This is a genomic window from uncultured Sneathiella sp., from assembly GCF_963973085.1.
Classification (GTDB): Bacteria; Pseudomonadota; Alphaproteobacteria; order Sneathiellales; family Sneathiellaceae; genus Sneathiella.
Window position 1 is genome coordinate 512139 of the sequence record NZ_CAXAXA010000002.1, and the last position, 224247, is coordinate 736385.

Here is a 224247-nt window from a genome sequence, read left to right on the forward strand (position 1 = left end):
GGGTGGGTCATTCTTACCTTCCTGTTGTCGGTGATATCCTATTATCTGATCGAACGGCCCTTCCGGAATCGCGAGGTCATTCGCGCAAAGCCGTTTTTCTACTTGATTGGCACTACCGCAATCCTGATCGTGTTCTTGTCCTTTCCCGGCGATCGGTTTAGCATCGTGGGCTCCGGTTTGGCCGGCCACTAGCACTGGAAAGAGAGGCCCGGTTTCCCGCCGGATTCACCAAGCCCTCCTGCAAGAACCCGTTTTCCTTCTTCGCGCCATCCTCGCCAGCGGGGATATCAGGACACGCGCGGTTATGGCCATAAGCGCGGGAAGAAATTTAGCCTGCTGCCGGAGCTGTTCTATTTTTGATATCTAATAATACAAATAGTTGTTGTAACTAAAACTTGTATCGAAAAATGAGCCACGCTATCTTCGCGATATTATTGTATGGGGAGGATGGCTTGACTTACCGACCTGAAATTGACGGATTGCGAGCAATTGCAGTTATGCTTGTAATCCTCTATCATGGCGGATTTGAGATTTTTGGCCGCACCGGGTGGTTTGACAATGGCGATATCGGCGTTGATGTATTTTTCGTGATTAGCGGGTATCTGATCACATCAATCATATTGAAGGAGTTGCGCGAGACCGGCGCCTTTAGTTACCGGAATTTTTATGAACGTCGCACACGGCGTATTCTACCGGGACTGTTCGCCGTACTGCTGGCGATTTTTCCGGTGTATTTCTTTCTTTTGGACGGTCTTGATCTCGATTTTTTCTTCATGACCGTGATCGCGAGCATCGCTTTCTGCTCCAACATTCTTTTCTACATCGTCGGCAGTGATCTTGCGGAACAGGGGGTGGAAGTCGGCCCGCTGATCCACACATGGAGCCTTGGGATAGAGGAGCAGTTTTACATCATCTTCCCAGTTGTTTTGCTGCTGTCGCTGAGATTCTCCCCGAGAGTCATTCTTCCCGTTCTCATCTTCCTGTTTTTTATCAGCCTTCAGTTTTCCGATTTCATGGCGGATAGAAACCAGAACTTCAATTTCTTCATGCTGTCGTCGCGGTTTTGGGAGCTGCTGGCGGGGTCGCTCCTCGCCTATCTGGAACAGGAGCATGGCGCAGTCCGTCATCGGCTCCTCAATCTTGTAATGCCGGTGATCGGCCTCTGCATGATCATCTGGTATGTCCTTCTGTCCGGGATTCATCAGGCAGTGCCCAACTACGTGACGGTCATCCCGGTTCTTGGTGCCGCATTCATCATAGCTTTTGCCTCCCGGGATAATCCGGTTGGACGCCTTCTTGGCACCAAACCCTTTGTTGCCGTCGGCCTGATGTCCTACTCACTGTATTTGTGGCACTGGCCGGTCTTTTTCTTTTTCAAGCAGATTCAGCCGGCCCCGGAAAATCTGGACAGGCTCGGCTGGGTCGGGCTGTCATTCCTCCTGTCGGGCCTGACATATTATTTTGTCGAGCAGCCTTTCCGGAACAGGGCGTTTATTTCAATAAAGCCGTTTTATATTTTGCTTGCCTTGGTCGCGGCCTTTATAATTCTGCTGGCTGTCTTCGGCGCACCGTCCAAACACTATCTCTTGTCGAAGATCGATTAAACGGGATAACAATAATGAACAACATACCCGACGGTTTCACGAAAAGTCCCCGCAAGAGCCCGCTCACCGATCCGTGGGAGCCGATACACTGGAAGCTGACAGAGAGGGGCGCGGTCCTCGGCCTTGAGGTGCGGGAAGCCCATTGCAACGCCCGCGGCTTTGCCCATGGCGGGCTGATTGCGGCACTGTCCGATAACGCCATGGGCAGCTCCCTCGTCCTCAAGGCGCGGAAAAAGTTCGAGAATGACAGCTTAAGCGCCGTAACATTGAGCATGACCACCGACTACATAGACATTGCGCGGATTGGCGATTGGCTGGAGTTTCGCCCTAATGTCCTTAAAGTCGGCCGGTCGATCGGCTTTACCGAGCTCAAGGTCATCGCCACGCGGGACGGCGAAGAACGGACAATTGCCCGTTCCAATGCCTCTTTCAAGCTTGTCTGAACCCCCGCAATAGGTGCATGATACGCGAGCGCCTCCATCGCGGCGCGGATAACGGGGGAAGAGTTATGCATGTCACGGTTACACCCATCTTCGCGGCCCTGCTGGGGCTGATCTTTTTCTTCCTGAGCCTGCGCACCTCGCTGGTTCGGCGGCGGGCCAAGGTCTCGCTCGGCGACGGCGGCGATGCGGGATTGCAGATGGCCATTCGGGCCCATGGCAATTTCATCGAATATGTGCCGATCTCGCTGTTGCTGCTGGCGTTTCTGGAAATGCGCACGGTCAGTATCTACGGGGTGATCGTGCTCGGCGTCCTGCTGGTTGCGGGCCGGTGCTTTCATGCCATCGGCATCAGCCGCGCCAACGCCAGTTTCCGCTTGCGGCAGATCGGCGCGGTCCTGTCGCTGCTTGTCCTGCTGATCGGCAGCCTGTGGCTGCTCTTTACCTATCTCATCTGAGGGGAGGAGGGGAAAATGATTGCCTTGCTTTTTTTGTTGCTGACCCTGGCCATGCTTGCCGCCTGGCGGGATAAATGGGGGTTATCCTACGGTCTGTTCGCCGTCACCATGGGGCTCAGCGTCTACTGGCTGAAGTTCCACGCGACGACCGCGCTGACAGTCCAGCTTTAGGGGGGCAGCGCAATGATGATAGACAGTCAGGCCTCCCGCTATTTGAACGCCGTCGGCCTCTTTGCCATCTCCGGCGTGCTGATTGCCGCCTATGCCATGCAGTTCACCCTCGATGAGCTGCCCTGTCCGCTCTGTTTGTTGCAGCGGGTCGCCTTGGTTGCCGTGGGATACGGGCTCTGCCTCAACCTCGTCAAGGGACCGAGGCCGCATCATTATGGTATTATGCTGATCGCCGCCGTTTATGGCGGCAGCGTCTCGATCCGCCAGATCCTGCTGCATATTGTGCCCGGCACCGGCCATTACGGCTCCCCGGTCTGGGGACTGCATTACTATACTTGGGCGGGGGTCTGTTTCTTCCTGATCATCCTCGGCACCGCCATCATGCTTTTGTTTGAGGGACAGTTCAGCAAATCATCCATGACGGCGTCCGCAAGGAAATTCGGCGGCAGCCGCCTCGCCATTGCGGCCTTCGCGTTGATGGTATTGCTGGCGGCGGGGAATGCGGTCACCACGCTCATCGAATGCGGCCCCACCGTCTGCGCCGATCCGCCGACAAGCTACAAGCTGATTGATGAGTTGAAGAAAGCCGAGTAAGGATAGCTCAAGGGGGCCTTATCAGGCCGCTTTATCCTCCGGCCAGGGGTTTTTCCAGGCGGGAATGTTTTCGAGGCCCGCGAGCCAGCGGGTGATGTTCGGGAAATCACTGAAGGGCATCTCCGCCTCCCGCCAGTAGCGGGCCATGGAGGCGAGGGAAAAGTCGGCGATGGTCAGCCGGTTCGCGGCGACGAAGTCGCGTCCCTCAAGATGCGCGTCCAGCACCTTCGCGTATTTCAGGCAGTTCTTCTCGGCCTTTTTGAGCACCTCCGCATCCGGCGGGCCCATGTTGAAGGTCTTCTTCACGATATGCTCAATGTAATAAGGGCCGACGGCGCCGACCCAGTGCCCCTCGTTCCAACTCAGCCAGCGCAGCACCTCGACCTGCTCGGCCAGGTTTTTCGTTGGCCACAGGTCGGAGCCGGCCTTGATTGAGAGATAAGCCATGATCGCGGAGGATTCCCAGAGGACGAGATCGCCGTCTACCAGCGTCGGGGCCTTGCGGTTGGGGTTGAGCGCCTTGTACTCCGGCGTATGCAGCCCGCCCGCCACCGGATCGATCCTGATCAGCTCTGCCTCCACGCCCAGATGCTTGACCAACGCCAGAACCCGCATCGGCGCCTGCGCCGGTATCCAGTAAATCTTCATCGCTACTTCTCCCTCGCGGTTTTTTGCAAACCATGCCCGCGGGAGGTAGAGAATGTCAACTGAGGAAAGAGGCGTGCGGCGCCCTAGTGTTGTACGGGGGGGTCGGTGCGACGGCGAGCGTAGTTGCGGGTCTTCTCGATCTCGCTCTCGATTTCCTCGGCGATATCGGTCCAGCCATATTGCTTTGCCGCGTGATAGGCGCGCTGCAGACCACAGGTATCAATGAGGTTCTGCGCAATCGCGCGCTTGTTTTTATCCAGGGACTGACTGGCCATCTTTCTACTCCGGTCCTTCATACAGGAAGGCTGCATATCGGAGCAGAATAAGGCCAAATCATGAAATTTACGTAAAGAGTTTCCGGGGCGGATTTCTACCCGCCCCGGACCGCATATTCACACTAATTGCGGCACTGCGTCCGTGCCTGTACCGGGAGGCCGACGGCGACCTTGGAACTATAGGTCTGGTTTGAACTTGTCCAGAGCTTTGCTGCCGTATCGGCGGAGCAACTGCAATATTCCTCCGCCGTTTTCCCGCTTACCTTGCTTGAGGAGGGGGAACTCATGCAGGCGCCGTATTCCTTCTCGCGCATGCCCTCGCCGATTTTGCAGACGGGATCCTTGTATGCCCAAATGGATGCAGTGTTGACAATTCGATTGCGGGTTTTGTCATCCCATGCCGCTCTGTTTTCAAGGTCGGCTATCCGTTGTTTGTCTCGATCCATATTTTCCTGTATGCGCTTCTTTTTTTCTGCTTTCTGCTCCGCCGTCAAATTCGCCTTGTCTATATTCTCGAAGGCCCTTTTTCCATCCTCTCCATAATGATAGATGAATATCTTCTCGGATTCCTCCGTTTCGCTGGCGACGACTTTATCAACATGTGTGCCGATATTCTGTGCGATGCATTGGCAGGAATAGAAAATCTTAGCTGAGTGGCTCTGATTGCATTGCTCATAAGCCACCTTGCCTTCCGGGGAGAGGGTGGCCGCGGTGGCAGCGGATTTCTCCTGCTCCACCTTCTGCGTCGCCTGAGCGGCGGCCATGGCGGCAGCCTGTTTGTCATTCTCGGCCTGCTTCGCTGCGGCTATTTCCGGCGGCGGGGAGCGGAAGGTTGTCCAGTCCTCGCTGTAGAGGAAAGGCTCGAAATTGTCGAGGCGATACTCGAAATCGCCGCCATTCTGCACATGGGAGAGGAGTCTGGAAACCTCGGCTCCCTTGGCGCTGAAAAGAACACGATGAGCTCCGTTCGTAATGACATTTGCCGTAATAACACTGTTGTCAAACCGGAAAAGAATTGTCGCAACCGTTTGCTTTGAGGACTTATTGAAATACGTTTTCGCGGTTCTCATGATTTCAAACCCGATGACCTCGGCCTCACGTCCTGGAAGGGGTTTCATTTTTTGCAATCGTTGATTGACAATAAGCTCGTCATCCTTGATATGGGCATACAGCGGGTATTCACCCTTAGTCTTCCTCAGTACCCATGCACCCTGAAGTTCCGGTGGCTGCTTTTCTTCATAGAGATATGCGCGGTCATAGTCATGCTGATTGAGGGATATCTGTGGCGCTGCCGCTTTTTCGACTTTAGGTTCCGCTTTCGCCTCCGCCGCCTTCGGTTCCTCGGCTTTCGGGGTGGGGGCGGCCGTTGTGGTGGTCGTAGCCGGTTCCGTATTCGGCGTCGGCGCCGCTTTCAGCGCGGCGACCAGGTCCGGCGTAACATTGCCGGTTGCCGCCATATTTTGCGAGTTCTGGAAACTGATGATCTGTTTCTTGGTGTTCGGGCCGTAGGCGCCATCGACGCCGATTTTATAGCCGAGCCGTTTCAGTTCCTCTTGCGTTGCCATCACCAGCGCTTTGTCGTTGTTGCCGCTTGGCGCTGCCGGGGCCGGGGCGGTCGTCTTCGGGGTAGTGGGAGCAGCAACCGTGCTCTGCGCCGGGGCCTTGGGCGCGGCCGGCGCGGTGGCGGTCGTCGGTTTCTTGGCCTGTCCTTCCCCGTCCGAGGTGGTCGGCGATTCGGGTTCCGCTTCTTTCAGGGCTTCGGCGGCCTTGTCGGTCAGCTCCGTTGCCGTGTCTTTCAGCTTGTCGAGCCAGTCCGCATTGGCGGCGCTGCTGATAAAAAGGGGAAGGGACAAAATCATCAGGATCGTCAGGATTTTTTTCGGCACGGCATGTGTCTTTCTTTTTCGACCCCGACATTTTTTTGGGGTTTAAGCGTTTGGATTGAACAGCTTGCGATATCTTTATCGGATGCGATTTTAATATCCGCAGCCGCGATGTAAAGAATTTTATCCTAATGGGAAAAGCAGTTGCACAGGAAACGCCGATTGGCGTCTTTTCTCCATTAGAGTTATTGCATATGCCCATCGCATATGGTATAATCAACGGGCTAGAAGGAATTGGATTTAACAACCGCTTCTTCCCCGGTTTTCGGGGGACTTTTACGGAGGTAAAGGACGGATTGGGTATCAAATTCCCTTTATATAGCGATGTTGATGGTGTTGATAAAAGCGCTTGTCGCGGACACGGCACCACCGGAATTGGGGCAAACTTAGAGGACGCTTAAATATGGCGCCTTGCGGATAATCAGGAAGTCCTGTGCCGGGTTACAAATCAGCATCGTCGATATCGGAGTGGACCGGAACTTATTCTCCAAGCGAAAAGACCAACCGGTTCCCCCTCGATTGACTGGACGCCCAGGTGGGACCCCTCGGACGAAATTTGCCGCGCCATAAATCTCCATCGAAATCAATGGGGGTCGCGCATGAGCCGTCCGCCGCGTGCCACCGCTGGAAAGTTACTCTGCGGATGAAGGTTGTCCCCCGGCCAGGGGCGGCGAACAAATGCAGGCGCGGACCCGGCGTCTTTTTTCCTGAGCATATCCGGCAGAGCCCGAGCATACCCACTCGCGCCATGCCGGAAGCGCGCCTCTACCCGCCGCCGAAGGTCTTGTAGAGGAACGCGATGACCAGCGCCACCGCCAGCCAAATGGCGATGTTGCGCAACAATGCCGCTTTGCCGGCGCGGCGCGTGTAGTAGAGAAAGCCCGGCAGCACCAGAAAAAGCACCATGAGCAGGGCGACGAGCTGCAGGATTTGTCCTTCGGCCATGACTTTTCGCCTCCATCGTCATAATTTCGCCCGCCTTGACAGCGATAGGAGGGCTGTTTCAGTCAAAATATCAAAAATTTGGCGGATAGCGAGACAACATTTGCTTAAATCGCCCCGGCGGTTTATTTTGCACGCAATTTCTAAGGGCGGAACTGGAGTTTTTTGTGGCCGATATTTTTAACGAAGTCGATGAGGATGTCCGGAAGGAAAAATCACTGGCACTTTGGAAGGCCTATGGCAAATATGTCATCGGCCTCGCGGTTCTGATTGTCGTGGCAACGGGCAGCTATGTCGGATGGCAGAATTACACTCAGAGCCAGTCGCGCACGCAAGGGGCCGAGTTTGGTGCCGCCGCGGCGCTGATGGCGAATGATCAACCGGGCGAGGCTGCGGCGGCCTTTGCCGGGCTTGCCGAAAGTGGGAACTCGGGATACCGTCCGCTCGCCAGCCTGCGGGAGGCGGCGGCCTTCCTTGAAGCCGGACAGGGGGACAAGGCCCTCCAGGTGTATGACGCGTTGGCGGCAGACAGTTCCGTGGATCCCGAATTCAGCGCGCTTGCCGACCTGATGGCGGGATATTACCTTCTCGACAACGGCACTACCGATGACGTCCGCAACCGGATTGCCGACCTGAGCGAACCGGGCGGCCTGTTCAATGCGTCGGCCAACGAGCTGCTGGCGCTGACCTATATCAAGGATGGCGAGATTTCGAGGGCCCGTGAAGTGCTGACGATTATCCAGAATGACGCGGGCGTGCCGGAGGATATCAAGGGCCGGGTGAGCCAGCTTCTTGCCGCGCTGGAAGGGGCATAAGCGCATGCCCCAACGCCTGATGCCGACAGTCCTCCGCCCCCTTTTGAGGCCGGCACTGATGGGCGCGGCCCTTCTTGGCCTCGGCGCCTGTAGCTGGTTCGGCGCGCCGGAAAAACCGCCACTGCCCGGGGATCGCATCTCGATCCTGTCGCTGGAACAGACATTGGAGGCCGATGCGGGCCTTGCCGATCTGGAAGTGCGACTTCCACCGCCGTACGAAAATGCCAACTGGCCGCAAGCAGGCGGCGTTCCGTCCCATGCGCTCTATCACCTTGAACTCGGCGATGACCTTGAGGAAGCCTGGCGGGTCTCCATCGGCGACGGATCCGATGACGAGAACCGCATGTTCTCCTCCCCCGTTATTGCGAATGGCAAGGTCTATGCGATGGATTCCAGCGCTGAAGTCACTGCCTATTCGGCGGAGGACGGCAAGGAACTCTGGGCGGTCAACCTGACCCCGGAAGACGAGGATGAAGGCAATATCGGTGGCGGGCTCAGCTTTGAGTACGGCCGGGTCTTCGCCACCACCTCCTATGGCGATATCGTCGCGCTGGACGGGGAAAGCGGCGAGACTGTCTGGAAAACCGGTCTTGGCGTGCCGCTCCGGGCGGCGCCGACCATTGCCGAGGGGCAGATATTCGTCATCACCTTCGACAGCCGCATTTTCGCGCTCGACGCGACCACCGGCGAGATCAACTGGAATTTCGAGGGCGGGATCGAAACGACGGGCCTTCTTGGCGCGGCGAGCCCGGCCTATGACAACGGCACGGTCGTCGTCCCCTTCGCCAGCGGCGAGCTATACGCCTTTCGCGCCGCCAACGGGCAGCAGGCCTGGAGCGACCAGCTTGTCCGACGTCGCCTCTACAGCTCGCTCACCTCGCTCACCGATATCAACGCCTTCCCGGTCATCGACCGCGGGGTTGTCTATGCCGCCAGCTACTCCGGTCGCATGATCGCCGTTGACTTGCGCACCGGCAACCGGTTGTGGGACCAGGAAATCTCGACCCTGCAGACCCCCTGGATCGCGGGCGATTTCCTCTTTGTCGTCTCGACCGATGGCGATCTGGTCTGCATGTCGCGGCGCAACGGCCTGATCCGCTGGGTGCGCCCCCTCGGCAAGTATGAGGATCCGGAGGACAAGCGCGACCTGATCATCTGGACCGGCCCGATTTTGGCCAGCGACCGGCTGATCCTCGTGTCCAACTACGGGCTTGCGGTTTCGGTTTCCCCCTATAACGGGGAAGTCCTCGGCCGGATGGAACTGTCGGACCCGGCCTCGATCCCGCCGGTGGTGGCCGGCAACACGCTTTATATCCTGACCGATGACGCCGACCTTGTGGCCCTGCGCGCGGCAAGCAAAGAATAAAAAATGACCTTTACCGCTGCGATCCTGGGCCGTCCGAATGTCGGCAAATCGACCCTGTTCAACCGTCTGGTGGGCAAGAAGCTGGCGCTTGTCGATAACACGCCGGGGGTCACCCGCGACCGCCGCGAAGGCGAGGCGAGCATCAGCAACCTTCATTTCCGCATCATCGACACGGCGGGGCTGGAGGAGAAATTCGACGACAGCCTGGAGGGGCGGATGCGCCGCCAGACGGAAATCGCGCTCAATGAGGCCGATGTCGTCCTGATGCTGATCGATGCGAAGGCGGGCGTCACCCCGCTGGATGAGCATTTTGCAGGGTGGCTCAGGCGGTCGAAAACGCCGGTCATTCTCGTCGCCAATAAATGCGAGGGCAAGGCGGGAGAGACCGGCCTGATGGAAAGTTTCTCGCTCGGCCTTGGCGAGCCCGTCGGCATCTCCGCCGAGCATGGGGAGGGGATGGCCGAACTGTTCGACGCGCTGCTCCCCTATGAGAAAACGGAAGAGGCGGAGGAGGGCGCGGAAGACGAACCCGAAAAGCCTCTGCAGCTCGCCATTGTCGGCCGCCCGAATGCGGGCAAGTCGACGCTGGTCAATTACCTCATCGGCGAAGAGCGGATGCTGACCGGGCCCGAGGCCGGGGTCACCCGCGATTCCATCGCCGTCGAATGGGAGTATGAGGGGCGCAAGGTCAAGCTCGTCGATACGGCGGGATTGCGCAAAAAGGCGCGGGTGCAGCAGAAGCTCGAAAAACTCTCGGTCGCCGACAGCCTCCGCGTCATTCGCATGGCGGAAGTCGTTGTGCTGTTGATAGATGCCGAGGAAACTTTCGAGAAACAGGACCTGACCATCGCCGCCCATGTGATCGAGGAGGGGCGGGCGCTGGTCATCGCGGTGAACAAATGGGACACGGTGACGGACCGGCAGGGCACGCTGAAACTCATTCGCGACCGGCTCTCGATCTCGCTGCCGCAGGTGCGCGGCATTCCGGTGATCACCCTCTCGGCGCTCTCGGGGCGCGGGGTGGAGAATTTGCTCCCGGCGGTGCTGGAGGTGTATGAGCTCTGGAACACGCGCATCTCGACCGCGCGGCTGAACCGCTGGCTGGAGATCATGCTGGAGCAGCATCCGCCGCCCATGGCCAAGGGCCGCCGCCTGAAAATCCGCTATATGACCCAGGTGAAGGCGCGCCCGCCGACCTTTTCGCTGTTCATGTCGGCGCGCGGGGAGCTGCCGGAATCATACTTGCGCTACCTCGCCAACGGCATCCGCGAAGACTTCAACCTCCCCGCCGTCCCGATCCGCATTTTCCCAAGGACGGGGAAGAATCCTTATGCGGATAAGGGTTAGTCGTGAGACTCAGTTACTTCGGTAGTTGTCTCGACGTCGGTGCCGTCTTTTCTACCAGAGCGTTTTGCGATTGTTTCGGTCATTTTACGCAGTCTTTCCGACTTGTTGTGACGGTCGACATACCAACCATCAAATAGTAACTCGATCAGGTCAATCATTGCGGCAGCCTCATTGGCATCAACATCCACAAGAGTGTTAGTGTCCAGTTTCATATGGGCTCCTATGTTACCAATCTCCCTAACTGCGTGAATTGCTTCTATGGTTTGTTGAGATACTTCGTCTGGCAGTGCTTCAATTTCTTTGTAGAGATTTCCTTTATCAATACCCCAAAAATCGTGGATCATTGCTTGCAGGCAGCGGCGCGATAAGGTTGCCGAAGCTGTGGGGCTCAGTTCTTTTATTCGGCAAGCTTCCGTATATGATTTTCTTATCGGGTCAGGAATAAAGTCTGGCTGAGGTCGCGCCGATGACTCCGGTAGAATTGTCCACTGATTGATTAGCCCCTCAAATCTCCAACCGCCGTCCCTATAATCGACCTTTTCCAAAGAAATCCCTAAATTTATTTCTCCACAATCCGGATTTAAGCAAGTTGCTGCAGCAATAGATATGCCAATAGGACCATGTTTTGATCCATCTAATCTTAATACATTTTGTCGGGTACTATAATTGTTACCATCTCTAAGCGTTGAATGCTGTCCACAATATGGACAATGAAATGGCTCTGGTTGGTCGAGATCAATGGCTTCGGCAATATTGAATGTCATGGTCTCAATACCTCTCGCAATCTTGGTAGTAGTAGTTTAGTTCTATGGTGATTTTCGCCGTTTGATGTTTATCAATACGGAACCAAATATCGACGATTTGTAAGATTATACTATATGCTCGATTTGGGAGTCTACAACCAACGCACGAAATTGATATAGGATGCGACTTTAATCTCCAAGCTTTCACCCCATTCTCTCCCGCGCACGGGCAAACCCGTACGCGGAGGAGGGGTTAGAGCTTATGCCGGAACTCGCCGAGGCGGGTTTCGAACTCGGCGATTTTTTGGCCGCTCAGGGCATTGACGGGCAGGCCGCGGAGGTTGTCCCTGAGAATATTTCCCGCATCCGCCAGCAGCTCGCGCCCGGCGGGGGTGAGGACGGCGAGGCTCTGGCGCGCGTCGCGCTCGCTTCGTTCGGTCGCCACCAGCCCGACCTTTTCGAGCGGCTTCAGCGCCCGCGTGACGGCCGAGGCGGTGAGGCCGACGCCATCGGCGAGATCGATCCGCGACAAGCCGGACGGGCCAGCCTGCGACAGGGTTTTCAGCAAGCGATACTCGCTGAAACTGACCCCCTTCGTGCAGGACAGGACGCGATCAAGCTTGCGCTCAAGCATGGACGCTGTTTCCAGGAACTGAAGGACGGTTGGTTCTGTATGTGGGGCAAGGTTTAATGTTTTCATGCGTGCATAATACGTGAACATTCACGTAATATGCAAGCATTATTTTTGAAGCCGATATTTGGCGGCTATGCGCGGCGGATGAGTTGGAGGTCGTCCTCTGCGGTCTCGTAATGGATCAGGCCGAAGGAGGGAAACTCGATCACGGCGCCGGTTTTGAGGTATGCCCATTGCTCCCTTGGATGCGCGTCGCTGTATTCATCCGTATCAATCGAGCAAACGACGATACCCTCGCGATCTTCCCCCAATCCGACCCGATCGCCCATCCTTACCTCTTGCCCGTCCGGATATTTCATTTTCTGTCCTTGAGCGGTTTATGAAAAGCCCGATTTTAATCGTCTTCGAAGTATGGCTCTCCGGACGGGAAGTATAAATCGTACTTTTTCGAGAGGCGCCTCAGCATCGGCTCGACCGAGTTTACCGATAGTTCTAATGCCTGAAGTAAGTCGGCACCGTAGGTTTTATCGTTTTGTCCATCGATACCGTCGAATTCAATTGAGCAGACAGCCGTTTCGGCTCCCGGTTCAAAGAATTTCTCCCCCTCTACAAGATACCTCGGCGGCATAATCCTGACGCTGAACTCATGTCGCTCACTTTCATTTTTTAGCGAGTACAGGAGTTTCCTTTCCACAAAGAATTGTGCCATTTCAAGCCCTTACCAAACGCACGGATTTAGCAATTATCAGGGCTAAATGATTAACATATTACTTATAATTTACAATTATATCGATTTTTAAAAGGTGATATATTTCAACCATTGAAGAACTATATCTACCCCCCAAACACAGTCCCATTCTCTTTACTCAGCACCGCATCAAGGAACATCTGCGCTTTTGTCTCTGGTAGCGGGTGGTCGTTCGGGTTTTCGGCGGGGTAGGCGACGGCGCGTAGGCGCGTGCGGGTCGGGCCGGGATCGATCAGGTTCACCTTGAGGTTCGTCTTGGCGACCTCATGGGCGTAGGTTTTCGCAATCACCTCAAGCGCGGCCTTGCTGGCGGCGTAGGCGCTCCAGAACTGCTTGTTTTCATGGGCGACCGAGGAGGTCACAAAAAGCGCACGGCCCGTCTCGCTCTGGCGCAGCAGCGGATCGAGGGCGCGGATCAGCCGCTGGTTCGCATGGACATTGAGGCGGAAGACCTCCTCCCATAGCTCCGGGATATATTGCTGCGTCGGCATCAGCTTGCCGAGCATCCCCGCGTTGCCGACAAAGATATCGAGCTTCTTGAAGCGCTCATAGAGCGGCGCGGCGAGGCCGTCGATGGCGGCGGTGTCCAGCAAATCGAGCGGAACCAAAGTTGCGCTGCCGCCCGCATTCTGGATGTCGTCATCGACCTCCTCAAGCCCGCCGACGGAGCGGGCGACGAGGATGACATGCGCGCCTTCGCTGGCGAATTTCTTGGCGACTTCGGCGCCAATGCCGCTTGAGGCGCCGGTGATCAGCGCCACTTTATCTTGCAATTTACCGGACATGGGATCTTTCGTTAAACTGAAAAATTAATAACGCTCGGCGAGCAGGGTCAGCTCCTTGTCGGCGCCGGTGTCGTTATCCACCAGCTCGATCGGGTAGTCGCCGGTGAAGCAGGCGTCGCAATATTGCGGCTGTTTCGCGTTGCGGCCCTCTTCGCCCATGGCGATATAGAGGCCGTCGAGCGAGATGAAATTGAGGCTGTCGGCGCCGATGAAGGCGCACATCTCGTCAAGGTCATATTGCGCGGCGAGCAGCTTGGCGCGGCTCGGCGTGTCGACGCCGTAGAAGCAGCTATGAGTCGTCGGCGGGCTGGCGATGCGCATATGCACCTCCGTCGCGCCGGCCTCGCGGACCATCTGCACGATCTTGGTCGAGGTGGTGCCGCGAACGATGGAATCATCGACGAGGATGACGCGCTTGCCGCTGATCAGGGCGCGGTTGGCGTTATGCTTGAGCTTGACGCCGAGATGGCGGATCTGGTCCGTCGGCTCGATAAAGGTGCGGCCGACATAATGGTTACGGATGATACCGAGATCGAAGGGGATGCCCGATTTCTCGGCATAGCCGATGGCGGCGGGGGTGCCGCTGTCGGGCACAGGGATGATCAGGTCCGCTTCGACCGGATTTTCGGTCGCCAGCTGCCGCCCGATATCCTTGCGCACGTCATAGACCGAACGCCCCTCGACCACGCTGTCGGGGCGGGAGAAGTAGATATGCTCGAAAATGCAGAAGCGCTTGGGCGGGGCGGAGAAGGGGAAATGGGTGCTGATACCGGTCTCGTCAACCACCACAACTTCGCCCGGAGAAACATCGCGAACAAAATCGGCGCCGATGATGTCCAGTGCGCAGGTTTCCGAGGCGAGAATATAGGCGTTGTCGATCTTGCCGAGGACCAGCGGCCGCACGCCGAACGGATCGCGCATGCCGATCATCTTCTTGCTGGTCAGCGCGACGAGGGAATAGGCGCCGGTGATCTTCGACATGGCGTCGATCAGGCAATCGACGACCCGTGTTTTCTTGCTGTTGGCGACCAGATGGATGATAACCTCGGTGTCCATGGTCGACTGGAAGATGCTGCCCTCCAGAACCAGACGGCGGTGCAGGGTGGAGGCGTTGGTGAGGTTGCCGTTATGGGCAACAGCGAGGCCGCCATTGGCGAGATCGGCGAAGATCGGCTGGACATTGCGAAGGACCGTGCCGCCGGTGGTGGCGTAGCGGTTATGGCCGAGCGCGGCGCTGCCCTTCAGGCTGCCGATCACTTCTTCCGATGAGAAATTGTCACCGACCTTGCCCATGGCCTTGTGGGAATGGAAATGCCGGCCGTCATGGCTGACAATCCCGGCGGCCTCCTGCCCGCGATGCTGGAGCGCATGAAGGCCGAGGGCGGCGAGGGCGGCGGCCTCCGGATGGCCGTAGATCCCGAAGACCCCGCACTCCTCATGCAGCTTGTCATCATCAAACGGATTGCACGAAATGCGGTCGGCGGAGGGCTCTGTCATTTGGGTTTTTCCTGTGCGGTGCTCTTGCTGAGGTTTTCCATCTGCTGGCGGGCCTGATCATCATAGCCCTTGTCGAGGAGATTCTTCGCGCCCTCGACGGTGTTTTCGACGCCATCCTTCACATCGTCGGGCAATGCGTCATATTTCTCTTTGAGGCGATCCACGGTATCCTTGTCGCTTTCTCTCGAAATATTCAGGTTCTCCTGCATGTCGGGCGGCAACAGCCGGGCGACAAATTCGCCGCTGCCCTCAATCAGGGGCAGCATCTTTGCCTGCAATACCCAGTCGGGCCGGTCCTTTTCCGGGATGAACTGGACAAAAATCAGCCAGGCAATCCCGAGCAGGACAACGCCGCGCGCGATGCCGAAAAATATCCCAAGGGAGCGGTCCAGTGCGCCCAGGCTCGAAGCCTTGACCTTTTCCGATATCGCATGGCTGATATAGGACAAAATGACCAAAGAGAGAATAAAAATCACCGCACCGGTCAAAATATCTGCAATCAGCAGGTTGAGGATAAAGCCCTGCGCGATCGGCTGCAACAGCGGGAAGAGGTAAAGACTGAGGAAAACCGCTCCGATCCAGCCGGCCACAGACAGGGTTTCCTTTACGAAACCACGAATGAAACCAAAGATCGCCGAAATCAGCAGGATGACCAGAATAACGGCATCGGTCCCCTGTATGGGCATGTTTTCCATGGATAGTCCTACTCTTTACTCTGCTCTATACTGCCCGGGACACCGCTTTCGTCTCGGTAAACAGAGACACGATCTCCCGTAAATGCTCAACCTCAATAATCTTCACCGTCCCGCCCTTGACCTTGCTGCCCGCCGGAATGATGGCGGTGGTAAAGCCGAGCTTTGCCGCCTCCTTCAGCCGGGCATCGGTCTGGCCGACGGGGCGTACCTCGCCCGAAAGCCCGATCTCGCCAAAGAAAAGGCTGCCCGGCGGCACCGGAATATCGGACGCCGAGGAGATGAGCGCCGCCGCCACCGCAAGGTCTGCCGCCGGTTCCTGCACCCGAAGGCCGCCCGCGACATTCAAATACACCTCGCTGCCGGAAAAGGAAAGCTCGCAGCGCGTGTCCAGCACGGCCAGCAGCATGGCCAGGCGGCTTGCGTCCCAGCCGACCACGGCGCGGCGCGGCGTGGCCTGCGGTGTCGGGGCGACCAGCCCCTGAATCTCGACGAGCAGCGGACGGCTCCCCTCCATTCCGGCAAAGACCGAGGCGCCGCTGATCGTCTTGTCCGGGCTTGAGATAAACAGCGACGACGGGTTCTCCACCTGTTGCAGGCCGCGGTCCGACATCTCGAAGACGCCGATTTCGTCGGTCGCACCGAAGCGGTTCTTGACCGCGCGAAGGATACGGAACTGATGGCCGCGGTCGCCTTCGAAATAGAGCACGGTATCGACCATATGTTCCAGCACCCGGGGCCCGGCGATCTGCCCGTCCTTGGTGACATGGCCGACGAGAATGACGCTGAGACCGGTTTTGCGGGCGAGGCGGATCAGCTCCTGCGCCGAGGCCCTGACTTGCGCGACGCTGCCGGGCGCGCTCGGCAGGTTGTCGGCAAAGACGGTCTGGATCGAATCGATAACCAGCAGCTTCGGCGTTTCCGTCTTCTCGACGCTGGTGATGATGTCGCGGATGGAATTGGCGGAGGCCAGCTGCACCGGCGCATCGGCAAGGCCGAGACGTTGCGCCCGCATGGAGATTTGCTGGGTCGCTTCCTCCCCCGAGATGTAAATACAAGAGGAGCCCGCGAGCGCCATTTTTGCGACCGCCTGCAACAGCAGCGTCGATTTGCCGATGCCCGGATCGCCGCCGATGAGGATGGAGGAGCCGGGCACGAACCCGCCGCCCAGCACCCGGTCGAGCTCGCCAATCTGGCTGGTGGTTCGCTTGTATTCAGAGATATCCGCATTGAGCGCGGTGAAGGCGACGCTACGGCCTTTGCCGCTGGTCAGGCCGCTTGGCACCGCCACATCGCCGGTGCTTTCCAGCAGGCTGTTCCACTCGCCGCAGGAATCGCAGCGCCCTTGCCATTTCCGGTAGGTGTCGCCGCAGCTCTGGCAGGTGAATTGTTCGCTGGGTCGCGCCATTCAGCTTTCCGTCTAATCTGTTTCGGCTCGTGCCGTAAAAAGTCTCAAAAAGGGCAAATAGCCCAAAAATATCAAGGTTTTAAAATATCCAGTTTGATCGGGCCATCGACATCGCCATTGACGAACTGCGTCACATAAGGATCGCCGCAGGTCTCGATGCTATCGGCCGGGCCCGCCCAGACCACGCTCCCCTTATAAAGCAGCGCGATACGGTCTGCAATTTTTTGCGCGCTCTCCATGTCATGGGAGATGGTCAGCGTGGTTGCGCCGAGGTCCCGGGTGCAGTCGCGGATCAGATTGTCGATGACGTCGCCCATGATCGGATCGAGACCGGTTGTTGGCTCGTCGAAGAAGATAATCTCCGGGTCCGCCGCGATGGCGCGGGCGAGGCCAACCCGCTTCTGCATGCCGATGGAAAGCTCCGCCGGGGTCTTGTCCGCGAGCTCGGGACCGAGGCCGACGAGGGAGAGCTTCTCAATCGCGATTTCCTTCGCCTCTTTCCGTCCCATGCCATGGGCCTGCATCAGGCCGAAGCTGACATTCTCCCAGATGGTGAGGCTGTCGAACAGGGCGGCATACTGGAACAGCATCCCGGTTTTCAGCAGGATTTTTTCGCGCATCTGGGTGGACTGGTTGGTGATTTCTTCGCCGTCGATGAAAATCTGGCCGCTGTCGGGTTTCAACAGGCCGAGGATGCATTTCAGCATGACCGACTTGCCGGTGCCGGACCCGCCGATGACCACCAGCGATTCCCCGTCCGCAATGGAAAGGTTGAGGTTATCCAGAACAACCTTCTTGCCAAAGGCCTTGCAGACGTTCCTCAGCTCGATTTTCGGCGTGTCGCTCATGATCTCATTCGATGAGCAGGACGGTGAGGAAATAGTCGCTGATCAGGATCAGCACGAAGGAGGAGACGACCGCGTTCGTTGTCGCCTTGCCGACCCCTTGAGCGCCGCCGGTCGAATGGAAGCCATGGTAGCAGCCCATAAGCGAAACGATGAAGCCGAAGACGCCGGCCTTGATCAGGCCGGAGACCACGTCGCTGATCTCCAGAAACTCGAAGGTGTTGTTGAGATAGTTGCTGGCGTTGAAGCCGAGCTTCTCTGTCGCCACCAGGAAGCCGCCCGAGACACCGATGATATCGCCGATCAGTACCAGGAAGGGCAGGGTCACCAGACCGGCGATCAGCCGCGGCGCCACCAGATACTTGAACGGGTTGGTGGAGAGGGTGACAAGCGCGTCAATCTGCTCGGTCACCCGCATGGTGCCGATCTCGGCGGCGATGGCGGCGCCGACGCGCCCGGCGATCATCAGGCCGGAGAGCACCGGCGCAAGTTCACGGGTGAGGCCGATAACGACGATGGTGGCGACCGCGCTCTCGGCGTTGAAGCGCGACGAGCCGACATAGATCTGCAGCGCCAGCACCATACCGGTAAAGAGTGCCGTCATACCGACAACCGGCAGGGAGTAATAGCCGATATCCATCATCTGCTTGCCGATCAGGCGGAGATAGAAGGGCGGGGTCACGCAATGGCGCAGGCCCTTGGCGGTAAAGACCGTGATCCGGCCGACGGCGGCCATGAAGGAGAGGAAAACGCGCCCGATGGTGGCAAGAAAGTTCTTTTCCATGATGTCAGCCCGCGCCTTCCAGATACTCACGATAATAGCGGTTCCCGAGCGCGGTGAGAATCTCGTAGGGAATCGTCTCCGCATGGGCCGCCACATCATCAAGCGGCACCGCGCCGCCGATCAGGTCGACAAAACCGCCGGGCTGGCAGTCCTCCTTGGCAACCCTGCTGACATCGATGGTAATCATATCCATGGAAACGCGCCCTATAACCGGTACTTTAACGTCATTCACTGCACATTCTGCCTTGTTGCCAAGGGCGCGGAAATAGCCGTCCGCATAGCCAACAGAAACGGTGGCGATCCGGCTCGATTTCTCGGTTCGGAAAGTCGCACCATAGCCAACGCCAATTTCGCTGTCAACGTCCTGAACCTGCAGGATTCGCCCCTGCAAATGCACAACCTCGGCCATCGGGTTGGGCCTGCCGGGTTCCGGGTTGCCGCCAAAGAGCGCGATGCCCGGGCGTACCATGTCAAGATGATAGTCGCGCCCTAAAAAAACCCCGGAGGAATTGGCGAGTGATAATGGCGCCTCCTTCAGCGGGGCGGGCAGCAGGTCGCGGAAATATTTCAGTTTTTCGAGCTGTTCCCGGTTGAGCGGATGCGCGGGCATATCGGCGCAGGAAAGATGGCTCATCAGGAACTCGATATGGAGATTGCCGAGAAGGTCCGGTTCCGCCGCGAGTGCCTTTATCTCCGCCTCCAGCATCCCGAGCCGGGTGATCCCGGTATCCAGATGCAGCAGAGCCGGAAGCGTCTTACCTGTTTCCCTGGCGAAGGCAGCCCAGCGGCGAACGTCATGGAGCGAGTTGAGCACCGGGTCGAGCTGATGTTCGAGATAGATTTCTTCGGTCTCTGGCAGCAGCCCGGCGAGGATATGGATTTTCGCGTCCGGTAGAAGCCGGCGGAGCGCAATCCCTTCCGCCGGCAGTGCGACGAAGAAACGGCGGCATCCGGCGGCATAGAGGGCGGGGCCGACCCGCTCGATCCCGAGGCCATAGCCATCCGCCTTGACCGAGGCCGCGCATTCAGCGGGGGCGGCCTTGTCCCTCAGCAACCGGTAATTCTCCTGCAAGGCCCCGAGATTGATCGTCAGATGCGCCCCGGCCAGTTTCCGCTCCATACTCACCGAACCTCCTAATGATGTTCCGGCAGGTAGTCTTCGGAAATATAGTTGCCAAAGCGGGTAAACTCCGGCTTGAAATGCAGCTTGATGATGCCGATCGGTCCGTGGCGCTGTTTGCCGATGATCACCTCGGCGAGGTTATGCAGCCGCGACATGCGGTCTTGCCAGTCCGCATGTTCAGGCGTCCCCTCGGTCGGGGCTTTGCGTTCCTCGTAATAGGCTTCGCGATAGACGAACATGACGACGTCGGCGTCCTGCTCGATGGAGCCGGATTCGCGCAAATCCGAAAGCTGCGGCCGCTTGTCATCACGGTTCTCTACCTGTCTGGACAACTGCGACAGGGCGATGACGGGGATGTCGAGTTCCTTGGCGACGGCTTTAAGCCCCTGGGTCACCTCGGAGATTTCCTGGACCCGGTTATCCTGACGCCGACCGGAGCCCTTCATGAGCTGCAGATAGTCGACGACGATAAGGCCGAGGCCATGGCTGCGCTTGAGCCGTCGCGCCCGGGTCCTGAGCGCGGCGATGGAGAGCGCCGGGGTATCGTCGATATAGAGCGGCAACTCGGAGATGAGCGCGCTCTGCGGCACTAGCTTGTTGGCGAATTCATCGTCGGTCAGGTCACCGCGGCGGAGTTTTTCGGAACTGATCTCGGTCGCCTCGGCGAGGACACGGCCGACCAGTTGCTCGGCGGACATTTCTAGCGAGAAGAAACCGACCACCGCGCCTTCCTTGCCGCCGCTGGCATGATGGGCCTTGGCGGCATTATAGGCGATATTGGTGGCAAGCGAGGTCTTGCCCATGGAAGGACGTCCGGCAAGGATCAGCAGATCCGACTTGTGCAGGCCACCAAGCTTGCCGTCCATGTCCTTCAGTCCCGTGGTCACGCCGACAAGGTTGCCATCGCGCTGGAACGCCTCCTCAATCGATTTGAGGGTGTCATCGACGGCCATGCGCACCGGCATCAGCGCGCCTTCATGGGATCCGTTCTCGGCGAGGGAGAAGAGTTTCTGCTCGGCATTCTCGATCTGCGACTGCGACGTTTCCTCCAGTTCCGAATCATAGGCGATATTGACGATTTCCTCCCCGAGGAGGATCAGCTCCCGCCGCATGGCGAGGTCATAAATCAGCCGCCCGTAATTCTCCGCATTGATAATGGTGGTGGCGGAGGCGGCGAGACGGGCGAGATACTGCGATCCGCCAATGTCGGCCAGCGCACTGTCGCGATCGAAATAGGATTTGAGCGTCACCGGGTCGGCGATTTCCCCGCGCTCGACCAGGGTGATGGCGGCCTGATAGATGCGGCGATGGACATCCTCGGCAAAATGCTCGGGCTTGAGGAAGTCGGAAACCTTCGCCGCCGCGTCGTTATTGACGAGGATGGCGCCGATCAGATCCTGCTCGGCTTCCACATTATGTGGCGCGGTGCGATAGCCGTGCCCGGCCGTCTCTCCGCCGTCGTCGCGGCCATCATTCAGTGTGAGCGTTTCCATGGGCAGATGTTAGCACAATTCAATCGAGAGGGTAGGCCTACTTCGAGAAAAACAAATCCACAGCCTGTGGATTGCGGGGATAAAAAAAACGGCGCCGTCATCGGGCGCCGCTTTTCCTCTTCCGTCCGGCGCGGATTACGCGTCGTCTTTTTTCTCTTCCGGCTCTGCGTCCAGCTCTGAGGGGTCGATCTCACCAGCGGCGACCTGCTCCAGTTCCTCGACATCCACATCGGCGGTGGATTCGAAGACATTGACGACAGCCTCGTCGCGCTCGTTAAGCCGTGCTTCGGCGACTTCCTCGACGCTCTCGCCGCGGGCCTGAATGGCCGCTTCCTCGTTCGAGCGGGCGATGTTGACCGTGACCGAGACAATGACCTCCGGATGCAGGCGCACCTTGATGTCATGCAGGCCAAGGGTTTTCAGCACCTTGTCGAGGATGATCTGCTTGCGTGAGACCGTGAAGCCGCCCGCGGTGATGGCTTTCGCGATATCCTGCGTGCTGACCGAGCCGTAAAGCTGCTTGGATTCGGACGCGGCGCGGATGACAGTGACGGCCTCCCCATCGAGCTTCTCGCCGACCTTCTCGGCTTCCTTCGCCTGTTTCAGGTTTTCCGCTTCCAGCTGGGCGCGCTGGGCCTCGAATATCGAAAGGTTTTCCTTGCTCGCCCGGAGCGCCTTGTTCTGCGGCAACAGGTAATTGCGGGCATAGCCGTTTTTCACTGTTACGACATCGCCCATTTGACCGAGTTTCTCAACCCGTTCCAGTAATACTACTTCCATCAGTCTTCCTCCAGCTTCGTGGTCACGGCAAAGCGGCGCCTGAACCCGATCCAATTTTCCATCAGTCCCAATATCGCAATCAGCAGGACCAGCCATAACGTCATAATCATCAATATATAGACCGCCCCCAAAATGAAGGGACGCCCGTTCCATCTGTGTGACACCACATGGATAACCGCCATTCCCTGCAGGAAGAACAGCGTCTCCAGCGTAATCACGACCGCCCCCAGCAGCGGCAGGCTGGCGTCGAGAATGACGCTCAGGGCCGTCGCCGCGATGAAGGCCAGCGCCAGCCAGTTCGGCAGCGCCATCTTCGTCAGTTCCGGTGTCGGCCGGATGTTCTTCTTGAAGCGGACCAGCAGCCCTTGCGCCAGGCAGCCGCTCATCAGGATGAACATCCCCCAGATCGGACCGAGGAACTGCGGCATCATGCTCACGAATTCCTCTCCGGTCACGGCCGGGGTGACACCTTGTATTTCCTGCATCTGCACCAGCATCTGGTCGAACGCCTCGACCATCCCCTGACGCAGCGCCTCGTCCCAATGGAGCAGCCCGATGGCCAGCCCCGTCAGTCCGATGCAGATACCCGCCCACCAGATCAACAGATTGTCGGCCGGGTACCAGTATCTTGTTCCGTCACTTTCCCGCCAGAGCAGCGCCTGCCGTACCAGAATGATCACCGGCAGGCCGGAAATCACCGCATAGGCAAGGGCGAAGCCCGTATCGATCGCAATCGCGGCGACCACCACACTTGTGCCGACCGAGATAGCGGCGCTCCTGACGCCAAATCCCAGGCCGGACACAAACAGCGGGATCAGTGACAAGATCCAGAAAGCCAGGGTCTGAAAGGCCGTCCCGAAAGAGGAGCCACCCACATTCCCCAAAATGGAGAGGGCGACAAGCGCGGTATTCAGGATACCTAACGCAACAGCTACAACCAGTTCCTTGACCATCGTCAATTCATTCCGGGGCCGGCAAAAACCGTCGCCCCCGGCTTTCTTATTTTACAAGAAACGGCAGCAGTGCGAGGTTTCTTGCACGTTTGATAGCCTTGGCCAGTTCGCGCTGTTTCTTCGCGGAAACGGCGGTGATCCGGCTTGGCATGATTTTGCCGCGCTCCGACACATAGCGCTGAAGCAGCTTGACATCCTTGTAGTCGATCTTCGGCGCGCCGTCCCCGGTGAACGGGCAGGTCTTGCGGCGACGGAAAAACGGGCGGCGTTGTGCATCGGCCATTATGCGTCCTCCTTCTCTTTGCTATCGTCTGCGGTGTCGTCATCGCGATTGGACGAGCTGCGGTTGTCGCTGTCGCCATCGTCGTCGTCGCGGTCACGGCGGCGCTCAGGGCGCGAGCTGCGGCTCTGCAACATGACGCTGTCGCCTTCTTCCAGCTCGTCCACCTTGATGGTCATGTGGCGCAGCACGTCTTCATTGAGGCGCAGGTTGCGTTCCATTTCCTTCATGGCGTCGGCCGGGGCGTCGATATTGAGAAGGACGTAATGTCCCTTGCGGTTTTTCTTGATCTTGTAGGCGAGATTGCGAAGGCCCCATTGTTCAACCTTGGCAACATTGCCGCCGCCGTTGGTGATGAAGGCGGATGCAGCTTCGGTCAGAGTTTCCACCTGCTGGCTGGAAATATCCTGACGTGCAATAATAACTGTCTCGTATAGAGGCATATATAAAGCTCCTTATGGCTCTTGAATGTCTGGCGTTACACGCGGTAACCGCCCAGACTTAGCCGACCTCCGTCGGCAAGGAGTATTGAGGCGGCGGACTATACAGATTTTAACGCTATATGCAAGTGGGCTTGACAGGAAATTTTGCTGCAATATGACTGTTCCCCTCAAGTCAACAGAATCGGACCCGATATATGATACGTGCATTTGTATTTCCCGGCCAGGGCAGCCAGGCCGTCGGCATGGGGCAGGAGCTGGCGCAGAGCCATGCCGTCGCCCGCGAAGTCTTTGAAGAGGTGGATGAGGCGCTGGGGCAGAATCTCTCCAAACTGATGTTTGAAGGCCCGATCGAGGAACTGACCCTGACCGAGAATGCCCAGCCCGCCCTGATGGCGGTCAGCCTGGCGGTGGTCCGTGTCCTCGAAAAGGACGGCAATATGGATCTGGCGAAAGTCGCGAAATTTGTCGGCGGCCATTCGCTTGGTGAATATTCCGCGCTCACGGCGGCGGGAGCGCTGGAAATCGCCGATGCGGCGCGGCTGTTGAAGGCGCGCGGGCAGGCGATGCAGCAGGCAGTGCCGGTTGGGATCGGCGCGATGGCGGCGCTGCTCGGCCTCGATATCGGCCCGGTCGAGGAAGTTGTCGCCGAAGCCGCAGAGAAATCCACCAATGGCGAGATCGTTGTCGCCGCCAATGACAACGCGGACGGGCAGGTCGTTCTCTCCGGTCACAAGGGAGCGGTCGAGGCCGCCATCGAGATTGCCACGGCGAAGGGCGCCAAAAAGGCGATGCTGCTCCCCGTGAGTGCCCCGTTCCATTGCCCGCTGATGCAGCCGGCCGCCGACGCCATGGCCGAACGGCTCGCCGAGGTGGTGATCGTGCCGCCACGGGTGCCGCTGATCGCTAATGTCACGGCGCGCGAGGTCAGCGACCCGGACACCATCCGCAAACTGCTGGTAGAGCAGGTAACGGGCCGTGTGCGCTGGCGCGAAAGTGTGCTCTATATGGGGGAGCAGGGGGTTGAGGAACTGGTCGAGATGGGCAGTGGCAAGGTGCTCTCCACCATGGTCCGCCGGATCAACCGCGAGATGACCGGCTCCGCTGTGCAGACGCCCGCCGATATCGAAGCCTTTCTGGCGAAACTCTAGACGATTGCAGAACGAGGGAAAAGATGTTTGAACTCACAGGAAAATGCGCGCTGGTGACCGGCGCGTCCGGCGGACTTGGTGCGGCAATTGCCCGCGGTTTGCACGAACGTGGTGCGACAGTCGCGATTTCCGGCACGCGCGAGGATGCCCTGAATGTCGTCGCCAACGAGCTGAAGGTCCGCGTCCATGTGCTGCCCTGCAACCTCTCCGACATGGAGGCGGTGGACCAGTTGATAAAGCAGGCCGAAGAAGCCATGGGCCAGGTTGATATTCTCGTCAATAACGCCGGTCTAACGCGGGACGGGCTTGCCATGCGGATGAAGGATGAGGACTGGGATACGGTTCTGGACGTCAATCTCAAGGCGGCGTTCAAGCTCTCGCGCAATGCCCTGCGCGGGATGATGAAACGGCGCTTCGGGCGGATTATCGGTATTACCTCCATCGTCGGGGTGACGGGCAATCCGGGCCAGATGAATTATGCCGCGTCGAAAGCGGGGATGATCGGCATGTCGAAATCGCTGGCGCAGGAAGTGGCGACGCGGGGCATCACTGTCAACTGCATCGCCCCCGGCTTTATCGAGACCGCGATGACCGACGCCCTGCCGGATGCCCAGCGGGAGGCACTGTTGGCATCAGTGCCAATTGGCACGCTTGGCCGGCCTGAGGATATTTCCGCCGCCGTGATCTATCTCGCCTCGGACGAGGCAGCCTATGTCACTGGCCAGACACTCCATGTAAATGGCGGCATGGCCATGATTTGATCCGTCCGCCGGGCTTGGGGAATCAAAAATTGCCCGGCCCGGTCAGGTTTCCTTTGCAAGATGATCAAAGTATGTTAGGAAACCGCACCAAAATGACCTCCGTTGGCGCTTGAATTTTTCGCACCTTGGGGGTAAGGAATGAGCATAGACTTTTTGAACTGTCGGATTATCTAAGGATACAGCTATGAGTGATATCGCAGGGCGCGTGAAAAAAATCGTCGTTGAACATCTCGGTGTAGATGAAGGCAAGGTAACAGACGAAGCGAGCTTCATTGACGATCTGGGCGCGGACAGCCTGGATACAGTTGAGCTTGTGATGGCTTTTGAAGAAGAATTCGGCATCGAGATTCCGGATGACGCAGCCGAGAAAATCCTGACGGTGAAAGACGCGATCACGCATATCGAAGCTGCCTGATCGACCGGGGCCCTGTGCCCCGATCTCTTTTTCTGCAATGTATATTGGGTGACGCATGCGACGAGTGGTGGTAACCGGGCTGGGACTTGTGACCCCGCTGGCGAACGGAGTGCAACCGACCTGGAAAAAGCTGATCAACGGCGAATCCGGGGCGGGGATGCTGACCAAGATCGATACGACGGACCTGCCGGTTCGTTATGGCTGTGAAGTGCCCATCGATCCGGACCAACCCGACTCCTTCATTGCTGATAACGTTCTCGAACCCAAGGAACAGCGTAAAGTCGACAGCTTCATCATTTTCGGCATCGCCGCCGCCGATGAAGCCATCAAGGACAGCGGATGGCAGCCCGAGACGGAAGAGGAATTCTGCCGTACTGGTGTTACCATCGGTTCCGGCATTGGCGGCCTTCCCTCGATCGAGGCGAATGCTATCACCCTGCATGAACGCGGACCGCGGCGCATCGGGCCGTTCTTTATTCCGGGCGCCCTGATCAATCTTGTATCCGGCCAGGTTTCCATCCGTCACGGCTATAAGGGCCCGAACCATGCGGTGGTCACGGCCTGTTCCACCGGCGCCCATGCGATTGGCGATGCGGCGCGGATGATCTCCGACGATGACGCGGATGTCATGGTTGCGGGCGGCGCGGAAGGGGCGATCTGTCGCCTCGGTATTTCCGGTTTTGCCTCCGCCAAGGCGCTCTCTCATTCCTATCATGACGCGCCGGAAACGGCCTCGCGTCCCTATGACAAGGGCCGCGACGGGTTCGTTATGGGCGAGGGCGCGGGCGTTGTCGTTTTGGAAGAATATGAACATGCCAAGAAGCGCGGCGCGAAAATCTACGCCGAGGTTCTGGGGTACGGCCTCTCCGGCGATGCCTATCACATCACCGCACCGTCTCCCGATGGTGGCGGTGGCTATCGCGCGATGCAGATGGCGTTGAAGAAATCCGGGCTCAATGCCGACGATATCGGCTATGTGAATGCTCATGGCACCTCGACCATGGCTGATTTCCTTGAGGTTGGCGCGGTTGAGCGGCTGTTTGGTTCCAGTGTCAAGAATGTCGCCATGTCCTCCACCAAGTCGGCTATTGGCCATCTGCTCGGTGCGGCCGGCGGGGTCGAGGCGATCTTCTCGATCCTCGCGATGAATGAGGGCATCCTGCCGCCGACGATCAATCTCCATGAACCGGCGGAAGACTGCGAGATCAACCTCGTGCCGCTCAAGGCGCAGGAAAAGAAGGTTGATGCGGTTCTGTCCAACTCCTTCGGGTTCGGCGGAACCAATGCCTGCCTTGTCATGAAGCGCGTCTGACCTTCGGGCCGGAGGCGGGGCCATGAAGAAAAAAGTCCTCATCGGCCTGACCGCCTTCTTTTTGCTTGGCGTGGTTGCGGCGGGCGGTGTTGCGGCGCTTGCCTGGTCCCTGTTTACCTCTCCCGGTCCGTTCGAAGGCGAGACAGTCTATATCCTCAAGAAAGGGACGGGCTTGCGCGCGCTGTCTGCGGATCTTGAGGAAAAAGGTATTATAAACAATGCCTACGTCTTCATTTTTGGTGTAAGACTTGAAGAAAAATCGGGTCAGTTGCAGGCCGGGGAATATCTCATACCCTATGCTATTTCGGGCCGGGACCTGATGAACCTCTTTGTCTCGGGCAAGGTGATCGAGCGGCTGATCACCATCCCCGAAGGCCTGCAAAGCCGCGAGATCAGGGCGCTGGTCGCCGCCGCGCCGGGGCTGGAGGGGGAGATCACCCGGCCGATGCCCGAAGGCGCCTTTTTACCGGAAAGCTATCAGTACCGCCTCGGCGATACCCGCGATGAACTGCTGGATCGCATGGCGACGGCGATGCAGGCGGCGATTGCCTCGATTACCGCCGCCCATCCCTTGCCGCCGGAAATAAAATCGGAGGAGGAGCTGGTTATCCTCGCCTCCATCATCGAGAAGGAAACGGCCATCGCGGCTGAGCGGCCGCGGGTCGCCGGGGTTTTCCTCAACCGCCTGCGCAAGGGGATGAAGCTGCAATCGGACCCGACGGTGGTCTATGGCATCACCGAAGGGTCCCGCGATCTCGGCCGGCTGCTCAGCCGCAAGGACCTCGCGACAGCCAATGACTACAATACCTATCAGATGACCGGCCTGCCCAAGGGCCCGATCGCCAATCCGGGGGTCGAAAGCCTGCAATCGGTGGTGCAGCCGGAGGAGACGGACTATCTCTATTTTGTCGCCGATGGCACCGGCGGCCATGCCTTTTCCCTCACGCTCGATGAGCATAACGCCAATGTCCGCAAATGGCGCAAGCTGAACAAAAAGCCCTGAAATTTCACGCCGTCCCCTGATTTGGCACAAAATCCGTTTCGCAAGCGTCCTTGCCATGGATAACAGGTAAAGGAGTGGCGAGACCCCCATGGCGGTGAGTACGGATACCATTCAGATGCTGCTCCGGCAGCGGCAGGAATTGCGCGAGGCGCTGCTTAAATTGCGCCAGGAGATCGAGACGCTGGATGCCTCGTCGCTCGATCTGGTGAACAGCAATATCAAGAACCCGCCCGCGTCGCAATCTATGGCCAAGGCCCCGGTGGAAGCCGCTTCTGCACCCGCACAGGCCGCCGCTCCGACAACGGCTGCGCCGGCAACAGCTCCCGAAACGCCTTCTGCAAAGGATCCTGCCCCGGCGCCTGTTCAAGCGTCCGAGCCAACTCCCGAGCCTACCCCTGCACCCACTCCCACGCCACCATCCGCGCCCGCCTCGCCGTCCGTGCAAGAGCCATCGCCGAAAGCTGCCGCTGCGCCGGAGGCGACACCTGTCGCTCCCCCTTCCGCTGCACCGGCGACAGCAGAGTCTGAAGCACCAGAGCGGCAGGAACCGATTCTCTCCGCCCCATCAAAACCGCCCGAACACACATCGGAGAAGACGCCGGAGAATGCACCCGGGAAATCCCAGGGGAAGACATCGGAAAAAGCGCCTGAAAATCCGCCCCATAAGGAGACGGCGAACAAGGATATCGAGGAAGCCTGGGACGAGGGCACGGCAGCGGAGGACGAGGCGTTCGGCGAGCTTCTGGACAGGGCGCGGATCCTCTCCAACTATTTCCTCGACCATCCGGCAGGCTCGACCCCGGCGGAGCTTGGCGCCCTCGACAGCGCGATCAGCATCAGCGAGAGAGCCAAAACCCCGGCGGAAAAGACCGCCTGCTATCACACCCTTCAGGCGGCCTACCGCAAGATTTCCGCGGCGAATTTTAAAACTCTCGGCCTGAACGGGAAAACATTGCATGACAGCCTTGTGGGCGCACCGCTGCTGTGGTCGATCCCGCTGTCGATCTCGCTGCTGATCTTCATACTGTTTCCGCTGCTGTTGCTGGCGCGGCATCTGGCGGGAGAGATGTTCGCCGATGAGTTCGCGAATGATCTCACCTGGTCCATCGGGCTGGTCGCCGCCTATCTCTGGGGCACCGTCGGGGCGCTCAGCCTGCTGACCCTGAATATCGCGGTAGAAGTGCGCAAGCGCCGTTATGATGAGGCGGTGCGTCTGTCGCCGGGCTTGCGCGGGGCGCTTGGCGGATTAACAGGGGCGCTGTTCTTCCTGGCGCTGGAGCCGTGGCTGCCGATGAATGGCGCGGCGGCAGACTTCGCCCTCGATCTTGCGGCGTTTCTCGGTGGCCTGCTCTCGACGGTGCTGTTCGCTGGATTGCAGCGGGTCATCAGCGCCATCACCGGCCGGTTGGAACCGGCAAAGCCCAGACCTTCCGCTGCGGCCAAAAAATAGCGCCGCGCGCTTGTGGCGGTGCGCCGAAGCGGATATACAGGGGCGGTAACGCATTCCCCGACCGAACCCCTTGCGCGAGAGGCGATTTTGACGATTAACAGTATGACGGGATTTGCCCGGGCAAGCGGCTCTTTCGACGGGATCGGCTGGCTCTGGGAAATGAAAAGTGTCAACGGGCGCGGGCTGGAAGTCCGTTGCCGCATCCCCACCGGCTTCGATCATCTCGAAGATCCGTTGCGCAAGCTTGTCAAGGCACGCTTCTCCCGCGGCAATGTCAATATCCATCTCCAGTTTGAAAATCGCGGCAGCGATATGGCCTATCAGGTGAACCGCGAATTCCTCGATGAACTGCTCACCCTTGCCAATCGCTATGTCGAGAGCGGGCAGGCCGACCGGCCGCGCATGGACGGCATGCTGGCGTTGCGGGGCGTGATCGAGCCCCGCGACGAGACAGCGGGAAGTGAGACGGATGGCGAGGGGCTGGCGGCGGCGCTGCTGGCCTCGGCCGGGGAACTGGTGGACAGCATGGCGGCGACGCGCCGCGAGGAGGGAGACGCGCTCGGTCCCGTCCTCGCCGCGCAGCTTGACGACATCAAGGCGCTCGTCGCCCGCGCAACCGAGATTGCGGCAAACTGGCCCGAGAAGATGCGGGCGAAAATCAAGGCGCAGATGGCGATGCTGCTGGAAAGCGGAGAACTGGACGAAGGCCGGCTGGAACAGGAGCTGGCGCTGCTCACCACCAAGGCGGATATCGCCGAGGAGCTGGACCGGCTGACCAGCCATATCGCCGCCACCCGCGAAATGCTGGACAGTGGGAAAGAGCCGGTCGGGCGGCGGCTCGACTTCATCTGCCAGGAGTTCAACCGCGAGGCCAACACCCTCTGTTCCAAGGCCAATGACAAGGAACTGACGCAAATCGGGCTGGACCTCAAGGTGCTGGTCGATAAGATGCGCGAGCAGGTTCAGAATATTGAGTAGGGGTTGAGGGAGTTGAGGATGACGGGGGACGACGACAAAGGGGCGATGACGCGACGGGGGCTGATGCTGGTGCTGTCCTCACCCTCGGGAGCGGGCAAGACGACCATCTCCCGCGCCCTGCTCAAGGAGGAGGACGAGCTGGTCATGTCGGTTTCCGCCACCACCCGCGCGCCGCGCCCCGGCGAGATTGACGGCAAGGATTACATCTTTGTCGAGCCGGTCGACTTCAACCTGATGATCAATCGCGACGAACTCTTGGAGCATGCCAAGGTATTCGGCAATTACTACGGCACGCCGCGCGGTCCGGTCGAGGATGCGCTGGCCGACGGGCAGGACATCCTGTTCGATATCGACTGGCAGGGCACGCAGCAGCTCGCCCAGAAGGCGCCGAACGATCTGGTCAGCGTGTTTATCCTGCCGCCGTCTACCGATGCGCTGGAACAACGCCTTAAAACCCGGGCGCTGGATCCGGCGGAAGTGATCGCGCAGCGTATGTCCAAGGCAGCGGAGGAAATCAGCCATTGGCGCGAATATGACTATGTGGTCGTCAATGACAATGTTGAACACTGCCTGGCGCAGGTAAAAGCTATCCTGAGAGCGGAACGGCTCCGCACCCATCGCCGCGCCGGCCTCATCGATTTCGTCAGTCGCCTGCGCGAGGGGTATTAGACGGTTTCCGCGTAGGTCCCGGGCGAGGCGGCAAAAGGATTTGAGAACCTCACCTGAAATTCGGGCTTGGCACGGGTGTGCTTGAGTGAGTTCTTTAAAGGGAAGTTGTTCCGTACTGTTCATCCATGCGCTGAAGGTCTGCTTCTTCGACTGTACGAGTTCTAAGAGCTTGTGCAAACCGCAGGAGATAGCCGTCAGGGTCAAGCACCATAAATTGCCGCCGTGTTTCCATGCAATCTGACTTCCAGTAATCTGTATCGTCAATATCCATGAACGGCCTGAAACCGGAGGAGTTGATGCGATCGTAGATCCCCTGCACGTCGTCAACCATGAACTGAAAATTCACTCCGCGTCCAAAGGGTTGTTCAATTGGTTTGGGATTCCAGGGTTCCCAGCTTCCATCAGGTTTCCAATGCGCCAACATGATCTGCCCCCCATCTAGAGACAAGTAAGCATGGGGATCGTTATTTCGTTGCTGTGCCACCTTGAACCCAATGGTTTTAACGTAAAATTCCATTGATTTCTGAAAATCCGAGCACCAAAGCTCAGGAACAAGCGTGTTAATTCTGAATGTCATAATGCCTCTCAGTCATCGTCATAGTTTTATGATAATTCCTCAACCTAACCGCAGGTCAAGGGATAATTCGACATGGCACAAATGGCAGATTTGTCCGCATCGTTGTTCCCACATCTGAACGATGAGGGCTGCTCAGGATCATAAGCAGACATTGCCCCGCCGCTTCGTCTCTTTCTGATTTTGCCAGTCGTTTGCGCGAAGGCTACTGATCGGCGTAGACGCGCGCCAGCGCACAGAATTCTTCTACCGTGAGCTCTTCCGCCCGGCGGGTCGGGGCGATGGCGGCTTTTTCCAGCATTTCCTCGGGCGGGGGGCCGAGCGGTTTCAGGCTTGCACGGAGCATCTTGCGGCGCTGGTTGAAGGCGGCGGCGACGACTTTCTCAAAGATGTCCGGATCGGCGGGAAAGAGCGGTGTTTCGCGCGGGATCAGGGTGACGACGGTGCTGGTCACCTTCGGCGGCGGGGTGAAGGCGCGGGGCGAGATATCGAACTCGCGCCGTGTCTCGCACAGCCACTGGCAGAGGATGCTGAGACGGCCATAGGATTTCGTGCGCGGGGTGGCGGTGAGGCGGTCGGCGACTTCCTTCTGGAACATCAGGGTGAGGGAAGAGAACCGCTCCCGCTGCCGCAGCCACTTTATCAGGAGCGGGGTCGCCACATTATAGGGCAGGTTGGCGATAATCTTGGCCTTGCCCTCGAAAAGCGCGGGTTCATCGATTTCCAGCGCATCGTCATTAACGACCTCCAGCCGACCGGGGTAGGCGGCGGCGATCTCGGCAAGGGCGGGCAGGCAGCGGGTATCCTTCTCGATGGCGATCAGGCGGCCCGCGCCCGCGCCCAGTATGGCGCGCGTCAGCCCGCCGGGGCCGGGGCCGATCTCGATCACCGTCTCGCCGTCAAGCCGTCCGGCGCAGCGCGCGATGCGGCCGGTGAGGTTGAGGTCGAGGAGGAAATTCTGGCCGAGCGATTTCTCCGCCCGGAGGCCATATTTCGCAATCACCTCCCGGAGCGGCGGCAGGTCGGGCGCGTCAGCCATGGGTCGCGTCCGCCATTTCGGCGGCCAGTTTAATCGCGGCGATCAGGCTCAACGGGCTGGCCAGTCCCTTGCCCGCGATATCTTCCGCCGTGCCGTGATCGGGGGAGGTGCGGATGATGGAGAGGCCAAGGGTGACATTGACCCCGCCGTCAAAATCGATGGTCTTGATCGGGATCAGGGCCTGGTCATGATACATGCAGATGGCGGCATCATAATTCTGGCGCGCCGCCGGGTGGAACAGGCTGTCGGCGGGGAACGGCCCACTGATTTTCATGCCGTCCGCCTGCAATTTCGCGATGACCGGGCGGATGACGGTTTCCTCCTCCCGCCCGATGGTGCCGTCTTCCCCGGCGTGGGGGTTGAGTCCGGCGACCACCAGCCGGGGGCTTGCTAGCCCGAAGCGGCGCGTGAGGTCGCGGTGGGTTGTCTCGATCACATGGCTGAGGCGGGCGGCATCGAGCGCCTCCGGCACTTTGGCGATGGGGATATGGACGGTGGCGGGCACGACCTTCAGAGCTGTGCAGGCGAGCATCATCACCGATTTGCCATCTTCCCCCGTCAGTGCCGCGAGATATTCGGTGTGGCCCGGATGGGTGAAGCCAGCCTCATACAGCCGCCGTTTGTGGATGGGGTTGGTAACGAGGGCGCTGGCGTCCCCGGACTGGCAAAGCTCGACACCGAGGCGGATTGCCTCGATTGTCTGCTCTGCCGGATCAAGGCCATCCTCCAGCGCGAGAAGGGGGAGGGCGCGGGCGAATATTTCGCGGCTAGCGGCGGGCTCCGGGATCACCTCAACGGGCACCTCCGGGAACAGGCGGTTGATCTGCGCGGTCACCTCATCCTTGCCGCCGATCAGGAAGAAGGGCGCGAGATGGTCGACTTCCCGCCGTTGCCAGGCCTTGGCGCTGATCTCGATCCCGATACCACTCGGATCGCCCATGGTCACGGCGAGAAGCGGCGCGGTTGTCATAGCCGGGTTTCAATGGTCGCCGCGGTATGGATGTCCTGCATATAGCCGCGCGCGCGGTTTTCCGCCCGGCGCAGCAGGATTTCGCGCCGGATCGTCTCCGGATCGTTGCTGCGGGCTTGTGGATCATTGCGCTCGCAGACAACGAAAATGCGGTAGACGTCCTCATCGAAATAGGGCGTGCTGACATCTCCGACGTCCATATCGCGCAAGATTTCCTTGATATGGTCGGGCATGTCGCCAAGGCGGATCCGGCCGATCTTCCCGCTGAGCGGACTGTTGAGCTCTGTCAGTATCTCGGGAAGCTTCTCGCAGCCATCGATGAAATTGCTGACAGTGGTGGCGAGCTTTTCTTGCGCTTCCGGTCCGGCATTCGCCGCGCCTTCCGCCGCTTCGGGCACGACAATCTGGGTGATATCGAGGGAAATGTCGTCAGGATTATTCTCCAGGATAGTTCGCGTCGCCTTCACGGTGACGATGTAGAAACCGGCGCCGGAGCGGAGCGGATCGGAGATGCGGTTGGTGCCGAGATCTGGGAGAATCTCGGCGATTTCAGGTTCCACATCCTCTTCCAGTACCCAGCCGATAGAGCCTCCAGATGCGGCCGTGGCGCCCTGGCTGAACTGGGAGGCTGCCCGCTCGAACGAGGCGCCGGAGCGCAGCTGGGAGACGAGATTGGCGATGCTGTCGCGTACCTGTGTCTCCGGTGCACTGGGCTCGATCGGCAGGTAAATCTCGCTCAGCAGATATTCCGTCTTGCCCTTGTTCGCCTCCATTGCCTGACGGACAGCCTCGACCTCCTCGTCGGAAATGGTAATCCGCGGCATGATCCGTGCCTCGATCAGGCGGTTCCAGATCAGGTTGGCCCGCACCTGTGCCGTCATCGTTTCAATGTCGATATTGTTCTGGCGCAGCATCCGGTCCATCTGCCCCGGCTGCATGCCGTTCGTTTCCTCAAGATAGGCGATGGCGTTCAGCACTTCCTCGTCGCTGACGGTGATGTTGTAGCGCGCGGCCTCCTGCATTTTCAACCGGTCATCAATCAGCCGCGCCACCGTCGGGTCGACGAGCTGCTGACGGGTTTGCTGCGTATCGGGAAAACCCGAGAGAATGATAGTGAGCTTGATTCGCTGGTTCAGGTCATAGCCGGAAATAACTTCGTCATTGACGACGGCGACAATTTTCTGGACATCCTGTGCCGCCGCAGTCGACAGGACAAGCAAGGCCGCAAGGCCGGCAAGCAGTGTGTTTCTTATCGTTCGACAGATCAGCATTGTCATTAATCTTTACGTGTTTACTCTCTTAATCAGCCATTTAGGGCAGACGGGCGGCAGGATAACCCGCAGCGCGCCTAATTGAAAGGCAGCAGCCTGATCCGGACGCCGAAGCGGGTTTCCGGCTCTACATCGCGGTCGCGGGTGAAAGACCGTTTCGCCTCCAGCGCGATGCCGAAACATTCATCCAGATATTCCAGGCCGATCCTGCCGTCAATCGAATTACCGCCGTTCACGAGATTACGCCGGTAGCTGCCATAGGCGCTCCAGAACTCCGCAAGCTTGACCTTGCCCGCGACGTAAATTTCCTCCCGCCTTTCCTGGGAAATCCCGTTCGGGTCGTCCCGCAGATAGACATAGCCCAGATCAAACCAGTTTTCCACCGTCCCCAGTTTCATGCTGATCTCGTTGCGGGCTAGGTAGAGGCTGTCATGATCGAGCCGGACGCGATTAACAAACTGCAGATAGTCGGCGGGACGGATTTCCAGGCGGGCCACATAGTCGGAGAAGCGATCCTCAAGGCCGGTGCCGTCCTCAAAGCCAGTGTCCTTGTCAAAATGATAGCTCTGGCCGAACAGCAGGGTCGAGTAGCCGCCGGAGGCTCCGTAAACGCCGACGTTCATGCCGTAGTTCAGCCGGGCACCGGTCTCTACCTCGTCAAGGCCCGCATAGCGATTGGATCCGAACAGGTTGGTGTCGTCAAATTCGAAGCTCAGGCTGTCTTCATTAGGCGTGCCGTTGTCGCCAATGACATCGGACCAGACAGCCTCGGCAATCGGCTCGACCACCTGGCGGATGGAACCGGACTGGCGGACGAAGGGGTATTGCCACTTGACCGAGATGGATGGGACAAGTCGACCGGTAAAGCTGTCATTGGCGGTGGCGCTGGATGGATCGGCCGGATCGGCCAGTTCGTCATGGGTATAGTAAAGATCGCCGCGCAGCGATGTATCCAGCGTGATCACCTGGCCGTTGGCGGTAGTGTAGGGATTCAGATAGCCACCTTCCAGTGAGAGGCGGTTGGTGTCCTGCCCGTCGGTCCGGTAGATAGCCAGCACATCCGCATTGGCATCGAAGCGGCCGCCATAGGAATTCGCCTCCCCGACATAGGAATAGTCCCACCAGGCCGGAACGATGGGCGTTTCGCCCGACACGTCTGCTGCGGTCAGCCCCTGAAAGCTGTAGGCGCTGAGCAGCGACAAGTTCCGGCCGCGCTGACCCTGCAGATAGGCGGTCGAGGTAAGGGTGTCGGCATCGCTGATATCGTATTTTTTCAGATAGGTATCATGGGTGGTGCGGAAAATGTCATAACCCCAAACCCAGGTTTCATCGAGGCGGAATTGACCGTCACCACGGATATGGCCCTGGAATTCCTGGCCGCCGGTCTCGACATTGTTGTTATCGACCTTGTCCACATAGGTGAGGGAACCGTCAAACTGGAACGACCCACTCTCCACTGCCTGGCGGTATTCCCCCGCCATCTGCACGCCTTCCTTTGAGGTAATGGTCGGCGTGATGGTCATGTCCTTGTCTTCGTCGATGACATAGTAATAGGGCACCTTGACACCGTACCCGATGGTCGAGGAACTGAAGATGCTCGGCGCCAGAAAGCCACTCTGGCGGTCAACGGTTGGATCGGGATGCGAGAAATAGGGCGTATAGATCAGCGGGACGCCGAAAAACTCCAGAAAGGCATTGCGGTATGTAATCGTCTTTTCCTGCCGGTCGTGAATGACCTGGTCCGCCTTGGCCTGCCAGATCGGTGCGCGCTCCGGATCCTCCTTGCAGGGTTCACAGCTTGTAAAGACAGCCTTGTTCATGACAGTGCGGTTCTCGTCCTCGCGGATGGCGTCATGGGCGGCAAGGCGGGAATTATCGGTGAACAGGATCTTGAGGTCGCGGATCGCGCCGGTTTTCAGTTCGTTCTCAAGTTCCATATTGTCGGCAAAAACGACATCGCCGCTTGGCTCCAGCAAGGCGATATTCCCCTCCGCCCGGACAGTATCTGCCGCCACGTCATAGATGATGCGGTCGGCCTTCAGCACCCGGTCGCCCTGAACAATCTCGACATTGCCCCGGGCTTCCACGAGCTGCGCTTCATTGTCATAGATAACCTCATCAGCGCTCAGCAGGGCCTCTTTCGACAGGTCAAGCTCCGATGACTCCGCCTCCGCTGCCTGCACCGGCCAAAGCGGCGCATTCAGCGCCAGCAGGGCGCCTAAACCAAGGTAAATCGCCCTCTTCATCGCCTAGCCATCCTCCAGGTGAAACATCATTGCCAGGCCGAACAGTGTTATGGCCACCGCCGGAATCCAGGCGGACAGAATAATCGGTAGGTTGCCGGACAGTCCCAGCGCGTAGATAATATCCGTCATGAAATAGAAGACAAAACCGGTGGCAATGCCGCCCAGCACCAACAGCACTGTCCTCCCCTGACGGAGGGAGCGGAGCGAGAAGGTCGCGGCGACCAGCACCATGGCCAGCATTAGAACCGGTCCCGCCATCAGGCTGTACCAGTGCAGGCGATGCCGGTCCCCGGAGAAGCCCGCCTGTTCCAGCGTTGCGATAAAGCCGGGCAGGTCCCAGAAGGAGAGCGTCGCCGGAGAGGCGAAGCTCTCCTGAATCTGCAGGATGGTGAGGGTCGTCGGCAGTTCCAGCTGGTCACGCCGCTCCGCGGGCTTGTCCGGACCCGTAATGACAACATCCGTCAGGTCCCAGAAACCCGGACGCAGTCTTGCTTGTCCTGCATCGATCCGTCCGGTGAAGATGTCGTTGGCGTCATACTGGAAGATAATCACGTCGGTCAGGTCGATGCCCTGATTGACGGCGCCACGCGCATGAATGACCGCCAAGCCGTTTTCGTCCACCTGACGGAGCCATAGATCGTTGGTGGACAGGGTCAGGAGATTCGAGCGGGTCTCGAAATACTTGGCTTCCATCCGGTCGTTCTGCGCCTGCATCGCCGCCGCGATCGGGTTGATGATCGTGAGGACGACGACGCCGATGGCGAAGGCAATAAAGAGGGACGGGAAAAGGAATTGCCAGACCGACACGCCCGACGCCCGGATGACCGCCAGCTCACTGGATTTCGAGAGCCGGAAGAACGTCAGCATTCCGCCGAACAGCGCGATAAAGGGCAGCAGTTTCATCGCCAGCGTCGGCATGCGCAGCATCACCATCTCCAGCAGGATCATGATCGTAATGTCATTTCGGTCGGCCGTGCGGCGCAGGGCCTCGATAAAATCGCCGAGGAATATGATGGTCATCAGGATGCCGAAGATGACCGCAACATATTTGAGGAATTGCTTGCCCAGATAGAGTGAAAGGGTGCCCGGCACTTGTATCATCCCACCTCCCCGCTGGTCACGGCGCCATTGTCCGACCGGCTCTCAAGGAAGCGCAGCCGTCCACCACCGGCGAAATACGCCCCGACAGCTCCGGCCGCGATCGGTAGCAGGTACATGAGCGGATAGACCAGCATTGGTTGGCTTGTCACCCGGAAGAGCGCCATGCCCGCGATCAGCAAGAGAACACCTGCGGCCGCGGCAATACCCATCTGTCGGCCCCGTCCGCGGCGGGCGAACTCACCGCCCATCACCCCAGCGAGCGCGATAAAGACAAGGGCGACCGCATAGAGCGGCAGCACCAGACGCTGATGCAGCTCCGATATCAATTTATGTTTTTCCTGCCGCACCCGCTCGCTGTCTTCGGGGTTGATCAGTTCCCACAGATAGCGATGATCCGGCGACAGCCAGCGGGCACCGCTCTTTTTCTCGAACTGGCCGATATCGAGGGCATATTGATCGAAATAGAGCAGGCTGAGTTTGGCGTTCTTTTTCGAGACTTCCTGAAGGTTGCCCGCATTCATGATGAAGCGCGGCCCCTCGTCGGTTTTTATGAAGGCACCCCGTTCCGCCATGTAGGTGACAGGTTTTTCCGGCACCCGCTCGTCATGCACCAGAATGCCCAGCATCTCACCCGCCGGTGTTTTCTCGCGGATATAGACGGTGACATCGTTGGTTAGGGTATTGAAGACGCCCTCGCGCAGGACCACTGCCGCCAGGCTATCTTGCCAGGCGACGCGCATCTCCGATACCGTGCGGTTGCCGAAGGGTACAAGGATGAAGCCGAGGAAATACATGACCAGCGTGATGATCAGTGCCAGATAGATGGCCGGCCGTGCCAGCGCCGACTTGCTGAGCCCCGCCGCCCACATGACGATCAGCTCGCTGTCCGAATAGAGCTTGTTGAAGGCGAAGAGGGTGCCAAAAAACAACCCCAGCAGCAGGGTGTAGCGCAGGATATCCGGCAGCAGCAGCAGGGAAAGATAGAGAAAGGTCGTGACCGGCAAACCGTTGATGAGCTGTTCCACGAACTTGAGGGCCTGAGACAGCCAGATCACGCCCGTCAGCGAGAAGGCGATGAACAGCATTGGAACGGCCAACTGCCTCATAATATAACGGTTAATATTCCTCATGGGGGGAGTATAGCGATAGTTTTGTTTGTTGCCAGTCAGGAAAGGACACGCTATGAAAAATAATGACGATAGCCAGGGGCGATTCGTTGCTATCCTTTATCCCGCCCCGGAAAAAGACAAGAATAGGTATTTTCCATGAAGTTCGCATTTTCTGAAATCTCCATTCCCAAGCGCGGCTCCCTCGCGGTCGCGATCTATGCCGACAAGGCCTTCTCGCCGACCGCCGAGGTCGTGGACAAGAAAACTAAGGGCGCACTCAGCCGGGCGCTGGAGACCAGCCGCTTTACCGGCAAGAAAGGGGACTTCCTTGAAATCGCCGCGCCGAGCGGGCTGGAAGTCTCGCGCGTGGTCCTGTTCGGCCTTGGCGACCCTGAAAAGCTGACGACGACGGATATGGAAACCCTCGGCGGTTCGCTGGTGAAGCGGCTGAACACGGCCGGTGCCCGCTCCGTCACCGTGATCCTCGACGAGCTGAACGCGAAAGAGTTCAAGACGAACGAGGCCGCGGCCTCGATTGCCGGCGGGGCGATGCTCGGCTCCTACCGGTTCCGCAAATACAAGACCGATATCGACGAGGCGGCGGAACCGACGCTGACCCGCATGACTGTCTCCTGCAAGGGATCGGCGACGGCGCGAAAAGCGTTTGCCGATATCGAGGCGCTGAACGAGGGCGTGTTCCTGACCCGCGATCTGGTCAGCGAACCGGCCAATGAGCTCTACCCGGAAAGTTTCGCCGGGCGCTGTCTGGAGCTGTCCGACATGGGCGTGCATGTGGAAATCCTCGATGAGGCGAAGATGCAGCGCCTTGGCATGGGGGCGCTCCTCGGTGTCGGGCAGGGTTCCCGCCGCGACAGCCGCCTTGTCATCATGCAGTGGAACGGCGCGACGACCAAGAAGGCGGGTAAAAAGCCGCTCGCCTTTGTCGGCAAGGGCGTCTGCTTCGATACCGGCGGCATTTCGCTCAAGCCCGGCCCCGGCATGGAGGAAATGAAATGGGACATGGGCGGCGCGGGCACCGTCACCGGCCTGATGAAGGCGCTGGCCGGGCGGAAAGCGAAAGTCAACGCCATCGGCGTCATCGGCCTCGTGGAAAACATGCCCGACGGCAACGCCCAGCGGCCCGGCGATATCGTCAAGTCGATGTCCGGCCAGACGATCGAGATTCTCAACACCGACGCCGAAGGCCGCCTCGTGCTCGCCGATGCGCTGTGGTACACGCAGGACCGCTTCAAGCCCGAATTCATGATCGACCTCGCCACCCTGACCGGCGCGATCATCATCACCCTCGGCCATGAGAATGCCGGGCTGTTCTCCAACAATGACGAGCTGTCCGAGCAGCTGTTCGCCGCCGGCAAGGCGGTGGGCGAGGGGGTCTGGCGCCTGCCGATGTCGGAGGCCTATGCCAAGCAGACGAAATCGCCGATCGCGGATTTGCAGAATATCGGCACCGGCGGGCGCGGCGCGGGCTCCATCGTCGCGGCGGAATTCCTGCAGAAATTCGTGAACGACACCCCCTGGGCGCATCTCGATATCGCCGGGATGGCCTGGTCGAAGGCCGACAAGCCGATCACGCCGAAGGGCGGCACCGGCTATGGCGTCCGCCTGCTGGACAAGTTCATCCGCGATAATTACGAGGGCAAATAGGCCCCCGCGTGACCGAGGTCAGCTTCTATCATCTGCAATCGGACCCGATCGAGCGGGCGCTGCCCCGCCTGCTCGAAAAGGTGCGGGAGCGTGGCTTTCGCGTGCTGGTCCGCGGGGCGACGGAGGAGCGGATCGAGACCCTCGACGAGGCACTCTGGAGTTATCGCGATGCCTCCTTCCTCGCCCACGGGCGGGCGGGGGATACCCTCGATCCCGCCGAGCAGCCGATCTTCCTCACGCTGGACGCGGAGGGCAATGCGAACGGCGCGGGTGTCCTCGTCCTGACCGAGGATGCCGCCGCCGACGACGCCACAGCCTTTGAGCGCTGCCTCTATATGTTCGACGGCAACGACGACGCCGCCCTCACCGCCGCCCGAACCCGCTGGAAAGCTTTCAAGGAAAACGATATTTCCGTCAGCTACTACCAGCAGACGGAAGCGGGGTGGGAAAAGAAGGCGTGAGGGGTTCTATGTGCGGCGCGCGCGCCGCTTCGGGGACGAGCTGATGGATGTGATCCGCCACCGCGACCGGCAATTCTTCCACTCCCCCCACAAGCACGAGCTGATCCGTTCCGCCTTCTTCCTCTTCGCCTTGTATGCCTATTTCGAGCTTATCTCCTCACTGGGGATCGAGGGGCAGATTTAGGGGTTTTTCGAAGGGCAAGACGTCTCGTCAGCTACTGGCAGTAGACGGAGGCGGGGTAGAAAAAGATACATTAAGAATACTATTTTTAACTTGGTTTTTCTCGGTCGTTTCTAATTTTGGTGATATAAACTCATTTTTCAGTCTATATACTGGTCGGATTAGATTAGCTCTCCAAAATACAATTTGACTTTCTTTTGCCCATAAAATTCTTATACAATTTATCAGTGTTTTTTGTTTTCAATTTAAACAACAGGGAGTTTGGCTAATGATCGATGAAAAATCATTAATTACAAGCGCGGAGTATGTTGTAGAAGAGACGTCTGCTGGAGAAGATAAACTTACATTGAATTGGTTTTCTAGGTTGATGCTTGCCCCGGGGGAAACACGGAGGGGGGAAAGCACTCTAGATGTTAAGAAATTCCGTTGGGATCCATTTAGTCTTTACTCCACGACGAATATAAAACTTATGGATTTTAGAAATTTTGAAGTAGCTATTTCTGATAATTCGAGAGCTGTCTATGGTTGTGAACACTATAATTTTTATGAGCCGACAAGATTACCATTTACAATAGAGCTAAAGACCGCCGGAGGAACGTATTTGGAGACAATTCAAGGTCTTCCTTCCTCATATACACACATATGCGGCGGTTGGTATAACTTTAGTACGCTTGGAAAGTACGACGAAAAACTATACGAGCTGGTTGAAAAAGCCACCATACATTTTCATCCTACAAGATTTAATTATTGTAGGTAACCTTTACGTTAAAGAAAATCGATACAGCGTTTGCATAACGATGTTATTAAGGAGTAATAACATATTTAGGTTGTTGCATTGTTCTGTAAGTAGTTAATTTATTGTCACGCTAGTATGTTCGGATTCTTCCACGTCGGCAAGTTTGGTTTTGTGGCCTGAGCTTCTAGCAAAAGGATATCCACAATGATGAAAAGAATACCAAGCCGTCTGATATTCGGTATTTTTGGGGCGGTGTTGCTGCTGGGGGCGGTTGGTCCGGCGGCGGAGGCGGAGGAAAAATTCGGTTTCGGGCGCGAGATCGAGGGGACCTATATCCTCAGCCAGGAGGGGACCACCACCCATTCGAGCTATATGTTCACGGAGTTCGGCGCGGTCATCTGGTCGGCGTCGGACCAGCGGGAGTTCGCCTATGCGCCCGGCAACGGCGTCTGGAAACAGACGGGCGATCGCAGCGCAAAGGTGCGCATCGTCAGCTTCGAACTCGATGGCAGCGGTGTCGCTGTGATCGATATGGAGTTCAATTTTTCCGATGATTTCAGGGCCGTCAGCGGCAGCTTCGAGGGCGGCATCTATCCGCCGGATGTCAATGTCAACGCCATCGACAGGGAGCCGCGCCAGAACCTCGCAAACCGCTTCACCGGCGTCCGCCTGACCCTCGGCGAGTAGGTCGGCCGCGTGGGTGTCTTCCTGCTTTTGTCCTCATCAAAGTCCAGGTACATCGGAGGTCTTAAAAGAGATGAAAATGATGTGGGACTGGGTGCCTAACCAAAGATTGGGGCCAATAGAAATTGGTATTTCCGTTGAAACCTATGTTGGGCAACTGGGCGCCCAATTGCTTGCAGAAATAGATGACTCCACCGGTTGGGACTCATATTACATTCCGCATCATGACGTGTATATCAATGCTGAAGACGGTGAGGTTGTCTCCATTTCAGCCCATAAGAGCTTTTATTACGGAATAAAAAATGTTCTTGGCATGACCATAGAGCAACTTGAAGCTCTACTGGGTTGCAAGGCTGATGAAATCGGAAATTCGGTTGAATATGAAGATGGAGATATACAGACGCCTTACGATTATTCTGGGTTAGGTCTGGTCGCGTGGGTTAGTCAAGATGTTATCGTAAATGTTGTGTGTACAACATATGAAGGTTTGGACTAGACCTTAATTGGAGGAATAGTCAAAGATGACGACGCCTCACGACGCGCCGCGCCTAGTGCAGGGCGCGGAGGTGATAGCTATCAATTGAGCGGATGTCGCGGAGAAAAGCCTTGAATAGCTGCGGGTTGAAGGCGCCCGGGCTTTGCTGCATGAGGGCGATGGCCCCCGGCAGGGACAGGCCCCTGCGGTAGGGCCGGTCCTGACGGACGGCATCGAAGAAATCGCAGAGGCGCGTGATCTGGGCAATCTCGGGAATATCGTTGCCCGCAAGGCCGTCCGGATAACCGGTCCCGTCATAATTCTCGTGATGGAAGCGGAGAGCGTGCCGGAAGGGGTCCCGGTGGCAGCTGCTGAATTGCTCCGGGAAGAGGAATTCCCTTTGCACATGGGTTTCCACGACGTCGCGTTCCTCGGCGGTGAACTTGCCCGGCTTTTCCAGCATCGTGATCGGAACGCCCATTTTCCCGCTGTCATGCAGGCAGGCGTAGAGGCCGAAGCGGGCGGCATCGCGCGCCGAATAGCCAAGCGCATTGCAAAAGGCCCGCACCTGCAGCCCGACCCGGAGGGAATGCTTCATGGTCGCGCCTGAAAAGACGTTGAGCGCATCGAGCATGACCAGCATTATCAGGCGCTCGCTGCGGGACAGGCCGGCCCCGTCCGCCAGATAGGCGAGCGCCTCCGCGCAGTTGCCGTCTGCGACAAATATCCGGTCTGCTAATTCTGCTGTCTGGATCGCGATCATTATGAATATTTCCAGTATTGGAAAATATTCACAATAGTAGTACAGGGTTAATAAATAATTAAAAGCGATAACAATATAAGTTTATATAATAGATATGGGTGTGGGGATGCCGCGCCGCGCTCGACCCCCGGCGGATAACTCAAGCCGCGCCTTGCGCCTCAAGCTCTTCCGTGAGCGCGAGCCATTTTTCTTCCGTTTTGGCGAGCTCTGTCTTTATCCGGCCGATCTGGTCGGTGAGGCTGGCCTGATGCGCGGGTCCCTTGTCGTAGGTGGCGGGGTTGGCGAGGTCGGCTTCGAGCGTTTTCTGCTCGGCGCTTAGCTCCTGCATCCGCTTTTCGAGGCGGGTGACTTCCTTGCGTTTCGGGGCGAGGGCGGCACGGGCGGCGGCGCGGGCCTTTCGCGCCTCTTTCCCGGAGAGTTTCGGCTGGCCCGGCTCGGAGTCGGATTTGCGGCTATTGCTGCCGCCGCGCGCGGCATCCAGCACCTCGCGCTTGTAATCCTCGATATCGCCGTCATAGGCATGGACGCCGCCGTCCTTCACCAGCCACAGCCGGTCGGCGACATAGCTCACCAGATGCGGGTCATGGCTGATCAGCAGCACCGCGCCGTCATATTCATTGAGGCCCTGAATGAGCGCTTCGCGGCTGTCGACATCGAGATGGTTTGTCGGTTCGTCAAGGATGAGGAGATGCGGCTTCTCCTCCGCGATCAGGCAGAAGTTGAGCCGCGCTTTCTCGCCGCCCGAGAGCTGCTTGACGACGGTGTCGGTTTTCTGGCGGGAAAAGCCGAACTGACCGAGGCGGGCGCGTACTTTCGATTCTTGCGCGTTTTCCATCTTCGCGGCGAGATGCTGATAGGCGGTTTCATTCTCATGCATTTCGTCAAGCTGATGCTGCGCGAAGAAGCCGATTTTCAGCTTGTTCGATTTCTGCATTTTCCCGTTCTCGGGCTGGAGACGGTTCGCGAGCAGTTTCGCAAAAGTCGACTTGCCATTGCCGTTGGAGCCCAGGAGCGCGATGCGGTCATCCATATCGATACGGAGGTCAAGGCCGCGCAACACGGGCTTGCCCGGTTCATAGCCGACCGTGCACCCTTCCATCGTGATGATGGGGGAGGAGAGCGGCTCCGGCGCGTGAAACGTCAGGCTCGCCGTATGTTCATCGACAATGCCGACGACGGGCTTCATCTTCTCCAGCATCTTCACCCGGCTCTGGGCCTGACGGGCTTTAGAGGCCTTGGCGCGGAACCGATCGACGAAGCTCTGCAGATGCTTCCTCTGTGCTTCTTGCTTGCGGGCCATGCCGGCCAGAAGCTCCATCTGCTCGCGGCGGGTCTTCTCGAAGAAGTCGTAGTTGCCGGTATATTTGACGAGCTTCATCTGGTCGAGATGGGCAATCTCCGTCACCACATTGTTCAAGAGGTCCTTGTCATGGCTGATGATGACGAGGGTGCGCTGATACCCGCGGAGGAAATTCTCCAGCCACAACGTCGCCTCCAGGTCGAGATAGTTGCTTGGCTCGTCAAGGAGCAGGAGGTCCGGCTCGGCAAAGAGCGTGCCCGCGAGCGCGACACGGGTCCGCCAGCCGCCCGAAAAGGAGGAGCAGGAGCGTTGCTGCGCGTCATGGTCGAAACCGAGACCAGAGAGGATTTTTGCCGCCCGTGCCTCCGCCGTGTGGGCGTCGATATCGGCGAGGCGGGTGTGAATCTCGGCAATGCGCATCCCGTCGGTGGCCGTTTCCGCCTCCTTCATCAGGCTTGCGCGCTCGATATCGGCGGCGAGCACCGCCTCGATCAGGCTTTCCGGTCCGCCGGGCGCTTCCTGCGGCAGGACGCCAAGCCGCGCGCCGTTGCGCAGCTCAATCGTGCCGCCATCGGCATGAATCTCCCCGGTGATCATCTTGAGCAGCGTTGATTTGCCGGTGCCGTTGCGCCCGATCAGGCCAAATTTATGCCCGACCGGAATATGCAGGGACGCATTTTCCAGCAGTGTACGGCCCGCGATGCGGTATGTCAGGTCCTTGATTTGCAGCATGGGGCACTCTCTAACAGAAAGCGCGGCGGCCTGAAAGCCGGAAAATGGCGGTTATGGCGGATTTTGACGTAACTTCGTTGACATGCAGGTATTTACCTGCATATTATCCATACCAAGAGGTAGCGTATGAACGATGACAAGACATTCAAGGCGCTGGGCGATCCGACACGACGAAAGATACTGGATCTCCTGTGCGAAAGAAACGGCCAGACGCTCGGGCAGCTATGTGCGCATATGGACATGAAACGCCAGTCCGTGACGCAGCATATCGGCCTCTTGGAGGACGCCAATCTTGTCTCGACGGTAAAGCGGGGGCGGGAGAAATTGCATTTCCTTAACCCGGTGCCACTCCAGACGATCTACGAACGCTGGATACGAAAATTCGAGCAGCAGCGATTGAGCCTGCTGCATGAGCTGAAAACCGAACTGGAAGGAGAAGAAGATGACCAGTGAAAAGACGACATTCGTCTATGTGACCTATATCCGCGCGAGCGCCGAGAAGATATTCGAGGCGATCACCCGGCCCGAGATCGCCGCCCGCTACTGGGGGCATGAGAATGTCTCCGACTGGAAGGTGGGTTCCAGATGGGAACATATCCGCGCCAATGAGGAGCGGGATGTGAAGCTGGCCGGGGATGTGGTGGAGATCGATCCGCCAAGGCGCCTCGTCATGACCTGGGCGAACGAATCTGAATATGAAGACCGCGACAAGCACAGCCGCGTCACCTTCGATCTGGTGCCGTATGAGGATATGGTGCGCCTCACCGTCACCCACGCGGAGCTGGAGGCGGGCAGCGGCATGGCGAACGGTATCTCGCGCGGCTGGCCGCTTGTGCTCTCCAGTCTCAAGTCCTATCTGGAGACGGATGAACCTATGGACGTGTTCGCCGAACCCTGCGCCACCGACGCAGCGGCGTAAGTCTGGGCTCATACGATCCACAGAGCCCTTCCCGGAGCAAGACAGTTGTTGGTCAACCCCGAATGAAATGCTATGTCTTTAAAAAAACAAGAACGGGAATGTCCAATGATCACGGTTTCGAAAATCGATGCGCCCTGCGGCGCGCGGGTGGAAGGGGTCGATTTGTCGGCCCCCCTCGACAGGCAAGAGGTGGCCGCCATTCGCGCCGCCTGGATGGCGCATCATGTGCTCGTCTTTCCAAACCAGAAGCTGGAGAATGAGGATTTTGTCCGTGTCGCCGAGTATTTCGGCCCGATCGGCGACGATCCCTTTTTCCATCCCATCGACGGGCATGAAAGAATTGCGGCGGTCCATCGCTATGCCAATGAGACGGGGCGGATTTTCGCGGACAACTGGCATTCAGACTGGAGCTTCATGGCAGTGCCGCCGTCCGGCACAATGCTTTATGGCCTGATCATCCCGGAGGAGGGGGGCGACACACTCTTTTCCAACCAGCATCTGGCGTGGGAGGCCATGCCGCCGGAGATGAAGGAACGGTTCGATAAGCTGACCGCCGTTCATTCGGCGGGTGGCGCCTATTCCCGCGAGGGCGCCTATGCGGAAAAGAATTTTAAGGGCGCGATGCGGTTCAATATCTCTGACGAGGCGAATAAGACGGAGACACATCCAGTGATCCGCGCCCATCCGGAAACCGGGAAGAAAGGTATTTTCGGCGGCGGTTATCTTGTCGATCTCGACGGGATGGAAGAGAGCCGCGCATTGGGCCTGCTGAAGGAGCTTGCGCGCTGGCAAGGGCGGGAGGAGTTTATCTATCGCCATAAATGGGAGCCGGACATGCTGGTGCTCTGGGACAACCGCTCGGTCCTGCACAAGGCGACCGGCGGTTATGAGGGCCACGAACGTCTGCTCCACCGCCTGACCGTTGCTGACAACCCGGCCTATTACTGACGGCCCGTGGCAGTTGACCCTGCCGTGCATATTTGCCGCAGGACAGAGGGATATTGCCTCTGCTAGGGTGAGAGAAATTGTCCGTTCGACCTTCAAGATCTCGCCATGCGCCAACCGAAGATAATTACCACACTGCAATCCTATAGCTGGTCGCTGTTCCTCTCCGACCTGCTGGCGGGGGCGACTGTCGCTATGGTGGCCCTGCCACTCAGCCTGGCCATTGCCATCGCCTCCGGGGCGGACCCGGCCAAGGGGATTGTCACCGCCATCGTCGCGGGCTTCCTGATTTCCCTGCTGGGCGGGAGCCGGGTGCAGATCGGCGGGCCGACGGGCGCCTTTATCGTCGTTGTCTTCGGCGTGATTGCCGAGCATGGCTATGACGGTCTGGTGCTGGCGACCTTCATGGCGGGCCTGATGCTGCTGGTGGCCGGGTATTTTCGCGCCGGGAACCTCATCGCCTTCGTGCCCGAGGCGGTGGTCAACGGCTTCACCATCGGCATCGGCGTGATTATCGCGACCAGCCAGCTCAAGGATTTTCTCGGGCTGGCGGCAGCGAATGTCCCGGCGGACTTCCTTGAGAAAATCCCGGCGCTGTGGGACGTGCGGGACAGTCTCAGCCTGCCGACGGTTGCCATTGCGATTGTCACCCTTGTCCTGATTGTCGTCTTGAGACGGATGGCGCCGCGCTTTCCGGGCCTGATCGTCGCGGTGGGCGTGGGTTCGGCGCTCGTGGTCTATCTGAATTTGCCGGTGGACACCCTCGGCTCCCGCTTCGGGGAACTGCCGAGCCAGCTCCCCTGGCCGGAACTACCGGATTTTTCGGTTGCCCGGATTATCGAGCTGCTGCCCTCGGCTTTTGTCATCGCCTTTCTGGCGGCGGTGGAATCGCTGCTCTCGGCGATGGTCGCGGACAAGATGATAGAAGGCCATCACCGGCCGAATGCTGAATTATCCGCGCAAGGGGCCGCGAATATCGCCTCGGCGCTGTTCACGGGGCTTCCGGCGACCGGCGCAATTGCGCGCACCGCGACGAACATCAAGGCGGGCGGGAAAACCCCGGTGGCGGGCATTGTCCATGCGGTTGTCATCCTGCTGGTCATGCTCCTTGCCGCGCCACTCGCTGGTTATCTCGCCATGCCCGCCCTTGCCGCGCTTCTGATCGTGACGGCCTGGAACATGACCGAACCGCATAAATGGGGCAGTTATGTCCGCGGACGGAAAAGCGATATTTTCCTCTTGCTCCTGACCCTCGTCCTTACCGTTGTTGTCGATTTAACCGTGGCCATCGGCGTCGGCGTGTCAATTGGCATCGCCCTCAGGTTGAGCCGTCGCAAGTCCGTCGAAAGTGATTGGTCGCCGCCGGAGAGGTGAAATCGCGCAAAATCCATCAATTGGGTTGCCGTGGCCGGGCCGGGGCGCTATAAGGCGCGGGAATTATTCCTTCTGTTTCCTTAGAATGAGCGAGTTAATAAATGGCCCTAGAACGTACTTTCTCCATCATCAAGCCCGATGCCACCCGTCGCAACCTGACCGGCAAGATCAACGCCAAACTGGAAGAGGCTGGTCTCAAGATCGTCGCGCAAAAGCGCATCCGCATGAGCCGCGAAAATGCCGAGACTTTCTATGCCGTGCATAAGGAGCGTCCGTTCTTCGGTGAGCTTTGTGACTTCATGGTCTCCGGCCCGGTTGTCGTCCAGGTCCTGGAAGGGGAAAACGCCATCATGAAGAACCGCGAAGTGATGGGCGCGACCAACCCGGCCGACGCGGCGCCCGGTACCATCCGCAAGGAATTCGCCGAAAGCATCGAGGCCAATTCCGTGCATGGCTCCGACAGCCAGGCCAACGCCGCGATTGAGATTGCCTACTTCTTCTCCGGCTCCGAAATCCACGCTTAAGCCGGACGAAACCAAAAGAAAAGGCCCGCAAATGCTGCGGGCCTTTTTTTGTGTCTGAATACGCGCCGGTTATTTCTCGGCGCTGGCCGCCTCGGGCTTGTCGAGGAAAGTCACCGTCTCCGCGAGGCCGCGCGGGTTTTCGTTATGCTTGAGGTGGCCGTCGATCTTGGCGCCGGGCTCGATGCTGAGGGAGGCATGGACGATGTCGCCCTTGACGGTGGCGGAGGAGGTGACGGTGATTTCCTCGCCCTTGAGGTTACCGTTGACGCCGCCGCGGATGATCAGCGTGCCCGCATTGATATCGCCGGTGATCAGGGCGTTCTGGCCGATGGTCAGGGTTTGTGCACTGATATCGCCGGTGACATGACCATCGACCTGAATTTCGCCTTCAGAAAACAAATTCCCCTCGATATTAAGGTTTTCGGCAATGATGGAGGGCATGGCGTTGGACCGGGCGGGTTTCGCGGCGGATTTTGAATCGGGCTTGCTGTTGTTGGAGAACATGGAGTTACCTCACTTAACGGGGTTATTCGGCGGACGCTTCTTCAAGTTTCGGCGTCGCTTTGAACGCATATCTTCCCGCCTTGATAAAATTCATCGGGTTCTGGTGCTCATCCTCATAGATGACCTCGTAATGGACATGACGACCGGTGCTTCGACCGGTAGAGCCCATCACGCCGATTTCGGTCCGATATTCGATTGTCTCGCCTTTTTTCACCAGCGCCTTTTTGAGGTGGCCGTAGCGGGTCTGGAAACCGCTGCCGTGATCGATGGTGACCATGGTGCCATAGGCGCCGTTGGTGCCAACGAAGGTCACCGTGCCGGGAGCGGTGGCGAGGACTTTTGAGTTGCGCGGCCCTGCGATATCGACGCCGGAATGAAATGCCGTGCGCTTGGTCATCGGGTCGCGGCGCTTGCCGAAGCTGGAAGTGACATAGCCGACATCCACCGGCCGGGCGAGGGGGAGCTGCCTGAGCAGGGTCTGCAGGAATTCCCAATGGGCGAGGCTGGTTTCCATCTTCTGCGCCTGGGCGTAGAAATCCTGTTCCGTCTGCAGCAGCTTGCGCGCGGGCGGCACAGCGGCAACGAACGGTCCGCCCTGTCCGGTAACCTCGTCAGAGCCGAGAAGCCGGTCCGGATTGAGACCGGTGAGAACAATGATGTCCCGAAGCGCCGCAACGCTGGCATTGGTGCGATCGTGGATGCGGGCGATCAGCTCCTTGTTCTGGGTCGACATCCGGTTCATGCGGTCGCGCAACTCACTCACTTCCGAACTGAGGCGGGTTTCCGTCTGGACCCGGCCATCAAAGTCCTGTTTCAGGCTGGCGAACTGTTCGCGGGTTTCCTCCAGCTCCTCATAAATCTCGTCCTTGGTCGAGGCATAGAGATTGACGAGACCGCGAAGCGAGGCCAGCCGGCGCACGGTTTTCTCGCGATCCGCTATGGCCTCGTCCCGCTCCCGCGAGATCTGGAACAGGGCCTTGTTGGACTGCATGATCTCCATTTCAAGCTTTTCCCGCCGGGCGTTGGTGGCGTGAAGGCTCTCCCCCAGTGTCCGGATACGATCTTCCAGCGACTTTTCCCCGGCGTCGCCATCGGACGATTTGACCGCGAATTCCAGCGCCTTTTCAACGACTTCTCGGTCGGCGAAGACATCCTCAAGCCGGGCGTACTGCTGATCCAGCTCGGCCTGGGTGGCGGCGATCTTGGATTGCGCGAGGTCGTAGTCGGAGGTCACTGCGTCATATTCGAGCTGCAGCGAGAGGAGCTTCGCCTGCTGGTTGGTTATTTCATGATATTGCACGGCGCCGGCCACCATGAGCCAGGCGAACATGCCGCCAAAACCAATCAGGACGACAAAGCCCATGAGCTGCGTCCTGACGGAAATAGGAAGATATTTCAGTTCCCCGCGGGTGCGGATGATCACCTGACGGTCCGTAAAAAATTTATCGAATACGGCCTTCAGCCTCATCTGGTCATCCTGCTCCGGGTTGCACAAAACTGTTGCGGGGTTTTAAATAATAAAACCGATTTTCCGGCAAACATCAACCGGGGAGAGCGGCCTCTAAAATTTGCGGTTTTTTGTCTGTTTTTGCGGCGGGGGTGCGACGAGGGGTCGATAGTATTTTTCCGGCAGTCCTGCAACCGAGCGGGCATCGTCATTAAACGGGGGTTTTAAAAGGCCTTTGAAGTTTTTTTGGACAAGGTCACGCCAGCTCGTTTCGGGATCGAGACCGCGTTTTTCGCAAAAATAGTGAAACCAGCGGCTGCCGATGGCGACGTGACCAATTTCATCCGTTAGGATTATGTTAAGTATAGCGGCACTCTTTTCGTCGCCGATTTTGGCGAATCGGGTGATCATCGCGGGCGTGACATCCAGTCCCCGCGCCTCCAGCACCATGGGCACGACGGCGAGGCGAGCACCCAGGTCATCGCGGGTCGTCATCGCCGCCTCCCACAGGCCGTCATGGGCCGGGAAGTCGCCATAGGCGAAGCCGAGCTCGCGCACCCGTTCGGCCAGCAGTTCGAAATGCCTGGCCTCCTCGTTGCCGACCCGCACCCAGTCGTCATAGAAGGCGCGCGGTAGGTTTTCATGGGGGAAGCGGGCGACCATGTCCCAGGCGAGATCGATGGCGTTGAGCTCGATATGCTGCACGGCATGGAGGAGGGTGGCCCGCGCCTCATCGGACTGGCCGCGGCGGCGCGGCATCTCGGCGGGTGGCAGCAGCTTTGGGCGTTCCGGTCGGGCTGGACGGTCCGGCGGCAGGGTTTCGCCGATGGGCAAGTCGCCGTTTGCGGATCGCCAGAGATCGGCCGCCTCATGGCTCAGCCGCGCCTTGCAGGCCGCGTCCGGCTCGTTCAGGATACCGACGGCCAGCGCGCTTAAGTTCGTCACGTCAGAGGGTTTCCGCGGCTTCCAGCACGGCCTCGACATGGCCCTTGACCTTGACTTTACGCCATATATTGCGGATCACGCCCTTGCCGTCGATCAGGAAGGTCGCGCGCTCGATCCCCATATATTTGCGACCATACATGTTCTTCTCGACCCAGACGCCGAACGCCTCGCAGGTCTTGCCGTCTTCATCGGCGGCGAGCACGACGGAGAGGCTGTGCTTCTCGCGGAATTTCGCATGCTTGGCGAGGGTGTCCTTGGAGACACCGATGACCTTCACCCCGAGCTTGTCGAACTCCTTGATCTTCTCGGAAAAGCCGATCGCCTCCTTGGTGCAGCCGGGGGTATCGTCCTTAGGATAGAAATAGAGCACGAAGGGATGCCCCTTGAGTGCCGCAAGACTGACTTCTTCCCCGCCGTCTGCGGGCATCTCAAAATCCGGGGCCTTTTCTCCGATTTCAGGCATGGTCACTCCTCTGCAATTGTGGATGTGGCGATAGTTTGACCTAGCAGCAGAGCGGGACGGACGCAAGCCCTGACAGGGCTTGTCCGTTGGATGCCAGGTATTTACGCAGAGGTGATGCCCTATGAAGTATCGAAATAACTTATAGAAGCATAATTTATTATAAATTATTTTATCGGAAGGCGAGTGTAAGAACTATTTATTTGAATTCATGGGTTATGTGATATGCTGCACATTATGTTTGCATTGAATAATAGCAGTAAACGGAATTTCATGAACATTAAGGGTTACAAGCGTATCGGCTTCGCCGTACTTGGCATTATCCTGCTGCTCAGCGTGGCCGGCGGGCTATATTCAATCGAACTTGCCCGACAGTATGGCGAGGAGCAGAGCCGTCTCGTCAAGTTCGAGCAAACGCTGGTCGAGAAAACCCGGTTTATCACGGTGCTTGAAACTGAGTTGGGCTATGGCGGGTTCATCCATAATTTCAAGAATTTCGTGCTGCGCCATGATGAGAGCTATCATCGGGCGGCAGAGAAGAAATACGACATCATCATCGAGGCGCTGGATGCCTACGCTCAATTACCGCTGGCCGAGACGGAGCGTCAGGCCATTGATGCCATCAGGGCCACAGTCGATGAGTATCTTTCCCATCTGCCACGGGTATCCGCCTATATCGCCGGGGGAATGACGGCGACGCAGATTGACGGGCTGGTCCGGGTTGATGATACAGCGGCGGTTTTGGCGCTGGAAGATCTCAACACCGTCTGGGACCGGAGTTTTGAAAAGCGTTTCGATTTTCTTGACAATGTGTTGGCAATGGAACAGCGGGAAGTCGTCATTGTCCAGATGACGATTGTCGGTTTCATGCTGTTCGCCCTCGCCCTGTTCTGGTGGATCATGAAATATGAGGGAGCGTGGCAGCGTGTCCTGCAGGCGCAGCATGCCAGCGACATAAAATACAAGGAGATTATCGACAACAGCGGCGATGCCATCATTACCATCAATAACAAGGGCATTATCGACACCTTCAACCATACCGCCAGTAAGATTTTCGGCTATTCCGAGGACGAGGTGATGGGGCAAAATGTCTCAATGCTGCTTCCCGAAGAGGAACGCGCACAGCATGACGGCTATATCGCCAATTCCTCCGCTTACCAGAATACGGTCATTAATTCTGTTCGCGGTCTGGAAGCCCGGCGCAAGGACGGCAGCCTGTTCCCCATCGAGCTCAACATCGCCCCCTATCATATCGACGGGACGAAATGTTTTGTCGGCATGTTGCGCGATATTACGGAAAAGAAGAAATCCGAGGCACTCCTGCTCAACGCCATGCAAAGCGAAATCGACGCACATCGGTCGAAGAACCTGTTCATTGCGAATATGAACCATGAGTTGCGGACACCTCTCAATGCCATTATCGGCTTTTCCGACATGATGCTGAATGAGCCCGTCAGTCGCATGTCGCCCGAAAAATCCAGGGAATATGCCGAAGACATCAACTTTTCAGGCCACCATCTGCTGGCGATTATTTCTGATCTTCTCGACTATGGCGCGATCGAGGAGGGCAAGCTGCAGCTTGAAAAGCGGTTCTTCCACCTTGCGGAGATTGTCAACCAGTCGCTCAAGATGATCCTTCAGCAGGCGGAAGAAAACGGCGTCACCGTGAGTTACAATCCGGACGACTTTGACCTGTCGCTGTATGCCGATGCCCGGCGGGTCCGCCAGATATTGCTCAATGTTCTCAGCAACAGCATCAAGTTCACCCTGAAGGGCGGGGTGATATCCATGGCCTGCGCGCAGGAGGATGACGAGCTGGTGCTGTCCGTGGACGATACGGGGGTCGGTGTCGCAAAAGAGGACATGGGCGATATTTTCGAGCCGTTCCATCAGGCAAGGGAATCGCATCTCACTACAAAGGCGGGGACCGGCCTCGGTCTGCCGCTATCGCGCACGCTGGTTGAGCTGCATGGCGGCACCATGGAATTCTTCAGCGAAATTGGAAAAGGCAGCCGCGTCGTCATCCGCCTGCCAAACGTCCCTCAACTTTCCGCCGCCTGCTAGGTCCCGGCATCCGACGCGGCGTCCGGGCTGCCCAGATATTTCCCGAGCAGCTTGTCGACATATTCCTGGCTCTCTTTCAGCTTTTCGCCAAGGGCATCGAAATCGGCGACCTGACCGACCTCGGCAAGGGCGGTTTTGAGGGCGAGGGGGATGTCGTCATCGAGGTTGCGGCTGCCGAGGCAGAGCTGCTGCAGCCCGCTGATATTGAGGTAGAGCCCGGAGATGGCGATGAGCCGCTCCGCTTCCTCTGCCGGGATCAGCTCCGCCTTCTGCATCTCATGAAGCGCATCGCTGGAATTGGTTTCGAGGATTTCAGGATGCTCCGCGCCATGGATGAGGCGAAGATACTGGCAAAGGAATTCCAGGTCCATCAGCCCGCCCGCCGCGTGCTTGATCGCCCAGACGGAGGAGGAGCCCAGTTCCTTCTGTACCCGCTCGCGCATGGCGAAGGTATCTTTACGGATCTCGTCCGTGTCGCGGGGGATTTCGCGAAGGCCGCGCAAGGCTGCCTCGGTCCGGGCGGCGAGCTTCTTGTCACCGGCGACGACTCGGGCGCGGGTCAGGGCCAGATGTTCCCATGTCCAGGCATCCTCCTGATAATATTTGACGAAGGCATCGAGTGGCAGGACGATCGGCCCGGATTTGCCGTGCGGGCGCAGGCGCATATCGACTTCATAAAGCTGTCCTTCGCCGGTGAAGACACTGATCGCATTGATATAGCGCTGGCTCAGCCGGTTGTAGAACACGCCCGCCGAGACTGGCTTCCTGCCGTCCGTGGTCATGTCCTTCTTTGGTGTCTGGAACAGGAAGATGAGGTCGGCGTCAGAGTCCGGCGTCATTTGGTAGCTGCCGAGCTTGCCCATGGCGATGACCGCGAACTCCCCGCCCGGCACGACGCCATGATTAGTTGCCAGCTCCGCCCGCACATGCGGGAGCAGGCTGTCCAGCACCACCTCTGCCACGTCGGAGAAGGCGCGGCCCGCGGCTACCGTTGCGCCGAGGCCGGTGCCATGATCGACATTATCGAGGATTTGCGCGCCGAGGCGGAATTTCTGGTCATTGGCCCAGCGGCGCGTGAAATCCAGCACGTCCTGAAAATCCCGCGCGGTGGAGAGGATCAGTTCCAGATCCTCCGCCAGCACATCGCGATCCGGCAGCGCCGACATGAAATCCGTATCCAGCACCCCGTCGAGCAGCATCGGGTTCTGCGCCAGCTTCTCGGCGAGGTCCGGCGCCATGCCCATGATCCGCGCCACCAGTTTCAGCAGGCTCGGATGCGCCTTGAAAAGGGAGAAAAGCTGCACCCCCGCGGGGAGTTTCTGAAGGAAGATATCAAAGCGGGTGAAGGCGGCATCCGGATTGCTGGTCTCGCCCAGGCATTCCAGCAGCAGCGGCATCAGCCCGGTCAGCGTCTGCTGCGCCCGAACGGTGCGTGTCGCCCGGTAGCGGCCATGGTGCCATTCGCGGATTTTCTGCGAGATCGCCGCCGTATCTGTGAACCCCAGCTCGGCGAGGGATTTGAGGGTTTCCGGGTCATCCTCCGCCCCGGTGAAGACAAGCCGTCCAGCCTTGCGGTCCGGCGTCTCCTCGAACGCGAAGAGGGCATCGTAATGGCCCTGCACAGTCTCCAGCGTCTTGCGCAGATCACGGCGGAAATCGTCCGGCACGTTATAACCGAAGAAAACGCCGAGTTTTCGGAAGGCGTCCGGATCGTCGGGCAGGAGCTGGGTCTGCTCGTCATGGGTCATTTGCAAGCGATGCTCCAGTTCCCGCAGGAAGATATAGGCCTCCTTCAGTTCCTGCTGCACCGACGGGTCCGTCTTGCCCTCTTCCTGCAAACCCTGCAGCGTGCCGAGGGTTGTCGGATCGCGTAAATTGGGATTGCGCCCGCCCTCGATCAGCTGCTGGGTCTGGCAGAAAAACTCGATCTCGCGGATGCCGCCGCGCCCGATCTTGATGTTATGCCCCTCCAGCGAAATCTTCGAAAATCCCTTATGGGTGTGGATTTGCGACTTGATCGCCTGGATATCCTCGATCGCGGCGAAATCCATGGATTTGCGCCAGATAAAGGGGGTGAGAAAGTCGACGAATTCCTGTCCTGCGTCAAGGTCACCGGCAATCGGCCGCGCCTTGATCATCGCGGCCCGCTCCCAGTTCTGCCCCTGGCTTTCGTAATAGACATGAGCAGCGCCGACGCCAAGCGCGATGGGCGTCGCGCCGGGATCGGGCCGGAGGCGGAGGTCGGTGCGGAAGACATAGCCGTCGCGGGTGCGCTCCTGCATCATGGTGACAAGATCGCGGGCGATGCGGACGAAGCAGTCCTGCATTGAGCGGCGACCGGCATAGGTGACCTTGTCGCCATCGAACAGGACAATCACATCGATATCGCTGGAATAGTTCAGCTCTCGTGCGCCGAGCTTGCCCATGCCGATGATAATCAGGCCGCTGTCCTTTGTCGGATCATCCGGATGGGGCAGGGTGAGGTCGCCTTTCTCCGCCGCCGCCGTCAGCAGATGCCGGCAGCAAATCTCGACGGCGGCGCCGGCAAAATCGGAGAGGACAGCGGTAATCTTCATCAGCGGCCAGACCTTGCCGAGATCCGCGAGCGCCGTCAGCAGCGCAATGCGCCGCTTGGCGATCCTGAGCGCCGCCATCACCGCGTCACGCTCCGCCTCCAGCGGGGTGGCGCTTTCCATCTCCTCATAGATCCAGCCCAGCGTCAGTTCGGCCCCGTCCTCCACAAGATGCCGGAGCAATTGCGGTTCCGCCAGCAAACAACTGCTGAGATAAGGGCTGTTGCCGAAAATGGCGTTCAGGATTTCGGGGCCGTTCGTCATGCCGTCGAGCGTGTCGGCGAAGTCGGTAAGGGCAGGGTCTTCCGCCGTGATTTCGCGCCAGCTTTCAAGGCCGACGGCCAGAAGCTCCGGGTCCCCCGCGGCGGGAAGGTCCCGCACGACCTCGGCGAACGGCTTTTTTTGGGCTTGCGCGATATCCTGCATTCCTAATCCGGGTTGTTTGGTTTACGATAAGGCCCTAATTATCAGGACAGACTTTTTTTATACAAGCCCTATTAAAAGCGAATTTTTCAATTGGTCAGAAGCACTTCCAGATTATTGTACCGGACCCTGATGGGGGTTGTCGTATTGATCTTTCTTGCTGCGCTGGCGCTGGCGGCGGCGCTGGCCCGTGGTCCGGTCTCGCTCACCTTCTTCACGCCCTATATCGAGCAGGTGCTGGCGGCGCAATATCCCGACTATGAACTGGCTTTCAGCGATGTCGGCCTGGAATGGAACGGGCGCGACAAGAACCTGGTGGTGGCGGTGGACAATCTGGAGGTATCGGAGGAGAACCGGCGGGTTGCCTCGATCCCTGATGTCACGGTGGTGTTCAGCGGGGAGGCCCTCCTGCGGGGGCGGATTGCCCCGGCGGAGCTTGAGTTTACAGGCCTGCGCATTCGGCTGAACCGCGATGCAAGTGGCGCCGTCAAGCTCGGCTATGAAAATGTAGTGATGCGCGATGGCCCGAAAATGTCGGCGTCTCCCGCCACGGCGGAAGAGGCGGAGACCGTATCGCGGGACGGTTTTCTCGATATCCTGAAGGAACTCAGCCGGGAGCCGGACCCGGAACGTCTCACCGGCTATCTGAAACGCCTGGAAGTCTACGATTCGGCGGTGTTTATCGAGGATGAAATCCTGGAGAGGTTCTGGCGGGTAACCGGCGCAGATGTCTTTGTCTGGCGGGAGGAGCATGGCCTGCGCGGACAGGCAAGCGGGGCCATCAAGATCGGCAACGAGACGGTCTCTCTCGTCGCGCTTGGCGACTATGACCGGGAACTCAAGCGCACGGAGATTGACGGCCAGTTCTCTGATCTGCCGCTGCCGCTCGTCGGGGCGCAGGCGCCGGAGCTGGAAATGCTGAAAGGGGTCGACCTCACCCTGTCCGGTCATGTCAGCCTGGAGCTGGACGAGACGTTCCGCTTCGAGACCATGGGCTTTGACTTGCGGTCCGGCGCCGGGAAAATCGATATATCGGATTTATACAAGGAACCGCTTCCTATCGAGAGCGTCTATGTTGCCGGTGAAGTGACCGGCGATTTCAGCAAGGTAACACTCGATACGGTCGAAGCCAAAACGCTGGGTACGACGGTGGAAATGACCGGTGTGGTTGACATTGTGGAGGCAGGTATCGGCCTTGCGCTTGATGGCAAGCTGGCTGATTTGCAGGTCAATAATATCGGTCGCTTCTGGCCCTATTCCATGGCCTCGAACGGCTATGACTGGGTGACAGCAAATATCAGTGAGGGGATCGTGCCCGCCGGAACGTTCGTCATCAACCTTCCCGTCGGGGCGCTGGAGAGCGGTGAGATCCCGGAAAGGGCGGTTGATCTGCGCTTCGATCTTAAGGGGGTCTCCGCCGATTATTACGCGCCGCTGCCGAAGGTCACGGATATCAGCGGGAGCGCGATCCTGACGGAAACCGGCGTCACCATCAAGGATATGACGGGTCGCCTCGGTACACTGGAGGTCACGTCGGACAATGTGACGATTCACGAATTCGATAAATATGACCAACTCGCGGATATTCAGATTCATGTTACTGGCAGCAGCCGTGAAATCTTCACCTTCCTCGATCTGGAACCGCTGGGCCTTGCCTCGCCTTACGGGATCGTGCCCTCGGCCATGACCGGGGAGGGGGCGGTCGATGCCTCCTTCAAGTTTCCGCTGCGCTTTGACCTCACGCTGGAGAAGGTCGAATACTGGGCGAAGGGCGAATTCACCGACGCGACCATCCCTGACGTGGCCGAGGATATCAACCTCACCGGCGGCAAGCTGAAGGTCGCAGTCGATCCGACGGGCGTCACCGTGGACGGAACGGCGAAGCTCAATATCGTACCAGTGACGATCTCGGCGGAAAGCTGGTTCAGTGGTCCGCGGGAGGGGAACCGGCTCTATCATGTCACAGGAGAGATTGACGAGGCCGGGCGGGCCTCCCTCGATATTGGCACGCCTTATCTCGCTGGACCGATGAGCGCAGATCTCCTTATCGAGACGACCCCGGCGGGCAGCGCCTCGGGCAAGGTCAATATCGACTTCGCGAAGACTGCGATTTCGGTGGAGCCGTTGCACTGGACGAAGGAGGCGGGCGTTCCCGGTCAAGTCACCGCCGATCTTGAGGTGACGGCGGCGAATGTCGGGACCCTTTCCAATATTATGGTTGAGGTCGGGGACATGAAAGCCACGGCCACGGCGATCCTGAAAGATGACCTGCTCAGCAGCCTGACGGTGCCGAGGGTGACTTATGGCGAGAATGATTTCGCCCTTGAATTCACGCAACCCGCACCCAATGACATGAAGGTCCGCATTCATGGGGCGCAGTTTGATTTGAAGCCCTTCGTCGTCGCCACCTATGACCTCAATGAGGCAGATATCGATGGCCCGGAGGAGGACCGGATGATCGATATCGACGTGGAGATCGAACGGGCGCTGATGGACCAGGAGCTGACCCTGGAGACTGTCCGGGCAACCATGCGGGTTGAGGGGAATCTGATCGAGGGCGGAACGGCAACGGGTAAGTTTGCAGGCGAAAAAACCTTTAATTTTGACCTCGGACGTGACGGCGAGACACGTACTGTCAGCTTTATTTCCGACGATGCGGGCTCGCTCTTTCGCGGGCTCGACCTCTATGATGATTTCCGCGACGGCACACTAAAAATGAGCGCCGTGATTGACGATACGAAAGAGAGCCGTCCCGCCAAGGGAACGATCGAGATCAAGGATGTGCGGGTGGTCAATGCGCCGGTTCTGGGCAAGATACTGACCCTCGGCTCGCTCGGCGGGATTGTCGACCTGTTGCGCGGGGACGGCATGGTCTTCGCGACGGTGGAAGGACCGTTCACCTATGAAAACGGTATTTTCCAGACCAAGGACTTCCGCGCTGTCGGCTCCATCGGCATCACCTTTACCGGCACGGTGGACCAGCCCGCTAACAAAATTGATGCCTTCGGGACGGTGATCCCGTCCTATACTCTCAATTCTATGCTTGGGAATATACCGATCCTCGGTACCCTGCTGGTCGGCCGTCAGGGGGAGGGGATTTTCGGCTTTTCCTACAAGGTGACCGGCGGGATGGAGGATCCGGATGTCGATGTCAACGCCGTCTCGGCGCTGGCGCCCGGTATCCTCCGTCGCATGTTTTTCGAACCCTGGGACCAGGACGATATAGAGCCGCCATCAACGACCAAGCCGGACGCGCGGCAGAGCCCATAAAGCCGCCGAGTCTCAGACAGGCTGGATCAGGTAATGCCGCTTCTTGCCCGCCGAGAGCTTGATCCTCCCGTCCGCATCGAGATTGTCGAGGGTGAGCACAGCCTTCTCGTCGGCGATTTTTTCATCATTCACGCGGGCTCCGCCGCCCTTGATCAATTTCCGCGCCTCGGAGCTGGAGGCGCAGAGGCCCGCTTGCTGGAACAAGGCGAAGGCGGGAACGCCGTCCGCAAGTTCGGCGCGCGGAATTTCCAGCGTCGGCAGCCCTTCCGCCGTCTGCCCCATCTCGAAGGTCTGGCGCGCGGTCTCGGCGGCGGCCTCGGCGGCGGCCTTGCCATGGGCCATTTCGGTGCAGGCATCGGCGAGGATTTTCTTCGCCTCGTTCAGCTCCGCCCCGTCGAGCCTCTCCAAACGCGCCACCTCATCCAGCGGCACCTCGGTAAACAGCCGCAGGAACTTGCCGACATCCGCATCCTCGGTATTGCGCCAGAACTGCCAGTAATCATACGGGCTCAGCATGTCTTCGTTGAGCCAGATCGCGCCGCCTGCCGTCTTGCCCATCTTTGCGCCTGACGCGGTGGTGAGGAGCGGCGAGGTGAGGCCGAACAAAGAGAAACCATTCGTCCTGCGGCCGAGCTCAACCCCGTTGACGATATTGCCCCACTGATCGGAACCGCCGCATTGCAGCGTGCAGTTATATTGTTTCTTCAACTCGACGAAATCATAGGCCTGCAGGATCATGTAGTTGAACTCAAGGAAAGTCATGGACTCCTCGCGTTCCAGCCGGAGCTTCACGCTGTCGAAGGAGAGCATCCGGTTGATCGAGAAATGCGGGCCGTAGTCACGCAGGAACTGGATGTATTTGATATCGTCCAGCCAGTCGGCATTATTGACCATGATCGCGTCCGTCGGGCCGTCGCCGAAGGTGAGAAACTTCTCGAACACCGTCTTGATGCCGTCCATATTCTCCCGGATGACGGCGTCGGTGATCAGCGGGCGGCTTTCGTCGCGCCCGGTCGGATCGCCGACTTTCGTCGTCCCGCCGCCCATCAGCACGATCGGCTTGTGCCCGGCCTGTTGCAGGCGACGCAGGATCATGATCTGCATCAGGCTGCCCGCATGGAGACTCCTGGCCGTGCAGTCGAAGCCGATATAGGCGGTCACGATCCCCTCAGCAAAGGCTTTATCCAGCGCGTCTAAATCTGTACATTGATGCAGGTAGCCGCGTTCGGTGAAGACTTTCAGGAAGTCGGAGCGTAATTCGGTCATGGGACGTATTCTGTTCTAAATGAGGTTCAAGAGCGCCATCGTTTAGCACATATGGAACGGGTTTTAAAAGTACGGGATGAGAAATGACGTCAAATAAGCAAAAACAGGCCGAAAATCAGCCGCTTCGCGCCCTCGGGCTGATGAGCGGGACCTCGCTCGACGGGGTCGATGCGGCGATTATCGAAACCGACGGCGTCACGGTCCGTTCGTTCGGTCCGGTGCGCTCCGTCCCATACGAGGCGGGCTTTCGCGGACGGCTGCGCGACCTGCTGGGCAAGAAGACTGCCGGGGCGGACATCATCGCCGATTTCACTGCCGCGCAGGCCGAGGCGGCGCTTACGCTCCTCGCGGAAAACAACCTGACACCCGCCGATATCGACGTGATCGGCTTTCACGGCCAGACGATTTTTCACGACCCTGCGGGCCGCCTGACCGTGCAGATCGGTGACGGCGCGATGATGGCGGAACTGACCGGTGTCGATACGGTGGCCGAGTTCCGCCATGCCGATGTAGCCGCAGGCGGGGAGGGCGCGCCTTTCGCTTCCCTCTATCACCGGGCACTGGCGACGGACTTGGGCGGGCCGCTTGCCGTGCTCAATCTCGGCGGGGTCGGCAATGTCACCTATATCGACGGGGAGACGGTTCTGGCCTTTGATACGGGTCCGGCGAATGCGCTCATGGACGACTGGATTTTGCGCCATACCGGCGCGCCGTTCGATGACGGCGGGCGGATCGCGGCGAAAGGGGTCGTCAATGCGGCGGCACTGGCAACACTGCTCGACCATCCTTATTTCGATATGACGCCGCCCAAAAGCCTCGACCGGGACCAGTTCCCGGTGAAAGAGGCGATTGCCGGGCTTGGGTTGGAAGAGGGCGCGGCGACCCTGCTCCGCTTCACGGTGGAAAGTATCCGCCGGGCCCTCGATCACCTGCCGGACAAACCAAAGCGCTGGCTGCTGACCGGTGGGGGTCGCAAGAACCCGGAACTGGTCAGATATATTGCCGAAGTCGTGGACGCCCCGGCGGAACCGGTGGAGGCGGTCGGCTGGCGCGGCGATGATCTGGAAGCCGAGGCCTTTGCCTTCCTCGCGGTCCGGAGTTTACGCGGCCTGCCGCTCAGCCTGCCGACGACGACGGGCGTCCCGGAACCGATGACTGGCGGGGTGCTGTATCCGGCCCCATCGCAAAAGCGCGAGAGTGCCCGAGGTTAGTCTTCCTCGTCCTCGCCGTTCAGCCGCATGTCGAGATAGGCATCGACAGATCTCATCAACGTGTCCTGATGACCTTCGAAGAAATGGTCGGCATCGGGTATTTCATCATAATCAATCGTGATGCCCTTCTGCGCCTGCAATTTCTCCACCAGCTTCTTGATGTCGCGGCGCGGCACCAGCACGTCCTTGTCACCATGGATGATGATCCCGGAGGACGGGCAGGGCGCGAGGAAGGAGAAGTCATACATATTCGCCGGCGGGGCAATCGAGATAAAGCCGGCAATTTCCGGCCGCCGCATCAGCAGCTGCATGGAAATCCAGGCGCCGAAGGAAAAGCCGCCGATCCAGACGGCGGGCGCGTTCGGGTTGTGGGTTTGCATCCAGTCGAGGGCGGACGCGGCATCGGAGAGTTCCCCGACGCCGTGGTCATAGTCACCTTGGCTGCGGCCGACGCCGCGGAAATTGAAGCGAAGAACGGAAAAGCCGCGCTTCTTGAAGGTGGTGAACATATGATACACCACCTTGTTGTTCATCGCGCCGCCATATTGCGGATGCGGGTGCAGAACCAGCGCGAGCGGCGCATTGGGATCGTCGGAATGATGGTAACGCCCTTCAAGGCGTCCTTCCGGTCCATTAAAAATAACGTCTGGCATTTATTTTCTTATTCCTAATACAGCTTCGTTTTGGGGCTGGAATGATCTCAGCCGGGGCTCAATTTCCGATCCATGCCTGTGGGCGTGTGCGCCAAGAATGCGGTTGCGATCCTTGACGGTACCCCTGATAAGCATATATCTGTTAATAATGGGCGCTTTGAACCTCAGGTGAATTCCGCTACAAGAGCGGCACAATACAGAAGGTAAGGGCAAATGTTCAAGCATATTAGCGAAGAAATTACCTGCGTGATGGAACGCGACCCCGCGGCACGGAGCCGGATGGAGGTTGCGCTGCTCTATGCGGGCTTTCACGCGATCGTTCTTCACCGGGTGGCGCACTGGCTGTGGGAGCGGAACTGGCGTCTGTTGGCGCGGTTCTTTTCGCAACTCGGCCGTTTCCTCACGGGCATTGAAATTCACCCCGGCGCGACGATCGGTCGCGGCTTCTTTATCGACCACGGCATGGGTGTTGTGATCGGGGAAACTGCGGAAATCGGAGATAATGTCACGCTCTATCACGATGTGACGCTCGGCGGTGTGGCGCCGTCGATCGATTCCGATGCGCAGCGCGGCGTCAAGCGTCATCCGACGCTGCAAGACGGTGTGATCATTGCCTCCGGCGCGCAAATCATCGGCCCGATCTCTGTGGGAAAATGCGCCCGCGTCGGCGCTAACTCTGTTGTCCTCAAGGATGTGCCGGACCACACGACCGTCGTCGGCGTGCCTGCGCGCGCCGTCAGCGCATCGAAAAAGGACCGCATGGATGAGAGATTCGCCGCCTATGGTGTTGGTAATCACGATCTGCCCGACCCGGTCTTCAAGGTGATGGACGGTCTTCTGGACAAGGTTCAGTCGCTGTCCATGCGGGTTGAGGAGCTGGAGCAGGAACGTCGTGCCGCTGCCGATGCGCCGATTTCGATCAAGCGCAAGAAAAAGCCCGCTGTGACGGCGGGTTCGAAAACCAAATCCTGACTATCCTGATGTAAACCGCCTGTGGCGGGACAAGTAACCGCCATGAGCAAAGCCGTCTATCTCGACTATAACGCGACCGCGCCGATCCATCAGCAAGTAGTGGAGGCGATGGCCGCAGTGATGACGGCAGGCGGTAATCCGTCCTCCGTGCATCAGTCGGGGCGGACGGCGCGCAATCGAGTGGAAGAGGCGCGCGCCGCCCTTGCCGGGCTCATTAATTGCAAATCTCCGGAAATCATCTTCACCTCCGGCGGGACGGAGGCGAATAACTTCGCCCTGTCCACTGCCGGGGACCGTCCACTATTCATTTCGGCGACCGAACATGATTCGGTTCTCGCTGCAGCAGGTGAGGCGGCCGTGCGACTTCCTGTCGACAGCCATGGAATTCTCAATTTAGATGTATTAAGGGCGGCGCTGGCGGCGGCAGAAACCCCTGCTTTTGTCTCCGTCATGCTGGCGAATAACGAGACCGGCGTGATCCAGCCGATCCGCGCCATTGCCGATATTGTCCATAAACAAGATGGCCTGCTGCATTGCGACGCCATTCAGGCCGTCGGCAAGATCCCGGTGGATTTTAATGAATTCGGCGTCGATATGATGTCCGTCTCGGCCCATAAATTCGGCGGTCCGCAAGGGATTGGTGCTCTGGTCTTGCGGGAGGGGCTCGCCGTGCCCGCCTTTATCCGCGGCGGTGGGCAGGAGCTTGGCCGTCGCGCCGGAACCGAGAATGTTGCCGCCATCGCCGGTCTCGGCGTTGCCGCCCGTACCGCCGAAAAGATTATTGCGCAAGGGGAGGCGATTGCCGCGCTTCGCGATGAGATGGAAGCGCGGATCCGCGACCTTTCCCCTGCCAGCCGGATTTACGGCGGCACTGTTCCGCGTCTGCCGAACACCAGCAGCATCGAAATGCCCGGCGTTCCCGCCGAGCTTCAGGTCATGTCCTTCGATCTCGATGGTTTTGCGGTCAGCGCCGGTTCGGCCTGTTCCTCCGGCAAGGTCAAGGCAAGCCATGTGCTGAAAGCCATGGGCGCGAGCGAGGAGGAGGCGGGCACAGCCATCCGCATCAGTCTCGGCTGGCGCACGACGGCGGCGGATATTGACGCCTTCATCGACAGCTGGCGCAAGCTCTATAAGCGGAAATCCCCGAAATTTGCGGCCTAGACAAGAGACCAAGGCGCAGGTTAAGTAGAAAGTCAGAGAAGTTCAGGAGTTTGACCCCGCATGCCGAAAATGACCTTTATCAAGCCCGATGGCAGCCGACAGGAAGTTGATGCGCCGCTTGGCCATACCATTCTGGAGATTGCACACCAGAATAATATCGACCTGGAGGGTGCCTGCGAGGGGAGCCTCGCCTGCTCAACCTGTCATATCATCGTGAGTGACGAGGATTTTGAGCGCCTGCCGGAGCCGACGGAGGACGAAGAAGACATGCTCGATCTCGCCTATGGCCTGACGCGGACCTCCCGCCTTGGCTGCCAGATCGAGATTACCGAGGAACTGGACGATCTCGTGGTCAGCCTGCCGGGCGGATCAAACAACATGATGCTGTAATGGCGGCCCAATTATTTGAACGACTAAAGGCCGATAACGCTGCTGCCTGGTCCGCCTATACCGAGCATGATTTCGTTAAGGGGTTGCAGGCGGGAACGCTGCCCAAGGCGGCCTTTCAATATTACCTGAAGCAGGACTATCTCTTTCTCATCCAGTTTGCCCGCGCCTATGCACTGGCGATCTACAAGGCCGATAACCTTGCTGAAATGCGCTCCGCCCTTGCCGGGGTGAAGGCCATCCTCGAGACCGAGATGGCGCTGCATGTCAGCTATTGTGCCGACTGGGGCATTGAAGAGGCGGTGCTGGAAACCCTGGACGAGGCGCCGGAGACCATCGCCTATACCCGCTATGTGCTGGAACGTGGCATGGCGGGGGACTTGCTCGATTTGATGGTGGCGCTCGCCCCTTGTGCAATCGGTTATGGGGAAATCGGTGCCGCGCTTGCCAAATCCCGAGACACGAAGATCGAAGGCAATCCCTATATCACCTGGATCGAGATGTATGCGAGCGATGAGTATCAGGAGCTTGTCGCCGATATGAAAACGGAAATTGATGTCCTTGCCACCAAGCGCCTCACCGAGGCCCGCTTCCCCGACCTCTCCAAAACCTTCGCCACGGCGACCCGGCTCGAAGCCGATTTCTGGCAGATGGGCCTGAACGCGGTTTAAAAGCTATTTCACGCCGTCCTTCAGGGTCCAGGCGATGTCATAGTCCTTGACATAGTCGCTATGGGTGACGAGGCCGCTTTCTTCATTCCAGTAATGCAGGAGATATTCCGGCGGCTCGAACACGGTGCCGAGTTCGTTGTTCTCACCCAACAGCAGCCGCACCTGATGCGAAGTGGAGGGGCAGGTCTGGACCAGTGTGCCGCCCGCCAGTTTCTGGATGGCCCGGTGTATATGCCCGCAGAGCACCCGCTCAATATGATCATAACGGCTGAGCACATCAACGAAGTCTTCCATATCCAGCAGGCCCATCTCGTCCATGCTGACGAGGCCCGTCTTGAACGGCGGATGATGCAGGAGGATGACAACGGCGCGCGCGGCCTCCTTGCTGATTTCCTCCTCCAGCCAGGCAAGCTGCGCTTCGCCAAGGTGGCCCTGCGGTTTGCCATGGATGTTGGTGTCCAGCGCGATCAGCTTGATCGGCCAGCCATCGACCACATAGTTGAGCGTGCCGGACGAGGGCAGGTAGTCATGCTCGGGAAACGCCTTGCGCAGGAGCGTGCAGTCATCATGATTGCCGGGCATCAGATAAACCGGCATCTCGAATTCCGCGACAATCTCCTTGAGAATCACATATTCCTCCGCCTTGGCGCTGTTCACGAGGTCGCCGGTGAGGAAGACGATGTCGGGGCGGTTGACGCTTTCGTTTACGTGACGGACGGCGTTGCGCAGTTTCTCCGCCGGATGGTAAAGCTTGGCGAATTCATCTTCCGGGACGGCGACATGGGTATCACTGAGCTGCGCGATCAGCATGGATTATCCTTTTTCCTTCACAATGGAGAGCATATCACGGGTTCGGACGAATTTCCGCCGCGGTGATTTTTCGCCGCCGCGCGCGATCTCTGCCGCATCGATCCTTTTCCAGTCGTCGAAGGAAACCGCATGGATGCCCTTTTCCGCACACCAGGCGTCAAGATCCGCCGGGCCTTTCTTTGCGGGATCGCCGCCGCCCTCAAAATCCGCCATCATCCGCTCCACCACATTCTGGCTGTCGATGCGGTTGGTGCCGATGGTGCCGGAGGGGCCGCGCTTGGCCCAGCCGACCACATAGAGGCCGTCGGCGACGCGTCCCTCGTCATTCTTGACGATGCCTTTTTCCACGGGCAGCCCTTCCAGAATGCCCATCTCATAGCCGATGCAGGAAACCAGAAGCTGGCAGTCGATCTCATAGGTCTCGCCGGTGCCGGCGGCCTTGCCATCGACGATCTTGTTGCGCTCGAACCGGACACCGGTGATGGCGTTATCTCCGAGAATCTCAACCGGGCTCGCGAGAAAATCGAGATGGATGGAGCGCCCCTCGATGCCGGGGCGGATATGCTCGAAACTGCGGAGGAGGTCGAGGTTGGTGTTGACGACCTTTTCCTCTTTCTTGTCATCCGAGGTGAAACCGTCCGGCAGCACGGACTTGTCCGTATAGGTGGTGGCCGAGGTCAGCTCGGCAAACTCCCCGAGTTCCTTGGAAGAGAACTGCGCATTCTCCGGCGCCCGCCGCCCGACCACATGCACGCGCTTGAGCGGGCTTTTGAAAATCTCGCTGGCCGCATGTTCGGCGAGATCGGAGGTGACCATCTCGTTTTCCGTGCGCATCAGGATTCGCGCGACATCAAGGGCCACATTGCCGTTGCCGATGACGACGGCGGTGTCGATATCGAGATTGGGCACCGCGTCACGAAATTCCGGATGGGCGTTATACCAATAGACGAAGACCTGCGCGCCGAAAACACCTTCCTTCTCTTCGCCGGGGATGCCGAGGCTACGGTCCTTCGGAGTCCCGGTCGCGATCACCACGACATCGTAGAATGCCCGGAGACGATCCAGCGGGATATCGGTGCCGAGGCCGATATTGCCGACGAAGCGGACATTGGCGTTTCCCATCACCTTGTCATAGGCGCGGGTGACGGCTTTTGTGGTCTGGTGATCCGGCGCGACCCCGGCGCGGACCAGCCCGTAAGGCGTCGCCAGTTTATCGAGGATATCTATTACGCAATCGGGGTTTTTCTTGACGATGGCGCCTGCCGTGTACATCCCTGCCGGTCCCGAGCCGACAATACAAATCTTTAACCCTGCCATTTTTTATACTCGTTTTGTTATCGTTTCAGGCCGCCAAAACGCCGGTAGAACTCTTCCGGGGCAGGCGGGAGTTTTCCTGTCTCATTTTCAAGCACAGTCATCAAATGTTGTTCCGCACCCTCCCAGACGCGGCGGTAGATTTCCTGAAACAGCGCCCGGGCCCGGTTGCCGTTCCAGCCGGCGGGCAACAGTTCCGCCGGCAGCATCGGGTCCCGCAAGAGGACCCGCCTGTAATCATGCACCAAGAGGCTGCGAATGATAAAACATTTTTTTTCATCAACGGCCGACGCATCCATATCCGCCGCGGCGAATTTACTGAAATGGCCGATAAAGCGGTCGTAATCCGCCTCCAGGCTTTCCAGGTTCCAGCCTTTCGCAACGAGGATGTCTGGCGTATCAAAGGGGGTATCCGCGAGGCCCTTTCCGCTCAGGATTGTCACCTTGCCGGAAAGATCGAGATCCTGCAGCAATGTCTCGACGCTGTCCTTGGTTGCCGTCGGATGGGCATGGACACCGGCGCCGAGATCGCCGAACCCGAGCCAGCCGAGCGCGGTTTCCAGATGGCGGCGGTCCGCATCACTTATGCGTCGCCGGGCGACGAACAGCAGCAGCCAGTTTCCATTCCACGGAATATCTTCGCTTGCATAGATTCGGTGCGTCGCTTCGGCAAAGCGATGCTTGCCCGATTGCGTCAGGCTGTAGTAGCTGCGCCGCCCGACTTGCTCAGAGGAGAGAATGCCGTCTTTTTGCAATCGGAAGACGGCGGTGCGTACCACTCGCTCATTCAGCCCCAGCGCCGCGACGAGCTGGATCAGACTACCGAGCCAGACGGTGCCGCCATGCGGCGCGACACAGTCGCCCCACACAGTGACCAGCAGGGATTTCGCCTTCAGGTCCAGCTTATTGAACAATGGCGTGATCAGGGTGTCTGCCGATGCGGGCTTGCTCATGCGGCCCCCCGCTGCAAAGGACAGAATACCCTGTTCCGGTTCCCATTTGGTTGCGCCACCTTAATCCCTTAGCTTACTATTTGGATTTTTCTCTTTATCCTTTATAGTCTTATCCGATCGCGAGGGACAAGGGGGACGACCGTCCGGGTGATATGCAGAATCTCGACAAGATAGAATTGCTCAAAGAGCTGACGCCGCAGGAGCGGGCAGGTATCGCCAGCAAATGCGCCTGGCGGACTTTTGGCGCGAATGAACAGATACTGGAGCGGTCGACCGACAGCCGCGACATGTTTTTCGTTGTCGAGGGCAGCGTCAATATCGTGAATTATGGCGTTTCGGGCCGCGAAGTGACCTATGCTTCCGTCGGGGAAGGACAGTATTTCGGCGAACTGTCGGCGATTGACGGCCATGCGCGCTCGGCCAATGTGGTGGCGAATACGCGCTGCCTTCTCGCCAGCCTGAGCCCGGAATTGTTTCAGGAACTTCTCATGCAGAATCCGGCGATCATGATGTCGGTGCTGCAACGGCTGGTGCGGATCATCCGCATCAATGACGACCGTATTCTCGACCTTTCCACCCTCGGCGCGGTGCAGCGGGTGTGCCAGGAACTCCTGCGCATGGCGGAGCCGGATCCGGTGACAGCGAACAGCTGGCTGATCTACCCGATGCCGACCCAGAGCGTGATTGCCAGCCGCGTCTCGACGACGCGCGAAACCGTGGCCCGTGTGCTGGGTCAGCTTTCCCACGAGGGCATGGTGCTGAAAAAGGGCAAGACGCTTTACTTAAAGGATAAGGGCGCGATTGAGGATTATATCAAGACACTGGCCATGACCTCGGGTCAGAGCGGGCGCTGATATTCTGATTAAATCCGGTGGGTCTCAGCTCTGGCTGATGGTGACGGATTTGACCAGCGCCCAGACTGGCGTTTCCTTTTTAAGTTTCATTTCCTCGAACGAGCGGCGGGTGATCCGTGCGGTCAGTGGGAAGCCGACATCGAGCAGAATCTCCTCCATGCCCTGGCTCCCGGCGCAGTGATCGACGACCTTTCCCTTGAACCGGTTGAGGATGGAGAGGGACTTCGGCTCTGATTTGGCGAGCGCCACATCGCGGGCGCGGACGCGCAGGCGGAGCCCCGTGCCGGGCTCCCGTGCGGTGCCTGTCAGATAGAGCCGCCCGCCGCCCGTCGTCTCTAATGTGAGGAGATGATGTCCGGGTTCATAATCGATGACCGTTGCCTCCACGATCGTGCCCGCGTCATAGCCGCCGGCATAGGGGATCAGGTCAAGGCGGCTAAAAATCTCCGCCGCCGGTCCCGCCGCCTTCAATATCCCCTTGTCGAGCAGCACAATGGTATCGGCGAGGCGGGCAATTTCCTCGATCGAATGGGAGATATAAAGAGTGGTCAGGCCGAATTCCGATTTCAGCGCCTCGATCAGGGGCAGGATTTCCGCCTTGCGGCCCGCATCCAGGCTGGACAGCGGCTCGTCCATGATCAGCAGTTTCGGATTGCTGAGCAGCGCCCGCCCGATAGCGACCCGCTGGCGCTCCCCGCCGGAGAGGGCAGCGGGCTTGCGATCCAGAAGCGGACCAATCCCGAGGATGTCCACCACCTTGTCGAAGGTAATGGGAGTGCTGCCGCGCGATGGCCGACGCGTGCCATAGGTCAGATTGCCGCGCACAGAATAATGGGGGAACAGGCGATGTTCCTGAAAGACAAAACCGACATGGCGCTGATGGACGGGCAAGTTGATCCCCTTGGCCGTGTCAAACAGCGTCCGGCCGTCGATCTCGATGCGGCCTTCGTCGGGGGTGATGAGCCCGGCCAGCATCTTGGCCAGCATCGTCTTGCCCGCGCCGGAGGGGCCGAAAACGGCGGTCAGGCCGGGCTCTGCCTTGAATTCTGCGCTGGTATGAAAGCCGCCAAGCGTCTTCTTGAGCCGGATGTCGAGCATCAGTCACGCCCCTCCAGCAGTTTCGCCGACCGGCGGCTCAGCCATTCGGAAAGTGCAATCGCCCCGAACGCGATCAGGACAGAGAGGATGACCAGCCGCCAGACAGCGCTTTCTCCGCCCGGCACTTGTAGCAGCGAATAGATTGCGAGCGGCAGGGTCTGTGTCTGGCCGGGGATATTGGCGACAAAGGTGATGGTCGCGCCGAACTCGCCGAGAGCCCGCGCAAAGCCGAGGGTTGCGCCCGCGAGGATGCCCGGCAGGATCAGCGGCAGGGTGATGGTCAGGAACACCATGACAGGCGAGCGGCCGAGGGTAAGGGCGGCGACTTCAAGATTCGCATCGACCGCCTCGATCGCCTGGCGGATGGAACGGACGATAAAGGGAAAGGCCATCACGGCGGTGGCGGCAACAACGCCTTTCCAGTTGAAAATCAGCGACAGGCCAAAGGTATCCTGCAACCAGCCACCGATCAGCCCGCGATTGCCGAGCATCACTAGCAGGAAATAGCCGACGACCACCGGCGGCAGGACAATCGGCAGATGCACCAGCACATTGAGCAGGGTTTTTCCGTAAAAGTCCCGCCGCGCCAGCAGCCAGGCGACCAGGAGCGCGGGCAACAGGGACAGACCGACGCACCAGAGAGCGACTTTCAGGGAAAGCATGACGATTTCCAGCTCCGCCGATGACATGCTCATGATCCTTTGGACTTATCCCCGTACATTTCCTCCGGCGGGACCTCGACCTCGCTAATGATCTCGGTTTCGCCGTCGCGAATGGCGGTGAAGAAGCAGTTATGGCGTCCGGTGTGGCAGGCGACACCGGTCTGATCGACCAGCAGCAGTAATGTGTCGCCATCGCAATCTATGCGAAAATCGACAAGCCGCTGCACATGGCCGGAGGATTCGCCCTTGCGCCACAGCTTACCGCGTGAGCGCGACCAGTAGCAGACTTGCCCTTCCACCAGTGTCGCGAGGACCGCGTCGGCGTTCATCCAGGCCATCATCAGCACTTCACCACTATCATGCTGTTGCGCGATGGCCGGGACCAGTCCGGTCGAGTCGAAGGCGATCTTGTCAAGAATGTCGTTGTTCATCCTGAATCCTTGCTCTGAATTTGCGAATCATTGTCACCGATTCGTAAAATTTTCTCTATTTCGCCGCGTTCAACCGATCAAAACCGGCTTTCAGGTCGTCAAGCAGGTCATCAACCGATTCCAGCCCGACATGGATCCGGATCAGCGGATTAGTATTGTCCCATTGGGTCGCCGTCCGGACGCCCGTCGGGTCGGCGGGCAGGATCAGGCTTTCATACCCGCCCCAGGAAGATCCCATGCCGAAAAATTCCAGATGATCCATAAAGGCGGCGAGCGCGTCCTCGGAAACTTCATGAAGTCGGAAAGAGAATAGTCCGGAGGCGCCAAGGAAGTCGCGCTTCCAGATTGCATGACCCGGATCGTCCGGCAGGGCGGGGTGGAAAACCGCTGCCACCTCATCGCGGCCCTTCAACCATTCGGCAATGGCGATACCGTTTTCCATATGTTGTTTCAGGCGCACGGCGAGGGTGCGGATGCCGCGTTGCGCGAGATAGGCATCGTCGGGCCCGGTCGTCTGCCCGAGCAGATTTGCGCCCTTCTGCAGGACCGGCCAGCAGTCCTTCGTCGTCGTCACAAGACCGATCATCACATCGCTATGACCGACGATATATTTCGTGCCCGCCTGGACCGAGATATCGACGCCATGTTCGAACGGTTTGAAGAACAGCGGGGAGGCCCATGTATTGTCCATCACCACCAGCGCATCCCTTGAGTGCGCTACGTCCGCGATGGCCGGGATGTCCTGCATTTCGAAGGTCAGGGAGCCCGGCGCCTCGACATAGACGAGGCGGGTATTGGGGCGGATCAGTTCGGCTATACCGGCGCCGATTTGCGGATCGTAATAGGTTGTCTCGACCCCGAAACGTTTCAGGTATCCGTCACAGAAAGACCGGACAGGGCTATAGACTGTATCAAGCATCAGGATATGATCGCCCGCCTTGACAAAGGCAAGAATCGCATTCGCGCAGGCCGCCATGCCGGACGGGAAAACCTGGGCTCGATATCCGCCTTCCAGTTCCGCAACGGCGTCTTCCAGCGACCAGGTGGTCGGTGTGCCGATCCGGCCGTAGGAGACAATCCGCTCCCCGGCGGCGCGGGCAGCATGAGCTTCCTTTCTGGCTTTCAATGACGGAAAAAGAACGGTCGAGGCATGATAGACCGGCACGTTAACGATGCCGTAATTTGACTCCGGATCCCGACCGGCGACAACAATCTTTGTTTCATCTTTCATGGCAGTATAACCTGTAGTTTCTGTATTTTTCTAATTCCTGTTGAATATAGGAAGCGCCGGGAACTTAAAAGGGGTAAAATTCCGGGCTGAGACAGTCAAATTCAATATTTTTTCGCAAGCGCAGCATATTTTACATTGACGCAAGGAACAAAAATACTATCGTCAAACACTTAGGAGGTCATGATAATTTAAATCATGACTTTCAAATGTAATTCACGAGAATGCTCAGAAATAAGGTTAACACCTTAAGAGAAGCATGTGATTTACCAGACAAATATTGACTAATAATCAATGGACAGGAAGGTCATTTCATGAAAAAAGCGAGTTTTATTGCTGTCGCAACAGCAGCGACTTTTATGGCGACAGCGGCAACCGCAGCCACATTGGACGATGTGAAAGCCAAAGGCTTCATCCAGTGCGGTGTTACAACCGGTCTCGCCGGCTTTGCCGCGCCGAATAACGAAGGTCAGTGGGAAGGCTTTGACGTGGATTTCTGCCGCGCGATGTCGGCCGCTATCTTCGGGGACCCCGACAAAGTCAAATACACGCCGACAACCGCGAAGGAGCGTTTTACCGCACTTCAGTCCGGTGAAATCGATGTGCTGGCCCGGAACACAACCTGGACCTTCAGCCGCGATGTGAACCTCGGCTTTGAATTCGTTGGCGTCAACTACTATGACGGTCAGGGCTTCATGGTCAAAAAGGCGCTCGGCGTTAAATCCGCCAAGGAACTGGACGGTGCTCGTGTTTGCGTGCAGTCCGGTACGACGACGGAACTTAACCTCGCCGACTATTTCACGGCCAATGGCATGAAATACGACTCAGTCGTTTTCGACACCGCCGATGAAGTGCGTGAAGCATATCTGAAAGATACCTGCGACGTGTATACAACGGATGCGTCCGGTCTTTATGCACAGCGCTCTGTGATCGCTGATCCATCAGAGCATGTCATTCTTCCGGAAATCATCTCGAAAGAGCCGCTCGGCCCGCTTGTACGCCACGGCGACAACGAATGGGGCGACATTGCCCGCTGGACGTTGAACGCGATGATCGAAGGGGAAGAGCTGAACATCACGTCGGAGAATGTCGAATCGCTGAAGTCAGATAGCGAAAACCCAAGCATTCAACGTATCCTTGGTGTTTCCGGTGATCTGGGCCAGCAGCTGCGCCTTGATAACGACTGGGCCTACAACATCATCGCGAATGTCGGCAACTATGGTGAAGTCTTTGCCCGCAATCTTGGTGAGGGAACGCCTCTGAACATCGATCGGGGACTGAACCAGCAGTGGAGCAAGGGAGGCATTCTCTACGCACCACCGCTTCGCTAAGTAAGAAGTCATAGCGATTATGTGAAAGGAGTGTATGGCCTGTTTTAACCGGACATACACTCCTTTTGCTTTTTAACAGCCGTAGTCTTAACAATCCTTGGGGAGGAGTAGTTTATGACGGCAGAAGCAGCTGATCTTGAAGTTGCCAAACTTAGCAAATTTCGAGACCCGCGATACCGGGCAATTTTCTACCAGATTGTCGTAATCGCGCTATTTATTCTCTTCGTCGCCTATGTCAGCCACAACACGGCGGTCAATCTGGAGAAACGTGGCATCGCCTCCGGATTTGGATTTCTGAGCCAGCCTTCGGGATTTGGCATCGGCATTGTCCTCCTGATGGATTACAGCAGCCAGACATCGACCCATCTTGATGTTCTGATCATCGGCATTATCAATACCCTCGCCGTTTCAATCTCCGGCATTTTCCTCGCGACCCTCATCGGATTCATCTTCGGCGTCCTGCGCCTGTCGAAAAACTGGGTCGTCAACAAGATCGCCGCCGTCTATATCGAGGTAATCCGCAACATTCCGCTGCTGGTGCAGCTGATGTTCTGGTACTTCGCGGTGTTGTCCGTCTTGCCGCTTGTCGGGGACAGCATGTCGATCGGCAACAACTTTTTCATCAATAACCGCGGGGTGAATTTCCCGGCAATTATCCCGTCTACCGGGTTCTGGCTTATTCCGGTGGCGCTGTTGGTCGCGATCGTCGCTTCGGTGGTGATTGGTAAATGGGCCCGCAAGCGCCAGGATCTGACAGGACAGATATTCCCTGTGTTCTGGACCAGCGTCGGCCTGATTATCATCCTGCCGGTAATTGCCTCGCTCATCATGGGCGGGCCCTTTACGATCAGTTATCCGGAATTCGGCCGGTTCAGCATAACCGGCGGCTGGTCGCTTGAACCGGAATTCCTGGCGTTGCTGCTCGGACTGGCAATCTACACCGGTGCCTTCATCGCGGAAATTGTCCGCTCCGGTATCAACTCGGTCAGCCACGGCCAGACGGAGGCGGCGCATTCCCTCGGGATCCGGGGCAGCTTCACGATGCGGCTGGTGATCCTGCCACAGGCGCTTCGGGTGATCGTTCCGCCTCTGACAAGCCAGTATCTGAACCTGACGAAAAACTCCTCGCTCGCGACCGCCATCGGGTATGCGGATATTACGGCAATCTTCGCCGGAACCTCGCTGAACCAGACCGGTCAGGCGATCGAGGTGATTCTGATAACGATGTTGTTCTACCTTTCCATAAGCCTCCTGATTTCGATGTTTATGAACTGGTATAACAAGCGCATAGCATTGGTGGAGAGATAAGATGGCAATAGTCAAAACACAACGCCATGCGGATATGCCGCCCCCTGTCTCACAGACCGGTGTTATCGGCTGGATGCGGGAGAATCTGTTTTCGAGCCCGTTGAATACCCTTCTGACCGTCGTCTCGATTTATGTGGTCTGGTGGGCGCTCAGTGCGATCGTTTCCTACGCCTTTATCAATGCGAACTTCGTCGGTGAAACCCGCGATGACTGCACGGGCAGCGGCGCCTGCTGGGTCTTTATCAAGGCCCGCTGGGGTCAGATCATGTACGGCTTTTACCCGGTGGAGGAACGCTGGCGCGTCGATGTCGGCTATGTTCTGGCGGCGATCGGCCTGTTCACGGTTCTCTCGGATGTGGTCAAGAACAAGAAATGGCCGGCGATCTATACGTTCGTTGTCGTGCCGGTTGCCTGCTACTTCCTGTTCTACGGTGGCTATTTCGGATTACCGGAAGTCGAAACCTCGCAGTGGGGCGGATTGTTCCTGACCCTGGTGCTGGCCTCTGTCTCGATCTTTGTGGCTCTGCCGCTTGGGATCGTACTGGCACTTGGACGGCGATCGACCATGCCGATCGTGCGGATGCTTTGCGTCGGCTTTATCGAGCTGATCCGCGGGGTGCCGCTGATTACGGTGCTGTTCATGGCCTCGGTCATGTTGCCGCTGTTTTTGCCGGAAGGGGTGAATTTCGACAAGCTCATCCGGGCGCTCGTCGGCATGTCGCTCTTCTCCGCGGCCTATATGGCCGAGGTGGTGCGCGGCGGTCTGCAGGCCATCGGCAAGGGTCAGACGGAGGCGGCAAACTCGCTCGGCCTCGGCTACTGGCAGTCGATGGGGCTGATTGTCCTGCCGCAGGCGCTCAAGATTTCGATTCCCTCTATCGTCAACACCTTCATCGGCCTGTTCAAGGATACGACGCTGGTGCTGATCATCGGGCTGTTGGATCTGTTGAGTATTGTCAAGGCCGGCACAACGGATAAGGAATGGGTCGGAATGGCGACCGAAGGCTATGTCTTCGTGGCCGCCACTTTCTGGGTCTTCTGTTTCGGGATGTCACGTTATAGCATCTGGTTGGAGAACAAGCTCCATACCGGTCATAAAAGATAGGAGGGCGGAAATATGAGCGAAGCTGCCATGACTCAAGAACAAAGCGATGTTGCCATCCAGATTATCGGGATGCACAAATGGTATGGGGATTTCCATGTCCTGAAAGACATCAACCTGAGTGTTGAGCGGGGTGAGAAAATTGTTGTCTGCGGGCCGTCCGGTTCCGGTAAGTCAACGATGATCCGCTGTATCAACCGGCTGGAAGAGCATCAGCAGGGCCAGATCATCGTCGACGGGATCGAGCTGACGAGTGATGTGAAGAAAATCGATGAAATCCGCCGCGAGGTGGGCATGGTTTTCCAGCATTTCAACCTGTTCCCGCATCTGACGGTTCTGGAGAACTGCACGCTGGCACCGATCTGGGTGCGCAAGACGCCAAAGGCGGAAGCCGAGGCAACGGCAATGAAGTTCCTGGAGCGGGTAAAAATCCCCGAGCAGGCGATGAAATATCCGGGCCAGCTTTCCGGTGGTCAGCAGCAGCGCGTGGCGATTGCCCGCTCGCTCTGCATGAACCCGCGCATCATGCTGTTCGATGAGCCAACTTCGGCTCTGGACCCGGAAATGATCTCGGAAGTGCTTGATACGATGATCAGCCTCGCCGAGGAAGGCATGACCATGATCTGCGTGACCCATGAAATGGGCTTCGCCAAGACGGTCGCCGACCGGGTGCTATTCATGGACGCTGGCGAGATTATCGAGCAGGCCCCGCCGCAGGAATTTTTCGAGAACCCGCAAAGCGAACGGACCAAGCTATTCCTCAGCCAGATTCTCCACAACGGTTGATAAGTCGTTCAGACAAAAGAAAAAGCCCGGTGATTTTACCGGGCTTTTTTGTGTCCGCTAAGGTTGGGGCCTAGCTCCCCGCGCCGAGGGATTTCCAGTACTTCGTGTTGAGTTTGCCGATCATCCGGTCGTGCCAGCTTCCCAAACAGCCGCGGAAGCTGAGGCTGCCGGCGGCGGTGCTTTCATAACAGTCCCGGACGACGGCATTTGCGTTATCTTTTGCGCTAGCCTCGAAGCCGGAGCGGCTGCTGACGGAATGAAAGCCGGCCCGGGCGGCGTCGCGGATCTCATCGCTTGCGCGCCCCCGTTCCGGCAGGCGGTTGATGGCCTGACTGATCAGCTCGGCGGCGCCCTTCTTGTTGGTGTCGCGGTCAACGAGCTGCGTGGCGGCCTCGCGCAAGGGGCCGGTGGCGAGCAGGATATCCTCCTCCGTCTGCGGGTCCACGTCATTCTCTATGGGGAGCGGGACGAGCGAGAGGTTCTCCGGCACGGCAATACTGACCGCGAGCGGGCCGTATTTGTTCAGCTCCGTTTCACGGAAGGTGAGGCGGACGGCGCTATGGCCGCGCGCGGCTGTTATCGACACCGGCAGATGGGCGAGGGAGATTTCCTGCCCGGCGGGCGTGGTGCCGGTCAGGTCGAAAAAACGGTCGCCATGCACGTAATATTTTGCGCCGGGATTGGGGGAGGCGCGATGCTCCTGCAGGCAGATAGTGGTCAGCTCCACAGTGCATTCCCCGCGCTCACAGGTGACGGGAAGCGCCAGATCCGTCTGGGCGACCGCAAGAATCTGCGGTGCGGCGAGAGCCGGAGAGGCGGCCATTGCCCCAGTCAGGGCGGCAGCGGTAAAAAGGGACAGGCGTAGATGTTTGTTCGGCGATGTCATCGGAAGTCTCCCGCAGTATGAAGGGCGGACATATATATCAGGATAAACTGATACGGCGCGCCGGTCAATGTACTCGCCACGTCACGTCTTCGCGATCAGGCTTCCTCGATGGGCTCGATCTCGACTTCCCGGCGGCGGATCGGCTCGAACCCGGCGCGCTGATACATCGGCAGGGCCTTGGGATGATCGAGGGTGCAGGTGTTGATGGTGACCTTCTCCGGCTCCTTGAACCAGGCCTGCTCCAACGCCCAGTTCAGGAACCAGGGGCCGAGTTTGCGTCCGATGAATTCCGGCATGATCCCGAAATAGGCGATATCAACCGCCTCCGGCAGATCGGCGCTGTTGATCTCGACGAAACCCGCGGGCACGCCTTCCATATAGAGCACATAGAGTTCCGTTCCCGCATGGGCGAGGATTTCCGCGAGCTCATCATCGGAAATCCGCTTGCGGTCGACCCAGCCCCAGTCCCGCCCGACCGTATCGTAGAGAAAGCGATAAAAGGAGATGGTGGGATTTTCCGCCCGGATGATGGCATGGGGCGTGGCGGGTGGAGGCGGCGGGGCAGCGGTTCCCCGCTCCGTCATTTCAAGAAAGGTGATCGTCACAGGCCATCTGCCCTCAGGGGTCGGCTTGGGAGGACGTTTCAGAGACATGGCTACGTTCCGGTATCGACAGGCTGATCTTCGTCAAGAGCCCATTCGGTCCAGGAACCGTCATAAACGGCGACCCGGTGATGGCCCAGTAAATGCAGGCCGAAAGCAAGCACACATGCCGTCACGCCTGACCCACAAGAGGTAATTACCGGTTTCTTAAAGTCAATGCCTGATCTATCAAAAATTGTACGAAGGGCCTCGGCATCTTGCAGGGTTCCGTCGTCCCTGTTGAATAGTTCGGTGAAGGGCAGGTTGAGCGATCCGGGGATATGGCCGCCGCGCAATCCCTCACGCGGTTCCGGCTCATCTGCGGTGAAGCGTCCGGCGGAGCGGGCATCGACAACCTGCTCCCGTGCCATGCCGATATTGCGAGCGATCTGGTCCTTCTCGCGCAGCAGGAAGCTGTTGATGCGGGCGGTGAAATGGCGTTCCGCCGGTTTGACGGGGGCATCGCTGACCGGTCGCCCCTCCGTCTTCCATTTCGGCAGGCCACCGTCGAGAATGGCGACATCCTGATGACCGAACAGGCGCAACAGCCACCAGGCGCGCGCCGCACTGACAATGCCGAGTGTATCGTAGATCACGATGCGGTTGCCATCACCAAGACCCAGCTTGCGCATGCGGCTCGAAAATTTTTCCGGGCTTGGCACCATATGCGGGAGGGGATTGTCGGTATCGGCTATCTCGTCGATATCGAAGAAGACGGCGCCCGGAATATGCTCGGCCTCATATTCGGCGCGGGGATCGCGCCCGGTTGCCGGCATGTGCCAGGAGGCATCGACAACGCGCACATCGGGCGCCTCCATATGCTCTGCCAGCCAGTCGGTGGAGACGAGAGAGGTTGGGTTTACATAGGACATATTGCTTCTTCCACGCTTTCTTGCGGGACCCCTGCGAGTTATCGGTTCCTGTTTACTATTCTGCGAATTCTAGCGATACCCGTCGGTTTTGCCGACCCTTCTTTTCAATTTTTCTGACCCGGACGGCACCGATCTCGGATGTGTTGCGGACATGGGTGCCGCCGCAGGGCTGCAAATCGACGTCAGCCACCTTGATCAGCCGGATTTTCCCGGCCCCGCGCGGCGGCTGGACAGACATGGTTTTTACAAGCTCGGGCTGGGCGTCGAGCTCCTCCTCGCTGATCCAGTCGCTGGTCAGCGTAAGATTTTCGCCAATTATCCGGTTAAGTTCCGCCGTGATCTCCTCCTTGTCGAGGGTCGCCTCGGGCAGGTCGAAATCAAGCCGTCCCTTGCCGTCGGAGACTTGCCCGCCGGTCACCGGATAGGGGAGCACGGCAGAAAGGAGATGCAGGCAGCTATGCATGCGCATCAGGCGGTGGCGGGTGTCCCAGTCAATCTCGGCGGTGACGTTGGCACCGACCTCGGGAAGGGGGCTGCCTTCCGCCGGGACATGAACGATCTCATCCGGGGTGTCGCCCTTTACCGCCGTGGCAATCTCGATCACCGTGCCATCGCCGAGGGTCAGCGTTCCCTTGTCACCGGGCTGGCCGCCGCCGGTCGGATAGAAAACGGTCTGGTCGAGAAGGATGCCGCCGCGGTCAGTCACGCCGGTGACCACCGCCGCCGTTCGGGTCAGATAGGCGTCGTCGCGAAATAGCGGTGTTGTCATTGCTGGCTCCGGATCGTTGGTTAGCGCGCGCCGGACAACCAGGGGGCCACCGGCAGGTTCTTTTGCCGAAGCATATCAACGTCCATCAGTTTGCTAAAGTACTTTTGCGCGGTATCGCAGAGAACCGTGACAATGGTATGTCCGGGCCCCATGTCCCTGGCCATGCGAATCGCCCCGGCGACATTGATTCCGGTAGAGAGGCCCATTTGCAGGCCCTCATGGATATTAAGGTCATAGAGCACATCGAGGGCTTCCACATCGTCGATCTGGTACGGGAAGTCGATCTCTAGCCCTTCCAGATTGGCGGTAATGCGCCCCTGGCCGATACCTTCGGTGATCGAGCTGCCTTCCGATTTCATCTCGCCATTCTTGTAGTAATTATAGAGCGCAGCGCCCATGGGATCGGCGAGGCCGATCTTGACGCCGGGGTTCTTTGCCCGAAGTGCTGTCGCGACCCCGGCCAGCGTGCCACCGCTGCCGACCGCGCAGATAAAGCTGTCCACCTTGCCGTCTGTCTGGTTCCAGATTTCCGGGCCCGTGGTGTCGATATGGCCCTGACGGTTGGCCACATTATCGAACTGGTTGGCCCAGATGACCCCGCCCGGATGGGTTTTCGCCATTTCCTCCGCCAGGCGGCCGGAATATTTGATGTAGTTGTCCGGATCCTTGTAGGGTTTGGCCGGAACCAGGCGCAGATCAACGCCGCAATAGCGCAGCAGCGCCTTTTTCTCGTCAGTCTGGGTTTCGGGCATGACGATGACGGTCTTATAGCCCTTGGCGTTGGCGACCAGCGCCAGGCCGATGCCGGTATTGCCCGCCGTGCCCTCGACAATCATGCCTCCGGGCTTCAGGAGGCCCTTTTCCTCGGCATCCTTGATGATGGCGAGGGCCGCACGGTCTTTGACCGATCCGCCGGGATTGAGGAACTCGGCCTTGCCGAAAATGTCGCATCCTGTCGCCTCGGAGGCGGCAGTGAGGCGGATGAGGGGCGTGTTGCCGATGCTGTCGATAAAGTCTTTGCGGATTTCCATGATGCCGATCTGTGGTTTTTTGGGATTACCAGTGTATTACTGTTAATCTGGCGATATACCATCGGCTCGTCAAGATACGAAGCGCAAATAAACGACAGCCGGGGTACCGGTCGCGCCGCACTGAAAAAAGCGTTAGCAGGGGTAGAATATTGACGGAACTATATCAATCATCTATAATATAAGCTGTATTTATACAAATTTAATTTTCATAAATCACTATGCAGACCCGGTTTACCTGATTTGGAGTTGACCTTTCTCTACTTGAAACACGGCGTTGGGAGCTCCGGGATCAGGTATGCGTTATCGATTTCCGACTATCCAGAGGCTGCATGGGATTGACAGAATGCGTCCCCCCGCTGGATGGCAGTCAACAGAAATAATCAAGTCTATATTTGGGATTGAGAGGTAATATGACATTCGAAGACAGCGGACCCCGCAATTTGCGGGAACCACGGATCTTGCCCAAAGTGGCGGTTCGTCTGCCGGTGGCGATCCCCGCCCGACCCATAAAAAAGCGCTGCGCCACACAGCAGGTCGAGGCGCACGGGCGATCCGGACAGAGAGGATGCCAGCAGGGAGGCACCCGATTCTATTCGATACTGACGGAGGAGCAGATTCGCACGGTCGAGATGATTGCCCGTGGATTCCAGTATCGTACTTCCGGCATCGGGATGCGAACGCAATCCTTCTCCGCGCTCCCTCCGTCCACCGGTAGTATCGAGGAGCGGCAGTCCGATCTCGTGCGGCGGTTCATGCGCTGGGCGGTGAGCACCCAGAAGGAAGGCCTTTCCGTCGCGGCTGTTCTGGATATAATTGTGTTCGGGAAAAGTTTCCGTACCGTCGATCGGGAACGGCAGAAACGGAACGGTTTCGCACGGTCACAGCTTCTGGACAGTCTTGAACTCTACGGACGATGCCCGAAATAAAACACTAAAAGATAGAAAATATATTGACAGACGGGGAACATTAGTGTAGACTTTTTCTCATAGTCGGAAATTGGGCCCGCGGAAACTAAAAAATTTTCGCGGGCCTTTTTATTTGCGCATCACATTGTTATAAATCGTATAAAATATCTGATTTGACCAAATAACTTTACATATCGAAAAACTGATTCGGATTTCAACGTCCGTCTATACAGATATTCTCATTCAGTGAAATACACTTAATAATAGTAATTAAAATATAAAATTTTATCCATTTTAAGGCGCAATGAATGAAAACAATTGAGTTACTTAAGGAAGCCCTGAACAACAAACTATGGCGGCGGAGTACGGCGCTTCCCTTGCTGGAAGAGATCAAGAAGGCGGGACGTATCAATGATATCGTCGCGCTGCTGGGCTCCGTCTTTCAACGTAAGGAGGAGGAGACCATCCGCCGTTTTGTTGCCGATGTCTTCGCCGGGGAAATTCTCGAAATCGCCGACAGCGCCAATGACAATGCGGCGACCCCGGGCGAGGTAAAAGAGGATGTCTCGCGCTCCAAGCTCAGGATCGATACCCGCAAATGGCTGATGGCGCATCTCGCCCCGGCGCAGTATGGCGATGGCGCGGCGGCAAATGACAAGGGCAAGGGCAGCTTCTTCGCGCCGCGCCTGTATATACCGGAAAATGGACGTGATTAAGCCGCAGCCGGGCCCGCAGGAAATGTTCCTCTCCAGCCCGGCGGATATCGCCATCTATGGCGGTGCGGCGGGCGGCGGCAAGAGCTTCGCCCTGCTCATGGAACCGCTCCGCCATGTGGCAGCAGGCGGTTTTAGCGCTGTGATTTTCCGCCGCACGTCGAAACAGGTGAAGAATGAGGGGGGGCTCTGGGATGCGTCCTGTGGCCTTTACGGTACTTTAGGCGCCAAGGCGAAGGAAAGCGAGCTCAGCTGGAAATTCCCGAGCGGCGCCTCCATCAGTTTTGGCCATCTGGAGCATGAGAAGAACAAATATGACTGGCAGGGATCGGAACTGGCTTATCTCGGCTTTGACGAGCTGACCCATTTCACCGAAAGCCAGTTCTTCTATCTTTTAAGCCGCAATCGCTCGGTCAGTGGCGCGGCGCCCTATGTGCGGGCGACCTGCAATCCCGATGCCGACAGCTGGGTCGCGGATTTTATCCGCTGGTGGATCGATCCGGAGACGGGCTATCCGGTCCCGGCACGTTCAGGCAAGCTGCGCTGGTTCGTGCGCGATGAGGATACTCTCGTCTGGGGCGATGAAAAGATTGCGCTGGAGAAAGCGCATCCAGGGAAAATCGCCAAGTCGGTGACCTTTATCGCCGCACGGATTGAGGATAACAAGATTTTGATGGAACGGGACCCGGGCTATCGCGCCAATCTCGCCGCGCTCTCGACGGTGGATCGGGAACGGCTGCTCTCGGGCAACTGGAAAATCCGTCCCGCCGCGGGCGCCTATTTCCGCCGCAGCTGGTTCCCCGTTGTCATGGCCGCCCCGGCGGAGGCACGGCGTGTGCGCGGCTGGGACCTCGCGGCCAGCCATGCCGAGGCGGGCGTGCAACCTGACTGGACGGCGGGCGTGCGCCTTGCCCGGGACAAGGACGGCGTTTTCTATATCGAGCATGTGGAACGGCTGCAGGGCACCCCGAACGAGGTCGATCGCACCATCTATAATCTCGCGAGCAGTGACGGGCGGGAGACGACCATCGCCCTGCCGCAGGACCCGGGGCAGGCGGGCAAGTCGCAGGCTTTGGCGCTGGTCCGGCTGCTTGCCGGGTTCCGGGTGAAAAGCCAGCCGGTGACCGGTAGCAAGATCGTCCGGGCGATGCCGTTCTCGTCGCAATGCGAGGCGGGCAATGTAAAACTGGTGACGGGGCCGTGGAACGCGGATTTCCTGAATGAGCTGGAAAATTTCCCGACGGGCCGCCATGACGACCAGGTGGATGCGGTCTGCGAGGCGTTTAACCTGCTCACCCAACATAGTCAGAAATCACAACAGGATATGTACTCATGAACGATCCGTCCAAAACCTCCCCGCTCTATGACGGCATGGCGGCGAAATGGTCGCTGCCGCAGGCTCTGATGGGCGGGACCCTCGCCATGCAGGCGGCGGGCACGCGCTTCCTGCCGCGCCATCCGGCGGAAAACAGTGCGATCTATGCGGAACGGGCGAGCCGGTCTTTTCTGCGCAACTATTTCCGCCGCACGGTGCAGAAGCTGGTCGGGCGGGTCTTTGCCGAACCGCTGATCATCTCCGAGGATATGCCCGACGAGCTGGTCAATATTCTAAAGAATATAGATCTGGTCGGGCGCGGCGTCAATGTCTTTGCCCGCGACTGGTTCGAGGATGCGATGGTTTCCGGCCTGTCCCATGTGCTGGTCGATTTTCCAAGCGCAGCGGCCGGCGCGTCGCTGGCCGAGGAACGCGAGAACGGCGCCCGGCCCTATGCTGTGCATGTCCGTGCGGACCAGTTGATCGCGGCGCAATGGGATAGCCGGGGCGGCGATAAGATTTTGACGCAGATCCGCATCCGCGAGAAGGCGGTGCGCTATCACGGGTTCGAAGAGATGGAGCAGGAGCAGATCCGCGTGATTGAGCCGGATAACTGGCGGCTCTACCGGCAGGACAAGGCCGGGAAATGGATCGAGGCTGAGGCCGGCGACAACAGCCTTGGCCGCATCCCGCTGGTCACGCTCTATACGGCGCGCAAAGGATTTCTGCTCGCCGATCCGCCGCTTGAGGATTTGGCGTTCCTCAATCTCGAACATTACCAGATCCGCTCCGACCAGCGAAACGCACTCAATGTCGCGTCTTTTCCGATCCTCGCGGCGAGCGGCTACAATCCGGAGATTGACGGCCCGATCGAGGTCGGCCCCAACAAGGTGCTGACGACAACCGAGAGCGAGGGCAAATATTACTATGTCGAAAGTTCCGGCGCGGCGCTGGAGGCGGGGGCGCGGGAACTGGAAGCACTGGAGCAGGCGATGAACCTGTTCGGCCTGCAGTTCGAGACGGCGAAGCAGGCGGAAACAGCGACCGGCCGGGCGCTGGACGCCGCCGATGCGCTCTCCCCGCTCGGCACCATGGCGATGAACCTGGAGGACAGCCTGAACGCCATGCTGGCGCTGATCGCCGACTGGATGAACCAGCCGGTGACCGGCACCATCGGGATCAGCGCCGGGCTCAAAGCGCAGAAATCCGGCGCGGCCGATCTCGACTTCCTGATGGAAGCGCGACGGCTCGGCGATGTCGGCAAGGAGGAACTTTTGCGCGAAGCGAAGGCGCGCGGGCTGCTGACCGACAGCTTGAAGGTGAATGCAGCGCCTGTCTGACCTGATCCCGGACCCGATCCGATTTTTCGAAACACAGCCCCGTTTTCCGGGGCTTTTTTATTGAGGTTGCCATGTTTGATTTTCCTGAATCTATCCCTGATCTTGCCGACGTTCCCGAAAGCTACCGAAGCCTGTACCAGCCGGGGGAGGAGGGGTTCACCCTCGATCCCGTGCTGGCAGAAAAGCTGGATGTTTCCGGCCTTCTTTCGGCGCTTGAGAAGGAACGTGGCTCCGGTCAGTCGCTGGAGAAGGAGCTGAAGGCTTGGCGCCAGCTTGGGACCGACCCTGAAACCGCCTGGGCCGAGAAGGCAAAGGCACTCACGGCGGAATTCACGGAACAGTTCGATGCGGTGCTTGCGGCGAAAGATGAGGAAATCGCGCGGCTGAAGGAAAGCAACGCAGAATTCCTGATCACCACGCAGGCGCATGACGCGCTCCTGAAGGCAGGCGGCAGCATTGAACTGCTCATGCCGCATATCCGGAGTGCCGTTGAGCTGGTTGAAGACGGGGGAGCGGTCAGCCTTCGCATCCTCGGCACTGACGGGAGTATACGCGAAACATCGGAAGGTGTTCCGATGACACTCCCCGAGCTTGTCGCCGAAATGCGAAACTCCCCCGTCTTCGCCCGCGCCTTCGATCCCACGGGTAATCGCGGTACCGGCATGGACCCGGCCGGCGGCCCGGTCCAGCGCTCCACCATCAACGGCCATAACCAATGGGCATTGAATACGCGCATCGAGGATATCGCCGCCGGGAAGGTGTCGGTCTCTCTTTAGCGCATAAGTCCGCGGGATGCGGCATCCGCCCGGGACGGGCAGTGACAGTCTTTCAACAATCCCAATTAACGGAGATAAAAAATGGCAAATGATATCTCGGCCGCCATGCCGAAAATCCTCGCCCGCGGCCTGATGGCCCTGCGCGAGCAAACCGTGATGCCGCGCCTCGTCAATGGCGACTTCAGTGCCGATGCGGCGCAGAAGGGCGACACTATCGATGTGATCCTCCCCTCTGACTTGACGGCGGAGGATGTAACCCCGGGCACCACCCCGCCGACCCCGACCAGCTCGACCCTTGAGAAAGTGCAGATCGAGCTGAACAACTGGAAGAAGGCGGATTTCTATCTCACCGACAAGGAGATGATGGAGGTCGATGCGCGCGAAAGCTTTATGCCGGTGCAGGCGAGCGCCGCGATCCGGGCGCTGGCCAATGCGGTCAATCAGTCGATCCATGCGCAATATACTGGCATCTATGGCTTTGTCGGCGCGGCGGGCACGACGCCCTTCGCGACGGACGCAAGCGATGCGACGGCGGCGCGCAAGCTGCTGATGGAGCAGAAGGCCCCGAAGGAATTCCGCTATGGCGTGCTCGACTTCGATGCGGAATCAAACGCGCTCGATCTCGCGGCCTTTGCCGATGCCGACCGGGCGGGTAGCAATTCCGTCAAGATCGACGGCGAGATTGGCCGCAAATACGGGATCGACTGGTACAGCGACGATCATGTCGCCACCCATGTCACCGGGGCGGAAGGCACGACGCTGGTGAAAGGCGCTTCGCAAACCGGTTCCACGCTCATTGCCGACGGTTTCACGACCAAGGCGTCCGTTGGCGACATCTTCACCATCGACGGCGATACCCAGCAATATGTCGTACTCGCCGCGACGGATCTGTCGGGCACGGAATCGACGCTGACCATTTCTCCGGCGATTACCTCCGCTCCGGCCAACGATGCGGTGATAACCTTCGTCGATGACCATGTGGTCAATCTGGTGTTCAACCGCGACGCTTTCGCCTTCGCCAACCGGCCGCTCGCCTACAGCACGCAGGATATGGGGCTGGGTAGCCAGATTATGTCGATGACTGATCCGGAGACGGGCCTCTCGCTGCGCCTGGAGGTCTCGCGCCAGTACAAGCAGGTGGTCTGGGAGTTCGATATCCTCTGGGGTGTCGCGCTGGTCCGGCCGGAACTGGCCGTCCGCCTCGCGGGCTAACCGACCGGGGGAGCGGCGCATCCCGCCGCTCCCCTTTTTCTTGAAAGATCTAGCAGGAAGACATCCATGACCTTGATAACCGAAACCGGTAGCGGCGTCACCGGGGCGACGAGTTATGTCTCCCTCTCCGAGGCCGACAGCCATTTCACGGCGCTCGCTCATGACGACTGGACCGCCGCCGCCGATGGGGCGCGGGAACAGGCGCTCATCCGGGCGGCCCTGCATATCGATAGCTATCTCTATCCCGGTGTCGTCCTGGAGCCGGATCAGGGGCTGAAATGGCCCCGGAGCGGCGCCTATGACAATGACGGCCGTGCCATCACCGGCATTCCCCATGCGCTGCGCACGGCGGCGCTGGAACTGGCGGCACTCTTCCTCGCCGACGGTGACGGCCTCGATACGCGCCAGCCGGTGCGGCAGAAAGTCGGCCCGATAGAGGTAACGTATGAGGAGGGGAAGAAGCGTATGAGCTTTGTCTTCCGCCTGTTGCAGCAGATCGGCGCGCGGGTCTCCACGAACAATCTGGTACGGGGGTAGGCCCATGCGAAATGAAACGATCCGGCGCATGGTGCGCGACCTCTTCGATACCGTGGGGGAGGTGGCGGTGAGCGCAACCCTCCGCCAGAAAACCCAAGGCGATTATGAGCCCGGCAGCAGCACGGAAGAGACCACAAGCGATATCGCTATCCGCCTCGTGCGGACAGAGAAAAGCCTCTCCGATGGTGCAAATGCGGACGGTACGCCCATCGACCCTTCGCTGCATCATGCGCTGATCGAATGCGAGACTGTCAAGCCGAAGGTTGATGATGACCTGATGATCGATGCCGAGACTTTCACATTGCTTCAGGTGGTTGCCGCCGACACCGGTGCGGGCATCCTTTACGAGGTGAGGTACCAATGAGCTATCGAGAAATTCAGGCGGCGCTCGATGCGCGGCTGAAAGCCTATCAGAGCGAGGATGTGGCCTTTCCCGCACAGCCCTATTACCCGGCCCATGGCAAGGCCTATCTGGAGGTTAAATTCCTGCCCGCCCCGGCGGAGGGGATTTTCCTAGGATCCGGCGCGGTCGAGCTGCATACGGGCGTGTACCGCATCACCGTGCATGACGCCGACATGATCGCCGCCCAGAGCCGGATCGATGCCTTGCGCACGCATTTCAACAAGGGGCGCGTACTGACCTTTGAGTCTGTGGACGTTCATCTCGACGGCGCGGCGGTCGGCGCCAATGAGGGCGACCTCAAGAAAGTCGTCCTCCCGCTTCTCATTTCCTGGCGCAGCTATTTTTAAGGAGCCAACATAATGACATTTGCCACCGGAGCCCGCCACGGGCTGAGCTATATCGCGGAGGAGACGTTCGGCACGACGCCGTCCTCCCCGGACATGACGACCTTTCGCCATACGGCCTGCAGCCTTGGCCTCAGGAAGACAACGCTGGAAACGGCGGAAATCCGGAGCGACCGGCAGATTTCCCACTTGCTGCACGGCCAGAAAACCGTCGCCGGGGATATCGATTTCGAACTGTCCTATGGCGCCTTCGATGATATCCTTGCCGCCCTGATGCAGTCGGACTGGTCGTCGGATGTGCTGAAAGCAGGTGCGAGCCAGCCGAGCTTCACCTTCGAGCGCGGCTTCACGGATATCGGACAGTATCAAATCCTGACCGGCTGTGTGATGGATCGCTTGCGATTTTCGGTCCGGCCGGACCGGCTGGTGAGCGGGAAACTCTCGGTTCTCGGGAAATCCTCAACGTTGGCCTCTTCCTCCCTCGATGCGTCGCCAACCGCGGCCGCGAGCAATGACCCGATGGACAGTTTCTCAGGATCGCTCACCGAGGGAGGCGCGGCCATGGGCATCGTCGCCGGGCTCGACCTTGTCATCGATAACGGGCTGGAGCAAGCCTTCGTGATCGGCGATGCGGAAGCCGAGGCCCTGCTGGCGGGGTCGTCCCGGATCACCGGCGAGATCGTCACCTATTTCGAGGATGCGGGCCTGCTTGAAAAGTTCGTGGACCGGAGCGAAAGCAGTCTCACCATTACCTTTAGCGGGGCGGGCGGTAGTCTGGCGTTTGAGCTGCCGCGCATTGTCTATACCGGCGCAGAGAACCCGGCGCTTGGCGCAGGGCCGATCACGCTGTCGCTGCCCTTCACCGCGCTCTATGATGAGACGCAAGCGACCAATCTTAAAATCACCCGGACAGCCCCGTAAGGAGAGAGCATGCCAAAGAATGTATTTGACGTGGCGGCCTTCGATCTGCAGGCCCGCAGCGAGGAGGGCGCGCCGCTGACCCTGCGCCATCCGAAGACGGGAGAGAAACTCCCCGCCGTGATCTGGCTGCAGGGGGAGGACGCGGAGAATTACCGCAAGTGTCTTCGGGCGCAGATTGATCGTCAGATCAGCGAGCGCAAGCTGGAACTGAGCGCGGCGGAGCTGGAGGAACGGCTGATCGAACGGCTGGTCGCCATTACGCAGCGCTTCGAGAATATCGAGCTGAACGGCGTGCAGTATGATGGTTCGCCAGAGAATGCGAAGAAGCTCTATCGCGAACAGCTCTGGATCCGTGACCAGGTGGTCGCCTTTGTGGAGGACCGGGCAAATTTTTTGCCCTAGCCGCCGCCGTTCTCAAGGTCTGGGTAAAATACCAGCTCTGGCTGGCGGCGGATGTTGGTGGCGGGATGAGCCGCCGCGCGGCCTTTGCGCAGGTGGCGAAAGTGACAGGAAAGGCTCCGGCGTCGGCGGAGACCTCGGCCCGTCTGCCCGGCTGTCTCCGGCATCTGTGGGACTGGTTTGTCGCCCTCCTGCCGGTCTATGCGGTGGAGGAGGGGGCGGTGCGCCCGGCAGAGCTTGCCGCCGACATCAAAGCCCGCTTTGGAATGCGGGCGACCGGGTTCGAGATCGGCCTCCTCCTCGACCTATTGGAACTCTGGCGGACGCAAGTCCGCCCGGAACAGGAAAAGGATTAACGAAATGGCGCAAAGAACGACCCCGTCGCGGCTCGGTCTGCAGATTGAGACTGACGGCCTTGAGGCGGCGCTTAAAAGCCTCGATCTCTTAAGCGAGAAATCGCGAAAAGCCGAGACGGAAGCGCGCGCTCTCACCCGGCAGTTCGGGGGGCTAAAGAACGATCTGGCAACGCCTGGGAAGGGCGGCTTTGTCGATCAGCTCAGCCAGGGCCTGGCCTCCGCAAAGACGGAGCTGGTCAGCCTCGGGGACTTCGGCGGCAGGATTGCCGGGAAACTCGGCGATGCGTTTGGGTCTGCCTTTGAGAAGCTGTTGATCTCGGGCAAGGATTTCAAGTCGGTCCTGAAAGGGCTGGAGAAGGACCTGATCCGCCTTGGCACCCGCACGCTCACCTCGGCGGCGGGGAAGGGCCTTGGCGGCTCCGGTGGGGCGCTCACCGATCTCGCCGGGGCGTTTTTCGGCGGCAGCGGTTTGCTCACCAGCCTGATCCCGGGATTTGCGAGCGGCGGGCAGTTCACGGTTGGCGGCGCCGCGGGCGTGGATCGGAATCTCGTACCGCTCCGGCTCACCCGCGGGGAACGTGTCACCATCGAGACCCCGTCGCAGCAGCGGAGTAGCGGCGCCACAGCCGCGCCGGTCATCAATATGGCCTTCAACATCTCGACCCCCGATGCCGCGAGTTTCCGCCTCAGCCAGTCACAAATACAGGGCGAGGCGCTCCGGCAGGCGCAGCGGGCCCTCAACAGAAACGGATAACATCATGAGCTTTCACGACGTGCGATTCCCGACCCGTGTGTCCTACGGGGCGATCGGGGGCCCGCGATTCTCGACAACCGTGCAGATCCTGAATTCCGGGTTCGAGCAGCGCAATATCAACTGGGCGTAGGCCCGGCGCGAATATACCGTCGATATCAGCCCGAGCCGCGGAGCGGAATGGACGGCGGTGCTGGATTTCTTCCATGCCCGCCGTGGGCGCGCCTATGGTTTTCGCCTCAAGGATTTTTCCGACTTCACGATGGCGGAGCAGTCCATCGGCACCGGCGACGGCAGCACCACGGCGTTCCAGATTTTCAAGCGCTACATCGATGACGACGCACTGGCCCCGCCCTATGACCGGGAGCTCAAGAAGATCGTCGCGGGCAGCGTCAGTGTCGCCGTGGCGGCGAGCTCGATGGCCAGCGGCTGGTCCGTCGATGAGACGACCGGTATCCTCACATTCGACGCCGCCCCCGCCGTTGATGCGGATATCACGGTCGCCTGCGAGTTCGATGTGCCGGTCCGTTTCGACACCGACCTGATGCAGGCGGCGATCCCTGGGCCGGATGTGCATCACTGGCAAAGCGTCAAGCTGGTAGAGGTGCGCGTATGAAAAGCCTAAGCACAGCCATGAACAGCCATCTAGAGGGCGAAGTGCTGACCCTCGCGACCTGCTGGGCGTTGACCCGCCAGGACGGCACGGAACTTTTCTTCACCGATTTCGACGAGGATCTGGTGGTGGGCGGCGATACCTACCTCGCGGCCAGTGGCTATTCACGCAGCGCCATCGCGAATTCCAGCAGCTTCACCGTCGATAACCTTGATATCATTGGCAATTTGCAAAGCGACATCATCAGCGAGGCGGATTTGTTCTCCGGCCTCTATGACTATGCGGAAGTGCGCATTTTCATGGTCAACTGGCAGGATCTCTCCATGGGGACGATCCCGCTTCGCAAGGGCTGGCTCGGCGAGATATCGGCGACGGATGGCGCCTTCACGGCGGAACTGCGCGGCCTGTCGCAGGCCCTGCTGCATGAGATCGGCGGGGTCTATGCGCCGCTTTGCAGCGCCGATCTCGGCGATACCAAATGCGGCGTCGATGTCGAAGCGCTGACGGAAACCGACAGCGTCGCCAGTGTCACCTCCCGCGGGATATTCACCCTCACAAGCTATAACGGCGCGGAGGGTGTGCTGACCGGCGGGGTGCTGACCTTCACCAGCGGCGCGAATGCGGGCCGGTCCGCGGAAATACGGAATTGGGTGCAGGCGGACAAGACGGTGACGCTCTATCTGGAGATGCCTTTTGAAATAGCCGAGGGCGATGCGGTGAGCTTCTTTCCCGGCTGCGACAAGCGCTATGCGACCTGCCGCGATGTCTACAGCAACCATCTGAATTTCCGGGGGTTCCCGCATATTCCAGGCACCGACGCGCTGTTGGAGAGTGGCAATGACTGAGCGTGTGCAAATTATCGAGAACGCGCGCGGCTGGATCGGCACGCGCTGGCAGCATCAGGGACGCAGCCGGGCAGGCGGGGTCGATTGCCTCGGCCTCATTGTCATGGTCGCGCACGAGGCGGGGCTGCCGGTACAGGATGTCACCGCCTACCGGCGGCGGCAGGATGGTCGTCAGCTTCTATCTGAAATTCATAGACAACTTCAAAACATTCCAACAACCAATTGGAAAGAGGGGGATATCGGCGTGTTCAAGGAAAGCGCCTTCCCGATCCATGTCGGCTTTCTGGGTCGCCGCGATGGCGTCCCGACCGTGATTCACGCCCATGCCCGGCGGCGCCAGGTGATCGAGGAGCCGCTGGCCGTCGATGGCGCGCCCTTTCTTGTGTTTTCCCTGCCGGAGGTAAAATAATGGCGACATTGGCATTAGGAGTTGCCGGTGCCGGTATCGGCGCAATAACCGGTGTGGGAGTCGGAGCCGGTTGGATGGTTGGCACGACGCTCGGCCGCGTTCTCTTCCCCGAGGACAGCTCCACCACATCCGGACCGCGCCTTTCCGACCTCAAGATTACAGGTGCGAGTTATGGCGCGCCGATCCCGAAAATATACGGCACCATGCGCCTTGCCGGGAATATCATCTGGGCCTCAAACCTCCGTTCGGAGGCAGTCACCAGCAACAGCGGCGGCGGCAAAGGCGGCGCCTCCGGTGGCAGCCAGACAACCGGTTATGCCTATTTCACCAGTTTCGCCGTCGCCATTGCGGAAGGGGAGATTGCCCGCCTTCTCAAGATATGGGCCGATGGCAAGGTGATCTATGATGCCAGCGCCGCCGGAGAGGTGATCGCCGCCGATCTGCGCTTTCGCTTCTACAGCGGGGATGAGGCGCAGCTCCCCGACAGCATTATCGAGGCAGCGGAGGGCGCAGGCAATGTGCCCGCCTATCGCGGCCTCAGCTATCTTGTCTTCGATGACCTGCCGCTCGCGCCCTATGGCAACCGCATTCCGAATATCGAGGTGCTGGTGACGACGGACGGGCTCGGCGCCTATCCGTTGACCGACAGCGCGATTTCGGCGGTGACGGCCAGCTCCTTCGCCTATGATGCGGACCGCGGCCTTGCCTACAGCTATGAGGTGGTAGGCGGTGTCGATGTGATCCGCAAGATCGATGCGCTGACCCTTGAGGAACTGGCAAGTGCCGAGATTGGTTCGGATTTTCCGCGCCTGCCCGATGCCGCGCGCGGCCTTGCGCGGGACCGCAAGGGCGTCTTCTGGATCGGAACCGGCGCGGCATTGCTCGCCGGGCGGCAGATCCATCGCGTCGATGGGGCGGCTATGATCCTGCTGGAAAGTGCGGATTTATCGGACGGCGTCGGCGCGGTGACCTTCTCGACCGATATTGTCCATCCGCTGTCCGGCGCGCAGTTTCAGATCGCGGGCTCGCAGCAGAGCTATCAGGTAGTGGTCTTCGATGAAGGCCTTGAGGTGGTGGAGACCATCGCCACGGCCTCGCGCGTCTGCACCGGCGCAGTCACGGATGAGGATGAGGTCGCCTGGGTTGCCATGTCCGGCTGGGCCACGGGCCCGGTGGTGAGCGATTTGCAGATCGTCCGCGTCTCCGTCTTTGGCAGCCCCGATGTGGACGGCACCGGTTATTCCGTGACCAGCGATATCTACACAATTGCGGCGGCGGACCTCACCCCGCTCGGCGGGACGGGGAGCGAGACAAATACGATTACCCGCCTCGTCGGCTATCTTCCGGCGACCCGGGAGCTTGTCTTTCAGAATGACTACCGGCTGTTCAAATGGTCGACGGTTGCGGGCGCGATCACCACGGCCCGCGATGTGAGCGACTTGAGCGGTGATCTCTCGCTCGTGAATACCCATAATGGCGCCGAGCTGGTGCTGATCAGCGCCGGGCGCTATGCGGTTTACCTGAGTGCGGAAACGCTGGAGGAACGAGAGCGCGTCGATCTCTATGAGTTCGACGGGGTCGCGGCGTCGGTGAACGGGATTTATGATGCCGCGACCGACAGCCTGATCGCGTTCAATGGTGATTTCGGGGTGAAGCGCCTGTTCCTGCGGCGGGCGAGCGGCGCATCCGCTGACCTCGCGGAGATCGTTTCCGACCTTTGCGGGCGGGCGGGACTGGCGGCCGGGGATATCGATGTCGCCGCGCTGGATGCCGAGATACCGGGCTATGTGGTCAACCGGCCGATGCCGGTGAGCGAGGCGTTGACGCCGCTCAGCCATTATGGATTTTTTGACGCCGTTGAAAGCGGTTACAAGCTGAACTTCATCCCGCGTAACAGCGCGGATAGCGGCATCGTCCTCGATCATTCCGCCATGCTGGCGCCGCCCGATCTTCGCCGCCTGCAGGAGAGCGAACTGCCGGAGCGGATATCGCTTTCCTACCTTGCCTCTGATGCGGGCTATCAGGTGGGCACGCAGATGGAGAAGCGCAGCTTCCGCCCGGTCGCGACCATGTTCGGCCGCAACCAGCTCGCCCGCGATCTGCCGATGGCGCTGACGGCGGATCAGGCGCGGCAGGCGGCGGCAAAAACGCTTTTCTCTGCCTGGGCGGAGCGTCAGACGCTGGGCCTGTCCTTGCCGATGAAATATCTCGCGCTCGATCCGGCGGATGTGGTGACGGTCGGCCTTGATGGCGGGGTGACGTCGGCACGGCTGATGCAGTCCCGCCTCGGTGCGGATATCACGCTGGAGGCGGAGGCGGTCACGCTCGCGCCGCTCTCCTATAGCTCGGCCCTCAGCGGGGAGATGGGCACGGGATATGAGCAGGCGCTGATCCGGCGCGGCAGTTATGCGGAATTGTTCCTGCTCGATCTGCCGCTCCTGCGCGATCAGGATGCGACGGCGGGCAGCGGCAGTCGTTTCTACTACGCCATGGACGGGCATCCGTCCGGCTGGTCGGAAGGGACGCTTTATGCCGCCTTCGATACGGAGAGTTTCGAGATCGAGGGTACGGTGGCCGCCGGGGCGGTCTGGGGGGTGGCCCTCGGTGCCCTTGCCGATCCCGGCAAACCCTGGCAGACGGACACCACCTCGACCCTCGATATCCGCTTTGTGAACGGCGGGGACGAACTCGAAAGCATCACGGAGGCGGCGTTGCTGAACGGCGGCAATGCCTTGCTGGTGGGGGACGAGATCGTGCATTTCGCCAATGTCACCCTGAACGGCGACGGCAGTTATCGTTTAGATACCTTCATCCGCGGACGGCGCGGCACGGAAGGGGCAATGGCGGGCCATAAGGTCGGGGAGCGGGTTATCCTCTTGCGCCCCGGCGATCTGGGCCGGGGTTTCTCCGCGCTCGGCGATATCGAGGTGCCGCGGCGCTGGAAAGCGGTCGGGGAAGGCCGTCTGATCGAGGACGCGCCGGTGACCGTGCGGGCACTGTCAGGCAAGGACCTCAAGCCTTACGCGCCCGTGCAGATTTCGGGAGTGCGGAGCGGCGGCGACCTCACCCTCGGCTGGCAGCGGCGCACTCGCGTCGGTGGTGGCGCGCTCAACGGGCTGGTGCCGCTGTCGGAGGCGTTCGAGCGGTATGAGCTTCGCTTCACCCATGGCGGGGCGAGCGTGTCGAAATATGTGTCGGACGCGACGGAATATCTTTACAGCGTCGAGGATTTCAACGCCGATTTCGACGCCGCGGAAAGCGCGGTGCCGGAACTCGATCTCACCCTCTATCAATTGTCAGAAACCATCGGCCGGGGCTTTCCGGCAACGGAGACTATTTAGCATGTCAGAACTGGATTTACCGCAAATTGCCGAGAGTCAGGCGCTCGCCTATGTTACTTCCAACGATGCGGACGCAAAGCTGGAATCCGCGCTTTGTGACGAGATCGCGGATCATGACCCGAGCGCGGGCGACGTGACCCTCAGCGATGCCGAGTTCCGCACCGCCTGGCATCATGTCATTGGCGGCACACCGGCGGGGGCGTTCAACTTCATTATTCCGACGGTCAAGCGGCCCTTTATGATCACAAATGGAAGCGGCGAGACGGCGACTGTCAAGACAGCCTCCGGCGCGGCGGGGCAGGTGCTGGACGGAGAGACGCGGCTCTTCTATTGCGACGGGCTGGATGTGCTCGGCCTCAGCGACACGACGTCGGAGGGTGGCGGCGGTGGCGGCCATGCCGGGGCACTGGTCAAGCTGACGGCCAACCAGACCATCGCCAACAGTACAAATGTTGTGCTGAGTTGGGGCGGCGAGACATATGATACCGACGCCTATCACGACAATTCCACCAACAACAGCCGCCTGACGGTGCCGAGCGGGGTCAGCAAGGTGATCGTCAGTGGGCAGGCGCGCTGGGACAGCAATACCTCGGGCACGCGGGAGATTCTGGTTTGGAAGAACGGCTCCTCCGCCTATGAGGGACGGCCGTTCCAGCATATGGGCGCGCAAACATATCTGACCATGCAGAGCTTCGTCTCGCCGGTGCTGGCCGTCAGCCCCGGGGACTATTTCGAGATGGTCGCCTGGCAGGACAGCGGGGGAAGCATCAATATCGAGAGCAATGTTGCGACCTGGTTCAGCATCCAGGCCATGGAATAAGCCACAAGAGGGAAGGGAGTTATTATGAAATATGCAAATGCAGTGGCGGTCCTCGGGGCCGCCTTTTTTCTGTCCGTCACCGCTGCCGGGGCTGCCACCCTGTGCCTGCCCCGAAGCGAGCTCCGCCTTCACCTTGCGCAAAAATATGGCGAAATACTGATCGCGCAGGGTCTTGATAATCGTGGGATGCTGACCGAGATTTTCGCGACGAAATCGCGGGACAGATGGTCGCTGACGGAAACCGATGCCCGCGGGCGGAGTTGCCTCCGGGCGGCGGGTGAATACTGGAACGCGCAGGCGGCCCGCCCCGATAGAACCATTCGCCAACCGGCCGCGACGCCTTCACGCTTGCATCAGAAACCGGAGGTGCCCGATGGACAATCTTGAACGGGAAATCGGCGCTATGCGGGTGCGTATCGAGAATCTCCACCTCGATATGGTGGAGCTGCGCGATGATGTGAAAAGCCTCACGCTTCAAGTCAGCATGGGGCGCGGCGCGCTGAAAGTTATCGGCATCACAGGAAGTATCGTTGTGGCGTTAACCACATTTGCCGCCTGGATTGGCCAGAATTTCCGGCCATTCAATCTGTAAATCCACAAGGAGAAATGCCGTGGGCGCGTTTGTCACTTATTTCGACTGGCGGGAGGCTGTGTGCCTGGCGGTCGAGGGGCTGGTCTTTCTTGTCACGCTGGCGACGGTCATCACGGCCCTGACGCCGACGCGGTGGGAAGCGGACTGGCTCGACCGGCTGTTCCGCCTCCTCAATCTGATCGCGGGCAATGTCGGCCAGAACAAGAATGCCGACGACAGATGAGCCCGTTCGAAGCGGCCATCTGCGCGAAAATCGCCTATGACCCGGACGGCGCGATGCGCGCGCGGCGGCTGGGCTACAGCTATCTGCCGGTGGAGAGCCGGGAGCATTTTGCCTGGATCGGCAGCAAGGACGGGATCACGGTCGTCGCCTTTCGCGGCACCGCCCTGTTCGGGCGCGAGGTCAGGAGCTATCGCAGCAACCTCTCGACGGACCTGGTTCCCTGGATCGGGGCGGGGCTGGTGCATGAAGGCTATTACCAGGCGCTCTGGCAGATCCTCGGGACGGTTCGCCGGGAGCTGGAAAATGCCTCCGATGTCGTGCTGACCGGCCATTCCATGGGCGGAGCGCTGGCAACGCTGGCGGCAATGCCGCTGGAGGTGGCGCGGGTCCATGCGTTCGCCAGCCCGCGCATCGGCAACCGGGAATTCGCCGAGGGCTATTCACGGGCAATCCGGGTCAGCCGCTATGTCAACCGCGGTGACGTGCTGGCGCGGCTGCCATTCAGCGGGGCGGTTCAGGGAAGCCTGCCGCACCGGAAAGAGGGATATGTCCATGTCGGCCGGACGGTTCGCCTGCCGGGCTTCGGCCATTCCATCAGCGCCTATATCGCCGGCATAAAAATGCGCCGCCGTGGGCAGTATCAGGTTCAACAACCGGAAAGTTAAGGGAGTAAGATTATGAGTGTAATTCTGTCAGCAAACGGGGAAAAACAGCAGGATCTCGGCAGTGACGCCTTTATCGAGGAAAGCGCCGAGGCGGCCTATCTTTCCTATGACGGTGAGGAGATTGAGGCCAACGACAATTTTCCGGCCCATGAAATCCTTATGGGGTGCATCTGGCGGGATACGGAAACCTCCCGCGCCCGGGCTGGGCTGGAGGAGGAAAGCCGTCCGGAGGAGCGAAATGACGACCTGAATCGCCGGGGCGAGCTTGATTTCTCCGATGAGCGGCGCGGCGGGCGCGGTTTTCTTGATGAAGAAGAGACTTTGGGTTTCTTGGATTGCCCCGAGTAGGGCGGAAGTGGGCTGCTGGCTACTTGCGGTCGGCGAGGGCGAGCCCGAGACCGGCGGCAATCAGGAAACCCCCGGTGATCCGGTTGCGCAGTCTTTGAAACCGGAACATCAGGGGGCGCAGGGCGCCCGCGAACATCGCCCAGAGTGTATCGACAAAGGTCAGGACCGTCAGGAAGACAAGCGCGACAATTGCCAGCTGCGAGACGTAATCTCCCTCGGGTGCAATAAACTGCGGCAGCAGTGCGGCGTTGAAGATCAGGGTCTTCGGGTTGAGGATTGCGACCACCAGGCCGCGCCAGAACAGGCCAAACACTGGCGCCTTGACCGCCTTGATCGCCGACAGATCATCAAGCGGTGCGGTCCAGCTCTTGTAGCCAAGATAGATCAGGTAAAGGACGCCCGCCCATTTCATCCAGGTCAGGATATCGGCGGCAAGTTCCAGCAGCGTGCCGATCCCTAGCACGACCAGAAGCAGCTGCAATCCGACGCCGACCGTGGTGCCGATGACGGTGCACAGGCCGTACAACGTGCCATAGCGTATGGAATTCGCAAGCGTCAGTGCGACATTGGGGCCCGGAATGGCGGCCAGCCCGACGCTGACGATGGCAAGAGAGATGAGCTGTTCCATGGCGTAAATTACCACAATCGGAGCGCCCCACAATCGATAATTCACATTCCTGACATAAAGGAACATTAAATAATATAGGAGACTTGGGAAGGTCTGATTCGTCGCCGTTAAGGCATAAAAGTAACTTTGAGGGAATTTTTGGATTTTTGTTGAAATTCGTTAACCATAAACGAAAAACCACTGGCTTTTAGGTAATTTTGTGGTAAAATTCGTGCATAATAATCAGAAATTTCCCTTTTTTGTTGTATTTCCAACAGTTGCTTTTCCAACGGTCATTTGATCGAAAATTGATTACAAATGGGGCTTTCCATGTCTGCCAAACTCATGAAAATGCAGCTAATTGCGATTGCGGCAGGGCTTGCTGTTCTCGCTTTGAGCATTCCGGGACCGGGATCCGCCAGCACGGCGCGTGCTGCGGCACCGTCCGCGGATTGCTTGAAATCCGTGTCTATACAGGAGCAGGTAACCTGTAACAAGGAAAGCCAGGCGGCGAAATCCGGCTTTGAGACCGTTGCGGCCTGGATTTATCCTTCAGTGGACGAAAAAGTCACGACAGCAAAAAAACCGGGCGTCAAGGCGAAGAATGAGGCCGGAGCGGCTGGCGGTGGCCTGCTCTCCGATGACCTGCCTGCGACGGGCCTGATGCTGTTCGGCGCGGCGCTTGTCGGGATTGCCTATCTGGGTCGGCGGCGACGCAAGGCACAGATGCAGGGAAAATAAACCCTCAGCGAACCATGTGCGGGCCGACGATCCTTTTGGGCCCGTTTTTGATTTCGCAAAGCCCCGGATTAAAGATTAGTTAGGGGATCGGCCCTATTGTCATAGACATGGAATTATCGCGCCCAGTCAAGCCCACAGCCTGCCTTCTGGAGGCCTTTCGCTTTGTTATTCTCCATCGCTGGCCCTGTCTGGTCCGGGCGGTGCCGGTAATCATAATGACTGGGCTGATTTCCTGGCTGGAGACGAATATCCTGGCCTCTGCCGATTATTTCCGCCTTGTCCTTAATGAACTTCTCTATGCGATTTTCGCCGTCTATTGGAGCCGCTATACCCTGCTCCGGTTCGAGCGGGAAAACGAAGGCTTCGGGCTTCATTTCGGCTTGCGCGAAATCAAATACGCAGGTGCCCTGATCGGCTATGTGGTCATTACCTATGTTCTGGCAAAGATTTATGTGGCTTCTGGCGGCGGCGGCTCGGGCGCGTCGCTTGTCCTTTTCGTTGCGCTGCTTTTGCTCTGTTTCATGCCGCTGATGTTTGTGTTTCCGGCGATCGCGCTGGATCAGCCGCTGGCCCTCACCAACTTCGCCAAATCGGTGCTGGAGATGTTTTTCGCGCTGGTCGGCACGTTCCTGCTGGCGCTGGTGGCAGTGGTCGGGCTCTATGCCCTGATATATATGCCGATGTTGCTGCTGGTCCTGCTGAACAAGCCGGATCTGGCGGGTGCCGTGTTTTACCTGCTCTCCAGCTTCCTGATCATGCCCTTTGTGCTTGCGGTCTTTATCTCCTTCCTCTCGATCCTCTATCGGGAGGCGATCGGCCTTGAATCGGCATTGCCAGAAAGCTGACGTTTGGCGCTTGCCCGGTGCGGATATTTTTCCTAACGTATCCTGACGACCGGTGCGCTAACCAGAAGAAGAAGGATAGGAAATGTCACTGAAAATCGGAATCATCGGGGCGGGCGCCATTGGCGGCTATTTCGCGGCGCAGCTGGTCAAGGCCGGGATGGAGGTTGTCGTGCTGGCGCGGGGCAAAACCCGGGATGCGCTGCTAAAAGACGGACTCACACTCACGTCCGAAAAGGGCGTCGATAAAGTGACTTTCGCGGCTGTGTCCGACGACCCGGCCGAGCTTGGTGTGTGCGACGCTGTGCTGTTCACAGTGAAGGGGCAATCGACAGATCAGGCGGCGGAGGATATGCGCCCGATGATCGGCGATGACACCGAGATTATCAGCCTGCAGAACGGCCTCTACGGAATTGAGCGGCTGGCCGCCAAATATGATGAGGGTCAGCTCTCGCCGGGCATTACCTATATCCCGGCGGTGGTTGAGGCGCCGGGGCAGGTCACCCGTACCGGCAGCCTGACCCGGACCGTTTTCGGCCCCCTCCATCCGCGCGACACGGCCCTCCATGATGAATTGGCGGCGGCACTTCAAGAGCAGGGCACCGATGCGTTTGCGCTGAAAGAGCCGATGAAGGAAATCTGGACGAAATATGTCGTCCTCGCGCCCTTTCACCTGATCGGCTGCCTGACCCGACTGCCCGTGGGTGGCTGGATCGGGACAGAGGAAATGCAGGATCTTTTCTTCCGCGCGATGAAGGAAATCTGTGCGCTTGGCCGGGCCAAGGGCGCCGATGTACCCGATAGGATTGCCGAGAAGCAGGTGCATTTCGTCAAGACCACGGCCAACCCGAATACCAAGGCGTCGATGCTGGAGGATCTGGAGCGCGGCAAGCCGCTGGAACTGGAAAGCATTATTGGCTGGGTCTGCCGGGAGAGCAAGAAATCTGGCCTTGATAGCCCGATCCATGACATGGCCTATGCGCTGCTGCTCGCGCATAAGGATGGCCGCGGCTGACCCTCAGCCCGCTGGCACGGCGAAAATCGTAATAAAGAGAAGAAGGGCGGCAAGGATCGCGAAGGCGGCCTTGAGCCCTTTTTTCTTTGCGACATCGCAGGCGATGATGCATTGCAGGAAAAAGTAAAAGGCGAAGGCCCGCGAGGCGAGCGCCAGAATCTCAAATGTGTCCGCCGTCCAGGTGAGGGCGATGGCAAGGCCGCAGATGATGATATAGGTCACCCGCGTCGTGAGGCGATGGCGGGTTAGTTCCATTATATTACCCGACGCGCTGATGGCTTCGGCAATGGCGGCGCCGAACTGGCTGAAGACGGCGGCAAATACCAGCGGCACGACCAACCAGGCGGCGACTTCGGTCGCCAGCATGATCAGGCCGTTGCCCGTGGCATCGCCGCTCAACAGATGCATCAGCGGCGTTGCCACCAGAATGAACAGGATATAGATCGCGGCGGAGAAAAGCTGCGAGTTTCGGCTGGCCCGGATGCGCGTATCGGCATCCAGCTCGTCGCCGAGATAGCGGGTCGTCTCGAACCCCTGCACGACAATCAGGATACCGCACAGGATGGTGACGGTCTGCCAGAGGGAATGATCGGGCAGGTCCGGCAGGATCAGTGTGCCCGCCGTCAGGGCCGCAGCGTTATAGAACGCGAAACTGCCGATCATGAGGAAGATAATGGCGAGCGTAATGATCAGGGTCCACCGTTCCAGCCCTTCCAGGATTTTAAGGCCCTTCGTCAGCTCGATCAGGAGAATGGCAATAATAATCCCGCTGGTCAGCAGCTTCTCATAGATTTCCGCATCGGCCTCGAAATATCCGAGGACATAGGACGCCATAATCCGCAAATACAGCGTCACCGAAATGATATAGGCCGGGATGAGGGTGATGTCGGACAGCTGCTCCAGCAGGCGCACCGTGCGCGGCGGGGACAGGGCGGCAAGGGCGGGTTCGACATGGCGGATGTTATGGCGGATCACCCATCCCACCGCATAGGCAAAGGCGCAGATCCCGATAATGGCGAACAGGGAGTAGGGACCGACCGTGCTCGCCAGCAGGGAGACGACCACCAGGAAGCCGCTCCCGAAAATGGAGGCCAGCGGCGTGGTGGTGCCCTGAATAAGACGGCGGAATACTCCTTGGCGCGTGCCGGACGATCCTTTGGAAGATTCATTATCCATTCAACCAATTCCTTCAGTTTACGGCTCTCAAGATGGAGCAAAGACATGCAAATCCGGGATTTACGCCAACTCGTCATCCGTCCGACATTAAACGTCCTGCATATGGGCGGTGTGAATGCGGAGAACCTCCTTCTCGGGACGGGGCTGGTCGAGAGCGGCTTTCACCATCTTCGCCAGATACGCGGACCGGCGCTCGGTTTCTATCAATGCGAACCGGCGACCTATGACGACATTCTCCGCTATCTCGGGCGGCGACCGGTGCTTCTCCGTCGGCTCCGGCTGCTGATGGTGGGGGAGGGGGTGCCGGAGGTCTCCCAGCTTGTCTGGAACCTGCGATACGCGACGGCGATCTGCCGTATTCACTACTGGCGGATACCGGAGCCGATCCCGGCGGATTTCGAAGGGCAGGCCGCCTACTGGAAGAGGCATTACAACACCCCGCTCGGGCGCGGCACGGTGGCGAAATACTTGGAATGCGCCCATCCCCTAACAGAAGGATTTTACCCATGAAAGAGTATCTGAAAGGCAAGAAAACCTATGTCACGGCGTTCCTGGCGATCGTCGCGGCGGTGGGCAGCTATCTGCTCGACGAAATCGCGCTGCAGGACATGATCGAGGCGGTCTTCGCCGCGCTCACCGCCATGACCATCCGCGCCGCCATCACGACCGAGGCGCAGAAATGAGGGCCTCGATTTTTGCTGTTCTGCTGCTGATGCTGGCCGCCTGCGGCACGTCGTTCAGCCAGCTTTCCGCGCGCGATCAGCTGTTGCTCACCTGTGACGGGCTGGCGACCACCATGGGCATCGTGAAGAACTTCATTGTCGAGGGCACGATCCGTGAGGCAGCGACGCTTGCGCGTATCCGCGCGGCCAGCGTGGTGGTGGAGGAGAGCTGCACCGATCATCCCGATTATGCGGCGGCGCTGAACAGGCTGACCGCCCAGTCCGTGATCCTGCTGGAGGCGCGACTTAAAGCCGAAACCGAAACCGGAAAGAGGAGCTGATCCATGGAAATCACCACAGCCTCCCTCCTCGCCCTGCTGGAAGGCGGCGCCTTTCTCGTCAACGCCGCGCTCCGTGCCCAAAAAGGCGAGCTTTCCCAGAGCGACGTCGATGCCATCCTCAACCATGTGGGGGAGGAAGCCAGCGACCTCCGCCGCGTCATCGACGCCGCGCTTGAAAAGCAAAGCTGAGCCAAAAAGAAAGGGATGCCCTAACCGGCCTCCCTTTCTTCATCTGATACTGCGCGAAGCACAGGCCAACTGCGCCGTCAATTCAGCTTTTACCGCCTATATACGCCGCCGCTGATTTTCCCGCGATCTTGCCGAAGACGGCGCCGTTCATCAGGCCGGTGCCGCCGGGGTAGTTGTTGTAGAAAATCCCGCCGACCATTTCCCCCGCCGCGAACAGGCCGGGGATCGGTGTGTAGTCCGTGCTCTGGACTTTCGCGTCTGTGTCGATACGAAGCCCGCCGAAAGTAAAGGTGATGCCGCAGGTGATGGCGTAGGCTTCGAACGGGGCCTCTGTCAGCTGGTTGGCCCAGTTACTCTTGGGTAGGCTGAGGCCTTTCGTTGCGCGGCCGTCCTTGACGTTTGGATTGAACGGGATGTCGGTCTGGACAGCCTCGTTATAGGCCTTGACCGTCGCAATAAAGCCTTCCGGATCAACACCTTCCAACTTCGTCGCCAGTTCCTCGATCGTATCGGCGGAGACCTTGGTGACTTCGCGGATGCGGTATTCATCGCGGAGCAGATGCAGGGTTTTTTTGTCGAAAATCTGCCAGGCGAAATGGCCGGGTTGGGCCAGCACCTCGCGGCCGTATTTCGCGTAAGTGTAGTTGCGGAAATCCGCGCCCTCATCGACGAAACGCTCCCCGTTTGCATTGACGATGATGCCGAAGGGGTAGGAATGCTTCTGGAAGCCATCGCCGACGGCAAGATCGCCAAACTCCGGCGCGTTACGCTCCCATCCGACCGCGTGGCAGCCGGACCAGTTGCCCGCGCTGCTCGCGCCGATCTCCATGGCCATGCGGATGCCGTCGCCGGTGTTATAGGGCGTGCCGCGCACTTTCGCGAGATCCCAGTTGGGCCCCAGATAGCGCGTGCGCATTTCGGTGCTCGCCTGAAAGCCGCCCGCCGCGAGGATAACGGATTTCGCCGCAACCTCGTCGATTTTGCCTTTTCTCCGGATTTTCACGCCGGTAACCGCAGAACCATCCGTGATCAGCTCCAGCGCGCGGGCCTCATACCAGACATCGATGCCGCGTTTCGTCGCCGAGCCGATGAGCGCGTCGACCAGCCCCGGACCGCCGCCCCAGGCCTCCACCGTCAGCCCGCCCCAGAACTTGAATTTCCCGTCGACCTTGAACGCCTGCCGCCCGTAGATCGGCACGAAGCGCACGCCCTTTTCGCGCATCCAGCGGATGGTGGAAAAGCTTTGCCGGACCAGCACTTCGCAGAGGTCCGGATCGGTGCGGTGCTGGGTCACGCGGAACATGTCATCGAAAAACTGGTCTTCGGTGTAGGTGCCGAAATCCGTCGTCTCGATCTCCGTCTCGGTCAGGTCCGGCATCACCGCCTGAAGATCCTCCAGCCCGTTATAGGCAAAACGGATCGCGCCCGCGGTAAAGCGGGAGTTACCGCCGCTCACATCCTCCGGCGCGCATTCGAGGACGAGAACCTTGGCGCCGTTCTCCTCGGCGCTTAACGCGGCGCAGAGCGCCGCGTTTCCCGCGCCCACGATCACTACGTCATACTGGCTGTCCGCCATTATCTTTTCCCTTCAATCAATTTCAGCAAGACCGGGAAATATTCCGCGCCATATCCGGCCGCGCTTGTTTTTTCCAGCATTTCTTTTGCGAGTTCCCCGGCGGGGGATTTCACGCCCGCATCATTGGCGAGTTCCAGCGCATAAGCAATATCCTTGGTGGCGTAATCCGTGCCGAAGGCACCAACGGGAAAGTCGCGCGGCAGCATCGCCTTCTTCACATGATTACGCAGCGCGAAGCTGTCCGCCGATCCCTTCGAGAGGGTGTCGACCAGCAGTGCGCGATCGACCCCGGCGCGCTCGCCGATGGTCAGCGCTTCACCCAGCGCGACAACGGACTGGATCAGCAGCATGTTGTTGAGCAGCTTGACCACCTGTCCCGTGCCAATGCCGCCGCAATGGGTGATATCGGTCGCGGCAGCGGCGAGATAGGGACGCAATGTCTCGAACGTTTCGTCGTCGGAACCGACCATGATGCTCAAAGTGCCGTCGATGGCGGCCTGACGGGTGCGGGCGACCGGCGCATCGGCGAAGATCATGCCTTTTTCGGCAAGCGCCGCGGCGGCCTTTCGCGCAATGGCAACGGGGCAGGTGCTCATATCGACGATGATTTGTCCGGCCCGTCCATTTTCCAGCAGGCCACCCGGCCCCAGAATGATTTTCTCCACCTCCGGCCCACCGGGCAGCGAGAGGAAGATGATATCCGCGCTTTTCGAGACCTCCGCGATTGTCCCGGCGCGCGTTGCGCCATCGGCTTCCAGCCGTGCGAGCGGGCCGTCCGACAGATCGAAAACCACCATCGGACCAAGCCCGGCCTTTGTCATGTTCCGGCACATGGGTTCACCCATGACACCGAGGCCGATAAATCCGAGCTTTGTCTTCTCCGTCATGCTGTTTCCTTAAAATGCGTGGCGGGGTCTAGCCGCCGAGACCGCCGAGATAGATGCTCTTGGTCTGTTGATAGGCGCGCAGTCCCTGAATGCCCTTTTCCCGGCCGAGACCGCTCTCCTTGTAGCCCCCGAAGGGTGCTGCAATGCTGAGCTGCTTGTAGGTATTGATCCAGACCGTTCCGGCCTTGATCGCGCCCGCGACGTGCCAGGCTTTCGTCAAATCGTGACTCCAGATACCGCAGGCGAGGCCGAAGACCGTATCGTTGGCCTGTTCAATCAGGTCGTCTTCCGTCGTGAAGGGCAGGGCGACGAGGACGCTACCGAAGATTTCCTCCTGACAGACGGCGGAGCTGTGATCGAGCCCGTCGATAATCGTTGGCAGGTAATAGGCGCCGTCTTGGCAGTCATCGCTATTGGGCCGCGTACCGCCGAGCAGGACACGACCGCCTTCTTTCTTCGCAAGATCGACATAGCCCTCGATCCGCGCGCGCTGCGCCTCAGATGCCATAGGGCCGATATTGCTGGCGTCCTCCAGCGGCGGACCGACCTTGAGCTTCTTCGAGACATCGACAAGCCGGTCCATAAATTCATCATAGATGCTGTGCTCGACAAAGAGCCGCGATCCGGCAACGCAGGACTGCCCTCCGGAGCCGAAAATGGCGGACGACACATCGGCGGCGGCCTTGTCGAGATCGGCATCGGCAAAGACGATGGTCGGCGACTTGCCGCCAAGTTCCAGAATGGTCGGCAGGAAACGGCCCGCCACTGCGCTGGCAATGGCGCGCCCGGCGTTGGTTCCGCCGGTGAAGGAGACCATGGCCAGATCCGGATGATTGATAATCGCCTCGCCGATCGAGGAGTCGCCGGGGAGAACACTCAGCAACCCCTCTGGCAGGCCCGCATCAATAAAGGCGCGGGCCAGCTCGATCGAGACCAGCGTCGTCAATTCCGAGGGTTTCAGGATGACCGCATTTCCGGCGGCGAGGGCCGGGGCGAGTTTCTGCGCCGCCATGGTCAGCGGCGAATTCCACGGCGTGATGGCCGCAACCACGCCCAGCGGTTCATAAGTGGTGACGGAAAGATAGGGCCCGCGCGATGGCGGCGTCTCTCCCTCGACGGTTTCACAGACCGAGGCGAAATAGCGGACGATCCCGGCCGCGGCACTCACCTGGCCCAGTGATTCCTTGAGTGTCTTGCCGTTTTCCGAAGTCTGCAGATTGGCGAGCGTGTCTTTGCGCTCCAGCATCAGCTCGGCAGCCCGGAACAGCACGGCAGCCCGTTCATGGGGCGGGCGGGCGAACCAGTCATTTTTTTGGGTGGCGGCTTTTCCGCGCGCAAAGGCAAGGTTGACCTGTTCGGGTGAGGCCATGCGTAGCTCGCTGATGAGGGAGCCATTCGCCGGATTCGTGATGCTGAGTTTACCTCCCAGTCCCTCAACCTCCCTACCAGCGAGGATCATTGTTTTTTTTGTTATTGTCATGGCTCCCTCTCAGCGCTAGCGAAAAGGAGCTTATATCTGTTGTATTAATATGATAAATAATAATTTTTCAGTTATTAATATGAAAAATGAATAAATAGACGGGGTGTTATGGACAAGCATTTCAGGGCCTTTGTTGCGGTGGCGCGACATCTGCATTTCACCAAGGCGGCGGAGGAAATTCACATCACGCAGCCGTCGCTGTCGCTCCTGATCCAGCAGCTGGAGGAGAAGTTGCGGGTCAAGCTGATTACGCGCAGCACCCGGCAGGTCGCCCTCACCGAGATGGGCAAGGCCTTCCTGCCGCTGGCCGAGAATGTGGTGCTGGATATGGATTCAGCGGTGCGCCACATGCGGGACCTGGCGGAACTGGAGCAGGGGAAGGTCACCGTTGCGGCCTTTCCCTCCGTCGCGGCGAACCAGCTGCCGCCGATCCTGGTGGCGTTCCGGCGGCGCTATCCGAAGGTCCGGGTGCAGGTGGTGGATGGCATCTGGAACACGGTGGTCGAGAGTGTGCGCTCGGGCGGTGCCGATTTCGGCATCGGCTCGCGGCCGCCGGTGATGGGCAACCTTTCCTATCAGGAGATTTATAACGACGAGGTGATGCTGCTGGCCACGGAGGATCATCCGCTGGCGTCGGAGAAATCGCTGTCCTGGCATCAGATCATGGAGGAGGAAATCATCGTGCTGTCGCCGGACACCGGCGTCCGCCAGAGCATCGACGCGGCGCTGGACGGGACCGGCATCACGCTGAAACCTATTTTGGAACCGGCGCTGGTCCAGACCGCCGCCGCGCTCGTTTCCGCCGGGGCGGGCCTCGGCATCATCCTCTCGTCCTACCTCAAGGCGGTGCGGATGGAGGGGCTCGTCGCGATCCCCCTTGAAAAGCCCAACATCCGCCGCCCGGTCGGCATCATCACCCGCAAGGACTGGGTCATGTCCCCGGCCGCGAAAGTGATGCTGAAAATGGCGATCGACGGATTGCATGAAAAGCCGGTGGTGGCGGCAACCGTCATAGCTTGAAGGACAGGGATTATGTTAGAAAAATTTCCCTGAGCTTTTCGTTCACTTCGGTTTGCCATCCCTTACCGCGTTCGCGAAGCTTCTCCAGCAGGTCCGCGTCCAGCCGCATATTGACTTGTTTTTTTGGATTGTCGGACACTGGCCTGCCCCGCGGACGGGGAGGCATCTTCATACCATGTTTCCTGAAGACTTCGGCCGCAGGGCGAAGCTTTCCGACCTCTGCCTCTGTTAGCGGTGCTGTCTCTTCATCGATCCGAAACGGATCTATTTTTTTATCCCGTCTTGAAACCATATCTCCTGCCCTCCTTGGCGTGCATGCGTCGCATGCTGATAATACGGATGCTGTTACCGCGAAAAGTAAACGCAACTGCATATAGGTTATCATCGACATATCCAAAAGCGCGGAACCGTTTCTCGCCGTAATCCTGCCGGATATCTTCCTCGACAACGGCAGTATGCCAATCGAATTCATAAATAACATCAAAGCCGAAACCGCGGGATTTCCGGTTCGCTTCGCATTTTGAGTCATCCCAATCATACATTGGCTGTTTCCCGCTACGGTTTAATTTAATGTATATACGAAAATTAGGGCTGTCAATCATTTAATGTATATACGAAAAATAATTGAAGCTCAATTTTGGCATAAACACGCGTTGTCGCGACGCCATGAAAAAAGCCTCCGGAATGGCTTCCGAAGGCTTTTGAATTGGCTCCCCGAACAGGACTCGAACCTGTGACAGGCTGATTAACAGTCAGCTGCTCTACCAACTGAGCTATCGGGGATCAGGGCCCGAACTTTAGCGGGTTGGCGGCTTATAGCAATTGCGCCTTTGCCTGCCAAGCCTTGATTTTGGTTTTCGCTAAAAAAAACGCGCATTCGGGACCGGAAAAGCGGTGCCCCCTAATCCTTGCCGTGGGCCGCCGCGATTTTCTTGTCCGTATTATACTGGCTGAGGGCGTAGACCGCCCAGATCGCCGCCGGTATCCAGCCGATCAGCGTGATTTGCAGGATCAGGCAGAGAATACCCTGAAACGGCTTGCCGATGGTGAAGAAAACAACGAACGGTAAAAGGATCGCAAGGATCAGTCGCATGGAGGCCACCCCTCTAAATAATAAAACTGGGGCCAGCTTACCCAACCTTGTGCGAATTGGCAATCTGCACAATGGAAAAGCTGCCGCCACACGCGCTCTGCCGAGCGGCTATCTGCCGGGCTTGTCCGCTTTCGGTCGCGCAGGGGACGGGCGGGAGCGGTGCAGCGCCACCAACGCCCAGATGGCGGCGGGCAGCCAGCCCAGAACCGTCAATTGCAGGATCAGGCAGATGATCCCTTCCATCGTGCGGCCCAGCATGAAAAACATCAGCCAGGGCAGCAAAATTCCAATCACGATATACATTATTGTCTCCTCATTGCCGGACAGGACAGCGACGCAATCAGAAAGACGCGCCGGAGACAGGACGCGTCATACACTGCAACTGTGAGAATTTTACCGGGAAAGAGCAGGAAAATTGGAGGCCTGGACCGGAATCGAACCGGTGTGGACGGATTTGCAATCCGCTGCGTCACCACTCCGCCACCAGGCCCCTGATCATGTGGTGTTTTGCCAAAAGCCTAGGCGTTGTAAGTCTTTCAGCGGGGAGTGTCAAGCGCAACTGTGGCCTGCCATTTCGCTGGCTGTGTGTTGGTTGTGAACGGCCGTCGATGACCCAGAACAGTGCTTCATTTTGCCGTCCGGCCAGTCGGAATCTGTATGGCTTTGATAAAATTCTTCTATTCAAAGTGTGAATTGGGTACCATTGCGCGCGAAAGTCGGGGCGCAGGCTCCGGGCTCACTTCAGCTTTGATCGACGCGACCGCTGTGGGGCGTCTTATACAGGGGAAAATCCGGTCACGGTGCCACAGTTTTTTCGCAGACGTCTGTCTTCTGTCTTACTTCCGTTGCTGGCGCTTTGCCTGCCGATGCCGGGGGCAATGTTGCAGGCCGAGGAACCGCTCGGGCCGGATGAAATCCTGTTTGGACAGAGCGCCGCTCTTGAAGGACCCTCCGCCCAGCTCGGTGAGGAGATGCGCAACGGCATTCTTGCCGCATTTGAGGAAGTCAATCGCAACGGCGGGATCGAGGGGCGCAAGCTCCGTCTGATCTCCTATGATGACGGCTATCAACCGGCGAAAGCCATCGCCAATGTCAACCGGCTGATAGAGCAGGACAAGGTCTTCGCGCTGGTCGGCTGTGTCGGCACCCCGACGAGCAAGGCCATTGCCCCGATTGCCGAGGCGGAAAATATTCCCCTGATCGGCCCGTTTACGGGCGCGGGTTTCCTGCGCGATCCCGCCGCCAAGAATATCGTCAATATCCGCGCGTCCTACGCCGAAGAGACGGAAGCCTGGATCGAGCATCTGACAAAGGACCTCGGGATCACGCGGATTGCCGCCTTTTACCAGGATGACAGCTTTGGCCGCGCTGGGCTTGAAGGGGTGAAAGCCGCCCTTGAGAAGCGGGGGCTGAAGCTGGCCGGGGAGGGGCGCTATATGCGCAATACAACGGCGGTCAAGCGCGCCCTGCTGGCGATCCGGAGCCATAACCCCGAGGCGGTGGCCATGATCGGTTCCTATAAGGCGAGTGCGGCGTTTATCAAGCTGGCGCGGCAGCTCGGCCTCGATGTGATCTTCATGAATATCTCCTTCGTCGGCTCCAAGGCGCTTTCGGCGGAGCTGGAAGGAGACGGACGACGTGTCTATGTCACGCAGGTTGTGCCCTTTCCGGACGATATGGATATCCCGCTGGTGCAGAGCTATCAAAAGGCACTGACAGCCTTTAACCCGGCACTGGAAACCGGTTTTGTCTCGCTGGAGGGCTATCTCGCCGGGCGGTTCGTTGCGGCAGTGCTGGAAGAACTTGGGCCGAACGTCACGCGGGAGGCATTTCTGGAAAAGGTGGAGACGACGCGTAAATTCGATATCGACGGGCTGGAGCTGTTGTTCGGGCCGGGGGACAATCAGGGGCTCAACCGTGTATTCCTGACTGAACTTCAGGGGGATGGCTCGTTTAGGGCCATAGATCGGCTGCCGAAATGACAGACACCACACCGACAGACACGACACCGACCGAAAAGCCCGCAGGCCCGTCTCTTCGGATCAACGGCAAGCTTCTCCTCTCGCTCAGCTTTCTGGCGGCGATGAGCGTCGTCGCCGGGATCATCGCCTGGTATTCCTTCGATTATGTGTCGAAATCCACCGAACTGATCGCGCATCAGAGCCTTCCCGAGATCGAGACGGCGATGCAACTGGCGCAGAAGAGCGCGGAAATCTCTTCGTCGGCGCCGGACCTCATGGCAAACCTCTCTCTCGATGACCATAAAAATTCGGTGTCGGACCTGAACCGCCGGGCGTTTGAGCTTTCGGCACTGATGGAAAAATCCCGCGAACTATACGGGAGTACGGAGAATGTCGAGAATCTTCTCAAGATCGAGCAGCAACTCGTCAAGAGCCTCGATACCCTTAAATCCGCTGTCGAGGCAAAGCTTTCAAAGCGGGAGGCGCGGAACGCCGCGACCGACCAGCTCAGCCGATTGCATGAAGCATTCCTGCTGAAAATGGAGCCGATGATCGACGATGCGGTGTTCGATTTCGTCATGCAGGGGGAATGGCTCTCCGCCAAGAGCAATGTGTATACAACCGATCTGGTGGAAAATTCGACCCGCAAGGTCAGCGAGTTCCTGGAATTCGGCGATCGCATTGACGATCTGGAAGGGGTCCTTTCGGAGGTGATACTGGCGTCCGATCTTGACAGCTTCGGCCCCCTGCAGACCCGCTATAATACGCTGGAAACAGAGATCGAGGAGAATGTCGCGAACTGGGCGGCGCAGGCGGGACAGCCGGCCTTCGTTGAGCTGGCGCAGGATATTCTCGATTTCGGGCGCGGGCTTGATAATATCTTCATTCTGAAAGAGCAGGAACTCTGGCAGACACCGCCGGGGCAGAGCACGACCCTCTCGCCGCGGCTCGTTCAGAAGGGCAACCTGCTGCGCCTTGCCCATGAGAGCTTTCACACGGTATACTCCCAAGCGGTCGTCGATGTGGTCGAGAACCTTGAGACCAGGTTTCAGGACGAAGCCCGGCAATCGGGCGCGGAACTTGGCAAGCTTATTCTCGACGGCGCGAATAACCTGCATATCCTCCTGTCATTGCGTGCAGAGGGCAATCTGGTGGCGAGCATCCTTGGCGAAATGTCGAATGTGCCCGATGTCGCCAATATTGAACCCTTCGCCGACCGGTTCGAGGCATCGGAAGCACGGATACGGGACATGTTGGCCGGGCTGGCGACGGATGATATGCAGAATATCACCCTCAGCCTTCTCGCCCTCGGGTCGGGCGACAATAACCTCTTCGATATTCACCGCGCGGAACTTGACAGCAGCGGACGTGCCGCGGTGGCGTTGAGGGAGAGCCGGGCGCTTTCTGACAGCCTGCAGACGGAAGTCGCCAAACTCGTCGCTGGTGCGCGGGAGCGGGGCGGGATTGCCGAAAGCAATTCGGAACAGGTGATCGAGCTGGGCAAATACCTGCTGGTGCTCGTCGCCATTGCCAGTCTGTCGACCGCGCTGCTGGTCATGTTTCTCTATATCCGCCCGCGCATCATTCGCCCGCTAGAAAATATCACCGACGCCATGACCCAGCTGGCGGCGGGCGATACCGGAGTCAAGATTCCATGGCGGGAGCGCAATGACGAGGTTGGCGACATGGCCAACGCGTTGGCGGTGTTCCGCGATACGGCCATTGAAATCCAGGAATCCAATCACCGCGAAATCGAGGAGGGGCGCCGTCGCCTGATCAATGCGATCGAAAATATCTCCGAGGGCTTTTCCCTCTATGATTCCAATGACAAGCTGGTGGTCTGCAACAGCGTCTATCGCGACCTGTTCTTCCCGAAAAAGATTATCGAGACGGAAATCGGCAAGAGTTTTGAGGACATCATGCGCCGCGCCGCGACCCAAGGACTGGTGCAGGACGCGTGGGAGCGCGAGGACGAGTGGCTGCGCGAGCGGCTGAAAAATCATCGCAAGCGGCTCAGCACGGAAATGCAGCGGCGCGCCGATGACCGCTGGATCCTGATCAACGAGCGCAAGACGGAAGACGGCAGCACGGTCGCCGTCTATTCCGATATCACCCAGATCAAGCAGCAGGAGCAGGCGATATCGGAGCAGTCGCGGGCGCTGGAGCGGCTCTCCAACCAGCTGGCGAAATATCTCTCGCCGCAAGTCTACGCCTCCATTTTCGAGGGGCGCAATCGTGGCGATATCACCAGCCGCCGCAAGAAGCTGACGGTCTTCTTCTCCGATATTGTCGGCTTTACGGAGATCACCGAGCGGATGGAGGCAGAGGACCTGACCCGTATCCTCAACCAGTATCTGACCGAGATGTCGGAAATTGCGCTGGTGCATGGCGCGACGATTGACAAGTTCGTCGGTGATGCCATCGTCATCTTTTTCGGTGACCCGGAAAGCAAGGGCGTCAAGCAGGATGCCATCGCCTGCGTGCGCATGGCCCTCGCCATGAGGGAGCGGTTGGCGGAACTCAACGATGTCTGGTTCGACATCGGGCTGGAACGACCACTGCAATGCCGGATGGGCATTAATACCGGCTATTGCACCGTCGGCAATTTTGGCAGCAGCGAGCGCATGGACTATACGGCCATCGGCAATGGCGTCAATCTCGCCTCGCGCCTGGAATCGACGGCGAATACCGGTGAAATCCAGATTTCCCATGAAACCTATGTCAATGTGAAGGACGTTATATTATGTGGCAAGCGCGAGGAAATCACGGTCAAGGGATTCCGCTTTCCGGTGAATACCTATGCCGCCCTTCAGGAGCTTGATCACGTTCCGGAGACTCTGGACGTCATTCAGGAGGAAAACGAGAATCTCAAGCTTGATATCAACCTGAAAGAGATGTCACCGGCGGACCGGCGCAAGACCGAGGCGTTGCTGCAAAAAGTGCTCTCGCGGATTTCAACCGAGGCGCAGGAGGCGCCAACCGACCCGGATGCCAAGGACGACTAGCACCGCATTTTCCGCAGAAGTTCAGGCGTTGCGGAAAACTTTACTATTGCGCTGCAACACAAATCCTCTACTGTAGTAAGATGCAAGAAACACAAAATGTTTTTGATGAAATGAACGGGGAGGCAGGCGATGTCCGCTATCCCTATCACGAGTATCATAAGTGGCTGGAGACAGAAGACCAGGCGAGATTGCACCGAAAATCCGCCGCCTCCGAGGCCTTTTTTCGCCGCACCGGGATTACCTTTAACGTCTATGGCCGCGAAGAGGCGGCAGAGCGGCTCATCCCCTTCGATATCGTCCCGCGGGTGATATCGGCCCGCGAGTGGGCCCGGCTGGAACGCGGGATCGAGCAGCGGGTACGGGCGATCAACGCCTTCCTTCACGATATTTATCATCGCCAGGAAATTCTCCGCGCCGGGCGCATCCCGCGCGAACTGATCGCCAATAACGAGGCGTTCCTGCCGCAGATGATCGGCGTCTCCCCGCCGGGAAATGTGTATACGCATATCGTCGGCACCGATCTCGTGCGGACGGGAGAGGATGAGTTTTACGTCCTTGAGGATAATGCGCGCACACCGTCTGGCGTTTCCTACATGCTGGAAAACCGCGAAACCATGTTGCATATGTTCCCCGAACTGTTTGCGAAAGTGAAGGTGCGGTCTGTCAGCGATTATCCCAAGACTCTCCGCCGCTCGCTTGGCGATTGCGCGCCACCTGGCTGTGACGGCAAGCCGGTGGTGGCCGTTTTGACGCCGGGAATTCATAACTCCGCCTATTTCGAGCATTCGTTCCTTGCCGACCAGATGGGGGCGGAACTGGTGGAGGGGCATGACCTGCGGGTCGTCGACGGGCGCATCGCCATGCGGACGACGCGGGGGTATGATCCGATTGACGTGCTGTATCGCCGGGTCGATGACGATTTTCTCGATCCTTTGACGTTTAATCCGCAATCGCAGCTCGGCGTGGCCGGAATCATGGATGTCTACCGCGCGGGCGGCATTACCATTGCCAACGCGCCCGGCACCGGCATTGCTGATGACAAGGCGATCTATTCCTACATCCCGGATATTGTCGAGTTTTATACCGGCGAGAAGGCGATGCTGAAAAATGTGCCGACATGGCGCTGTGCCGAACCGGACGCACTGGCCTATGTGCTGGACAACCTCGAAGAGCTGGTGGTGAAAGAGGTGCACGGGTCCGGCGGCTATGGCATGCTGGTCGGTCCGGCTGCCAGCAAACGGGAAATCTCGAGGTTCCGGACCAAGCTGAAGGCCAAGCCCGGAAACTATATTGCGCAGCCGACGCTGGCGCTTTCGACCTGTCCGATCCTGACGAAGAAAGGCCTCGCGCCGCGCCATGTCGACCTTCGCCCCTTTGTGCTGGTATCCCCGCGGCGGATTGATATTACGCCGGGCGGCCTGACACGTGTGGCGTTGAAAGCCGGGTCCCTTGTTGTCAATTCCTCACAAGGGGGCGGCACCAAGGACACCTGGGTGTTGGAGGAATAGCCGCATGTTAGGAAAAACCGCCGGCGGCCTTTTCTGGATGTTCCGCTTCCTCGAGCGCAGCGAGAATACGGCGCGGCTGCTCGATGCCGGTTTCCGCATTGCGCTCACCCGGTCCACCGCCGCCGAGAATGAATGGGCGTCCGTCGTCGCGACGGCCGGTGTTACCCATGAATACAAGGGTAAATATGATCAATATATCGCCCGCCATGTCATAGACTTCCTGCTGCGCGATAAAGCCAATCCGTCGAGTGTCTGGTCGGTGATTGATGGGGCCCGGAACAATGCCCGGATGGTGCGAACGGCGCTCACCCGCGAGGTGTGGGAAGCGACGAACGAATGCTGGATCACCCTGAAGGACTTGCTGTCCTCGCCGATCTCGGAGCGGGACCTGCCGGAGGTTCTCGGTACGATTCGCCAGCAGAGCGCGCTGGTCCGCGGGGCGCTGCACGGGACGATGCTCAGGAATGATATTTTTGACTTTGCCCGGCTCGGCACCTTTCTGGAGCGGGCGGATAACACGGCGCGCATTTTGGATGTGAAATATTATGTGTTGCTGCCCTCGGCCTCCTTTGTCGGCTCCTCGCTCGATAATGTGCAGTGGGAATCGATCCTGCGCTCGGTGTCGGCGCAACGGGCCTTCCGCTGGCTTAATCCCGGGGAAATCAACCCGATGAGCATTGCCGAGTTTATCATTCTTGACCGGCGTCTGCCGCGATCTCTGGTCTTTTGCTATTCGAAGATAGTTGATAATCTCGGCTATCTGGAGGAAGACTACGGTCTCCGGCTCGATTGCCACGAAATGGCGTTACCTATATTGAAAAGACTGAAGGAAAGCTCGATCAATTCCATCTTTGATGAGGGGTTGCACGAATTTCTCTCAAGCTTCATCCGGGACAATATGGCGCTCGGACATCAGGTTGAACAAGACTATCGCTTTATCGGATGACTTTATGCTTCTGAAAATCTCGCATTTGACGAAATACCATTTTGAAGAGCCGGTGCATTATGCGCTGCAGCAGCTCCGCCTGATGCCCAGAAGCGGCGTCGGACAGGCTGTAAACCGCTGGGATGTCACGGTGGACGGCGGCGTGAAGGAGCTGGAGTTTGACGATCAGTTCAATAATCACACGTTGCTTGTCAGTATCGATTCGGGCCAGAGGGAGATTTCCATCACATGTGAGGGGGAGGTCGAGACGACGGACCTGCATGGCATCATTGGCCAGAACCTCGGATTTGCACCGCTCTGGTTCTTTCTTCGCTCAACGCCGCTGACCGAGGCGGGAAGCCGGGTGCAGAAATTGATCAAGCAGCTCGGGCGGGCGGAATATGAAACGGAAGTGATTATGATGCATGCGCTGTCCCGCCTGATCGGCGAAATCGTTCCCTATATGACGGGAGAAACCCATGCTGAGACGACGGCGGAAGAGGCGCTTATTGCAAGTAACGGGGTCTGTCAGGACCATGCGCATATTTTTGTCTCGGCTGTGCGGAAAATGGGTTTTCCCGCGCGGTATGTCAGTGGCTATCTGATGATGAATGATCGCATCGACCAGGAAGCAACCCACGCCTGGGCGGAAGCCTACATCCCAGATATCGGCTGGGTCGGCTTTGATGTGTCCAACGGGATTTCACCGGATGACCGGTATATTCGCGTGGCGACGGGTCTTGATTACAAGGATGCATCGCCTATTTCGGGTCTGCGCATGGGCAGCGGGACAAGCTCGATGAATGAATCCATGGATGTCTCGATACAGGTTCAACAACAGTAGCTTAATTCACGGTCAAGGACAGAAAAGTAAACAAACATGACATATTGTGTCGGCTTGCGGCTCAACAGGGGCCTCGTTTTTATGTCGGACACGCGTACAAACGCCGGCGTCGACAATATTTCCGTTTTCAAGAAAATGCATAGCTGGGTCATCCCCGGGGAGCGGGTCATCACCATGATGACGGCGGGCAACCTGGCGACAACACAGGCTATTATCAGCACACTTGATGAACGCTCCAAGGCACCGGAGGATCGCAAGCCCTCAATTCTGGAAGCGCCGTCGATGTTCCAGGTGGCGCGGCTTGTCGGGGCAACGGTGCGTGAGGAAATCCGCACCAACAGCTTTGAAGGGCAGGAGGCGGACTCCTCCTTTAACGCGACGTTGATCATTGGCGGCCAGATCAAGGGCAGTCCGCCAAGACTTTTCCTGATTTATCCGGAAGGCAACTTTATCGAAGCCTCCGACGAGACGCCCTTCTTCCAGATCGGCGAGACGAAATACGGCCGCCCGATCCTGGTGCGGGCCTATGATCCGGACATGAGCTTTGAAGATGCGATCAAGCTGATGATGGTCTCCTTTGATTCGACCATAAAGGCCAATCTTTCCGTCGGCTTGCCGCTTGATCTGCAGGTCTATGAGAATGATAGCTTCCAGATCACGCGGGAACAGCAGATTGCCGCCGAAGATCCCTATTTCAACCAGATCTCGACCGGATGGGGAGAGGCGCTGAAAGACGCGTTCCGCTCGCTTCCCGATTTCAAGTTCTAGGGCGGGGCAGGTGTCACATCTCGTTAGATTGCCGTTACCTTATGTCTTGCGTATCGGGGCGGTTTTTCAGTATAACCACGGTAGTTTTCTTTTGGGGTGAACGGGACAACCATGATTTCAGAAAAATTCGCCGAGGCGCGCCACCATATGGTGCTCAGTCAACTGCGGCCGAACCGGGTGACCGATGGCCGTGTGGCAGAGGCCATGGATACGGTGCCGCGTGAGGAGTTCGTGCCGAAGGAACTCAGGGGCGTTGCCTATCTCGATGAGGATCTGGAGGTGGCGCCGGGCCGCTTTGTCGTTGAGCCCCGGGTCTTCGGGCGGTTGCTGCAGGAGGCGAATATCGGCCCCACTGACGTTATCCTGGATATCGGCTGCGGTACGGGATATTCCTCTGCGGTCCTCGGATTCCTTGGTCAGGCAGTCGTCGCGATCGAGAGTGATCCGGAGCTGGTGGCCCGCGCAACCGAGATTCTGGTGCGTCTGGAATGCGATAATGTCGCCGTTGTCGATGGCGCGCTGGCGGACGGAAACCCCAAGCAGGGCCCCTATAACGTGATTCATATCAATGGCTCGATTTCATCGGCGCCGCAGAGCCTGCTCGATCAGCTGGCGGATGGCGGACGCCTGATCTGCGTTCTGGGCGACAATCCGGGTGTTGCGACCGTTTATCGCCGGTTGGGAGACCGTTTTTTCCCGCATGCGGCCTTTGACGCGTCGGTGCCGCCCCTGCCTGATATGCAGGATGAGGCCCGTTTCGAGTTTTGAACGGACGTGCGGAGTGTTACATTTTTGCCATGTTTCTCGCCCATAGTGTGGGGGATGGCAAGGAATATGAGGAGTTTCGGGATCGGGAATAGATCAGACGATTTGTTTAAAATTGTTGATTGAAACTGGTATCGGGACTAAATTCGACTATGGTTAATTTCTGAACGGCCTGATTTTAGGTTCGAGAGGCGAGTTTAATGAAAAAAGTAGCTTTGACCGTTGCATCTGTAATCGCCATTACGATGCCAATGTCGTGGGCGAATGCCGAGACATTGCAGGATGCATTGGCGTCGACATATCAAAACAATCCGTCCCTGCTGGCGCAGCGGGCCAATGTACGGGGCGTTGATGAAAACGTGCCGCAGGCCCTGTCGGGCTGGCGCCCGGAAGTCTATGCGATCGGTGAGGTTGCCGCGCAGCATTCCGATGTTAATCCGTCTATAGCGGGCACGAGAAGAGGATCCAACCCGCGGGAAGCCTCGCTGGTTGTCAGCCAACCGCTTTATACCGGCGGGCAGACGGTCGCCTCGACCAAGTCTGCGGAAGCTCAGGTGAAGGCGGCGCGGGCAGACTTGCTCTCGACGGAGCAGACGATTTTTCAGTTTGCGGTCGAAGCTTACATGAATGTCCTCCGCGACGAGGCGCTGGTTGAGCTTAACCGCAATAACTCGGTTGTCCTGCGCCGTCAGCTTGATGCGTCGAATGACCGTTTCGAAGTGGGGGAAATTACCCGCACCGATGTGGCCCAGTCGCAGGCGCGCCTTGCCGATTCAATTTCAAACGTCATACAGGCCGAGGGGAACCTCCGCTCCACCCGCGCGAATTTCGAGCGGATTGTCGGCCGTCCGCCGCTGGATCTTGAAACCCCTATGGTGCCGGACAGCTTCCCGGAGTCGGAAGAGGCGGCTCTGGCCACGGCCCTTGCCAATCACCCGGATATTGAAACCGCGAAATTTAACGAAGAAAGCTCCCGCTATACCATTCGCGCGACCTCCGGCCAGCTGCTGCCATCTATTGATCTTGAGGGCAGCCTGTCCACGGGTCGGGATGTTGTGAGATCGGGAACGCAAAGTGATACAGCCCGCATTGGGGCCGTGCTGACAGTGCCGCTATATCAGTCAGGTTCGGTCTACAGCCAGGTGCGTCAGGCGCGGCAGATCAACAGCCAGCGGATGCAGGAGATTGAGGAAACGGTTCGGGCAACGCGCGAAGCGGTGATCCAGGCATGGGAACTGCTGGAAACCTCTCGTTCGCGGATTGGTGCCCAGGAAGAGGCGGTTCGCGCCAATACGATCGCCCTGGATGGTGTCGAGCAGGAAGCGCAGGTTGGCTCCCGTACAACCCTCGATGTACTGAACGCCGAGCAGGAACTGCTGCAAAGCAAGGTGGATCTGGTGACGGCACAGCGGGATCAGTATGTTGCCCTGTATGCCGTTCTCGCGGCGATTGGCAAGCTGAACGCCCGCGACCTTAATCTGAACGTCGATTACTACGATCCGACAGTCCATTATGACAGAGTACGTGATAAATGGTTCGGCACGGATGGCGGATTGGATTAACAATTAATTAAAGTAAACCGGCCATAGTTGACTGAATGAGCGGTTTATATCGATACGTGACATAGGTTTCGTGAACTAGGGCCCCGGTTTCAATGGTGAATTGACGATGAGCGATCCAACGACAGAACAAGAACCGACGATGGAAGAAATTCTTGCCTCCATCCGGCGGATCATTTCCGAAGATGGAGAGGAAGAGGGTCAGGAAGAAGGCGCAACCGCGGAAGCTTCTGACGAAGACGTTGCTGAAACCATGGAAGAGGATACCGAGGTTGAGGCGGCTGCGGACGACGAGCCTGAGGCTGAACCCGAGCCCGAGCCCGAGCCCGAGCCGGAACCCGAAATGGAAGCCGAGCCCGAAACGGACGATGACGAGGATGTCCTTGAACTGACGGATGCTGTCGAGGAAGAGGAGGAAGAAGAGCCTCTCACCCTTGATGAGGAATTCGAGGAGGACGCCGTCGAAGCCGAGATTGATGCCGCGATTGCGGCAGAGGCAGAGCCGGAGACCGAACCTGAACCGGAACCCGAGCCGGAAGAGGCGGACCCCGAGCCTGAAGTGGCCGCTGCGACGGCCGAGAAAATCAGCAGCAATCTGCTGGCTGATCCGACAATTGCCGCAACGACATCCGCCTTTGCCAATCTGGCCGGTGCCGTTGCATCATCACGAGGATTGCAGATGGGTAAGAATGCGACTTTGGAAGAAATGGTCAAGGATATGCTCCGTCCGATATTGAAGGACTGGCTCGATCAGAACCTCCCCCAGATCGTGCAGCGCATTGTGGAGCGCGAAGTGAGCAAGCTCGCGGACCGGGCGGACGACGAAGAATAAAATCCTTCCTCCCGGGATGTGAGCCGACTATATTACTCCCGAAATTTGCCGACTAATCAATAAAGAAAGGTTCAGCAATGCTGGACAAGTCTTATCGACCCGACGAGGTCGAGGGAAAGCTCTATTCGAAATGGATGGAGCAAGGGGCGTTTTCCTGTGGACGCGCCAAAACCGACGAGACCTATACGATTGTCATTCCGCCACCGAATGTGACGGGCAGCCTGCATATGGGCCATGCGCTCAATAATACACTGCAGGATGCGCTGATCCGGTTCGAGCGGATGCGGGGCAAGGATGTGCTCTGGCAACCGGGCATGGACCACGCCGGTATCGCGACGCAGATGGTGGTCGAGCGCCAGCTTGGCGAGCAGGGCATCACCCGCCACGATCTCGGCCGCGAGAAATTCATCGACAAGGTCTGGGAATGGAAGGACCAGTCCGGCGGCCAGATTTTTCAGCAGCTCCAGCGCCTCGGCGCGACCTGCGACTGGAACCGCGAACGCTTCACCATGGACGAGGGGCTCTCCAAGGCCGTCCGCAAGGTATTTGTCCAGCTCTATAAGGAAGGGTTGATCTATCGCGACAAGCGGCTGGTCAACTGGGACCCGAAATTCCACACGGCGATTTCCGATCTTGAGGTCGAACAGCAGGAAGTGAACGGCCATATGTGGCACTTCCGCTATCCGGTCGAGGGGGAAGAGGGACGCTTTATCACCGTTGCGACCACCCGGCCCGAAACCATGCTCGGCGATACAGGCATTGCCGTTCATCCCGACGATGAGCGTTACACCGATCTGGTTGGTAAGTTCGCGATCCTGCCGATTGTCGGGCGGCGCATCCCGATTGTGGCGGATGAATATGCCGATCCGGAACAGGGTTCCGGCGCGGTGAAAATTACCCCGGCCCATGATTTCAACGACTTCGAGGTTGGCAAGCGCGCCAATCTTGAGGTCATCAATATCATGGACGAGAACGCCCATCTTAATGACGCCGTGCCCGAAGCCTATCGCGGGATGGAACGCTTTGCCGCCCGTAAGAAGGTTGTCGCCGAGATTGAAAGCCTCGGACTGCTTGAGAAAATTGATGACCATCCGCATACGGTGCCCTATGGCGACCGCTCCGGCGTGGTGATCGAGCCTTTGCTCACCGATCAGTGGTTCGCCGATGCGGCGACACTGGCCCAGCCGGCCATCCGCGCGGTGGAAAGTGGCAAGACCAAATTCGTGCCCGAAAAATGGACCAACACCTATTATGACTGGATGCGCAATATCCAGCCCTGGTGTATCTCGCGTCAGCTCTGGTGGGGGCATCGCATTCCCGCTTGGTTCGGACCGGACGGCATGATCTTCGTTGAGGAAACGGAAGAAGAAGCATTCAAGGCCGCCGAGGACCATTACGGAAACCAGACTGACCTGACGCAGGATAACGACGTGCTCGATACCTGGTTTTCCTCGGCGCTCTGGCCGTTCTCGACCCTCGGCTGGCCGGAGAAAACGCCGGAGCTCGCGCGCTATTATCCGACCGACGTTCTGGTCACCGGTTTTGACATCATCTTCTTCTGGGTCGCCCGGATGATGATGATGGGCCTGCATTTCATGGAGGAAGCGCCGTTCCACACGGTCTATATCCATGCGCTTGTCCGCGATGAACATGGCGCGAAGATGTCGAAATCCAAGGGCAATGTCGTCGATCCGCTGGACCTGATGGACACATACGGCGCTGATGCGCTGCGATTTTTCCTCACCACCAGCGCCGCGCAAGGCCGCGATGTCCGCCTTTCCGAGCAGCGGGTCGAGGGCTATCGCAACTTCGCGACCAAGCTCTGGAACGCCGCGCGCTTCTGCGAGATGAATGAGTGCAAGGTGCCGGACGGCTTCGATCCCTTTGCGGTCAAGGAAATCTTCAATCAGTGGATCGTTGGTGAGACGGTAAAATGCGAGGCGGCGGTGCGCGACGCGCTGGAAAGCTATCGCTTCAATGATGCGTCCAACGCGATCTATGATTTTGTTTGGAAAGTGTTCTGTGACTGGTATCTGGAATACGCCAAACTTCCGCTCCAGGGTGATGGTACGAACAAGCTAGAGGCGCAGGCGACGGCGGCCTGGGTGCTGGACCAGATCCTGAAAATCCTGCATCCTTTTATGCCCTTCGTGACTGAGGAGATTTGGCAACAGATTGGAGTAGGTCGAGAGAGCCTCTTAATGCTGAGTGATTGGCCTAAATATGAAGAGAACATCTCAAGGCTTCGTGTGGAACGTAAAGAAGATGGAACTTTCAATCAAATAATAGATTTAGACGTAGGTCGTCTAAAACTAGTTTCTCTGCCCGTTGAAATTTATGAGTCGGCCGGGGAGATGGAATGGGTGCAGGAGCTGATTACCGGCATCCGCGGCGTGCGCAGCGAGATGAATGTCCCGGCGGGTGCGAAAATTCCGCTTATCTTCAATGAGGGCAGCGCCGAGGACAAGGCATGGCTTGAGCGCCACTGGGATATCATTGCCCGCATGGCGCGGCTGGAGGATCGCACAGTCGATACGGAGGTGCCGAAGGGCGCGCTGCAGTTCGTGCACAGGAGCGCGACCGTTGTTCTCCCGCTCGCCGGTGCGATGGATATCGATGCCGAAAAGGCGCGGCTTCAGAAAGAGATCGGCAAGCTGTCGGGCTATATGACGGGGCTGAACAAGAAGCTCGGGAACGAGAAATTCGTCGCCAACGCCCCGGAAGAGGTGGTGGCGGGCGAGAAAGCGAAGCTCGCCGATGCCGAAACCCAGCTCGCCAAGCTGAACGACGCCGCCGCGCGTCTCGCGGAGCTTTAGATCAAACGCGCGGGCGGCAGTGCCGCCCGTCTAAAATCTTTTGAGAGACGCCGGGGCCCTGTCCCATGCCCATTGAAGAGCCCTCTCGATCCAGCTTACCAGCGGGCTGATCTTCAGCCAGGGCAGCAGGAACAGGCAAGCCGCGCCGCCGCCGATAATCACGTCAGTGAACCAGTGCCCACCGCCCGCGAGGCGCGGCAGGCTGACGAATATCATCAGAAGAACGCTCAATATCGCGACATAGGGCCGGTTGAACAGCAGGATCACGCCGCCCGCGAACAGGGCGCTGGTCATGGCATGGTCGCCGGGGAAGGAATTGTCAGTCGATGTCTTGACCGTATAGCCCGAAATATAGTCGTTGATATTATTATAGGGCTGCAGCGCGAGGCCGGGGCTCGGGTGATAAAATTCCCCGATAATCCGCTTGGAGATCAGCAGCGCGAGCAGGATGAGGAAGGTGATTGCACCAAGTTTCGCCATCACCTCAATGCGATCTTCGCGCTTCGCCGACAGCACCAGATAGATACAGATAAGGAGCATCAGGACGAAGGTAGCCTGATCGAATGTCTTGCTGTTCGTCCAGGCCCAGAAATGGGTCATGGCCCCGTCCGGCGTCACGGTTGCGTTGAGGCCGCGGAATATGCCGGTATCAAGACCCGACCAGAGGATGTCATACAGGCCAGTGAAGTTGGAGACCAGCAGAAAGGCGGCAAGCGCATTACAGACGATCAGCAGCAATATCGATCGGCGAAGTCTTGAAGCGGAACTGGACATGATAAATTCGCGATCCTTTGACGGACTCAGACAGTTTTGGCGCGGGCGCCCGCGCCGACAGGTGCATATAACGGGTTTTCCGGGGCAAGCTCAAGCCCCAATATTTTGATTGAGTAGGACGGCGAATTCGCTCTAGACTTGCTCTTACAAGAATTTCAATGAAAAGCCGGAGACAAACCGGTTCCGCAACAGGGAGAACCCCGCCATGACAGCCATACATTTTGCCTCCGCCCGCCAGCAGGCCGCGATGATCGCCATTGGAGAGATCGGTGCCGAGGAACTGCTCGATCATTATCTGGACCGGATCAATAAATATAACGGCGACCTTAATGCCGTGATCTGGATGGACGAGACGTCAGCGCGAAAACGGGCGCGCGAGACGGACGCAGCGCGCATCCGGGGCGACCGGCTGGGCCCGCTGCAGGGCGTGCCGATGACGATCAAGGAAAGTTATAATCTTGTCGGCAGCCCCTCGACCTGGGGCAATCCGGCGTGGAAGGATCACTTTCCGGAGGAAAATGCGCTGAGCGTCCAACGGCTTCTCGATGCGGGCGCGAATATCTTCGGCAAGACCAATGTGCCCTTCATGCTCGCCGACTGGCAGAGCTTCAATGATATTTACGGGACGACGAATAATCCGTGGGACCTGACTCGGACGCCGGGCGGCTCCTCCGGCGGGTCGGCGGCGGCGATGGCGGCGGGCCTCAGCGGGATCGAGATCGGCTCCGACATTGGCGCCTCCATCCGCAACCCGGCCCATTATTGCGGCGTCTGCGGTCACAAGCCGACCTATGGCGTTATTCCAGGCCATGGCCAGAAGCCGCCGGGAATCGTCGCAGATAATGATATTGCAGTTCTTGGGCCGATCGCGCGCTCGGCCTTCGATCTTGAAATTGCACTCGATGTGATGGCCGGGGCGGGAAACCCGCAGAATGCCGCCTGGAAACTCGATCTGAAACCGGCGCGTCACCGGCGTCTTTCCGATTTCCGTATAGGCCTGATGACGGCGGCGGAAGGGTTCGATGTCGATAACGATTATCAGGCGGCGCTGAACAACATCGCCGACAAGCTGGAGGCGGCTGGCGCGAAAGTTGATCGGAATGCGCGGCCGGATATTCCCATCGATGCCGCCTATGAAACCTATATCCTGCTGCTCAGGGCCGCCACTTCCGGCGCGCTGAATGAGGAACAGCTGCAAAGGTTCCGGGAAATCGCGGCCAAGGCCGATGCGGATGATAAAAGTTATCTCACCCTGATGGCGCGGGCGGGAACGATGCCGCATAAGGAATGGCTCCGGATCAATAACGAGCGGCATCTGATGGCCCGCAAATGGCAGGCCTTTTTCGAGGATTATGACATTCTGATCTGTCCGGCTGCCGCCGGGCCCGCCTTTCCCCAGAACCAGGCGGGGGAGCGGCAGGACCGCATGATCGACATCAATGGCAATCCACAGCCGAGTACGGACCAGATGTTCTGGGCGGGCTATTCCAACATGGTCGACCTGCCCTCGACCGTTGTGCCGATCGGGCTGACCCCGTCCGGCCTGCCGATGGGCTTGCAAGCCGTCGCGGCGTATGGCGAGGATCGCACGGCGCTCAGGCTCTGCCAGCTGATCGAGGAGGCCTTCGGCGGCTTTACCCCGCCGCCATCATATTCCTGACATCATAGATCGCGAAATTGCCTTAATTCCGCCTCTCAATCCTAACTATCTGATTCTAGGGTCAATTATTCCCAGTAGCGTAAGTGTGTGTAAAACTTGCCTAAAGTTGGACGTTGATCGCAAGGTTTTGTTTACGAAATCTTGGTATCCCTAGGGGCAAGTGCATGATTGCCGAGGCCCCTGATTTCCGGAAAATCGGTGTGGACTTGGCTTGAGCCGCAAATCAGGTCAGGAGGGACCAATGGCATACGCCATTCCGATGATTGAGCCGCAGACACGTAAGCACGCGACAGCCTATACAGGCATTTCCTGGACATGCCTGTTTTTTGGTCCTTTTCCGGCGTTGTACCGGGGGCATGTATTGGGCTTTGTCGGCATGTCGCTGATGAATATCGCGACGCTGGGCTTCTCCCTGCCGGTCTTTATATTTGTCTATAATGCCTGGCACTATCATTCCCTGTTGGCGCGCGGGTTTCGCCCGGCCCGGCAAGCCTTTGGCGAGGCGACGGAGAATGTGATCCGGATGGGCGCCGGGGACAATGATAACCTCGATGAGATTTTCGATGACAGAAAACCCTCGATTTCGAAGAAGTTCCGGCTGGCAACGCCCAAACTGTCCGAAAGCCTGATCGATGATGCGCGGCAGGAGCCTTACTTTCGCAAATAGTCGGGCTGTCCGCTAAAGCAACATGACGCTGGTGGTAACATGGGTAACCGGCTTATCCGGATCGCCCGCATGCATATTCACATCCCCATAGACAAGGCGCCGCCCGGATTTGATGACCCGCGCATCGGCGAACAGCTCGCCGCCCTCCATCGGTCGGAGAAAGGTCGTCTGCATATTCACCGATGTCATATTGACGAAGGAGCCCGCGCTGGCAGCGACGGCGAAGACCATCGCCGTATCGGCAAGCGCCATGATTGCCTGCCCGCACATCATGCCGCCGAGGCGGTTTATGTTGGGCGAGGCGGGGATGCGCAACGTCGCGCTGTTGCGGCCGATGGCGGTAAAGCTGATGTCGAGCGCCTTGATCCAGGGGGAAAAGCTGTTGTTATAGAAGTCTTCCGCTTCCTTGAGGGTGATGACTGTCATTGAAGGCCTGTTTTGCTGAAGAAATGGAAGCATTAGGATGGCGCATGTTTCCCTGACAGGCAATATCCAATCCGGAAGCCCCGGCACCCTCGATATGATTTGCAGATACACACCCCTTTACCTTCGGCGCGATTTCTCTGATACTTTGGAAAAACAAACAGGGAGCAGGGAATGTATATTTCACAGTTATTGACGCGCGCCGTCCAGACCAAAGGCGACAGCGTCGCCACTATCTGTGCGGGCCGGGAGCATAGCTACGCCCAGTTCGCCGAGCGGGTACAGCGATTTGCCGGCGCGCTTCGCAGCCATGGTATTACGGAAGGGGAGCGGGTCGCCATCCTCGCCCATAACTCGGACCGTTATCTGGAGTTTTATTATGCGACACCCTGGGCGGGAGGGGTGTTTGTGCCCGTCAATACGCGGCTGGCGGTGCCGGAGTTCGCTTACTGGCTGAACGATTCCGGCTCGGAAATCCTGCTGGTGGATGATAACTTCGCGGGCGTCGTGCCGGAATTGCGAAAAACGGTCTCCAGCCTGCGCAAGGTAATCTATATCGGCGACGGGGAGACCCCGGCGGAGATGCTGAACTATGAGGAGCTGGTGGCGGGCCATGATCCGGTTCAGGATGCAGGACGGGGCTTCGATGATCTTGCCGGGCTGTTCTATACTGGCGGCACGACCGGTGTGTCGAAAGGCGTGATGCTGAGCCATACGAACTTCATCACCAACACGCTCAACGCCATGCCCTGCTTCAGTTTTGAAGAAGACGCCCGCTGGCTGCATGTGGCGCCGATGTTCCATATTGCGGACGGGGCGGCGGTGTTCGGCACGACCATGGGGCTTGGCGTGCATGTGTTCATTCCGGGCTTCACCCCCAAGGGCACGATGGAGGCGGTGCAGGAACACAAGATCACCAATACCCTGCTGGTGCCGACGATGGTCAATATGGTGGTCAATGACCCGGATATTGCCAATTACGACATGTCCAGCCTGAAAGATGTGATCTATGGCGCGTCGCCGATGCCGGAAGCGGTCATCAGAAAAGCGCTGGAAGTTCTCCCCGATGCCGGTTTCACCCATGCCTATGGCCAGACGGAATGCGCGCCGCTGGTCACCTTTACGGGGCCGGAATTCCACGTGCTGGAGGGACCGAATGCGGGACGGTTCAAGTCGGCGGGGCGGCCCGCCTATGCCTGCGAGGTGCGGATCTTCGATGAAAATGACGAGGAAGTACCGTATGGCACCGTTGGGCAGGTGTGCGTGCGCGGTGCCAATGTCATGCTCGGTTACTGGAACAAACCTGAGCAGACGGCTGAGGCGCTCAAGGGAGGCTGGATGCATTCCGGTGATGGCGGCTATATGGATGAGCAGGGCTTCGTCTATATCGTCGACCGGGTGAAGGATATGATCATCTCGGGCGGGGAGAATGTCTATTCCGCCGAGGTTGAGAATGCGGTCTATCAGCATCCGGCGGTTGCGGAATGCGCAGTGATCGGCATCCCCCATGAAACATGGGGCGAGCAGGTCCATGCCATCGTCCGCCTGCATGACGGAAAAGACGCGAGCGAGCAGGATGTGATCGAGTTTAGCCACACCCTGATCGCCGGGTTCAAATGCCCGCGCAGCGTTGCCTTCGTGACCGATCCGCTGCCGCTTTCCGGCGCGGGCAAAATCCTGAAGACGGAACTCCGCAAGCCCTATTGGGCGGATAAGGAGAAGCAGGTCAGCTAGCGATCTGCTACTCCGTCATTCCGCACGGGTGCAATCCCTGATCTCGACCCGCCGGCGGGGCAGGTTGCTGCTGCTGTGATCCTCGCCCCGGCCGATCATATAGAGCGCGCTGCTATCCAGCCCTGCGCTTCGCATGAGGGTGTGGACTTCCTTCGCACGAGCTCGCGACAGGCGGTAGTTATCGAAGGTTGACCCGCTCGGGTCCGAATGGCCGGAGATGACGATGAAACGGCTTTCCGACTCTGAATAGTTTGTGGCGAGGCGCCGGATCAGCTCCTTCGTTTCTGTGCCGGTCACACGGGTTGATCCCACACTGAAGGTGACAACCATATGCGGTGAAGTCTGCCAGCAGGAATCGGGAATGGTGCCGACGATGCGCTCTGTATGCTCCAGCTCCACCGCGTTCAGCACATCGCCGATGCGATCCAGCCCCTGTTGCAGCACGGCAAGGGCCGTGCCGGATTCCGCAGCGCTCTGTTCCAGTTCGTTGAGTTTGTGCTGGAGGTTTGCCGTATTCCTCGCTTCTCGTCGCTGCACGGATTTCCCGAGGCTGTCGATTGCCTTGCTGTTACTCTGCGCGAGCTTTTCTATCCCGTCCAGGCGGGTTTCCAGGCTCTTGACGCGCTCTGAGTCTTCCGCGTTGCCATCGCCGAAAAGCGCCGCGAGATTTTCAACGGGAACGGAGAAGGGCAGGCGGGTCTGGCCATTGAAGAACAGCTCAAACCGCGCCGTAGTCCCGAGATAGAGAACCGGATCCGTCTCCTCGCCACGGGCCAGCAGGACGACCGGGAAGGTGAAGAAACTAATCAGGCTGCGCCTGAATTTTTCCGTGACATCAACGTCTTCGGGCGGGTCCGACAGGGAGCTCTGGCAGAGGCTTGAGATATTCAGTCCCGGATAGAGAGAGGGGGCGGCGGCCTCCGCGGCGGGCACAATCTTCTTGTCGGCGACCTGGATGATGCATTCGCGCATCTTCCGGGCGTCATGGCCCGCATAGAGGATGGAGCCACTGGATACCACCACCAACAGCAGGATGGAGACGAAAAACCGGTGATTATTAAACGTGCTGACCGCCAGGAAGCGCCGGTAAATGTCGGAGGCGGCCTTGGACGGGTCGGGCTCGCCATCGGACGTCAGCGCGCGTCTGTGGCGTTGCAGCGAGAGAGCCAGGTGTTCGCGCCCGACAAGGATTTGGGATGGATTGCGGCGGTTTCTCTTGGGCATCAATATGACAAACCGGTGCAGGATATTGAGGATGAATATGCCAAGGCTGAGGCCGACGATCTTAAGGCGCCGCATCGGCTTCAAATGCTTGTGCGACGTTTTGCGGATAACACTCACAATCAGCCAGAGGCCAAAAATCACTCCGACAATGACCGCATAGATGACCCATATCTTGAGGACAAGAACTGTCAGCATGCCGCCGGTCCGGAACATGCTGATGAAAAGATCGGTAAGTCCGGCATATTTCAGGTAGTTCAGATCGAACACCCCATAAACCAAAGTCTCAAAAAATAGCCCGAAGACGAAGAAATAGCAGAGCAACAAGGTCGTCAGAAAGGGCACGAGCAGGGCCAGGTTATAGGTGCGGTTCACCCGCGTGTGAATCTCGCAGAAAATCTCGTCATCGAGCGCTTTGTTGCGACAGCGATGGCCGTCGCGGGTTATTCCTTCGCATTGCATGGGTTGGGGGCCTCTTGTCCTGTAGTATGAAATAATCTTAAAAATAGTAAATAAAAAATGATAAACAAGTTTAAGTAGAAAAATTGCGATAAAAGCCTTGTGGAGCGATAGATATCGGGCCTTGTGCTTGTTCTTGGCTGCGGATCGTATTAGTTAGGAAAGTGACATCTGACGCATAAAGACTTCAAAGAAGAGAGCGACATGCCCCAATATCGATCGAAAACCAGTACACAAGGACGCAACATGGCGGGCGCGCGGGCGCTCTGGCGGGCGACCGGGATGCAGGACGGCGATTTCGAAAAGCCGATTATCGCCATTTCCAACAGCTTCACCCAGTTCGTGCCGGGGCATGTGCATCTGAAGGACCTTGGCCAGATGGTCGCACGGGAGATCGAGAAATGCGGCGGCGTCGCCAAGGAGTTCAACACCATCGCCGTTGATGACGGCATTGCCATGGGCCATGACGGCATGCTCTACAGCCTGCCCTCGCGCGAGGTGATTGCGGATGCGGTCGAGTATATGGTCAACGGCCATTGCGCCGACGCGCTTGTCTGCATTTCCAACTGCGACAAGATCACGCCCGGCATGCTGATGGCGGCGATGCGGCTGAATATCCCGGTTGTCTTCGTCTCCGGCGGCCCGATGGAGGCCGGGAAAGGCATGGCCGACGGCAAGGAAATCGGCCTCGACCTCATCGATGCGATGATCCAGGCGGCGGACCCGACTGTGACGGATGAGCAGGTCGCGGAAGTCGAGCGCTCGGCGTGCCCGACCTGCGGGTCCTGCTCGGGTATGTTCACGGCCAACTCCATGAACTGCCTGACCGAGGCGCTGGGCCTTGCGCTGCCCGGTAACGGCAGCATGTTGGCGACCCATGCGGACCGCAAGCAGCTCTTCCTCGATGCGGCGCGGACCATCGTCGATATCACCCGCCGCCACTATGAAATGGACGAGCCGGGCCTGCTGCCGCGCGAGATTGCCAACTTCAAGGCGTTCGAGAATGCAATGACGCTCGATATCGCCATGGGCGGCTCGACCAATACGGTGCTGCATCTTCTTGCCGCCGCGCAGGAAGGGGAGGTTGACTTCAAGATGGAGGATATCGACCGCCTGAGCCGCCGGGTGCCGCATCTGTGCAAGGTTGCGCCGAGCATCCAGACCTATCATATGGAGGATGTCCATCGCGCGGGCGGCATCATGGCGCTCCTAGGCGAGCTTTCCCGCGCGGATCTGCTGCATAATGAGGTGTCGACCGTGCATTCCCCGACCATGGCGGAGGCGATCGAGCTCTGGGATATCGTCAAGTCCCGTAGCAACACGGTTCAGGAATTTTATCGCGCCGGTCCCGGCGGCGTCCGCACGACGGAGGCATTCAGCCAGTCGAAACGCTATCCGGACCTTGACGCGGACCGGGTGAACGGCTGTATCCGCTCAAAGGAAAACGCCTACAGCCAGGATGGCGGGCTTGCTGTTCTCTATGGCAACATCGCGCTGGAGGGCTGTATCGTGAAGACCGCCGGGGTCGACAAGGACAGCCTTGTCTTTTCAGGTCCGGCCCGCATTTTCGAGAGCCAGGACACCGCCGTCGAGGCAATCCTCGGCGACAAGATCAAGGCCGGTGATGTGGTTGTCATTGTTTATGAGGGACCGAAGGGCGGGCCCGGCATGCAGGAAATGCTGTACCCGACCTCCTATCTGAAATCGAAGGGTCTCGGCAAGCAATGTGCGCTGCTGACCGACGGGCGCTTCTCCGGCGGCACTTCCGGCCTGTCCATCGGCCATGTCTCGCCGGAAGCGGCGGAAGGCGGCGACATCGGGTTGGTTGAGGAGGGGGATATGATCGATATCGATATCCCGAACCGGACGATTAACCTGCGCGTTTCTGATGAGGAACTGGCTGACCGCCGGATCAGGATGGACGCGAAAGGTGATGCCGGCTGGGCGCCAACCGCGCCGCGCCCGCGCAAGATCAGCACCGCGCTCCGTGCCTATGCCGCACTCACCACCAGCGCCTCCCGCGGCGCCGTCCGCGACGTCGATCAGCTGAAGCGCTAGAGGTTCTTCAGATACTGATGCGCCTCTGTCAGGGTGAGGCCTTGGGTCTCGCGCACCAGGGCGGTGGCGCCGATGGCGTCGCCGCGGCGGACCATCTCGCGGAGGCGGTCTTCTTGGCGCTCCTTTGACAGAGTGTCGAGCGGGGCTTCCTCTGGCATTTCCTCCGTCTCTGTGTGATAGAGACCGTCCAGAACGGCTCTTGCGGTCTTCACCGACGGGGTGAGGCGGGTCTTGCGGGTTTTCCAGTCGACACGGATCACGCCGCTTTCGGGGAACAGTCGGACCGCTGCGCCTTTTGCCCGCGTCGTCACCCCCTTGATCCAGGTCGGTCCCTTGCGGGTACGCTCTTCTTCTAGCGTTGCCTCGATCAGGGCCAGATCGTCCCCGTAGAGCGTAATCTCCAGGCTTTCTTCCTTATGGACCTGATTATCCTCCTGTACGTCCGCATCGGCGACCATGCGGGTCTTCTGCCCGACAAATTTGAGGGCGCGGATTTCCCGTTTCGGGAAAAAGGCGACGATGGGGTCGGCGGTATTCAGTCGGTGATCGCTGTAATTGCGAAGCTTGAGGTAAATCCCCTCCGGCGCGGCGCGAAGGGTCCAGTTGCTTTTCTTCAGGGCGGCAAGGGCGGAGAAGAGAAAGACGAGGCCCGCCAGCACGCAGGTCAGGACAATCACGCTGCAGAAGATCCAGATAAATCCCGCAAAAATCAAACTGAAAAAAGTATCGCCCGTGCTGAACACGCCGTTGCTCATGAGAAACAGCGGGAAACCGACGCTCCAGCCGAGGAAGAAGAGCGCAACGATCAAATGCCCGACCCAGGACATTTTCGCGGTCAGCAGCGCCGGGCTTTTTAGCGCCTCGGCCTCGGTGATCAGTTCAATTTTTCCATACCGGCCCATAACTTGCGCCCCTTTGGTTCACTGAAAGGGGGCAGTATAGCCGGGAATTCTTAATATTTTTCTGAACTAGGGTCCTGACCCTAGTCCGAAATCTCGACCCAGATCGGGGTATGGTCGGAGGGTTTTTCTTGCCCGCGCGGGCCCTTGTCGATGCCAACCAGATCCATGCGGTCGGCAGCCTTCGGGGAGAGGAGGAGATGGTCGATGCGGATGCCATGGTCCTTGGCCCAAGCGCCGCGCTGATAATCCCAATAGGTATAGTTGATCTCGGTCGTGAAGGCGCGGTAGGCGTCTGTATAGCCAAGGTTGAGGATCTGGCGGAAGCGGTGGCGGCTCTCGGGGCGGGTGAGGGCATCGCCTTCCCAGGCCTTGGGATCGTAGCAATCCTCATCCTGCGGGATGACATTGTAGTCGCCCGCGAGCACGATGGCCTCCTCCAGCGAGAGGAGATATTGCGCGCGCGTGATCAGCCGGTCCATCCAGCCGAGCTTGTAGGGGAATTTCTCCGTGTCCGTCGGGTTACCGTTCGGCAGATAGATGGAGGCAATGCGGACGTTGTTGACCGTCGCCTCGATATAGCGGGCATGATCATCCTCATCGTCGCCGGGCAGGCCGCGCATGACATCTTCGATCGGGAACTTGGAGAGGATCGCGACGCCGTTATAAGTTTTCTGGCCATGGGTTTCGACATTATAGCCAAGCTCTTCCACTTCCAGACGCGGGAAATTATCGTCGATGACTTTCAGCTCCTGCAGGCAGAGCACATCCGGCGTGTAGTCTTTCAGGTAATCGACAAGCCGTGGCAGGCGCGCTTTCACTGAATTGATGTTCCAGCTGGCAATCTTCATCACGTGATCCCATTAAAAAAGCCCGGGTTGGCACCGGGCTTGTTTTCTAGCATCTTTGCCGCCTCAATCAAATGGCAAATGACGACCCGCAGGAGCAGGACGCGGTGGCGTTGGGGTTCTTGATCTGGAAGGAGGCACCAATCATATCCTCGACAAAATCGATTTCCGATCCGGCGAGATACATCAGCGACATTTGATCGACGAGCAGGGTGGCGCCATTATTGGTGACGGCGACATCGTCGGGGTTCTGTGTATCCTCAAGGTCAAAGCTGTATTGAAAGCCAGAGCAGCCGCCGCCATTGACGGCAACGCGCAGCATCTTCTTGTCGGAGTTCATTTCCTCGACAATAGTGTTAATCCGGTCGGCCGCCTGAGCCGAAAGCTTGACCGGCGGCTCCATTTTATCCATGACTGACATGTTCACTTCATTCCCAAAATCCGAAGATACGCGCCCTTCGTTATAGAGACTATACAACAAATGATGTATTAATCCTAAGCATGTTTGTCAATTGACTGTCCGGAAATGTAACGCCTGCCATGTCTATCAGCTACCTTAATCAGGCCCGAAAGGCGCTAAAAACTGCGCTTGAGGACATAGAGGCCCTACCGGACGCGGTGCGCCAGGAAATCCTGAAAGAGGCTGTTTTACGTCCTCCCCGGGAGCGAAGTTGGGGTGATTTATCAACAAATATACTTATCCTTTTGAAATCAAAACAGGAAATAAGTTTTGATTCTATAGAAAAAAGCCTCGTTTCTGCATTTGAGAGACTGGAAGGCATGGACGAGGTGCGTCATGAGGGAAATGACTATATCAACATAAGGTACCGGCCGGAGTTCTGGCTGGATCAGCTGCCCCTTATCATCGAGAAGGGCGCGGCCTATGGGCTCGACGGGATGACGTTGGAGGCGGTGGCAGTGCCGATGCCGGCGGAGGTGAATGATCTTCTCAGCTGCCGTCAGCAGGTGAACGCGGCAGCTATGGCGGAACTCTCGATGCTTTCGGGGATTGACATCGAGCAAGAAGAATTGCCACAGCGCCCTGCAGTAGGCTTTCCGCTCGCCGCCGCCATCAGCAGATGCACCGAGGTGAAGACGCACTTTGCCCTGATTGCCAATCCGGCGGGATTTATCGACGCCTTCAGCCCTATTTTGGCCATAGACAGGACCTATGATAACCCCGTTTTCGCCATTCCCTATGCGCGAATGATGCTGGGCCGCCTTGGGGCCACATCGGAACAGGCGAAAGCAGAGGCGAAGAACGGGGTGGATATGTCAGTCCTCACACTACCGGAAGAGGTGACGCTGGCGCGCGGGCTGTGCAGCGGGCCGCTTGCCGTGGAAAGAGCCCTGAAGGCGGCGGACGGGTTTCATCTGGCAGCGCATCTGCAGGAGCTTTCCTTGCTTTTCTTCCGCCTTTTTGACATTGTGCATCCTGTGTCATCGACATATCTGACGGTGCTTGAGGCGCGGCCTGCACGGTTGCAATTGCTGGGCGCGCTGGATGCGGTAATAAACGACGGCGTGCGTGTTCTCGGCGTCGACATGGTAAAGGAGTATGCGTAGTGTCTGGTCAAGATGATTATCCCGATGATGATTTTTATGACGGCGATGAGGAACCGGGAATAAGCCGGAAGAAATGGATCGGCGCCGTTCTTGCCGCGGTGATCGTTGGTGGCTTCGGCATCGGCATCTGGTATGCCTATGATCAGGGTGTGAAAAAGGGTGTGCAGCTGGCGCCGCCGATCATCAGCGCCGATACTTCCCCGGTCAAGGAAAAGCCCGAAGATCCGGGTGGAATGGATATTCCCAATCAGGACAAGCAGGTCTTCAGCGTCCTGCAATCGGGCGACGCGCCGGAGAAGGTTGAACAGCTGATGCCGCCGCCGGAAGATGCCACGCCGGAGGAAAAGACCGAGCTTACCGTGACCGATGCGGAGAAAGCCTCGGATGAGGACAAGCTTGATAATCTGGTCGAAGAGGTGACAAAGGACGCCGCCGAGGCGGGCGCCAAGGTCGGGGAAGTCGTGGAAAGTACAGCGGAGAAGGTAGAGGAAACCGTTTCTGCTGCCACCACGACGGACGAACCCGCCACCGAAGAGAAGGTCGAGGTTGCGGTGGCGCCTGCGCCGACGAAAATCGAGGGGCCAAAGTCCGATGGTCCGCTGTATCGGGTTCAGGTCGGCTCCTTCCGCTCCCCGGATGCGGCGGAAAAGCAGTGGCAAACGCTTAACAGCAAGTTCAAGTCCATGCTTTCCGATGTCAGTCATCGCGTTCAGGATGTGAAAGTCGAGGACAAGGGAACTTATTTCCGATTGCAGGTCGGCGCGTTCAGCAATCGCGACAGCGCCAACCAGCTTTGCAATGATCTGAAGGCACAGAAACAGGATTGTCTCGTTGTCCGGGGCTGATCTTTCCAACTGCCGGACCGTTATCTTCGGCTGTGAGGGGACGAAGCTCTCGTCGGCGGAGAAGAAGTTCTTCAAGGCGGAGCAGCCCCTGGGCTTCATCCTGTTCGCCCGTAATGTGGAAAGCCCGAAGCAGCTGAAAAAGCTGGTGAAATCGCTGCGCACGGCAGTCGGGCGTCCCGATGCCCCGGTGTTGATCGATCAGGAAGGGGGGCGGGTGCAACGCCTTCGCGCGCCGGACTGGTTCGAAGCGAAACCGCTCGGCTATTTCGGCGCGCTATATGAAACCGATCCCGACCGGGCGATCGAGGCGCTTCGGCTGACAACGCGGCTGATCGCGGCGGATTTGCAGGCGGCGGATATTACGGTGAACTGCACGCCTTGTCTCGATCTTCACCTGCCGGAGACGGTCGATGCCATCGGGGACCGTGCCCTTGCTGCCGACCCGCAGGTTGTCGCCCGTCTCGGCGCCGTCGTGGCGGAGGAAATGCTAACCGCGGGGATCATTCCCGTTGTCAAACATATGCCCGGCCATGGCCGCGCGACTGTGGATAGCCATAAGGCACTGCCGCATGTGTCGACAAAGGCCACGGAGTTGCAGGAGGCCGACTTCGCGCCGTTCAAGGCGCTCTCCCTACTGCCATGGGGGATGACCAGCCATATCGTGTTTGAGGATATCGATGCGGAGGCACCGGCAACCCAGTCTAGGGCAGTGATTGACGGCGTTATTCGCGGGATTATCGGCTTTGACGGGTTATTGCTGACTGACGATCTCAATATGGAGGCATTGAGCGGCGACCTGGCCGAACGGGCGCAGGCGGCGCTGGCCGCCGGGGTAGATATTGTCCTGCATTGTTCCGGCAAACTGGAAGAAATGAAGGCGGTTGCCGAGGTCTGCCCGAAGCTCGGCGACAAGGCCCTGGCGCGGATCGATCTTGGAAACCGGGTTTTCGAGCATACGCCGCCGCCGATTGATACCAAGGCCGACAAGGCCCGGCTGGATGAATTGCTGAGCGCAGAATAGGGATCATTTCGTGGATATAAGCGGTATTCTTTACCAGATTTCTGTCTGGATTGTCCCGGCGCTGGCCGCAATCACCCTGCATGAAGCCGCCCATGGGTTCGTTGCCTGGAAGCTTGGCGATGATACGGCCAAGCGGCAGGGGAGGGTAACCTTCAATCCGTTCAAGCATATCGACCCTATGGGCACTATCATCATTCCGGGGGTTCTTCTGCTGGTTAAGGCGCCGTTCCTGTTCGGCTATGCCAAGCCCGTCCCGGTGAATTTTGCGCGCCTCAACAGTCCGCGCCGGGACATGATCTGGGTCGCGCTTGCCGGGCCGGGGATGAATTTTGCGCTGGCGCTGTTGTTTGCGCTCGGCTTTCACCTGTTGCCATTCCTGCCGGGAGGTACGGTTCGCTGGTTTGCGGAGAACTTCCAAAACGGAATTATTCTCAATGTGATACTGGGTGTTTTTAATCTTATCCCTCTGCCGCCGCTGGATGGCGGACGGGTCGCCGTCGGCATCTTGCCCGATGCGCTGGCCATACCGCTCGCCCGATTGGAACGCTATGGCTTCTTCATCCTGATTGGCGCGATCTTTCTCGTTCCCATGATCAGCCGCTGGCTTGGCTCGGACTTTGATCCGATCCGCTGGCTCCTGACGGTGCCCATTGGATATGTGGTCAATCTGATTGCCAATTTGGCCGGTCTGGTCTAAGTTTTGGCCATGTTGACCGGGTCTCGATTTTCAAGCAAGGCGGTGCGCCGTGGATAAGGGCTCCTTCGAGGAGGCGGGGCAGAAAAACCCCGATGTCATCCCGCTGCCGACCCATGCGCTACTCGTTGATCTGGACGGATATGAAGGGCCGCTGGATGTGCTTCTGGTGCTCGCCCGCGACCAGAAGGTCGACCTTCTGAAAATCTCCATCCTCGACCTGGCCGAGCAGTATCTCACATTTATCGAGCAGGCCCATGCGCTGCGCCTTGAGGTGGCGGCGGACTATCTGGTGATGGCGGCGTGGCTGGCGTACCTGAAATCTCGGCTGCTGCTCCCGGCGGAGGAAGATGACGGCCCGAGCGGGGAGGAACTGGCGGACCGGCTGGCCTTCATGCTGAGAAAGCTGGAGGCCATGCGCGCGGCTTCAGAGAAGCTGACAAATGGCAGTATCATTGGGCGTGACCGGTTTCAGCGTGGGCGCCCGGAAGGCGTGCGGATCATCCGCCAGTCGAAATTTGAATGCTCGCTGCGTGACTTGTTGCAGGCTTATGCCGAGCAGAAGGAGCGCAAAGGAAATGACAATCCGCTGAGATTGATGCGTGATGCGGTCTTCTCGGTCGAGGCAGCGCTGGAGCGGCTTGAAAAAATGCTGGGCACATTGCCCGAATGGACAGACCTGATGGCCTACCTGCCCGATAACCTGTCCGATCCGTTCCGCCGCCGCTCGGCCCAGGCCTCGACTTTGCTGGCGAGCCTGCAGATGGTGAAAGAGGGGCAACTCGAACTCCGGCAGGGAGCGACCTTTGGCCCCATTCAGGTAAAAAAGAGGAAAAGCGGGGAATGAGTATCGATCCCGAACATGTGCGCATGGCCGAAGCGCTGCTGTTTGCGGCAAAGGAACCGCTGGATGAGGCGACACTGGCCCAAAGATTGCCCGACGGGGCGGAAATTCCGGCGATACTTGCGACCATTGAGGAGCATTACCGCCACAAGGGTGTGAACCTGACGCGGCTTGCCGGAAAATGGACCTTTCTCACGGCGCCGGACCTGTCCTGGCTGCTGGAGGAAGAGCGGGAGACAACCCGCCGGTTAAGCCGCGCGGCGCTCGAAACACTGGCGATTATCGCTTATCACCAGCCAGCGACGCGCGCCGAGATCGAGGAAATACGCGGCGTTGGCCTCAGCCGTGGCACCATGGATGTGTTGTTCGAGGCGGGCTGGATCCGGCCGCGCGGACGCCGGCGGACGCCGGGCCGTCCCGTCACCTACGGGGTGACCGAGGATTTCCTGATCCATTTCGGGCTGGATGACATCAAGGACCTACCCGGCTTCGATGAAATGAAGGCCGCTGGCCTGCTCAGTACCGAGCCTAGTGGTATTTTCAGTGATCTCGCCAAGGCAGAGGAAGACGAGCTGGAGGATGAGGAGGAAGAGGAGCTTTAGGCAATATTCTTCTGTTTTGCCGGGATAAACTGGTTCCACCACTCGATCGTTTGCTCGGCGGTTGCCTCAAAATTTGGCAAGAAAGCCTGTATTTGATCCAGGTCGTCGATATTCTCTGCGATAAAGGACGCTTCTTCGACAAGACGGACAGCCCCGAGGGAGGCACACATCCCCCTGATTGTATGGGTGAAACGCAGAACATCGTCGTTGTTTCCGTCAATGATACCGGTCTTGATATCGGCGATGCTGCTGGCAATCGACTGGGCGGCATCATCAATCAAGCTATCCATGGCGTCGCTATCCAGTAATTTGTTGAGTTCGATCATTTTCGCCGTATCGCCGATTTCGACGGCGGAAGAAATCACGACCGGAGGTTCTGCCAATATGTCATTGGCAGCATGGCCTCCGGATGCAGTAACGACCGTTTCGATCGTTTTCAGCAGCTTCGGAAGCTGGATCGGTTTTGTTTCCACTGCATTCATTCCGGCCTCAAGAAACTGGGGAATGGTTTCTTTCATCGCGTCGGCAGTCAGCGCCACAATCGGGATGGCGGCATTTTTATGACCGCTGGCCCGAATGCGTCTTGTGGCTTCCGGTCCTTCCATAACCGGCATACGCACATCCATCAGGACGAGATCGAAGTTACCGCCAAGAACCGCTTCTACCGCCTTTTGTCCGTTATCGACAATCTCCATTGTATGCCCGGCAGCCTCCAGCATGGTGGAGATGAGGGTCTGATTGACGGCGTTGTCCTCGGCAAGCAGGATATGCAGGGATAGATCTTGCGCGACCGACGACTCATATACGTCATCTGCAAGCTGCTCAACTCCGACTTCATGCAGCGGGACCGTGAACCAGAAGCTGCTCCCTTTTCCAAGTTCGCTTTTCACGCCGATATCGCCCCCCATCAGGTCGATAAGCTGTCGGCAGATGGAAAGTCCAAGGCCGGAGCCGCCATATTTCCGGGCCGTAGAGGCATCCGCCTGTTCAAATCTCTGGAAGAGGCGCGAGAGCTGATCTTCGGAAATGCCGATACCTTGGTCAATGACTTCAAAGCGGAGAATTTTTCCGCCTTCAGCGGTCGTGTCCTGCATTACGTTCAAGCCGATTTCGCCTGCTTCCGTAAATTTGATCGCATTTGACATCAAGTTGATCAGGATCTGCTGAAGCCGCATGGAATCGATATTGATTCCTGCCGGCAAATCGCCGGTCGGATGGTAGTCAAGAGAGAGCCCCTTGCTTTCAGCCTTGTCCGTCATAAGCGCGAGGGTGTCCTGAATGAGATCGGTCAGGCGGATATCAATATTGCTGAGCTCGAATTTTCCGGAATCGAGTTTTGACTGATCAAGGATGTCATTCAGAATAGTGAGAAGGAGTTCACTTGAATTCTTGATGGTTTGCGCTTTCTTCTGTTGCTCTTGTGTCAGGTTTTCCGCGAGAAGGAGGTCTGTCATGCCGATAATGCCGGTCATGGGTGTTCTGATTTCATGGCTCATGATCGCCAGGAATTCGGCCTTGCTCTTCTCGCCAATTTCCGCTTTGGCGCGGAGAGAATTCTGCTCCTCAGCAAGAGCGACAAGTTCTTCTGCCTGCTTTTCAACCTGCTGACGGGCGAATTCCATATCGAGAATCCGGTTTGAAAGCTCTTCCTGGTTTTGTTTGAGCTGGTTTTCCACGTCATGATAGCGGGTGATATCCTGCGTCAATCCATAGAGGCGTACGACCTTGCCATCCGCCATTTCGCATTGGGCGTGGGAGCGGACCCATTTGCGGTTTCCCTTGGCCGTCAGCAGGGGAACCTCAATATCCCAGCCTTTGCCGTCTACTAGCGCCTGATTGTAGACAGCGCGAATGGTGTCTCTTGCTTCCGGCGCATATAACTCGATTGCCGTTTCGACGTTGGGATTGAAGTCTTTCGGACGTTCGTGGATTTTATATATGTTTTTGCTCCAGCGATGTTCATTTGTGCGCAAGTCAATTTCCCAACCGCCGACGATGGCAAGAGCGCCGATCTGCTCCAGCAGGTCTTTTTGCCGCTGCATATCCAATTCATTCTTTTTATGGAGCGATATATCCTGAACGGCGCCATATACTTTTACGACTTCGCCGTCCTTCATCTCGCATTTGCCGCGGGAGCGAACCCATTTCCGGTTACCTTTTGCGGTGACTACCGGAAGTTCGATATCCCAACCGGAGCCGTCAGCCACGCCCTGACGGAATTCCGCCTTAACCTGCTCCTGGACTTCCGGGGCGAAGAAACTGGTTGCATTCTTGATGTCTGGAATGAAATCGTCCGCAACCTCATAAATCTTGTAGACCACTGGACTCCAAACGAGTTTGGAGCTCGCATAATCATATTGCCAGCCACCAATGTCGGCGAGGGCGCTGACCTCGCGTGTCAGATCGTTTTGAAGCTGCAGGTCTTTTTTCATCTTCCGCTTGGCCGATAGCTCTTGTTCGAGTGCTTCTGATGTTGCATTGACATTTTTTTTCAAAGAAAGCGCCCAGATCAGCATTCCAAGGATAATAAGCAGGGAGGCGCCAACAATTATTTCCAGATACTTTATGCTGTCTGAGGGGGACTGGTCTGTCGCCGTGCTTTCCGCGATCAAGATCGTATCAGCTTGTACTGCAATCGACGTGAATAGACTCTCAGCAACGAGAAGTATCATCCACAGAAAACAGCGAAACAAAGCGCGCGCGGTCATTTAAATCGCTCTCCCCGACGCCTGATGAGAAATGGCGTAGAACTTATTAAAAAAGCATTCCCTAATACGTAACGGAAAATAGTTAATAAAATGTCTGGGAGCCATTCGGAGCCGATTTACATATTTTCAAGCTGTGTGGGTAGGCGCTTTCGTCTGCGAATATATATTAAAAACAATACCTTCCATGCAATTGATGATGTCGATCTGCACGCAAGGGAGATGAGCGCGACGGTCATTTCCGCCAGCGCGGCGATTTGCCGCTGAAATCAACCTTCCCATTCGCATTGCAACTGATTATTATTTACGAATTGTGCCGGACGGCGTATGCAGGCCGCGCACCGCAATCTGCAATGAGGATATTTATTGGCCGTACTGGAATTCGAAAATCAGCAACCCCTGATGCGTCAGGGGCGGCGGCGCAAGGGCATGTCGGTGACGACGCTGCTTGTGCTGCTGACGGCGCTGGTGCTGTCCATTCCGGTACTGGTGGTGTTCGGCTATGTCTTTGTGCCGGCCGCGGATGTCTGGGCCCATCTGGCGAGCACGGTCCTGCCAGTCTATCTCTACAATACTCTGTTTCTGGGCCTAGGCGTGGCGGCGGTTGTTCTGGTTATCGGGGTAGGGACGGCCTGGCTCGTCACCATGTGCGAGTTTCCGGGACGGCGGCTGTTTTCCTGGGCGCTGTTCCTGCCGCTGGCCATGCCCGCCTATATCATTGCCTATACCTATACCGGCATGCTCGATTTCGCGGGGCCCGTACAGACATTCCTGCGCGAGGCGTTCGGCTGGGGCCGTGCCGATTACTGGTTTCCGGCGATCCGGACTCTGGGCGGTGCGATTACCATGCTCGGCCTGGTGCTTTACCCTTACGTCTATCTGGTCAGCCGCACCGCCTTTCTGGAACAATCGATCTGTGCGCTGGAAGTCGGGCGGACCCTTGGGCGCGGACCGTGGCGCGGTTTTTTCTCGATCGCCCTGCCACTTGCCCGCCCGGCGATTGTCACCGGTCTGGCGCTGGCGATGATGGAAACGCTGAGCGACTTCGGTACCGTGCAGTTTTTCGCCGTCGATACCTTCACCACCGGGATCTACCGGACCTGGTTCGGCCTTGGGGAGCCGGCGGCCGCGGCGCAGCTCGCGGCGGTTCTGATGTTGTTTGTTTTCTCCCTGATCCTGATCGAGCGGTTCAATCGCGGCAAGCGCAAGTTCCATCAGGCGACGGGCCGTTACCAGAAGATCACCCGCTATCGGCTTGGCCGGGGACGGCAGCTGCTGGCGATACTGGCCTGTGCTTTGCCGGTTTTCTTCGGATTTCTCCTGCCGACGGGCTGGTTGGTTAAAGACAGCTACGCGCATTTCGATGTCATCTTCAACGAGCGGTTTCCCGTGCTGGTGCTGAACAGCGTCGGGGTGGCGCTGCTGGCGGCGATCCTGTCGCTCCTGCTGGCGCTGGTTCTGATCTATGGCCTTCGCAGGGAGCGGGGTGCCCCTTCGCGGACGGAGCAGGGCGCCTTGCGAATCGCATCCATGGGCTATGCGGTGCCGGGGCCGGTGCTGGCCGTTGGAATATTGCTGCCCTTCGGCTTTATCGACAACACGATCGATCACTGGATGCGGGAGACGGTCGGCATTTCCACGGGATTGTTGCTGAGCGGGACAATGACGGCGTTGTTGTTCGCCTATATCGTCCGGTTTCTCGCCATCTCGCTGAATACGGTGGAGGCGGGGGCGGACACAATTACGCCCAATATGGACCGCGCGGCGCGAACACTCGGCGTGACCGGTCTTGGCAAGCTGACCCGCGTGCATATTCCCATTATTTCCGGTAGCCTGATGACGGCGCTGCTGCTGGTCTTTGTCGATGTTATGAAGGAACTTCCGGCAACACTGGTACTCCGGCCGTTCGGCTTTAACACACTGGCGATCCAGGCCTATGAAATGGCGAGTGACGAGCGGCTGACCGATGCGGCGGGGCCGTCCCTTGCCATTGTCATCGTCGGCATTCTGCCGGTCATCATTCTCAGCCGGGCAATCGCCCGCTCCCGTCCGGGCCAGAAAAATCAAGCGGATCGTCCTGTGTTATGAGTAATCTCGTCTTCAGAAATGTCCGTCATCGCTATGATGGCGTGAACTCGGTCAATATTGAGCATCTGGAAGTGGCTGCGGGCAAGGTGGTCTGCCTGCTCGGGCCGTCTGGTTGCGGTAAATCCACGACATTGCGCCTTGCCGCCGGTCTGGAGGTGCCGTTTTCCGGGGACATCAGCATCCAGGGCGAGGTGATGGCGAACGATGCCGTTTTCGTTGGGCCGGAAGACCGCCGTGTCGGGCTGATGTTTCAGGATTACGCCCTGTTTCCGCATCTGACGGTGGAAGATAATGTTGCGTTTGGCCTGTCGAACCAATCGCAGGATGTGCGGCGAAAACGGGCGCGAGCCATGCTGGAAACTGTCGGACTTGCCAGCTCCGCAAGGAAATACCCCCATATGCTGTCCGGCGGGGAGCAGCAGAGGGTCGCGCTGGCGCGGGCGCTGGCACCCAATCCCCGGATCATGCTGATGGATGAACCTTTCTCCGGGCTGGATGTGGTGCTGCGTAACCGGGTGCGGGATGAGACGCTGGCGCTGCTCAAGGAAATGGGAACAACCGTGCTGATGGTGACCCATGATCCCGAGGAAGCCATGCGAATGGCGGACGAGATTGTCCTGATGCAGCAGGGCCGTATTGTGCAGAAAGGAAGCGCCGCGGACCTCTATAACCATCCGGTGAATGAATTCGTGGCGTCTTTTCTCGGCGATGTGAACCGCCTGCCGGTGCGCTCAGAGGCGGGAGAGCTTATCTCCGACCTTGGCCGGATACCGGTGCCGGACGGTGTGAACGCGGCGGCGATCAGCGAGGTTCTTGTCCGACCCGAAGCAATCCGCTTCCTGCAGGAGACTGATTCCGCAAAACCCGGTGGTAAAGTCGTGTTGTCGCGCACTCTCGGGGCCTATAGCCTGGTCGATATCGAGTTTGACAGCGGATACCGGGCGACGGCGCGCGTGGCCTCTGCCTATCAGCCGAACGTCGGGGAAAACTGCTCTATCAGCCTCAATATGAGCGGAGTTTTTGTTTTTCCATCGGCCGGAAATGCCAAAATCGTTGATAAACCCGTATCAAACGTCAATTAATTGTCGTATAAACCCCTATAGACCTTTATATAAAGCGAAGAACGTTTCGCATTGTTCTTTCGGAATTGTCCCTAAATGGGGCGATGAACGGGCAAGGCGGGCGGCAAATAAATTTATGATATTCTCGATACGAGAACGGGAGCTTAAAACATGAGTATTGGTCCGTGGCAAATTATACTGATCCTTGTCATCGTGCTCATCATTTTTGGAGCAGGCAAGCTGCCCCGTGTCGCCGGTGATCTGGCGAAGGGCATCAAGAACTTCAAAAAAGGCATGGGCGAAGAAGACAAGCCGGAAACCGCCGAAGGCGAGAAAACCGAAGTCCTGGAGTCCACCAGCAATGACGATAAGGTGGAGAAAAAGGACAAGGCTGCTCAGGGCTGAATGCCCGACGGTCAATTACGTGAAACCCTTCAAGTCGGATGAAGTGAAAAGCCATGTTTGATATTGGCTGGTCGGAAATGGTGTTTGTGCTGGTGATCGCGGTTCTCGTGATCGGCCCGAAGGATTTGCCGCGTGCTATTTCGACCGTCACCAAATATATCCGCAAGGCCCGTGGCATGGCACGGGAGTTTCAGTCCGGCATCAACGATCTCGCCCGCGAGACGGAAATTGATGAAATCACCAAGGACCTGAAGAAGGACACGAGCTTCAATATCAAGAAGCAGGTTGAGGACGCCGTCGATCCGACCGGGTCGAAAGACGGGCTGTTCAACGATATAAAACCGCAGATTAAAGACCCGCGCGACAGCGCCAACAACTATTCCGCGCCGCCGGCAAAAAGCGATACAGCGGCGGTGGCGCCGGAAAAAGCAGAGCCCCCGGCCCAGAAACCGGCCCCTGCCAGCGCCGATACGGCGACGGAAAAACCTTCTGAAACCAAGCCAGAACCCAAGCCGGAAACCAAAGCATCGTGAGTGAAACCGATATGGAAGAGGGCAAAGCTCCCCTGATGGAGCATCTGATCGAGTTTCGCAACCGGCTGGTTTACTCGGTTCTCGCACTCCTGATTGCCTTTATCCTTTGCTACCTTGTATCGGAAGACCTGTTTGCCTTCCTTGTCCGCCCGCTGGTTGAGGCGATGGGCGATGATGTGGAAAACCGGCGCATGATCTTCACTGGGCTGCATGAGGCGTTCTTCACCTATATCAAGATTGCGTTCTTTACGGCAATGTTCGTGTCTTTTCCCATTGTCGCGTCGCAAATCTGGATATTCGTGGCGCCGGGCCTCTACAAGAATGAAAAATCGGCCTTTCTGCCGTTTCTTATCGTAACGCCCATCCTGTTCTTTATGGGCGGGGCGCTTGCCTATGAGATTGTCATGCCACTGGCGTGGAAATTCCTCCTCAGCTTCGAAAGCAGCGGGGAGGCGACGCTCTATGCCCGCGCCTTTGCCGCATTGATCAAGGAATTTCCGAGCCTTGGTGGCTATCTGCCGACCCCGGCGGAACCCATGTCGCTGCCGATCCAGTCTGAAACCCGGGTGAGTGAGTATCTCAGCCTGTCGATGAAGCTGATCTTTGCCTTCGGCTTGTGTTTCCAGCTTCCGGTCCTGCTGACGCTGCTCGGGCGGGTGGGGATCGTCTCTTCGGCCGGGCTGAAAGCGAAATTCAAATATTCAATCGTCTTTGCCTTTATCGCCGCGGCGATCCTGACGCCGCCGGACCCGCTTAGCCAGATCACCCTCGCCATTCCAATTATTGTGCTTTACGGGATCTCCATTGTCAGTGTGCGCATGGTTGAGAAGAAGCGTGAGGCACGCGAGGCGGAAGAGGACGACGACCTGTAATTTCCCGTCGGTCCTGTGGGTCTGTCACAACAAATTCCGGATAATTTTGCCGGTCTGCGCAAACCCCTCTGGACGGCGGGCGGCCGCGCCCTTATACACAAGGCATCCATCCTTCAGAAAACCGAAATGACGTATCTATGCTCGATTTAAAATGGATCAGGGAAAACCCGGAAGCTTTTGATGCCGCCATGGCCCGACGCGGCCTGCCGCCGCAATCGGACAGGTTGCTGGGACTGGATAAAGCGCGGCGTGAAGTTCAGACAGAACTTCAAGAACTGCAAGCGCGGCGGAATGCAGCCGCGAAGGAAATCGGCAAGGCGAAGGCGTCCGGCGGTGATGCCGATGCGCTGATCCGCGAAGTGGCAGACCTTAAAGGGACGGCGCAGGAACTGGAAGCGCGCGAGCGTGACTTGCAAGATGAATTGGACACGGCACTCTCCGTGCTTCCCAATATCCTTGCCGATGACGTGCCGGATGGCGCGAGTGAGGACGAAAATGTCGAGCTTCGCCGCGTTGGAGACATCCCGACCTTTGATTTCAAGCCGAAAGAGCACTACGAGCTTGGCGAAGCTCTGGGATTGATGGATTTCGAGACGGCGGCGAAAATTTCCGGTTCGCGCTTTGTTGTCACCAGCGGCCAGATTGCCCGGCTGGAGCGCGCCCTTGCGGCCTTTATGATCGATGTGCATACGCTGGAAAAAGGCTATCTTGAAGTCTCCCCGCCCGTGATGGTGCGCGGCGACAGCCTGTTCGGTACCGGACAGCTCCCCAAATTCGAGGAGGATCTGTACAAAACGGGGGAGGGGCACTACATGATCCCGACCGCCGAGGTGCCGCTCACCAATCTTGTGCGTGACAGTATCCTGAGCGAAGATGACCTGCCGAAGCGCTTCACTGCCCATACGCTCTGCTTCCGGTCTGAGGCGGGCTCGGCGGGCAAGGATACGGCGGGTATGCTGCGCCAGCATCAGTTCGCGAAGGTCGAAATGGTCTCCATCACCACGCCGGAGCAATCCGCCAAAGAACATGAGCGGATGACCGCCTGCGCCGAGGATATTCTCAAGCGGCTGGAACTGCCTTATCGCGTCGTTGTACTTTGTAGCGGCGATACGGGTTTCGGCGCGCGCAAGACCTATGATATCGAAGTCTGGTTGCCGGGGCAGGACAGCTACCGCGAGATTTCAAGCTGTTCTAACTGCGGCGATTTTCAGGCGCGCCGGATGAAAGGGCGCTATCGGCCGGAGGGTGAGAAGGGGACGCAGTTCGTCCATACCCTGAACGGTTCCGGGCTTGCTGTCGGGCGGACGCTGATTGCGGTGATGGAGAATTACCAGCAGGCCGACGGGTCTATTAAAATCCCGGATATCCTGGTGCCCTATATGGGCGGCGTGACGGAGATCCGGGCAGAAAAAGAAGAATAAAAGGAAGAGTATTTTGCGAATTCTACTGACCAATGATGACGGGTTCAATGCGCCCGGGATGGAAACGCTCAGGCGCATCGCGGCGGAACTTTCCGATGATATCTACGTGGCGGCCCCGGAAAAAGAGCAAAGCGGGGCTTCTCGCTCCCTGACGTTGCATGATCCGATCCGCATCACGAAACATGGCGACAAGGAATATGCGGTCGAGGGGACGCCCACCGATTGCGTCATGATGGCGATGAACTACCTGTTCAAGGACGAGCGGCCCGATCTGATCCTGTCGGGGGTTAACCGGGGCGGCAACCTCGGTGAGGATGTGCTTTATTCCGGTACGGTTGCGGCGGCGAGTGAAGGCGCGCTGCTTGGCGTACGGTCCATCGCGCTGAGCCAATGCGTTGCGCCTGACGGGGATACATTTCATTGGGATACGGCAGAGGCACTCGCACCGGACATCATCCGCAAACTGCTGGATTTCGATTGGGGCCCGGATGTCCTGATAAACCTGAACTTCCCGGCGGTACCGAAAGTGCAGGTCAAGAGCATCGATGTAACCGAGCAGGGCAAGCGCGATCTGTCCAACCTTTCCATTGATAACCGGGTCGATGCCCGCGGGCGCGAATATTTCTGGCTCGGCTATCGGCCTTCCTTCGGTGATCCGCCCAAGGGAACGGATTTATGGTCCGTTGCCAATGGTCGGGTCTCCATCACCCCGCTCAAGCTCAACCTGACCAAGGTCGCGCTGGCGGAGAAGATAAAGAGTGTTTTTGCGTGATTGATAACCCGGCCCAGAAAATCCGCCTGATTATGGAGCTTCGCCGGCAGGGGATCAGTAATACCGACGTTCTGTCGGCAGTGGAGCGAGTGCCCCGGGACGCGTTCGTGCCGAAGACGTTCCGTGACCGCGCCTATGAGAATATCGCCCTTCCCATTACCAGCGGGCAGACAATCAGTCAGCCCTATGTGGTCGCCTATATGACTCAGCTCCTGAAGCTGGATAAACGGCGCAAGGTGCTGGAAATCGGGACCGGGTCCGGGTATCAAGCCGCGATCCTGGCGCGGCTTTCCCGCCGTGTTTATTCGATTGAACGGTATCGCAACCTGCTGGAGCAGGCCGAAGCCGCCTTCGAAGAACTTAAAATCACCAATATCACCACCCGGCTCGGCGATGGTTACAAGGGCTGGCCGGAACAGGCACCCTTTGATCGGATCATCGTGACCGCCGCGGCCGAAGAGGTGCCACAGGCCCTTCTTGACCAGCTTGGAAATGACGGGATCATGATCCTGCCGGTGGGCAAGGATTCCGCCGATCAGCATATCCTGCGGGTAACCAAGGATGAAGATGGCAATGTCTCGGAAGAGGTTCTGTTGCCGGTTCGATTCGTGCCCATGGTTCAAGGGGTTGCTGAATAATCTTAATTTAGCACTATATGTTGTATGTGGTAAATTTTGTTGTGATTCGCGGCCGTTTATGCTTAATATTGGCCCTATTATGGCGAGGTATGTATCCTTATTCAGTCGCGTTACCTGCGTATGCCTGTTACTGCCGATACTGGCGGGCTGCCTTTATGACGACTATTTACCGCGGGTTCGGAACGCCAAGGTCATCAATGTGCCGCGCCCGGAGCCGATGGTCACCAAGGTTGCTATGCCCGCCGATTTCTCGCCCTATTATCAGGAGCTTTCATATCAGCATATCACCGTGAACAGGGGCGATACGCTCTCTGGCCTGGCAGAGCAGAACAATGTGCCGGTACAGGCTGTCATTGCGATGAACAATATGCAGAAGCCTTTCCGGATCTATCCGGGGCAGCAGCTGAAAATTCCGGCGTTTCGCAATCACTCTGTGCGTCCAGGCGAGACGCTTTACGCCATTTCCCGGGTCTATGACCTGGAAACGGCGGAGGTTGCCCATTTCAATTTTCTGACGGCGCCCTACACCCTGATACCGGGGACGAAGCTGCAAATTCCGATCAAGAACCAGGGCGAAGTACGGATCGCGTCCGCCTCCTCGACCCAATGGATCACCCCCGAAACCCCCGCCGCGCCACAGGCAGTAAAGACAGTGGTGATCAATTCGCTGCCGGAAGTCGTTGATGTGCCGAAATCGGAGACCGTTCCGGCCGTCGTGAAATCAGCACCAGATGCCGCTGCGCCCGCGCCGAAGGCTGCTGAGACCGAAGCCGGTTATCAGGTCGCAAAGCTCGATATTCCGCCGGTTCCGAAACGGCAATATTCCATCAAGACGCCGCCGAAACGGAGCGGCAAGTCGTTCAGCTGGCCGGTTAAGGGGCAGATTATTTCCGGCTTCGGCAAGAAGAAAACGGGATTCCATAATGACGGGCTGAATATCGCCGTGAAAGAGGGAACACCGATCCGCGCGGCGGAGAACGGCGTTGTGTCCTATGTCGGCAATGAAATGCGGTCGTTCGGCAACTTGCTACTGATTTCCCATGCCGACGGCTATGTAACCGCCTATGGCCATACGGATCGCGCCGTTGTCGCCAAGGGCGATGCGGTCAAGAAGGGCGACGTCATTGCCTATGCCGGATCATCGGGTAGCGTAACCGAAAGCCAGTTGCATTTCGAAATCCGTAAAAAAGGCCGTGCGATCAACCCGGTCGCGCTGCTGGACTAGGGACGGGGCCGCAGGACCGTCTGCGTCTGGGTGACCTTGCCGACAAGTTTTCCAGCCTTATTCCGTATTTCCGTCTCGATCACGATGGTCGATCCACCGACATGAAGCGGCTTTGCCGTTGCGGTGACGGTTCCTTCGCGCACGGCGCCCAGGAAATTGGTTTTCGATTCAATTGTTGAGGTTCCGCTTGCCCCCTCTGGCAAATTGGCAAAGGCCGCCGCGCCGCCCGCTGAATCGGCGAGCGCCATGATCGCTCCGCCATGCAGGATACCGGACCCGGTGCAAAGAGTTTCGGACCAGTCAAGGGTAAGGACGATTTCCTCCGGCGTCATTTTCGCGCATTTGATTCCAAGCGTCGCCGTCAGCGGCATTCTTTCGTGGATATAGGCGGTCAGGTCATTCTGGGACATGTTTTTTCTCCGCTCGTTCGTGAATACCGTAAGTCTATCTGTTGCCGTAGCGAAGACAATTACCCCGGAGGTAATAACGGTGCGTCGATCACCTCGCCTCAAGCAGCCAGGCGGTCTCCTCTGCCGGTATCCGGTCTTTAAATCCGCCTTGCAACTCAGAGCGTTCCAGCAGGGTTATATCATAACATTCCTGATAATGCCGGGTGACTTCCAGTCCCTCTATGGAGAAAGGCGGACCGCTCATCAGCGTCTGGTCATATTCGAAGCAGAGCAGAAGCTGCGGTGCGGTGCCTGTGATGCGGGCAAGATGCTGCGTGTAAGGGCCACGCATATCGGCCGGCAGGGCGACGAGGGCAGCGCGGTCATAAATGCCGTCGATACGGCCGAGCATATCGGCGGTAAGGTCGAAAATATCGCCAACGAAAATATCGATATTTTTCGCGTGAAAATGTTGGAGCGGGCCGACGTCATAAATATCGGGCGTCAATCCCAGATCGTCAAAGAGCTGGGTGATCGCCGCCTCGCTCAGTTCCGAGCCGGCAACCCGGAAACCTTGAGATAACAGCCATCCGATATCCAGAGTCTTGCCACAGAGCGGCAGGAAGACACGCTGTCCCTCGGTCAGCGAGAGCTTGTCGAAATGGCGCTCCAGCAGCGCGTTGGGCTTGCTTTGGTGGAAGCCGATTTCATTTTTTGTCCATTTGTCGTGCCAGAAATCCGGTTCCAAAAGACGTCTCCTTTAATATTACCAAAGTTATCGTTCAGCTAATGGCCGTGCCTGTACGTCCCGCAACATCCTGGATATATTGCCAGGCGACGCGGCCCGAGCGGGACCCGCGGGTCCGTGTCCATTCAATGGCTTCGGGAACGAATTCCTCTTCGCTGAGGGGGATGTTGAAATGCTTGAGATAACGGCGAATCATCTCCAGATATTCATCCTGCGAGCAGCTATGGAAGCCGAGCCAGAGCCCGAACCGGTCTGAGAGGGACACTTTTTCCTCAATCGCTTCGGACGGCATGATGGCGGTGGAGCGTTCATTCTCGATCATGTCCCGGCGCATCATGTGGCGGCGGTTGGAGGTGGCGTAGAAAAGGACATTGTCCGGACGTCCTTCCAGCCCGCCATCAAGCACGGTCTTGAGCGATTTATAGGTGGAATCGTCACTGTCGAAGGAGAGATCGTCACAGAAAATAATGCAGCGGCGTTCTGTTGTCTGCAATTGCTGCATCAGGATCGGCAGGGACGGGATATCTTCCCGATGAATTTCGATCAGCACCAGCGGAGAGTCCATGTCGCTGTTTACCTGAGCATGACAGGCCTTCACAAGGGAGCTTTTCCCCATACCGCGAGCGCCCCACAAAAGCGCGTTGTTGGCCGGTAAGCCCTTGGCAAAGCGGAGGGTATTCTCATAGAGGATGTCCCGCACGCGGTCGATCCCGTGCAGGATGGACATATCGACATGGTTGACCTTCGGGATCGGGCGAAGCCAGTTGCTCTCGGCTTCCCAGACAAACGCATCGCCGCTATTGATATCGGAGGTCGCCTTTTCCGGCGGTGTCATGCGCTCAAGGCTGTCGGCAATGCGTTGTAGCTGCGCGAGAATTTGTTCGTTACTCATTTTCACCAATTGAAATCTGACGGGGCACACCCCAGTTTACGGGACAGGCAACATAAATGCCACCATACGGCGGAATGTTCAAGCGTCCGGTAAAGTCAGATACAGGGATGGGCCTTCATTTGTTCGCAGAATCAGGATTGCGGCTTGCATTGCGGGGCAGGAACAATATAAAAGTCGTTCAGGAAATTCACGGAGGCGGCGCCGGTTCGCGGCCTCTTCGTCACGATTTGTACCAAAGGACCGATTACAATGGACCAAGGACTAACCCAACTTCTGCCGCTGGTGTTGATCGGCGTCGTGTTTTACTTTCTTCTTATTCGCCCGCAACAGAAACGCGCCAAGCAGCATCGTGCAATGATTGATGCCGTGCGCCGTGGCGACAATGTCGTGACCGCCGGTGGTATCATGGGCAAGGTAACGAAAGTTCGCGATGATGGCGTTGTCCAGATCGAGGTTGCGCCGGATGTCCGTATCGATGTGGTGAAATCGACCCTGACCGATGTCAAGGCCAAGGGTGAGCCCGTTGCGGCATCCCCTGCGGAAGAGACAAAGACAGAAGGGGACAAGCCCGAGGGCGGCAACCCGGTCTCCAAGTTTTTCAAAAAATAACGGCCCTGCCTTATGAACCGCTTCCCGATGTGGAAGATTATCGTTGTCGTGATCGTTTGCGCCTTCGGGATAATCTACACACTCCCTAATTTCGTCAGCAAGTCCGCCTTGAGCGGACTTCCCGGCTGGATGCCGACGAAGCAGCTTAACCTTGGTCTTGACCTCCAAGGCGGCTCTCATCTCCTGCTACAGGTCGATGCTGGCGCCGTGAAGACCAAGATGATGGATAGCCTGGTGGACGGCGTGCGTGACAGCCTGCGTCAGGAGGGCGATAACGTCGGATATCGTGACCTTGGTCATGACGGGACAGCGGTCTCCTTCACTTTACGCGATCCGGCGGAGGAGGAGAAGGCACGTGAGCGGCTTTCCAGCCTTTCCAACATCATGGCGAATGGGCAGCGCGACGTAGTGATCGAGGTGGAAGACGGTGGGCGCGTGACCCTGACCCCGAGCGAGCAGGCCGTTCTTCAACGCCTCGTGGCCGCCGTGGAGCAATCGATAGAGATTGTCCGCCGCCGTGTGGACGAGACCGGCGTCAACGAGCCGACGATCCAGCGGCAGGGAACGGACCGAATTCTGGTGCAGCTTCCCGGTGTTGACGATCCGGACCGGATCAAGCGGCTGCTGGGCGAGACGGCGCAGTTGACATTCCATCTGGTTGACCTGACAGCGGATGTAGGCGCGGTGGGACGGGTTCCGCCGGGGTCCAAGCGGCTGCCGGCGCTTGAGGAAAACGGGCGGAACTATATCATCAAAAGCCGGGTCATGGTGTCCGGCGAGAATCTTGAGGATGCGCAAGCCACCTTCCAGGATGGTCAGCCGGTTGTCTCCATCCGCTTTGACGGGCTGGGCGCGAAACAGTTCGGTCGCGCGACCAGCGATAATGTCGGGAAACCCTTTGCGATTGTCCTCGATGACAAGGTGGTCAGCGCGCCGCGGATCAACGAGCCTATTCTGGGCGGTTCTGCTGTCATCAGTGGCGGCTTTGATGTGGCCGGCGCCCAGGACCTCGCGCTGCTCTTGCGGGCGGGCGCCTTGCCGGCGCCGCTGGATATCCTCGAAGAGCGCTCCGTCGGGCCGGATCTTGGTGCCGACAGCATAGCTGCCGGAAAGGTTGCCGGAATTATTGGCATCATTGCGGTTGCGGTCTTCATGATTGCCAGTTACGGCCTGTTCGGACTAATCGCTAATGTGGCGCTGGCCATGAATATCTTCCTGATCATGGCGGTTCTCTCGGTTCTCGGCGCGACGCTAACCCTTCCCGGTATCGCCGGTATTGTGCTCACGATCGGTATGGCCGTGGATGCGAATGTCCTGATTTTCGAGCGTATCCGTGAAGAAGTCCGGGTCGGAAAATCGCCCCTGAACGCGGTGGAATCCGGTTTTGCCCGCGCCTTTACGACAATTATCGACGCGAATGTGACGACCGGCATCGCCGCCGTCATTCTTTTCGTCATGGGCTCCGGTCCGGTCAAGGGTTTTGCGGTGACGCTGCTGATCGGGATTATAGGTTCCATGTTTACGGCGATCATGCTCTCGCGCATGCTGATATCCTTCTGGATGCAGCGCAAGCGCCCGAAGACACTTGAGATTTAGGGGTACCGGAAACATGTATAAACTCAAGCTGGTCCCGGATAATACCAATATCCCTTTCCTGAAATTCAGGATGCTGGCCTTTGTTCTCTCCGGATTGCTGATCTTGGGATCGGCGATCATGTTCTTCTCTGTCGGCCTCAACAAGGGAATCGACTTCGAGGGCGGCATCCTGATCGAGATCGGCACGGAGACACCGCCGGATCTTGGCGACATGCGTTCCTCTCTCGGTGGCCTCGACCTCGGTCAGATTGCCCTGCAGACCTTCGGCAGCGAGACGGATATCCTGATTAGGGTACAACGGCAGGAAGGGGACGCCTCTGCGCAGGAGGAGGCAGTGAATGTCATCAAGCAGCAGCTTGCCTCGGATTACGGGGACAGCATTTCCTATCGCCGGGTTGAGTTTGTCGGCCCGACGGTGTCCGAGGAACTGGTGATAGCGGCGACGGAAGCAGTGATCGTCGCGGTTTTGGCGATGCTGGTGTATATCTGGCTCCGCTTTGAATGGCATTACTCTGTGGGGGCCGTGGTTGCGCTGGTGCATGACGTTGTGCTGACCATCGGCATGTTTTCGGTCACGGGGATTGAGTTCAACCTTGCCTCCGTTGCGGCGATTTTGACGATTGTCGGCTATTCCATCAATGATACGGTGGTCGTCTATGACCGGATTCGCGAGAATTTCCGGCGCTACAAGAAGCTGACGGTGGAAGATCTCATCAATCTCTCGATCAACGAGACATTGACGCGGACGACGATGACCTCGTTGACAACTTTACTCGCCCTTGTCGCGCTCTACATATTCGGGGGAGAGGTCATTCGTGGCTTTGCGACAGCCATGATCTTCGGTGTCGTCGTCGGGACCTATTCGTCCATTTTTGTCGCCGCACCGGTTCTCCTGCATATCGGTCTTACTCATCAGAAAGAGGAAGAGGACGGATTTCAGGGCGCCGAAAGAACCGATGATAACGCCGAAGAAAAAAGCTGACACATTAACGTCCGCTTGAGGAGACGGCATGCAGGATATTTCCGGCCTTCCGAAGGAAGGGCAGCAACTCATCAACAGTTATGGGGATGAAGGCTTCCGCGTGAGCGGTGTGCGTTACGACGGCTCGGTCCTCGTCATGCCGGAGGAAACCCGGCCCTGGCCGATAAGGGATATTGACCAGCTTACGCTGGAGAGCCTGTCGGACCTCTTGGCGGCAAGCGAGGATATCGAAATATTGCTGATCGGATGCGGCACATCCATGGCCTTTATTGAGGATGATATCCGCACGTCCTTGCGGGAAAAGGGGATCGTCATTGACGCCATGGGAACGGGCGCCGCCGTCCGGACCTATAATGTCCTGCTTCTGGAACGCCGTCGGGTCGCTGCCGCGCTGATCGCAGTTTAACCATCCTTATATATTAGAGACTTTACATTTGCCGCGTGCCGGTCTTATGATTCCTTTCAGTTAGTATCTTTGGGAAGGGGACAAGATTATGGCGGCAATATTATCAAGCCTCAGAAACACGGTTATCGCGGGTGTTGTTCTAACCATCATCATGGCGGCGATTGTCAGTGCGGTGACAGGTGGCGGATTCGATATGGGTGGACATGCCTATGGCGCCTTCATCATGCGCTGGCTGCATGTCTTGAGCGGCGTGATGTGGGTAGGGCTGCTGTATTATTTCAACTTTGTGCAGATCCCGAACATGCCGAACATTCCCGATGAGCAGAAACCGGCGATCGGCAAGGTGATTGCGCCGGCCGCATTGTGGTGGTTCCGCTGGGCAGCGATGGCGACAATCGTGACTGGGTTGCTGTTGGCGTGGATGAACGGGTATCTGGTTGATGCGCTTACTCTCGGCGCGGCGGATGGTTTTGCGGTCGATAAGAGCGTTGCCATCGGGATCGGCATGTGGCTTGGCATTATCATGTGGTTCAATGTCTGGTTCGTGATCTGGCCCAACCAGAAGAAGGCCCTCGGGATTGTCGAGGCGGATGCGGGCACAAAGGCCGCCTCGGCGCGAACCGCGATGCTGTTCTCCAGAACCAACACATTGCTATCGATCCCGATGCTGTATGCGATGGTGTCGGCGCAGAACCTGTTTTAGCGGCGGCCCAAGAAAAAAGGCGCTTCCTGCGGGAAGCGCCTTTGTTTCGAGAAGCTGTCGTTTATGCCTTGGCGAGGTTTTCGTTCGCGAAATCCCAGTTCACCAGGCTGTCCAGAAATGTTTCGATATATTTTGGACGGGCATTCTGATAATCGAGATAGTAGGCATGCTCCCAGACATCCATGGTCAGGAGCGGCGTTGCGCCACCCGTTAGCGGGCATTCCGCATTCGGCGTTTTCGTGACCTTCAACTTGCCGCCATTGAGGACCAGCCAGGCCCAGCCGCTGCCGAACTGGGTAGCCCCGGCGGTTTTAAACTCTTCGACAAATTTATCGTAGGAGCCGAAATCTTCATCGATTTTTGCGGCGATTGCGCCGGATGGCTTGCCGCCTCCACCAGGCTTCATTGAATGCCAGTAGAAGGTATGGTTCCAGACCTGGGCGGCGTTGTTGAAGACACCGGCCTTGGAAGAATCTCCGGCCGTGTCCTTCATGATCTCCTCAAGCGAGCGGGAATCACCGTCAGCCAGCAGGTTATTCAGGTTTGTCACATAGGCGTTGTGATGTTTCCCGTAATGAAAATCCAAAGTGTTTGCGGAAATATGCGGTGCCAGAGCGTCTTTTGCATAAGGAAGGGGGGGAAGTTCAAAAGCCATGATTATCCTCTTACCGTTTTTAGTGGTCAAATCGTTGTTCATTATGCGGTGAAAATTCAAGCCCCTGACAGGGGAAAGAACTCGCTATATGTTGTCCCTACAGATATATACCAATTTAAGCAGTCTTCCAGTTTTTTATAATGATTCTATTTAAAAGATGACGACATCTCTGAGCGAAACGGACCAGAACAGCTATTTATCCGGCGAAGTAAAGCGGTATGATTACGACCGTTGGCTGGCTACGCTTTATGCGCCTCCGTCTGCCCGGCAAGGGATCTTCACGCTGCTAGCTTTCCATGCGGAAATTGCCCGTGTTCGCGAAACCGTGTCGGAGCCACTCCTGGGCGATATCCGGCTGCAATGGTGGCGGGATGCCGTAAACGCGATCGCAGATCAGGGGAAACCGCCTGTCCATCCAGTTGCTGAAGCATTGGCCGAGATCATTCCGGCATATAATCTCGATCCGGTAATGCTACTTCGGATGATTGATGTCCGGGCACTGGATCTTGATCCGCTACCTTTCGAGACAACCGGGGAGTTACTCGACTATGCGGATCAGACGGGCGGCCTTCTCAACAGTCTCGTTTTCCGGATTTCAGGGGGTACGGAAAAAGATGGGGAGGACGCGGCGCGCGCCGTTGGCAAAGCTTATGCCCTTACCGGCATTATCCGGGCCATTCCCTATCATGTGGCGCAGGATATTTTGCGCGTTCCCGACGAGATGATCCGGGCGCAAGGTCTCACAGCGGACAGCCTTTTCAGCTCGGAGAACCGGCCGGCGTTCTTCAGGATCGTCGAGGAATTGACTGCAAAAGCGAGGCATGAACAGGAGACAGCGAACAGACTTATTGCAAACCGGCCAAAGTCTGAAAAGCCGGCGTTTCGGCTCGCGTCGCTGACATCGCTTTATCTCGCCCGGCTTCATGCAGCGGGCTATGATCCTGCGCATCGGAAAATGGATGTCGGAGCGGTTCGGAAAATTGTTGTGTTGTCGCTTGGCCGGTAACGGTGCTGCGGGTTACATGCCGCCCAGGCGCCAGGTCTGCGACTGCATGAAATTCCGGGCAAGAAACTGATAGGTCAGCTTCAATAGACGTTCGACTTCCGGGCCTTCCTCGATAATCACGCCATCCCAATTATTGACCATGTCCCGCCAGACCATGAAGCGCTGATGCAGGTCATCGCGGGTTCGCCTTACGGTATCGACTGTTGGCTGGAAGTTTTTCAGGATGACCATAACTTCACAGGTCTGCCCGTCAATCTCTGCAAACGTCCGGTCAAATTTCTTGATGACCGGATCGATCAGGATTTGCATCCGGTTCAGTTCCTCGGATGTCGAGCGGTCCCGTCGATAGAGTGAGGCAAGCCGCTGAAGGTTAGTGCTGATCTTCTTGATGCCTGCATAATAGTCTCGCAGAGCCTCGATATAAGCGAGTTCGCGGATGATGTCATCAATTTTGGCGACGACGTCTTCGCGCTTGATTCCAAGCTTTTCGGCGATTTCACGAAAGGCTTGTTGGACATTTTCCTTGGTTGCCGGATCGTTGGAGATTGACTCCAGCTCCTCGATATTGAGAACGATTTCCTCGTCCCCGCTCATCCAGGAGACGAGCTGCACCGTAATACGACCGCGAGCGATTTCCTTGTGGGAGTCACTGATCGACCAGGAGGCAGAGCCATCGAGAAGTTCCCGGGGAATGGAATCATTGGGACGGATTTCATTGACGAACTTGAGTGCGCTGCCAATCGTTGATAGTAGCTGCGCGTCGGAGCTGTCTTTCTCGATACCAAACTCGCCACACAGGGTTTTCGTCGGGATCGCCCCCTTCATCTCACCGAGATTGACGTAATAGCAGGGCTCCCGTGTGTCATGGGTCAGGCGGAAATAGCTGCCCGCGACCTTGAATATCTTGTGATCAAAGGCAAAGAAAACACTCGGATCGCGCTTTTCGTCTGCTGAATCCGCTACCGCATTTCGGGTTTCCATCTGATCTGCCTGCAAGTTACTCATACCTTGATCCGGTTTTAGTACCTGGTGCTAATTTGACTGCCGACTTAGACTTGTTGACAACAGCAATAATTTCCAGTCCGTGAGTATAGAAGGATATTCTATACAAAAGGTTACTAAAAAGAGCGAATTGCATGACGGGAAGGGCCCCGGGATCCGGGATCCGGATGCGGGCTTTATTCAGCGGCGGCGGATTGGGATATCCAGTCCGAAAAATCCTTTGCCGCGCGTCCCGTATAGGCCTGTTTGCGGTCTTTCTTGCGAATTTTGCCTTCCGGCGGCGGAAACAGGCCGAAGTTGACATTCATAGGCTGGAAGGTTTTGGCATCTGCGCCCCCGGTGATATGGCTGAGGATAGCGCCCATGGCGGTCGTGACGGGAGGCAGGATGAATTGCTCGCCGGAAATGTCTGCCGCCGCCAGCCGCCCTGCGATCAGGCCGATGGCCGTGCTTTCGACATAGCCCTCGACGCCGGTGATCTGCCCGGCAAAGCGGATATGTGGGTGATTTTTGAGTCGGAGCAGCCCGTCGAGGACTTCCGGGCTGTTGATGAAGGTATTGCGGTGCAGACCGCCAAGGCGGGCAAACTCCGCCTTCTCAAGCCCCGGGATGGTCTGGAAAATACGCTTCTGCTCGCCATAGGTGAGCTTGGTCTGGAAACCGACCATGTTGTAGAGCGTGCCGAGCTTGTTATCCTGTCGCAGCTGGACGACGGCGTAGGGTTTCTCGTCAGAATTAGGATTGGTAAGGCCGACCGGTTTCATCGGTCCAAAGCGCAGCGTTTCCGGCCCGCGCTCCGCCATGACCTCAATCGGTAGGCAGCCATCGAAATAGGGGGTATTCTTCTCCCATTCCTTGAATTCTGTCTTGCCGCCCTCATTGAGCGCTTGAATAAAATCGCGGTACTCTGTCTCGGTCATCGGGCAGTTGATGTAATCCGATCCGTCGCCCTTGTCATAGCGCGACTGGAACCAGGCGATATCGAAATCGATACTGTCCTTATAGACGATGGGGGCAATCGCATCGAAAAAGGCGAGAGCATCGGCCCCGGTCGCGGCATGGACCTTTTCGGCCAGCGCGCCGGAGGTGAGGGGCCCGGTTGCGATAATCACCTGTCCCCAGTCTGCGGGCGGCAGGTCGGTGATTTCCTCCCGTGCGATGGTGATCAGGGGATGCGCCTCGATTTTTTCCTGAATATAGGCGGAGAAACCGTCCCGGTCGACGGCAAGCGCGCCGCCCGCCGGGACCCGGTTGATATCGGCGCTCTCCATGATGAGCGACCCCATATCCCGCATTTCCCGATGCAAAAGGCCGACGGCGTTATTCTCCGCATCGTCCGAACGGAAGGAGTTAGAGCAAACGAGTTCCGCCAGCCCGTCGGTGAGATGCGCGTCGGTGCCGCGCACCGGGCGCATTTCATGGAGGATGACCGGAATACCCTTTGATGCGACCTGCCAGCTTGCCTCGCTCCCGGCGAGGCCACCACCAACGATATGAACCGGTTTCTGTTCTGCGGTCATGGGATCACGCGGCTTTCGTCTTCTTTGGCTTTTTCGCCCTAGCTTCCGCCTGCTTGACGGCGGGGCGCTTGGCGAGGATATCCTTGAGATACTGCCCCGTATAGCTTTCCGCCACCTTGGCGACATCTTCTGGAGTGCCTTCCGCCACCAGATAACCACCGGCGTCACCGCCATCGGGACCCATATCGATCACCCAGTCGGCGGTTTTGATAACCTCAAGATTATGCTCGATCACGAGGATGCTGTTCCCGGCATCGACAAGCGCCTGCAGCACTTCCATCAATTTCCGTACATCCTCGAAATGCAGGCCGGTGGTCGGCTCGTCGAGGATATAGAGCGTGCGGCCCGTCGCCCGGCGGGACAGTTCCTTCGCGAGCTTGACGCGCTGGGCTTCGCCGCCCGAAAGCGTCGTCGCCTGCTGGCCGACGTGAATATAGCCAAGGCCGACCTGCTGCAAAGTCTCGAATTTTTCGCGGACGTTCGGCACGGCCTTGAAGAAGATCGCCGCATCATCTACGGTCATGTTGAGCACGTCCGAGATCGACTTGTCCTTGAACTTGATCTCCAGCGTCTCGCGGTTGTAACGATCGCCCTTGCAGACATCGCATTGTACATAGACATCCGGCAGGAAATGCATCTCGATCTTGATCACCCCGTCGCCCTTGCAGGCCTCGCAACGCCCGCCCTTCACATTGAAAGAAAACCGCCCGGACTTATAGCCGCGCGCCTTGGCTTCGGGCAGGCCCGCAAACCATTCGCGGATCGGCGTAAAGGCTCCGGTATAGGTCGCCGGGTTTGAACGCGGCGTCCGCCCGATAGGGGACTGGTCAATATCGACAATCTTGTCGAGCCACTCGATCCCCTCGATCCGGTCATGCGGGCCGGGGTGGTTGCGGTTGTTGTTGAGCTTCTTGGCGATGGCCTTGTACAGCGTCTCGATAATCAGCGATGACTTGCCGCCGCCGGAAACCCCGGTCACGCAGGTAAAAGTGCCGAGCGGAATGCTGACATTCACGCGTTTCAAGTTGTTATGCCGTGCGCCAATGATATGGATCTGGCGGGATTCCTGAATACGACGACGCTGCTTAGGCAAAGGCACTTCCATCTCTCCGGACAGATATTTGCCGGTAATGCTTTCAGGCGCCTTCATGATATCTTCAGGGGTGCCTTGCGCAATCAGGCGGCCGCCATGACGACCGGCGCGCGGGCCCATATCGACCACATGATCAGCGGTCATAATTGCTTCCTCATCATGCTCGACGACGATGACGGAATTGCCTTGATCGCGCAGGTTGATGAGGGTTTTCAGCAGCCGGGCATTGTCGCGCTGATGCAACCCGATGGAGGGTTCGTCAAGCACATAGAGCACGCCGGTCAGGCCGGAGCCGATCTGGCTGGCCAGCCGGATACGCTGGCTCTCGCCGCCGGAAAGTGTCCCTGAGCCGCGCGACAGCGTAAGGTATTCGAGCCCGACATCGACGAGAAAGCCAAGCCGTTCGTTTATTTCTTTCAGTACCCGTTCGGCAATCGAGTTGTTTTTTTCTGACAGGACGCCGGAAAGTTCCTCGAACCATTTGCGGGCGTCGAGGATGGATTTGCTAACCACTTCGCCGATATGCAGGTTGTTAATCCGGATGGCGAGGCTTTCTTCTTTCAGCCGGTGCCCGCCACATTTGGAACAGTTGGTCTTGTCCTGGTATTTCTCCAGATCCTCCCGCACCCAGCTGCTATCGGTCTCGCGCCAGCGCCGCTCGATATTCGGGATCACGCCTTCAAACGGCTTGTTTGTCTTGTAGGTGCGAAGCCCGTCATCGAAGGTAATCTGGATTTTTGTCTCTCCGGTGCCAAAGAGAATTGCCTTCTGCGCTTCTTCGCTAATTTCTTCCCACGGCTCCGTGGTGGTAAAACCGTAATGTTTGGCGAGCGCTTCCAGTGTCTGCATGTAATAGGGCGCCGGCGTCTGGGAGCGGGACCAGGGGGCAATGGCCCCTTCGCGCAAGGTGAGCGTGACGTCGGGCACGATCTGGTCGGGATCGAAATACATTTCCGTGCCCAAGCCACCGCATGCCGTACAGGCGCCATAGGGGTTGTTGAAGGAGAAGATGCGCGGTTCGATCTCCTCAATCGTGAAGCCGGAAACCGGGCAGGCGAACTTGGAGGAGAACATCGTTCGCTCCTTGCTGTCCGCATCCTCGACGGCAAAGAGGCCGTCGGCAAGATCAAGCGCTGTTTCAATCGAATCAGCGAGCCGACCCTGGATATCCGCATTCAACACAACCCGGTCAACGACCACATCGATATGATGCTTGATTTGCTTGTCGAGTTCCGGAGTCTCTTCGATATCGTAAATCTCGCCATCGATCTTGACCCGCTGGAAGCCGCGCTTGCGTAAATCGAGAAATTCCTTGCGGTACTCGCCCTTTCGGCCGCGCACGATGGGGGCCAGAAGGTAAAGCCGTTTGCCCTCGCCCATAGCCAGGACCTGATCGACCATCTGGCTCACCGTCTGGCTGGTGATCGGCAGACCCGTCGCCGGGGAATAGGGCACGCCAATACGGGCATAGAGCAGGCGCAGATAGTCGTATATCTCCGTGACCGTGCCGACCGTCGAGCGGGGGTTTTTCGATGTTGTCTTCTGTTCGATCGAGATGGCCGGACTGAGGCCGTCGATATGGTCGACATCCGGTTTTTGCATCATTTCCAGGAACTGCCGCGCATAGGCCGACAGGCTCTCGACATAGCGGCGCTGCCCCTCTGCATAGATGGTATCGAAGGCGAGGGACGACTTGCCCGATCCGGACAGCCCGGTGATCACCACCAGTTCGTCGCGGGGGATGTCGATATTGACGTTTTGCAAGTTATGTTCGCGGGCGCCGCGGATGCTGAGAATTTTCTGCATTCGGATAATATACCTGACGTAAGCTTGAATCTGAGCCGGAATTTATAAGGTAACGGGTCAAATTACCACCCATAATGATAAATTATGTTTTCATTTTGTTCACGGTTCACAAAAGCACGGAATTCCTCTGGCCAGAGGCGGCTTTGCACGTTATTGTCTGGCCAGAAATTTTTAGGGCAATACAGAATCGAAAGCGGAAAACACTATGGCGGGCAGCGTTAATAAAGTCATTCTTGTTGGTAACCTGGGTGCGGACCCTGAAGTTCGCTATATGAATAACGGCAAACCGGTCTGCAACCTGCGCGTGGCGACGAGCGAATCCTGGCGCGACCGGGATAGCGGCGAACGCAAGGAGCGCACGGAATGGCACCGCGTTGTGATTTTCAGCGAGGGGCTGTGCAAGATTGCCGAGCAATATCTCAAGAAGGGCTCGAAAATCTATCTCGAAGGCCAGATTCAGACCCGCCAGTATGAACAGGACGGCATCACCAAATATTCGACCGAAATTGTTTTGCAGGGCTTCAATTCGACACTAACCATGCTTGATAGCGCTGGTGGCCAGGGTGGCGGTGGCAGCTATGGCAGCGGACAAGGCGGGGGGGGTGAATATGGCGGCGGCGGAGCTTCCGGCGGTAACGACCGCAGCTATGGCGGTCCGGCCGGTAGCGGCATGGGCGGTGATTTTGATGATGACATCCCGTTCTGATCGCTGCATGAGAGGAACGATGTGAAAGAAGGCTGTCCGTCGCGGGCGGCCTTTTTTATGGGATGGGGGAGAACCCGGAGAACAGGGGGAGGCGAACATGGCGATAGACCATATTTCCGTTGCGGTGAAGGACCTGAAGCGAAGCGGGGCGTTCTATGACGTTGTTCTCGGACTGCTTGGCATGACACGGATTGCGGACCGTCCCACGGCCATCGGCTATGGCAAGAAATTCCCGGAATTCTGGATAAATGTACGCCCGGATATGACACCGGTCGCCGCCGATACCGGCTGTCACATTGCCCTTCGTGCCCGAAGTGAGGAACTGGTAACCGCCTGTTACGACGCGGCTCTTAACAATGGCGGCGCGGATGCCGGGGAGCCGGGAATGCGCCCGGCGGCACTCACTACCTATTTCGGGGCCTTCTTCACGGACCCGGACGGCAACAAGGTCGAGATTCTGACCTTCCCGCAGCCTGCATAAACGGAAAAGGGGAACATGGCGCTTTTGCTCGGCATTGATACCGGCGGAACCTATACCGACGCGGTGCTTCTGGATGAGGACGACGGGATCATCGCCAGCGCCAAATCCCTGACGACGCGGCAGGATTTTTCCATCGGTATCGGCAAGTCCGTTTCGCGCGTAATAGAGGACGCGAAGGCGCAACCGGCGGATATCGGGCTTGTTTCCCTCTCCACCACATTGGCGACCAATGCGCTGGTGGAGGGGCAGGGCGGGCGTATCTGTCTGGTGTTGATCGGCTTCGATGATGACGCGCTCAACCGAAACGGATTGCGCGACGCGCTGAAGGGTGATCCCGTTATTTTTCTGGACGGTGGCCATAACGGCCAGGGGGAGGCGCTGTGTCCGCTGGCAGAAGACAAGCTGGCGGCGGAGTTGGACGCGCTTGGAGGGTCTGTATCGACCTTTGCCATAGCCGGACTGTTTGCCATCCGAAACCCGGAGCATGAACTGCGGGCACGGGACATTATTCTCGAGCATTCCGCCAACAGCGTGACCTGCAGTCATGAGCTGTCGAGCAAGCTTGACGGTCCGCGCCGGGCGCTGACCTCCGTCCTCAACACGCGGCTGATCAATTTGATCCACCACCTGATTTCCTCCAGTGAGGTTCTCTTTAAGGAGATGGGTATCATGGCGCCGTTGATGGTGGTGCAGGGGGATGGCGCACTGATCGCGGCGGAGGTGGCCAAGATCAAGCCGATTGAGACGATATTATCCGGACCGGCGGCCAGCCTTGTCGGGGCCGCTTACCTTAGCGGCGAGCAAAACGCCATCGTTTCCGATATTGGCGGCACGACGACGGATGTCGCCATTCTCAAAGACGGCAGTCCGCGCCTTGATCCCGACGGCGCAACGGTCGGCGGATGGCGGACGATGGTGGAAGCCGTCGCGATATACACTGTCGGCCTTGGCGGGGATAGCGAGGTTTCTGCCGTCAAGACCGGCATGGAGCTGGAACTAGCGCTAGGACCGCGGCGCCTGGTGCCGGTCAGCCTGCTGGCGACAGATTATCCGGAGCTTGTGCATGGAACGCTGGATTCGCAGTTGGGACGAGACCGGCAACAGGAAAGTTACGGCCGGTTCGCGCTTGCAGTCGGGCGAAAAAGTGCGCATCTGGAAACACTCAGTGAGATGGAGCGGCAGCTTCTTGAGGCCCTGCGGGAGAGGCCGCAACCGCTTGAAAAACTTCTCCTGCGCCGCCGCCAGCATAACGCGTTAGAGCGATTGGTATCGTCCGGTCTTGTGATGATCTCCGGGCTGACGCCGTCCGATGCGGCGCATATCCTAGGCCTTCACAACACCTGGGACAGGGACGCTGCGGAAAAAGCGGCGATATTATTTACGCGAAACCGCGATGTCCGGGGGCATGCGATTGCCGCCTCCGCGCCGGATCTCGCCCATCTGATCATGGAGACGGTGGTCAGGAGATCGAGTGAGACGCTGCTGGAGGCCGCGCTGGCAAAAGACCCGCTGCCGGGCCGGAATGCCGAGATGCTACTGAAGGCCGCAACGTTATCGGATCATCATCCCTATGTGAATATGGACATTGCCTTGCGCTTGCCGGTAATCGGGCTCGGCGCATCAGCGCATCTTTATTACCCGGAGGTCGCGAAGAAGCTCGGTACGACAGCCGTTATCCCTGATTTCGCCGGGGTGGCGAACGCGGTCGGCGCGGTGGTGGGGCAAGTCCGCCTGACGGTAAGCGCCAGTATTTCCCCGACCGAGAATGATGGCTTCCGGCTTTTCCATATGGGAGATCCGCTGGATTTTCGGACTTTGGCGGAAGCGGTCCTTGAGGCAGAGAAATTATTGACTGCGGATGCCCGGCAGCAGGCCTTGGAGGCAGGTGCCGGGGATGTGCGCACGCGGTTTGAACGCCATGATAATGTCGCCCATATCGCCGGGCAGGAAGTCTTCGTAGAGAGCCTGATGCAGGTCGTGGCCTTCGGGCGTCCGCGGATTGCGCGCTAACCCCCCTGAAGCGGCAGGGCGGTGGTGAATTTTATCTCCTCCATCGCGAAATTCGAGCTGACATCGGAAAGATCAATCCGCTGGATCAGGCGGTGATAGAAGCGGTCATAGGCGGCAACATCCGGCACCACGACTTTCAGCAGATAATCGATGTCCCCGCTCATCCGGTAAAACTCCATTATTTCCGGGAAGTTATCGACGGTTTCGGCAAATTTTTTTAGCCACTCCACGTCATGGCGGCTGGTCTTTATGGCGACAAAGACGGTAACCGGTAGATCGAGTTTTTTGCGATCAAGCAGGCTGACCTGTGCGCGGATGACGCCGGTTTCCTCCAGTGACTTGATCCGCCGCCAGCAGGCCGTGCGGGAACAGCCGACCTCAGCGGCGAGATCGGCGACAGCGATTGAGCTGTCCTGTTGGAGCTGGGCCAAAATTTTGAGATCAATGTTGTCCATGAAATTTCAGTCCGTATATTTTTTAATAATGAAACATATGTTTCACATTTTTGCTCAAATACGTCAAGAAAGGATAAATATTTCCGATAATTCCGGTAATATGTTTTTCAAGAGTAAGGCATAAAGCGTAACTGGAAGAAAACGGAGAAAGCCAATGACAATTACAAATCTATTTACTGATCATCCCGCCTCCGTGAATGAGAGCTATGTCGAGCATATGGAAATGTCGGGCACATTTGCGTTCTGGCTTCTGGTCGCGGGCTTTTGCGCCCTGGTGCATGCGGTGTTCCCATTCCTTTTTGAGAAAACCGGCAGCCGGATTATCACCGGATTACACGGTCGGATGGTCACGAACCGCATCCGGAATTCCGCTGCCGTTGCAGCCCCAATTTCTCGCGTCCATCAGGCCCTGGACAGTGCTGCTCTCTAGGCCGCTATTTTCCCGCTAAAAGGGGCGTTTTCCGGCCCGCTAAAGGTTGCACGCCCCCCTGATATCCTGTAGAACAAGGCAACCCTTCCGATGGCCGCCATCGGAAGGGGAGTTTATCTTTTTTTATATGCCGGAATGATATCCGGCATACCCAAGTTTCTTCAGGAATTCTGCCTTGAATGATGTAACCATACCGCCCTCTGACGATCATATCGTTCCGATCACTATTGAAGACGAAATGCGCAAGTCGTACCTCGACTATGCCATGAGCGTGATTGTCTCGCGGGCGCTTCCCGATGCCCGCGACGGCCTCAAGCCGGTTCATCGCCGTATTATCTATGCCATGTATGAAAACGGCTATACGTCGGACAAGGCGTTTCGCAAATCCGCCCGTGTGGTCGGTGACGTGATGGGTCGTTACCATCCCCATGGCGACAGTGCGATTTACGATGCCATGGTCCGTCTTGCGCAGGATTTCTCCATGAGTCTGAAACTCGTGGAAGGGCAGGGGAACTTTGGCTCCATGGATGGCGACAAGGCGGCCGCCATGCGATACACAGAAGCCCGCCTGCAGAAGGCCGCCGAAAGCCTGATCGATGATATCGACAAAGAAACCGTTGATTTCGTCAATAACTATGATGACAGCGAGCGGGAACCCTCGGTCCTGCCGGCGCGCTATCCCAACCTTCTCGTCAATGGCGCAGGCGGTATTGCCGTCGGCATGGCGACGAATATCCCGCCGCATAACCTTGGTGAAGTGGTTGACGGTGCCTTGGCGCTGCTCGAAAAACCGGAAATGTCGGTGGAAGAGCTGGTCGATTTTATTCCGGGACCGGATTTTCCGACGGGCGGCACCATTCTTGGCCGCAGCGGGTCCATCAGCGGCCTGACGACAGGGCGCGGCTCGGTGATTATGCGGGCGAAGGTCGATATCGAGGAAATCCGTAAAGACCGTCAGGCCCTGATCGTGACGGAAGTCCCTTATCAGGTGAACAAGGCGCGGCTGGTTGAGCAGATTGCCGACCTTGTACGAGCGAAGAAGGTCGAGGGGATCGGCGATCTCCGCGATGAATCAGATCGTCATGGCGTTCGTGTCGTGATCGAGATCAAGCGCGATGCCATGCCGGAAGTGGTGCTGAACCAGCTGTTCCGCTTTACCTCCCTGCAGACATCTTTCGGTGTGAACATGCTAGCGCTCAATCGTGGCAAGCCGGAACTTCTCAATGTGCGGGAACTTTTGGAGGCCTTCCTTGATTTCCGCGAGGAAGTCATCTCCCGCCGGACGAAATTCCTGCTCGGCAAGGCGCGGGAACGGGCCCATGTCTTGATCGGCCTGGCGATTGCAGTTGCCAATATCGACGAGGTGATCAAGCTGATCCGCGCGGCCCCTGACCCTGCGACGGCACGCGCCGAACTGATGGGCAAAGACTGGCCCGCAAGCTCTGTCGAGGCCCTGATCCGGCTCGTTGACGATCCGGAATATACGATCAATGAAGATGGCTCCTATCGCCTGTCAGAAGCCCAGGCCCGTGCCATTCTCGATCTGCGTCTGCAACGGCTGACGGCGCTCGGACAGAATGAAATCGGCGATGAGCTTAAGGATCTGGGCGCAAAAATTCTCGATTATCTCGATATCCTGTCGAGCCGCCCGCGCCTGATTGGCATCATCCGTGATGAACTGCTTGAAATGAAGGAAAAATACGCGGTTCCGCGGCGCACCCAGATCGAGGAAAGCGAGTTTGAGCATGACATCGAGGACCTGATCCAGCGCGAGGATATGGTTCTGACGGTCAGCCATAAAGGCTATATCAAGCGGGTGCCGCTCTCCACCTACAAGCCGCAGCGACGCGGAGGCAAGGGCCGGGCCGGGATGCAGACCCGCGATGAGGATTTCGTAACGCAGGTCTTCGTTGTGAACACCCATACGCCGGTTCTGTTCTTCTCGTCCTTCGGTCGGGTTTACAAATTGAAGGTTTACCGCCTGCCAGTTGGTTCGCCGCAAAGTCTGGGCAAGGCAATGATCAATCTCCTGCCGCTGGAGGAAGGCGAAGTGATCTACACCCTGATGCCACTTCCGGAGGAAGAGGAGACCTGGTCCGAGCTGGAAGTGATGTTCTCCACTGCAAAGGGGAACGTCCGGCGGAACCTGCTGAGCGACTTCTCCAATGTGAAATCGAACGGCAAGATCGCCATGAAGCTGGATGATGATGACCAGCTGATTGGTGTGAAGATTTGCACGGAGGAATCCGATGTGCTGCTGGTCGCGAAGGGCGGCAAATGCATCCGCTTCCGCGCGACGGATGTTCGACTGTTCAAGGGACGGGATTCCAGCGGTGTCCGCGGCATGAAGCTTGGCAAGGGCGATAGCGTTATCGGTATGTCGATCCTCAACCATGTGGAAGTCGATACAGAGATGCGGGATGCTTATTTGAAAACCCGCCGGTCCGTCGATGATAACGGAACCGTCACGGAATATGCAGAGGGCATCACGCCGGAGCTGTATGACGAGCTGAACGAACAGGAGGAAGTCCTGCTGGCGATTACCGTCAACGGCTATGGCAAGCGGACAAATGCCTATGAATATCGGGTCACCAATCGCGGCGGTCAGGGGATTATCAATATTGAAACCTCCAGCCGCAATGGTGAGGTGATCGCGACCTTCCCGATCACGGATGATGAGCAGATCATGCTGGTCACCAATGGTGGCAAACTGATCCGGACGCCGGTGACGGATATCCGGATTGCCGGGCGGAATACGCAGGGTGTGACCCTGTTCAAAACCGCGAAAGATGAACAGGTTGTCTCCGTCACGGCGCTCGCTGAGGAAAAATCCGATGATGAGGACGCGGAAGGCGACGAACTTGCCGGAGACGGCGAAAACGGCTAAGACGGCAAGTCTAATTTATCAAGCTAACATATAGAAGTAGCGAGAGAAGAAAGGGACTATTCATGGTGAAGAATCGCGTAGGGCTTTATCCGGGAACATTTGATCCGATCACGGTTGGGCATTATGACATTATCCGGCGGGCCTCCAAGCTTGTTGATACGCTGGTAATCGGTGTCGCCATGAATCCGGGCAAGAACCCCCTGTTCACGGTTGAAGAGCGGGTGGAGATGGTTGCGAAAATGACCGAGGAATTCCCCGGTACCAATTTCGAGGTGAAACCGTTCAATAACCTGCTCATGCATTTTGCCGAGCAGGTGGGCGCTGCCATCATCATTCGCGGATTACGCGCTGTATCCGACTTTGAATATGAATTCCAGATGGTTGGCATGAACCGGCGGCTGAATGCGGAAATAGAGACCGTTTTTTTGATGGCGTCCGACCAGCATCAGTTTATAGCCTCCAGCCTGGTGAAAGAAATTGCGTTGCTGAACGGCGATATTACGAAGTTCGTGTCGGCGACGACGGCGGAGAAAATTACCGAGCGTGTGAAGCTTATTAAGAACAACACGACTGACTAACACTTAATGTCCGGGCAGGATCCGGACCCGACAGGAGCGATTTATGTCCCGTGATTTAGAAAACACCCTCTACCTGGAACTCAAAGACGGTCGCGTCACGATTGAAATGCGCCCGGATCTTGCGCCAAATCATGTCGCCCGGATCAAGGAACTGGCGCGTGAAGGCTTTTATGACGGCATTGTTTTCCACCGGGTGATCGATGGCTTTATGGCCCAGACGGGCTGCCCTCAGGGGACAGGAACCGGAGGGTCGGGCAAGAACCTGACAGCAGAATTCTCAGGGGAGCCGCATCTGGAAGGGACCTGCTCCATGGCCCGCGCCGGTCATCCGGATAGCGCTGACAGCCAGTTCTTCATCATGTTCGAACGCTCCCCGCATCTCGACAGCCAGTATTCGATCTGGGGACAGGTTGTTGATGGCATGGAGCATGTGCATACCATCAAGAAGGGCAGCGCGATGAATAATGGCTCCGTCACGGATCCGGACAAGATCGTCAGCCTTAAGGTTGCCGCAGACGTCGACTAGCATTTTACATATTTTTGGGCGCGAACGGCTTGGATCCCCAAGTCGTTCGTTTGCGTTTTAGATTATGAAAGTTGACGCATTCGATTTCACCCTGCCGCCGGAATTGATCGCCGATCGCCCCGCGGTTCCACGGGAGGCGGCGAAGCTTCTCCTTGTCGGCGAACAACTTGGTGACTATACGGTCGCCGACTTGCCGGGCCTGTTGCGTGAAGGGGACTTGCTTGTCTTCAATGACACGAAAGTCATTCCAGCCCGATTGCGCGGCATGCGGCGGAGCGCAAAGATCGAGGTGACGCTTCACAAGAATGTCTCGGCGGACAGCTGGCATGCGTTTGCGAAGCCAGCGAAAAAGTTAAAGCCGAGTGATATCATACGCTTCTCCGATGATTTTACAGCATTGGTTACGGAAAAATTCGACGGCGGGGAGGTTGCGCTGTCCTTCTCCGCCTCCGGCCCGGAGCTTATGGAAAAGCTGATGACATACGGGGAGATACCGCTGCCACCCTATATCAGCAGCCTGCGTGCCGTCGATGAACAGGACCGCCGCGATTACCAGACTATCTTCGCGAAAGACGAGGGCGCGGTGGCGGCGCCAACAGCAGGCCTGCATTTCACCGAAGACCTGTTGGAGCAGTTCCGGTCGCGGGGCATCGGAATGGTGACGACCACCCTCCATGTCGGGGCGGGAACCTTTCTGCCGGTCAAGGTTGCAGACACCAAGGATCACCGCATGCATGCGGAAGTCGGTATCCTGACGCAGGCAACGGCCGATGCGATAAACGAGACCCGGGTGCAGGGCGGACGGATTGTCTGTGTCGGCACCACCAGTTTGCGTCTACTGGAAAGCGCGGCGGATGCGTCGGGTAAAATCCATCCTTTCAACGGCGAGACGGATATCTTCATCACACCGGGATATAAATTTAAGGCGGTCGATCTGCTGATTACGAATTTTCATCTGCCGAAATCGACGCTTTTCATGCTGGTCTCTGCCTTTTCAGGTCTGGAGAAGATGAAGGCCGCCTATACCCATGCGATAGCGGAAAAATATCGCTTCTATTCCTATGGCGACTGTTCGCTGCTATACCCGAAGCCATGACAGCTCCATTTGAATTCAGTATCTCGGCGACCGACGGCGCGGCGCGGCGCGGGACGCTCAAAACCGCCCATGGCGACATTCGCACGCCCGCTTTCATGCCCGTCGGCACCGCCGCGACGGTGAAAGGCATGACGCCCGAGGCGGTGCGGGAAACGGGGGCGGATATCCTGCTCGGCAACACCTATCATCTGATGTTGCGGCCGGGATCGGAACGGGTGAAGAAACTTGGTGGATTGCACAAGTTTATGAACTGGGAGCGGCCGATCCTGACCGACAGTGGTGGCTTTCAGGTAATGTCGCTGAACGAGCTACGCAAGATCGACGAGAACGGGGTGATCTTCAAGTCCCATATCGACGGCAAGCGGTTCGAACTGACACCGGAACGCTCGATGCAGATCCAGAATGACCTCGATGCCACTATCACCATGGCGTTCGATGAATGCACGCCCTATCCGGCGACGGAGGAGGTGGCGGCAAGCTCCATGCGCCGGTCTATGCGCTGGGCGGCGCGGTCCCGAGAGGCTTATGAGACGCGGGACGGATATGGCCTGTTCGGAATTGTCCAGGGATCAACCTATGAAGATTTGCGGCTAGAGTCCGTCGCGGCCCTCACTGGCATTGGCTTTGAAGGCTATGCAGTCGGCGGTCTTGCGGTGGGCGAAGGACAGGCGGAAATGTTTCGAACGCTGGAATTTACCACACCGGCTTTGCCGCAGGACAAACCACGTTACCTCATGGGGGTTGGCAAGCCTGATGATCTGGTCGGCGGGGTCATGCGGGGTATCGATATGTTTGACTGTGTGCTACCGACCCGCTCGGGGCGCAATGCACAGGCCTTTACCCGCTTCGGTACCGTGAATATCCGCAACGCCCGCCATGCGGAGGATCCGCGCCCATTGGATGAGCGATGTGGCTGCCCCGCCTGCCGAAACTACTCCCGGGGTTATCTCCATCACCTGTTCAAGGCCAAGGAGATGCTGGGTTCCATGCTTCTGACATGGCATAACCTGCATTATTATCAGGAGCTCATGGCGGCGATGCGCGATGCCATTGAAAACGGACGTCTCGCGGATTTCGCGCTTGATTTCTATGCCGTACAGGAAAAAGGCGATATCGCGCCTGTCTGACTTCTGGTTTAGGAAATAGGGGTAACCGAAGCCATTTTTGCCGTCGAGGGGAGGGGGTGGAAATGGCAAAAACAGCTTCGATCAACCTTGGACAGTTTTATCATCAGCCCAATAGTCTTAAGATTACGTTAATTTTTTAGTGTTCCGGCAAATTGAGGACACCATCGTTTTATCTGCATGAATTTTATGCAGGTTGAGGGTGCTTCTCGGGCTTTCCGACGCCGGCTTTCCGGCGGATCGCAAAGGGCCTTCCGGTTTTCAGACGCGACACGGCGAATCTATGGCCCGGCTATCCACCGTCACGTCTCCGGCTTCGTGTCTTGTTTTGCAGGTACGGCAGTTTTTGTCTGAGTCTGAGGTACAAATTTGGTGCTTGAGGTTGAGGCACGCGTGGTGACGGCGGAGATTATTTTGTCAATGACATAGAAAATCAGTTCAACACTGTAGCCGGCGAGGAAAGCTATGGCGAGGGGGCTGAAATCGCTCAAGCTGGAGGAACCGATCTTGATTGTGGCGATGGCCGAGGAATGCGTCGACAGGGTGTGAAGGGTTGCCGGTGTAGTCGTGAAGAAAAAACTCGCCATAATGCCGGCGAGCGGCCCCTGTGTAATCCTGAGGCTGTAATCGATATGCGAATTCATTGAGAATGTCAGCCCCTCGATATCCTTTGGAAGTTGCCTTAGTACATAGAAAGAGGCGCCCAGCAAGCCATACAGGATCGGCAGGAAATAGGCGGATATGGCGTAAAGGACATATTGCGCGGATACATAATGGACGTGAATTTTTTCTTCAGCTGTGAGATCTGAATAATCGGGTTTTTCCCATGTTTGCGTGGTAAAGAAAAGAACGGTGCCCCACTGATGATTCCAGTTCCTGAGCTCGATAAACTCGGCTTCCCGCCATGAAATATATTCGTCAATCTGGCGATTCAATTGCTGTGTGTCAGAGGGAACGGCAGAAGTGTTTACTGAGGTAATATTGTTTAAGCGGGTAGCGGTTTCATCGGTTTCTGTCCCTGTTGTCGCTCTTTGCGGCAAATCGTCTGTTGATGCTTGCTGTGAAGTGCTTTCGGCGTTGTAGAGCTGCGTTTTTAATACAATAATGCGGTTTGACTGGTTCCGGATATCGGCAACAAGGGTATTGCCGATGGCCCAGAAGACCTGCAAGGTGATCAAGGAAAGCAGCGTTACCATCGACAGCTGTTGATAGCGGAACGCGCATTTTCTGGAAAAGGGAACATGTATCCTACCTTGCACATATCCCCATATCCCGGATTGCAGTTGCCGAAGGTCGCGGGTAGCGCGAATACTGGATACGGTAATTGGACTGAGTGAATGGGACAGGCTCTCATAGGCCTGCCAGAATTCATTGGTGATGGCCGGTGTTATCATGTTTTTGTTCAGGGCCTCTTCGGTATCGAAGATGGCGCGCGTCACATCCTCGTCTAGCGGGATGCCGCGTTCCGCTGCGGTCATTACCAGCAGATTCGCATCGGCAAGAGAGGCTTTGAGGATCGTTGCTCCAAGCCCTGTAGTTCCCTTGTCGTTAGCATCGGAGCTGCCGGTTGCGGATCGCCTGCTGAAAATGCCCATTTCTAACTCCCTTTCCTCAGTGACGCGGGAAAAGGTTGGGCTGTGATTGATATTTCGCGATTTTCCGTCAATCTCATACGAGGGGTTGCCGTCCGTTCTCCCCGCACGCTAAAAGGCGGGAAATGTCCAACACCCGGTTAACGAGGTACAACTGATGAAAATTTACGGAATCAAGAACTGCGATACCTGCAAAAAGGCGATCAAGTGGCTGAAGGATGAGGGGATTGAGCATCAGTTCCTTGATCTGCGTGCCGATGGTCTGCCGAAGGAGGAACTCGTGCGCTGGATTGACGCCATCGACCGCGACACCCTGATCAACAAGCGTGGAACCACGTACCGCCAGCTGGACGATGCAGCGAAGGCCGAGTTGGAGGGAGTTAATCCGGCGAAGCAGTTACTCGCCGCCCCAACCCTTATGAAACGGCCGATATTCGCGCAGGACGGTCGCTATCTGGTCGGGTTCAAGGAGCCGCAGAAAGCAACTCTCCGGGAATGGGCGACTTAAGTTCCTGACTTAGTCCAATTTTTGCACATAGCACAGGACATGATCGATATCGATCTGGTTCTCGCTGAGCGGCAGGGCAATCACGCGGAGTGGAATCTCGTCGAAGGTGGAGGGGAAATATTCCGTTCCATGCGTGGGTTTACCTGAATTGGCAACGTCCCGAGCGAGGCTGAGAACCCAGTCAACTACCATCGGTGAAAAGTCAATGCCGGGCGACGTCACGGGCTGATGACTTTCATCCCGGGTCACTTGCCTAAGTTCACTGGCGAAGCCATTTTCGAGCTGCAGCCGACCAGCGGCACGGTCACAGTGAACCAGGGTGCAATTCGGCCAGAATTTGCCGATTTTTGCCGTATCCAGATCCTGCCATGTGGGATACCGTTTCCCGCCCCTGATTTCCAGCCAGTAGGAGAGGATGTCCGGCGCGACAGTCTTTTTCTGCCATCCCGGTTTCGCCGCCGGGCGTGCCCAGTTGGAGCGGCGCGGCGGTACGGCGGAGACAGTCTGCGTTTCGGGATCGATCGCTTTCTTGGCCCGTAGGGGCTTCTTCACTGGTCTTGCGGCAGGCTTTGGTTTGCCTTTTGCTGCGACCGGCACGGGTTCGCCGGATTCTTTTTTGAAATCAGGTTCCGCGATGGTGGGAGCGGGTTTGCTTGCCTCAAGTTCATCCGAAAGGGCTTGAAGCCGGTCGGTGATATCGCCTGATTTTACTTTGCGCGGGGAGTTGCTGTCTTTGCTGCGCCTCACCTTGATTCGAGAAAGTGATGCGGCATCGAGACCGCTTTCCATTTCATTATTTTCTTCAACTGTTTCACGCATGTTCGGTCACTTCCACTCAAAGGGACGATTTGTCCAGAACACAATTACAGGATTGCGGCAGAATTTCCGAACCGTGATTGATGACATATTCTTCCAGTGCGGTCTCGAATATGGATTGCGCGGACATTTGCGTATGCGCCGCAATCAGCTTGAGCTGAAGATGGTCTTTTGGCGACATGCGAACGGAAATACGAATGCGCCCAAGCCCGTCTTTCTTGAGCTTGGCAACTTCTTGGGCAATTTCCCTAGCTTTCTCTTCCGCAAGCGGCGAGAACTCACGAGCGGGCGTCGAGTTGACGGGTGTTGCAGGTACTTGCGGGCTTACGACAGGCTCGTCCAGCGATTCTGCAAGTCCATGTGCAACTTCTTCCGTCGTATCGGTCGTGTTGATTTCGTCAATATGGCTTGGCTCCGGACGATCTTCATCCTCGGCAATCCGTGCAAATTCTGAAAGTTCTGCATTTCTAAGGGCGGCTTCCTCCAGATCATGGGAATCATGGTGCGGCTCCGCATATTCACGCACCCGATCATAAATACGGGAGACCTGAGGCTTGCTGCCGTTCGCATTCTTGTCGAGAAGGTTGCTGGGCGCGAGCCGTGTGGATGCCGGTTCCGCTTTGCCTTTGGAGGCAATTAATGAACTGGTTAGGAATGCTGCTTTCATGACAAATCTTCTTCTTGTAAAGGACGTCAGAACTTAGTTATACGCCGCACCATTGCTGGCCGGAGTTGCGCTCAGGTGATGCGAAGGCGGCATCGGATGGTTGGATGTCAACCGCGCGAGCCGTTCCTCGATATAGGACCAGAGCTTGCTGATCTCCTCGCTGGACCGGGAGGAGGGGTTGAGCTCCATGGTCGTGCGACCGTCGATCATGCTGGAGGCGAAATCGACGCGCTGATGGATAATGGCCGGCGCAAGTGTCCCGTGCTGAGACAACGCAATTGCGGCCTCACTGGTGATCCGGGCACGCGGCGTCGCGCCATTGACGACAAAGATGAGCGAGGTATTCAATCCCTCGGCCAGTTCCACTGTCGCCCCGACAGCGCGCAGGTCATGCGGGCTCGGCCGGGTCGGAATGATCAGCAGATCGGCGAGGTTGATCACATTCGCAATCGTCGAGGTGATGGCCGGCGGCGTATCGACGAAGAGCAGCTTGATGCCCATCTTCTCCATCCGTCCGATATCGGCCTCCAGTCGCTCAACTGTCGTGCGGGCAAATAGTGGTGTTTCCGCCTCGCGTTCGTTCCACCATTCGGACAGGCTGCCCTGCGGGTCCGTGTCGACAAGTGCCACTGGCCCCTGTCCGGCCATTTCGGCCTGCACGGCGAGATGTCCGGCAAGCGTCGTTTTGCCTGAACCACCCTTTTGTGATGCAACTGCGATAACCTTCATCAGAACTCTCCTGCTCGGTACTTTGGAGCCGGAGCCGACAAACCATGTTTCAGGCAGGTCTGGGCACTCCAGCTGTTGTCCCATGGAGCGAAATTAGCGATGAAAACTTAAAAGAGAATTACGAATTAAGCCGAATCTTAGCAAAAAATTAGTAAAATTTTACAGACGGCCGGGCTGCAGCTTCAAAGCCCTAAAGCATGAACTGCTCGTCGAGGATGCGTTTCTCCAGATTATGTTCCGGATCAAACAGCAGCCGGATTGTGATATCCCGCTTCTCCTCAATTGTCACCGTCGAGACGTCCCGCACCTCTACGGCGTCGGCAACGGCGCTGACGGGTCGTTTTGCGGCCTCGCGCACGGTCAGTTCTATCCGCGCCTCGCGCGGCAGGATGGCGCCACGCCAGCGACGGGGACGAAAGGCGCTGATTGGCGTCAGGGCCAGAACACCGGCATTTACCGGCAGGATCGGGCCATGGGCGGAATAGTTATAGGCGGTGCTGCCGGCGGGTGTTGCGACCAGTACCCCGTCACAGGTGAGTTCTTCAACCTTGACATGCCCGTCGATGGATATCTGTATTTTCGCCGTCTGCCGACTTTCACGAAGCAGGGAAACCTCGTTAATGGCAAGGGCCTCTACCTTTTGCCCATGCATATCCACGGCTTCCATCCTGAGCGGATGAAGTTCGGTAATTTCACCGGCGTCCAGGCGTTCGATCAGATTGTTTTCCTCATATTTGTTGAGCAAAAAACCGATTGTACCCTTGTTCATACCATAGATGGGAGTGCTCGAACTCATGAAGGAATGCATGGTTTCCAGCATAAATCCGTCCCCACCGAGGGCGACGATAATATCCGCCTCTTCTGCAGGAACATGGCCGTAGCGCGTAATGAGGGTTTCTTTCGCCGTTTGCGCATCTTCCGATTCGCTGGCCGTAAAATGAATTTTCATCCGTCGTTAACCGCCCGTCACACTCATGTGGCGGGGAACCGCCGGCCTGTCATCGGAATTCCGGTCGATGACAAAATCATGGCCCTTGGGTTTGCGGCCGATGGCTTCGTCAATCGCTGTATCAAGCGCGGCCAGACCATTTTCACCGCGTAAAGTAGCTTTCAGATCTGCCTTGTCTTCCTGACCCAGACACATATAGAGCATCCCGGTGCAAGTCAGGCGCACGCGATTACAGCTTTCGCAGAAGTTATGGGTGAGGGGCGTAATAAAGCCAATCCGCCCGCCGGTTTCCGCCACATCGAAATAATCCGACGGACCGCCGGTCCGGTAGGCGGAGGGCGTCAATGTCCAGCGTTGGCCAAGCTGCTTCTTGACCTCGGAAAGGGGCAGATACTGATCCGAACGCTGCCCGTCGATCAGGCCCATGGGCATGGTTTCGATAAAGGTGATATCCATGCCCTCGTCGCCGGTCCACTTTATCAAGTCATTGAATTCATGTTCATTAAAGCCCTTTAGCGCGACCGTATTTATCTTGATCCTGAGCCCTGCCTCTTTGGCCGTCTGGAGGCTGGCCATGACTTTTTCGAAATTGCCCCAGCGGGTGATATCCTGAAACTGATAGGGGTTAAGCGTATCGAGTGAGACATTGAGCCGCCGCACGCCCGCGTCGTAAAGCTCATGCGCATATTTGCCGAGCTGGCTGCCGTTGGTGGTCAGGGTCAACTCGTCCAGCTCCCCGCTCTTGATATAGAGGCCGAGGTTCCGGAAGAGTTCCATAATGCCCTTACGGACCAACGGTTCGCCACCAGTGATGCGGATCTTGCGGACGCCTTTGCGGATAAAGGCCGCCGAAACCATTTCCAACTCTTCCAGGCTGAGCACGTCCTTCTTCGGCAGGAAGGTCATATTTTCCGACATGCAGTATTTGCAGCGGAAATCGCACCGGTCCGTCACGGATACCCTGAGGTAATCAATTGTTCTGCCAAATGGATCAATCACGACTTTTTATTCCAGAAAAGAGGAACGACCATACTTCTTCTTTAAAAGTATATTGTTAAATGCGATTTGCAAGCAATGACGGAAATGAATGGCAGTTGTCTAGCAGGCGGCTGCGTATCTGACCTTTCCGGTCGTGAAATCGTCATTGCGAAGGGCCGATGTCGCTGCCTCCTCGGACAGGAGGTCATACAGATCCATTGGGGCGGATACCGCCGGGGACAAAATGGAAGCATTTTTATCCCGTATGGAGGCTGTGAGGTCGTAAATGGACTTGAAGATAACCCGATCGATATTCAGGCTGCGGCAGGCGACGGCAATAATCTCCGGATTCTCCGCATAGATAAAATACCGGACCTTTTCGATATCCATATCCAGTAGCTTCGCGAAAGCAAACTCAAACAGATCGATCTCCCCCTGATTGAGAGACTTGATGAGGAAGCGGGTGGACAGATCGCCGGATTTATGAAGTTTCTCCACCAGCCGTAAGGATGGATCGCTGTCGTCTGAAATGCGGTCGATTGTTTGTTCCCGGTCGTGGATGTCAACTTCGAGCAAACGGGCATCAATGTCGAATTTTTCGCAAATATGCTCCCGCAACGACATGGAGACCCAGCGATACATTTTTTCAGCAATAGGTTTGGGCAGGAACGGACGTTCGAGAAGCGGGCGCTGATATTCGGTCATGAATTCGGATTGCATGCAAATCTGGGTCAGAAGATCCATGGATATCTGCGCTGTCTCGTTCTGTATCACCGTGACGGTTATATCGGTATCGTCCAGATTGCAAAGGGCGGAGCAGACCTGCGCGCTTATATTGTCGCGCGCGGCAACAGCAAGGCGATGCTGTTTCGAGCGATGCATTATGATTTCCAGCAAGTCATTTTCTGCAAGCAAGCCGCAATCACGCAGGATCGGCAGTGCCACCTCGATTTCATCATTGGCGAGAAAGATCATAAGAGCCTTGGGAATATCCCGCTTTTGCGCTAGGTTTTTTGCGAAATTCGCGCGGATCGATTTTTCGACATCGGCAGTAATCCGGTAGATGATGTCCGCCATGATTTCCTTTTCGGAATTTGAAAAGGTCTTATGGTCAGTGATCAGAAACTCGCCGATGCGCTCGTACAGGAATTCCCGCTGTTCCGGTGTTTTAGATTCGGCCAGCCCGACAAGGACCTTTATTTCATCTAGATTGTCTCGATTGGCCGTTTTCATCACCAAGCTGTCCAAAGGAATTGAATGTCTTTGGAATAACCTAGTGGTTTATTGTTAAGGAAAGCTTAAAACGGGGAGCCAATGCGCCTGTATCGGACGATCTAACAACCTCAATGCGCAAGGGGCAGGCGGATCTTAAAGCGGCTGCCATCGGACAGGCTGCTTTTCACCGTGATATTACCGCCCATCAGCCGCGCCAGCTTCAAAGAGAGGGTCAGCCCAAGTCCAACGCCATCGGTACCGCGGTTGTAAACGCCTTCATGGGCCTGTTTGAAGGCTTCGAATATCTTCTCCTGATCCTCCTCGGCAATACCGGGACCGGTATCCCATACTGTGATATCGACGAAGGTATCGTCAATGATCTCATATTCGATGCCGATGGTTCCGCCGCGCGGCGTGAATTTGACCGCATTGCCGAGAATATTGACGAGGATCTGCAGACATCTCGTCGGATCAACGGCCAGATTAATGTCTTCTGTAATCCGGGTTCCGATTATCTCAAGGCTCTTCTCCCGTGCGTGATTTTGCACCAGCACGTAGGCATCTCCCACCATGCCGGCGAGGGGGGTGCTGACAATCTCGATCGGGATTTTATCGCTTTCGATCCGGGCGATATCAAGAATATCCTCGATCAGGCTCAGTAAATGCTTGCCGGAATTCAGGATATCGCCGACATATTCGCGGTATTTATCGTTGATGGGACCAAAGGTTTCCAGACCGATAACCTCAGCAAAACCGATGACGGCATTGAGAGGTGTGCGGAGTTCATGGCTCATGTTCGCGAGGAAGTTATCCTTTGCCTTTGCCGACTCCAGAGCTTTCTTCGCGGTTACTTCAAGCTGGATGTTCTTTTTGGTGATTTCATTAATGGCGCGCTCTAAGTCCGCTTTTGAGGACAGGGCCTCGTCTTCCGCCAGAAGCCGCGCCGTGATATCGTCGCTTGTGCCGCGGTAGCCGATATAGCGGCCCTTTTCATTGAAAACAGGCACGCCGGACATATTGAAAATCTTGTATTCGCCGCTGGTATCCTGAATTTCGAGGGGGACAGACCGGAAGGGAACATGTTTTTCCATGGCGTCTTCGGCCTTGTTGCCACCGTCCACCTCCGGCTTAAACACACCGAGGTCAGAGAGTTTCTTGTTCTTCAGCAGCATCGGGGGCAGGCCCACCGCCTGGACCACCCGGTCAGAAACAAAAGTCAGGCGGCCATCCGCATCGGTTTCCCAGATCCAGTCGGACGCGGCGCGGGTAATATCCAGAAACCGCCGCTTCTCTTCTTTCAGCTTGGCTTCCGCATTCACCTGGCGTGTTGAATTGATGAAGCTGCCGCAGATCGCAATCAGTTGCTCATCATCATCGAAAATCGGAAAGTGGCGGGAAAGGAAATACTCCGTCTCTTTTCCTGAGCGGAGCGAAAGCTGGCGAGTTTCTGTTTCTGCCGTTTCCGCAATACGCTTGACGATATCAAGGTGATCCTGGGGCAGGGTGGGAAGGATTTGGTCCTCGACCCGCTGTGCAGCGCCGGGACGGAAATGTTCTTTATATCCCTGATTGGCATAGATGACGGTACCGTCAGGACGGGCCATATACATAGGCGGAGCCTGTTCAAACACCGCATCGAAAAATTCACGGCTAATGATCCCCTGCATCACCGGAAAGTCCGATCCGCCGGGTTTCTTCATATCTGAATGAAGCGATACCACGCTTCCTTGCCCCCGTTCCGTCATTTACTCATAACATGCAACAAACATGTCCCCTGGTACTAATATAAGCCACCCTGGAATCAGAGATATACCCGATCATCGTCGTCAAGATCGTTGTCGAGCTTATCAATGACGTCCAGATAATCACGTTCCAACTGCCAGAAGCGCAAGGTTACCTGCGCATTCTTTGTCGAAACTTTATCATAAAATTTCATAATAATCTCTACTTCTTCGGGTTTTGTCGTATTTTGCGCTTTTGCGCTGACGGAAATGTTGCGTGTCAGCAGGTAAATAGTCGAGAATCCGCTGCGGCTGAATTCCAGGGCTTTGAGGACAACAATCAGTGCTTCTGCATTGGGATCATAGATAAATCGGCTGATTTTCTCGTAACCCAGTCCGGAAAGCTCGGCCAGACCAATAAGGAAAAGGCGAATTTGCCGTCCACGTAGTGCCTGAACTAGGAATTTTTCGTTAAGTTCCTTGCGTTTGACCAGTTCCGCCACCAGCTTGTCCGCGTTTGAGCTGTTTTCGGCGATGTCAAATCGGTATTCCGTCTTGGCGGCGGCGACGATTTTCTCGTTCAGCTCCAGTTCGTCAATCTCGAAATGTTCCAGAATATGGCGCCGCAGGGCGGCCGATACCCACCAGAACATCTTATGCGCGAGATCCGATGGGATATCATGGCGGGCAATTAGTGGTTCCTGAAATCGATCGATCCGGCGTGATTCCTCAACCAGATACTCCATGCTCTTGCGGGAAATCTTGGCATCGCCATTTTCTATCAGATGCGAAATCACATCTTCATCACCATGGCTTATCAGAAGGTCGCTTACCACCGCGTTCAGGTCATCGCGCTCTGCGATTGCCAGTAGATGCTCCTTGCTGCGGTTCTGAATAATTTCAACTAGGTCAGGTTCGGCGAGAAGATGGCTTTTGAACAAAATCGGCCGGGCCACCTCAATTTCATCATTGGCAAGAAGCGTGATCAGGCCATGGGGAACATCTTCCAGGCCGGCGAGTTCTTCGGCAAGATTCTGGCGGATGGTCGTTTCAATCTCACTCAGGAGCTTGGTCATGATACCGATGATGAGCGCTTGTTCCTGTTCGCTCAGACGTTCCTTGTCATGCAGAAACAGGTCACTGATATTACTGAATAGCTGACGGCGGCCGCGCTTGCTGCTGTCCTTCGACAGTGCAATCAACCGTGCGAGCTCTTCATCCTGGTCTGCTGTCATAACCTATCCGTTTTCTGCCGTATCATGGCCGGTCATCACGCTCGGATCGGGGACCCTTCAGGCAGGCCTGATGGGTCCGGTCCAGACAATAAATCATACCGGCGCAAGTCAATTTTAACGCCCTAACATGAAACCTTGACATTAAATTCCGGTTAATTGTCCGGTGGTACGCGCTAATTAAGTTGCCGGAAGAACATATTATTGCCATGAAACCATGCGTTTTACTGCGCAAAGGGCAAGATTCCATCTCATTTTACTAAGTTGAAGCGCAGAAGAAAGCTGTAATTTGATGCAATTCAGGAAAACAGACAGTTTTCGGAGGATTTATGACGATATCTCATTATCTTCGTGAAGAATTTTCAATATTTTACAATTCGTTAATACTGTCAGGTCAGAATGGTTCGGAATTTCCATGGGTATCATTTTTTCGAGTAGCGTTGGTAACCGGTAAAGTTGGGGAAAAACTGTGACTGAAGATTATCATGAACTGACGAGGCTGATCGAGCGCCTTCACCGTCGCTTTCTGGACGTTTTGAGAACAGAGCTTACGATGATGGATATCACGGATATCAACGCCGTGCAGGCTTTGCTGCTCGCAAATATCGGCGAGGAGGAAATCAATGTCCGGGAGCTGATGTCGCGGGGATATTACCAGGGTTCCAATGCCTCCTACAATCTGAAGAAACTTGTCGAGATGGGGTATCTTTTGCAGGAAAAATCCGAGCGGGATCGTCGCGCCACCATGATTCGCCTTTCTGAGAAGGGGCTGGGCATGGTTGAAAAACTGACATCCTTGGAGGAAAAGCAGGCGGATTTGCTGGCCCGCTCAAATCCGGCGCCGGATATTGCGGAAACACGCAAGCATTTGCGCCAGATCGAGCGAATCTGGACAGATTATATCCAGTACGGAGCACAGTAAGCCCCGACTTTATTACCATATATCCCTGTCTTCAATCGCCGACACGGACCGGCGATGCACCTCTCCGCGCGCATTAACAAATTTTTAACGATTTTCCCATAGGCTATTAATCGCGGATATCCGCATCTTTTATTTGGATTGATTTTTGTGGCGAAAGAGAGGAGTTGCGTTATGGACGTGACCCCGTTTTCAAAATTTAACCCCATGATGTCCACGCCGAAATCCGGCGCGCGTGAGGAACGTGATGATATGGACAACTCTGCAGATGAAAGTGTTTCCAATTCCGACGCGACGACCGCTGTTGCCGGCGATCCGATAAAGCGCGCGGAGGCAGCTATCGGTGCCTTTTTCGCTGATGAGCGCTATCCCACGGGTCGTTTTTCCATTGATCAGGATGAAGACAGCGGCCGTTATGTCTATCGACTGGTTGATCGGGAAACCGACGAGGTGTTGAAGCAGTTTCCTGGTGACTATGTTCTGCGTCGTGTCGCCTTTTATCGCGAATTGCAGGGCCTGGCCATTAACAACGAAGTTTGACATCACGTTCCGAACTAGATGACCTGATTGATCGCAATCGCGCCATTGACGGCGCGGGTATTCCTGTTGGATAGGGGGTCCGAGACGGATGCGCGCGATGTATAGGCACTGGGCGGCGCTTTCTTCTTCGCGATTTCGTCTGCAACCGATCTGACCAGCCCCTCCGTCACGGTGCGTGCCGTCGACAGTTTCCTGAAATGCTTGTCCAGAATGGCGTAAAATTCCTCGCTGGTCTCTTTTAACCGGTCAATATCCGTTCTGGGGAAAGCCTTGTAAGCCTCCGGGTTGCTTTTGATCAGCGACATCTGCTGGTTATAGGTGGCAACCAGACGTGTTTTTTCATCCAGCGTTGCCTTGAACCCGTCAGGCTTGTGGCTCTCCAGCAGGAGGTTTTCCTCTTTCAATATATCGCACAGGCGCGCGATCATCTTTGTCAGGGCGTCCGGGCTCATCAGCGTAGGTCCGTTATTTGGCGTTTGCTGAGTCATTTACTTCACCTCCTGCAGGGCCAGCATTTCGCGATATACAGCGTCGGCAATCCCGATACTGTTATTGCGGCTCATGGCTTTGGAATATTCGTCGTTCAGCATGCCACGGAACATCTTCTCGGACTCCCCGCCGCCGAACATGTTGTCGGTTTCCAGTCCGGATGACATGGAGTTCAGCACCTGGCTCAGAAAGAAAGCCTCGAATTCCATGGCTGTTTGCCGAATCTGTTCATTGTCCCGGCTTGCGTCTTTTCTGTTGGTCGCGCCCTGTTCGACCAGGAATTTGGGGGCGGCGGCTTGAATATCAGTCATTACATCAACTCTATGTCTGCCTGCAGTGCGCCTGCGGCCTTGATTGCCTGAAGGATGGAAATCATGTCCCGTGGTCCGATGCCAAGGGCGTTCAGCCCGTCTACCAGGTCCTGGAGGCGAACGCCCTCTTTCAGGATGGTCAGTTTCTTGTCGCTGTCATCATCGACCTGGATGTCGGTGCGCGGAACAACGACGGTTTCGCCATTCTCCGAGAAGGGAGCAGGTTGGGACACCTGAGGGGTTTCGGTAATTCGGACGGTCAGGTTACCCTGGGCAATCGCCACGGTATCTACCTTGACCTCGCTTCCGATCACGATAATGCCGGACTGTTCATCGATGACGACGCGGGCCGTCTGATCGGGGTTGACCTGGAGCTGTTCAATATCGGCGAGAAGATCAACCATGTTCGCCCGATCGCTGCCTTCAAGATTAAGGACAACCGTTGACGGGTCGGTCGGTTCGGCAATGCCTTTGCCGATATAGTCATTGATTGCCGCAGCAATGCGGCGGGATGTCGTCAGGTCGGGATTGCGCAGGGAAATGCGCAGGCTGGTCAGAGTGGCGAGATCGAAGCCAAGTTCGCGCTCGACAATCGCGCCATTAACGATCCGGGCGGTTGTCGGCACACCGCGCGTAATGGATTCGGCTGCGCCACCAACGGCAAAACCGGCAACGGTCAGCGTTCCTTGCGCGACGGCATAGACTTCACCGTCCGCCGCCATCAGGGGAGTTACTACAAGAGTGCCGCCCATCAGATTAGTGGCATCCCCGAGGGAACTGACAACAATGTCGATCTTGGTGCCCTGGCGTTGAAAGGGGGGCAGGGTGGCAGTCACGACAACGGCCGCGACGTTCTTTGTCTTCAGCGTCTCCCCGCTGGTGTTTACGCCGAGCCGTTCCAGCATCGAGGTGAGGCTTTGTTCGGTGAAAGGTGAGTTCGCCAGTGAATCGCCCGTGCCATTCAGGCCGACAACCAGCCCGTACCCGACAAGAATGTTGTCGCGAATGCCTTCAAACTCTGCAATATCCTTGACGCGCGAGGCGGCATTTGCCGCATCGAACGACCAGAAAAAGCAGCTGAGCGCAACGAACAACGCCATCAACGGGCGGGATTTCGCCTGTATGAAGGTTGCGATTTGCTGGACTAACTTAAAAGCCATCTGTCAATTCCGTTCCTAGAATCCAAAATTTTCTAATTTCGATATTAGTAAAGCGAAAAGCGTGCCAAGTTTAGGACTCCATAAGACATTGTTTTGTATGAGAAATGACCAAAAAAACCGTAATTTTCTCAAAAAAGCGGCAATATCTTCCCCTTGACCGGGAAAGAATGTCCCTTGAGAATGGAGCGTGGCAATAATTGTCATCGCAAGTTTGAAACGGGTAACGGTTACAATATGAAAGTAGGCGGACCAGGTCGGACAAGTTCGACATCGAGTAGCAAGGGCGGTAAAGCTGCGCAAAAGTCCGGGGCAAAATTTTCAGTCGAGAGTGATCCTGTCGAAACGGCTTCTGCGGGCGGTGTCGCCTCTTCCTCTCCCATCAGCTCGATCGAGGCGCTGGTCGCCTTGCAGGGAGTTGACGGGGATGAACCCCGCACCAACAAACGAGCGATCGCCAAAGGGGAAGATCTTCTTACCAAGCTTGAAGTATTGCGAGACGGTATGCTCAGCGGCAACTTGTCTCCAGACAAGCTCAAGCAGCTGCAGGAGACGCTGTCCGGTTATAAAACCGACGGAGCAGACCCGGAGCTCAAGCAGATTATCGACGAAATCGAAGTCCGGGCGGCCGTCGAGTTGGCGAAGTTCGGGTACTGACCGGATATAGCTATTTTCCCGTTTGATTTTTTTCACGTAAGCCGTTGAATTTCATCCAGCCTTCATAAATATCACGTCATCATCGAATAGGTTGTTGCTAAACACTGCACGATCTTATAATTATGGCCGTTAATTTTTTGAGTGCCATTACCGGTGTACTTAGATATGTGGGAACTGGAGTTGCTTAAATGAACGTTCAAATTCCTGAAGATTATGTGCCGTCCGAAGACGAGCCATTTATGAATTCACGACAGCAGGAATATTTCCGTGCCAAATTAAAAAAATGGCGGAATGAGATTCTGGCGGATGCCAGCCAGACAATTCTGAGCTTGCAGGAAGAAACGGTGAAGGAGCCGGATATTGCTGATCGGGCGTCCACAGAGTCGGAACGGACGCTGGAACTGCGAACGCGTGACCGGCAACGCAAGCTGATCGGCAAAATTGATGCGGCGCTCCGCCGGATTGATGAAGGTCAGTATGGCTACTGCGTCGAGACAGGGGAGCCAATCTCGCTCAAACGGCTCGAAGCCCGGCCCGTTGCGACTTTGAGTCTGGAGGCGCAGGAACGCCACGAGCGACGCGAAAAGAGCTATCGCGACGATTAGATCTCCGCGTGAGAGATGAGACAATAAAAAAGCCGGTTCGCATGGAACCGGCTTTTTCTTTGGTCTTGGCTTACCCTTAGAAGGGGAAGATGATGTCGAAGAGTTGCTGACCATAGCGTCCCTGCTGGACGTCGGTCAGGTGACCCCGGCCGCCATAGGCGATGCGGGCTTCGGCAATCTTTGACGATTCAATGGTGTTGGCGGAGGTAATGTCCTCGGGCCGGACAACACCGGTAACCGACAGATCCCGGCTTTCGAAATTGACCCGGACTTCCTGACGGCCGACAATCACCATATTTCCGTTTGGCAGGATCTGGGTGACGATGGCCGCAATCTCCATATTAATGGTTTCATTGCGGTTGACGGCGCCGGACCCGCTGACGCTGTGGTCACTGCCCAGATCAATGAGATCTGCGGATGTGGTGCCTTCCGGGAGGACCTTTGTGACCTGCGATTCAAGGCCAAATAATCCGGCGAATCCGGCCGACTCTGAGCTTGCCCGCGTTGTATCGGTTGAATTGTTTAGTGTCGCCTTGTCTTCGATCTCCACCATGACCGTTACGATATCACCCACCTGGTTGGCGCGCTGGTCTTTGAAGAACGCCTTTGAGCCGGGCCGCCAGAGCGAGTTGGCCTGCTGCAGCACGGGTTCAGGCCGCGGCATTGGCATGGAGACAGGCTGATACCCTTGCTGTGCGACCGGGTTTTCGATTTTCGAGAGCGGCGGTTCCGATCCGACATTGGCAAGACGGGTGAAGAAGTTACAGCCAGACAGACTGACGGCAAGGCCGACAATCAGAAGCAGCCGATAAATGGATTTAAACTGGGTCATTGTTGCGGCTCCTTTAGTTTGTGATGGCGCTGGCAGAGGCCAACTGCGGCTGACGGGTGAGGATGCGAACTTCCTGTTCACTGATCACCTGGGCCTGGATAATCTTGCGGCTGTTGATATTCTCAACGCGGATTATATCATCCTCTCCACCAGGTTCCAGCGTGCGACCGGTAATCGACAGATACATGCCGCCCTGCTCAAGAATAACAGCGACCAGCTTGCCTTTTTCAATCATCACCGGATCGCCAAGGTTACTCATGTTGATCGGCACGCCTGAGCGGACACCCCGGCGCGGGCTCTTGCCGATCAGCAAGGAGGCATCGGTGATAACCCGGTGGTTAACTTTGCTGGCCCGCTCTGCCTTGTAGTCAATGTCGCTTTCGCGAATTTCCTGACCGGCGGATTTGAACTGACGCAGGACAGGTACCAGAACCTGCTCATGAACCTGCCCGGAAAGCCGGATTCGCTGCCCATTCTCCGAATTGGCGGGCGCGAGGATTTCAGCGAAGAACTGACCGTTGTTCTTGTTGTAATAGAGATTTTCGACGGAAACCGTCTGTGGCGCATCGGCCGCGACCTTGATATTCAGGTTTTGCGTCGAAAGGCTCATTTCAAACAGATCGAGGTCGGTCTCATATTCCAGTGCGGCGCGGAGCTGATCGACAACAACCTGCTGCGAGATATTTGCTCCCGGACGGCGCACGGCAATGCGCCGGATTGGTGTTGCCGGACGCCAGTCCAGTCCTTGAGACTGTACATAGCGGGCAACAGAAATCGCCTTGAAGATGGTCGATTTACCGGGTGCCGGGGCAGGGGCGATTACCTTACCTGCCTTGTCACCTGCGCCGGTGAAAATATCCCCGAGGGTGATCTGCTCGCCTTCGACGGTAATGTCGCGGCGCAGGGTGATGCTGTCGCTGGCGAAGGCAATGGTCGGCGCAGTAACGGCGACCATCAGGGTTATAACGAGTGCAATATATTTCATAGCAATCTCTTTCTTTCTAGAAAGGTTTTATCGTCCGAGCTGGTTGGTGACGGACATCATTTCATCGGCGGCCGTAATAGTTTTGGAATTCATTTCATAGGCACGCTGGGCGCTGATCAGCTGGGTGATTTCCTGCACCGCATTCACGTTGGACATCTCAAGATAACCCTGGCGCAATGTGCCGAAACCCGTGGAACCGGGCACACCAATAGTCGGCGAACCGGAAGCGGTGCTTTCTTTATAAAGGCTATCACCGAGAGGCTGCAATCCGCCTTCGTTGAAGAAGATGGCAAGATCAAGCTGGCCCACCGTCTGCAGGTTAACCTGACCGTCAATCTGAACCTCAACTTCCCCGCTTGGGTTGATCGTCACGCTGGTGGCGTCCTGGGGGACGGTTATACTGGGAATGACGGTAAAGCCGTCTTGCGTAACAAGTTCCCCAGACGGGCTGAGCTGCATGGAACCGGCGCGGCTGTATGCTTCCTCTCCGCTTGGCAGAAGAACCCGAAAGTAACCCTCGCCCTGAATGGCCAAGTCATATGTGTTGCCAGTGGCATCCAAAGCACCCTGATCCGTGATCCGGTAAACGGACGCGGTTTTCACACCGACGCCGATCTGGATGCCAGCCGGGACGATAGTGCCTGCATCGGACGAGGCCGCACCGGCGCGTTCCATGTCCTGATAGAGCAGGTCCTGAAACTCAGCGCGCTGGCGCTTGAAGCCGGTGGTGGTCATATTTGCGATGTTGTTGGAGATAACATCAACGTTAAGCTGCTGGGCCAACATACCTGTGGCGGCAATACCGAGTGCTCGCATGATCTAATTCCTTCTCTACTGTACCGTTGGCATTTCTTCGATGGCTTTCATCTGCATGTCATGTTCTGAATCCAGCAGTTTCTGAGCCGATTGATAGGCGCGCATGATGTCGATCATTGCCGTCATCTCAAGGATGGGCTGGACATTCGACTTCTCCAGGGTGCGCTGCATGATTTGGACATCCACGGCCGGGACCGACGCGTAGTCTTCCGCATCATAGAGGCCGTTGCCGACCTGTTTCAGAATTTGCGGGTTGTTGAATTTAACGACGTCGATCTTCTGCGTCTGGCCTTCCCCGGTCGTTATCGTTCCATCGGGGGCGATAGAAACGTCTTGAAATTGGACATCGACCTTGATCGTCCGGCCATTTTCATCCAGCAGCGGTTGGTTGTTGATACTGACGATCGTTCCCTCTGTATCGAGACGGAAGCTGCCATTCCGCGTATAGCGGACGCCATCTGGAGTTTCAATCGAGAAATAGCCGTCGCCACTGATCGCGATGTCAAGCGGCCGACCAGTGCGGGTAAACTCGCCCTCGCGCAGATCGCGATAGCTGCCATAATCCTGCACAAAGGAGACATCATCCTCATTCAGGCGTTTCACCAGAAATTCTTCAAACAGCGGATGTTCGGCCTTGAAGGCGGTCGTGTTGACGTTTGCGAGGTTGTTCGCGGTAATATCCATGCGCCGTTTCAGCGCCATCTGTTGCGACAAACCAATAAAGACTGCGTTTTCCATTTTTTCTGCCTTTCTGGCACAAAGTGTTCTGCCCCTTCATATGCAGACGCCGTGCCAGAATAAAATATCAATAAAAACAATCTATTAGGAATATGTTTAGGATGAAATCGGAAGGTTTGGGGGCGAAAAACTAACCGTGTCCGGCAAATTTTACCCATCAAACGGCACCGATTAATCGATCCCTAGCGGGCGGCCAGAAAAAAACGTTCTTTTATGTTAAAGTTCTTAACAATCTCAACCTCTTGTTAACCAAAGCCGCCTACTCTGTAGGACATTATCCAGATCGAGATCGTCGAAGGTACGGAAGAAAAAATGGTTGACGAGACAGATGAAGAGGCGCTGGACGCCGAAGAAGGTGAAGAGGGCGGACCGAAGAAAAAGAAGAAACTGAGCGGCAAAGTTCTGGTTCTTTTTATCCTGCTGCCCATGCTCGTCATCGGAGGCGGTGCGGGCGGCGCCTATTTCGCCGGCGTGTTTGACGCGCCGGAACCCACGGAAGAGGAAATTGCGGCCGCAGCCGCCGAAATGAACAAGAAGGTTGTGTTCTACGACCTGCCGGAAATGTTGGTGAACCTCAACTCGACAACCTCTTCCAGCAGTTTCCTCAAACTCGGCGTGTCGCTGGAGCTGGAAGATGAATCCGTGATTGCGGACCTGGAACTCCTCATCCCGCGGATCATGGATAATTTCCAGGTATATTTGCGTGAACTCCGCAAGGAGGATTTAAACGGCTCGCAAGGGGTATACCGGCTCAAGGAAGAGTTGCTGATGCGGATCAATAACTCCGCAAGCCCGGTCAAAGTGAGCGACGTTTTGTTTAAAGAATTGCTGGTACAGTAGGAAATTTGATGTCTGATCAGGACGACGAAATGGACATGGCCGCTGCGATGGCGGCCGAAGACGACGGGGAAATGGACATGGCCGCCGCCATGGCTGCCGATGAGGGCGGTGATGACGACATGGCTGCGGCAATGGCGGGCGATGGCGATGAAGAAGGCGCATCCGCTGCCGCGATGAGCGGTCACAGCACGCGGGTCCTGAACCAGGATGAGATCGACAGTCTTCTCGGTTTCGACATGGACGGGAACGGGGACAGTGAAAACTCCGGCATCAAGGCCATTATCAATTCCGCGCTTGTCAACTATGAACGGCTTCCCATGCTGGAAGTTGTCTTCGACCGCCTGGTTCGGATGATGACAACGTCGCTGCGCAACTTTACCTCTGACAATGTGGAAGTCAGTCTCGATAATATTACCTCGATCCGCTTCGGGGATTATCTGAACTCAATTCCGCTGCCAGCGATCCTCAGTGTGTTTCGCGCGGAGGAATGGGATAATTATGGCCTGATCATGGTCGAAAGCTCCCTGATCTATTCTATCGTTGATGTGCTGCTTGGTGGTCGGCGGGGAACGGCGGCCATGCGTATTGAAGGACGCCCCTACACAACGATTGAGCGCAACCTGGTGGAGCGGATGGTGTCCGTCATCCTCAACGATATGACCGGCGCATTTGAACCTTTGAGCCCGGTGAACTTCCGGCATGAGCGTATTGAGACAAATCCGCGGTTCGCGACGATTGCCCGCCCGGCAAACGCGGCAATCCTGATCAAATTACGGATTGATATGGAAGACCGGGGCGGTCGTATTGAAATGCTGTTGCCCTACGCCACGCTGGAACCTGTCAGGGAATTGCTTCTGCAGATGTTCATGGGCGAGAAATTTGGCCGTGACAGTATCTGGGAGAACCATCTGGCGACTGAGCTATGGTCAACTGAAGTCGATATTCAGGCCGTTCTGGATGAAAAGCAGATGTCCCTGAACGACGTGCTGAAGCTGGGGATTGGGGATACCGTTATGTTTAACGCCTCTCCGTCCAGTCCGACGACATTACGCTGTGGTGGGATTTCCATGGTGTCGGGAAAAATGGGCCGATCGGGCCAGAATATCGCCGTGAAGGTCGATAAATTACTACGAACATTGGGTTAGAATGATGCTGGATGCTTTACCGCTCGATTTCTTGCTGAACCTGTTTCTCGTCGCGCTGTTGTTGGCGACTATCGGCTATTGCGCGATCCTGAACAAGCGACTTTCGAATATGCGCGATGCTCATGCGGAACTGCGCCACCTGACGGAGGAGTTTGACAAGGCGCTTGTTCGATCGAAAGTCGGGGTGGACGAACTTAAATCACTCGCCCAGACAACCGGCAAGCAATTTCGGGATGAGATAAGCCAGGCCAAAGAGCTGATTGAGGAACTGCAACTGATCAACGCGTCCAGCACCCGCATTGCGGACCGGCTGCAGATGAATGTCGCCGCATCCGCAAAACGCGAGAATACCGGAACCTTTGTCGATGATCCAGCCGGGCTATTCGATGATGAGGAGGACGAAGTCGTTCTCGGCGCCGCTCAGGAGGAGCCGAAGAAATTCCGTACCGATGCTGAAAAAGAACTTTTAGACATGCTGACCAAATCGACATAAGGCAGAGCAGTCCATGATGAAACATATTCGTATTTTACCCGTAACTGTTGTTGCGCTTGTTCTGATTTTTGGTCTCAAACTGAGTGCCGTCTGGACGGATGCCCAGGGCGTTCTCTTTGATGTGAAGGTTGCCGAGGTTCAGGCAAGCGAGTCCACGGCAGAAGCAGAACCGGAAAGCACGGAAAAAGCCGAAGTCACTGAAACCGGCGAAGAGGCGGCATCCGATACAGAGGAAAAGGCGGAAACCACAGTTGCCGCCGTTGACGCCTCAGAAAAACGTCAGTTCTCTCAAGCCGAGATTGCGGTTCTTGAGCGCCTCGTCGATCGCCGCGCGGAACTCGACCGCCAGCAGCAAGAGCTGGAGATGCGGGATAATCTGTTGAAGGCGACGGAAACGCGGATTGATGAGAAGATCGCGAAGCTGAAGGAAATGGAAGGCACACTTGAAGACCTTCTCAAGCTCCATGATGAGCAGGAAAAGGCGCAGATGGAAAGCCTCGTCAAGATCTATGAGAAGATGAAGCCCAAAGATGCGGCGCGGATCTTCAACAATCTCGAAATGGATATCCTGATCGATGTGGCAAGCAACATCAAGGAATCCAAAATGGCACCGATTCTTGCCTCCATGAGCAGTGATCGGGCCAACAAACTAACCGTTGAACTGGCGACAAGACGGCAGCTTCCGGGCACGGAAGATGAAAAGGGATAAGTGCCTTTTACATATGTCATTTCTTTTGTCGATAATTCGTATTTAACAACCGCCCTTTACGGCTGATTAACCATTGACAGGTAAAATTTGCCTATCTTGAAGCGTCAACACATGGCGCGGGTGAACGGATAGGCGATGAGCTTGGAAACTGAGGCGAATAATAATCGAAATTCGGTGGTGATCGACATGATCGAGCCAATGACGGGACCGGTGACGCCCAAAAACGTCAATGCCGTTATTTTCGTCTCGTTGTACCTTCTCTTGCTGGCGTTTTTCATCTTTCTTCATTCCATATCCGTCATGCAGGAAGATCGCGTGCGGACGGTTCTCGGGAGCGTGCAGGTTGCCTTTAACGGCCTGTCCCGGGATACGCCCGCCGATCGACAGAAAAAGCTCTCTGGAGAGGAGCAGGGGACGCAGGCCTTTCATGCCAAGCTCAAAAATGTATTCGAGACCGCTGTTCCACTTGTCGAGGCGCATACGAGCCGGGATGGTACGCGCCTTCAGTTTTCCGTGCCCCTGCGGCAGCTATTTGCCTATCGCAGCCTGGAGCTTCGCGAGACACTTGACAGCTTTATTAATGAAGTTGCCGCCACTCTCATTTCCAGAAACGGCAATGTGGCAACGGATCTTGAAATCCTGATCGGAACGGGCGTTGCCTTGCCGGCGGTTGACGACGTGGCCAATGATATTGCGGCCCTTCGGGCGAGCTATCTCGCGGCAACCCTGATGGACAGGGGCGTGCCGTCGCGAAATCTGTCAATCGGCATGGCAGCGGGCGATGCCGGTTTGGTGAATTTCAGTTTCTTCCTGCGTTCTTCGCTTGAACATCAGTTTCGTCCGGAGGCATCGAAGAAATGAATTTTCTTTTTCCGGGCAACAATAAGGATCGCGACTACAGCTCTGCCTGGATGACCTCGCTTGCCGATCTGCTGGCATTATTGCTGGCATTTTTCGTCCTGCTGTTCTCCATGAGTGAGATCAAGGTTGACAGATGGCAGACCCTGACGGAGACCTTCGGCAACAAGATGAGCGACATTACCGACCTCGTCACCAAGACGGGGGAGGCGGAAAAGAACATGGCGATGATCAATGAGCCGAAAGCCATCGATCTTTCCTATCTGGAGCATATTCTCAACGGCAAGATGCAGCAAAGTCCGCTGCTCGCCAATGTCGAGATTTTCCGGGCGAGTGAACGGCTGGTGATCTCGCTTGCCGGTCAGGATTTCTTCCAGCCGGGTACCGAGAAGGAAAGCAACAGCGTGGCCGAGGTTATTGACATTATCGGCGGGACGCTCCGTCACATCAATAACCGGATCGAGGTTTACGGGCATACGGACCCGGATCCGATCACCTCGCCAACGGCCAAATATCCGAATAACTGGGCGCTTTCCCTCGCGCGCGCGCTCTCCATTGCGAAGGAGCTTGAGTATGCCGGATACAGCTATCCGATCCGGATTTTCGGGATGGCGGATTCCCGCTTTAGCGAATTGGCATTGGTGGACGACAAAAACAGGAAATATGTGCTGGCACGACGTGTGGACATCGTCGTGCAGGAAGCTGAGGGTCGGGGACAGTAAGATGAGTATTGCGTCAACATATATGATCAGGAAATCCGTGCGGCAGTTTTTTCTGCTCTGCGTTCTGGTGGTGTCTTTTTTGGGTGGTGAGGCTCTGGCAGCGGCACCTGTAACCGTGACAGCGGTCGACAAGGATGGCATCGGACGGCTCGTATTCAATTGGGAAAGCGCGCCGGAATTCAGCGCGGAGGTCGAAGACGGCTATCTCTATATCCGTTTTACAGCGCCGTTCGACACGGATCTCACGGCGGCATCGAATGCTCTTGAAAACTATGTCGGCTCGGGCGAAATCCTTGAAGGTCAGCAGTCTGTCCGGTTTCCCTTGAAAGGGGATATTACTTTTGCATCGCAAAAGAAGGGCACGGCCGTTATTCTTGAAATGCGGAAAACGGCGGCGCTGCAATCCGGGACATCTTCGGGAGATGCCGTTGCCGTCCGTTTGAGGGCGGGCGATCACGCCGATTTCAGCCGCATCGTGTTTGACTGGCCGAGTGCCAATGTCGGTTACAGCAGCCGGACGGCGGGCGACAAGCTGATGATCACCTTCGATGGCCTCGCGAAGATCAATCTCGGTGTTCTCAATAATGATCCGCTGGCATTCGCCAAGGCGGCCACTTTGACAACTTCCAATGGCAAGACACAGGTCACAGTCGATCTGCCGATCAACAGCAGTGCAAACAGTTTTCGCAATGAGAAAAGCATTGTCTTCGACATTCGCAAGGGCAAGGAAATCGCGGCTTCAGCCCCAAAGGAACCTGAACCTGCGCCTGTAAAGACGGCAGAGGTTAAACCGGCCAAACCTGCCGCTGCGCCAAAGGTTGAGAAAGAGATTGCGAAGCCGGTTGAGAAGAAGCCGGAGATCTTGTCCGAAGAGGTGGTTGAGGAGAAAACAACAACCAGCGCGAACGCCATGACATTGAATAAGCCGAAGGCACAGCCGCAACCCGTCATTGAGCGCGCGCCGGAAAAAGAAGTGGCGGTGGTGACGCCTTTACCGGAACCAGCGCCGATCGATACCCGCACCACAGAAATCGCCGCGCCGCAGCCTGTTAAAAACACAGGTGTGGTCATGGCTTCTGCGCAGATTGATGCACAACCCAAGACGTTTACCTCGCTGGCATCCGGTTCAGCCATCGCCCCGATTGGCCCCACCGTCGTACTGGATCCCCCGGCTGAAGAAAAGCCGGTTGTGTCAGAGCCGCCAAAGGAAGAGGCCGCGGTTCGGCCGGAAATGACAAGTGAGCCCAAGGCGATTGAAGTGGCACCGGTTGTCGTTAAGCCCGCAGAGGCGCCGTTGAAATCAAAGCTCGAAATCGAGATCGCAAACTTGAAAGACGGCTTCCGTTTGATCTTTCCGTGGAAGACACCGGCGGCCATGGCCATGTTTGAAAGTGGCGGGGCGCATTGGGTGGTTTTTGACCAGCCGATCGAGGTGGATTTCCGAAATCTTTCCGGCCCGTATAAATTTCTTGTCACGAGCGCCCGGCAGATGGAGGAAGATACAGCGACACTCCTGCGTTTTAATTTCCGCGAGGGCTACGAGCCGATCGTCAACAAGGCTAATGATGAATGGCAGGTGGATTTTCAACTGGATACGCAGTCCAGCGTAAAACATCCGCTCAGCATCCAGACGCAAGGGATATCTGCATCCGAATTCAGGGCGTTTATTCCCGCCGTGGACAATGGCCGGGAAATTCGCTTTACCGATCCGACCTCCGGTGATGACCTCGTGGCGATGCCGCTGAATGCGGCGGGCTGGGGCATACCGTCGGCCCGTGTTTTCAACAGCATTACGATCCTGCCATCGCTGCAGGGGATTGCGCTTAAATCTACGGCGGCGGATATTCGTATCGGGCAGGAGCAAAATGGCCTCGCCATTACGGCAATTTCCAATGAATTCGCGGCAGCGAAGAATGAACCGCGAGAGGTTTCGAAAAAGCCCGGCGAGGAAATCTACCCGACCCCGGAAATTGAAATGGCGCAGTTCGTCAAGCTGGCGGAATGGAGACAGGTTAATCCGCTCCTTTTTAATATTCGCAAGCAGGAATTGCAGAAAGCGGCGGCAATCGCGCCGAAAAAGGAAAAGCGCGATGCGAATATGTCGCTCGCGAAATATTTCATCGGTCATAAATATTATGCTGAAGCGCTTGGTGTGCTTGCGGAACTCAACCGGCATTATCCGAAAATTGAGAAGGACCGCGAGTATCGCCTTTTGAACGGGCTTGCGGAGCTCGGGATGCATCGCTATGACGCGGCAGCAATCAATCTCTATCATGATGATTTCGAAGGGGATGTGGAAGTTGCGCCTTGGCGGGGTGCGGTTTCCGTCGGCCTCGGCAATTGGGAACGCGCCGCACAGGAGCTGAATTATTCCGCTCCGGCCTTTGATGTGTTCGAGAAAGAATGGGCTGATCATTTCCGTCTGCTACGAGCCCGTGTCGCGTTGGAGAATGTCGATGTGAACCTAGGAAAACAGGTCCTTGAACAGGTAAAAGCACCAAAGCTGAAGGCTCAGAAAGCAGAAAAAGCCTATCTTGAAGGGGTTCTCGCCTTTCAGATCAGCGATTTTCCGACGGCATCCGCGAAATTTGCCGACGCCATAAAGGCCGGCTATCGCCCGATTACCGAAAAAGCCCGGTTCGACAAGATCAATGTCGAGCTGGTCGCCAAGCTGATCAATCCAGAGCAAGCCATTGGCGAACTTGAAAAGCTTGATTTTGCCTGGCGCGGGGATGAGCTGGAAGTCGATGTCCAGAAACGGCTTGGGGATCTTTATGTGGCCACCGGCCAGATTGGCAACGGGCTTGAAACCTATAAACGCATTGTCCGTCATTTTCCAGACTCGCCCTATTCGCGGGATTTGGGGCGGAAGATGAATGAACTCTTTACCGATCTCTTTCTGGACGGTGGGGCAGATGAGCTGCCACCAATCAAGGCGCTGGCGATCTATTACCAGTACCGGGAGTTGACCCCTGTCGGAGATCGTGGTGACCAGATGATCCAGATACTCGCGGACCGGCTCACCCGTGTTGATTTGCTGGAACAGGCGGCCCAGCTTCTGGAGCATCAGGTCAATTTCCGCCTGAAAGGACTGGAAAAGGCGAATGCAGGCACCAAGCTCGCCGTTGTTCATCTGTGGAACAACAAGCCAGAAGAAGCCCTTCGCGTTCTCTATGATACCCGCTGGCGTCAACTTTCGCCGGAAGCCAAGAAGGAACGGCTGCATATCGAGGCAAGAGCGCAGGCCGGATTGCAGCATTACAAGGAAGCCCTTGCCATCATTGCATCAGATCGCAGTCTTGAGGCGGATGAACTACGCGCGGAAATTTACTGGAAATCGAAAAACTGGGCCGCGGCCATTCCGGCGATCGAGAAACTGATCGGCAATGGCGGAAGTACTACGCAAACGGATTTCGAGCGGCTGGACCGGCAACGGATCATGCAGCTCGCCGTCGCCCGCAACCTTTCAGATGATAAAGCGGGCATCCAGAGAATGCGCGCAAAATATCGCGACCGGATGGTGGAAACCCCGGACCAGGCGGCATTCGATCTGATTACGGAGCAGAATGATCCTTCCGAGACGGACTTCCGCCAACGGGCAACTGTCATTGCGCAGGTCGGCCAGTTGGAATCCTTCATGACCGGTTATCGGGAAAAGCTTGAGAACGGGCAGTTCTGGGCGACCTACTGATCGGATTCCCTTAGGATGTCACTGTAGAGTGATGGATCGACATTGCCGCCAGAGGCAACGGCAACCGCGATTTTCCCCTGAACATCAAGCTTGCCGGAGAGAAGCGCAGCAAGGGCGACAGCGCCGCCCGGTTCTATCACGCATTTGAAATAGTGAAAGGCGGCGCGCATGGCCGCCTTCGTCTCTTCATCACTCACTACAAGGCCACCGGATAGGGTTAGCCGATTGATCCCGAAAGTGATCTTGCCGGGGGTTGGCGTCACGATCGCATCGCAGATACTTTTATGTCCCGCATCGTTGGAAACGGGGTTGCCCAGGGCCAGCGACCGGGCCGTATCATCAAAGAATTCGGGCTCCGCCGCGTAGGTTTTTGTTGCTCGGCTCAATTCCCGGAGGGCAAGGGATGTGCCCGCGATAAGGCCGCCGCCGCCCGCCGGGGCAACGCAGATATCGGCGCGGACTTTTCGAGCCTCCAGCTGCTCTGCGATCTCAATGCCAACGGTTCCCTGGCCTGAAATAACGAAATAATTATCATAGGGTTTGATCAGCGTAAGGTTTTGATCCCGGGCTATTTTCTCGCCGATTTCCTCTCGCGACTCGTTCGTGCGGTTATAAGTAATGACAGATGCGCCGTATTCGCGAGTATTCGCTAACTTGATCTGGGGCGAGTCCTCGGGCATGAGAATGGTTGCCGGAATGCCAAGCATTTTCGCAGATAAAGCGACGCCTTGTGCGTGATTTCCGCTGGAATAGGCAATGACACCGGCGGCTTTCTGCGCCGCGTTAAGGCGGCTTAATGTATTATATGCGCCGCGAAACTTGAACGAGCCTGTATGTTGCAGGGTTTCGCATTTCAGGAACAGGCGCCCGCCCATCTTCTCATTGAGGGCACGCGACTCCAGAAGGGGAGTGCGAAGGGCAATTCCGCGAAGCCGTGTTGCTGCATCGCGCACCGATTGATAGGATGGGGTTTTATCGAATTCGATCAATGAACTTATCCAGTACAGGCAGGAGTTCGGGTTCGTTCAGGAGAGGCACATGACCCCTGTTTTTCAAAACCACCGTTTCCATATTCGGGTTTTCGGACTTCATGCGCATAAACACTGTGTCACTGAGTACATCGGAAAGGGCACCCCGAATGGCGAGAGTCGGGATGTCGCCGAGGGCCTTGAAAAACGGCCAGAGATCGACCGGCTCGTTTGAGTTCAGCTGTTCCGCCAGGGCCTTGCTAAGATTGAGGTCATAATTGAGACAGTAGTTTTTCGCCGTTTGATCATAGGAGAAGGTCGTGTTTGCCTGTCCAAGCCAGTCCTCGTCGCTAAGGTCGGGATAGGCACCGATATATTGCTCCTTTTGCTTTGCGGCGGCTTCTTCCAGGCTGGAAAAGCGGACATCTTTTCCCACATAGTCGAGGATGCGGGCACTGCCGGACTTATCAACTTCCGGTCCGACGTCGTTGAGGATGGCGCCGGCAATGAAGTTCTTTGCGAACCCCGCCATGGCCATGGTCATCAGACCGCCAAGGGAGGTGCCGACGAACAAAGCCCGCTCTATCCCGACGGATGTCAGAAAGCTGTATATATCGCCGAGATAAACTTGCGGGTTATAGTTTTTGTAATCGGCATCGCGGTCCGACTTTCCGCGTCCGCGATAGTCAAGCGCATATACCTTGCGGTTTTTTGAATATCGCTCGGAGAAGCTGTGAAAGTCGGCGGAATTGCGGGTTAGGCCGGACAGGCAGAGGAGGGGGCAGGCGTCTTCTTCTGAACCATATTCCCTGTAATATAAATTAAGATTATCCTGGGACTGGTAGTATTTTTCTGCAAAAGACATAAGCGAAATAATTTCCCTGATTTTATGTGACACCAATAAACGCAGGTAATTCGGCGAGAGATTTTATCTGGCCATCCGGTGTGCCGGGCAATCGCTCCGCCGCCTGATCGAAACGGTTGCACCAGAGGACATTGAAACCGAATGCTTTTGCGCCATAGGCATCCCATCCGTTAGAGGATAAAAAACAAATCTCCGAAGGACCGACACTCAACCGGTCCACGGCCAGCTGATATGTTCGCGGGTCGGGTTTATAGATGCCAACCTCCTCAATCGAGAAAATGCCATCCAGAAAGGGACCGATTCCCGCGTTCTCGACGGCAGCGGCGAGCATCTTTGGCGAGCCGTTTGAAAGAATGGCGCATTTGATGCCACCGGTCTGAAGCTTTTGCAAAGTCTCTTGCACCTCTGGATAGGCAGATAGGGTGAGATAAAGGTTCATCAACCGGTCCCGAAGGGCAGAATCGTCAAGTTTTACACTGGCGAGGGCAAAATCAAGGGCATCGCCTGTCACCTCCCAAAAATCCGTATGACGCTGTTGCAGGCTGCGAAGCCAGCTATACTGAAGTTGTTTCAGTCGCCAGATATTGGCAATTTCCTCCCATTTGTCACCAAGGGCTGCTTGCTCCGCACGGGCAGCGGCGTTGACATCAAATAACGTGCCATAGGCATCGAAGACACAGGCTTTAATGTGATCGAGTTTCAGGGTCATTATGAACCAGTCTTTCTGTCAGCAAAGCGCCATTTTGTATGTTGGACAATTAGCCCGCCAATGCAAGCGAAGAATGACCGGAACTAATGCGTGGCGATGCCGCGGTTGATATCTTCGCTGATTCTGAGGACGCTGCCCTCGTCACGGGCCAGTCGCTCCCGATATACCTGAAGGTTCTCGATAACTCGCTGGACATAGTTCCGGGTTTCCGAGAAGGGGATAAACTCGATCCAGTCGATCATGTCGATATCGCCTGCACGCGGGTCACCCCATTCCTTCAGCCAGCGCCGCACATTGGATGGTCCGGCGTTATAGGCGGCAATCGCCAACACGTATGAGCCGTTGAAATCCTCTATCAGCCCGGCGAGATAGGAACTGCCGAGTAATGTGTTATATGTGGGATCGGCAGTTAAAAGGGGTTCCGAATAGCTGACCTTTAACTGACGTGAAACGGCCCTCGCGGTTCCCGGCATAAGCTGCATCAGGCCGCGGGCTCCTGCCCAGGAAATCGCATCCGCGGCAAAGGCGCTTTCCTGCCGGGTAATCGCCAGCATCAGAGCGGGCTCAATCGGCGGATTATTGATTGCGAGTTGAGGCGTCGGCCAGTTTATCTCTGTCAGCTCCGTTCCGAGCTGGGAAGCGCGCTTGGCGATGGCAATGGCGAAGTCCGGGCGGCCGATATGCTTCGCAAGGGCGGCAACCGCCACATAGTCTTCCTCGCTTTCCGCCTTTTCCGCCATTTCGAGCAGGAAGGGACGAGCCCATTTTGGCATGCCAAGTTCGGCGAGATGGTGGATAATCAATATCTGTTCATCGTCGCTATTGGCAGCGTTTTCCGGGACTTTCGCTGGCGTTATGACAGGGATCGAGGGTAATTTAGTCTTTCCTAGCTCATGCAGGGCCATCTGGCCGTAATAGGTCGTGTAGTACCTGGCCGCGACATCGTACCAGTATTTTGCCATGACCGTATCGCCGAGCGATGCCTTGGCGCGGCCAATCCAGTAAGCGCCGCGCGCGCGGCTGATCGGATAGCTGACATTCTCGTAAAGCTTGATGAAATGCTGAAGTGCAACTTCGCCATCTCCAAGGAAGCGAAGGCTAATCCAGCCCGCTAGAAACTCGGCGGCAGCGAAATCCGCGCCATCCTGCAGGCCGTGTTGGCTTGCGAGGTTGTAGGCTTCGGTAATATGGCCTTTTGCCAGGAGGTTACGGGCCTGTATGTGGCGTTCTTGCCACCAGATGTCAGCGCGCGGCGCCGTCTCATCAACATCAAGCAGAAGCTCGCGGGATTCTTCGTCCAGCGCCTTACGTCGCCGCCATTTCGTTCGCTCGAATAATAAGCCGGGATCGTTTTGTAATTCGCCGGGAACGTCGCGAACCGCCTTATCGACATTGCCTGTTCTCCGCATCAGGCTGATTCTGGCCACAGCAAGCTTTTTCATTCCGTCACTGACATATGGGAACATGCGTTTTGCGGCTGTCGCCTCCCGTTCCCAAAGCAGATGGTCAAGGCGTTGTTCGTGGTCGGTTTTGCGAAGAATATCGCTGTGGCTTCTGATAATTTCTTTCTCGAGCAGGGCAGATAAGTCACCGATATGCCAGGCCTGTCGGATCCAGCTCACCGCTTCTTCCGTTCTGCCTGACGCCATCAGCGCCTCTCCATAGCGGTACATGCCAATGCCGGACAGGGGCCGATGTTCGCTGAACCAGTCAAGGGTGCGCTGGGTGCTAATCGGCTCGCTCAAGGCTTCTTCGGCCCGGCGGCGCAGGGTTTGCTGAAGCGGCCAGTCGGGATTGCTGTCGATAAAGGCGGCGATCTGGTCGAATGTCGCAAAATTTCGATAGGCCGACATATAGCGCCAGTCGATGATCTTGGCGGGTAGCCTGTATTTCGCCCGCGCGGCAATTTCCCGCGCCTTGTTCCATTGGCGCAGATCCGCAGCGGCGAAGGCATCCTTGTAAATCTTATAATCACGGGCGCTTAGCAGTCCCGTCGCCAGGGGATGCGGGGGCAACTGAATGCCAATCGGGCGCTTCAGTGGAAGCGGGGGCAAATCCGTATGCAGAAAGGCAAGCGCGCCGATTTCCGGCTTGGCCAGTGGCAGCGGCACATCTTCGGTGTTCATGGCTCCGCCCGGCGCGGGTCGGGAATTGTCCAGACCTGCATTTCCGGCCGCCAGTAGCGGCGTTGTATTCAGCAGTGTCCAGGTTATCAGCGCCACGAAGGCGAACTCTTTTGCCATTACTCAAACCGATCTTTTAAACGACGATGTTAAAACTGCTCCCCATTCTGTTTCTGCAGATTGTGCATAATACCAGATTACATGGTTAATTTCGTTAATTATGCAGACTTTTGTTTGCCATTTCGTAAACATGATCAGACAAGTCCGGCAAATTCAGGATTTTTTCCAGTTCCCCTTTCATCAGCTCCTGTCGATCCGTGTCATACCGGCGCCATTGCCCAAGCGGAACGACAAGGCGGGCGGCGATTTGCGGGTTCGTCCTGTTCAGCTCTGCAATCACATCGGACAGGATACGATAGCCGTCACCACTCTTGTCGTGGAAATAGACCGGGTTGCCGGATGCGAAGGCCCCGATCAGGGACCGCAGGCGGTTCGGGTTCTTCAGGGTGAACGCCGGATGCTGCATCAGGGCCTTCACATCAGCGATCGTCGTCGGCCGTGTTGCCATGGCCTGAAGCGAGAACCATTTATCGACGATCAGCGGGTCCTTCTGCCATTTTTCAAAATAATCGGCGAACATTTCATCGCGGATAGAATGAGTGATGTCACTTACCCCGGTAAGTGCGGCAACGCGATCCGTCATGTTGTCGCTCTCATGATACTGTTTCTTTGCCAGTGCGTAATATTCTTCCCGCCCTGTCGCGATCAGGTAATGCAGCGCGGTGTTTTTGAGCTTGCGGCTGCTGCTTTGCGGCTGGTTATTGGGGGAGGGTGCATTGGCGCAATCGTCATAAACCTGACGCCAGGTATCCTCAAAGGTAAGACCAAGCTTCCGCCGGGCAGCGTCTCTTGCCGCATGGATGGCGTCCACTTCGACGACTTGCATTTTCTGCGCAATATCCTGCTCGCCCGGCAGGGTAAGCGCCGAGGCCGTGAAGGCGCGATCCAGGTCCTTGTCGTCCAGTATATCTGTGAACGCATCTAGAAAGGGGGCAGGCAAGTCAGCATTGTCGGCTGTCGTGCCATGTTCTATCTGTTTGAGCAGAATGTTGCTGGCAAGGCGTTGCCCCGCATCCCAACGGTTGAAAAGATCCTCGTCTTTCGCAAAAAGGAAAGCGAGGGCGCTATCCTCCATATCCTGCCTGATTTTGACAGGCGCGGAAAATCCGCGAAAGAGCGAGCTTTGCGGGCGGCTGGCAAGGCCGGAGAAGGTAATATTCTGCGTCTTTTCTGTCAGGCTGAAAACCGCTTCAGCCCTTCCCTTGAACGGGCCGTCGGGAAAGGCAATGGACCTTCCCTCATCATCCAGGAGACCAAGTTTCAGGGGAATATGCAGGGGCTTGAAGTCATCGCCAGCCTTAGTATTTTCTTGCGTGAAAGAAAGGCTGTAAGTCTTTCTTTTTTCGTCAAAACTCTCACTCACCGTGATTTCAGGGGTACCTGGGGTTATGTACCAGCGGCGGAACTGGGTGAGGTCAACGCCGGAGCCATCTTCAAGCGCCGAGACGAATTCCTCCGTGGTGACCGCCTGTCCGTCATGCCTTTCGAAATAGAGGTCCATTCCCTTGCGGAATTTCTCTTCGCCGAGCAGGGTGTGGATCATGCGGATGACTTCCGCGCCCTTCTCATAAACGGTGGCGGTATAGAAGTTGTTGATCTCGACATAGCTTTGCGGCTGGATCGGATGGGCGAGGGGGCCGGCATCCTCCGGGAATTGTGCAGCGCGCAAGCGCTGAACATCGCCGATCCGCTGCACCGCGGCGGAGTTCATGTCAGCGGAAAACTGCTGATCGCGGAACACGGTCAGCCCTTCCTTTAAGGTAAGCTGGAACCAGTCGCGGCAGGTGATGCGATTGCCCGTCCAGTTATGGAAATACTCATGGGCGATGACGCTCTCGATCCCGTCAAAATCCGCATCCGTCGCGGTCTCGGGAGAGGCCAGCACATATTTAGAGTTGAAGACATTGAGGCCCTTGTTCTCCATCGCGCCCATGTTGAAATCGCTGACCGCGACGATCATGAAGATATCGAGGTCATATTCCCGGCCGTATTTCTCCTCATCCCATTTCATCGACTTCTTGAGCGAGACCATGGCATGATCGCATTTATCTTCATTGCCCTTTTCAACGAAAATTTGCAGTTTTACATTCCGTCCGGACCGGGTTTCAAAGCTGTCTTCGACACAGGCAAGATCGCCGGCGACGAGCGCAAAGAGATAGGCGGGCTTCGGGTGCGGATCGTGCCATGTCACCGATTGCCGTCCGTCGACGAGCGTCACCTTCTCCGTCAGGTTCCCGTTTGAGAGCATCACCGGATAATGGTTTGCATCGCCAATAATCGTAGTCGTATAAACGGCCATCACATCCGGTCGGTCGAGAAAAAAAGTGATCCGCCGGAAGCCCTGTGCCTCGCATTGGGTGCAGAAGTTTCCGCTCGACTTATAGAGCCCCTCAAGCGCGGTGTTGTCTTGCGGTCTGGTTTCCGTCACGATTTCGAGAGTCAACTCGTTCAGGCTTGACGGTACGGGGAGGCTGAGCAGCTTGTCTGAAAGCTCATACTCGTCGGGGGTAAGCGTTTTCTCGTTTATCGCGACCGAGACAAGCTTCAGGTGCTCCCCGTTCAGCGCCAGTTTTTCTGCTGTTGCGTTGTTTCTCTCCAAGGTTAGCCGGGACGTGATAAGGGTTGTCTCCTCACCAAGTTCAACGGTCAGATTAACCGTCTTAATCTGGAAATCGGGCTCTTTATAATCTTTGAGATGAATGGTTGCAGGCTGGGAGGTTGTGGTGGACAAGGGGCATACCTTTACTGAAAGAACAACTCCCTTAAAGATAACCGGAATGTGACCGCGATCAAGGCCTGCTGAAAAATGAATATTCTGCAAAAAAGCCCTAATTAGCAGCGATGGTGGCCTGAAACTGCAGTTACCTCTTGCCTTGCCGGACATCATGCCTATAAATCAGGCGTTCGTTGACCGGGAAGTGAGGACTAGAAACAGAAAAGGCTCTCCTGTTCACGAACATAGTATAGAAACCAGAAACAGCATTTAAGGACTTTGTCATGTTTAGAGGATCGATCACAGCGCTTGTTACTCCCTTCGATGGAGCGCGCGTGGATGAAAAATCGTTTCAATCCCTCTGTGACTGGCAAATAAAATCCGGAACGAAGGCGCTTGTTCCGACCGGGACAACTGGCGAGTCACCCACGCTTAGCCATCCTGAGCATGACCGCGTTGTGGAGCTGTGCGTCGAAGTGGCAAAAGGCCGGGTCCCGGTTATGGCGGGGACAGGGTCGAACAATACCGTGGAGGCAATCCGCTTGTCGAAGCATGCGAAAGAAGCGGGTGTGGATGCGGTCCTGATTGCCATGCCCTATTACAACAAGCCGACGCAAGAAGGCATGTATGCGCATTACAAGGCGATCAACGATGCCGTTGATATCCCGATCTATATTTACAATATTCCAGGTCGATCCATCGTTGACATGACGCCGGAAACCATGGGCCGTCTCGCCAAGCTTGAAAATATTGTCGGTGTCAAGGATGCGACCGGGGATGTGTCGCGTGCCGCCCTGCAGCGTTTACATTGCGGACATGAGTTTAACCAGCTTTGCGGGGATGACCCCATTGCCCTTGGCTATAACGCGCAAGGCGGCAATGGTTGTATATCGGTGACATCCAATGTTGCGCCGGACCTGGTTTCCCAGATGCAGGAGGCCAGCCTTTCTGGTGACCATGACACAGCGATCGAGATTCAGGATCGGCTCATTTGGTTGCATAAGGCATTGTTTGTTGAATCCAGCCCGGCACCGACTAAATATGCGTTGTCACTGCTTGGCAAATGCAAGCCGGATGTTCGCTTGCCCATCATTCCCGTCTTCAAGGAAGAGTCCAGGCGGGAAATCGAGGCGGCGATGCGCCATGCGGGCATTCTCAATTAAGGATCGGGACGGATAAGGTAATGGGCCGGAATATCGCGGAAAACCGGAAGGCCCGCTACAACTACTTCATTCATGAGGAGTTTGAGGCGGGCCTGATCCTGCTCGGCACGGAGGTGAAAAGCCTGCGGGCCGGTCGGGCGAACATTCAGGATGCCTATGCGTCTTTTGAAAATGACGGCCTGTACCTGATCAATTCCCATATCGCTGAATATGGTCATGGAAACCGCAATAACCATGAACCGCTGCGTCCGCGACAGCTTTTGATGCATAAGAAGGAAATCAAGAAGATTGCCGGCCAGATACAGAAGGCCGGCAAGACCCTGGTTCCCCTATCGATGTATTTCAATGATCGCGGCATCGTCAAAGTCAAGGTGGGGCTGGCCTCGGGCAAGAAGCAGCATGACAAACGGGCTACGGAACGCGAGCGCGACTGGAACCGCGAAAAGCAGCGGTTGCTCAAAACCCAGGTCTAGACAGCGCTAAATGACGGCTTCCTGTGGGAGCGGGCTAGTGAATTCCAGGCCGAGGAAGTTATCCTTGGCCCAGACAACGCGGCTTTTAAGCCCGTCTGAAAAGGCGCGGGAAGACTGCAGGACCAATGATGTCCCGGTTGGTAGCTTCCCCTGAAACCAGACTTTAGCGCCCGTCCGGCTGTAATCCACCAGACTGACATTCATCTTGGAATCATTGGTGATAATGAACCCCGGCCAGTCTATTTTCTGGCGTGGATGGCGCCGCTTGTTCTGCTCTTCGTCCATGCGCTCCCGGTAAAGCGGCAAATCGCTATCGTCAAGGCTGGCAAGCTGGCGTGGGCGGTATTTTGGGTCCAATTCCCGTCGTTGCAGGACGGATTCGTGAAGTTTTTCCGGTTCCAGCCCCATTTCTGGCGGAAAATCCCTTATGGACTGGCCGACAGGTCGATTGAAGGGTTTCTTGAAGGGCAGGGGAACACCGAACAGCTTGCGTCGGTTCATGGCGATTTTGCCATGAATATCGGGCGCTGACAGTTCCTCCAGCCGTTCTAAATCAATACTCAGCCCGTTTTCCGTGGCGCGATCCAGCATCCAGCGGAGCGCAATATCCGAGAGACGGCTGTCGCGGCGGCCGCCAACGACATTTTCATGGGAACCGGGAAACCACACCTGTTCGACAGCTCTAAGGTCGGGCGAGTGGGCACCGGTCCAGAGGCCGGGCTTGAACCGGCTGCGGCGTTCATCAAGGGCGAGGGCCTGATAAGCCGCCTCGACATTGGCGTTGATCTTGTGATCATGATACATCATCCAGCTTTGCGAGATACGGTTCAGCCCCGGCAACGGCAAGCCATGACTGCCAACAGTGTCCCAGCAACCGAGGAAACGGATCCGGACTGGCCGGGCCGGCAAATGCTCGGCAAGGCTTTTTGCTCCCGGCGTTTCGAGCGCCTCTACCGGGATCTGGCTGTATTCATAGGCTTCTGGCAGCAGGTTCAACTTTTCCGGAGGGAGTAATCCCACCTTGTCGATCAGGTCCGCAAGGCGCCGAATGTTGAAGGCGCCGAGCCCTGCGCCAAAGAAGAAAATTTCGTCCTTTTCATCTTGGTAATTCTCTGACAGAAAAGTATAGCACTCAATGATCTCCGCTTTCATTCCAAGGCCGAAGGTGCGCTGCATCAGGTGCCGAGAAAGGGAGGGTTTCGCCGCGATATCATGCTGGTATCGGATTTGGGGTACACCGTTCTGGTCCTGTTCACCAATGCAGTGATAGGCGAGCGTTGCGTTTCCGGGAACGCGCCTGTTTTTGCTTCTGAACTGCGGGGCAATCCAGCTGCCGTCACTCAGGACCACAAGTCTTCGGGCCATAACTTCCCCCTCTTCAATTCCGACTATTATAGCAAGCCGAGTGCAGAAGACGTCAACGAAATTGAAAATTGATACGAAACAAGAGACTTTTTTGATCTATTGGGAGCATTCTTAGCAAGAGCACCTACGCTATTGTAGCGCCTTTAGTTTCCGTCGTCTTATGAAAAATTCGGTGTAATTTCGGAAATTTACCAAGGTTATATAATTATTGCGATCTTTCTGCTTGCCCCATAAGCCTTTTTTATGCACCTATAACATCTTTTACGAGAAATATAGTAACTAGTTTCGTATTAAAGTAAAAGAGGGATAGGCATATGACTGTTATTCGAAGGACCAGATTACTTCTGGCAATGACTTTCTTGATGGGGCTGTCCGCTTGCGCGGTGGATCGTAGCACGGTCTCTATCGATCCGCCAGAAAGTATCGCAAATCCCGTAAATGGGGTGGATGTCAAACTTGTGTCCGTCACTGATAGCCGGCTATTCGAGTTCAGGCCGACAACTCCCGATATCCCCTCTCTTTCCGAAGACGAGATTAACAATGATTCCATAAAAGCACGGGCATTTGCCAGAAAGCGGAATTCATACGGGAAGGCGCTGGGTGATGTGGTTCTCCCGGAAAATCAGACCGTCGCCGGAATCATGAAGCCTGCACTTGAAAACGCGTTTCGCGCGGCGGGGTATCGGGTTCTTGAACCCGGTAATCCTGAGTTCGACAAAGCCATTCCGGTAGAGGTGAAAGTTATTCAGTTCTGGTCATGGATTGAGTGGGGATTTTGGGAACTGGGACTTCATAATAAGGCAGAGGTCTCCATATCGGCCACAGAAGGACCGATGGCAGAAGGGCTCACGGTTTTTAACGAAACAGTTGGTAAGCACGCTGCCGTTTTTGATGGTGACTGGCAACAGAGCGCAACGACAGGGATAATGGATCTTGGCGTGAAAGTAACCGACGAGCTGAATAAACTAAGGCAGTAACGAAATTTGCCGGGGAACGGTCGCAAGCTAGGCGATTTCCTCGGCATCCTCATAGGGGTCAAATTCGCCAGGGAATTCTTCGTAGTCTGGGTCGCTTTTCTGACTGACAGCACGTCCGACCTTATTCTCCATGTCCTTGAGCTCAATAAAGAAATCTGCCTGTCGGCGGAGTTCGTCGGCAATCATGGGCGGTTGGGATTTTACCGTGCTGACGACGGTAACGCGCACGCCTTGCCGTTGAATCGATTCAACGAGGCGGCGGAAATCGCCGTCACCTGAGAACAGCACCGCATGGTCGATATGTTTCGCAAGCTCCATCATGTCGATGGCAAGCTCGATATCCATGTTACCCTTGTATTTCCGCCGTCCGGTTGAATCAGTGAATTCCTTGGTCGGCTTCGTGACCATCGTATAACCGTTATAGTCGAGCCAGTCGACGAGCGGGCGGATAGGGGAATATTCCTGATCTTCAATGAGAGCGGTGTAGTAGAATGCGCGAACGAGCCTTCCTTGCGAGGCGAATTCGCTCAGCAGTCTTTTATAATCAATGTCGAAACCAAGGGCCCTTGCGGCAGCGTATAAATTTGAGCCATCAATGAATAGAGCTATACGTTCCTCGGAGTAAAAAGGCATTACCGTTTCCGCATTCAATATTACAAATAATTATTTAGTTTGTTTGCTTTCGCTCCCTAATCTTTAATCAATAGCAAAATAATTTACACTTCTCTAGACAAGAAATGCACGCGGTCTCTTTTAATATGTTAAAAAAGTGCGAAAATCTGGGCTTTTTAGTGATTTCTGGGGAAATTTATAGGTGATATTGATTGCTTTAGGGGCAAATATGCCACATCCGCAACATGGGGATCCGGTGAATACACTGGCGGCGGCCGTGCGTGAAATTGCAAATTTCGTAACTCTCATACATCAGTCTAGCTGGTATCGAACTGCCCCGGTGCCGGTATCAGACCAGCCATGGTTCGCCAATGCGGTTATTTCGGTGGCGACAGATATGACGCCGGATGAACTTCTGGCCACATTGCACAGAATTGAGGATGAGTTCGGACGGGTCCGACGCAAGAAATGGGAAGCGCGCGTGCTTGATCTGGATTTGCTTACCTTTCGTGATCTTGTGACGGAGAACAGGGATCAGGACGAAGGGATCGTCCTGCCGCATCCGCAAATGCAGGAACGTGCTTTTGTGCTTGCCCCGATTGCGGAAATTGCGCCCGAATGGCGCCATCCGGTCAGCAATTTGCAGGCGCAAGAATTGCTCTCAGGGCTGCCGTCAGAACAGGCTTTTGATATTATCGGGGTGGCGGATTTACCCAGTTGATGCCGAAAAACGACGCAGCGCCCGAAAAGTGCCCCTTTTCAAGGACTTTTTTATGTTACTTTGACTTGCCATCCTGTATGCAAGCTTATATGTAATACTCTAAATCACAGACAATTGGAGTTATTTTAAATGGCACGCGTCACCGTTGAAGATTGCGTTGAGAGAGTTCCTAACCGTTTCGAGATCGTTTTGCTTGCTGCACGGCGATCGCGGGAAATTGCGGCAGGTTCCATGCTGACCGTCGATCGGGACAACGACAAGAACCCTGTCGTCTCCTTGCGCGAGATCGGTGATGGTACGATTGAGCTTGATGAGCTCAAAAATAATCTTGTGCATTCATTGCAGCGCCGCGTCGAGGTTGACGAACCTGAAGAAGACAATATGGCTGCCCTGATGAGCGCCAGCAATGAATGGGCCGGGGTCATTCAGGAAAACACTGAGGTTGAGACTCTCTCCGCCGATGAAGTCGGCGCCACTGAGGTAAAGGATACTCCGGCAGCAGAAACCGATGCCGATGACCCGTTCGCTGACAATTGACCGGAACAAATGTAAAGCCCGGCATTTAACACCCATAATAAAACGGGAAATGCCGGGATCAGCGAATTTGAGTTTTAGTGTCCTTATTAGTTTCCGCCCGGATTTATTGTTTCAGCAGGAGGGGAGCGGCTATCGCTGGTCCTTTGATTGCTGATGCTGCGCCAGGTTGAACTTGTTGATCGTGTTCTAAGCTATGACCCTCAGGCTGACGAGGATCTTCTAAACCGGGCTTATATTTTTACGGTCAAAGCTCATGGCAGCCAGGTGCGTGCCTCCGGCGACCCGTATTTTTCTCATCCTATAGAAGTGGCCGGTATCCTGACCGAGCTGAAGTTGGATACGGCGACGATCGTAACAGCACTTCTCCACGACACAATTGAAGATACTGTCGCCACGAAAGAGCAGATCGAGGAGATATTCGGGAGCGAGATCGCAGCGCTTGTCGATGGCGTCACCAAGCTCTCGCAAATTGAGCTGCAGTCCGACAGGACCAAGCAAGGGGAGAATTTTCGCAAGCTTCTCCTTGCAATGTCGAACGATATCCGCGTGTTGCTGGTCAAGCTGGCGGACCGGTTACATAACATGCGCACCCTCCATTTCATAAAGAGTCCTGAAAAACGCAAACGCATTGCCACAGAGACGATGGAAATTTATGCGCCGCTTGCCGAGCGCATCGGCATGCAGAGTTTCCGTGACGATCTGGAAGATCTTGCCTTTATTGAACTGAACAATGAGGCCCGAAAATCGATCAAACGGCGCCTGGAATATTTGCGGGCGGAAGGAGAGGACCTGGTCGAACGGATTGTCGAGCAGTTCAAAAAAGACGCTGCTGACGCCGGGATAGAGGCCGAAATATACGGTCGGGAGAAACGCTTCTATTCCATCTGGCGCAAGATGGAGAAGAACAATGTCTCCTTCGAACAGCTCGCCGATATCATCGCATTTCGCGTTGTCGTCGATTCAGTGCAGGAGTGTTATCACGTCCTAGGCGTTCTGCATGCGAAATATTCCATGGTGCCGGGGCGGTTCAAGGATTATATCTCGATCCCGAAGCGGAACAATTATCGCTCCATTCACACGACGATTATCGGTCCTGAGAAGCAGCGTATTGAGGTTCAAATCCGCACGAAGGAGATGCACCAGACGAATGAGTATGGTGTCGCCGCCCATTGGCAATACAAGGAAAATCTCGAAAATGTCAAAGAGGGAAAGCAGTATCGCTGGCTTCGCGAACTGCTTGAAATCCTTGAGAACACGGTCGATCCGGACGAGTTCCTGGAACATACGAAACTTAGCATGTTTCAGGATCAGGTCTTCTGCTTTACCCCCAAGGGCGATCTGATTTCCTTGCCGCAGGGCAGCAGCCCTGTTGATTTTGCCTACGCCGTCCATACGGATGTCGGCAATACCTGCGTCGGCGCCAAGATTAACAGTCGGCTTGTGCCGCTTAGGACACCGCTTCGCAATGGCGACCAGGTGGAAATACTCCGCTCGAAAAACCAGACTCCATCCCCGACCTGGGAGAGCTTCGTTGTGAGCGGCAAGGCGCGCTCGGCCATTCGCCGGTTTACGCGAATGAAACAGCGCGGCCAGTATGTCGAGCTTGGCAAGGCAATTGCAGAGAAAGCTTTTCGTGTTGAAGGAAAACGGTTTGCTGAAAAGGCGCTACAGACTGCTGTTAAAGTATGGAACCAGGAAAATATCGATGATGTCTATTCCATGCTGGGCGACGGTACGCGCACCGGGCGGCAATTAATCGAGGTTATTTTCCCCGGTGAAAAACGGCAGGCGGAATCTGACAATGTCGTCACGCTTAAGCAGGCGAAATCGAAATCCGTTGGCAAGAGCACACACGCGGTGCCGATCCGGGGACTTATTCCCGGCATGGCAATGCATCTTGCCGGATGCTGCCATCCGCTTCCGGGCGACCGTATTGTGGGAATTGTCAGTACAGGACGCGGCGTTACAATTCATACTATTGACTGTGACACGCTTGAACAGTTCGCAGAGGTGCCGGAGCGCTGGCTCGATGTGTCGTGGGACGAAGATAATCAGCAGGCGGCCCATCCCGTCGGACGTGTCTCCATTATTATGGCAAATGAACCGGGCGCTCTCTCGGGTGTCACCTCGACTATTGCGTCAAATAACGGCAATATAAACAATCTAACCATCGTCAATCGCAGTCAGGATTTTTTTGAGATGCTGATTGATATTCAGGTAAAGGATGTCCGGCATTTGACCAATATAATTGCGGCACTGCGGGCCGATCCGGTTATCAGTTCCGTTGAAAGATCGGCAGGCTAATCAGGCTGGCTTTAAGAGAAAGGGTAAGTATGACAGAGGAAGAAATCCTGGCCCATTACCGGGAAACGAATGCGTTGCTGGAAGGGCATTTTCTGCTGAGTTCGGGGCTGCATTCTGATCGTTATCTTCAATCGGCCAAAGTCCTGATGTACCCTGATCGCGCCGCAGCGCTCTGTCGCGCCCTTGCCGACAAGGTTACGGCGTCAATTGGAGAGAATGCCGTTGATATTGTCGTGGCGCCGGCCATGGGCGGGGTAATCGTCGGCTATGAACTGGCCCGCCAGCTAGATGTTCCGGGTATCTTTACAGAGCGCGAGGACGGGGTGTTTACATTTCGGCGGGGTTTCTCCCTTGAGCCAGGGGCCCGTGTCATCATGTCGGAAGATATTGTCACGACCGGAAAATCCAGCCGTGAATGTATCGACACGATCCGCGCGGCAGGCGGAGTGGTCGTGGCTGCGACTTGCCTGATTGACCGGTCCAACGGCACGGCGGATGTCGGTGTGCCGCTGATCTCGTTGATGGAACTGGAAGTTAATAGCTATGAGCCGGATAAGCTGCCGCCTGAGCTTGCCGGCACCCCGGCGATAAAGCCCGGTAGCCGTAACCTGAAGTGATCTTTTCTTAAACGAAGACTTGCCGGAATGTTTCGACGTCGAACTAAATCAACAAGAATAAGGCAACTGTCGGAATTTGTCTGGCCGACGGCTGGCTTTCGGCGGTCTTCGAAGTATGTCGGGTACCGTCTTGCACGGCTGAAAGGCTCCCCATACAGCTTGGCGGCAGGTTTCGCGTTTGGCGCCGCCGTTTCCTTTACGCCCCTGTTAGGCCTGCATTTTGTCCTTGCCGCCCTGCTTGCCTGGGTGTTC

230 protein-coding genes, 2 tRNA genes and 1 pseudogene (2 of these 233 running past the window's edge) are annotated in these 224247 nt (G+C 57.2%); 136 read left to right on the forward strand and 97 right to left on the reverse strand.

The window, feature by feature from the left end; translation table 11 throughout:
* The 6 genes from AACZ19_RS06695 to AACZ19_RS06720 all read left to right on the forward strand — a co-directional run.
* Positions 1-192: the 3' portion of an acyltransferase gene (locus AACZ19_RS06695; protein WP_339632265.1), read on the forward strand. It extends 954 nt beyond the left edge of the window; 192 of the gene's 1146 nt are visible here — the last part of the coding sequence; the start codon falls outside the window, past its left edge; the stop codon is at positions 190-192.
* A 260-nt stretch (positions 193-452) separates the two neighbouring features.
* Positions 453-1604 (forward strand): acyltransferase, encoded by a 1152-nt coding sequence (locus AACZ19_RS06700; protein WP_339632267.1) that lies wholly within the window; start codon positions 453-455, stop codon positions 1602-1604.
* Between the two features lie 14 nt (positions 1605-1618).
* Positions 1619-2047: a PaaI family thioesterase gene (locus AACZ19_RS06705; protein WP_339632269.1), complete on the forward strand. Its 429-nt coding sequence runs from the start codon at positions 1619-1621 to the stop codon at positions 2045-2047.
* A gap of 65 nt (positions 2048-2112) precedes the next feature.
* The gene (locus AACZ19_RS06710; protein WP_339632271.1) at positions 2113-2502 is read left to right on the forward strand and encodes an MAPEG family protein; all 390 of its coding nucleotides are present in this window, start codon (positions 2113-2115) and stop codon (positions 2500-2502) included.
* A 15-nt stretch (positions 2503-2517) separates the two neighbouring features.
* Entirely contained in the window at positions 2518-2673 is a 156-nt protein-coding gene (locus AACZ19_RS06715) for a DUF5993 family protein (protein ID WP_339632273.1), read from the forward strand.
* A 12-nt stretch (positions 2674-2685) separates the two neighbouring features.
* Positions 2686-3267 (forward strand): disulfide bond formation protein B, encoded by a 582-nt coding sequence (locus tag AACZ19_RS06720; protein ID WP_339632275.1) that lies wholly within the window; start codon positions 2686-2688, stop codon positions 3265-3267.
* Positions 3268-3288: 21 nt separating this feature from the next.
* Here the strand turns inward: AACZ19_RS06720 and AACZ19_RS06725 are convergent, their stop codons facing one another.
* The 3 genes from AACZ19_RS06725 to AACZ19_RS06735 form a co-directional block, all read right to left on the reverse strand.
* Complete coding sequence (locus AACZ19_RS06725; protein WP_339632276.1) at positions 3289-3915, reverse strand: glutathione S-transferase family protein; 627 nt, start codon at positions 3913-3915, stop codon at positions 3289-3291.
* 83 nt (positions 3916-3998) lie between these two features.
* On the reverse strand, positions 3999-4190 hold the full coding sequence (locus tag AACZ19_RS06730; protein WP_339632277.1) for a hypothetical protein: 192 nt from the start codon (positions 4188-4190) through the stop codon (positions 3999-4001).
* Positions 4191-4312: 122 nt separating this feature from the next.
* Complete coding sequence (locus AACZ19_RS06735; protein WP_339632278.1) at positions 4313-6076, reverse strand: peptidoglycan-binding domain-containing protein; 1764 nt, start codon at positions 6074-6076, stop codon at positions 4313-4315.
* Positions 6077-6204: 128 nt separating this feature from the next.
* On the opposite strand from AACZ19_RS06735, the gene AACZ19_RS06740 reads away from it, so the two are divergent.
* Entirely contained in the window at positions 6205-6474 is a 270-nt protein-coding gene (locus AACZ19_RS06740; RefSeq protein WP_339632280.1) for a hypothetical protein, read from the forward strand.
* 364 nt (positions 6475-6838) lie between these two features.
* On the opposite strand, the gene AACZ19_RS06745 is transcribed toward AACZ19_RS06740, so the two are convergent.
* A complete protein-coding gene (locus AACZ19_RS06745) occupies positions 6839-7018 on the reverse strand; it encodes a hypothetical protein (protein WP_293963626.1) in 180 nt (59 codons plus the stop codon).
* A 164-nt stretch (positions 7019-7182) separates the two neighbouring features.
* Here AACZ19_RS06745 and AACZ19_RS06750 point away from each other — a divergent pair, with 164 nt between their 5' ends.
* The 3 genes from AACZ19_RS06750 to der are packed head-to-tail and all read left to right on the forward strand — an operon-like array spanning position 7183 to position 10543.
* Complete coding sequence (locus AACZ19_RS06750) at positions 7183-7830, forward strand: tetratricopeptide repeat protein (RefSeq protein ID WP_339632282.1); 648 nt, start codon at positions 7183-7185, stop codon at positions 7828-7830.
* Between the two features lie 4 nt (positions 7831-7834).
* Positions 7835-9196, forward strand: coding sequence for a PQQ-binding-like beta-propeller repeat protein (locus AACZ19_RS06755; protein WP_339632284.1), 1362 nt, complete (start codon positions 7835-7837; stop codon positions 9194-9196).
* Between the two features lie 3 nt (positions 9197-9199).
* Complete coding sequence (gene der / locus AACZ19_RS06760) at positions 9200-10543, forward strand: ribosome biogenesis GTPase Der (RefSeq protein WP_339632286.1); 1344 nt, start codon at positions 9200-9202, stop codon at positions 10541-10543.
* On the opposite strand, the gene AACZ19_RS06765 is transcribed toward der, so the two are convergent.
* From AACZ19_RS06765 to rpsF, 16 genes are all read right to left on the reverse strand, one after another.
* Positions 10540-11307 (reverse strand): DUF4145 domain-containing protein, encoded by a 768-nt coding sequence (locus tag AACZ19_RS06765; protein ID WP_339632287.1) that lies wholly within the window; start codon positions 11305-11307, stop codon positions 10540-10542. The genes der and AACZ19_RS06765 overlap by 4 nt on opposite strands.
* 232 nt (positions 11308-11539) lie before the next feature.
* Entirely contained in the window at positions 11540-11986 is a 447-nt protein-coding gene (locus AACZ19_RS06770; RefSeq protein WP_339632289.1) for a MarR family transcriptional regulator, read from the reverse strand.
* 65 nt (positions 11987-12051) lie between these two features.
* Positions 12052-12279, reverse strand: a complete 228-nt coding sequence (locus AACZ19_RS06775) for a hypothetical protein (RefSeq protein ID WP_339632291.1) — start codon at positions 12277-12279, stop codon at positions 12052-12054.
* Between the two features lie 35 nt (positions 12280-12314).
* A complete protein-coding gene (locus AACZ19_RS06780; RefSeq protein ID WP_339632293.1) occupies positions 12315-12629 on the reverse strand; it encodes a hypothetical protein in 315 nt (104 codons plus the stop codon).
* 125 nt (positions 12630-12754) lie between these two features.
* Entirely contained in the window at positions 12755-13441 is a 687-nt protein-coding gene (locus AACZ19_RS06785) for an SDR family NAD(P)-dependent oxidoreductase (RefSeq protein ID WP_339632295.1), read from the reverse strand.
* A 36-nt stretch (positions 13442-13477) separates the two neighbouring features.
* The gene (gene purF, locus AACZ19_RS06790; protein WP_339632297.1) at positions 13478-14950 is read right to left on the reverse strand and encodes an amidophosphoribosyltransferase; all 1473 of its coding nucleotides are present in this window, start codon (positions 14948-14950) and stop codon (positions 13478-13480) included.
* A complete protein-coding gene (locus AACZ19_RS06795) occupies positions 14947-15645 on the reverse strand; it encodes a CvpA family protein (protein WP_339632299.1) in 699 nt (232 codons plus the stop codon). The genes purF and AACZ19_RS06795 overlap by 4 nt, the downstream gene beginning before the upstream one ends.
* Positions 15646-15670: 25 nt before the next feature.
* Positions 15671-17050: a DNA repair protein RadA gene (gene radA / locus AACZ19_RS06800; protein WP_339632301.1), complete on the reverse strand. Its 1380-nt coding sequence runs from the start codon at positions 17048-17050 to the stop codon at positions 15671-15673.
* A gap of 71 nt (positions 17051-17121) precedes the next feature.
* On the reverse strand, positions 17122-17898 hold the full coding sequence (locus AACZ19_RS06805) for an ATP-binding cassette domain-containing protein (protein ID WP_339632303.1): 777 nt from the start codon (positions 17896-17898) through the stop codon (positions 17122-17124).
* A 4-nt stretch (positions 17899-17902) separates the two neighbouring features.
* On the reverse strand, positions 17903-18709 hold the full coding sequence (locus AACZ19_RS06810; protein ID WP_339632305.1) for an ABC transporter permease: 807 nt from the start codon (positions 18707-18709) through the stop codon (positions 17903-17905).
* On the reverse strand, positions 18684-19799 hold the full coding sequence (gene alr / locus AACZ19_RS06815; protein ID WP_339632732.1) for an alanine racemase: 1116 nt from the start codon (positions 19797-19799) through the stop codon (positions 18684-18686). Before alr ends, AACZ19_RS06810 begins: the two co-directional genes overlap by 26 nt.
* A 14-nt stretch (positions 19800-19813) precedes the next feature.
* Positions 19814-21295 (reverse strand): replicative DNA helicase, encoded by a 1482-nt coding sequence (locus AACZ19_RS06820; RefSeq protein WP_339632307.1) that lies wholly within the window; start codon positions 21293-21295, stop codon positions 19814-19816.
* Positions 21296-21430: 135 nt separating this feature from the next.
* Complete coding sequence (gene rplI, locus AACZ19_RS06825; RefSeq protein WP_339632309.1) at positions 21431-22075, reverse strand: 50S ribosomal protein L9; 645 nt, start codon at positions 22073-22075, stop codon at positions 21431-21433.
* Entirely contained in the window at positions 22075-23028 is a 954-nt protein-coding gene (locus tag AACZ19_RS06830) for a DUF2232 domain-containing protein (RefSeq protein ID WP_339632311.1), read from the reverse strand. Before AACZ19_RS06830 ends, rplI begins: the two co-directional genes overlap by 1 nt.
* A gap of 46 nt (positions 23029-23074) precedes the next feature.
* Positions 23075-23311 carry a 30S ribosomal protein S18 gene (gene rpsR / locus AACZ19_RS06835; RefSeq protein ID WP_339632313.1) on the reverse strand — a complete coding sequence of 79 codons (237 nt, stop codon included), beginning with the start codon at positions 23309-23311 and terminating at the stop codon, positions 23075-23077.
* Positions 23311-23751 carry a 30S ribosomal protein S6 gene (gene rpsF / locus AACZ19_RS06840; protein WP_339632315.1) on the reverse strand — a complete coding sequence of 147 codons (441 nt, stop codon included), beginning with the start codon at positions 23749-23751 and terminating at the stop codon, positions 23311-23313. The genes rpsR and rpsF overlap by 1 nt, the downstream gene beginning before the upstream one ends.
* 194 nt (positions 23752-23945) lie before the next feature.
* On the opposite strand from rpsF, the gene fabD reads away from it, so the two are divergent.
* The 8 genes from fabD to gmk all read left to right on the forward strand — a co-directional run bounded on the left by fabD (position 23946) and on the right by gmk (position 31487).
* Positions 23946-24899: an ACP S-malonyltransferase gene (fabD, locus tag AACZ19_RS06845; protein ID WP_339632317.1), complete on the forward strand. Its 954-nt coding sequence runs from the start codon at positions 23946-23948 to the stop codon at positions 24897-24899.
* A gap of 23 nt (positions 24900-24922) precedes the next feature.
* Positions 24923-25660 carry a 3-oxoacyl-ACP reductase FabG gene (fabG, locus tag AACZ19_RS06850; protein WP_339632318.1) on the forward strand — a complete coding sequence of 246 codons (738 nt, stop codon included), beginning with the start codon at positions 24923-24925 and terminating at the stop codon, positions 25658-25660.
* 184 nt (positions 25661-25844) lie between these two features.
* On the forward strand, positions 25845-26075 hold the full coding sequence (locus AACZ19_RS06855) for an acyl carrier protein (RefSeq protein WP_161315501.1): 231 nt from the start codon (positions 25845-25847) through the stop codon (positions 26073-26075).
* Between the two features lie 55 nt (positions 26076-26130).
* Positions 26131-27387 carry a beta-ketoacyl-ACP synthase II gene (gene fabF, locus AACZ19_RS06860; RefSeq protein WP_339632320.1) on the forward strand — a complete coding sequence of 419 codons (1257 nt, stop codon included), beginning with the start codon at positions 26131-26133 and terminating at the stop codon, positions 27385-27387.
* 22 nt (positions 27388-27409) lie between these two features.
* Positions 27410-28390: an endolytic transglycosylase MltG gene (mltG, locus tag AACZ19_RS06865; protein ID WP_339632321.1), complete on the forward strand. Its 981-nt coding sequence runs from the start codon at positions 27410-27412 to the stop codon at positions 28388-28390.
* A gap of 88 nt (positions 28391-28478) precedes the next feature.
* Positions 28479-29840: a hypothetical protein gene (locus tag AACZ19_RS06870; RefSeq protein WP_339632323.1), complete on the forward strand. Its 1362-nt coding sequence runs from the start codon at positions 28479-28481 to the stop codon at positions 29838-29840.
* A gap of 87 nt (positions 29841-29927) precedes the next feature.
* Positions 29928-30818, forward strand: coding sequence for a YicC/YloC family endoribonuclease (locus AACZ19_RS06875; protein WP_339632325.1), 891 nt, complete (start codon positions 29928-29930; stop codon positions 30816-30818).
* 18 nt (positions 30819-30836) lie between these two features.
* Complete coding sequence (gene gmk, locus AACZ19_RS06880; RefSeq protein ID WP_339632327.1) at positions 30837-31487, forward strand: guanylate kinase; 651 nt, start codon at positions 30837-30839, stop codon at positions 31485-31487.
* A gap of 94 nt (positions 31488-31581) precedes the next feature.
* On the opposite strand, the gene AACZ19_RS06885 is transcribed toward gmk, so the two are convergent.
* From AACZ19_RS06885 to lptF, 7 genes are all read right to left on the reverse strand, one after another.
* Positions 31582-32064 carry a VOC family protein gene (locus AACZ19_RS06885; protein WP_339632329.1) on the reverse strand — a complete coding sequence of 161 codons (483 nt, stop codon included), beginning with the start codon at positions 32062-32064 and terminating at the stop codon, positions 31582-31584.
* A gap of 202 nt (positions 32065-32266) precedes the next feature.
* Positions 32267-33100 (reverse strand): 16S rRNA (adenine(1518)-N(6)/adenine(1519)-N(6))-dimethyltransferase RsmA, encoded by an 834-nt coding sequence (rsmA, locus tag AACZ19_RS06890; protein ID WP_339632330.1) that lies wholly within the window; start codon positions 33098-33100, stop codon positions 32267-32269.
* Complete coding sequence (pdxA, locus tag AACZ19_RS06895; protein ID WP_339632332.1) at positions 33093-34070, reverse strand: 4-hydroxythreonine-4-phosphate dehydrogenase PdxA; 978 nt, start codon at positions 34068-34070, stop codon at positions 33093-33095. Before pdxA ends, rsmA begins: the two co-directional genes overlap by 8 nt.
* Positions 34067-35341, reverse strand: coding sequence for a peptidylprolyl isomerase (locus tag AACZ19_RS06900; RefSeq protein WP_339632334.1), 1275 nt, complete (start codon positions 35339-35341; stop codon positions 34067-34069). Before AACZ19_RS06900 ends, pdxA begins: the two co-directional genes overlap by 4 nt.
* 77 nt (positions 35342-35418) lie before the next feature.
* Entirely contained in the window at positions 35419-37587 is a 2169-nt protein-coding gene (lptD, locus tag AACZ19_RS06905; RefSeq protein ID WP_339632336.1) for an LPS assembly protein LptD, read from the reverse strand.
* Positions 37588-37590: 3 nt separating this feature from the next.
* Complete coding sequence (gene lptG / locus AACZ19_RS06910; RefSeq protein ID WP_339632338.1) at positions 37591-38688, reverse strand: LPS export ABC transporter permease LptG; 1098 nt, start codon at positions 38686-38688, stop codon at positions 37591-37593.
* Positions 38685-39818 carry an LPS export ABC transporter permease LptF gene (gene lptF / locus AACZ19_RS06915; protein ID WP_339632340.1) on the reverse strand — a complete coding sequence of 378 codons (1134 nt, stop codon included), beginning with the start codon at positions 39816-39818 and terminating at the stop codon, positions 38685-38687. The genes lptG and lptF overlap by 4 nt, the downstream gene beginning before the upstream one ends.
* A 135-nt stretch (positions 39819-39953) precedes the next feature.
* On the opposite strand from lptF, the gene AACZ19_RS06920 reads away from it, so the two are divergent.
* The 6 genes from AACZ19_RS06920 (at position 39954) to AACZ19_RS06945 (ending at position 44020) form a co-directional block, all read left to right on the forward strand.
* Positions 39954-41462, forward strand: a complete 1509-nt coding sequence (locus tag AACZ19_RS06920; RefSeq protein ID WP_339632342.1) for a leucyl aminopeptidase — start codon at positions 39954-39956, stop codon at positions 41460-41462.
* 8 nt (positions 41463-41470) lie between these two features.
* The gene (locus tag AACZ19_RS06925; RefSeq protein WP_339632344.1) at positions 41471-41923 is read left to right on the forward strand and encodes a DNA polymerase III subunit chi; all 453 of its coding nucleotides are present in this window, start codon (positions 41471-41473) and stop codon (positions 41921-41923) included.
* 10 nt (positions 41924-41933) lie between these two features.
* Positions 41934-42107 (forward strand): hypothetical protein, encoded by a 174-nt coding sequence (locus tag AACZ19_RS06930; RefSeq protein ID WP_339632346.1) that lies wholly within the window; start codon positions 41934-41936, stop codon positions 42105-42107.
* 265 nt (positions 42108-42372) lie between these two features.
* Positions 42373-42861 carry a hypothetical protein gene (locus AACZ19_RS06935; RefSeq protein WP_339632348.1) on the forward strand — a complete coding sequence of 163 codons (489 nt, stop codon included), beginning with the start codon at positions 42373-42375 and terminating at the stop codon, positions 42859-42861.
* A 183-nt stretch (positions 42862-43044) separates the two neighbouring features.
* On the forward strand, positions 43045-43527 hold the full coding sequence (locus AACZ19_RS06940; RefSeq protein ID WP_339632350.1) for a hypothetical protein: 483 nt from the start codon (positions 43045-43047) through the stop codon (positions 43525-43527).
* A 76-nt stretch (positions 43528-43603) separates the two neighbouring features.
* Positions 43604-44020, forward strand: coding sequence for a hypothetical protein (locus AACZ19_RS06945; RefSeq protein WP_339632352.1), 417 nt, complete (start codon positions 43604-43606; stop codon positions 44018-44020).
* A 52-nt stretch (positions 44021-44072) separates the two neighbouring features.
* On the opposite strand, the gene AACZ19_RS06950 is transcribed toward AACZ19_RS06945, so the two are convergent.
* Positions 44073-44762, reverse strand: coding sequence for an HD domain-containing phosphohydrolase (locus AACZ19_RS06950; protein ID WP_339632354.1), 690 nt, complete (start codon positions 44760-44762; stop codon positions 44073-44075).
* Positions 44763-44901: 139 nt separating this feature from the next.
* Positions 44902-46794, reverse strand: a complete 1893-nt coding sequence (locus tag AACZ19_RS06955) for an ABC-F family ATP-binding cassette domain-containing protein (protein ID WP_339632356.1) — start codon at positions 46792-46794, stop codon at positions 44902-44904.
* A 126-nt stretch (positions 46795-46920) separates the two neighbouring features.
* On the opposite strand from AACZ19_RS06955, the gene AACZ19_RS06960 reads away from it, so the two are divergent.
* From AACZ19_RS06960 to ndk, 5 genes are all read left to right on the forward strand, one after another.
* The gene (locus AACZ19_RS06960) at positions 46921-47247 is read left to right on the forward strand and encodes a metalloregulator ArsR/SmtB family transcription factor (RefSeq protein ID WP_339632357.1); all 327 of its coding nucleotides are present in this window, start codon (positions 46921-46923) and stop codon (positions 47245-47247) included.
* Positions 47237-47713, forward strand: a complete 477-nt coding sequence (locus AACZ19_RS06965; protein WP_339632358.1) for an SRPBCC family protein — start codon at positions 47237-47239, stop codon at positions 47711-47713. The genes AACZ19_RS06960 and AACZ19_RS06965 overlap by 11 nt, the downstream gene beginning before the upstream one ends.
* A gap of 105 nt (positions 47714-47818) precedes the next feature.
* The gene (locus AACZ19_RS06970; RefSeq protein ID WP_339632360.1) at positions 47819-48661 is read left to right on the forward strand and encodes a TauD/TfdA family dioxygenase; all 843 of its coding nucleotides are present in this window, start codon (positions 47819-47821) and stop codon (positions 48659-48661) included.
* A 105-nt stretch (positions 48662-48766) separates the two neighbouring features.
* Positions 48767-50032, forward strand: a complete 1266-nt coding sequence (locus tag AACZ19_RS06975; RefSeq protein ID WP_339632362.1) for a SulP family inorganic anion transporter — start codon at positions 48767-48769, stop codon at positions 50030-50032.
* 101 nt (positions 50033-50133) lie between these two features.
* On the forward strand, positions 50134-50556 hold the full coding sequence (gene ndk / locus AACZ19_RS06980; protein ID WP_339632364.1) for a nucleoside-diphosphate kinase: 423 nt from the start codon (positions 50134-50136) through the stop codon (positions 50554-50556).
* A gap of 69 nt (positions 50557-50625) precedes the next feature.
* Here the strand turns inward: ndk and AACZ19_RS06985 are convergent, their stop codons facing one another.
* The 4 genes from AACZ19_RS06985 to bcp form a co-directional block, all read right to left on the reverse strand.
* Positions 50626-51060 carry a polymer-forming cytoskeletal protein gene (locus AACZ19_RS06985; protein ID WP_339632365.1) on the reverse strand — a complete coding sequence of 145 codons (435 nt, stop codon included), beginning with the start codon at positions 51058-51060 and terminating at the stop codon, positions 50626-50628.
* 22 nt (positions 51061-51082) lie between these two features.
* Positions 51083-52528, reverse strand: a complete 1446-nt coding sequence (locus AACZ19_RS06990; RefSeq protein WP_339632366.1) for a peptidoglycan DD-metalloendopeptidase family protein — start codon at positions 52526-52528, stop codon at positions 51083-51085.
* 93 nt (positions 52529-52621) lie between these two features.
* Positions 52622-53452: a ferritin-like domain-containing protein gene (locus tag AACZ19_RS06995; RefSeq protein ID WP_339632367.1), complete on the reverse strand. Its 831-nt coding sequence runs from the start codon at positions 53450-53452 to the stop codon at positions 52622-52624.
* Position 53453: 1 nt separating this feature from the next.
* Positions 53454-53915: a thioredoxin-dependent thiol peroxidase gene (gene bcp / locus AACZ19_RS07000; protein WP_339632368.1), complete on the reverse strand. Its 462-nt coding sequence runs from the start codon at positions 53913-53915 to the stop codon at positions 53454-53456.
* A gap of 270 nt (positions 53916-54185) precedes the next feature.
* On the opposite strand from bcp, the gene AACZ19_RS07005 reads away from it, so the two are divergent.
* Entirely contained in the window at positions 54186-55976 is a 1791-nt protein-coding gene (locus tag AACZ19_RS07005; protein ID WP_339632370.1) for a PAS domain-containing sensor histidine kinase, read from the forward strand.
* Here the strand turns inward: AACZ19_RS07005 and AACZ19_RS07010 are convergent.
* Positions 55973-58975 carry a bifunctional [glutamine synthetase] adenylyltransferase/[glutamine synthetase]-adenylyl-L-tyrosine phosphorylase gene (locus tag AACZ19_RS07010; RefSeq protein WP_339632371.1) on the reverse strand — a complete coding sequence of 1001 codons (3003 nt, stop codon included), beginning with the start codon at positions 58973-58975 and terminating at the stop codon, positions 55973-55975. The two genes, AACZ19_RS07005 and AACZ19_RS07010, sit on opposite strands and share 4 nt — an antisense overlap.
* Before the next feature lie 90 nt (positions 58976-59065).
* Between AACZ19_RS07010 and AACZ19_RS07015 the strand changes: the two genes are divergently transcribed.
* Complete coding sequence (locus AACZ19_RS07015; RefSeq protein WP_339632372.1) at positions 59066-62242, forward strand: AsmA-like C-terminal region-containing protein; 3177 nt, start codon at positions 59066-59068, stop codon at positions 62240-62242.
* Between the two features lie 12 nt (positions 62243-62254).
* Here AACZ19_RS07015 and tyrS read toward each other — a convergent pair whose 3' ends face one another.
* Entirely contained in the window at positions 62255-63508 is a 1254-nt protein-coding gene (tyrS, locus tag AACZ19_RS07020; protein ID WP_339632373.1) for a tyrosine--tRNA ligase, read from the reverse strand.
* Positions 63509-63591: 83 nt separating this feature from the next.
* Here tyrS and AACZ19_RS07025 point away from each other — a divergent pair, with 83 nt between their 5' ends.
* Positions 63592-64719 (forward strand): anhydro-N-acetylmuramic acid kinase, encoded by a 1128-nt coding sequence (locus tag AACZ19_RS07025; protein WP_339632374.1) that lies wholly within the window; start codon positions 63592-63594, stop codon positions 64717-64719.
* On the opposite strand, the gene AACZ19_RS07030 is transcribed toward AACZ19_RS07025, so the two are convergent.
* Positions 64716-65372 (reverse strand): alpha/beta hydrolase, encoded by a 657-nt coding sequence (locus tag AACZ19_RS07030; protein WP_339632376.1) that lies wholly within the window; start codon positions 65370-65372, stop codon positions 64716-64718. The two genes, AACZ19_RS07025 and AACZ19_RS07030, sit on opposite strands and share 4 nt — an antisense overlap.
* A 213-nt stretch (positions 65373-65585) precedes the next feature.
* Here AACZ19_RS07030 and cysE point away from each other — a divergent pair, with 213 nt between their 5' ends.
* The 4 genes from cysE to tenA are packed head-to-tail and all read left to right on the forward strand — an operon-like array spanning position 65586 to position 68563.
* Positions 65586-66344 (forward strand): serine O-acetyltransferase, encoded by a 759-nt coding sequence (cysE, locus tag AACZ19_RS07035; protein ID WP_339632378.1) that lies wholly within the window; start codon positions 65586-65588, stop codon positions 66342-66344.
* A 42-nt stretch (positions 66345-66386) separates the two neighbouring features.
* On the forward strand, positions 66387-67505 hold the full coding sequence (locus AACZ19_RS07040) for a cysteine desulfurase family protein (protein WP_339632380.1): 1119 nt from the start codon (positions 66387-66389) through the stop codon (positions 67503-67505).
* A 60-nt stretch (positions 67506-67565) separates the two neighbouring features.
* Complete coding sequence (locus AACZ19_RS07045; protein ID WP_339632382.1) at positions 67566-67895, forward strand: ferredoxin family 2Fe-2S iron-sulfur cluster binding protein; 330 nt, start codon at positions 67566-67568, stop codon at positions 67893-67895.
* Complete coding sequence (gene tenA / locus AACZ19_RS07050) at positions 67895-68563, forward strand: thiaminase II (RefSeq protein ID WP_339632384.1); 669 nt, start codon at positions 67895-67897, stop codon at positions 68561-68563. Before AACZ19_RS07045 ends, tenA begins: the two co-directional genes overlap by 1 nt.
* Positions 68564-68566: 3 nt before the next feature.
* Here the strand turns inward: tenA and AACZ19_RS07055 are convergent, their stop codons facing one another.
* From AACZ19_RS07055 to paaX, 3 genes are read right to left on the reverse strand one after another with little or no spacing between them, the layout of a single operon-like run.
* The gene (locus AACZ19_RS07055) at positions 68567-69373 is read right to left on the reverse strand and encodes a phosphodiesterase (protein WP_339632386.1); all 807 of its coding nucleotides are present in this window, start codon (positions 69371-69373) and stop codon (positions 68567-68569) included.
* A gap of 3 nt (positions 69374-69376) precedes the next feature.
* The gene (locus AACZ19_RS07060; RefSeq protein ID WP_339632388.1) at positions 69377-70690 is read right to left on the reverse strand and encodes an FAD-dependent oxidoreductase; all 1314 of its coding nucleotides are present in this window, start codon (positions 70688-70690) and stop codon (positions 69377-69379) included.
* Positions 70691-70707: 17 nt separating this feature from the next.
* Entirely contained in the window at positions 70708-71640 is a 933-nt protein-coding gene (gene paaX / locus AACZ19_RS07065; protein WP_339632390.1) for a phenylacetic acid degradation operon negative regulatory protein PaaX, read from the reverse strand.
* Positions 71641-71792: 152 nt separating this feature from the next.
* Between paaX and AACZ19_RS07070 the strand changes: the two genes are divergently transcribed.
* A complete protein-coding gene (locus AACZ19_RS07070) occupies positions 71793-72494 on the forward strand; it encodes a Crp/Fnr family transcriptional regulator (protein WP_339632392.1) in 702 nt (233 codons plus the stop codon).
* Positions 72495-72518: 24 nt separating this feature from the next.
* Here the strand turns inward: AACZ19_RS07070 and modC are convergent, their stop codons facing one another.
* Genes modC through metC form a run of 4 tightly spaced genes read right to left on the reverse strand, consistent with a single transcriptional unit; the run spans position 72519 to position 75916 of the window.
* Positions 72519-73592 (reverse strand): molybdenum ABC transporter ATP-binding protein, encoded by a 1074-nt coding sequence (gene modC, locus AACZ19_RS07075; protein WP_339632394.1) that lies wholly within the window; start codon positions 73590-73592, stop codon positions 72519-72521.
* Entirely contained in the window at positions 73592-74281 is a 690-nt protein-coding gene (gene modB, locus AACZ19_RS07080; RefSeq protein ID WP_339632396.1) for a molybdate ABC transporter permease subunit, read from the reverse strand. Before modB ends, modC begins: the two co-directional genes overlap by 1 nt.
* Before the next feature lie 2 nt (positions 74282-74283).
* Complete coding sequence (gene hisI / locus AACZ19_RS07085) at positions 74284-74685, reverse strand: phosphoribosyl-AMP cyclohydrolase (RefSeq protein WP_339632398.1); 402 nt, start codon at positions 74683-74685, stop codon at positions 74284-74286.
* Positions 74686-74740: 55 nt separating this feature from the next.
* Positions 74741-75916, reverse strand: a complete 1176-nt coding sequence (gene metC, locus AACZ19_RS07090; protein WP_339632400.1) for a cystathionine beta-lyase — start codon at positions 75914-75916, stop codon at positions 74741-74743.
* A 311-nt stretch (positions 75917-76227) separates the two neighbouring features.
* Between metC and AACZ19_RS07095 the strand changes: the two genes are divergently transcribed.
* The 4 genes from AACZ19_RS07095 to AACZ19_RS07110 all read left to right on the forward strand — a co-directional run bounded on the left by AACZ19_RS07095 (position 76228) and on the right by AACZ19_RS07110 (position 80440).
* Positions 76228-77244, forward strand: a complete 1017-nt coding sequence (locus AACZ19_RS07095; protein WP_339632402.1) for an amino acid ABC transporter substrate-binding protein — start codon at positions 76228-76230, stop codon at positions 77242-77244.
* Between the two features lie 114 nt (positions 77245-77358).
* Positions 77359-78552, forward strand: a complete 1194-nt coding sequence (locus AACZ19_RS07100) for an amino acid ABC transporter permease (protein WP_339632404.1) — start codon at positions 77359-77361, stop codon at positions 78550-78552.
* A 1-nt stretch (position 78553) separates the two neighbouring features.
* Positions 78554-79657 carry an amino acid ABC transporter permease gene (locus AACZ19_RS07105; RefSeq protein WP_339632405.1) on the forward strand — a complete coding sequence of 368 codons (1104 nt, stop codon included), beginning with the start codon at positions 78554-78556 and terminating at the stop codon, positions 79655-79657.
* 12 nt (positions 79658-79669) lie between these two features.
* Positions 79670-80440 carry an amino acid ABC transporter ATP-binding protein gene (locus AACZ19_RS07110; protein ID WP_339632407.1) on the forward strand — a complete coding sequence of 257 codons (771 nt, stop codon included), beginning with the start codon at positions 79670-79672 and terminating at the stop codon, positions 80438-80440.
* A 70-nt stretch (positions 80441-80510) separates the two neighbouring features.
* Here AACZ19_RS07110 and AACZ19_RS07115 read toward each other — a convergent pair whose 3' ends face one another.
* The 5 genes from AACZ19_RS07115 to AACZ19_RS07135 all read right to left on the reverse strand — a co-directional run bounded on the left by AACZ19_RS07115 (position 80511) and on the right by AACZ19_RS07135 (position 84639).
* On the reverse strand, positions 80511-81326 hold the full coding sequence (locus AACZ19_RS07115) for a hypothetical protein (RefSeq protein WP_339632409.1): 816 nt from the start codon (positions 81324-81326) through the stop codon (positions 80511-80513).
* Between the two features lie 95 nt (positions 81327-81421).
* Positions 81422-81979 carry a GNAT family N-acetyltransferase gene (locus tag AACZ19_RS07120; RefSeq protein WP_339632411.1) on the reverse strand — a complete coding sequence of 186 codons (558 nt, stop codon included), beginning with the start codon at positions 81977-81979 and terminating at the stop codon, positions 81422-81424.
* A 2-nt stretch (positions 81980-81981) separates the two neighbouring features.
* On the reverse strand, positions 81982-82839 hold the full coding sequence (sseA, locus tag AACZ19_RS07125; RefSeq protein WP_339632413.1) for a 3-mercaptopyruvate sulfurtransferase: 858 nt from the start codon (positions 82837-82839) through the stop codon (positions 81982-81984).
* Between the two features lie 55 nt (positions 82840-82894).
* A complete protein-coding gene (locus AACZ19_RS07130; RefSeq protein WP_339632416.1) occupies positions 82895-83608 on the reverse strand; it encodes an alanyl-tRNA editing protein in 714 nt (237 codons plus the stop codon).
* A gap of 20 nt (positions 83609-83628) precedes the next feature.
* Entirely contained in the window at positions 83629-84639 is a 1011-nt protein-coding gene (locus AACZ19_RS07135) for a cysteine synthase A (protein WP_339632419.1), read from the reverse strand.
* A 410-nt stretch (positions 84640-85049) separates the two neighbouring features.
* Here AACZ19_RS07135 and AACZ19_RS07140 point away from each other — a divergent pair, with 410 nt between their 5' ends.
* The 23 genes and pseudogenes from AACZ19_RS07140 (at position 85050) to AACZ19_RS07250 (ending at position 102467) form a co-directional block, all read left to right on the forward strand.
* Positions 85050-85565: a hypothetical protein gene (locus AACZ19_RS07140; RefSeq protein WP_339632421.1), complete on the forward strand. Its 516-nt coding sequence runs from the start codon at positions 85050-85052 to the stop codon at positions 85563-85565.
* A 287-nt stretch (positions 85566-85852) separates the two neighbouring features.
* Entirely contained in the window at positions 85853-86260 is a 408-nt protein-coding gene (locus AACZ19_RS07145; protein WP_339632423.1) for a hypothetical protein, read from the forward strand.
* On the forward strand, positions 86253-87593 hold the full coding sequence (terL, locus tag AACZ19_RS07150; RefSeq protein WP_339632425.1) for a phage terminase large subunit: 1341 nt from the start codon (positions 86253-86255) through the stop codon (positions 87591-87593). Before AACZ19_RS07145 ends, terL begins: the two co-directional genes overlap by 8 nt.
* Positions 87590-88912, forward strand: coding sequence for a DUF4055 domain-containing protein (locus tag AACZ19_RS07155; protein ID WP_339632427.1), 1323 nt, complete (start codon positions 87590-87592; stop codon positions 88910-88912). Before terL ends, AACZ19_RS07155 begins: the two co-directional genes overlap by 4 nt.
* Before the next feature lie 71 nt (positions 88913-88983).
* On the forward strand, positions 88984-89688 hold the full coding sequence (locus AACZ19_RS07160) for a hypothetical protein (RefSeq protein WP_339632429.1): 705 nt from the start codon (positions 88984-88986) through the stop codon (positions 89686-89688).
* An 81-nt stretch (positions 89689-89769) separates the two neighbouring features.
* Complete coding sequence (locus AACZ19_RS07165; protein ID WP_339632430.1) at positions 89770-90900, forward strand: P22 phage major capsid protein family protein; 1131 nt, start codon at positions 89770-89772, stop codon at positions 90898-90900.
* Positions 90901-90966: 66 nt separating this feature from the next.
* Positions 90967-91437: a DnaT-like ssDNA-binding protein gene (locus AACZ19_RS07170; RefSeq protein WP_339632432.1), complete on the forward strand. Its 471-nt coding sequence runs from the start codon at positions 90967-90969 to the stop codon at positions 91435-91437.
* 4 nt (positions 91438-91441) lie between these two features.
* Positions 91442-91801 carry a hypothetical protein gene (locus AACZ19_RS07175; protein ID WP_339632434.1) on the forward strand — a complete coding sequence of 120 codons (360 nt, stop codon included), beginning with the start codon at positions 91442-91444 and terminating at the stop codon, positions 91799-91801.
* Entirely contained in the window at positions 91798-92187 is a 390-nt protein-coding gene (locus AACZ19_RS07180; RefSeq protein ID WP_339632436.1) for a phage tail terminator-like protein, read from the forward strand. Before AACZ19_RS07175 ends, AACZ19_RS07180 begins: the two co-directional genes overlap by 4 nt.
* Positions 92188-92199: 12 nt before the next feature.
* Positions 92200-93105: a phage tail tube protein gene (locus AACZ19_RS07185; RefSeq protein WP_339632438.1), complete on the forward strand. Its 906-nt coding sequence runs from the start codon at positions 92200-92202 to the stop codon at positions 93103-93105.
* A gap of 9 nt (positions 93106-93114) precedes the next feature.
* Complete coding sequence (locus AACZ19_RS07190; RefSeq protein ID WP_339632440.1) at positions 93115-93507, forward strand: hypothetical protein; 393 nt, start codon at positions 93115-93117, stop codon at positions 93505-93507.
* 65 nt (positions 93508-93572) lie between these two features.
* The gene (locus AACZ19_RS07195) at positions 93573-93860 is read left to right on the forward strand and encodes a hypothetical protein (protein WP_339632442.1); all 288 of its coding nucleotides are present in this window, start codon (positions 93573-93575) and stop codon (positions 93858-93860) included.
* A gap of 4 nt (positions 93861-93864) precedes the next feature.
* Positions 93865-94614 (forward strand): hypothetical protein, encoded by a 750-nt coding sequence (locus AACZ19_RS07200; protein WP_339632444.1) that lies wholly within the window; start codon positions 93865-93867, stop codon positions 94612-94614.
* A gap of 4 nt (positions 94615-94618) precedes the next feature.
* Positions 94619-95227, forward strand: a pseudogene (locus AACZ19_RS07205) (DUF2460 domain-containing protein).
* Positions 95224-96069 (forward strand): DUF2163 domain-containing protein, encoded by an 846-nt coding sequence (locus AACZ19_RS07210; protein WP_339632446.1) that lies wholly within the window; start codon positions 95224-95226, stop codon positions 96067-96069. The pseudogene AACZ19_RS07205 and the gene AACZ19_RS07210 overlap by 4 nt, the downstream one beginning before the upstream one ends.
* Positions 96062-96478 (forward strand): hypothetical protein, encoded by a 417-nt coding sequence (locus AACZ19_RS07215; protein WP_339632448.1) that lies wholly within the window; start codon positions 96062-96064, stop codon positions 96476-96478. The genes AACZ19_RS07210 and AACZ19_RS07215 overlap by 8 nt, the downstream gene beginning before the upstream one ends.
* Positions 96478-99819 (forward strand): phage tail protein, encoded by a 3342-nt coding sequence (locus AACZ19_RS07220; RefSeq protein WP_339632450.1) that lies wholly within the window; start codon positions 96478-96480, stop codon positions 99817-99819. Before AACZ19_RS07215 ends, AACZ19_RS07220 begins: the two co-directional genes overlap by 1 nt.
* A 1-nt stretch (position 99820) precedes the next feature.
* A complete protein-coding gene (locus AACZ19_RS07225) occupies positions 99821-100639 on the forward strand; it encodes a hypothetical protein (RefSeq protein WP_339632452.1) in 819 nt (272 codons plus the stop codon).
* Positions 100640-100663: 24 nt separating this feature from the next.
* On the forward strand, positions 100664-101026 hold the full coding sequence (locus tag AACZ19_RS07230) for a hypothetical protein (protein WP_339632454.1): 363 nt from the start codon (positions 100664-100666) through the stop codon (positions 101024-101026).
* Positions 101013-101231, forward strand: coding sequence for a hypothetical protein (locus tag AACZ19_RS07235; protein ID WP_339632456.1), 219 nt, complete (start codon positions 101013-101015; stop codon positions 101229-101231). The genes AACZ19_RS07230 and AACZ19_RS07235 overlap by 14 nt, the downstream gene beginning before the upstream one ends.
* Before the next feature lie 19 nt (positions 101232-101250).
* Positions 101251-101454 (forward strand): hypothetical protein, encoded by a 204-nt coding sequence (locus AACZ19_RS07240; RefSeq protein WP_339632458.1) that lies wholly within the window; start codon positions 101251-101253, stop codon positions 101452-101454.
* Positions 101451-102119, forward strand: a complete 669-nt coding sequence (locus tag AACZ19_RS07245; RefSeq protein ID WP_339632460.1) for a lipase family protein — start codon at positions 101451-101453, stop codon at positions 102117-102119. The genes AACZ19_RS07240 and AACZ19_RS07245 overlap by 4 nt, the downstream gene beginning before the upstream one ends.
* Before the next feature lie 12 nt (positions 102120-102131).
* Positions 102132-102467: a hypothetical protein gene (locus AACZ19_RS07250; protein WP_339632462.1), complete on the forward strand. Its 336-nt coding sequence runs from the start codon at positions 102132-102134 to the stop codon at positions 102465-102467.
* Positions 102468-102486: 19 nt separating this feature from the next.
* Here the strand turns inward: AACZ19_RS07250 and AACZ19_RS07255 are convergent, their stop codons facing one another.
* On the reverse strand, positions 102487-103095 hold the full coding sequence (locus AACZ19_RS07255) for a LysE family translocator (RefSeq protein WP_339632464.1): 609 nt from the start codon (positions 103093-103095) through the stop codon (positions 102487-102489).
* Between the two features lie 309 nt (positions 103096-103404).
* Here AACZ19_RS07255 and AACZ19_RS07260 point away from each other — a divergent pair, with 309 nt between their 5' ends.
* The 3 genes from AACZ19_RS07260 to AACZ19_RS07270 all read left to right on the forward strand — a co-directional run bounded on the left by AACZ19_RS07260 (position 103405) and on the right by AACZ19_RS07270 (position 105672).
* On the forward strand, positions 103405-103815 hold the full coding sequence (locus tag AACZ19_RS07260; RefSeq protein ID WP_339632466.1) for a hypothetical protein: 411 nt from the start codon (positions 103405-103407) through the stop codon (positions 103813-103815).
* A gap of 107 nt (positions 103816-103922) precedes the next feature.
* The gene (locus AACZ19_RS07265; protein ID WP_339632467.1) at positions 103923-104660 is read left to right on the forward strand and encodes a hypothetical protein; all 738 of its coding nucleotides are present in this window, start codon (positions 103923-103925) and stop codon (positions 104658-104660) included.
* Positions 104661-104742: 82 nt separating this feature from the next.
* A complete protein-coding gene (locus AACZ19_RS07270; protein WP_339632469.1) occupies positions 104743-105672 on the forward strand; it encodes a 2-dehydropantoate 2-reductase in 930 nt (309 codons plus the stop codon).
* A gap of 3 nt (positions 105673-105675) precedes the next feature.
* On the opposite strand, the gene AACZ19_RS07275 is transcribed toward AACZ19_RS07270, so the two are convergent.
* The gene (locus tag AACZ19_RS07275) at positions 105676-106848 is read right to left on the reverse strand and encodes a hypothetical protein (protein ID WP_339632471.1); all 1173 of its coding nucleotides are present in this window, start codon (positions 106846-106848) and stop codon (positions 105676-105678) included.
* 45 nt (positions 106849-106893) lie between these two features.
* On the opposite strand from AACZ19_RS07275, the gene AACZ19_RS07280 reads away from it, so the two are divergent.
* From AACZ19_RS07280 to AACZ19_RS07295, 4 genes are read left to right on the forward strand one after another with little or no spacing between them, the layout of a single operon-like run.
* Positions 106894-107358: a hypothetical protein gene (locus AACZ19_RS07280; protein WP_339632474.1), complete on the forward strand. Its 465-nt coding sequence runs from the start codon at positions 106894-106896 to the stop codon at positions 107356-107358.
* The gene (locus AACZ19_RS07285) at positions 107355-107531 is read left to right on the forward strand and encodes a hypothetical protein (protein ID WP_339632476.1); all 177 of its coding nucleotides are present in this window, start codon (positions 107355-107357) and stop codon (positions 107529-107531) included. The genes AACZ19_RS07280 and AACZ19_RS07285 overlap by 4 nt, the downstream gene beginning before the upstream one ends.
* The gene (locus AACZ19_RS07290; RefSeq protein WP_339632478.1) at positions 107528-107851 is read left to right on the forward strand and encodes a hypothetical protein; all 324 of its coding nucleotides are present in this window, start codon (positions 107528-107530) and stop codon (positions 107849-107851) included. Before AACZ19_RS07285 ends, AACZ19_RS07290 begins: the two co-directional genes overlap by 4 nt.
* 3 nt (positions 107852-107854) lie before the next feature.
* On the forward strand, positions 107855-108040 hold the full coding sequence (locus AACZ19_RS07295) for a hypothetical protein (RefSeq protein WP_339632480.1): 186 nt from the start codon (positions 107855-107857) through the stop codon (positions 108038-108040).
* A gap of 82 nt (positions 108041-108122) precedes the next feature.
* On the opposite strand, the gene tcuA is transcribed toward AACZ19_RS07295, so the two are convergent.
* From tcuA to AACZ19_RS07310, 3 genes are read right to left on the reverse strand one after another with little or no spacing between them, the layout of a single operon-like run.
* Complete coding sequence (tcuA, locus tag AACZ19_RS07300; RefSeq protein ID WP_339632481.1) at positions 108123-109616, reverse strand: FAD-dependent tricarballylate dehydrogenase TcuA; 1494 nt, start codon at positions 109614-109616, stop codon at positions 108123-108125.
* The gene (locus tag AACZ19_RS07305; RefSeq protein WP_339632483.1) at positions 109616-110503 is read right to left on the reverse strand and encodes an NAD(P)-dependent oxidoreductase; all 888 of its coding nucleotides are present in this window, start codon (positions 110501-110503) and stop codon (positions 109616-109618) included. The genes tcuA and AACZ19_RS07305 overlap by 1 nt, the downstream gene beginning before the upstream one ends.
* Positions 110504-110531: 28 nt before the next feature.
* Positions 110532-111983, reverse strand: a complete 1452-nt coding sequence (locus AACZ19_RS07310) for an aldehyde dehydrogenase (RefSeq protein WP_339632484.1) — start codon at positions 111981-111983, stop codon at positions 110532-110534.
* 108 nt (positions 111984-112091) lie between these two features.
* Between AACZ19_RS07310 and AACZ19_RS07315 the strand changes: the two genes are divergently transcribed.
* Positions 112092-113003: a LysR family transcriptional regulator gene (locus tag AACZ19_RS07315; RefSeq protein WP_339632486.1), complete on the forward strand. Its 912-nt coding sequence runs from the start codon at positions 112092-112094 to the stop codon at positions 113001-113003.
* Positions 113004-113013: 10 nt separating this feature from the next.
* Here the strand turns inward: AACZ19_RS07315 and AACZ19_RS07320 are convergent, their stop codons facing one another.
* From AACZ19_RS07320 to AACZ19_RS07345, 6 genes are all read right to left on the reverse strand, one after another.
* Entirely contained in the window at positions 113014-113295 is a 282-nt protein-coding gene (locus AACZ19_RS07320; protein ID WP_339632488.1) for a BrnA antitoxin family protein, read from the reverse strand.
* Positions 113276-113545: a BrnT family toxin gene (locus AACZ19_RS07325; protein ID WP_339632490.1), complete on the reverse strand. Its 270-nt coding sequence runs from the start codon at positions 113543-113545 to the stop codon at positions 113276-113278. The genes AACZ19_RS07320 and AACZ19_RS07325 overlap by 20 nt, the downstream gene beginning before the upstream one ends.
* 165 nt (positions 113546-113710) lie before the next feature.
* A tRNA-Asn gene (locus tag AACZ19_RS07330) sits at positions 113711-113786 on the reverse strand.
* A 118-nt stretch (positions 113787-113904) separates the two neighbouring features.
* A complete protein-coding gene (locus AACZ19_RS07335) occupies positions 113905-114096 on the reverse strand; it encodes a YqaE/Pmp3 family membrane protein (RefSeq protein WP_339632492.1) in 192 nt (63 codons plus the stop codon).
* 108 nt (positions 114097-114204) lie between these two features.
* Positions 114205-114399, reverse strand: a complete 195-nt coding sequence (locus AACZ19_RS07340) for a YqaE/Pmp3 family membrane protein (RefSeq protein ID WP_339632494.1) — start codon at positions 114397-114399, stop codon at positions 114205-114207.
* 113 nt (positions 114400-114512) lie between these two features.
* Positions 114513-114586: transfer RNA gene (locus AACZ19_RS07345), tRNA-Cys, on the reverse strand.
* Between the two features lie 310 nt (positions 114587-114896).
* Here AACZ19_RS07345 and AACZ19_RS07350 point away from each other — a divergent pair.
* From AACZ19_RS07350 to AACZ19_RS07395, 10 genes are all read left to right on the forward strand, one after another.
* The gene (locus tag AACZ19_RS07350; protein ID WP_339632495.1) at positions 114897-116078 is read left to right on the forward strand and encodes an ABC transporter substrate-binding protein; all 1182 of its coding nucleotides are present in this window, start codon (positions 114897-114899) and stop codon (positions 116076-116078) included.
* Positions 116075-119062 (forward strand): adenylate/guanylate cyclase domain-containing protein, encoded by a 2988-nt coding sequence (locus tag AACZ19_RS07355; RefSeq protein ID WP_339632497.1) that lies wholly within the window; start codon positions 116075-116077, stop codon positions 119060-119062. Before AACZ19_RS07350 ends, AACZ19_RS07355 begins: the two co-directional genes overlap by 4 nt.
* 80 nt (positions 119063-119142) lie before the next feature.
* Positions 119143-120570 carry a circularly permuted type 2 ATP-grasp protein gene (locus AACZ19_RS07360; protein ID WP_339632499.1) on the forward strand — a complete coding sequence of 476 codons (1428 nt, stop codon included), beginning with the start codon at positions 119143-119145 and terminating at the stop codon, positions 120568-120570.
* 4 nt (positions 120571-120574) lie between these two features.
* Complete coding sequence (locus AACZ19_RS07365) at positions 120575-121516, forward strand: alpha-E domain-containing protein (protein WP_339632501.1); 942 nt, start codon at positions 120575-120577, stop codon at positions 121514-121516.
* A gap of 4 nt (positions 121517-121520) precedes the next feature.
* The gene (locus AACZ19_RS07370) at positions 121521-122339 is read left to right on the forward strand and encodes a transglutaminase family protein (protein WP_339632503.1); all 819 of its coding nucleotides are present in this window, start codon (positions 121521-121523) and stop codon (positions 122337-122339) included.
* 36 nt (positions 122340-122375) lie between these two features.
* Positions 122376-123107: a proteasome-type protease gene (locus AACZ19_RS07375; RefSeq protein WP_339632505.1), complete on the forward strand. Its 732-nt coding sequence runs from the start codon at positions 122376-122378 to the stop codon at positions 123105-123107.
* A gap of 111 nt (positions 123108-123218) precedes the next feature.
* On the forward strand, positions 123219-123875 hold the full coding sequence (locus tag AACZ19_RS07380) for a protein-L-isoaspartate O-methyltransferase (RefSeq protein ID WP_339632507.1): 657 nt from the start codon (positions 123219-123221) through the stop codon (positions 123873-123875).
* Positions 123876-124072: 197 nt separating this feature from the next.
* A complete protein-coding gene (locus AACZ19_RS07385; protein ID WP_339632509.1) occupies positions 124073-125434 on the forward strand; it encodes a TolC family outer membrane protein in 1362 nt (453 codons plus the stop codon).
* Between the two features lie 106 nt (positions 125435-125540).
* The gene (locus AACZ19_RS07390) at positions 125541-126263 is read left to right on the forward strand and encodes a DUF2497 domain-containing protein (protein WP_339632511.1); all 723 of its coding nucleotides are present in this window, start codon (positions 125541-125543) and stop codon (positions 126261-126263) included.
* 77 nt (positions 126264-126340) lie between these two features.
* Positions 126341-129079, forward strand: a complete 2739-nt coding sequence (locus tag AACZ19_RS07395; RefSeq protein WP_339632513.1) for a valine--tRNA ligase — start codon at positions 126341-126343, stop codon at positions 129077-129079.
* A 30-nt stretch (positions 129080-129109) separates the two neighbouring features.
* On the opposite strand, the gene AACZ19_RS07400 is transcribed toward AACZ19_RS07395, so the two are convergent.
* On the reverse strand, positions 129110-129853 hold the full coding sequence (locus tag AACZ19_RS07400; protein WP_339632515.1) for a phosphatase PAP2 family protein: 744 nt from the start codon (positions 129851-129853) through the stop codon (positions 129110-129112).
* 205 nt (positions 129854-130058) lie between these two features.
* Between AACZ19_RS07400 and AACZ19_RS07405 the strand changes: the two genes are divergently transcribed.
* On the forward strand, positions 130059-131513 hold the full coding sequence (locus AACZ19_RS07405) for an amidase (protein WP_339632517.1): 1455 nt from the start codon (positions 130059-130061) through the stop codon (positions 131511-131513).
* A gap of 241 nt (positions 131514-131754) precedes the next feature.
* Positions 131755-132180: a hypothetical protein gene (locus tag AACZ19_RS07410; protein ID WP_339632519.1), complete on the forward strand. Its 426-nt coding sequence runs from the start codon at positions 131755-131757 to the stop codon at positions 132178-132180.
* A gap of 12 nt (positions 132181-132192) precedes the next feature.
* Here the strand turns inward: AACZ19_RS07410 and AACZ19_RS07415 are convergent, their stop codons facing one another.
* On the reverse strand, positions 132193-132606 hold the full coding sequence (locus tag AACZ19_RS07415; protein ID WP_339632520.1) for a PaaI family thioesterase: 414 nt from the start codon (positions 132604-132606) through the stop codon (positions 132193-132195).
* Positions 132607-132777: 171 nt separating this feature from the next.
* On the opposite strand from AACZ19_RS07415, the gene AACZ19_RS07420 reads away from it, so the two are divergent.
* Entirely contained in the window at positions 132778-134337 is a 1560-nt protein-coding gene (locus AACZ19_RS07420) for a long-chain-fatty-acid--CoA ligase (RefSeq protein WP_339632522.1), read from the forward strand.
* Positions 134338-134352: 15 nt separating this feature from the next.
* On the opposite strand, the gene AACZ19_RS07425 is transcribed toward AACZ19_RS07420, so the two are convergent.
* The gene (locus tag AACZ19_RS07425; protein ID WP_339632524.1) at positions 134353-136020 is read right to left on the reverse strand and encodes an OmpA family protein; all 1668 of its coding nucleotides are present in this window, start codon (positions 136018-136020) and stop codon (positions 134353-134355) included.
* Positions 136021-136221: 201 nt separating this feature from the next.
* Here AACZ19_RS07425 and ilvD point away from each other — a divergent pair, with 201 nt between their 5' ends.
* Positions 136222-138075: a dihydroxy-acid dehydratase gene (gene ilvD / locus AACZ19_RS07430; protein ID WP_339632526.1), complete on the forward strand. Its 1854-nt coding sequence runs from the start codon at positions 136222-136224 to the stop codon at positions 138073-138075.
* Here the strand turns inward: ilvD and AACZ19_RS07435 are convergent.
* From AACZ19_RS07435 to erpA, 3 genes are all read right to left on the reverse strand, one after another.
* Positions 138072-138977, reverse strand: coding sequence for a hypothetical protein (locus tag AACZ19_RS07435; protein ID WP_339632528.1), 906 nt, complete (start codon positions 138975-138977; stop codon positions 138072-138074). The genes ilvD and AACZ19_RS07435 overlap by 4 nt on opposite strands.
* Positions 138978-139057: 80 nt before the next feature.
* Complete coding sequence (xth, locus tag AACZ19_RS07440; RefSeq protein WP_339632530.1) at positions 139058-139825, reverse strand: exodeoxyribonuclease III; 768 nt, start codon at positions 139823-139825, stop codon at positions 139058-139060.
* 67 nt (positions 139826-139892) lie between these two features.
* Positions 139893-140243 (reverse strand): iron-sulfur cluster insertion protein ErpA, encoded by a 351-nt coding sequence (gene erpA / locus AACZ19_RS07445; protein ID WP_339632532.1) that lies wholly within the window; start codon positions 140241-140243, stop codon positions 139893-139895.
* A 119-nt stretch (positions 140244-140362) separates the two neighbouring features.
* Between erpA and AACZ19_RS07450 the strand changes: the two genes are divergently transcribed.
* From AACZ19_RS07450 to scpB, 6 genes are read left to right on the forward strand one after another with little or no spacing between them, the layout of a single operon-like run.
* Positions 140363-141388, forward strand: a complete 1026-nt coding sequence (locus AACZ19_RS07450) for a DALR anticodon-binding domain-containing protein (protein WP_339632533.1) — start codon at positions 140363-140365, stop codon at positions 141386-141388.
* Positions 141388-142233, forward strand: coding sequence for an SPOR domain-containing protein (locus AACZ19_RS07455; protein ID WP_339632535.1), 846 nt, complete (start codon positions 141388-141390; stop codon positions 142231-142233). Before AACZ19_RS07450 ends, AACZ19_RS07455 begins: the two co-directional genes overlap by 1 nt.
* Positions 142220-143254, forward strand: a complete 1035-nt coding sequence (gene nagZ, locus AACZ19_RS07460; protein WP_339632537.1) for a beta-N-acetylhexosaminidase — start codon at positions 142220-142222, stop codon at positions 143252-143254. Before AACZ19_RS07455 ends, nagZ begins: the two co-directional genes overlap by 14 nt.
* 10 nt (positions 143255-143264) lie before the next feature.
* Positions 143265-143951, forward strand: a complete 687-nt coding sequence (locus tag AACZ19_RS07465; protein WP_339632539.1) for a site-2 protease family protein — start codon at positions 143265-143267, stop codon at positions 143949-143951.
* A gap of 49 nt (positions 143952-144000) precedes the next feature.
* A complete protein-coding gene (locus AACZ19_RS07470; RefSeq protein WP_339632541.1) occupies positions 144001-144795 on the forward strand; it encodes a ScpA family protein in 795 nt (264 codons plus the stop codon).
* Positions 144792-145394, forward strand: coding sequence for an SMC-Scp complex subunit ScpB (gene scpB, locus AACZ19_RS07475; protein ID WP_339632543.1), 603 nt, complete (start codon positions 144792-144794; stop codon positions 145392-145394). Before AACZ19_RS07470 ends, scpB begins: the two co-directional genes overlap by 4 nt.
* On the opposite strand, the gene AACZ19_RS07480 is transcribed toward scpB, so the two are convergent.
* Positions 145391-148102: an ATP-binding protein gene (locus AACZ19_RS07480; RefSeq protein ID WP_339632545.1), complete on the reverse strand. Its 2712-nt coding sequence runs from the start codon at positions 148100-148102 to the stop codon at positions 145391-145393. The genes scpB and AACZ19_RS07480 overlap by 4 nt on opposite strands.
* 363 nt (positions 148103-148465) lie before the next feature.
* Here AACZ19_RS07480 and AACZ19_RS07485 point away from each other — a divergent pair, with 363 nt between their 5' ends.
* The 9 genes from AACZ19_RS07485 (at position 148466) to AACZ19_RS07525 (ending at position 157114) form a co-directional block, all read left to right on the forward strand.
* Positions 148466-150187 (forward strand): iron ABC transporter permease, encoded by a 1722-nt coding sequence (locus AACZ19_RS07485; protein WP_339632547.1) that lies wholly within the window; start codon positions 148466-148468, stop codon positions 150185-150187.
* Positions 150184-151269: an ABC transporter ATP-binding protein gene (locus tag AACZ19_RS07490; RefSeq protein ID WP_339632549.1), complete on the forward strand. Its 1086-nt coding sequence runs from the start codon at positions 150184-150186 to the stop codon at positions 151267-151269. Before AACZ19_RS07485 ends, AACZ19_RS07490 begins: the two co-directional genes overlap by 4 nt.
* Positions 151270-151419: 150 nt before the next feature.
* The gene (gene tatA / locus AACZ19_RS07495; protein ID WP_339632551.1) at positions 151420-151653 is read left to right on the forward strand and encodes a twin-arginine translocase TatA/TatE family subunit; all 234 of its coding nucleotides are present in this window, start codon (positions 151420-151422) and stop codon (positions 151651-151653) included.
* 53 nt (positions 151654-151706) lie between these two features.
* Positions 151707-152186, forward strand: coding sequence for a Sec-independent protein translocase protein TatB (gene tatB, locus AACZ19_RS07500; RefSeq protein ID WP_339632553.1), 480 nt, complete (start codon positions 151707-151709; stop codon positions 152184-152186).
* Positions 152183-153058 (forward strand): twin-arginine translocase subunit TatC, encoded by an 876-nt coding sequence (gene tatC / locus AACZ19_RS07505; protein WP_339632555.1) that lies wholly within the window; start codon positions 152183-152185, stop codon positions 153056-153058. Before tatB ends, tatC begins: the two co-directional genes overlap by 4 nt.
* A gap of 137 nt (positions 153059-153195) precedes the next feature.
* On the forward strand, positions 153196-154479 hold the full coding sequence (gene serS / locus AACZ19_RS07510; protein WP_339632557.1) for a serine--tRNA ligase: 1284 nt from the start codon (positions 153196-153198) through the stop codon (positions 154477-154479).
* A 13-nt stretch (positions 154480-154492) separates the two neighbouring features.
* Entirely contained in the window at positions 154493-155251 is a 759-nt protein-coding gene (gene surE / locus AACZ19_RS07515; protein ID WP_339632559.1) for a 5'/3'-nucleotidase SurE, read from the forward strand.
* Entirely contained in the window at positions 155248-155889 is a 642-nt protein-coding gene (locus tag AACZ19_RS07520) for a protein-L-isoaspartate(D-aspartate) O-methyltransferase (RefSeq protein WP_339632561.1), read from the forward strand. The genes surE and AACZ19_RS07520 overlap by 4 nt, the downstream gene beginning before the upstream one ends.
* A 79-nt stretch (positions 155890-155968) precedes the next feature.
* Positions 155969-157114: a LysM peptidoglycan-binding domain-containing M23 family metallopeptidase gene (locus tag AACZ19_RS07525; protein WP_339632563.1), complete on the forward strand. Its 1146-nt coding sequence runs from the start codon at positions 155969-155971 to the stop codon at positions 157112-157114.
* Here AACZ19_RS07525 and AACZ19_RS07530 read toward each other — a convergent pair.
* The 3 genes from AACZ19_RS07530 to AACZ19_RS07540 all read right to left on the reverse strand — a co-directional run bounded on the left by AACZ19_RS07530 (position 157111) and on the right by AACZ19_RS07540 (position 159143).
* Entirely contained in the window at positions 157111-157524 is a 414-nt protein-coding gene (locus AACZ19_RS07530) for a PaaI family thioesterase (protein WP_339632565.1), read from the reverse strand. The two genes, AACZ19_RS07525 and AACZ19_RS07530, sit on opposite strands and share 4 nt — an antisense overlap.
* Before the next feature lie 88 nt (positions 157525-157612).
* On the reverse strand, positions 157613-158251 hold the full coding sequence (gene tmpT, locus AACZ19_RS07535; protein ID WP_339632567.1) for a thiopurine S-methyltransferase: 639 nt from the start codon (positions 158249-158251) through the stop codon (positions 157613-157615).
* Positions 158252-158285: 34 nt separating this feature from the next.
* Positions 158286-159143, reverse strand: a complete 858-nt coding sequence (locus AACZ19_RS07540; protein ID WP_339632569.1) for an ATP-binding protein — start codon at positions 159141-159143, stop codon at positions 158286-158288.
* Between the two features lie 249 nt (positions 159144-159392).
* Between AACZ19_RS07540 and yajC the strand changes: the two genes are divergently transcribed.
* From yajC to AACZ19_RS07565, 5 genes are all read left to right on the forward strand, one after another.
* Positions 159393-159752: a preprotein translocase subunit YajC gene (gene yajC, locus AACZ19_RS07545; RefSeq protein ID WP_339632571.1), complete on the forward strand. Its 360-nt coding sequence runs from the start codon at positions 159393-159395 to the stop codon at positions 159750-159752.
* Positions 159753-159764: 12 nt separating this feature from the next.
* Positions 159765-161348, forward strand: a complete 1584-nt coding sequence (gene secD, locus AACZ19_RS07550) for a protein translocase subunit SecD (protein WP_339632573.1) — start codon at positions 159765-159767, stop codon at positions 161346-161348.
* Between the two features lie 13 nt (positions 161349-161361).
* Positions 161362-162330: a protein translocase subunit SecF gene (gene secF / locus AACZ19_RS07555; protein WP_339632575.1), complete on the forward strand. Its 969-nt coding sequence runs from the start codon at positions 161362-161364 to the stop codon at positions 162328-162330.
* A 28-nt stretch (positions 162331-162358) separates the two neighbouring features.
* Positions 162359-162736 (forward strand): Mth938-like domain-containing protein, encoded by a 378-nt coding sequence (locus tag AACZ19_RS07560; protein WP_339632577.1) that lies wholly within the window; start codon positions 162359-162361, stop codon positions 162734-162736.
* Positions 162737-162824: 88 nt separating this feature from the next.
* Entirely contained in the window at positions 162825-163439 is a 615-nt protein-coding gene (locus AACZ19_RS07565) for a urate hydroxylase PuuD (protein WP_339632579.1), read from the forward strand.
* 61 nt (positions 163440-163500) lie between these two features.
* Here the strand turns inward: AACZ19_RS07565 and AACZ19_RS07570 are convergent, their stop codons facing one another.
* On the reverse strand, positions 163501-164094 hold the full coding sequence (locus AACZ19_RS07570) for a superoxide dismutase (RefSeq protein WP_339632581.1): 594 nt from the start codon (positions 164092-164094) through the stop codon (positions 163501-163503).
* Between the two features lie 157 nt (positions 164095-164251).
* On the opposite strand from AACZ19_RS07570, the gene AACZ19_RS07575 reads away from it, so the two are divergent.
* Positions 164252-165100: a phytoene/squalene synthase family protein gene (locus tag AACZ19_RS07575; RefSeq protein WP_339632583.1), complete on the forward strand. Its 849-nt coding sequence runs from the start codon at positions 164252-164254 to the stop codon at positions 165098-165100.
* Between the two features lie 12 nt (positions 165101-165112).
* Here the strand turns inward: AACZ19_RS07575 and AACZ19_RS07580 are convergent, their stop codons facing one another.
* From AACZ19_RS07580 to uvrA, 3 genes are all read right to left on the reverse strand, one after another.
* Positions 165113-166105 carry a hypothetical protein gene (locus AACZ19_RS07580; RefSeq protein ID WP_339632584.1) on the reverse strand — a complete coding sequence of 331 codons (993 nt, stop codon included), beginning with the start codon at positions 166103-166105 and terminating at the stop codon, positions 165113-165115.
* A gap of 173 nt (positions 166106-166278) precedes the next feature.
* Positions 166279-167622: a methylenetetrahydrofolate--tRNA-(uracil(54)-C(5))-methyltransferase (FADH(2)-oxidizing) TrmFO gene (gene trmFO / locus AACZ19_RS07585; protein WP_339632585.1), complete on the reverse strand. Its 1344-nt coding sequence runs from the start codon at positions 167620-167622 to the stop codon at positions 166279-166281.
* Between the two features lie 4 nt (positions 167623-167626).
* The gene (gene uvrA / locus AACZ19_RS07590; protein ID WP_339632587.1) at positions 167627-170521 is read right to left on the reverse strand and encodes an excinuclease ABC subunit UvrA; all 2895 of its coding nucleotides are present in this window, start codon (positions 170519-170521) and stop codon (positions 167627-167629) included.
* Between the two features lie 205 nt (positions 170522-170726).
* Between uvrA and AACZ19_RS07595 the strand changes: the two genes are divergently transcribed.
* The 3 genes from AACZ19_RS07595 to AACZ19_RS07605 all read left to right on the forward strand — a co-directional run bounded on the left by AACZ19_RS07595 (position 170727) and on the right by AACZ19_RS07605 (position 173718).
* A complete protein-coding gene (locus AACZ19_RS07595; protein ID WP_339632589.1) occupies positions 170727-171227 on the forward strand; it encodes a single-stranded DNA-binding protein in 501 nt (166 codons plus the stop codon).
* Positions 171228-171324: 97 nt separating this feature from the next.
* Positions 171325-171708 carry a VOC family protein gene (locus AACZ19_RS07600; protein WP_339632591.1) on the forward strand — a complete coding sequence of 128 codons (384 nt, stop codon included), beginning with the start codon at positions 171325-171327 and terminating at the stop codon, positions 171706-171708.
* Positions 171709-171723: 15 nt separating this feature from the next.
* Entirely contained in the window at positions 171724-173718 is a 1995-nt protein-coding gene (locus tag AACZ19_RS07605; protein ID WP_339632593.1) for a hydantoinase/oxoprolinase family protein, read from the forward strand.
* On the opposite strand, the gene AACZ19_RS07610 is transcribed toward AACZ19_RS07605, so the two are convergent.
* Positions 173715-174173 (reverse strand): Lrp/AsnC family transcriptional regulator, encoded by a 459-nt coding sequence (locus AACZ19_RS07610; protein ID WP_339632595.1) that lies wholly within the window; start codon positions 174171-174173, stop codon positions 173715-173717. The genes AACZ19_RS07605 and AACZ19_RS07610 overlap by 4 nt on opposite strands.
* 154 nt (positions 174174-174327) lie before the next feature.
* Here AACZ19_RS07610 and AACZ19_RS07615 point away from each other — a divergent pair, with 154 nt between their 5' ends.
* The 6 genes from AACZ19_RS07615 to tgt all read left to right on the forward strand — a co-directional run bounded on the left by AACZ19_RS07615 (position 174328) and on the right by tgt (position 180817).
* A complete protein-coding gene (locus tag AACZ19_RS07615; RefSeq protein WP_339632597.1) occupies positions 174328-174603 on the forward strand; it encodes a DUF6356 family protein in 276 nt (91 codons plus the stop codon).
* A 175-nt stretch (positions 174604-174778) separates the two neighbouring features.
* Positions 174779-177490 (forward strand): DNA gyrase subunit A, encoded by a 2712-nt coding sequence (gene gyrA / locus AACZ19_RS07620; RefSeq protein ID WP_339632599.1) that lies wholly within the window; start codon positions 174779-174781, stop codon positions 177488-177490.
* Positions 177491-177552: 62 nt separating this feature from the next.
* Positions 177553-178068: a pantetheine-phosphate adenylyltransferase gene (gene coaD / locus AACZ19_RS07625; protein ID WP_339632601.1), complete on the forward strand. Its 516-nt coding sequence runs from the start codon at positions 177553-177555 to the stop codon at positions 178066-178068.
* 43 nt (positions 178069-178111) lie between these two features.
* A complete protein-coding gene (locus AACZ19_RS07630; protein ID WP_339632603.1) occupies positions 178112-178594 on the forward strand; it encodes a peptidylprolyl isomerase in 483 nt (160 codons plus the stop codon).
* 64 nt (positions 178595-178658) lie between these two features.
* Positions 178659-179690, forward strand: a complete 1032-nt coding sequence (queA, locus tag AACZ19_RS07635) for a tRNA preQ1(34) S-adenosylmethionine ribosyltransferase-isomerase QueA (protein WP_339632605.1) — start codon at positions 178659-178661, stop codon at positions 179688-179690.
* Positions 179687-180817 carry a tRNA guanosine(34) transglycosylase Tgt gene (tgt, locus tag AACZ19_RS07640; RefSeq protein ID WP_339632607.1) on the forward strand — a complete coding sequence of 377 codons (1131 nt, stop codon included), beginning with the start codon at positions 179687-179689 and terminating at the stop codon, positions 180815-180817. The genes queA and tgt overlap by 4 nt, the downstream gene beginning before the upstream one ends.
* A 299-nt stretch (positions 180818-181116) precedes the next feature.
* Here tgt and AACZ19_RS07645 read toward each other — a convergent pair whose 3' ends face one another.
* Entirely contained in the window at positions 181117-182409 is a 1293-nt protein-coding gene (locus AACZ19_RS07645) for a hypothetical protein (RefSeq protein WP_339632609.1), read from the reverse strand.
* 154 nt (positions 182410-182563) lie between these two features.
* Between AACZ19_RS07645 and AACZ19_RS07650 the strand changes: the two genes are divergently transcribed.
* Positions 182564-182914: a Spx/MgsR family RNA polymerase-binding regulatory protein gene (locus tag AACZ19_RS07650; protein ID WP_339632611.1), complete on the forward strand. Its 351-nt coding sequence runs from the start codon at positions 182564-182566 to the stop codon at positions 182912-182914.
* 9 nt (positions 182915-182923) lie between these two features.
* Here AACZ19_RS07650 and AACZ19_RS07655 read toward each other — a convergent pair whose 3' ends face one another.
* From AACZ19_RS07655 to AACZ19_RS07690, 8 genes are all read right to left on the reverse strand, one after another.
* Positions 182924-183733, reverse strand: a complete 810-nt coding sequence (locus AACZ19_RS07655) for a hypothetical protein (protein WP_339632613.1) — start codon at positions 183731-183733, stop codon at positions 182924-182926.
* Between the two features lie 16 nt (positions 183734-183749).
* Positions 183750-184397: a hypothetical protein gene (locus AACZ19_RS07660; RefSeq protein ID WP_339632615.1), complete on the reverse strand. Its 648-nt coding sequence runs from the start codon at positions 184395-184397 to the stop codon at positions 183750-183752.
* 33 nt (positions 184398-184430) lie between these two features.
* Positions 184431-185126, reverse strand: a complete 696-nt coding sequence (locus AACZ19_RS07665) for a ParA family protein (protein ID WP_339632617.1) — start codon at positions 185124-185126, stop codon at positions 184431-184433.
* Positions 185127-185316: 190 nt separating this feature from the next.
* Entirely contained in the window at positions 185317-186075 is a 759-nt protein-coding gene (locus tag AACZ19_RS07670; RefSeq protein ID WP_339632619.1) for an NAD kinase, read from the reverse strand.
* A gap of 6 nt (positions 186076-186081) precedes the next feature.
* Positions 186082-187074, reverse strand: a complete 993-nt coding sequence (gene moaA / locus AACZ19_RS07675) for a GTP 3',8-cyclase MoaA (protein ID WP_339632620.1) — start codon at positions 187072-187074, stop codon at positions 186082-186084.
* 99 nt (positions 187075-187173) lie between these two features.
* On the reverse strand, positions 187174-188286 hold the full coding sequence (locus AACZ19_RS07680) for a DUF2336 domain-containing protein (RefSeq protein WP_339632622.1): 1113 nt from the start codon (positions 188284-188286) through the stop codon (positions 187174-187176).
* Positions 188287-188396: 110 nt separating this feature from the next.
* Positions 188397-189989 (reverse strand): ATP-binding protein, encoded by a 1593-nt coding sequence (locus AACZ19_RS07685; RefSeq protein ID WP_339632623.1) that lies wholly within the window; start codon positions 189987-189989, stop codon positions 188397-188399.
* Positions 189990-190069: 80 nt separating this feature from the next.
* Positions 190070-191224 carry a DUF2336 domain-containing protein gene (locus tag AACZ19_RS07690; protein WP_339632625.1) on the reverse strand — a complete coding sequence of 385 codons (1155 nt, stop codon included), beginning with the start codon at positions 191222-191224 and terminating at the stop codon, positions 190070-190072.
* Between the two features lie 466 nt (positions 191225-191690).
* On the opposite strand from AACZ19_RS07690, the gene AACZ19_RS07695 reads away from it, so the two are divergent.
* Positions 191691-192143, forward strand: a complete 453-nt coding sequence (locus AACZ19_RS07695; RefSeq protein WP_339632627.1) for a winged helix DNA-binding protein — start codon at positions 191691-191693, stop codon at positions 192141-192143.
* A 171-nt stretch (positions 192144-192314) separates the two neighbouring features.
* Positions 192315-192680 (forward strand): flagellar protein FlaG, encoded by a 366-nt coding sequence (locus AACZ19_RS07700; protein WP_339632629.1) that lies wholly within the window; start codon positions 192315-192317, stop codon positions 192678-192680.
* 14 nt (positions 192681-192694) lie between these two features.
* On the opposite strand, the gene AACZ19_RS07705 is transcribed toward AACZ19_RS07700, so the two are convergent.
* The 3 genes from AACZ19_RS07705 to AACZ19_RS07715 are packed head-to-tail and all read right to left on the reverse strand — an operon-like array spanning position 192695 to position 194640.
* Entirely contained in the window at positions 192695-193168 is a 474-nt protein-coding gene (locus AACZ19_RS07705; RefSeq protein WP_339632631.1) for a hypothetical protein, read from the reverse strand.
* Positions 193169-193480, reverse strand: coding sequence for a rod-binding protein (locus AACZ19_RS07710; RefSeq protein WP_339632633.1), 312 nt, complete (start codon positions 193478-193480; stop codon positions 193169-193171).
* Positions 193480-194640 (reverse strand): flagellar basal body P-ring protein FlgI, encoded by a 1161-nt coding sequence (locus tag AACZ19_RS07715; RefSeq protein ID WP_339632636.1) that lies wholly within the window; start codon positions 194638-194640, stop codon positions 193480-193482. The genes AACZ19_RS07710 and AACZ19_RS07715 overlap by 1 nt, the downstream gene beginning before the upstream one ends.
* Positions 194641-194820: 180 nt before the next feature.
* Between AACZ19_RS07715 and AACZ19_RS07720 the strand changes: the two genes are divergently transcribed.
* A complete protein-coding gene (locus AACZ19_RS07720) occupies positions 194821-195294 on the forward strand; it encodes a flagellar assembly protein FliX (protein ID WP_339632734.1) in 474 nt (157 codons plus the stop codon).
* 188 nt (positions 195295-195482) lie between these two features.
* Positions 195483-195899 carry an RNA polymerase-binding protein DksA gene (dksA, locus tag AACZ19_RS07725; RefSeq protein WP_339632638.1) on the forward strand — a complete coding sequence of 139 codons (417 nt, stop codon included), beginning with the start codon at positions 195483-195485 and terminating at the stop codon, positions 195897-195899.
* Between the two features lie 76 nt (positions 195900-195975).
* Here the strand turns inward: dksA and flgH are convergent, their stop codons facing one another.
* The 4 genes from flgH to flgF are packed head-to-tail and all read right to left on the reverse strand — an operon-like array spanning position 195976 to position 199270.
* Positions 195976-196731, reverse strand: a complete 756-nt coding sequence (gene flgH, locus AACZ19_RS07730; RefSeq protein WP_339632640.1) for a flagellar basal body L-ring protein FlgH — start codon at positions 196729-196731, stop codon at positions 195976-195978.
* Positions 196732-196744: 13 nt separating this feature from the next.
* A complete protein-coding gene (gene flgA / locus AACZ19_RS07735) occupies positions 196745-197716 on the reverse strand; it encodes a flagellar basal body P-ring formation chaperone FlgA (RefSeq protein ID WP_339632641.1) in 972 nt (323 codons plus the stop codon).
* A gap of 27 nt (positions 197717-197743) precedes the next feature.
* On the reverse strand, positions 197744-198532 hold the full coding sequence (gene flgG, locus AACZ19_RS07740) for a flagellar basal-body rod protein FlgG (RefSeq protein ID WP_339632643.1): 789 nt from the start codon (positions 198530-198532) through the stop codon (positions 197744-197746).
* A gap of 15 nt (positions 198533-198547) precedes the next feature.
* On the reverse strand, positions 198548-199270 hold the full coding sequence (flgF, locus tag AACZ19_RS07745; RefSeq protein ID WP_339632644.1) for a flagellar basal-body rod protein FlgF: 723 nt from the start codon (positions 199268-199270) through the stop codon (positions 198548-198550).
* A 312-nt stretch (positions 199271-199582) separates the two neighbouring features.
* Between flgF and AACZ19_RS07750 the strand changes: the two genes are divergently transcribed.
* The 7 genes from AACZ19_RS07750 to AACZ19_RS07780 all read left to right on the forward strand — a co-directional run bounded on the left by AACZ19_RS07750 (position 199583) and on the right by AACZ19_RS07780 (position 207728).
* The gene (locus AACZ19_RS07750; protein ID WP_339632645.1) at positions 199583-200110 is read left to right on the forward strand and encodes a flagellar basal body-associated FliL family protein; all 528 of its coding nucleotides are present in this window, start codon (positions 199583-199585) and stop codon (positions 200108-200110) included.
* A gap of 8 nt (positions 200111-200118) precedes the next feature.
* On the forward strand, positions 200119-201255 hold the full coding sequence (gene fliM, locus AACZ19_RS07755) for a flagellar motor switch protein FliM (protein WP_339632647.1): 1137 nt from the start codon (positions 200119-200121) through the stop codon (positions 201253-201255).
* A 1-nt stretch (position 201256) separates the two neighbouring features.
* Entirely contained in the window at positions 201257-201748 is a 492-nt protein-coding gene (locus AACZ19_RS07760; protein WP_339632649.1) for a DUF6468 domain-containing protein, read from the forward strand.
* 13 nt (positions 201749-201761) lie between these two features.
* Positions 201762-202457: a hypothetical protein gene (locus tag AACZ19_RS07765; protein WP_339632651.1), complete on the forward strand. Its 696-nt coding sequence runs from the start codon at positions 201762-201764 to the stop codon at positions 202455-202457.
* Between the two features lie 135 nt (positions 202458-202592).
* On the forward strand, positions 202593-203318 hold the full coding sequence (locus AACZ19_RS07770) for a hypothetical protein (RefSeq protein WP_339632653.1): 726 nt from the start codon (positions 202593-202595) through the stop codon (positions 203316-203318).
* A complete protein-coding gene (locus AACZ19_RS07775; protein ID WP_339632655.1) occupies positions 203315-204037 on the forward strand; it encodes a flagellar motor protein MotB in 723 nt (240 codons plus the stop codon). Before AACZ19_RS07770 ends, AACZ19_RS07775 begins: the two co-directional genes overlap by 4 nt.
* 1 nt (position 204038) lies before the next feature.
* Positions 204039-207728, forward strand: a complete 3690-nt coding sequence (locus AACZ19_RS07780) for a hypothetical protein (protein WP_339632657.1) — start codon at positions 204039-204041, stop codon at positions 207726-207728.
* On the opposite strand, the gene AACZ19_RS07785 is transcribed toward AACZ19_RS07780, so the two are convergent.
* From AACZ19_RS07785 to pepN, 5 genes are all read right to left on the reverse strand, one after another.
* Positions 207722-208717 (reverse strand): threonine/serine dehydratase, encoded by a 996-nt coding sequence (locus tag AACZ19_RS07785; protein WP_339632659.1) that lies wholly within the window; start codon positions 208715-208717, stop codon positions 207722-207724. The two genes, AACZ19_RS07780 and AACZ19_RS07785, sit on opposite strands and share 7 nt — an antisense overlap.
* On the reverse strand, positions 208701-209561 hold the full coding sequence (locus tag AACZ19_RS07790) for an alpha/beta hydrolase (protein WP_339632661.1): 861 nt from the start codon (positions 209559-209561) through the stop codon (positions 208701-208703). Before AACZ19_RS07790 ends, AACZ19_RS07785 begins: the two co-directional genes overlap by 17 nt.
* Positions 209562-209583: 22 nt before the next feature.
* A complete protein-coding gene (locus tag AACZ19_RS07795) occupies positions 209584-210270 on the reverse strand; it encodes a haloacid dehalogenase type II (RefSeq protein ID WP_339632663.1) in 687 nt (228 codons plus the stop codon).
* 83 nt (positions 210271-210353) lie between these two features.
* On the reverse strand, positions 210354-212513 hold the full coding sequence (locus AACZ19_RS07800; protein ID WP_339632665.1) for a transglycosylase SLT domain-containing protein: 2160 nt from the start codon (positions 212511-212513) through the stop codon (positions 210354-210356).
* 94 nt (positions 212514-212607) lie between these two features.
* A complete protein-coding gene (gene pepN, locus AACZ19_RS07805; protein ID WP_339632667.1) occupies positions 212608-215244 on the reverse strand; it encodes an aminopeptidase N in 2637 nt (878 codons plus the stop codon).
* Between the two features lie 266 nt (positions 215245-215510).
* Between pepN and dapA the strand changes: the two genes are divergently transcribed.
* Complete coding sequence (gene dapA / locus AACZ19_RS07810; RefSeq protein ID WP_339632669.1) at positions 215511-216389, forward strand: 4-hydroxy-tetrahydrodipicolinate synthase; 879 nt, start codon at positions 215511-215513, stop codon at positions 216387-216389.
* 20 nt (positions 216390-216409) lie between these two features.
* The gene (gene smpB, locus AACZ19_RS07815) at positions 216410-216862 is read left to right on the forward strand and encodes an SsrA-binding protein SmpB (RefSeq protein WP_339632671.1); all 453 of its coding nucleotides are present in this window, start codon (positions 216410-216412) and stop codon (positions 216860-216862) included.
* 6 nt (positions 216863-216868) lie between these two features.
* Here smpB and AACZ19_RS07820 read toward each other — a convergent pair whose 3' ends face one another.
* Positions 216869-218227: a DUF2235 domain-containing protein gene (locus AACZ19_RS07820; protein WP_339632673.1), complete on the reverse strand. Its 1359-nt coding sequence runs from the start codon at positions 218225-218227 to the stop codon at positions 216869-216871.
* A 314-nt stretch (positions 218228-218541) separates the two neighbouring features.
* Between AACZ19_RS07820 and AACZ19_RS07825 the strand changes: the two genes are divergently transcribed.
* Entirely contained in the window at positions 218542-219204 is a 663-nt protein-coding gene (locus tag AACZ19_RS07825) for a hypothetical protein (RefSeq protein ID WP_339632675.1), read from the forward strand.
* A gap of 27 nt (positions 219205-219231) precedes the next feature.
* On the opposite strand, the gene AACZ19_RS07830 is transcribed toward AACZ19_RS07825, so the two are convergent.
* Positions 219232-219837, reverse strand: coding sequence for an NYN domain-containing protein (locus AACZ19_RS07830; protein ID WP_339632677.1), 606 nt, complete (start codon positions 219835-219837; stop codon positions 219232-219234).
* A gap of 181 nt (positions 219838-220018) precedes the next feature.
* Here AACZ19_RS07830 and folK point away from each other — a divergent pair, with 181 nt between their 5' ends.
* From folK to AACZ19_RS07855, 5 genes are all read left to right on the forward strand, one after another.
* A complete protein-coding gene (folK, locus tag AACZ19_RS07835; protein ID WP_339632679.1) occupies positions 220019-220537 on the forward strand; it encodes a 2-amino-4-hydroxy-6-hydroxymethyldihydropteridine diphosphokinase in 519 nt (172 codons plus the stop codon).
* Positions 220538-220666: 129 nt separating this feature from the next.
* Complete coding sequence (rpoZ, locus tag AACZ19_RS07840) at positions 220667-221074, forward strand: DNA-directed RNA polymerase subunit omega (RefSeq protein WP_339632682.1); 408 nt, start codon at positions 220667-220669, stop codon at positions 221072-221074.
* Between the two features lie 153 nt (positions 221075-221227).
* Entirely contained in the window at positions 221228-223378 is a 2151-nt protein-coding gene (locus AACZ19_RS07845) for a bifunctional (p)ppGpp synthetase/guanosine-3',5'-bis(diphosphate) 3'-pyrophosphohydrolase (protein ID WP_339632685.1), read from the forward strand.
* A gap of 29 nt (positions 223379-223407) precedes the next feature.
* Positions 223408-223995: an orotate phosphoribosyltransferase gene (pyrE, locus tag AACZ19_RS07850; RefSeq protein WP_339632687.1), complete on the forward strand. Its 588-nt coding sequence runs from the start codon at positions 223408-223410 to the stop codon at positions 223993-223995.
* A 27-nt stretch (positions 223996-224022) separates the two neighbouring features.
* A protein-coding gene (locus tag AACZ19_RS07855) for a DUF2062 domain-containing protein (protein ID WP_339632689.1) crosses the window boundary here: on the forward strand, positions 224023-224247 show its 5' end (the start). The gene runs 396 nt beyond the window's last position; only the first 225 of its 621 coding nucleotides appear in the window; its start codon is at positions 224023-224025; the stop codon falls past the right edge of the window.

Excerpts from the sequence above, each read along its gene's own strand:
- AACZ19_RS07435 (WP_339632528.1), bottom strand. The coding sequence starts at position 138,977 with ATGGGCCGGTATGGAAAAATTGAACTGATCACCGAGGCCGAGGCGCTA.
- AACZ19_RS07425 (WP_339632524.1), bottom strand. The coding sequence starts at position 136,020 with ATGCAATGCGAAGGAATAACCCGCGACGGCCATCGCTGTCGCAACAAA.
- AACZ19_RS06705 (WP_339632269.1), top strand. The coding sequence starts at position 1,619 with ATGAACAACATACCCGACGGTTTCACGAAAAGTCCCCGCAAGAGCCCG.
- AACZ19_RS07715 (WP_339632636.1), bottom strand. The coding sequence starts at position 194,640 with ATGGCTTTTAAGTTAGTCCAGCAAATCGCAACCTTCATACAGGCGAAA.
- AACZ19_RS07200 (WP_339632444.1), top strand. The coding sequence starts at position 93,865 with ATGGCGCAAAGAACGACCCCGTCGCGGCTCGGTCTGCAGATTGAGACT.
- AACZ19_RS07070 (WP_339632392.1), top strand. The coding sequence starts at position 71,793 with ATGCAGAATCTCGACAAGATAGAATTGCTCAAAGAGCTGACGCCGCAG.
- AACZ19_RS07820 (WP_339632673.1), bottom strand. The coding sequence starts at position 218,227 with ATGGCCCGAAGACTTGTGGTCCTGAGTGACGGCAGCTGGATTGCCCCG.
- AACZ19_RS07030 (WP_339632376.1), bottom strand. The coding sequence starts at position 65,372 with ATGCCAGACGTTATTTTTAATGGACCGGAAGGACGCCTTGAAGGGCGT.
- tenA (WP_339632384.1), top strand. The coding sequence starts at position 67,895 with ATGGCGGCCCAATTATTTGAACGACTAAAGGCCGATAACGCTGCTGCC.
- AACZ19_RS07005 (WP_339632370.1), top strand. The coding sequence starts at position 54,186 with ATGAACATTAAGGGTTACAAGCGTATCGGCTTCGCCGTACTTGGCATT.
- ilvD (WP_339632526.1), top strand. The coding sequence starts at position 136,222 with ATGCCCCAATATCGATCGAAAACCAGTACACAAGGACGCAACATGGCG.
- modB (WP_339632396.1), bottom strand. The coding sequence starts at position 74,281 with ATGTCATCGGCGGAGCTGGAAATCGTCATGCTTTCCCTGAAAGTCGCT.
- AACZ19_RS07225 (WP_339632452.1), top strand. The coding sequence starts at position 99,821 with ATGTCAGAACTGGATTTACCGCAAATTGCCGAGAGTCAGGCGCTCGCC.
- AACZ19_RS07680 (WP_339632622.1), bottom strand. The coding sequence starts at position 188,286 with ATGAAAACGGCCAATCGAGACAATCTAGATGAAATAAAGGTCCTTGTC.
- AACZ19_RS07145 (WP_339632423.1), top strand. The coding sequence starts at position 85,853 with ATGAAAACAATTGAGTTACTTAAGGAAGCCCTGAACAACAAACTATGG.
- smpB (WP_339632671.1), top strand. The coding sequence starts at position 216,410 with ATGGGCCGGAATATCGCGGAAAACCGGAAGGCCCGCTACAACTACTTC.
- AACZ19_RS07250 (WP_339632462.1), top strand. The coding sequence starts at position 102,132 with ATGAGTGTAATTCTGTCAGCAAACGGGGAAAAACAGCAGGATCTCGGC.
- AACZ19_RS07290 (WP_339632478.1), top strand. The coding sequence starts at position 107,528 with ATGAGGGCCTCGATTTTTGCTGTTCTGCTGCTGATGCTGGCCGCCTGC.
- AACZ19_RS07400 (WP_339632515.1), bottom strand. The coding sequence starts at position 129,853 with ATGTCCAGTTCCGCTTCAAGACTTCGCCGATCGATATTGCTGCTGATC.
- AACZ19_RS06885 (WP_339632329.1), bottom strand. The coding sequence starts at position 32,064 with ATGACATTCAGAATTAACACGCTTGTTCCTGAGCTTTGGTGCTCGGAT.
- AACZ19_RS07110 (WP_339632407.1), top strand. The coding sequence starts at position 79,670 with ATGAGCGAAGCTGCCATGACTCAAGAACAAAGCGATGTTGCCATCCAG.
- flgG (WP_339632643.1), bottom strand. The coding sequence starts at position 198,532 with ATGCGAGCACTCGGTATTGCCGCCACAGGTATGTTGGCCCAGCAGCTT.
- AACZ19_RS07255 (WP_339632464.1), bottom strand. The coding sequence starts at position 103,095 with ATGGAACAGCTCATCTCTCTTGCCATCGTCAGCGTCGGGCTGGCCGCC.
- AACZ19_RS07410 (WP_339632519.1), top strand. The coding sequence starts at position 131,755 with ATGGCATACGCCATTCCGATGATTGAGCCGCAGACACGTAAGCACGCG.
- AACZ19_RS07105 (WP_339632405.1), top strand. The coding sequence starts at position 78,554 with ATGGCAATAGTCAAAACACAACGCCATGCGGATATGCCGCCCCCTGTC.
- AACZ19_RS07210 (WP_339632446.1), top strand. The coding sequence starts at position 95,224 with ATGAAAAGCCTAAGCACAGCCATGAACAGCCATCTAGAGGGCGAAGTG.
- AACZ19_RS07115 (WP_339632409.1), bottom strand. The coding sequence starts at position 81,326 with ATGACATCGCCGAACAAACATCTACGCCTGTCCCTTTTTACCGCTGCC.
- AACZ19_RS06780 (WP_339632293.1), bottom strand. The coding sequence starts at position 12,629 with ATGGCACAATTCTTTGTGGAAAGGAAACTCCTGTACTCGCTAAAAAAT.
- lptF (WP_339632340.1), bottom strand. The coding sequence starts at position 39,818 with ATGAGGAATATTAACCGTTATATTATGAGGCAGTTGGCCGTTCCAATG.
- scpB (WP_339632543.1), top strand. The coding sequence starts at position 144,792 with ATGAGTATCGATCCCGAACATGTGCGCATGGCCGAAGCGCTGCTGTTT.
- AACZ19_RS07605 (WP_339632593.1), top strand. The coding sequence starts at position 171,724 with ATGGCGCTTTTGCTCGGCATTGATACCGGCGGAACCTATACCGACGCG.
- AACZ19_RS07120 (WP_339632411.1), bottom strand. The coding sequence starts at position 81,979 with ATGTCTCTGAAACGTCCTCCCAAGCCGACCCCTGAGGGCAGATGGCCT.
- AACZ19_RS07565 (WP_339632579.1), top strand. The coding sequence starts at position 162,825 with ATGGCGGCAATATTATCAAGCCTCAGAAACACGGTTATCGCGGGTGTT.
- AACZ19_RS07690 (WP_339632625.1), bottom strand. The coding sequence starts at position 191,224 with ATGACAGCAGACCAGGATGAAGAGCTCGCACGGTTGATTGCACTGTCG.
- AACZ19_RS07265 (WP_339632467.1), top strand. The coding sequence starts at position 103,923 with ATGGAATTATCGCGCCCAGTCAAGCCCACAGCCTGCCTTCTGGAGGCC.
- AACZ19_RS07645 (WP_339632609.1), bottom strand. The coding sequence starts at position 182,409 with ATGGGCATTTTCAGCAGGCGATCCGCAACCGGCAGCTCCGATGCTAAC.
- pdxA (WP_339632332.1), bottom strand. The coding sequence starts at position 34,070 with ATGACAACCGCGCCGCTTCTCGCCGTGACCATGGGCGATCCGAGTGGT.
- AACZ19_RS07305 (WP_339632483.1), bottom strand. The coding sequence starts at position 110,503 with ATGACGGAGAAGACAAAGCTCGGATTTATCGGCCTCGGTGTCATGGGT.
- fabD (WP_339632317.1), top strand. The coding sequence starts at position 23,946 with ATGATACGTGCATTTGTATTTCCCGGCCAGGGCAGCCAGGCCGTCGGC.
- AACZ19_RS07800 (WP_339632665.1), bottom strand. The coding sequence starts at position 212,513 with ATGGCAAAAGAGTTCGCCTTCGTGGCGCTGATAACCTGGACACTGCTG.
- AACZ19_RS07660 (WP_339632615.1), bottom strand. The coding sequence starts at position 184,397 with ATGAAAGCAGCATTCCTAACCAGTTCATTAATTGCCTCCAAAGGCAAA.
- AACZ19_RS06950 (WP_339632354.1), bottom strand. The coding sequence starts at position 44,762 with ATGATCGCGATCCAGACAGCAGAATTAGCAGACCGGATATTTGTCGCA.
- AACZ19_RS07385 (WP_339632509.1), top strand. The coding sequence starts at position 124,073 with ATGAAAAAAGTAGCTTTGACCGTTGCATCTGTAATCGCCATTACGATG.
- flgH (WP_339632640.1), bottom strand. The coding sequence starts at position 196,731 with ATGACCCAGTTTAAATCCATTTATCGGCTGCTTCTGATTGTCGGCCTT.
- AACZ19_RS07395 (WP_339632513.1), top strand. The coding sequence starts at position 126,341 with ATGCTGGACAAGTCTTATCGACCCGACGAGGTCGAGGGAAAGCTCTAT.
- AACZ19_RS07355 (WP_339632497.1), top strand. The coding sequence starts at position 116,075 with ATGACAGACACCACACCGACAGACACGACACCGACCGAAAAGCCCGCA.
- AACZ19_RS07770 (WP_339632653.1), top strand. The coding sequence starts at position 202,593 with ATGAGCTTGGAAACTGAGGCGAATAATAATCGAAATTCGGTGGTGATC.
- tatA (WP_339632551.1), top strand. The coding sequence starts at position 151,420 with ATGAGTATTGGTCCGTGGCAAATTATACTGATCCTTGTCATCGTGCTC.
- AACZ19_RS07790 (WP_339632661.1), bottom strand. The coding sequence starts at position 209,561 with ATGTCTTTTGCAGAAAAATACTACCAGTCCCAGGATAATCTTAATTTA.
- AACZ19_RS06970 (WP_339632360.1), top strand. The coding sequence starts at position 47,819 with ATGATCACGGTTTCGAAAATCGATGCGCCCTGCGGCGCGCGGGTGGAA.
- AACZ19_RS07375 (WP_339632505.1), top strand. The coding sequence starts at position 122,376 with ATGACATATTGTGTCGGCTTGCGGCTCAACAGGGGCCTCGTTTTTATG.
- AACZ19_RS07190 (WP_339632440.1), top strand. The coding sequence starts at position 93,115 with ATGCCAAAGAATGTATTTGACGTGGCGGCCTTCGATCTGCAGGCCCGC.
- gmk (WP_339632327.1), top strand. The coding sequence starts at position 30,837 with ATGACGGGGGACGACGACAAAGGGGCGATGACGCGACGGGGGCTGATG.
- AACZ19_RS06765 (WP_339632287.1), bottom strand. The coding sequence starts at position 11,307 with ATGACATTCAATATTGCCGAAGCCATTGATCTCGACCAACCAGAGCCA.
- uvrA (WP_339632587.1), bottom strand. The coding sequence starts at position 170,521 with ATGCAGAAAATTCTCAGCATCCGCGGCGCCCGCGAACATAACTTGCAA.
- AACZ19_RS06945 (WP_339632352.1), top strand. The coding sequence starts at position 43,604 with ATGATGTGGGACTGGGTGCCTAACCAAAGATTGGGGCCAATAGAAATT.
- AACZ19_RS07260 (WP_339632466.1), top strand. The coding sequence starts at position 103,405 with ATGTCTGCCAAACTCATGAAAATGCAGCTAATTGCGATTGCGGCAGGG.
- flgA (WP_339632641.1), bottom strand. The coding sequence starts at position 197,716 with ATGAAATATATTGCACTCGTTATAACCCTGATGGTCGCCGTTACTGCG.
- AACZ19_RS06920 (WP_339632342.1), top strand. The coding sequence starts at position 39,954 with ATGAAGTTCGCATTTTCTGAAATCTCCATTCCCAAGCGCGGCTCCCTC.
- AACZ19_RS07095 (WP_339632402.1), top strand. The coding sequence starts at position 76,228 with ATGAAAAAAGCGAGTTTTATTGCTGTCGCAACAGCAGCGACTTTTATG.
- AACZ19_RS07760 (WP_339632649.1), top strand. The coding sequence starts at position 201,257 with ATGATGCTGGATGCTTTACCGCTCGATTTCTTGCTGAACCTGTTTCTC.
- AACZ19_RS07340 (WP_339632494.1), bottom strand. The coding sequence starts at position 114,399 with ATGTATATCGTGATTGGAATTTTGCTGCCCTGGCTGATGTTTTTCATG.
- AACZ19_RS06855 (WP_161315501.1), top strand. The coding sequence starts at position 25,845 with ATGAGTGATATCGCAGGGCGCGTGAAAAAAATCGTCGTTGAACATCTC.
- AACZ19_RS07415 (WP_339632520.1), bottom strand. The coding sequence starts at position 132,606 with ATGACAGTCATCACCCTCAAGGAAGCGGAAGACTTCTATAACAACAGC.
- fliM (WP_339632647.1), top strand. The coding sequence starts at position 200,119 with ATGTCTGATCAGGACGACGAAATGGACATGGCCGCTGCGATGGCGGCC.
- AACZ19_RS07600 (WP_339632591.1), top strand. The coding sequence starts at position 171,325 with ATGGCGATAGACCATATTTCCGTTGCGGTGAAGGACCTGAAGCGAAGC.
- AACZ19_RS07750 (WP_339632645.1), top strand. The coding sequence starts at position 199,583 with ATGGTTGACGAGACAGATGAAGAGGCGCTGGACGCCGAAGAAGGTGAA.
- AACZ19_RS07175 (WP_339632434.1), top strand. The coding sequence starts at position 91,442 with ATGCGAAATGAAACGATCCGGCGCATGGTGCGCGACCTCTTCGATACC.
- AACZ19_RS07185 (WP_339632438.1), top strand. The coding sequence starts at position 92,200 with ATGACATTTGCCACCGGAGCCCGCCACGGGCTGAGCTATATCGCGGAG.
- tyrS (WP_339632373.1), bottom strand. The coding sequence starts at position 63,508 with ATGACCGAATTACGCTCCGACTTCCTGAAAGTCTTCACCGAACGCGGC.
- rpsF (WP_339632315.1), bottom strand. The coding sequence starts at position 23,751 with ATGCCTCTATACGAGACAGTTATTATTGCACGTCAGGATATTTCCAGC.
- trmFO (WP_339632585.1), bottom strand. The coding sequence starts at position 167,622 with ATGACCGCAGAACAGAAACCGGTTCATATCGTTGGTGGTGGCCTCGCC.
- AACZ19_RS06830 (WP_339632311.1), bottom strand. The coding sequence starts at position 23,028 with ATGGTCAAGGAACTGGTTGTAGCTGTTGCGTTAGGTATCCTGAATACC.
- AACZ19_RS06975 (WP_339632362.1), top strand. The coding sequence starts at position 48,767 with ATGCGCCAACCGAAGATAATTACCACACTGCAATCCTATAGCTGGTCG.
- AACZ19_RS06795 (WP_339632299.1), bottom strand. The coding sequence starts at position 15,645 with ATGGAAAACATGCCCATACAGGGGACCGATGCCGTTATTCTGGTCATC.
- AACZ19_RS07830 (WP_339632677.1), bottom strand. The coding sequence starts at position 219,837 with ATGCCTTTTTACTCCGAGGAACGTATAGCTCTATTCATTGATGGCTCA.
- AACZ19_RS07720 (WP_339632734.1), top strand. The coding sequence starts at position 194,821 with ATGGAGCGTGGCAATAATTGTCATCGCAAGTTTGAAACGGGTAACGGT.
- lptD (WP_339632336.1), bottom strand. The coding sequence starts at position 37,587 with ATGAAGAGGGCGATTTACCTTGGTTTAGGCGCCCTGCTGGCGCTGAAT.
- AACZ19_RS06870 (WP_339632323.1), top strand. The coding sequence starts at position 28,479 with ATGGCGGTGAGTACGGATACCATTCAGATGCTGCTCCGGCAGCGGCAG.
- pyrE (WP_339632687.1), top strand. The coding sequence starts at position 223,408 with ATGACAGAGGAAGAAATCCTGGCCCATTACCGGGAAACGAATGCGTTG.
- alr (WP_339632732.1), bottom strand. The coding sequence starts at position 19,799 with ATGGAGCGGAAACTGGCCGGGGCGCATCTGACGATCAATCTCGGGGCC.
- dksA (WP_339632638.1), top strand. The coding sequence starts at position 195,483 with ATGAACGTTCAAATTCCTGAAGATTATGTGCCGTCCGAAGACGAGCCA.
- AACZ19_RS07165 (WP_339632430.1), top strand. The coding sequence starts at position 89,770 with ATGGCAAATGATATCTCGGCCGCCATGCCGAAAATCCTCGCCCGCGGC.
- AACZ19_RS07160 (WP_339632429.1), top strand. The coding sequence starts at position 88,984 with ATGTTTGATTTTCCTGAATCTATCCCTGATCTTGCCGACGTTCCCGAA.
- AACZ19_RS07100 (WP_339632404.1), top strand. The coding sequence starts at position 77,359 with ATGACGGCAGAAGCAGCTGATCTTGAAGTTGCCAAACTTAGCAAATTT.
- AACZ19_RS07010 (WP_339632371.1), bottom strand. The coding sequence starts at position 58,975 with ATGCAGGATATCGCGCAAGCCCAAAAAAAGCCGTTCGCCGAGGTCGTG.
- AACZ19_RS07575 (WP_339632583.1), top strand. The coding sequence starts at position 164,252 with ATGACGACATCTCTGAGCGAAACGGACCAGAACAGCTATTTATCCGGC.
- AACZ19_RS07370 (WP_339632503.1), top strand. The coding sequence starts at position 121,521 with ATGCTTCTGAAAATCTCGCATTTGACGAAATACCATTTTGAAGAGCCG.
- AACZ19_RS07595 (WP_339632589.1), top strand. The coding sequence starts at position 170,727 with ATGGCGGGCAGCGTTAATAAAGTCATTCTTGTTGGTAACCTGGGTGCG.
- AACZ19_RS07235 (WP_339632456.1), top strand. The coding sequence starts at position 101,013 with ATGGACAATCTTGAACGGGAAATCGGCGCTATGCGGGTGCGTATCGAG.
- AACZ19_RS07775 (WP_339632655.1), top strand. The coding sequence starts at position 203,315 with ATGAATTTTCTTTTTCCGGGCAACAATAAGGATCGCGACTACAGCTCT.
- queA (WP_339632605.1), top strand. The coding sequence starts at position 178,659 with ATGAAAGTTGACGCATTCGATTTCACCCTGCCGCCGGAATTGATCGCC.
- AACZ19_RS07180 (WP_339632436.1), top strand. The coding sequence starts at position 91,798 with ATGAGCTATCGAGAAATTCAGGCGGCGCTCGATGCGCGGCTGAAAGCC.
- AACZ19_RS06990 (WP_339632366.1), bottom strand. The coding sequence starts at position 52,528 with ATGAGGCTGAAGGCCGTATTCGATAAATTTTTTACGGACCGTCAGGTG.
- tcuA (WP_339632481.1), bottom strand. The coding sequence starts at position 109,616 with ATGGCGGACAGCCAGTATGACGTAGTGATCGTGGGCGCGGGAAACGCG.
- AACZ19_RS07195 (WP_339632442.1), top strand. The coding sequence starts at position 93,573 with ATGAGCCGCCGCGCGGCCTTTGCGCAGGTGGCGAAAGTGACAGGAAAG.
- AACZ19_RS07765 (WP_339632651.1), top strand. The coding sequence starts at position 201,762 with ATGATGAAACATATTCGTATTTTACCCGTAACTGTTGTTGCGCTTGTT.
- fabG (WP_339632318.1), top strand. The coding sequence starts at position 24,923 with ATGTTTGAACTCACAGGAAAATGCGCGCTGGTGACCGGCGCGTCCGGC.
- AACZ19_RS07580 (WP_339632584.1), bottom strand. The coding sequence starts at position 166,105 with ATGAGTAACTTGCAGGCAGATCAGATGGAAACCCGAAATGCGGTAGCG.
- AACZ19_RS07710 (WP_339632633.1), bottom strand. The coding sequence starts at position 193,480 with ATGACTGATATTCAAGCCGCCGCCCCCAAATTCCTGGTCGAACAGGGC.
- AACZ19_RS07530 (WP_339632565.1), bottom strand. The coding sequence starts at position 157,524 with ATGTCCCAGAATGACCTGACCGCCTATATCCACGAAAGAATGCCGCTG.
- AACZ19_RS07665 (WP_339632617.1), bottom strand. The coding sequence starts at position 185,126 with ATGAAGGTTATCGCAGTTGCATCACAAAAGGGTGGTTCAGGCAAAACG.
- lptG (WP_339632338.1), bottom strand. The coding sequence starts at position 38,688 with ATGATACAAGTGCCGGGCACCCTTTCACTCTATCTGGGCAAGCAATTC.
- AACZ19_RS07650 (WP_339632611.1), top strand. The coding sequence starts at position 182,564 with ATGAAAATTTACGGAATCAAGAACTGCGATACCTGCAAAAAGGCGATC.
- AACZ19_RS07270 (WP_339632469.1), top strand. The coding sequence starts at position 104,743 with ATGTCACTGAAAATCGGAATCATCGGGGCGGGCGCCATTGGCGGCTAT.
- AACZ19_RS07215 (WP_339632448.1), top strand. The coding sequence starts at position 96,062 with ATGACTGAGCGTGTGCAAATTATCGAGAACGCGCGCGGCTGGATCGGC.
- AACZ19_RS07780 (WP_339632657.1), top strand. The coding sequence starts at position 204,039 with ATGAGTATTGCGTCAACATATATGATCAGGAAATCCGTGCGGCAGTTT.
- AACZ19_RS06775 (WP_339632291.1), bottom strand. The coding sequence starts at position 12,279 with ATGAAATATCCGGACGGGCAAGAGGTAAGGATGGGCGATCGGGTCGGA.
- AACZ19_RS07560 (WP_339632577.1), top strand. The coding sequence starts at position 162,359 with ATGCAGGATATTTCCGGCCTTCCGAAGGAAGGGCAGCAACTCATCAAC.
- AACZ19_RS07795 (WP_339632663.1), bottom strand. The coding sequence starts at position 210,270 with ATGACCCTGAAACTCGATCACATTAAAGCCTGTGTCTTCGATGCCTAT.
- sseA (WP_339632413.1), bottom strand. The coding sequence starts at position 82,839 with ATGTCCTATGTAAACCCAACCTCTCTCGTCTCCACCGACTGGCTGGCA.
- AACZ19_RS06965 (WP_339632358.1), top strand. The coding sequence starts at position 47,237 with ATGACCAGTGAAAAGACGACATTCGTCTATGTGACCTATATCCGCGCG.
- AACZ19_RS07055 (WP_339632386.1), bottom strand. The coding sequence starts at position 69,373 with ATGCTGATCGCGCAGCTCAGTGATACCCATGTCGCCGTCCCGGAAGAT.
- AACZ19_RS07310 (WP_339632484.1), bottom strand. The coding sequence starts at position 111,983 with ATGACAATAACAAAAAAAACAATGATCCTCGCTGGTAGGGAGGTTGAG.
- der (WP_339632286.1), top strand. The coding sequence starts at position 9,200 with ATGACCTTTACCGCTGCGATCCTGGGCCGTCCGAATGTCGGCAAATCG.
- AACZ19_RS07335 (WP_339632492.1), bottom strand. The coding sequence starts at position 114,096 with ATGCGACTGATCCTTGCGATCCTTTTACCGTTCGTTGTTTTCTTCACC.
- modC (WP_339632394.1), bottom strand. The coding sequence starts at position 73,592 with ATGCTCGACATCCGGCTCAAGAAGACGCTTGGCGGCTTTCATACCAGC.
- AACZ19_RS07170 (WP_339632432.1), top strand. The coding sequence starts at position 90,967 with ATGACCTTGATAACCGAAACCGGTAGCGGCGTCACCGGGGCGACGAGT.
- AACZ19_RS07360 (WP_339632499.1), top strand. The coding sequence starts at position 119,143 with ATGCAAGAAACACAAAATGTTTTTGATGAAATGAACGGGGAGGCAGGC.
- AACZ19_RS07140 (WP_339632421.1), top strand. The coding sequence starts at position 85,050 with ATGACATTCGAAGACAGCGGACCCCGCAATTTGCGGGAACCACGGATC.
- AACZ19_RS06730 (WP_339632277.1), bottom strand. The coding sequence starts at position 4,190 with ATGGCCAGTCAGTCCCTGGATAAAAACAAGCGCGCGATTGCGCAGAAC.
- mltG (WP_339632321.1), top strand. The coding sequence starts at position 27,410 with ATGAAGAAAAAAGTCCTCATCGGCCTGACCGCCTTCTTTTTGCTTGGC.
- secF (WP_339632575.1), top strand. The coding sequence starts at position 161,362 with ATGTATAAACTCAAGCTGGTCCCGGATAATACCAATATCCCTTTCCTG.
- paaX (WP_339632390.1), bottom strand. The coding sequence starts at position 71,640 with ATGAGCAAGCCCGCATCGGCAGACACCCTGATCACGCCATTGTTCAAT.
- AACZ19_RS07490 (WP_339632549.1), top strand. The coding sequence starts at position 150,184 with ATGAGTAATCTCGTCTTCAGAAATGTCCGTCATCGCTATGATGGCGTG.
- hisI (WP_339632398.1), bottom strand. The coding sequence starts at position 74,685 with ATGAACAACGACATTCTTGACAAGATCGCCTTCGACTCGACCGGACTG.
- AACZ19_RS06805 (WP_339632303.1), bottom strand. The coding sequence starts at position 17,898 with ATGAGCGACACGCCGAAAATCGAGCTGAGGAACGTCTGCAAGGCCTTT.
- AACZ19_RS07610 (WP_339632595.1), bottom strand. The coding sequence starts at position 174,173 with ATGGACAACATTGATCTCAAAATTTTGGCCCAGCTCCAACAGGACAGC.
- AACZ19_RS06960 (WP_339632357.1), top strand. The coding sequence starts at position 46,921 with ATGAACGATGACAAGACATTCAAGGCGCTGGGCGATCCGACACGACGA.
- AACZ19_RS06715 (WP_339632273.1), top strand. The coding sequence starts at position 2,518 with ATGATTGCCTTGCTTTTTTTGTTGCTGACCCTGGCCATGCTTGCCGCC.
- AACZ19_RS07700 (WP_339632629.1), top strand. The coding sequence starts at position 192,315 with ATGGACGTGACCCCGTTTTCAAAATTTAACCCCATGATGTCCACGCCG.
- ndk (WP_339632364.1), top strand. The coding sequence starts at position 50,134 with ATGGCCCTAGAACGTACTTTCTCCATCATCAAGCCCGATGCCACCCGT.
- AACZ19_RS06935 (WP_339632348.1), top strand. The coding sequence starts at position 42,373 with ATGATCGATGAAAAATCATTAATTACAAGCGCGGAGTATGTTGTAGAA.
- AACZ19_RS06720 (WP_339632275.1), top strand. The coding sequence starts at position 2,686 with ATGATGATAGACAGTCAGGCCTCCCGCTATTTGAACGCCGTCGGCCTC.
- AACZ19_RS06725 (WP_339632276.1), bottom strand. The coding sequence starts at position 3,915 with ATGAAGATTTACTGGATACCGGCGCAGGCGCCGATGCGGGTTCTGGCG.
- cysE (WP_339632378.1), top strand. The coding sequence starts at position 65,586 with ATGTTCAAGCATATTAGCGAAGAAATTACCTGCGTGATGGAACGCGAC.
- rsmA (WP_339632330.1), bottom strand. The coding sequence starts at position 33,100 with ATGGCTGACGCGCCCGACCTGCCGCCGCTCCGGGAGGTGATTGCGAAA.
- bcp (WP_339632368.1), bottom strand. The coding sequence starts at position 53,915 with ATGCCTGAAATCGGAGAAAAGGCCCCGGATTTTGAGATGCCCGCAGAC.
- AACZ19_RS07155 (WP_339632427.1), top strand. The coding sequence starts at position 87,590 with ATGAACGATCCGTCCAAAACCTCCCCGCTCTATGACGGCATGGCGGCG.
- AACZ19_RS07670 (WP_339632619.1), bottom strand. The coding sequence starts at position 186,075 with ATGAAAATTCATTTTACGGCCAGCGAATCGGAAGATGCGCAAACGGCG.
- AACZ19_RS07705 (WP_339632631.1), bottom strand. The coding sequence starts at position 193,168 with ATGACTCAGCAAACGCCAAATAACGGACCTACGCTGATGAGCCCGGAC.
- AACZ19_RS07420 (WP_339632522.1), top strand. The coding sequence starts at position 132,778 with ATGTATATTTCACAGTTATTGACGCGCGCCGTCCAGACCAAAGGCGAC.
- AACZ19_RS07825 (WP_339632675.1), top strand. The coding sequence starts at position 218,542 with ATGACTGTTATTCGAAGGACCAGATTACTTCTGGCAATGACTTTCTTG.
- AACZ19_RS07295 (WP_339632480.1), top strand. The coding sequence starts at position 107,855 with ATGGAAATCACCACAGCCTCCCTCCTCGCCCTGCTGGAAGGCGGCGCC.
- AACZ19_RS07280 (WP_339632474.1), top strand. The coding sequence starts at position 106,894 with ATGCAAATCCGGGATTTACGCCAACTCGTCATCCGTCCGACATTAAAC.
- metC (WP_339632400.1), bottom strand. The coding sequence starts at position 75,916 with ATGAAAGATGAAACAAAGATTGTTGTCGCCGGTCGGGATCCGGAGTCA.
- AACZ19_RS07060 (WP_339632388.1), bottom strand. The coding sequence starts at position 70,690 with ATGGCAGGGTTAAAGATTTGTATTGTCGGCTCGGGACCGGCAGGGATG.
- AACZ19_RS07040 (WP_339632380.1), top strand. The coding sequence starts at position 66,387 with ATGAGCAAAGCCGTCTATCTCGACTATAACGCGACCGCGCCGATCCAT.
- AACZ19_RS07525 (WP_339632563.1), top strand. The coding sequence starts at position 155,969 with ATGGCGAGGTATGTATCCTTATTCAGTCGCGTTACCTGCGTATGCCTG.
- AACZ19_RS07630 (WP_339632603.1), top strand. The coding sequence starts at position 178,112 with ATGTCCCGTGATTTAGAAAACACCCTCTACCTGGAACTCAAAGACGGT.
- AACZ19_RS07390 (WP_339632511.1), top strand. The coding sequence starts at position 125,541 with ATGAGCGATCCAACGACAGAACAAGAACCGACGATGGAAGAAATTCTT.
- AACZ19_RS07570 (WP_339632581.1), bottom strand. The coding sequence starts at position 164,094 with ATGGCTTTTGAACTTCCCCCCCTTCCTTATGCAAAAGACGCTCTGGCA.
- AACZ19_RS07325 (WP_339632490.1), bottom strand. The coding sequence starts at position 113,545 with ATGTATGATTGGGATGACTCAAAATGCGAAGCGAACCGGAAATCCCGC.
- AACZ19_RS07285 (WP_339632476.1), top strand. The coding sequence starts at position 107,355 with ATGAAAGAGTATCTGAAAGGCAAGAAAACCTATGTCACGGCGTTCCTG.
- coaD (WP_339632601.1), top strand. The coding sequence starts at position 177,553 with ATGGTGAAGAATCGCGTAGGGCTTTATCCGGGAACATTTGATCCGATC.
- AACZ19_RS07615 (WP_339632597.1), top strand. The coding sequence starts at position 174,328 with ATGACAATTACAAATCTATTTACTGATCATCCCGCCTCCGTGAATGAG.
- secD (WP_339632573.1), top strand. The coding sequence starts at position 159,765 with ATGAACCGCTTCCCGATGTGGAAGATTATCGTTGTCGTGATCGTTTGC.
- AACZ19_RS07045 (WP_339632382.1), top strand. The coding sequence starts at position 67,566 with ATGCCGAAAATGACCTTTATCAAGCCCGATGGCAGCCGACAGGAAGTT.
- AACZ19_RS07845 (WP_339632685.1), top strand. The coding sequence starts at position 221,228 with ATGCTGCGCCAGGTTGAACTTGTTGATCGTGTTCTAAGCTATGACCCT.
- rplI (WP_339632309.1), bottom strand. The coding sequence starts at position 22,075 with ATGGAAGTAGTATTACTGGAACGGGTTGAGAAACTCGGTCAAATGGGC.
- AACZ19_RS06820 (WP_339632307.1), bottom strand. The coding sequence starts at position 21,295 with ATGGAAACGCTCACACTGAATGATGGCCGCGACGACGGCGGAGAGACG.
- AACZ19_RS07380 (WP_339632507.1), top strand. The coding sequence starts at position 123,219 with ATGATTTCAGAAAAATTCGCCGAGGCGCGCCACCATATGGTGCTCAGT.
- dapA (WP_339632669.1), top strand. The coding sequence starts at position 215,511 with ATGTTTAGAGGATCGATCACAGCGCTTGTTACTCCCTTCGATGGAGCG.
- AACZ19_RS07655 (WP_339632613.1), bottom strand. The coding sequence starts at position 183,733 with ATGCGTGAAACAGTTGAAGAAAATAATGAAATGGAAAGCGGTCTCGAT.
- AACZ19_RS07220 (WP_339632450.1), top strand. The coding sequence starts at position 96,478 with ATGGCGACATTGGCATTAGGAGTTGCCGGTGCCGGTATCGGCGCAATA.
- serS (WP_339632557.1), top strand. The coding sequence starts at position 153,196 with ATGCTCGATTTAAAATGGATCAGGGAAAACCCGGAAGCTTTTGATGCC.
- AACZ19_RS06900 (WP_339632334.1), bottom strand. The coding sequence starts at position 35,341 with ATGCTGATCTGTCGAACGATAAGAAACACACTGCTTGCCGGCCTTGCG.
- AACZ19_RS07320 (WP_339632488.1), bottom strand. The coding sequence starts at position 113,295 with ATGGTTTCAAGACGGGATAAAAAAATAGATCCGTTTCGGATCGATGAA.
- AACZ19_RS07540 (WP_339632569.1), bottom strand. The coding sequence starts at position 159,143 with ATGAGTAACGAACAAATTCTCGCGCAGCTACAACGCATTGCCGACAGC.
- flgF (WP_339632644.1), bottom strand. The coding sequence starts at position 199,270 with ATGGAAAACGCAGTCTTTATTGGTTTGTCGCAACAGATGGCGCTGAAA.
- AACZ19_RS06740 (WP_339632280.1), top strand. The coding sequence starts at position 6,205 with ATGGGAAAAGCAGTTGCACAGGAAACGCCGATTGGCGTCTTTTCTCCA.
- AACZ19_RS07275 (WP_339632471.1), bottom strand. The coding sequence starts at position 106,848 with ATGGATAATGAATCTTCCAAAGGATCGTCCGGCACGCGCCAAGGAGTA.
- radA (WP_339632301.1), bottom strand. The coding sequence starts at position 17,050 with ATGGCGCGACCCAGCGAACAATTCACCTGCCAGAGCTGCGGCGACACC.
- tatB (WP_339632553.1), top strand. The coding sequence starts at position 151,707 with ATGTTTGATATTGGCTGGTCGGAAATGGTGTTTGTGCTGGTGATCGCG.
- AACZ19_RS06745 (WP_293963626.1), bottom strand. The coding sequence starts at position 7,018 with ATGGCCGAAGGACAAATCCTGCAGCTCGTCGCCCTGCTCATGGTGCTT.
- AACZ19_RS06755 (WP_339632284.1), top strand. The coding sequence starts at position 7,835 with ATGCCCCAACGCCTGATGCCGACAGTCCTCCGCCCCCTTTTGAGGCCG.
- rpoZ (WP_339632682.1), top strand. The coding sequence starts at position 220,667 with ATGGCACGCGTCACCGTTGAAGATTGCGTTGAGAGAGTTCCTAACCGT.
- purF (WP_339632297.1), bottom strand. The coding sequence starts at position 14,950 with ATGACAGAGCCCTCCGCCGACCGCATTTCGTGCAATCCGTTTGATGAT.
- AACZ19_RS07135 (WP_339632419.1), bottom strand. The coding sequence starts at position 84,639 with ATGGAAATCCGCAAAGACTTTATCGACAGCATCGGCAACACGCCCCTC.
- erpA (WP_339632532.1), bottom strand. The coding sequence starts at position 140,243 with ATGTCAGTCATGGATAAAATGGAGCCGCCGGTCAAGCTTTCGGCTCAG.
- AACZ19_RS06770 (WP_339632289.1), bottom strand. The coding sequence starts at position 11,986 with ATGAAAACATTAAACCTTGCCCCACATACAGAACCAACCGTCCTTCAG.
- AACZ19_RS07025 (WP_339632374.1), top strand. The coding sequence starts at position 63,592 with ATGACGTCAAATAAGCAAAAACAGGCCGAAAATCAGCCGCTTCGCGCC.
- rpsR (WP_339632313.1), bottom strand. The coding sequence starts at position 23,311 with ATGGCCGATGCACAACGCCGCCCGTTTTTCCGTCGCCGCAAGACCTGC.
- AACZ19_RS07130 (WP_339632416.1), bottom strand. The coding sequence starts at position 83,608 with ATGACAACACCGCTATTTCGCGACGACGCCTATCTGACCCGAACGGCG.
- AACZ19_RS06955 (WP_339632356.1), bottom strand. The coding sequence starts at position 46,794 with ATGCTGCAAATCAAGGACCTGACATACCGCATCGCGGGCCGTACACTG.
- AACZ19_RS07245 (WP_339632460.1), top strand. The coding sequence starts at position 101,451 with ATGAGCCCGTTCGAAGCGGCCATCTGCGCGAAAATCGCCTATGACCCG.
- AACZ19_RS07365 (WP_339632501.1), top strand. The coding sequence starts at position 120,575 with ATGTTAGGAAAAACCGCCGGCGGCCTTTTCTGGATGTTCCGCTTCCTC.
- AACZ19_RS07480 (WP_339632545.1), bottom strand. The coding sequence starts at position 148,102 with ATGACCGCGCGCGCTTTGTTTCGCTGTTTTCTGTGGATGATACTTCTC.
- xth (WP_339632530.1), bottom strand. The coding sequence starts at position 139,825 with ATGAAGATTGCCAGCTGGAACATCAATTCAGTGAAAGCGCGCCTGCCA.
- AACZ19_RS07230 (WP_339632454.1), top strand. The coding sequence starts at position 100,664 with ATGAAATATGCAAATGCAGTGGCGGTCCTCGGGGCCGCCTTTTTTCTG.
- AACZ19_RS06940 (WP_339632350.1), top strand. The coding sequence starts at position 43,045 with ATGATGAAAAGAATACCAAGCCGTCTGATATTCGGTATTTTTGGGGCG.
- tgt (WP_339632607.1), top strand. The coding sequence starts at position 179,687 with ATGACAGCTCCATTTGAATTCAGTATCTCGGCGACCGACGGCGCGGCG.
- AACZ19_RS07405 (WP_339632517.1), top strand. The coding sequence starts at position 130,059 with ATGACAGCCATACATTTTGCCTCCGCCCGCCAGCAGGCCGCGATGATC.
- AACZ19_RS06710 (WP_339632271.1), top strand. The coding sequence starts at position 2,113 with ATGCATGTCACGGTTACACCCATCTTCGCGGCCCTGCTGGGGCTGATC.
- yajC (WP_339632571.1), top strand. The coding sequence starts at position 159,393 with ATGGACCAAGGACTAACCCAACTTCTGCCGCTGGTGTTGATCGGCGTC.
- AACZ19_RS07450 (WP_339632533.1), top strand. The coding sequence starts at position 140,363 with ATGTCTATCAGCTACCTTAATCAGGCCCGAAAGGCGCTAAAAACTGCG.
- fabF (WP_339632320.1), top strand. The coding sequence starts at position 26,131 with ATGCGACGAGTGGTGGTAACCGGGCTGGGACTTGTGACCCCGCTGGCG.
- AACZ19_RS06985 (WP_339632365.1), bottom strand. The coding sequence starts at position 51,060 with ATGTTCTCCAACAACAGCAAGCCCGATTCAAAATCCGCCGCGAAACCC.
- AACZ19_RS07315 (WP_339632486.1), top strand. The coding sequence starts at position 112,092 with ATGGACAAGCATTTCAGGGCCTTTGTTGCGGTGGCGCGACATCTGCAT.